The 230686-nt window shown below is 67.0% G+C and carries 200 protein-coding genes and 1 pseudogene (2 of these 201 only partly in view); 96 read left to right on the top strand and 105 right to left on the bottom strand.

Features of this window, described 5'->3' with window-relative positions:
- The 9 genes from P3L18_RS08215 to P3L18_RS08175 form a co-directional block, all read left to right on the top strand.
- Window positions 1-27, top strand: partial view of a hypothetical protein gene (locus P3L18_RS08215; RefSeq protein ID WP_014358223.1) — the 3' portion only. It extends 336 nt beyond the left edge of the window; 27 of the gene's 363 nt are visible here — the last part of the coding sequence; its start codon lies beyond the left edge, outside the window; its stop codon occupies window positions 25-27.
- Window positions 24-929 (top strand): NifU family protein, encoded by a 906-nt coding sequence (locus P3L18_RS08210; protein ID WP_276113833.1) that lies wholly within the window; start codon window positions 24-26, stop codon window positions 927-929. Before P3L18_RS08215 ends, P3L18_RS08210 begins: the two co-directional genes overlap by 4 nt.
- The gene (locus tag P3L18_RS08205; protein ID WP_276113832.1) at window positions 908-2137 is read left to right on the top strand and encodes a hypothetical protein; all 1230 of its coding nucleotides are present in this window, start codon (window positions 908-910) and stop codon (window positions 2135-2137) included. Before P3L18_RS08210 ends, P3L18_RS08205 begins: the two co-directional genes overlap by 22 nt.
- Window positions 2134-4515 carry a carbamoyltransferase HypF gene (hypF, locus tag P3L18_RS08200; RefSeq protein WP_276113831.1) on the top strand — a complete coding sequence of 794 codons (2382 nt, stop codon included), beginning with the start codon at window positions 2134-2136 and terminating at the stop codon, window positions 4513-4515. Before P3L18_RS08205 ends, hypF begins: the two co-directional genes overlap by 4 nt.
- Window positions 4516-4517: 2 nt before the next feature.
- Entirely contained in the window at window positions 4518-4790 is a 273-nt protein-coding gene (locus tag P3L18_RS08195; RefSeq protein ID WP_006368957.1) for a HypC/HybG/HupF family hydrogenase formation chaperone, read from the top strand.
- Window positions 4787-5902 (top strand): hydrogenase formation protein HypD, encoded by a 1116-nt coding sequence (hypD, locus tag P3L18_RS08190; protein ID WP_006368958.1) that lies wholly within the window; start codon window positions 4787-4789, stop codon window positions 5900-5902. Before P3L18_RS08195 ends, hypD begins: the two co-directional genes overlap by 4 nt.
- Window positions 5895-6956: a hydrogenase expression/formation protein HypE gene (gene hypE / locus P3L18_RS08185; RefSeq protein ID WP_276113830.1), complete on the top strand. Its 1062-nt coding sequence runs from the start codon at window positions 5895-5897 to the stop codon at window positions 6954-6956. Before hypD ends, hypE begins: the two co-directional genes overlap by 8 nt.
- Before the next feature lie 65 nt (window positions 6957-7021).
- Entirely contained in the window at window positions 7022-7834 is an 813-nt protein-coding gene (locus P3L18_RS08180) for a TIM barrel protein (protein WP_079928528.1), read from the top strand.
- Between the two features lie 44 nt (window positions 7835-7878).
- Window positions 7879-8772: an NAD(P)-binding domain-containing protein gene (locus tag P3L18_RS08175; RefSeq protein ID WP_079928526.1), complete on the top strand. Its 894-nt coding sequence runs from the start codon at window positions 7879-7881 to the stop codon at window positions 8770-8772.
- A gap of 26 nt (window positions 8773-8798) precedes the next feature.
- Here the strand turns inward: P3L18_RS08175 and P3L18_RS08170 are convergent, their stop codons facing one another.
- On the bottom strand, window positions 8799-9260 hold the full coding sequence (locus P3L18_RS08170) for a DinB family protein (protein ID WP_276113829.1): 462 nt from the start codon (window positions 9258-9260) through the stop codon (window positions 8799-8801).
- 202 nt (window positions 9261-9462) lie between these two features.
- On the opposite strand from P3L18_RS08170, the pseudogene P3L18_RS08165 reads away from it, so the two are divergent.
- Together P3L18_RS08165 and P3L18_RS08160 are read left to right on the top strand one after the other, a co-directional pair.
- A pseudogene (locus P3L18_RS08165) lies at window positions 9463-10349 on the top strand (LLM class flavin-dependent oxidoreductase).
- Window positions 10350-10443: 94 nt separating this feature from the next.
- Entirely contained in the window at window positions 10444-10650 is a 207-nt protein-coding gene (locus tag P3L18_RS08160) for a DUF2945 domain-containing protein (protein ID WP_079928521.1), read from the top strand.
- A gap of 25 nt (window positions 10651-10675) precedes the next feature.
- Here the strand turns inward: P3L18_RS08160 and P3L18_RS08155 are convergent, their stop codons facing one another.
- From P3L18_RS08155 to P3L18_RS08125, 7 genes are all read right to left on the bottom strand, one after another.
- Window positions 10676-11854 carry a Fic family protein gene (locus P3L18_RS08155; protein WP_276113828.1) on the bottom strand — a complete coding sequence of 393 codons (1179 nt, stop codon included), beginning with the start codon at window positions 11852-11854 and terminating at the stop codon, window positions 10676-10678.
- Window positions 11855-11948: 94 nt separating this feature from the next.
- Window positions 11949-13145, bottom strand: coding sequence for a hypothetical protein (locus tag P3L18_RS08150; protein ID WP_276113827.1), 1197 nt, complete (start codon window positions 13143-13145; stop codon window positions 11949-11951).
- 84 nt (window positions 13146-13229) lie between these two features.
- On the bottom strand, window positions 13230-14732 hold the full coding sequence (gene gtfA / locus P3L18_RS08145) for a sucrose phosphorylase (protein ID WP_276113826.1): 1503 nt from the start codon (window positions 14730-14732) through the stop codon (window positions 13230-13232).
- A 66-nt stretch (window positions 14733-14798) separates the two neighbouring features.
- Complete coding sequence (locus tag P3L18_RS08140) at window positions 14799-15896, bottom strand: molecular chaperone (RefSeq protein ID WP_276113825.1); 1098 nt, start codon at window positions 15894-15896, stop codon at window positions 14799-14801.
- Between the two features lie 190 nt (window positions 15897-16086).
- Window positions 16087-17082: a glycine betaine ABC transporter substrate-binding protein gene (locus tag P3L18_RS08135; protein WP_253193846.1), complete on the bottom strand. Its 996-nt coding sequence runs from the start codon at window positions 17080-17082 to the stop codon at window positions 16087-16089.
- Between the two features lie 62 nt (window positions 17083-17144).
- Window positions 17145-18005, bottom strand: a complete 861-nt coding sequence (locus P3L18_RS08130; protein WP_020172845.1) for an ABC transporter permease subunit — start codon at window positions 18003-18005, stop codon at window positions 17145-17147.
- Window positions 18002-19234, bottom strand: coding sequence for a glycine betaine/L-proline ABC transporter ATP-binding protein (locus P3L18_RS08125; protein WP_276113824.1), 1233 nt, complete (start codon window positions 19232-19234; stop codon window positions 18002-18004). The genes P3L18_RS08130 and P3L18_RS08125 overlap by 4 nt, the downstream gene beginning before the upstream one ends.
- Window positions 19235-19528: 294 nt before the next feature.
- On the opposite strand from P3L18_RS08125, the gene P3L18_RS08120 reads away from it, so the two are divergent.
- Window positions 19529-20521, top strand: a complete 993-nt coding sequence (locus P3L18_RS08120) for a hypothetical protein (RefSeq protein ID WP_253193845.1) — start codon at window positions 19529-19531, stop codon at window positions 20519-20521.
- 14 nt (window positions 20522-20535) lie between these two features.
- On the opposite strand, the gene P3L18_RS08115 is transcribed toward P3L18_RS08120, so the two are convergent.
- A complete protein-coding gene (locus tag P3L18_RS08115) occupies window positions 20536-22047 on the bottom strand; it encodes an MFS transporter (protein ID WP_014358242.1) in 1512 nt (503 codons plus the stop codon).
- Window positions 22048-22786: 739 nt separating this feature from the next.
- Window positions 22787-23935, bottom strand: a complete 1149-nt coding sequence (locus P3L18_RS08110) for a hypothetical protein (protein WP_276113823.1) — start codon at window positions 23933-23935, stop codon at window positions 22787-22789.
- A 181-nt stretch (window positions 23936-24116) separates the two neighbouring features.
- Here P3L18_RS08110 and P3L18_RS08105 point away from each other — a divergent pair, with 181 nt between their 5' ends.
- Window positions 24117-24911, top strand: a complete 795-nt coding sequence (locus tag P3L18_RS08105) for an alpha/beta hydrolase (RefSeq protein ID WP_276113822.1) — start codon at window positions 24117-24119, stop codon at window positions 24909-24911.
- Here P3L18_RS08105 and P3L18_RS08100 read toward each other — a convergent pair.
- Genes P3L18_RS08100 through P3L18_RS08090 form a run of 3 tightly spaced genes read right to left on the bottom strand, consistent with a single transcriptional unit; the run spans window position 24892 to window position 28324 of the window.
- Complete coding sequence (locus P3L18_RS08100; protein ID WP_276113821.1) at window positions 24892-26112, bottom strand: MFS transporter; 1221 nt, start codon at window positions 26110-26112, stop codon at window positions 24892-24894. The two genes, P3L18_RS08105 and P3L18_RS08100, sit on opposite strands and share 20 nt — an antisense overlap.
- Window positions 26109-27167, bottom strand: coding sequence for an LLM class flavin-dependent oxidoreductase (locus P3L18_RS08095; RefSeq protein WP_079930910.1), 1059 nt, complete (start codon window positions 27165-27167; stop codon window positions 26109-26111). The genes P3L18_RS08100 and P3L18_RS08095 overlap by 4 nt, the downstream gene beginning before the upstream one ends.
- Window positions 27164-28324: an acyl-CoA dehydrogenase family protein gene (locus P3L18_RS08090; RefSeq protein ID WP_276113820.1), complete on the bottom strand. Its 1161-nt coding sequence runs from the start codon at window positions 28322-28324 to the stop codon at window positions 27164-27166. The genes P3L18_RS08095 and P3L18_RS08090 overlap by 4 nt, the downstream gene beginning before the upstream one ends.
- Window positions 28325-28497: 173 nt before the next feature.
- On the opposite strand from P3L18_RS08090, the gene P3L18_RS08085 reads away from it, so the two are divergent.
- The 12 genes from P3L18_RS08085 to P3L18_RS08030 are packed head-to-tail and all read left to right on the top strand — an operon-like array spanning window position 28498 to window position 43057.
- A complete protein-coding gene (locus P3L18_RS08085; protein WP_079930908.1) occupies window positions 28498-30135 on the top strand; it encodes an ABC transporter substrate-binding protein in 1638 nt (545 codons plus the stop codon).
- 14 nt (window positions 30136-30149) lie between these two features.
- Window positions 30150-31199: an ABC transporter permease gene (locus tag P3L18_RS08080; protein ID WP_079930907.1), complete on the top strand. Its 1050-nt coding sequence runs from the start codon at window positions 30150-30152 to the stop codon at window positions 31197-31199.
- Complete coding sequence (locus P3L18_RS08075) at window positions 31196-32146, top strand: ABC transporter permease (RefSeq protein ID WP_276113818.1); 951 nt, start codon at window positions 31196-31198, stop codon at window positions 32144-32146. The genes P3L18_RS08080 and P3L18_RS08075 overlap by 4 nt, the downstream gene beginning before the upstream one ends.
- A complete protein-coding gene (locus P3L18_RS08070; protein WP_276113817.1) occupies window positions 32143-33804 on the top strand; it encodes an ABC transporter ATP-binding protein in 1662 nt (553 codons plus the stop codon). The genes P3L18_RS08075 and P3L18_RS08070 overlap by 4 nt, the downstream gene beginning before the upstream one ends.
- Window positions 33801-35063, top strand: coding sequence for an acyl-CoA dehydrogenase family protein (locus tag P3L18_RS08065; RefSeq protein WP_276113816.1), 1263 nt, complete (start codon window positions 33801-33803; stop codon window positions 35061-35063). The genes P3L18_RS08070 and P3L18_RS08065 overlap by 4 nt, the downstream gene beginning before the upstream one ends.
- Window positions 35060-36298 carry an LLM class flavin-dependent oxidoreductase gene (locus tag P3L18_RS08060; protein WP_079930902.1) on the top strand — a complete coding sequence of 413 codons (1239 nt, stop codon included), beginning with the start codon at window positions 35060-35062 and terminating at the stop codon, window positions 36296-36298. Before P3L18_RS08065 ends, P3L18_RS08060 begins: the two co-directional genes overlap by 4 nt.
- A 52-nt stretch (window positions 36299-36350) precedes the next feature.
- A complete protein-coding gene (locus P3L18_RS08055; protein ID WP_253194070.1) occupies window positions 36351-37271 on the top strand; it encodes an LLM class flavin-dependent oxidoreductase in 921 nt (306 codons plus the stop codon).
- Window positions 37268-38473 (top strand): acyl-CoA dehydrogenase family protein, encoded by a 1206-nt coding sequence (locus tag P3L18_RS08050; RefSeq protein ID WP_079930901.1) that lies wholly within the window; start codon window positions 37268-37270, stop codon window positions 38471-38473. The genes P3L18_RS08055 and P3L18_RS08050 overlap by 4 nt, the downstream gene beginning before the upstream one ends.
- Before the next feature lie 46 nt (window positions 38474-38519).
- A complete protein-coding gene (locus P3L18_RS08045) occupies window positions 38520-39542 on the top strand; it encodes an aldo/keto reductase (protein ID WP_276113815.1) in 1023 nt (340 codons plus the stop codon).
- 35 nt (window positions 39543-39577) lie between these two features.
- Window positions 39578-40612: an aldo/keto reductase gene (locus P3L18_RS08040; protein ID WP_276113814.1), complete on the top strand. Its 1035-nt coding sequence runs from the start codon at window positions 39578-39580 to the stop codon at window positions 40610-40612.
- Window position 40613: 1 nt separating this feature from the next.
- Window positions 40614-41654, top strand: coding sequence for an LLM class flavin-dependent oxidoreductase (locus P3L18_RS08035; protein ID WP_079930898.1), 1041 nt, complete (start codon window positions 40614-40616; stop codon window positions 41652-41654).
- Window positions 41651-43057 (top strand): NtaA/DmoA family FMN-dependent monooxygenase, encoded by a 1407-nt coding sequence (locus P3L18_RS08030; RefSeq protein WP_276113813.1) that lies wholly within the window; start codon window positions 41651-41653, stop codon window positions 43055-43057. Before P3L18_RS08035 ends, P3L18_RS08030 begins: the two co-directional genes overlap by 4 nt.
- Here P3L18_RS08030 and P3L18_RS08025 read toward each other — a convergent pair.
- From P3L18_RS08025 to P3L18_RS08010, 4 genes are all read right to left on the bottom strand, one after another.
- Window positions 42952-44355 carry a carotenoid oxygenase family protein gene (locus P3L18_RS08025; RefSeq protein ID WP_276113812.1) on the bottom strand — a complete coding sequence of 468 codons (1404 nt, stop codon included), beginning with the start codon at window positions 44353-44355 and terminating at the stop codon, window positions 42952-42954. The genes P3L18_RS08030 and P3L18_RS08025 overlap by 106 nt on opposite strands.
- Window positions 44356-44367: 12 nt before the next feature.
- Complete coding sequence (locus tag P3L18_RS08020; protein WP_094601517.1) at window positions 44368-44976, bottom strand: hypothetical protein; 609 nt, start codon at window positions 44974-44976, stop codon at window positions 44368-44370.
- Between the two features lie 147 nt (window positions 44977-45123).
- A complete protein-coding gene (locus tag P3L18_RS08015) occupies window positions 45124-47883 on the bottom strand; it encodes a LuxR C-terminal-related transcriptional regulator (protein ID WP_276113811.1) in 2760 nt (919 codons plus the stop codon).
- Window positions 47884-47911: 28 nt separating this feature from the next.
- Window positions 47912-49531 carry a long-chain fatty acid--CoA ligase gene (locus tag P3L18_RS08010; protein ID WP_079930894.1) on the bottom strand — a complete coding sequence of 540 codons (1620 nt, stop codon included), beginning with the start codon at window positions 49529-49531 and terminating at the stop codon, window positions 47912-47914.
- Between the two features lie 161 nt (window positions 49532-49692).
- On the opposite strand from P3L18_RS08010, the gene P3L18_RS08005 reads away from it, so the two are divergent.
- The 9 genes from P3L18_RS08005 to P3L18_RS07965 all read left to right on the top strand — a co-directional run bounded on the left by P3L18_RS08005 (window position 49693) and on the right by P3L18_RS07965 (window position 61178).
- Window positions 49693-53064: a DEAD/DEAH box helicase gene (locus P3L18_RS08005; protein WP_276113809.1), complete on the top strand. Its 3372-nt coding sequence runs from the start codon at window positions 49693-49695 to the stop codon at window positions 53062-53064.
- 58 nt (window positions 53065-53122) lie between these two features.
- Window positions 53123-53869 (top strand): FadR/GntR family transcriptional regulator, encoded by a 747-nt coding sequence (locus tag P3L18_RS08000; protein ID WP_253194071.1) that lies wholly within the window; start codon window positions 53123-53125, stop codon window positions 53867-53869.
- 229 nt (window positions 53870-54098) lie between these two features.
- Entirely contained in the window at window positions 54099-55106 is a 1008-nt protein-coding gene (locus tag P3L18_RS07995; RefSeq protein WP_172398899.1) for an ABC transporter substrate-binding protein, read from the top strand.
- A 107-nt stretch (window positions 55107-55213) separates the two neighbouring features.
- The gene (locus tag P3L18_RS07990; protein ID WP_276113808.1) at window positions 55214-55999 is read left to right on the top strand and encodes an ABC transporter permease; all 786 of its coding nucleotides are present in this window, start codon (window positions 55214-55216) and stop codon (window positions 55997-55999) included.
- Window positions 55996-56802: an ABC transporter ATP-binding protein gene (locus tag P3L18_RS07985; RefSeq protein ID WP_079930889.1), complete on the top strand. Its 807-nt coding sequence runs from the start codon at window positions 55996-55998 to the stop codon at window positions 56800-56802. The genes P3L18_RS07990 and P3L18_RS07985 overlap by 4 nt, the downstream gene beginning before the upstream one ends.
- Window positions 56799-58142: an amidase gene (locus tag P3L18_RS07980; RefSeq protein WP_079930888.1), complete on the top strand. Its 1344-nt coding sequence runs from the start codon at window positions 56799-56801 to the stop codon at window positions 58140-58142. The genes P3L18_RS07985 and P3L18_RS07980 overlap by 4 nt, the downstream gene beginning before the upstream one ends.
- Before the next feature lie 113 nt (window positions 58143-58255).
- Window positions 58256-59110 (top strand): polysaccharide deacetylase family protein, encoded by an 855-nt coding sequence (locus P3L18_RS07975; RefSeq protein WP_253194067.1) that lies wholly within the window; start codon window positions 58256-58258, stop codon window positions 59108-59110.
- A gap of 107 nt (window positions 59111-59217) precedes the next feature.
- Window positions 59218-60270: a GAF domain-containing protein gene (locus P3L18_RS07970; RefSeq protein WP_276113807.1), complete on the top strand. Its 1053-nt coding sequence runs from the start codon at window positions 59218-59220 to the stop codon at window positions 60268-60270.
- Window positions 60267-61178 (top strand): polysaccharide deacetylase, encoded by a 912-nt coding sequence (locus tag P3L18_RS07965; protein WP_265077277.1) that lies wholly within the window; start codon window positions 60267-60269, stop codon window positions 61176-61178. Before P3L18_RS07970 ends, P3L18_RS07965 begins: the two co-directional genes overlap by 4 nt.
- 163 nt (window positions 61179-61341) lie before the next feature.
- On the opposite strand, the gene P3L18_RS07960 is transcribed toward P3L18_RS07965, so the two are convergent.
- On the bottom strand, window positions 61342-61926 hold the full coding sequence (locus P3L18_RS07960) for an isochorismatase family cysteine hydrolase (RefSeq protein WP_079930884.1): 585 nt from the start codon (window positions 61924-61926) through the stop codon (window positions 61342-61344).
- Between the two features lie 163 nt (window positions 61927-62089).
- Between P3L18_RS07960 and P3L18_RS07955 the strand changes: the two genes are divergently transcribed.
- Window positions 62090-63394: a lipase family protein gene (locus tag P3L18_RS07955; RefSeq protein ID WP_079930883.1), complete on the top strand. Its 1305-nt coding sequence runs from the start codon at window positions 62090-62092 to the stop codon at window positions 63392-63394.
- A 2-nt stretch (window positions 63395-63396) separates the two neighbouring features.
- Here the strand turns inward: P3L18_RS07955 and P3L18_RS07950 are convergent, their stop codons facing one another.
- The 7 genes from P3L18_RS07950 to P3L18_RS07920 all read right to left on the bottom strand — a co-directional run bounded on the left by P3L18_RS07950 (window position 63397) and on the right by P3L18_RS07920 (window position 68565).
- The gene (locus P3L18_RS07950; RefSeq protein ID WP_276113806.1) at window positions 63397-64173 is read right to left on the bottom strand and encodes a hypothetical protein; all 777 of its coding nucleotides are present in this window, start codon (window positions 64171-64173) and stop codon (window positions 63397-63399) included.
- Window positions 64170-65009, bottom strand: a complete 840-nt coding sequence (locus P3L18_RS07945; RefSeq protein WP_276113805.1) for a hypothetical protein — start codon at window positions 65007-65009, stop codon at window positions 64170-64172. Before P3L18_RS07945 ends, P3L18_RS07950 begins: the two co-directional genes overlap by 4 nt.
- Window positions 65010-65220: 211 nt before the next feature.
- The gene (locus P3L18_RS07940) at window positions 65221-65565 is read right to left on the bottom strand and encodes a hypothetical protein (protein WP_253194064.1); all 345 of its coding nucleotides are present in this window, start codon (window positions 65563-65565) and stop codon (window positions 65221-65223) included.
- Between the two features lie 387 nt (window positions 65566-65952).
- On the bottom strand, window positions 65953-66426 hold the full coding sequence (locus tag P3L18_RS07935) for a hypothetical protein (RefSeq protein WP_276113804.1): 474 nt from the start codon (window positions 66424-66426) through the stop codon (window positions 65953-65955).
- A gap of 82 nt (window positions 66427-66508) precedes the next feature.
- A complete protein-coding gene (locus P3L18_RS07930; RefSeq protein WP_276113803.1) occupies window positions 66509-67591 on the bottom strand; it encodes an HNH endonuclease in 1083 nt (360 codons plus the stop codon).
- Window positions 67592-67664: 73 nt separating this feature from the next.
- The gene (locus P3L18_RS07925; RefSeq protein WP_276113802.1) at window positions 67665-68000 is read right to left on the bottom strand and encodes a PASTA domain-containing protein; all 336 of its coding nucleotides are present in this window, start codon (window positions 67998-68000) and stop codon (window positions 67665-67667) included.
- Between the two features lie 265 nt (window positions 68001-68265).
- Window positions 68266-68565, bottom strand: coding sequence for a hypothetical protein (locus P3L18_RS07920; RefSeq protein WP_276113801.1), 300 nt, complete (start codon window positions 68563-68565; stop codon window positions 68266-68268).
- Between the two features lie 324 nt (window positions 68566-68889).
- Here P3L18_RS07920 and P3L18_RS07915 point away from each other — a divergent pair, with 324 nt between their 5' ends.
- From P3L18_RS07915 to P3L18_RS07885, 7 genes are all read left to right on the top strand, one after another.
- Window positions 68890-70542 carry an NERD domain-containing protein gene (locus P3L18_RS07915; RefSeq protein ID WP_276113800.1) on the top strand — a complete coding sequence of 551 codons (1653 nt, stop codon included), beginning with the start codon at window positions 68890-68892 and terminating at the stop codon, window positions 70540-70542.
- Between the two features lie 148 nt (window positions 70543-70690).
- Entirely contained in the window at window positions 70691-72478 is a 1788-nt protein-coding gene (locus P3L18_RS07910; protein ID WP_276113798.1) for an ABC transporter ATP-binding protein, read from the top strand.
- A complete protein-coding gene (locus tag P3L18_RS07905) occupies window positions 72475-74202 on the top strand; it encodes an ABC transporter ATP-binding protein (RefSeq protein WP_276113797.1) in 1728 nt (575 codons plus the stop codon). The genes P3L18_RS07910 and P3L18_RS07905 overlap by 4 nt, the downstream gene beginning before the upstream one ends.
- Before the next feature lie 68 nt (window positions 74203-74270).
- Window positions 74271-75767, top strand: coding sequence for an ABC transporter substrate-binding protein (locus tag P3L18_RS07900; RefSeq protein WP_276113796.1), 1497 nt, complete (start codon window positions 74271-74273; stop codon window positions 75765-75767).
- Window positions 75764-76735 (top strand): ABC transporter permease, encoded by a 972-nt coding sequence (locus P3L18_RS07895; RefSeq protein WP_346348423.1) that lies wholly within the window; start codon window positions 75764-75766, stop codon window positions 76733-76735. The genes P3L18_RS07900 and P3L18_RS07895 overlap by 4 nt, the downstream gene beginning before the upstream one ends.
- A complete protein-coding gene (locus P3L18_RS07890) occupies window positions 76732-77577 on the top strand; it encodes an ABC transporter permease subunit (RefSeq protein ID WP_276113794.1) in 846 nt (281 codons plus the stop codon). The genes P3L18_RS07895 and P3L18_RS07890 overlap by 4 nt, the downstream gene beginning before the upstream one ends.
- Window positions 77574-79022 carry an ATP-binding cassette domain-containing protein gene (locus P3L18_RS07885; protein WP_276113793.1) on the top strand — a complete coding sequence of 483 codons (1449 nt, stop codon included), beginning with the start codon at window positions 77574-77576 and terminating at the stop codon, window positions 79020-79022. Before P3L18_RS07890 ends, P3L18_RS07885 begins: the two co-directional genes overlap by 4 nt.
- Before the next feature lie 70 nt (window positions 79023-79092).
- Here the strand turns inward: P3L18_RS07885 and P3L18_RS07880 are convergent, their stop codons facing one another.
- The 4 genes from P3L18_RS07880 to P3L18_RS07865 form a co-directional block, all read right to left on the bottom strand.
- Window positions 79093-80082: a hypothetical protein gene (locus P3L18_RS07880; RefSeq protein WP_253194062.1), complete on the bottom strand. Its 990-nt coding sequence runs from the start codon at window positions 80080-80082 to the stop codon at window positions 79093-79095.
- 76 nt (window positions 80083-80158) lie between these two features.
- On the bottom strand, window positions 80159-80647 hold the full coding sequence (locus P3L18_RS07875) for a DUF1942 domain-containing protein (RefSeq protein WP_276113792.1): 489 nt from the start codon (window positions 80645-80647) through the stop codon (window positions 80159-80161).
- Between the two features lie 139 nt (window positions 80648-80786).
- Window positions 80787-80960: a hypothetical protein gene (locus P3L18_RS07870; RefSeq protein ID WP_172398896.1), complete on the bottom strand. Its 174-nt coding sequence runs from the start codon at window positions 80958-80960 to the stop codon at window positions 80787-80789.
- Between the two features lie 32 nt (window positions 80961-80992).
- Window positions 80993-81325, bottom strand: coding sequence for a hypothetical protein (locus P3L18_RS07865; protein WP_139765796.1), 333 nt, complete (start codon window positions 81323-81325; stop codon window positions 80993-80995).
- A 311-nt stretch (window positions 81326-81636) separates the two neighbouring features.
- On the opposite strand from P3L18_RS07865, the gene P3L18_RS07860 reads away from it, so the two are divergent.
- Window positions 81637-82311, top strand: coding sequence for an MmpS family transport accessory protein (locus P3L18_RS07860; protein ID WP_276113791.1), 675 nt, complete (start codon window positions 81637-81639; stop codon window positions 82309-82311).
- A gap of 42 nt (window positions 82312-82353) precedes the next feature.
- Here the strand turns inward: P3L18_RS07860 and P3L18_RS07855 are convergent, their stop codons facing one another.
- The 6 genes from P3L18_RS07855 to P3L18_RS07830 form a co-directional block, all read right to left on the bottom strand.
- Window positions 82354-83199, bottom strand: a complete 846-nt coding sequence (locus P3L18_RS07855; RefSeq protein ID WP_276113790.1) for a DNA-3-methyladenine glycosylase 2 family protein — start codon at window positions 83197-83199, stop codon at window positions 82354-82356.
- A gap of 25 nt (window positions 83200-83224) precedes the next feature.
- Entirely contained in the window at window positions 83225-83686 is a 462-nt protein-coding gene (locus tag P3L18_RS07850) for a polyketide cyclase (protein ID WP_079928384.1), read from the bottom strand.
- Between the two features lie 92 nt (window positions 83687-83778).
- Complete coding sequence (locus P3L18_RS07845; protein ID WP_079928383.1) at window positions 83779-84858, bottom strand: CaiB/BaiF CoA-transferase family protein; 1080 nt, start codon at window positions 84856-84858, stop codon at window positions 83779-83781.
- Window positions 84855-85484: a TetR/AcrR family transcriptional regulator gene (locus P3L18_RS07840; RefSeq protein ID WP_253193830.1), complete on the bottom strand. Its 630-nt coding sequence runs from the start codon at window positions 85482-85484 to the stop codon at window positions 84855-84857. The genes P3L18_RS07845 and P3L18_RS07840 overlap by 4 nt, the downstream gene beginning before the upstream one ends.
- Before the next feature lie 5 nt (window positions 85485-85489).
- Window positions 85490-87091, bottom strand: coding sequence for a class I adenylate-forming enzyme family protein (locus P3L18_RS07835; protein ID WP_079928381.1), 1602 nt, complete (start codon window positions 87089-87091; stop codon window positions 85490-85492).
- Window positions 87088-87726 (bottom strand): nitroreductase family protein, encoded by a 639-nt coding sequence (locus tag P3L18_RS07830; protein ID WP_079928380.1) that lies wholly within the window; start codon window positions 87724-87726, stop codon window positions 87088-87090. The genes P3L18_RS07835 and P3L18_RS07830 overlap by 4 nt, the downstream gene beginning before the upstream one ends.
- A gap of 144 nt (window positions 87727-87870) precedes the next feature.
- Between P3L18_RS07830 and P3L18_RS07825 the strand changes: the two genes are divergently transcribed.
- Window positions 87871-89820 carry an NAD(P)/FAD-dependent oxidoreductase gene (locus P3L18_RS07825; RefSeq protein ID WP_276113789.1) on the top strand — a complete coding sequence of 650 codons (1950 nt, stop codon included), beginning with the start codon at window positions 87871-87873 and terminating at the stop codon, window positions 89818-89820.
- A 149-nt stretch (window positions 89821-89969) separates the two neighbouring features.
- Here the strand turns inward: P3L18_RS07825 and P3L18_RS07820 are convergent, their stop codons facing one another.
- On the bottom strand, window positions 89970-90260 hold the full coding sequence (locus tag P3L18_RS07820) for a type II toxin-antitoxin system RelE/ParE family toxin (RefSeq protein ID WP_079928378.1): 291 nt from the start codon (window positions 90258-90260) through the stop codon (window positions 89970-89972).
- Entirely contained in the window at window positions 90257-90532 is a 276-nt protein-coding gene (locus P3L18_RS07815) for a type II toxin-antitoxin system Phd/YefM family antitoxin (protein WP_079928377.1), read from the bottom strand. Before P3L18_RS07815 ends, P3L18_RS07820 begins: the two co-directional genes overlap by 4 nt.
- A gap of 184 nt (window positions 90533-90716) precedes the next feature.
- Here P3L18_RS07815 and P3L18_RS07810 point away from each other — a divergent pair, with 184 nt between their 5' ends.
- The 5 genes from P3L18_RS07810 to P3L18_RS07790 are packed head-to-tail and all read left to right on the top strand — an operon-like array spanning window position 90717 to window position 98091.
- The gene (locus P3L18_RS07810; protein ID WP_276113788.1) at window positions 90717-92048 is read left to right on the top strand and encodes an SWIM zinc finger family protein; all 1332 of its coding nucleotides are present in this window, start codon (window positions 90717-90719) and stop codon (window positions 92046-92048) included.
- Window positions 92045-93523 carry a DUF5691 domain-containing protein gene (locus P3L18_RS07805; RefSeq protein ID WP_276113787.1) on the top strand — a complete coding sequence of 493 codons (1479 nt, stop codon included), beginning with the start codon at window positions 92045-92047 and terminating at the stop codon, window positions 93521-93523. Before P3L18_RS07810 ends, P3L18_RS07805 begins: the two co-directional genes overlap by 4 nt.
- Entirely contained in the window at window positions 93520-94611 is a 1092-nt protein-coding gene (locus tag P3L18_RS07800) for an AAA family ATPase (protein WP_276113786.1), read from the top strand. The genes P3L18_RS07805 and P3L18_RS07800 overlap by 4 nt, the downstream gene beginning before the upstream one ends.
- 4 nt (window positions 94612-94615) lie before the next feature.
- Window positions 94616-96901 (top strand): DUF5682 family protein, encoded by a 2286-nt coding sequence (locus P3L18_RS07795; protein WP_276113785.1) that lies wholly within the window; start codon window positions 94616-94618, stop codon window positions 96899-96901.
- Window positions 96898-98091, top strand: a complete 1194-nt coding sequence (locus P3L18_RS07790) for a VWA domain-containing protein (protein ID WP_276113784.1) — start codon at window positions 96898-96900, stop codon at window positions 98089-98091. The genes P3L18_RS07795 and P3L18_RS07790 overlap by 4 nt, the downstream gene beginning before the upstream one ends.
- Before the next feature lie 14 nt (window positions 98092-98105).
- Here P3L18_RS07790 and P3L18_RS07785 read toward each other — a convergent pair whose 3' ends face one another.
- Window positions 98106-98981, bottom strand: coding sequence for an alpha/beta hydrolase (locus P3L18_RS07785; protein WP_276113783.1), 876 nt, complete (start codon window positions 98979-98981; stop codon window positions 98106-98108).
- A 125-nt stretch (window positions 98982-99106) separates the two neighbouring features.
- Between P3L18_RS07785 and P3L18_RS07780 the strand changes: the two genes are divergently transcribed.
- Complete coding sequence (locus P3L18_RS07780; protein ID WP_006369004.1) at window positions 99107-99412, top strand: GlsB/YeaQ/YmgE family stress response membrane protein; 306 nt, start codon at window positions 99107-99109, stop codon at window positions 99410-99412.
- A gap of 14 nt (window positions 99413-99426) precedes the next feature.
- Here the strand turns inward: P3L18_RS07780 and P3L18_RS07775 are convergent, their stop codons facing one another.
- Window positions 99427-99867 (bottom strand): DUF5994 family protein, encoded by a 441-nt coding sequence (locus tag P3L18_RS07775; RefSeq protein WP_276113782.1) that lies wholly within the window; start codon window positions 99865-99867, stop codon window positions 99427-99429.
- Between the two features lie 240 nt (window positions 99868-100107).
- On the opposite strand from P3L18_RS07775, the gene P3L18_RS07770 reads away from it, so the two are divergent.
- On the top strand, window positions 100108-100566 hold the full coding sequence (locus tag P3L18_RS07770; protein ID WP_276113781.1) for a hypothetical protein: 459 nt from the start codon (window positions 100108-100110) through the stop codon (window positions 100564-100566).
- 15 nt (window positions 100567-100581) lie between these two features.
- On the opposite strand, the gene P3L18_RS07765 is transcribed toward P3L18_RS07770, so the two are convergent.
- Complete coding sequence (locus P3L18_RS07765; RefSeq protein WP_276113780.1) at window positions 100582-101085, bottom strand: hypothetical protein; 504 nt, start codon at window positions 101083-101085, stop codon at window positions 100582-100584.
- 130 nt (window positions 101086-101215) lie between these two features.
- On the bottom strand, window positions 101216-102946 hold the full coding sequence (locus P3L18_RS07760) for a DUF3556 domain-containing protein (protein ID WP_276113779.1): 1731 nt from the start codon (window positions 102944-102946) through the stop codon (window positions 101216-101218).
- A 286-nt stretch (window positions 102947-103232) separates the two neighbouring features.
- Here P3L18_RS07760 and P3L18_RS07755 point away from each other — a divergent pair, with 286 nt between their 5' ends.
- Together P3L18_RS07755 and P3L18_RS07750 are read left to right on the top strand one after the other, a co-directional pair.
- Window positions 103233-104135, top strand: a complete 903-nt coding sequence (locus P3L18_RS07755) for a type IV toxin-antitoxin system AbiEi family antitoxin domain-containing protein (protein ID WP_276113777.1) — start codon at window positions 103233-103235, stop codon at window positions 104133-104135.
- A 258-nt stretch (window positions 104136-104393) separates the two neighbouring features.
- Entirely contained in the window at window positions 104394-104867 is a 474-nt protein-coding gene (locus tag P3L18_RS07750; RefSeq protein WP_211543037.1) for a hypothetical protein, read from the top strand.
- Here P3L18_RS07750 and P3L18_RS07745 read toward each other — a convergent pair.
- The 6 genes from P3L18_RS07745 to P3L18_RS07720 form a co-directional block, all read right to left on the bottom strand.
- Window positions 104852-105109, bottom strand: coding sequence for a hypothetical protein (locus P3L18_RS07745; protein ID WP_276113776.1), 258 nt, complete (start codon window positions 105107-105109; stop codon window positions 104852-104854). The two genes, P3L18_RS07750 and P3L18_RS07745, sit on opposite strands and share 16 nt — an antisense overlap.
- A gap of 47 nt (window positions 105110-105156) precedes the next feature.
- The gene (locus tag P3L18_RS07740) at window positions 105157-105891 is read right to left on the bottom strand and encodes an SDR family NAD(P)-dependent oxidoreductase (RefSeq protein WP_276113774.1); all 735 of its coding nucleotides are present in this window, start codon (window positions 105889-105891) and stop codon (window positions 105157-105159) included.
- 13 nt (window positions 105892-105904) lie between these two features.
- Complete coding sequence (locus P3L18_RS07735; protein WP_276113773.1) at window positions 105905-106669, bottom strand: SDR family NAD(P)-dependent oxidoreductase; 765 nt, start codon at window positions 106667-106669, stop codon at window positions 105905-105907.
- Window positions 106666-108018 (bottom strand): MFS transporter, encoded by a 1353-nt coding sequence (locus P3L18_RS07730; RefSeq protein WP_014358326.1) that lies wholly within the window; start codon window positions 108016-108018, stop codon window positions 106666-106668. The genes P3L18_RS07735 and P3L18_RS07730 overlap by 4 nt, the downstream gene beginning before the upstream one ends.
- Before the next feature lie 72 nt (window positions 108019-108090).
- On the bottom strand, window positions 108091-108972 hold the full coding sequence (locus tag P3L18_RS07725) for a polysaccharide deacetylase (RefSeq protein WP_276113772.1): 882 nt from the start codon (window positions 108970-108972) through the stop codon (window positions 108091-108093).
- Between the two features lies 1 nt (window position 108973).
- On the bottom strand, window positions 108974-109972 hold the full coding sequence (locus P3L18_RS07720; RefSeq protein WP_276113771.1) for an asparaginase: 999 nt from the start codon (window positions 109970-109972) through the stop codon (window positions 108974-108976).
- Window positions 109973-110155: 183 nt separating this feature from the next.
- On the opposite strand from P3L18_RS07720, the gene P3L18_RS07715 reads away from it, so the two are divergent.
- Window positions 110156-111166 carry a LacI family DNA-binding transcriptional regulator gene (locus P3L18_RS07715; protein ID WP_006369017.1) on the top strand — a complete coding sequence of 337 codons (1011 nt, stop codon included), beginning with the start codon at window positions 110156-110158 and terminating at the stop codon, window positions 111164-111166.
- Window positions 111167-111211: 45 nt separating this feature from the next.
- Here P3L18_RS07715 and P3L18_RS07710 read toward each other — a convergent pair whose 3' ends face one another.
- Window positions 111212-113116, bottom strand: a complete 1905-nt coding sequence (locus P3L18_RS07710; RefSeq protein ID WP_276113770.1) for a TerD family protein — start codon at window positions 113114-113116, stop codon at window positions 111212-111214.
- 102 nt (window positions 113117-113218) lie between these two features.
- Between P3L18_RS07710 and P3L18_RS07705 the strand changes: the two genes are divergently transcribed.
- On the top strand, window positions 113219-113569 hold the full coding sequence (locus tag P3L18_RS07705) for a DUF2200 domain-containing protein (protein WP_006369019.1): 351 nt from the start codon (window positions 113219-113221) through the stop codon (window positions 113567-113569).
- 133 nt (window positions 113570-113702) lie between these two features.
- On the opposite strand, the gene P3L18_RS07700 is transcribed toward P3L18_RS07705, so the two are convergent.
- Entirely contained in the window at window positions 113703-114188 is a 486-nt protein-coding gene (locus tag P3L18_RS07700; RefSeq protein WP_211543031.1) for a flavin reductase family protein, read from the bottom strand.
- A gap of 301 nt (window positions 114189-114489) precedes the next feature.
- On the opposite strand from P3L18_RS07700, the gene P3L18_RS07695 reads away from it, so the two are divergent.
- The gene (locus P3L18_RS07695) at window positions 114490-115758 is read left to right on the top strand and encodes a styrene monooxygenase/indole monooxygenase family protein (RefSeq protein ID WP_276113769.1); all 1269 of its coding nucleotides are present in this window, start codon (window positions 114490-114492) and stop codon (window positions 115756-115758) included.
- The gene (locus tag P3L18_RS07690) at window positions 115758-116060 is read left to right on the top strand and encodes an EthD family reductase (RefSeq protein WP_014358331.1); all 303 of its coding nucleotides are present in this window, start codon (window positions 115758-115760) and stop codon (window positions 116058-116060) included. The genes P3L18_RS07695 and P3L18_RS07690 overlap by 1 nt, the downstream gene beginning before the upstream one ends.
- Window positions 116061-116104: 44 nt before the next feature.
- On the opposite strand, the gene P3L18_RS07685 is transcribed toward P3L18_RS07690, so the two are convergent.
- The 4 genes from P3L18_RS07685 to P3L18_RS07670 all read right to left on the bottom strand — a co-directional run bounded on the left by P3L18_RS07685 (window position 116105) and on the right by P3L18_RS07670 (window position 120006).
- Window positions 116105-117085 (bottom strand): helix-turn-helix domain-containing protein, encoded by a 981-nt coding sequence (locus P3L18_RS07685; protein ID WP_006369024.1) that lies wholly within the window; start codon window positions 117083-117085, stop codon window positions 116105-116107.
- A 103-nt stretch (window positions 117086-117188) separates the two neighbouring features.
- Complete coding sequence (locus tag P3L18_RS07680) at window positions 117189-118454, bottom strand: FAD-dependent oxidoreductase (protein ID WP_276113768.1); 1266 nt, start codon at window positions 118452-118454, stop codon at window positions 117189-117191.
- 2 nt (window positions 118455-118456) lie between these two features.
- Complete coding sequence (locus P3L18_RS07675) at window positions 118457-118774, bottom strand: 2Fe-2S iron-sulfur cluster-binding protein (protein WP_079928360.1); 318 nt, start codon at window positions 118772-118774, stop codon at window positions 118457-118459.
- A 38-nt stretch (window positions 118775-118812) separates the two neighbouring features.
- Window positions 118813-120006 (bottom strand): cytochrome P450, encoded by a 1194-nt coding sequence (locus tag P3L18_RS07670; RefSeq protein WP_276113767.1) that lies wholly within the window; start codon window positions 120004-120006, stop codon window positions 118813-118815.
- Between the two features lie 144 nt (window positions 120007-120150).
- Between P3L18_RS07670 and P3L18_RS07665 the strand changes: the two genes are divergently transcribed.
- On the top strand, window positions 120151-121047 hold the full coding sequence (locus P3L18_RS07665) for a LysR substrate-binding domain-containing protein (RefSeq protein ID WP_276113766.1): 897 nt from the start codon (window positions 120151-120153) through the stop codon (window positions 121045-121047).
- A 16-nt stretch (window positions 121048-121063) separates the two neighbouring features.
- On the opposite strand, the gene P3L18_RS07660 is transcribed toward P3L18_RS07665, so the two are convergent.
- Together P3L18_RS07660 and P3L18_RS07655 are read right to left on the bottom strand one after the other, a co-directional pair.
- Window positions 121064-122050, bottom strand: coding sequence for an ADP-ribosylglycohydrolase family protein (locus P3L18_RS07660; RefSeq protein ID WP_276113765.1), 987 nt, complete (start codon window positions 122048-122050; stop codon window positions 121064-121066).
- Between the two features lie 253 nt (window positions 122051-122303).
- Window positions 122304-123572: a VWA domain-containing protein gene (locus tag P3L18_RS07655; protein ID WP_276113764.1), complete on the bottom strand. Its 1269-nt coding sequence runs from the start codon at window positions 123570-123572 to the stop codon at window positions 122304-122306.
- A gap of 96 nt (window positions 123573-123668) precedes the next feature.
- Here P3L18_RS07655 and P3L18_RS07650 point away from each other — a divergent pair, with 96 nt between their 5' ends.
- On the top strand, window positions 123669-124382 hold the full coding sequence (locus P3L18_RS07650; protein ID WP_265077306.1) for an NUDIX hydrolase: 714 nt from the start codon (window positions 123669-123671) through the stop codon (window positions 124380-124382).
- A gap of 16 nt (window positions 124383-124398) precedes the next feature.
- On the opposite strand, the gene P3L18_RS07645 is transcribed toward P3L18_RS07650, so the two are convergent.
- The 13 genes from P3L18_RS07645 to P3L18_RS07585 form a co-directional block, all read right to left on the bottom strand.
- Entirely contained in the window at window positions 124399-125115 is a 717-nt protein-coding gene (locus P3L18_RS07645) for a PE-PPE domain-containing protein (RefSeq protein WP_006369034.1), read from the bottom strand.
- A gap of 155 nt (window positions 125116-125270) precedes the next feature.
- Window positions 125271-126842, bottom strand: a complete 1572-nt coding sequence (locus P3L18_RS07640; protein WP_006369035.1) for a class I adenylate-forming enzyme family protein — start codon at window positions 126840-126842, stop codon at window positions 125271-125273.
- Window positions 126843-127144: 302 nt separating this feature from the next.
- The gene (locus P3L18_RS07635) at window positions 127145-128554 is read right to left on the bottom strand and encodes a cytochrome P450 (RefSeq protein ID WP_006369036.1); all 1410 of its coding nucleotides are present in this window, start codon (window positions 128552-128554) and stop codon (window positions 127145-127147) included.
- 135 nt (window positions 128555-128689) lie between these two features.
- On the bottom strand, window positions 128690-130204 hold the full coding sequence (locus P3L18_RS07630; protein ID WP_276113763.1) for an NAD(P)/FAD-dependent oxidoreductase: 1515 nt from the start codon (window positions 130202-130204) through the stop codon (window positions 128690-128692).
- A gap of 99 nt (window positions 130205-130303) precedes the next feature.
- On the bottom strand, window positions 130304-130708 hold the full coding sequence (locus tag P3L18_RS07625; RefSeq protein WP_006369038.1) for a hypothetical protein: 405 nt from the start codon (window positions 130706-130708) through the stop codon (window positions 130304-130306).
- A gap of 104 nt (window positions 130709-130812) precedes the next feature.
- On the bottom strand, window positions 130813-131814 hold the full coding sequence (locus P3L18_RS07620) for a LacI family DNA-binding transcriptional regulator (RefSeq protein ID WP_276113848.1): 1002 nt from the start codon (window positions 131812-131814) through the stop codon (window positions 130813-130815).
- 29 nt (window positions 131815-131843) lie between these two features.
- Window positions 131844-133313, bottom strand: a complete 1470-nt coding sequence (locus P3L18_RS07615) for a rhamnulokinase family protein (RefSeq protein WP_276113762.1) — start codon at window positions 133311-133313, stop codon at window positions 131844-131846.
- Window positions 133310-135349 (bottom strand): bifunctional aldolase/short-chain dehydrogenase, encoded by a 2040-nt coding sequence (locus P3L18_RS07610; RefSeq protein WP_276113761.1) that lies wholly within the window; start codon window positions 135347-135349, stop codon window positions 133310-133312. The genes P3L18_RS07615 and P3L18_RS07610 overlap by 4 nt, the downstream gene beginning before the upstream one ends.
- A 69-nt stretch (window positions 135350-135418) precedes the next feature.
- Entirely contained in the window at window positions 135419-136579 is a 1161-nt protein-coding gene (gene rhaI / locus P3L18_RS07605; protein WP_276113760.1) for an L-rhamnose isomerase, read from the bottom strand.
- Window positions 136580-136598: 19 nt separating this feature from the next.
- Window positions 136599-137972 (bottom strand): MFS transporter, encoded by a 1374-nt coding sequence (locus tag P3L18_RS07600; protein WP_276113759.1) that lies wholly within the window; start codon window positions 137970-137972, stop codon window positions 136599-136601.
- A gap of 62 nt (window positions 137973-138034) precedes the next feature.
- Window positions 138035-138382, bottom strand: coding sequence for an L-rhamnose mutarotase (locus P3L18_RS07595; RefSeq protein WP_014358349.1), 348 nt, complete (start codon window positions 138380-138382; stop codon window positions 138035-138037).
- Window positions 138383-138503: 121 nt separating this feature from the next.
- Window positions 138504-138773 (bottom strand): WhiB family transcriptional regulator, encoded by a 270-nt coding sequence (locus P3L18_RS07590; RefSeq protein ID WP_276113758.1) that lies wholly within the window; start codon window positions 138771-138773, stop codon window positions 138504-138506.
- A 30-nt stretch (window positions 138774-138803) separates the two neighbouring features.
- Window positions 138804-139301, bottom strand: coding sequence for an HNH endonuclease (locus P3L18_RS07585; protein ID WP_006369046.1), 498 nt, complete (start codon window positions 139299-139301; stop codon window positions 138804-138806).
- Between the two features lie 391 nt (window positions 139302-139692).
- Here P3L18_RS07585 and P3L18_RS07580 point away from each other — a divergent pair, with 391 nt between their 5' ends.
- Window positions 139693-141270 (top strand): serine/threonine-protein kinase, encoded by a 1578-nt coding sequence (locus P3L18_RS07580; RefSeq protein ID WP_276113757.1) that lies wholly within the window; start codon window positions 139693-139695, stop codon window positions 141268-141270.
- Window positions 141271-141290: 20 nt separating this feature from the next.
- On the opposite strand, the gene P3L18_RS07575 is transcribed toward P3L18_RS07580, so the two are convergent.
- Both P3L18_RS07575 and P3L18_RS07570 read right to left on the bottom strand, forming a co-directional pair.
- Window positions 141291-142058, bottom strand: coding sequence for a M15 family metallopeptidase (locus P3L18_RS07575; RefSeq protein ID WP_276113756.1), 768 nt, complete (start codon window positions 142056-142058; stop codon window positions 141291-141293).
- A gap of 226 nt (window positions 142059-142284) precedes the next feature.
- Complete coding sequence (locus P3L18_RS07570; protein ID WP_276113755.1) at window positions 142285-143505, bottom strand: helix-turn-helix domain-containing protein; 1221 nt, start codon at window positions 143503-143505, stop codon at window positions 142285-142287.
- A 148-nt stretch (window positions 143506-143653) separates the two neighbouring features.
- On the opposite strand from P3L18_RS07570, the gene P3L18_RS07565 reads away from it, so the two are divergent.
- The gene (locus P3L18_RS07565; RefSeq protein WP_276113754.1) at window positions 143654-145168 is read left to right on the top strand and encodes an NAD(P)/FAD-dependent oxidoreductase; all 1515 of its coding nucleotides are present in this window, start codon (window positions 143654-143656) and stop codon (window positions 145166-145168) included.
- A gap of 20 nt (window positions 145169-145188) precedes the next feature.
- Here the strand turns inward: P3L18_RS07565 and P3L18_RS07560 are convergent, their stop codons facing one another.
- Entirely contained in the window at window positions 145189-145935 is a 747-nt protein-coding gene (locus P3L18_RS07560; RefSeq protein WP_006369051.1) for a UTRA domain-containing protein, read from the bottom strand.
- A gap of 82 nt (window positions 145936-146017) precedes the next feature.
- Between P3L18_RS07560 and P3L18_RS07555 the strand changes: the two genes are divergently transcribed.
- The 4 genes from P3L18_RS07555 (at window position 146018) to nagA (ending at window position 150681) form a co-directional block, all read left to right on the top strand.
- Window positions 146018-147448, top strand: coding sequence for a sugar porter family MFS transporter (locus P3L18_RS07555; protein WP_079928343.1), 1431 nt, complete (start codon window positions 146018-146020; stop codon window positions 147446-147448).
- Window positions 147445-148365 carry a BadF/BadG/BcrA/BcrD ATPase family protein gene (locus P3L18_RS07550; RefSeq protein ID WP_276113753.1) on the top strand — a complete coding sequence of 307 codons (921 nt, stop codon included), beginning with the start codon at window positions 147445-147447 and terminating at the stop codon, window positions 148363-148365. Before P3L18_RS07555 ends, P3L18_RS07550 begins: the two co-directional genes overlap by 4 nt.
- A gap of 79 nt (window positions 148366-148444) precedes the next feature.
- Window positions 148445-149467 (top strand): SIS domain-containing protein, encoded by a 1023-nt coding sequence (locus P3L18_RS07545; protein ID WP_276113847.1) that lies wholly within the window; start codon window positions 148445-148447, stop codon window positions 149465-149467.
- Between the two features lie 11 nt (window positions 149468-149478).
- Window positions 149479-150681 (top strand): N-acetylglucosamine-6-phosphate deacetylase, encoded by a 1203-nt coding sequence (gene nagA, locus P3L18_RS07540; RefSeq protein WP_276113752.1) that lies wholly within the window; start codon window positions 149479-149481, stop codon window positions 150679-150681.
- A gap of 301 nt (window positions 150682-150982) precedes the next feature.
- Here the strand turns inward: nagA and P3L18_RS07535 are convergent, their stop codons facing one another.
- Both P3L18_RS07535 and P3L18_RS07530 read right to left on the bottom strand, forming a co-directional pair.
- Complete coding sequence (locus tag P3L18_RS07535) at window positions 150983-152614, bottom strand: DUF6777 domain-containing protein (protein WP_006369056.1); 1632 nt, start codon at window positions 152612-152614, stop codon at window positions 150983-150985.
- Window positions 152615-152833: 219 nt separating this feature from the next.
- Entirely contained in the window at window positions 152834-153388 is a 555-nt protein-coding gene (locus tag P3L18_RS07530; RefSeq protein WP_006369057.1) for a DinB family protein, read from the bottom strand.
- A 128-nt stretch (window positions 153389-153516) separates the two neighbouring features.
- On the opposite strand from P3L18_RS07530, the gene P3L18_RS07525 reads away from it, so the two are divergent.
- Window positions 153517-154167, top strand: a complete 651-nt coding sequence (locus P3L18_RS07525; protein WP_079928338.1) for a pyridoxamine 5'-phosphate oxidase family protein — start codon at window positions 153517-153519, stop codon at window positions 154165-154167.
- Window positions 154168-154188: 21 nt separating this feature from the next.
- Here the strand turns inward: P3L18_RS07525 and P3L18_RS07520 are convergent, their stop codons facing one another.
- On the bottom strand, window positions 154189-155784 hold the full coding sequence (locus P3L18_RS07520; RefSeq protein WP_276113751.1) for an AMP-binding protein: 1596 nt from the start codon (window positions 155782-155784) through the stop codon (window positions 154189-154191).
- Window positions 155785-155902: 118 nt separating this feature from the next.
- Here P3L18_RS07520 and P3L18_RS07515 point away from each other — a divergent pair, with 118 nt between their 5' ends.
- From P3L18_RS07515 to P3L18_RS07505, 3 genes are all read left to right on the top strand, one after another.
- The gene (locus tag P3L18_RS07515) at window positions 155903-156709 is read left to right on the top strand and encodes a LuxR C-terminal-related transcriptional regulator (RefSeq protein WP_079928337.1); all 807 of its coding nucleotides are present in this window, start codon (window positions 155903-155905) and stop codon (window positions 156707-156709) included.
- A gap of 5 nt (window positions 156710-156714) precedes the next feature.
- On the top strand, window positions 156715-157188 hold the full coding sequence (locus P3L18_RS07510; protein WP_079928335.1) for a GNAT family N-acetyltransferase: 474 nt from the start codon (window positions 156715-156717) through the stop codon (window positions 157186-157188).
- Between the two features lie 66 nt (window positions 157189-157254).
- A complete protein-coding gene (locus P3L18_RS07505; RefSeq protein ID WP_276113750.1) occupies window positions 157255-158058 on the top strand; it encodes an IclR family transcriptional regulator in 804 nt (267 codons plus the stop codon).
- Between the two features lie 237 nt (window positions 158059-158295).
- On the opposite strand, the gene P3L18_RS07500 is transcribed toward P3L18_RS07505, so the two are convergent.
- Window positions 158296-159480: a 4-hydroxybenzoate 3-monooxygenase gene (locus P3L18_RS07500; RefSeq protein WP_276113749.1), complete on the bottom strand. Its 1185-nt coding sequence runs from the start codon at window positions 159478-159480 to the stop codon at window positions 158296-158298.
- A 185-nt stretch (window positions 159481-159665) separates the two neighbouring features.
- Between P3L18_RS07500 and P3L18_RS07495 the strand changes: the two genes are divergently transcribed.
- Entirely contained in the window at window positions 159666-161105 is a 1440-nt protein-coding gene (locus P3L18_RS07495; RefSeq protein WP_006369064.1) for an aldehyde dehydrogenase, read from the top strand.
- Window positions 161106-161241: 136 nt separating this feature from the next.
- Here the strand turns inward: P3L18_RS07495 and P3L18_RS07490 are convergent, their stop codons facing one another.
- Complete coding sequence (locus P3L18_RS07490) at window positions 161242-161514, bottom strand: Rho termination factor N-terminal domain-containing protein (RefSeq protein ID WP_006369065.1); 273 nt, start codon at window positions 161512-161514, stop codon at window positions 161242-161244.
- Window positions 161515-161665: 151 nt separating this feature from the next.
- Here P3L18_RS07490 and P3L18_RS07485 point away from each other — a divergent pair, with 151 nt between their 5' ends.
- Window positions 161666-162163: a Rho termination factor N-terminal domain-containing protein gene (locus P3L18_RS07485; protein WP_276113748.1), complete on the top strand. Its 498-nt coding sequence runs from the start codon at window positions 161666-161668 to the stop codon at window positions 162161-162163.
- Window positions 162164-162207: 44 nt separating this feature from the next.
- Here the strand turns inward: P3L18_RS07485 and P3L18_RS07480 are convergent, their stop codons facing one another.
- Window positions 162208-164007, bottom strand: coding sequence for a helix-turn-helix domain-containing protein (locus P3L18_RS07480; RefSeq protein ID WP_276113747.1), 1800 nt, complete (start codon window positions 164005-164007; stop codon window positions 162208-162210).
- A gap of 191 nt (window positions 164008-164198) precedes the next feature.
- On the opposite strand from P3L18_RS07480, the gene P3L18_RS07475 reads away from it, so the two are divergent.
- The 7 genes from P3L18_RS07475 (at window position 164199) to P3L18_RS07445 (ending at window position 172050) form a co-directional block, all read left to right on the top strand.
- Window positions 164199-165800, top strand: coding sequence for an NAD(P)/FAD-dependent oxidoreductase (locus P3L18_RS07475; protein WP_276113746.1), 1602 nt, complete (start codon window positions 164199-164201; stop codon window positions 165798-165800).
- 42 nt (window positions 165801-165842) lie between these two features.
- Window positions 165843-167048 carry a serine hydrolase domain-containing protein gene (locus tag P3L18_RS07470; protein ID WP_014358369.1) on the top strand — a complete coding sequence of 402 codons (1206 nt, stop codon included), beginning with the start codon at window positions 165843-165845 and terminating at the stop codon, window positions 167046-167048.
- A gap of 187 nt (window positions 167049-167235) precedes the next feature.
- Window positions 167236-168300: an NAD(P)-dependent alcohol dehydrogenase gene (locus tag P3L18_RS07465; protein ID WP_276113745.1), complete on the top strand. Its 1065-nt coding sequence runs from the start codon at window positions 167236-167238 to the stop codon at window positions 168298-168300.
- A 73-nt stretch (window positions 168301-168373) separates the two neighbouring features.
- Complete coding sequence (locus tag P3L18_RS07460) at window positions 168374-169621, top strand: LuxR C-terminal-related transcriptional regulator (protein WP_211542987.1); 1248 nt, start codon at window positions 168374-168376, stop codon at window positions 169619-169621.
- Between the two features lie 171 nt (window positions 169622-169792).
- Entirely contained in the window at window positions 169793-170884 is a 1092-nt protein-coding gene (locus tag P3L18_RS07455; protein ID WP_006369072.1) for an S-(hydroxymethyl)mycothiol dehydrogenase, read from the top strand.
- Window positions 170881-171510, top strand: a complete 630-nt coding sequence (locus tag P3L18_RS07450) for an MBL fold metallo-hydrolase (protein WP_085949117.1) — start codon at window positions 170881-170883, stop codon at window positions 171508-171510. The genes P3L18_RS07455 and P3L18_RS07450 overlap by 4 nt, the downstream gene beginning before the upstream one ends.
- 99 nt (window positions 171511-171609) lie before the next feature.
- A complete protein-coding gene (locus P3L18_RS07445; protein WP_079928393.1) occupies window positions 171610-172050 on the top strand; it encodes a DoxX family protein in 441 nt (146 codons plus the stop codon).
- A 379-nt stretch (window positions 172051-172429) separates the two neighbouring features.
- Here the strand turns inward: P3L18_RS07445 and P3L18_RS07440 are convergent, their stop codons facing one another.
- Genes P3L18_RS07440 through P3L18_RS07400 form a run of 9 tightly spaced genes read right to left on the bottom strand, consistent with a single transcriptional unit; the run spans window position 172430 to window position 184139 of the window.
- Complete coding sequence (locus P3L18_RS07440) at window positions 172430-173221, bottom strand: IclR family transcriptional regulator (RefSeq protein WP_079928394.1); 792 nt, start codon at window positions 173219-173221, stop codon at window positions 172430-172432.
- A 59-nt stretch (window positions 173222-173280) separates the two neighbouring features.
- Window positions 173281-175734 (bottom strand): FAD-dependent oxidoreductase, encoded by a 2454-nt coding sequence (locus P3L18_RS07435; RefSeq protein WP_276113744.1) that lies wholly within the window; start codon window positions 175732-175734, stop codon window positions 173281-173283.
- A 23-nt stretch (window positions 175735-175757) separates the two neighbouring features.
- Complete coding sequence (gene purU / locus P3L18_RS07430; RefSeq protein ID WP_079928396.1) at window positions 175758-176606, bottom strand: formyltetrahydrofolate deformylase; 849 nt, start codon at window positions 176604-176606, stop codon at window positions 175758-175760.
- A complete protein-coding gene (locus P3L18_RS07425; protein WP_043456106.1) occupies window positions 176599-177276 on the bottom strand; it encodes a sarcosine oxidase subunit gamma family protein in 678 nt (225 codons plus the stop codon). The genes purU and P3L18_RS07425 overlap by 8 nt, the downstream gene beginning before the upstream one ends.
- The gene (locus P3L18_RS07420; protein ID WP_276113743.1) at window positions 177269-180094 is read right to left on the bottom strand and encodes a 2Fe-2S iron-sulfur cluster-binding protein; all 2826 of its coding nucleotides are present in this window, start codon (window positions 180092-180094) and stop codon (window positions 177269-177271) included. The genes P3L18_RS07425 and P3L18_RS07420 overlap by 8 nt, the downstream gene beginning before the upstream one ends.
- The gene (locus P3L18_RS07415; RefSeq protein WP_094601600.1) at window positions 180091-180381 is read right to left on the bottom strand and encodes a sarcosine oxidase subunit delta; all 291 of its coding nucleotides are present in this window, start codon (window positions 180379-180381) and stop codon (window positions 180091-180093) included. Before P3L18_RS07415 ends, P3L18_RS07420 begins: the two co-directional genes overlap by 4 nt.
- A 53-nt stretch (window positions 180382-180434) precedes the next feature.
- Window positions 180435-181751 (bottom strand): sarcosine oxidase subunit beta family protein, encoded by a 1317-nt coding sequence (locus P3L18_RS07410; protein ID WP_276113742.1) that lies wholly within the window; start codon window positions 181749-181751, stop codon window positions 180435-180437.
- Window positions 181752-181758: 7 nt separating this feature from the next.
- Window positions 181759-182796 (bottom strand): hybrid-cluster NAD(P)-dependent oxidoreductase, encoded by a 1038-nt coding sequence (locus P3L18_RS07405; RefSeq protein WP_020172743.1) that lies wholly within the window; start codon window positions 182794-182796, stop codon window positions 181759-181761.
- Entirely contained in the window at window positions 182796-184139 is a 1344-nt protein-coding gene (locus tag P3L18_RS07400) for an aromatic ring-hydroxylating dioxygenase subunit alpha (protein WP_006369085.1), read from the bottom strand. The genes P3L18_RS07405 and P3L18_RS07400 overlap by 1 nt, the downstream gene beginning before the upstream one ends.
- A 287-nt stretch (window positions 184140-184426) precedes the next feature.
- On the opposite strand from P3L18_RS07400, the gene P3L18_RS07395 reads away from it, so the two are divergent.
- Window positions 184427-186190 (top strand): SulP family inorganic anion transporter, encoded by a 1764-nt coding sequence (locus P3L18_RS07395; protein WP_276113741.1) that lies wholly within the window; start codon window positions 184427-184429, stop codon window positions 186188-186190.
- Window positions 186190-187722 (top strand): ATP-dependent DNA ligase, encoded by a 1533-nt coding sequence (locus P3L18_RS07390; protein ID WP_276113740.1) that lies wholly within the window; start codon window positions 186190-186192, stop codon window positions 187720-187722. Before P3L18_RS07395 ends, P3L18_RS07390 begins: the two co-directional genes overlap by 1 nt.
- Before the next feature lie 560 nt (window positions 187723-188282).
- Here P3L18_RS07390 and P3L18_RS07385 read toward each other — a convergent pair.
- The 12 genes from P3L18_RS07385 to P3L18_RS07330 form a co-directional block, all read right to left on the bottom strand.
- Complete coding sequence (locus P3L18_RS07385) at window positions 188283-189557, bottom strand: HNH endonuclease signature motif containing protein (RefSeq protein ID WP_276113739.1); 1275 nt, start codon at window positions 189555-189557, stop codon at window positions 188283-188285.
- A 421-nt stretch (window positions 189558-189978) separates the two neighbouring features.
- On the bottom strand, window positions 189979-191823 hold the full coding sequence (locus P3L18_RS07380) for a putative nucleotidyltransferase substrate binding domain-containing protein (protein ID WP_276113738.1): 1845 nt from the start codon (window positions 191821-191823) through the stop codon (window positions 189979-189981).
- Window positions 191824-191826: 3 nt separating this feature from the next.
- Window positions 191827-193392 carry a GMC family oxidoreductase N-terminal domain-containing protein gene (locus P3L18_RS07375; RefSeq protein ID WP_276113736.1) on the bottom strand — a complete coding sequence of 522 codons (1566 nt, stop codon included), beginning with the start codon at window positions 193390-193392 and terminating at the stop codon, window positions 191827-191829.
- 64 nt (window positions 193393-193456) lie between these two features.
- Window positions 193457-195025: an amino acid permease gene (locus P3L18_RS07370; RefSeq protein ID WP_276113735.1), complete on the bottom strand. Its 1569-nt coding sequence runs from the start codon at window positions 195023-195025 to the stop codon at window positions 193457-193459.
- Window positions 195022-196530: an aldehyde dehydrogenase family protein gene (locus tag P3L18_RS07365; RefSeq protein ID WP_196813469.1), complete on the bottom strand. Its 1509-nt coding sequence runs from the start codon at window positions 196528-196530 to the stop codon at window positions 195022-195024. Before P3L18_RS07365 ends, P3L18_RS07370 begins: the two co-directional genes overlap by 4 nt.
- A 376-nt stretch (window positions 196531-196906) precedes the next feature.
- A complete protein-coding gene (locus P3L18_RS07360) occupies window positions 196907-197725 on the bottom strand; it encodes an anti-sigma factor (protein WP_014358384.1) in 819 nt (272 codons plus the stop codon).
- Window positions 197718-198305 (bottom strand): ECF RNA polymerase sigma factor SigK, encoded by a 588-nt coding sequence (sigK, locus tag P3L18_RS07355; RefSeq protein ID WP_269210520.1) that lies wholly within the window; start codon window positions 198303-198305, stop codon window positions 197718-197720. Before sigK ends, P3L18_RS07360 begins: the two co-directional genes overlap by 8 nt.
- Window positions 198306-198526: 221 nt before the next feature.
- Window positions 198527-199384: a DUF1295 domain-containing protein gene (locus P3L18_RS07350; protein ID WP_079928409.1), complete on the bottom strand. Its 858-nt coding sequence runs from the start codon at window positions 199382-199384 to the stop codon at window positions 198527-198529.
- Entirely contained in the window at window positions 199381-200712 is a 1332-nt protein-coding gene (locus tag P3L18_RS07345; RefSeq protein WP_276113734.1) for a class I SAM-dependent methyltransferase, read from the bottom strand. Before P3L18_RS07345 ends, P3L18_RS07350 begins: the two co-directional genes overlap by 4 nt.
- Window positions 200709-201500: a DUF1365 domain-containing protein gene (locus P3L18_RS07340; RefSeq protein WP_276113733.1), complete on the bottom strand. Its 792-nt coding sequence runs from the start codon at window positions 201498-201500 to the stop codon at window positions 200709-200711. The genes P3L18_RS07345 and P3L18_RS07340 overlap by 4 nt, the downstream gene beginning before the upstream one ends.
- On the bottom strand, window positions 201497-202867 hold the full coding sequence (locus tag P3L18_RS07335) for an FAD-dependent oxidoreductase (protein WP_172398709.1): 1371 nt from the start codon (window positions 202865-202867) through the stop codon (window positions 201497-201499). Before P3L18_RS07335 ends, P3L18_RS07340 begins: the two co-directional genes overlap by 4 nt.
- Before the next feature lie 35 nt (window positions 202868-202902).
- On the bottom strand, window positions 202903-203325 hold the full coding sequence (locus P3L18_RS07330) for a YccF domain-containing protein (RefSeq protein ID WP_006369109.1): 423 nt from the start codon (window positions 203323-203325) through the stop codon (window positions 202903-202905).
- A 139-nt stretch (window positions 203326-203464) separates the two neighbouring features.
- Here P3L18_RS07330 and P3L18_RS07325 point away from each other — a divergent pair, with 139 nt between their 5' ends.
- Window positions 203465-203719 (top strand): hypothetical protein, encoded by a 255-nt coding sequence (locus tag P3L18_RS07325; RefSeq protein ID WP_079928413.1) that lies wholly within the window; start codon window positions 203465-203467, stop codon window positions 203717-203719.
- Between the two features lie 131 nt (window positions 203720-203850).
- A complete protein-coding gene (locus P3L18_RS07320) occupies window positions 203851-205134 on the top strand; it encodes a GAF domain-containing protein (protein ID WP_014358390.1) in 1284 nt (427 codons plus the stop codon).
- A gap of 159 nt (window positions 205135-205293) precedes the next feature.
- On the opposite strand, the gene P3L18_RS07315 is transcribed toward P3L18_RS07320, so the two are convergent.
- Window positions 205294-205470 (bottom strand): hypothetical protein, encoded by a 177-nt coding sequence (locus P3L18_RS07315; protein WP_006369112.1) that lies wholly within the window; start codon window positions 205468-205470, stop codon window positions 205294-205296.
- Between the two features lie 377 nt (window positions 205471-205847).
- On the opposite strand from P3L18_RS07315, the gene P3L18_RS07310 reads away from it, so the two are divergent.
- The 3 genes from P3L18_RS07310 (at window position 205848) to P3L18_RS07300 (ending at window position 208763) form a co-directional block, all read left to right on the top strand.
- On the top strand, window positions 205848-207371 hold the full coding sequence (locus P3L18_RS07310; RefSeq protein WP_006369113.1) for an aldehyde dehydrogenase family protein: 1524 nt from the start codon (window positions 205848-205850) through the stop codon (window positions 207369-207371).
- A 51-nt stretch (window positions 207372-207422) separates the two neighbouring features.
- Window positions 207423-207848 carry a DUF779 domain-containing protein gene (locus P3L18_RS07305; RefSeq protein ID WP_006369114.1) on the top strand — a complete coding sequence of 142 codons (426 nt, stop codon included), beginning with the start codon at window positions 207423-207425 and terminating at the stop codon, window positions 207846-207848.
- A gap of 78 nt (window positions 207849-207926) precedes the next feature.
- Complete coding sequence (locus P3L18_RS07300; protein WP_014358391.1) at window positions 207927-208763, top strand: hypothetical protein; 837 nt, start codon at window positions 207927-207929, stop codon at window positions 208761-208763.
- A 48-nt stretch (window positions 208764-208811) separates the two neighbouring features.
- Here P3L18_RS07300 and P3L18_RS07295 read toward each other — a convergent pair whose 3' ends face one another.
- On the bottom strand, window positions 208812-209636 hold the full coding sequence (locus P3L18_RS07295) for a PIG-L family deacetylase (RefSeq protein WP_014358392.1): 825 nt from the start codon (window positions 209634-209636) through the stop codon (window positions 208812-208814).
- A gap of 124 nt (window positions 209637-209760) precedes the next feature.
- Here P3L18_RS07295 and P3L18_RS07290 point away from each other — a divergent pair, with 124 nt between their 5' ends.
- Window positions 209761-210249, top strand: a complete 489-nt coding sequence (locus P3L18_RS07290) for an Lrp/AsnC family transcriptional regulator (RefSeq protein WP_276113732.1) — start codon at window positions 209761-209763, stop codon at window positions 210247-210249.
- 183 nt (window positions 210250-210432) lie between these two features.
- A complete protein-coding gene (locus tag P3L18_RS07285; protein WP_276113731.1) occupies window positions 210433-212769 on the top strand; it encodes a pyruvate dehydrogenase in 2337 nt (778 codons plus the stop codon).
- Between the two features lie 7 nt (window positions 212770-212776).
- On the opposite strand, the gene P3L18_RS07280 is transcribed toward P3L18_RS07285, so the two are convergent.
- Window positions 212777-213997, bottom strand: coding sequence for an MFS transporter (locus P3L18_RS07280; protein WP_253193834.1), 1221 nt, complete (start codon window positions 213995-213997; stop codon window positions 212777-212779).
- A gap of 90 nt (window positions 213998-214087) precedes the next feature.
- On the opposite strand from P3L18_RS07280, the gene P3L18_RS07275 reads away from it, so the two are divergent.
- The 3 genes from P3L18_RS07275 to P3L18_RS07265 all read left to right on the top strand — a co-directional run bounded on the left by P3L18_RS07275 (window position 214088) and on the right by P3L18_RS07265 (window position 216325).
- The gene (locus P3L18_RS07275) at window positions 214088-214984 is read left to right on the top strand and encodes a LysR substrate-binding domain-containing protein (RefSeq protein ID WP_276113730.1); all 897 of its coding nucleotides are present in this window, start codon (window positions 214088-214090) and stop codon (window positions 214982-214984) included.
- A gap of 160 nt (window positions 214985-215144) precedes the next feature.
- Window positions 215145-215924, top strand: a complete 780-nt coding sequence (locus tag P3L18_RS07270) for a heavy metal-binding domain-containing protein (RefSeq protein WP_079928418.1) — start codon at window positions 215145-215147, stop codon at window positions 215922-215924.
- Between the two features lie 2 nt (window positions 215925-215926).
- Entirely contained in the window at window positions 215927-216325 is a 399-nt protein-coding gene (locus P3L18_RS07265) for a hypothetical protein (RefSeq protein WP_014358397.1), read from the top strand.
- On the opposite strand, the gene P3L18_RS07260 is transcribed toward P3L18_RS07265, so the two are convergent.
- Window positions 216301-217119: an oxygenase MpaB family protein gene (locus tag P3L18_RS07260; protein WP_006369123.1), complete on the bottom strand. Its 819-nt coding sequence runs from the start codon at window positions 217117-217119 to the stop codon at window positions 216301-216303. The two genes, P3L18_RS07265 and P3L18_RS07260, sit on opposite strands and share 25 nt — an antisense overlap.
- A gap of 178 nt (window positions 217120-217297) precedes the next feature.
- Between P3L18_RS07260 and P3L18_RS07255 the strand changes: the two genes are divergently transcribed.
- The gene (locus tag P3L18_RS07255) at window positions 217298-219520 is read left to right on the top strand and encodes a DUF2254 family protein (RefSeq protein WP_276113729.1); all 2223 of its coding nucleotides are present in this window, start codon (window positions 217298-217300) and stop codon (window positions 219518-219520) included.
- 224 nt (window positions 219521-219744) lie between these two features.
- Here the strand turns inward: P3L18_RS07255 and P3L18_RS07250 are convergent, their stop codons facing one another.
- Complete coding sequence (locus P3L18_RS07250) at window positions 219745-220785, bottom strand: alpha/beta hydrolase (protein WP_276113728.1); 1041 nt, start codon at window positions 220783-220785, stop codon at window positions 219745-219747.
- A 462-nt stretch (window positions 220786-221247) separates the two neighbouring features.
- Here P3L18_RS07250 and gltB point away from each other — a divergent pair, with 462 nt between their 5' ends.
- Together gltB and P3L18_RS07240 are read left to right on the top strand one after the other, a co-directional pair.
- On the top strand, window positions 221248-225849 hold the full coding sequence (gltB, locus tag P3L18_RS07245) for a glutamate synthase large subunit (RefSeq protein WP_276113727.1): 4602 nt from the start codon (window positions 221248-221250) through the stop codon (window positions 225847-225849).
- Window positions 225842-227296 carry a glutamate synthase subunit beta gene (locus P3L18_RS07240; protein ID WP_006369127.1) on the top strand — a complete coding sequence of 485 codons (1455 nt, stop codon included), beginning with the start codon at window positions 225842-225844 and terminating at the stop codon, window positions 227294-227296. The genes gltB and P3L18_RS07240 overlap by 8 nt, the downstream gene beginning before the upstream one ends.
- Window positions 227297-227390: 94 nt before the next feature.
- Here the strand turns inward: P3L18_RS07240 and P3L18_RS07235 are convergent, their stop codons facing one another.
- Window positions 227391-227831: an SRPBCC family protein gene (locus P3L18_RS07235; protein WP_079928421.1), complete on the bottom strand. Its 441-nt coding sequence runs from the start codon at window positions 227829-227831 to the stop codon at window positions 227391-227393.
- A 133-nt stretch (window positions 227832-227964) separates the two neighbouring features.
- Here P3L18_RS07235 and P3L18_RS07230 point away from each other — a divergent pair, with 133 nt between their 5' ends.
- Window positions 227965-228864, top strand: a complete 900-nt coding sequence (locus P3L18_RS07230) for a cutinase family protein (protein ID WP_006369129.1) — start codon at window positions 227965-227967, stop codon at window positions 228862-228864.
- Window positions 228865-229036: 172 nt separating this feature from the next.
- Window positions 229037-229186 (top strand): hypothetical protein, encoded by a 150-nt coding sequence (locus P3L18_RS07225; RefSeq protein ID WP_014358404.1) that lies wholly within the window; start codon window positions 229037-229039, stop codon window positions 229184-229186.
- 54 nt (window positions 229187-229240) lie between these two features.
- Here the strand turns inward: P3L18_RS07225 and P3L18_RS07220 are convergent, their stop codons facing one another.
- Window positions 229241-229453 carry an RNA-binding S4 domain-containing protein gene (locus tag P3L18_RS07220; RefSeq protein ID WP_276113846.1) on the bottom strand — a complete coding sequence of 71 codons (213 nt, stop codon included), beginning with the start codon at window positions 229451-229453 and terminating at the stop codon, window positions 229241-229243.
- Window positions 229454-229517: 64 nt separating this feature from the next.
- On the opposite strand from P3L18_RS07220, the gene lysX reads away from it, so the two are divergent.
- Window positions 229518-230686, top strand: the 5' portion of a protein-coding gene (gene lysX / locus P3L18_RS07215) for a bifunctional lysylphosphatidylglycerol synthetase/lysine--tRNA ligase LysX (protein ID WP_276113726.1). It continues 2233 nt past the right edge of the window; only the first 1169 of its 3402 coding nucleotides appear in the window; the start codon lies at window positions 229518-229520; its stop codon lies off the right edge, out of view.

The following is a 230686-nucleotide window of genomic DNA, read 5'->3' as shown; positions in this document are numbered from 1 at the left end:
CATCGAGCACAGGGGTATGGCGTATGACCACACAGCAGGAGAGGCCGACGCAAGCGCCCGCCGCGTCGCCCACCATGGAGGAGTTGGCCAAGGCCGTCGACGACGCCGCCACGGCGGTCGCGGCGCTACCCGCCGAATCCCGTACCGTCGCCGAGGGATTGCGCGAAGCGCTCGACGCACTGAACAAGGCCGCACTGACGGCCATCGTCCGGCGCCTCCGCGACGACAACTCCACCCGGGAGGCACTGTTCGAACTCGTCGACGACCCGGTGGTGCACCTGGCGATGATGGTGCACGGACTACTGCGGCCCGACCCGCTGACCGCGGCCCGTCAGGCGCTCACCGCTGTCGAGCCGATGATCGCCGCACACGGCGGCTCGGCCGAGGTGGTCCGCGTCGACGACCGCATCGCCTACATCCGGCTCGGCGGCTCCTGCAACGGCTGTTCGATGACCGATCAGACGCTGCGCACCACGGTCAGCGAGGCGATCGTGTCGGCGGTCCCGGCGATCGACGCCGTCGAACTCGACACCGCACCGGCGCCCACATCGTCGGCGGCATTCATCCCCCTGGGGGAGATCTCGGTCCGCACCGCCGAATCCGGCTGGGTCGACGCGGGTGCGGTGGCGGAGATACCGCGGGGTGAACTCGTCGTCCGTTCGCTCACCGACGAGCACGGCGAGTCCGCGGAGGTGATCATCGTCAACATCGGTGGCACCCTGCACAGCTACCTCAATGTGTGCGCGCACCAGGGCCTTCCGCTCGACGAAGCACTGATCGACGAGACCGAGGGCACCTTGACCTGCCCGTGGCACGCCCTGTGTTACGACGCCACCGACGGCGAGTGCATGAGCCTGCCGGGTGCGGCACTCGAGCAGCGGCCGTTGCGGCAGGACGGAAACCGGGTATGGGTACGACCACGCGGGTGACCCGTACGGTGTCGATGCGCACCACCCGCCCGGGTGGTGCGCCTCCCGCTGCCGACATCGCCGACTCGCACGGCTGGCGCGCGGCGCGATGGCTCGGCGCACCCGCCCCGGGCGGCCTGGCGCTGCCGTCGGCGACCCCGGCCGCCGACACCCTCTACGCACCGCGTGGGGTGTGGCTCGACGAGCACCACCTCATCGCCGCCGACACCGGAAACCATCGACTGCTCCTCTGGCACGGCATTCCCGACACCAATCACCAGCCCGCCGATGTGCTGCTGGGACAAAGTGAATGGGCCTCCGACGGCGCCAACGACGACGGCCGCGGCAGCGAGCGCGGCCTGCATCTACCGACCGGGGTGCTCGTGCATGACGGCGCCCTGATCGTGTGCGACGCGTGGAACCATCGCGTGCTGGTGTACTCGGAGGTCCCCACGGCGACGCGTCCCGCGGATCTCGTTCTCGGACAACGCGAGCTCTCGGATGTCGAACCGAACCGTGGGGGCGCACCGAACGGCGCGAGCTTCTACTGGCCGTTCGGTGCGGGGATCGTCGACGGCGGATTCTGGGTCGCCGACACCGGGAACCGGCGGGTACTCGGCTGGCTCGACGGTGTACCCACCTCGCCGGACCGGCCCGCCGACGTCGTCCTCGGGCAGTCCGATCCGCAGGGGCGTGAGGAGAATCGTGGTGGTCCGGCCGACGCCTGCTCGTTCCGGTGGCCCCACGCCATCACCGGCGTCGACGGGTATCTTCTCGTCGCCGACGCCGGCAACCACCGCGTCCTCGGCTGGCGTACCCCGGTCGTCGCCGACCGCCCGGCCGACCTGGTACTAGGGCAATCCGACTTCACCGGTGCCGGCGAATTCCCCTACGCCCCGCAAACCGCTGCGGGACTGCGGTTCCCCTACGGTGTGACCGCGGCCGACGGGCAACTCGCCGTCGCCGACACCGCCAACAATCGCCTCCTGCTCTGGGAGCGTCCCGACTGGCTCGCCCGCGCCCTCGACGGGGTGATCGGCGGCGCCGACGGGGTCCTGGCCCAGCCCACCATGGCCGCCAACGGTGAGAACCGTTGGGACGCGGTGGCTCCCGATACCCTGTGCTGGCCGTACGGACTGCACCGGCACGGCAACACCATCGCCGTCGCCGACTCCGGGAACAACCGGATCATTCTGTGGGACAGGGCATCACCGGAGATGACGTCATGACGGTGCGGCTCGAGGTGGAGGTGCGTGGCGTCGTGCAGGGCGTCGGCTTTCGGCCGGCCGTCGCCCGGATCGCGCTGAGACGCGGGCTGTCCGGCACGGTCAGCAACGAATCCGGTTTGGTGCGCTGCGAATTCGAGGGCAGTGCCGACGCGGTGTCGGGCGCCGTGGACGAGGTCAGTGCCGGTCCCACACCGCTGTCCCGTATCGACTCCGTCCGCACACGGACGTTGCCGTGTCGCCATGACCACGGCTTCCGTATCGCCACCAGCCGCACCGGCGGGACGGGCCGCACACTGGTTCCCGCCGATGTCGCCTGCTGCGCAGCCTGTCTGGCCGAGATGCGCGACCCGGGCAACCGCCGTCATCGGCACCCGTTCATCACGTGCACCGACTGTGGGCCGCGCTACACGGTGATCACCGACCTGCCCTACGATCGCGCGGCGACGACGATGGCGCACTTCGCGATGTGCAAGGCCTGTCGGGCTGAATACGAGAATCCGCTCGACCGCCGATTCCACGCCGAGACCATCGCGTGCCCGGACTGCGGTCCGCAACTCGAGTTCCGTCGTGCCGACGGCGCACGGTTCGTCGGCGCCGCCGTAGCCGACCCGATCGACGCGGCCGCGCAGGCGCTGCACGACGGGCAGATCGTGGCGATCAAGGGGATCGGCGGATTCCACCTGGCCTGTCGCGCCGATCGGCACGAGCCCGTCGCCACGCTGCGCGACCGCAAACACCGTCCCGACAAGCCGCTCGCGATGATGGCCGCCGACCTCGACCACGCGGCAACACTGATCGAGCTGACCGATGCGACACGTTCTGCGCTCGCGTCACCGCAGGCACCGATCGTCGTGGCACCGCGGGTGGGTGCGGTGGGACCGGGCGTTGCGCCCCGACTCGCCGAACTCGGTGTGCTGCTGGCCTATACCCCGGTGCATCACCTGCTGTTCGACGCGATGGGCGCGATCCCGCTGGTGATGACCTCCGCCAACACCAGCGGCTCACCCATCCTGTACCGCGACGACGACATCGACGACCGGCTGGCCGGGATCGCCGCCGCCGTTCTCACCCATGACCGCCCGATCCACGTGCCGTGCGAGGACTCGGTCATCCGGATCGCCTGCGACGGGCAGGTGCCGGTACGTCGGTCCCGCGGGTACGCGCCGATGCCGGTGCCCGCCGCCGACGCCCCGATGCCGATCGTAGCCACCGGCGGCGACCTCAAGACCACCTTCTGTCTGCTCGCCACGCACGACGGTGGCCACATGTCGTCGCATCTCGGGGACTTCGCCGACCCGCGCACCCAGCGTTCGTTCACCGACGCACTCGACCACCTCCAGACCATGACCGGTGTCAGTGCGGGCGCGATCGCCTGCGACATGCATCCGGGATACGCCACCACCTCCTGGGCGAGCCGCCACGCCGCCGGCCGCCCGGTCGTCGAGGTGCAGCACCATCACGCGCATGCGGTGTCGCTGCTGGCCGAGCACGAGCTGCTCGGCACCCCGGCGCTCGTCTGGTGTGGTGACGGAACCGGATACGGGATCGATGGCGTCATCTGGGGTGGCGAACTCCTCGCGCTCGGACATGACGTCAGCACCTTCACCCGGGTGGCGCACCTGGCCGAGTTCGCCCTCCCCGGCGGCGACAATGCGGTCCGCGACCCCTCACGCATCGCCCTGGACCTGCTGTGGCGCAGCGGAATCACCGACATCGACGATCTCGCACCGGCCCGCGCGCTCGGTGATGCGGCCTGTCGCATCCTCGCGCAGCAACGACGTTCGGGCGTCGGCTGCCCGGTCACGACCAGTCTGGGCCGGCTGTTCGACGCGGTGGCCGCACTCTTGGGGATCTGTATCCATCCCACCTATGAGGGCCAGGCGGCCGTCGAGCTCGAAACCTGCGCGCGTACAGGAACTCCCGACTCGTTCGCCCCCGCCTCGTTCGCCCCCGCCAGGTCGGAGGCGGATGACGTGATCATCGACTACCGGCACCTGATCGCCGGGCTGGTCGACGGCCTGCGCACCGGGCGCCCGACCGCCGATCTCGCGGCGTCGTTCCAGCACTGGGTGATCGACGCGCTCGTCACCCGATGCGTACGGTCGGCGCGCGCACTCGACATCGGGATCGTCGGCCTCAGCGGCGGGGTGTTCGTCAACAACGCTCTACGCCAAGGGGTGTCCGACGGAGTCGAGCAGGCCGGCCTGCGTGCGCTCGCCCATCGCGTGGTCCCCGCGGGCGACGGGGGCCTGGCACTGGGGCAGGCGTGTATCGCGGCGGCGACGCTGCGATCCGGGCCGGCGAACGAACGGCCCGTACAGACCGACATCCCGGGCGTCGTCGGCGCATCCGGCACAGCGACGAAAAGAGCGGAGTAGCCATGTGTTTGGGAATTCCCGGCCGGGTGACCCACATCTGGGAGGAGGCGGGCACCCGCATGTCGACCGTCGACTTCTCCGGGACGAGCAAAACCGTCTGCCTGGCGTATCTGCCCGACATGCAGATCGGCGAATACACGATCGTCCACGCCGGTTTCGCCATCACCCGGCTCGATGAGGAGTCCGCCAACGAGACACTGCGGATGTTCGACGAACTCGGCATCCTCGACGAAGAACTCGGGTCCGAGCCCGTCGACGAAGGGACGAGCGCATGAAGTATCTCGACGAGTTCCGTGATCCGGCGGCCGCGCGCGCCCTGGTCCGCCAGATCCGTGACCGCGCCACCACCCGCTGGACGCTCATGGAAGTGTGTGGCGGACAGACCCATTCGATCATCCGCAACGGCATCGACCAACTACTCGACGACGTCGTCGAGTTCATCCACGGTCCCGGCTGCCCGGTGTGTGTCACCCCGTTGGAGATGATCGACCGCGCTCTGCAGATCGCCGGCCGCGAGGAGGTCATCTTCTGTTCGTTCGGCGATATGCTGCGCGTCCCCGGCAGCCACGAGGACCTGTTCTCGGTGCGGGCTCGCGGAGGAGACGTGCGCGTGGTGTATTCACCGCTCGATGCCGTCCGTATCGCTGCCGACAACCCCGACAAGGAGGTGGTGTTCTTCGGAGTCGGCTTCGAGACGACCGCCCCGGCCAACGCGATGTCGGTGCTGCACGCCCAGCGACTCGGGCTGGTGAATTTCTCGATGCTGGTCTCGCACGTCCTGGTGCCCCCGGCGATGACCGCGATCCTGTCGTCGCCGACCAATCGCGTGCAGGCCTTTCTCGCCGCCGGACACGTCTGCACCGTGATGGGCATGAGCGAGTACGGCCCGCTCGTGGAGCGCTACCGGGTGCCGATCGTCGTCACCGGCTTCGAACCCCTTGATCTCCTCGAAGGTGTGCGGCAGGCCGTCGACCTCCTCGAATCCGGCACGCCCGCGTTGCGCAACGCCTACCCGCGTGCGGTCAGTCCGGCCGGCAACGGTGTGGCCCAAGAGATCCTGGCCGACGTGTTCGAGGTGACCGACCGGCAATGGCGTGGCATCGGGATGATCCCGCAGTCCGGTTGGAAGCTGTCGCGTCGGTACGCACAGTTCGACGCCGAGGTGCGCTTCGGTGTCGGCGAGGTGACGGTCGAGGAGTCGGCGGACTGCCACGCCGGAGAAGTGTTGCAGGGGTTGCTCAAACCGAACGAGTGCCCGGCGTTCGGTACGCTGTGCACACCGCGCACACCGCTGGGGGCGACAATGGTGTCCAGCGAGGGAGCCTGCGCCGCCTACTACCATTTCCGGCGGCTGTCCCTCGACACGACGGGTGCGGCGCATGTCTGAGTCGCCGGCGACCATCGACCCCGAATCCTGGTCGTGCCCACTGCCGTTGCGCGACACCGAGCGGATCGTACTCGGCCACGGTGGCGGCGGCATCCTCTCCGAAGAACTCATCGAGAACCTCTTCGTGCCCGCCTTCGGCGGACGTCACGGTCCCGCCCGCGACTCGGCGGTGCTGCCCGTCGATGGCGGCCGGATCGCCTTCACGACGGATTCCTATGTGGTGCAACCACTGTTCTTTCCCGGTGGCTGCATCGGCGACCTCGCGGTCAACGGCACCGTCAACGACCTCGCCTGCAGTGGAGCCATGCCGCTGGCGCTCAGCGCCGGGTTCATCCTCGAGGAAGGACTCGAACTCTCGGTACTCGGGCCGGTGGTGGAGGCGATGGGCGCCGCCGCACGTCTCGCGGGCGTACGCGTCGAGACCGGCGACACCAAGGTCGTCGGCCGCGGATCGGCCGATCAGCTGTTCGTGAACACCGCGGGTGTCGGGGTTGTCCCCGCCGGCGTCGACGTGTCGCCGGAACGCATCCGGCCCGACGATGTGGTCATCGTGTCGGGGCCGATCGGTGAGCACGGTGTCGCGATCCTCAGCGTTCGGGAAGGCATCGACTTCGGGTCACCCGTCGTATCCGACAGTGCCGCCTTGTGTTATCTCGTCCGTGACGCGCTGGCCGCCGGTGACGTGCACGCGCTGCGCGATCCGACCCGCGGCGGGGTGGTCGCCGCGACCACCGAACTCGCCGCAGCCGCCGGCGTCGGCATCGAACTCGACGAATCCCGGATCCCGGTCCCCGAAGCGGTCGCATCGGCGTGCGGTTTCCTCGGACTCGATCCGCTGCAGATCGCCAACGAGGGCAAGATGATCGCCGTGGTCGCCGCCGACGACGCCGACGCGGTGGTGGCTGCCATGCACGCCCGCCCGGAGGGGCAGGGCGCGACCGTGATCGGCCGGGTGGTCGCCGCGCACACGGAAATGGTCGTGGGCCGCACCGCCTTCGGTACGACGCGGGTCATCGAACGTGACCTCGGCGAACAACTGCCGCGCATCTGCTGATCGGCGGCTGTGTCCCGTCCCGCGGTGCCCGTCCACACCCTGGCGCCGGACATGGGGAAGATGGGGTGGTGGACACCTCACGGATCACGCTGAACTGTTCGATCCTGCTCACCGACCTGCCGCTGCCGCACCGGCCGCAGGCCACGCGCGACGCCGGATTCGACGCCGTCGAGTTCTGGTGGCCGTTCGCCACCGCCGTCCCCGCCGACCGTGACGTCGACGCCTTCGTCACCGCGGTCGAGGACGCCGGAGTGCGCCTCACACACCTGAACTTCGCCGCCGGGGATCTGTCGGCAGGCGAGCGTGGACTGCTGTCGCACCCGGCCACCGGCGCCGAGTTCCGTGACAGCGTCGACGTCGCGATCGGCATCGGAGCTCGACTCGGTGTCGTCGGCTTCAATGCGCTGTACGGCAACCGCATCGACGATCTGGCCATAGAGCTCCAGGACGATCTTGCAGCCGAGAACCTCGCGTTCGCCGCCCACGCGGCCGCGACCATCGGTGCCGGCATCCTCCTCGAACCCCTCAGTGCCATACCCACCTATCCGCTGACGCGGGCCGCGCACGCGATCGACGTCTGCGACAGACTCGCCCGCGACCACGGCGTTGACAACGCGGCACTGCTGGCAGACCTCTACCACCTTGCGGTCAACGGAGAGAACCTCGACGTGGTGATCGACACCGTTGCCGACCGGATCGGCCATGTTCAGATCGCCGACGTCCCGGGCCGCGGTGAACCCGGCACCGGCAGCCTGGACCTGTCCCGACCACTGGCCGCGCTCGCCGCCCGCGGCTATCCGGGATGGATCAGCCTGGAGTACACACCCACCCGTTCCGATACCTTCGACTGGGTGCCGGACTTTCCCGCATTTCGGTAACGCAGAGACGGTCTGGTGAGGGAGGAAACGATGGAGGAAACCGCATGGCGACAATAGGATTCATCGGACTCGGGGTGATGGGCAGCCCGATGGCCATCAACCTGGTCCGTGCCGGTCACACCGTCGTCGGCTACAACCGGACCCCGGCCAAAACCGCCGACCTCATCGCAGCCGGCGGTGACGCCGCCGAGTCGATCGCCGCGGCCGTCACCGGCGCCGAGTTCGTCGCGCTCAACGTCCCGGCGTCTGCCGACGTCGAGGAGGTCCTCACCGGACCCGACGGAGTCCTCGCCCACGCCGCGCCGGGCACCGTGATCGTCGACTTCTCCACCATCGATCCCGCGACCGCGATCCGCATGGCCGAAACAGCGGCAGCACAAGGCTGTTCGTTCCTCGACGCCCCGGTGTCGGGCGGGCAGGAAGGCGCGGCCGCCGGCAGCCTGTCGATCATGGTCGGCGGCAACGACGACGCCTACGAGCGCGCACTGCCGGTCCTCGACGCGGTCGGTGACACCATCGCCCACGTCGGGCCGAGTGGCAGCGGTCAGATCGTGAAGGCGGCCAACCAGCTCATCGTCGCCGCGAACATCCAGGCACTCGCCGAGGCGGTGGTCTTCCTCGAGGCCCACGACGTCGACACCTCCGTCGCCGTCGGCGTTCTCGCCGGCGGCCTGGCCGGCTCCACCGTCCTCGACCACAAGGCGCACCGCATGATCGAGCGCGACTTCGCGCCGGGCGGTCGGATCGAGCTGCACCACAAGGACCTCGGAATCGTCACGTCTGCAGCCCGCGATGCCGGTGTGGTCACCCCGGTCGGGTCACTCGTGGCGACGATGATGGCCTCAGCCCGCGCAAACGGCGACGGAGGCCTGGACCACAGTGCGCTGTTGCGAGGGGTCCTGCGTCTGTCCGGGAAGTTGGACGAGGACGCCGAGTAAGGCGAGGAGCCTCAGGGCCGACGGCCTCAGGCCCGCAACACATCCCGCGTGACCTGCATCTGACCGAGATGCTGGGCGAGTTCGTGCACCACGTGCATGATCACCCACTGCGGTGAGACGGTCGCGAGGTCGACGTCGGCTGTCGTGCCTGTCGCATCCCGAGCGGCGATGCCGTCGCGAAGGATCTGCTCGGTCCACGTGATCATGTCGGTGCGCGTGCTTCGGATACGTGCGAGGAGGTCGGGGAGTGAACCGGTCGCGTCGAACTCCGCGGCCCGTTCTCGCGGCAGGGCGAGGCCGCATCCGAAGGTTCCGAGCCACCATCGCGTCATCTCCACGCAGTGGTGGGCCACCGCATACGGCGAGTTCGACCCGTCGACGGGGAGCCGTCGGTGGACCTCGGAGTCGGTGAGTTCCTCGAGCACACCGACCATGCCGGTCCAGCACGTGTCGGCGGTGTCCAGGGCGGCAGCGGTCCACGAATCCATATCGAGGACTGTCGCACATGGCGTCACTTCGGCTGCAACGGACGCCGCCGCACCCCTCGGTCGTTCTCGCCTGTTTTCAGTCATTCTCGAAGTAGAGATTCGGCATAACCCCAGGTCGCGGTCGCTCGCTACCCACGCCAATGACTGAAAACAGGCGAGGAGAGTCGCCGGCCGTGTCACGATCCCTCTCGTGCGCATCGGAATGACGCTGCCCGTGATGGAGCCCGACCTGGACGCCGACGTCTTGCGGTCATGGGCCACGGCCATCGACGACGGACCGTTCTCGTCACTGTGTTGGGGTGAACGAATCGCCTTCGACAACCCGACACCCTGACGCTGCTCGGCGCACTCGCCGCCTGGACGAGCCGCGTACGGCTGGTGACCACGGTCGTCGTCCCGCAACTGCACGACCCGGTCATGCTGGCCAAGGCACTGGCCACCGGCGACATGCTCAGCGGCGGCCGGCTCACCGTGGGCCTGGGTATCGGCGGCCGCCACGAGGACTATCGCGCCGTGGGCGCCGACCTCGCCACCCAACGTATGCGCGTCCTCGGTGAACGTGCCCAGATAATGCGCTTGGTGTGGGCGGGGGAGAACCTCACCGGCGCCACCCGACCGGTCGGGCCGTCGCCCGTCCAGGCCGGCGGTCCCGAATTACATGTCGGGACAACGGGTCCGGCCACCATCCGCAGCGCCGCCGCCTGGGCGTCCGGTGTCGCCGGGGTGACCCTCGACCTCGATCTCACGCGGCAACGCGAACTCTTCGACATCGCACGTACCGCGTGGGCCGACGCGGGGAGGCCGCCGCCGCACCTGGCCACCTCGTTCTGGTTCGCCTTCGGCGACGGCGACGCGCCGCGCGCACAGATCCACCGACACCTGCGTCGCTACATGAACTGGATACCGGCGGAGTTCGTCGACGCGATGGCCCCGACCACCGGCTGGGCCGGGACCGAGGACGAATTGCGGGCGGTGCTGACGGCGTTCGCCGACATCGGAACCGACGAGGTCCAGCTGATTCCCACCAGCGCCGACCCCGACCAACTGCACCGAGCCGCCGAGGTGGCCGAGGACTTCCGCCTGACGTGACCGGCGCGTGACCACATGCTCGCCGGGGTGTCGACTGCGCATCAACCTCAGCCTCTCCGGTGACGGCGCCCGATGAGCGGACCATCCTCGGCTCATGTCCATCACCACCAACGACATCGTCGAATGGAACACCTCGCAGGGCACCACACATGGCACGGCTCGCGAGAAACGCACCTCCCCGTTCACGTTCGAGGGCCAGAAGTTCAACGCGTCCGATGACGAGCCCTACTGGATCGTCGAATCCGACAAGACCGGAGCGAAAGCCGCACACAAGGAGTCGTCGCTGACGAAGAAGAAGTAGCGATCGCCACGACGTACTCGCAGCATTACTGCAGGCGCCGCATCGCCCGCGCCGCGAAGTCATCGAGTGCTGCTGTCACCTCGATGGCTTGCCACATCCGGTTACGCCGGAAGCCGGTGAATTCCACCAGTACACCGGCCTCCACGAGCGGGGCGATGGCCCGGCCGGCATTTGTCGGCGAGATGCCGAGCTCGCCGGCCACCGTCTTGGTGTCCACGACCGGTTGGCGCAGAACAACATCGAGAAGCCGTTGAGCCGATGACCCACCACGAACCCGGACGATATCGCTCCAGTGACTGCGGATTCGCCGAAGCTCCGACACCAGGTCGGTTGCTTGCGCGATCGCAGACATCGCTGCGTTGGCCATCGTCTCGATGATGGGGACGACATCGCCTTCGCGATACGCATCGAGGGTGGCGAAATAGTGTCCGGTGTCGGCGAGTAGTCCTGTCGAGACCGGAATCGTGACGGTGTGGGTCATTCCGTGGTGGCGAAACATGGACTGCACCAGCGCCCGACCGGTGCGTCCGTTCCCGTCCGGAAAGGGGTGGATCGTCTCGAACTGGGCATGTGCGATTGCGGTGGCGAGCAGTGGCGGCAGATCTGTGCGGCGCGCGAAAATCAGCAGATCATCGATGAGTTGGGGCACGTATCGCGCGGCGGGTGCTACGAAGTCGGCGCCGTGTGGACCCACTCCCGAGCCACCGATCCATACCTGATCGGTGCGCCAGGCGCCGGCGATCGCCGGATCGTGGTTCTCGAGCAGTGCGCGATGCATGGCAAGAATGGTGTCGGCGTCCAATCGGTCGGCCAGCGCTATCGCCGCGCTCATCGCAGCGACGTTGCCGACGATGGCGGTCGCGTTGCGCTTCTCGGTGCTCCCGAGCTGTGCGAGGGCTATCTGTTTTGCGCCGGACGAGAGGTTTTCGATCTGGGATGACGAGGCAGACTCGGAGCGGAGCAGGATGGTGGCGAACGACGCTATCTCGCTGCCGAACTCGGCGTCGAAACGGGCGATCATCGCACTTGCCTCGGATACCAGTGTCGCCAGCGGCGCCGGGACAGCCGGAGTCTTGTCGGCGATGAGCGGCACGACGGCGGCGCGGTAGGGTCCGCGATGACGGTCCCGCTGCGCACGCGTGAGCAACTCGGCCGGAATTGTCGGTGTCCAGTCGAGGTACTCATAGTCGATGGCCGGCCACATTCGCGACGTTCACCTATCTGAACGAAATAGCTGAGAACATGCGCCCACCATACTCTCGCTTATCTGCTAAGTGAGAATAAGGAGAGACCTACCCTCACCCAGCCGGACGCATCCGGGGCCGCGGCTCGTCGTCGGGCAGGACCACCACCCGCAGGGCGGCACGGAACTTGTCGGTGGTCACCCGCCAGCCCTGCTCCTCGTGGCGGCACGCCTGCGCCTCCTCCGGATCGTCGGCCTCCTCGGCGGACTGCGCCCACGACAGATACTGCTCCTCACACGTGCGGATCAACTGCAGCATCTCCGAGCGGTCGTACCCGCAGATCTGGGCGATCTCGCGGGGACTGAGCACCGCGTTGTCGGTGTCGAGTTGCAGCACCGCCAGCAGGGTGTCCGGCAACGGATCCGAATCCTCGGCTTCGGCCGGCGAATTCGCTTCCACACCAAAGGTATCGGCGCCTGAACGCACGCGTGCGACGATGCGCGGCACGTCGTCGTCGATGAAGCCGAACCAGTCGGCCAGGCCGGCCCGCAGGTTGTCGCCGGAGAACACGGTGACGTCGATGACGCGGTGCGCGAACACCTGCCGTTGACGCAGCATCACCCGGATACCGTCGCGCGAGGTCGGTTGCGCTGCGATGTAGGGTGCCGCGACGAGGGGATCGGAGACGGAATCGGTGAGCATCGCGAACGCCACCAACCGCGGCAGATCCTCGTACACCCGCAACCACGACGGCGGCTCGGTCGGCAACACGACGTCTCCGTCGTCGTCGACCTCGATGCGTTGGCCGGTGACCTCCTCGAGCATCGAGACGACGAGAGTCCGCAGATGTTCCGGACCGTGCGGGACGACCCCGGCGCGCAGCGTGGGCTCGACGCGGGGCGGCTCGTCGGCGAGAAACGGCGCGCGCAGGAATGTCGGATGCACCGTCTCCCACACCTGACGGAAGGTGTCGGCGATGGCAGCGGCCATCTCGTCGGCGCGGGCATGTCCACCCTCGAGAATGTAGGAACCGTCGGCCAGCCGGCGCCAACCGAGTGCGCGCAGTTGCCCGACCTGGACCCGGTAGCAGTCGACGGAGGTGTGCAAGGTGAACGGGTCTAGGGTCAACCGCACCCGATGCGCCCGCGTGTACCGGATGTCGATCCGCCCGTGCGGGCCCTCCGGGATGCTGGGGTCCTGTTCGATCCAGGTGAGATCGGCGGCGGTCAGCTCACGGAGGAATGCGGCGAGTTCGGTGCGGAACTCCTGCCAGGCGTCGTCGATGGATGCATCGAAATCATTGGTGCGCATCGTTTCTCCCTCCGGTCGCGAAGGGGACGTTCCCTTCACCGATGACGATAGGGCAGGGGTACGACACTTTCGGAACGGCCGGCGTCAGCTCACCTCGGACGACACGCCCCACCTGCTCGCTAGCTCGGCGACGGGCGCTGACCACTCGCGATCGCCGTCGCCCCAGGCCACCTGGGTGACACCGGTCGCGAGATCGATGTCGGCGCGCGCCCATGCCCCCGCCACCGCACGTCCGCGCCGCAGCAACCGCAGATGCCCGTCGGCGAATGTGGTCTCACACGGCCCGTCGAACGCCGGATGGGTGTTGCGGAACCGGCACAACGCCAGCAGCGCCCCGACCACCGGGCGGCGGAGGTCCTCGGCGATCTCGGCATGTGTGTAGTGGTGACGATTGATGTCGCGGCCGACGCCGGTCCGATCGAGCAACTCCATGTCGTTGCCGCCGGCCAGCAGCCCGACGTAGTAGACCTGCGGGATGCCCGGCACGAACAACTGCAGCGCGCGGGCGCTCAGATAGCGCTCGTCGTCACGGCCGAGAGCATCGTAGAACGTCGAATTCGCCTGATAGATATCGACATTCGCAGCCGATGTGCCCGTCGCAAGGCGGCTCGTACCGCCGGTGCGACGGTGGATCTCCTCGACGAGCTCGTGGACCTGCACGGGGGTGAGCAGCCCAGGCCCCTCGACCGGGTCGGGCCCGACGTCGACGACCCCGATGCCGTCATGGGTGTCGAGCACGGTGACGGCGTTGTCGGGACGGATCTGCAGCCACCGCACCAGCGCCTGCGCATCGGCGGTGTAGAGGGTATACAACACCAATGCGGGCAGAGCGAAGTCGTAGACGCGGTCGACCGAGCGCGCGATGGCGATCTGCCGCGCGAAATGCGAGTGCACCTCGACGAGGACCTCGACACCCCGCGTGTGCGCCTTCGCCGCGAACTCGTCGATGAAGGCGATGGTCTCGGGTGTCATGAAACACGAGGTTCCCGGTGTCTTGATCGCATATCCGACGGCGTCGAGACGTAGCGCGCTCACCCCGGCATCGGTGGCCGCGTCGAGGATCGAGTCGAGGTAAGCCCGGCCCGGCGCCGACCGCACGTCGATGTCGATCTGGGCGGCGGTGAAGGTGGTCCACACGTACCGCACGCGCCCGCCGAGCGCGATGGCCGTGAACGGCAACCCGGGCCGCGGCCGGTAGATGGCCGTCAGCTGGTCCTCGGTGGCACCGTTCGGGAACACCGACGACAGGGTGAGAAACATTGGCGCATAGTCCGACTCGTTGCCGTGGGCGACGACGTCACGAAACTGTGCCGAGTCCGCCGACACGTGGTTGATGATCTGATCGGCCATCACCTCGTGCGTGGTCGCGAGGTCGGTGATGTCGGCCCAGCTCCCCAGCCGGGGGCCGACGCGGGTGTGGTCGACGGGGTCGAATCCGGCGTCGGCACCGTCGAACGGGGTGAAGAACGGCAGCACATGCACCCCGCCGAACACACCGTCGAAGGGGCCTCGCAGGAGTGCGGTGAGCCCGGCGAGGCTGCCACCGAACCGATCCGCGTACGCAATCAGATGCACCGTGTTCTGCACGACGCCAACGCTACTGGGTGACGTGCATTTGCGGCGGGAACCGGGCTCAGGCGAGGGTGGTACTCCTCACGCCTGCGTCATCGGGGTCACCACCGTCGAGGTGGCGGCAAGCAGCGCTGCGCCTCGCGCACAGACGAACTCGGCGTCGGCGGGGATGACGACGGGACAGTCGAACCGGGCGGCCACGCTGTCGGCGAGCAGCGGGAACGTCGGGGCGGTGCCGATGAGCACGACGTGGTCGGGACCGGGATCGGTGTCGCCGCAGCGCTGCAGGGCGCGCACGATCTCCGCCGCCTGCGGGCGGGCGAGGCCGTAGAGGTCGTCGAGGGTGAGCGTCACACCGTGCTGCTCGAGTCCGCGGACACCTGGTGTGACGACCTCCATGCGGGTCGACATGGTGCGCAACGTGGTTCGGACTTCCGCGCAGTGCGCTCGCACCTGGGCGAGTAGCGCCGGATGCGGCGGCACCGGGTGCCCGGCCTGCGCCGCCTTCGCCAGGACCCGATGCTCGAGACGGTCGTCGAGGTGGCACACGCCCAACCCGGGAAAGCGGTGCGCGGTGATGGTCGTTAGATGTCCCGAGCGTGGCCGACGCGCATGGGCGACCACGGCGCTGTCGTCGCGCAGGTCGCAGACGGTCACGCTATGCGCCCGGTCGAGACCGTCGCAGTGGTCCACCCATTCGAGCGCGGCGTCGGTGTCGGGAACGAGCAGCAGCGCCCGATGGTCGGCGAGTCCGGCGTCAACGAGACTGCGGTGGAACAGCGATACCTGCGGGACGGTCCAATAGGTCGGGTGCGCGATGAGCAGCCGTGCGACATGTTCGCCGACGGTGGCCTCGAGGTGCGCGACCAGGACGACGAGCAGCCGGGCGGCGAGGTCGTCGGCGAGACGGTCCGGACCGCCGGGTGCGCTCAGCGGACGTGGATCACCCAGATGGTCGACGAAGTGGCGGTAGGTGGCATCGGCGTGACGCCGATCGGGCAGGGCTGCGGCGGTGTGCGCGGGCCAGCGCAGCGCGGCCGGGAAGGTGTACTGCGAGTCGATCCGGACGGAACCGACAGATCGGTCGGCGGTGGCCGTTCGGCCGCCGGAAGACGTGTCGCGAATGACCGCAACGCGCACGTGGTCGGATTGGAGATGAAGCCCGACAACCACACTCATGATCAACCTCCGCAGACGCCGGTGGAACGTCGGTGGGCACGGAAGTGGCTCACCAGAATCCACGATGCGCTTGTGGCCTGGTGAGCCGCTGACGACATCGTGAGGATTGCCTGGCAGACAGGTTGCGGATTGGGCACGAGCGCGCCCCCAACCATCGGCCGGGGGCGCGCTCGTCGATCGGTCAGTGTGCTCAGCCGAGCTGGGCGGCCACGATCTGGCTCTCGAATTGCGGATGCGTGGACAACCATTCGGTCACCGCGCCGTCGGGATTGTTGCCGCCGTACTTCTGGGTCATCAGATTTTCCAGCTCCGACAGGTCGGCGTCGGGGACGACGAGATTCTTGAACAGCTGCGCGGCCTTGGGTGCCTTCTCACCGAAGCCCTTGGTGGCGAAGTTCCACAGGCCTTCCTTGCCGCCGAGCGCGCCCTTCGGGTCCTGCAGGTCACGGATCTTGAACGCGGAGTAAGCCCAATGGGGCTTCCACAGGGTGACCGCGACGTTGGTGTTGTCGGCTTCGGCCTTGCGGATCGAGGCGAGCATCGCCGCGGTGGACGAGGTGGTGAAGGTGAGATCCTGCAGACCGTACGCCGGGATCACCTTGTCCTTGACGATCGCGGTCTCACCGGCGCCGGGCTCGATGCCGACGAGGGTGTTGTTGTACTGCGACGCCATCGATTTCAGGTCGCCGATCGACTGCGCGGGCGACGAATCGTTGACGGCGATGGTCAGTTTCGCGTTGTCGTACCAGCAGCCGAGCGGTTCGAGCTGGTCGCCGTAGCGGTCGATGTAGGTTTTGTGCGTGCTCGGCAACCACACATCGGTGAGCACGTCGACGTCACCCTTGGACGCCGCGGTGAAAGCGGCTGCCGCGTCGAGGGTTTTGACGTCGGCGGTGTAGCCGTTGCGTTGCAGGATGTTCTTCATCAGGTAGGCGGTGGCCGTCGACTCGTCCCATCCGCTGAACGCACCGATGGTGACGTTGGTGTCGTTGCCGGCGCCGAGGCTGCCCGCGGGTGCCTTGCCCTGCGTCAGCGAGCAATTCGCGTACTTCGACGCGAGATCGTTGGTGGCGCTGGTGGTGCCGCCGGAGCCGCTGTCGGAGTTCGAGTTCGACGCACCACAGCCGCTCAGCGCCAGCGCGCCGACCGTCACCACGGCGGCGAGCACCCCGAGCTTTCTCGTCATCTTTCTCATCTCTACCTACCCTCTTTCCCTACTTCACTTCACTACTTCACGGTCTCGGGTGTTCAGAGTTGTGCGACGCGGCCGCGGTTACCGATCGCCGAACTCAGCCGGTCGAGGTAGACGGCGATGATCACCACGGCCAGACCGGCTTCGGAACCGAGTGAGAGGTTGAGCGTCTGCAACGCCTCGTTGACCTGGCCGCCGAGCCCGCCGGCACCGGCGAACCCGGCGATGACGACCATCGACAGTGCCAGCATGATGACCTGATTGATACCTGCCATGATCGTGGGCATGGCCAATGGGATCTGGATCTGGCCGAGGATGCGGGCCGGGCTGGAGCCGAAAGCCTGTCCGGCCTCGACCACTTCGGGATCGACCTGACGGATCGCCAACTCGGTCAAGCGGATACCCGGGGGCATGGCGAAGATCAGTGTCGACACCACACCCGGAGTGGGGCCGATGCCGAACACGATGATCACCGGGACCAGATAGACCAGCCCGGGCAGCGTCTGCATCAGGTCGAGAACGGGGCGCACGATCGACGAGACCACCCGGCTGCGGGCGGCGAGGATACCGATAGGCAACGCGATGATCAGCGCGATGATCACCGAGACCAGCACCAGTGCAATGGTGTTCATCGCGTTGACCCACTGGTCGAAGGCGCGGATGAAGTAGAAGCCGATCACCGCGAAGATCGCGAGCTTCCACCCCTGCCGCCACCCGGCGGCCAGCAACGCCAGCGCCGCGAAGATCACGATCATCACGTAGTACGGCGGACTCGACAACACTGTGTTGAACGCATCGTAGAGACCGGTGATCACCGTCTTGATGGCGTCGAACAGCCAACCGGCATGGTCGGTCAGCCAATTGAAGGCGGACTCGATGGCGTCGCCGACGTGGATGCGCGGGTTGACGAAGCTCATGCGTTGTCCTCCTCACGCGGGGCGAGCGCAGCCAGCAGGCTGGTCCGCGGGATCACCCCGCGCAACCGGCCGTCGTCGTCGGTCACCACCAGCGGGACCACGGATTGTGCTGACGGAGCGAACAATTCCGCGATCGGGGTCGAAGCGTTGACCCGGACCAGCGAGTCGGTGCGCACGAGTGGCCGCAGATCCGGCGGGTCGTCGGGCATGGTGGCGATGTCGTCGTCGGTGAGATAGCCCAACAGTCGGCCGTCGTCGGTGACCAGGGCGCGATCGGTCTGGTGGTGACGCATCGCGATGATCGCCTCCTGCGGTTCGGCGGTGACGGGCAGTGTCACCTGCGCGGGTTGCAGCACCGACGCGGCGGTGAGCACGCGGGTGCGGTCGACCTCGGCGGTGAACTTGGCGACGTAGTCGTTGGCGGGCTCGGTGAGAATCTGTTCGGCCGAACCGATCTGGACGATCCGACCGGATCGCATGACGGCGATCCGGTCGCCGACGTACATCGCCTCGTTGAGATCATGGGTGATGAACACGATCGTCTTGCCCAGGCACGCCTGCAATTCGACGAGTTGATCCTGCATCTCCCGGCGGATCAGCGGGTCGAGTGCTGAAAAGGCCTCGTCCATCAACAGAATCGGGGTCTCGGCGGCCAGCGCACGCGCCAATCCGACGCGCTGTTGCATACCGCCGGACAACTGGCGGGGATAACGGTCGCCCCACCCGTGCAGACCGACCGTCTCGAGCCAGTGGTCGGCGCGCTCGAGCCGCTCGGCCTTGGCAATTCCCTTTTCCCGCAATGCATAGGCGGCGTTATCGCGGACGCTGCGGTGCGGCAGGAGCGCAAAGTGCTGGAACACCATGGAAATCGAGTCGCGGCGGATCTGCCGCAGGTGCTTGTCGTTCACCGCGGCGAGATCGATATCGCCGACGAACACCGAACCGGCCGACGGCTTCCACAGTCCGTTGAGGGTGCGGATCAACGTCGACTTGCCCGATCCGGACAACCCCATCACGACGAAGATCTCGCCGGGCGCGACATCGAAGGTGGCGTCGATGACCGCGGCGGTACCGAGGTCCTTCACGTCGTCGGCGTCGGCGCCCTCGCGGAGGCGCTTGACGGCCTCGTCGGGTCGGCGTCCGAACACCTTGTAGACATGTTCGGCGCGTAGCGCGGGCCCGGCTGCGGACGCGGTGGTCGCGCTGTCGGTCTCGGGCGAGATGGTCACCTCTCCTCCTTCCAGCAGGCACCCAGGCGTTGCGCATCACGCAACAATCTGTGCTCGTGGCAATTGCGGCACCCTTTTGGTCACCCTAAACAGAAGCTGTGTGGCGCATGGGCGGTACTCGGAAATGAACGGCCGGCGACTGCACTGTCGGTTTTGTCGGACATCGGGGAATGCGGCGCCGCGCGCTGTCGTCCGAACATACGAACGCGGCCACGCCCCCGGGATGATCGGCCGGCCGCAGAGGCGGCGCACTGTTGGGCTCCGAGCCTGCGCCGCAGGATCTTTCAAGGAGACATGATGCGACTTGCCCGGGTGATGCTCACTCTTGGTTGTGCGGCACTGCTCACCGCGACGGCGGCGTGCTCGTCGGTGAATGGTTCGGCCTCCGGGGAGCATGGTTCTGGCGCTGACTCGACTGCGTCGTCGAGTGCGGCGCCACTGGTGGTCAACGCGACGCTCGGCAAGGTGTGGAGCCCCTATCAAAAGGGATACGGCGAGGTCCGACCGTCGGAGATCTTCAACGGCGGCGATCCCACGGGCCTGGTGAGCAACGTGGTGTGGTCGTCGTGGGGCGGCCCGCAGGCCACCGGAACCGGCTCGGCCCTGTACGGAGGCTCCGGTGAGATCGTTGCCGAACAACATGCCGAACAAGCCACCGTCGTCGCCTTCAATCTCGGTACCTGCGACGGAGCACAGCGGTATCAGGCCATCGAATGGTTCTTCCCACAGCACGGCGAACACTTCGACCCGAGCCGCTACATCAACATCTGCTCAGGCGACTACGTCGACCCGGGTTCGCCCGACACCGGCTCATCGACAGCCGCCACCAGCACTGCCGCATCGGGTTCCGGTGCCTGGTCCGGGGATCAGCTGACGATCACGCCCACGTCACTGGGGGTGGTCAAGGTTGGCATGTCGGTGCAAGCAGCCGCTGCAGCAACGGGATTGACGTTCCAGGTCAAGGGCGACGGAGCGCGCGGTCCCGCCATGAACAGGCAGAACGAACTCTACGTCGACGGCGATCCCGTCCGGTGCGTGGTGGCCTCCGGTACCAGCGCCACCGGTCCTGCGGTCACCACCGAGAAGGGTGTCGGACTCGGCGACCCGCAAAGCGCTGTGACCGCCGCATACCCTGACGCCCAACCGATTCCGCAGAACGGTCCCTTCGCCCGGCCCGGATACTTCGCCACAGTCCCCGGTGGACAACTCTCGTTCACCATCAGCAACGGCGTCGTCAGCCGGATCGCCGGCGGAGCGGACGTCACCTCGCCGAACTGCTCGGTCTGAGAGCAGCGCCCGGATCAGGCGCTCAGCGCCGCCGCAGATTCGCGGGCCACGGCATAGGTGCGCTCGGCCTCGGCCGGTGTATCCACCTGTGGTGGTGAGCCGTTCAGCGGCTGCCGGGCTGATTCGCGGAGGAACAGGACGGCAACCAGGCCGACGATCCCGCTGCCGATCAGATAGAAGCCGGGCATCAGGTGATTGCCGGTGGCGCTCACCAGCGCCGAGGTGACCAGAGGGGTGGTGCCGCCGAACGCCGAGACCGCGATGTTGAAACCGATCGACAGCGCTCCGTAGCGTACCGAGGTCGGGAACAGGGCGGGCAGTGTCGAGGCCGTCGGTGCGGCGAAGCATGCCAGGATGACGCCGAATACCACGCACGCGACGATCGGCGCCCAGATTGTGTCCATCCCGAACAGGATGAAACACGGTACGGCGACCACGATTTGCAAGACTGCGCCGATCGCGAAGATGGGTCGGCGGCCGATGTGGTCGCTGAGCCGACCGAGGAAGACGATCAGGGCGACCACCACCAGCATCGACAGCAACACCAGGAGGTCGGAGCTGAGCTGGCCGCGACCGATGACGTCGGTGAAATAGGTTGGTAGATAAGCGGTGATCATGTAGTTGGTGACGTTGTAGAGAATGACCAGGCCGATACACACCAGCAGCGGTCGCCAGAAGCGAACGAAGATGGTGCCGATCTCGCGGCCGGCGCTCTCGGTCTGTTTGACCTTGGCGTCGTGTTCGTCGAGCTGCTTCTGGAATGCCGGCGTATCTTCCAACCGCATCCGCAGGTAGAGGCCGATCAGTCCCATCGGACCCGCGATGAAGAACGGAATGCGCCACCCCCACGACGTCATCGTGTCGTCGCCGAGCGCGGCATTGAGTACGGTCACCATCAGGGAGCCGAGCGAGTAGCCGATGAATGTGCCGAAATCGAGCCAGCTGCCCAGGAATCCGCGTCGGCGATCGGGGGAGTACTCCGCGATGAAGGTGGTGGCCCCACCGTATTCACCGCCGGTGGAGAACCCCTGGATCATGCGCGCCACAAGCAAAAGGATCGGCGCCCAGATCCCGATGACGCCGTAGGACGGGATGCAGCCGACCGCGAAGGTGCCGGCGGCCATCATGATCATCGTGACGGCGAGCACCTTCTGCCTGCCGATCCGATCACCGAGCGGGCCGAAGAAGAACCCGCCGAGCGGACGCACGAGGAACGCCGCGGCGAAGGTCGCAAAGGTGGCCAACAGCTGCGCGCTCGACGACGCATCCGGATAGAAGACCTTGCCCAGCGTGGCGGCGAGGTAGCCGTACACACCGAAGTCGAACCACTCCATCATGTTTCCCAGCGCCGCCGCCCCGATCGCTCGCTTGAGCATCGGCTGGTCGACAACAGTGATCGACTCCTGTGTCAGCGGAGGCTTGCGGCGGATGAGCGCGGCCAATGAATGCAGGTGGCGCTCGACGACGTGGGCGTGTGCCCAGTGCAGAGGCGACGGCCTGTGGCCGGCAGGTGCAGGATCAGGCATTTTCTTAGCGTAGGTAATCGTCCCCACTTTCCGCGAATCCGCAAGCGTTATGGGCGAATTGATCGATATGTCCGGCTGCGCTCCGCCGCTGTGGGGATCGATGGCTACAACCCACTCGCCGTCCTCCCCGCCGGTGGTCCCGAGTCGCCTGCTCGTTCTTATGATGGTCCCGACTCGCCTGCTGTCTCCTCATGATGGTCGAGGTGCCGAGGAGCGCAAGCGACGAGCCTCGAGACCCTTTGTGCCGAAGCTGGTTTCGTACCTCGTACATCCCGCCGGCGAGCCTGATTCGGCCAGCCTGTCGTCAAGCGGTGACTTCCTCGTCGGGGAGGGTGTTGCTCGATTGTCGTTGTCCACGCAGCACCGTCGGTGCGTGCTGGTGGATCGTAGGCGGGAACCCCGCCGTAGGTGTAGCCCAGTACGGCACTGTTGTAACCCCCGAGGCCGCGCTGCCGTTGTCGGCGCCGAAGATGTCTGGCAAACAGCGCGAGCAGGGCGGCGGGTAGCGCGAGCGATCCGGCCCCGATGAGTATCCCCAGCCACATCGATTCAGCATAAAGAATCTCTGGTGCGTTATCGATACTTCATGTCCAGTTCAGAGGCGCAGCCACGACCACTCGCCTGTTTTCAGTCATTCGCAAAGTAGCCCAGCCCTCGCGACCTGGGCTTTTGCCGCGGAGCTACTCGCAGAATGACTGAAAACAGGCGAGGCCGGGCTCGGCTGCAGCCGAACTCCCTGCTAACGCACGTCTGCAGGCTCCGGATCGTCGACCAGCCGGCGCAACCCCATCGACTGGAATGCGACGACGTAGATCAGTGTCCACAGCACCAGCCAATCGACGAATCCCAATGCGTTACCGGCCAACCCGGAGGCGACGGCGGGTTCGTGGAGGACGTGACCGGCGGCAAACCGGTAGTAGAGCAGGAAGGTTCCGACGGCCAGGACAAAGGTCAGCACCGCGCGGACCGCGGGTGCGAATCGGTTGCCGAAGCCGTTCGCCCAGAAGATCATCCAGAATGCCCAACACACGCCGATCTGTGCGGGGAACTGATGGATGGTGTTGCCCAACTCGGCCGAGGCCTTGGAACCGACGAGCAGCTTTGCCAGCGGGAGCATCACGAAGTAGATCGCCGTGCCCAGCAGGGCGTTGCCGATCGTCGCGGCAAGCGCCGTCTTTCCGCCGCCGCCGAACAGCTTCCACGGCCAGTTGTCGAGTGTCTGCCCGGTCAGGATCACCGACACCACAATCGAATAGAACCATCCGAGCACGGTGTCGAGCGACATCATCGGATTGGTCACCGACGACGACACCGCGGGCAGTCCGATGACGATGTAGAGCGCCAGCGTGGGGATGGCCACGAATGCGATCTCGCACAGTCCGATCAACGGTTGCTTCATCCCCAGCGCGGTCCATGGCCAGTGCTGCCAGTTGAGCACCACCATCACCCACGTCCCGAACCCGAACAGCACGAACAGGGCGCCCGAGAAGTAGCCCATGCCGCCGGCGCGGGAACCGGCGAAGTCGGGGAACAGCGCACCCAGGCCGCTACCGAGCAGCCAGGTCACGGCGACGGCGAAGACCGCCGTCGAGACCAGGACGGCGATGCCGCGCAGGGGCTGGCCGAGCCGGTCGAATCCCACGAACTCGGAGTTGAAGCCGATGAACACGATGAACAGAATCGCCCAGAACAGTGCGGCGTTGAACGGCAATGGATAGAAGTGCCACGGGCTCGACGTCGGATCGGCCAGCAGATACCAGCTGAGCACCGAGACCACGACGACGACAACGAGGTTCGACACCCCGAGCAGCAGCCATCGTCGGGAGCCGGGCGGTGGCGCCGGATTCTGCTGGTCGGCGGGCGGTTCGACACCGGTGGTCATCGTCATGGCACTGCGCTCCTCGAGGTCTGCGTTGGGCAGTCCGCAACACTATGAGCTGCATCACAAGGTGGTGACAGGGTTGCGGAGCGTTGCACGACCTCCAGATGCGGGCAACCCCCTGCAACGCTTGCCTCGACGCGTAAGCCGACGACAGCGCCACGACAGCCACCTGCGCCACCCTGTCGGTATGACAATGCTGACCGCGATCGCCGACGACGGACACCTCCTGTCCGCGCACGTCCACGGAGTCGGTCCCACGATCCTCGTTGTACCGCCCGGCGGTGGCGACGCGAACTCGTGGAGCACCGTTGCCGAGCACCTCGCCGACGCGCATCGAGTGGTGGTCATGAACCGGCGGATCTACGAGCCAGACGCAGTGATCACGCTGCCGCACACCATGAGCCGAGAGGTGAGCGACATCGCGGCGGTCACGCGGGCCAGTGGTGCACCGGTCGTCGGGGTCGGGCACTCGTCGGGGGCGACGGCATTGCTGTGTGCGGCCGGTGAGTACCCGAACCTGTTCTCCGAGTTGGTGCTCTACGAGCCGCCGGTCCCCACCACGAGTCTGATCGGTGGCGTCGCGAAAGGTGCTGCGCGGGCCGCCTTTGATGCCGGTGACGCCGTGGCGGCGATGCGGATCCATCTGCGCGACATCGTCGGCATGCCCGACCATTTGGTGACGCATCTATTGGGCAACCCCACCACGGCCGAGTACATGACACGCCACGCAGCCGGGCAACTCGCCGACACCGAGGCCATCGACGGCCTCGGCGTCGGCGTCGACCGCTATCGCACGGTCACGCTGCCGGTGACCTTCATCGAGGGCGAGGACAGCCCACGACACCTGCACCGACGACTGGCAGAACTCGGCGATGTGCTACCCGATGTCGTTGCACACCAAATACTCTCGGGACAGGGACATGCTGCGAATGTGACGGGACCGGCGTACCTGGCCGAGGTCGTTACGGCGAGTCTGCACTGACCCGGCCGCCGCGCAGCAGGGGGAGCAGAGCCGCCGACGCCACAAGGGCCGACGCGCCGCAGATCACCAGGAACCGCCAGTCGCCCAGCCATGCGCCCATCAGCGGCGACGCCGCACGGGCCAACGCCATCGGCACGGTGATGGCGGCCAGCACACTGGCGAAGTGGGCGACACCGAAGTTGTCGGCGATGATCGACGGCCGCGCGATCACCCCGACGCCCTGCCCGATGCCGACGGCGGAGACACACAGCAGGGTCACCGGAACCGAGAGACCGGCCAGCGGCAGCAGCATCAAACCCAGGCCCTGGATCGCGAACGCCCCACACGCCACCGGTGTCAGCGCGACGCCGCGCAGCACGGTGACCAACGCCAGTCGCGACAGGATCTGCATCGCACCGATGGACACCGGTATCGAGGTGGCGATCCACATCGAGTGCCCCACCGACAGCAGATAGGAGATCACCAGCAACAGGAACGCGGCCACCGATCCGGCCTGCCCGACGAAGGCGATCAACAACAACCAGAACCGGCGCTGCCGAAACGCTGCACCGACGGGCACCCCCGTTCGGCGCTGTACCCGACTCCGGTGCCGTTCTCGCGACGGGATCACCATCAGATGACCTGGGACCGCGGTCACCAACAAGATCGCACTGAGTACCAGAAGTGTGGTCCGCCAGCCCCATTCGGTATTCATCCACCCGAGCGCCGGATAGACGAGGTAGGTCGACAGTCCGGCGATCATCGTCACCGCCAGGATCGTCCGGTCCCGGTGAGGCGCGTCGGTGGCCACCACGATCACCGCGAACGCCGCCTCGTACGTCGACATCGCGATCGCCAGGCCGACGAAGACGAACGCCGCATACAGCACGGCCAGCGACGTTGCCTGCGACCACATCACCGCGGCACCCACACCGATCAGCGAGCCCGCGGTCATCATCATCCGACCGCCGTGACGATCCATGAGGCGACCGATCGGAAACGCCGCCAACGCACCCATCAACGTGGAGATCGTCGACGCCCCGGCCACCGCGGTGCGGGACACACCGAGATCGTCGGCCATGTTGTCGATGATGACGGGCAGGATCTGGATCAGCACCACATAGGCCACCGTGTTCGACACGGCGAACACGGCGATCAGCAGGCGGCGGTCGAGGGTGGCGGCAGGCGATTCGGCGCTGGGGCAGACGGCTTCTGCCGTCATCCTCTCAGCAGCGGCAGGAGTTGGCTGCCCTGTCGTTCGATCTCGCGCAGATACGGGGTGTCCGACAGCACGAAGTGGGTGATGCCGAGATCCTGGTACTTGCGCAGCGACTTGGCCACGTCCTCGGCCGAGCCCACCAGCCACGTGGTGGCCGCACCGCCACCGCCGAATTTCCCCGGCGTCGTATAAAGGTTGTCGTCGAGAACTTCACCGCGCGAAGCGAGTTCGAACAATCGCTGCTGGCCGACGGCGACCTTGCGGTGCGGGTTCTGGCCGTAGGCGCCGCGGTCGGCGAAACTCCGGACCTTCTCCTGTGCCTCGTCCCACGCCTGCTCGGTGGTGTCACGCACGAAGGTGGTGATCCGTAGACCGAACTCCAACGGCGGATGCTGACGCCCGACCTCCTCGCTCAGGCGCTTGAGGCGCGCGATCCGCTCGGCGACGCCGTCGAGTGGTTCACCCCAGAACAGTTGGACGTCAGCCTGTTCGGCGGCCACCCGTTCGGCGGCCTCCGATGCACCTCCGAAGTAGATACGAGGGTGAGCCCGGCCGGGCCGCGAGGAGATGCGTGGCACCACCGTCGAATTCTCCACCCCGAAATAGTCACCGCGATAGGTGACATTCTCCTCGGTCCACAACCTGCGCACTAGTTCGATGAACTCGCGGGTGCGGGCGTACCGGGCGGCCTGATCGCCGTCGGAGTCCCCGTACGCGGCGAGATCGTCCTTGCCGGAGACGATGTTGATGCGCAGGCGTCCGCCGGTCAGGTGGTCGAGAGTGGCTGCGGCGGTGGCGAAGTTCGCCGGACGCCAGTAACCGGGACGGACCGCGACGAGCGGCTCGAAGGTCGTGGTGCGTGCGGCGAGCGCGGTGGCGACGGTGAAGGTGTCGGGGCGACCCCACCCGGTGCCGATCAGTGCACCCTGCCATCCATTGCGTTCGAGCGCGGTGGCGTGCCGGGTCAGCGTATCGAGAGTGTTGTGATCGGCGACGGTGTCGTCGCCCCGGTGTCCGGGATCGATCTGATTCGGGATGTACCAGAGGAATTCGCTCATGAGTCTTTCGATTTCGTGGGTGCGTCAAGGAGGTTCAGATGGGTCAGCTGGGCTCTGCGAACGTCGGCGTTCTGCCCTTGTACGAGAACGAACAATGCCGAGCGGGCATGTAGTTGCGCGGTGTCGTCGAGCCCGATGCCGTGCCCGGATCGCGCGATGAGCAGAGCGCGGGTCAATGTCGAGAGTGCTTCGCCGCTCGCGGCTTTCACCGCGAGCCGCTCCTGCGTGCGATGCGGCCCGGTGCCGGCCGCGATCGCCTCGTCCGACAGCCCGTAGGCGTCGGCACGGATCTGCGCGATCCGCGGCGCCCATGTTTCGGCGATCTCGCGGGCGATCGGCTCGCGTTCGGCACGGAGCTCATCGATGACCCGAGCGGCGAGCCCGAAATGCTGGGGCCGTGCGTCGCTGACGGTGTCGACGTCCTCACGACGCCACTCGTCGAGCGGCTGCACCGAGATGACGTCGGCGTCGGCGACCGGCGCATCACTCAGGTGAACCCGCTGCGTGCGGCTGCCGCCGAGCGCGCTCAGTCCGAGGGCGCTCGCGGTGACGTGGTGATCGATCGGGATCAGCGACGTGATGACCGAGCGGCTCGAGGGTTCGACCGCCGCGACGAACACCGCGGAGTTCAGACCCCAACCGCTGAACCAGGAGACGGTTCCGTTCAGGCGCCAGCCGTTTCGGACGCGGGTGGCCTCGACGAAGTGGTCGGGAAAGCGCCGGACGTCGCTGATGGCCGCACCCACCAGAAGACGCCCCGACAGCATGTCGCTCGCGCGCTGCGAGACCTCGACCCCGCGGGCGTACTCCTTGGCAAGCCGACCGACGATCGGGGCATGTTGCGCCCAGACCAACCACGTGTTGAGGCAGGCGCCGGAGAGGATCTCGTGTACCCGACGGTCGGCGGCACGTGACAGCGCCGCCCCGCCGAATTCCTTGGGCGCAAGATGATTCAAGAGCTTGACGTCGGCGAACTCGGCAACCCGTTGTGGTGGTACGCCGTCCCGATCGGCCTGCAGACCGTACGGGCGCAGCACAGTGTTGGCATAGTCGGCAACCCTTGCGACGAAGGGGATCTGATCGGCATCGTCGACCTCGTCGGCGGCCACCCGATCTGGCCGGGGGATGCTCGATTGCGCGGCGGTGATTGCAGGCATCGAAGTCCTTTCGCGGAGTCATCACGAAAAGTACTGCGCCCCAGCGCCGATGATCTCGTTGCATTCAGCCTGACCCGAACAGATGACGGTCGCCGCCGCGGGTGGTTGGCTTCTGCACAACCACTTCCCCATCCCCGCATGTCTTCAGTCATGTCTCGAGAGGACAGATTTCCTTGACCACCACAAGTTTTCGCCGTCTGCTGGCGGCGTCGGCAGCAACCCTCGCCGCAGTGACGGTGCTGGCCGCCTGCGGCAGCGGGGCGTCGACGTCCTCGGACGCCTCCGGTCCACCGGTGTCCGGTGGCACGCTCACGTTCTACGACCCGGTGCAGTACACCGCATGGACCTCGACCAACTCCATCTGGTCGAACAGTCAGGTCACCGACAATCTCACCGAACGCCTCGTCTGGCAGGACCCGAAAACCGGTGACTTCAAGCCCTGGCTGGCCAAGTCCTGGCAGATCAGCGACGACCACCTGACCTACACCTTCGCGCTCCGCGACGGCGTCACCTTCAGCGACGGAACACCGTTCGACGCAGCGATCGTCAAAGCCAACTTCGATCAGCACGGCAACGGAGACGAGCGTCTCGGCATCACCAAGGATCCGTTCTGGTCGGACTACGTCGGAACCGATGTGGTCGATCCGCACACCGTCGTCGTCAAGCTGTCCAAACCCAATGCCGGATTCCTACAGATCCTCTCGAACTATCGGACCAGTTCGATTCTCGGAAAGTCCTATCTGGAGCGGGATCTCAACGGGCAGAGCGAAGCCCAGAACATCGTCGGTACCGGCCCGTTCGTCGTCGACTCGGTCAACGGCACCACCGGCATCACCCTCAAACGTCGCGACGACTACAACTGGGCACCCGAGGGATCGGGCCATTCGGGCAAGGCCTACCTGGAGCGCGTCGTGTTCAAGACCGTTCCCGAAGCCGGCACCCGGGTCGGTGCACTTCAGTCCGGCGAAGCGCAGATCTCCCGCAACATCGCGCCGTACGACGAGCAGACCGTCAGCTCCGGCGGTGGCCAACTCATCGCGGTGCCGGTGCAGGGCGAGACCAACGACCTGACCGTCTATCTGGCCGATCCGGCCGCGCCGACCCAGGACAAGAACGTGCGCCTGGCGTTGCAGGCGGCGACCGATCGCAACGAGATCAACAAGACCGCACTCTCGCCGAGCTACCCCATCCCCACCAGCGCGCTGGTGAAGGGCACACCGCTGCGGGCGGACTCCTCGAGGTACCTCACCTATGACCTCGCCAAGGCCAAATCGCTGCTCGACAACGCCGGCTGGAAGCCGGGCGCGGACGGGATCCGCGTCAAGGACGGCAAGCGGCTGAGCTTCCCCATCCGCATCGCACCCTACTACCAGGTATCGCAATCGGTGTTGGAAGTCGTTCAGTCGCAATGGAAGAAGGCCGGTGTCGAGGTCACCCTCACCAGTCCGTCGGTGACGGACTACGAGGCGCAGCTGGCGTCGGGCAAGGACTGGTACTTCAGTCAGGGCCAGACCTCGACGGCCGATCCCGGCGTGTTGCGTACCGCCTATGAGACCGACCGGCAGAACGTGACCGGCAACTACCGGCCCGACACCACGCTCAACCAGTTGCTCGACGCGCAGTCCGCCGATTTCGATCCCGCCAAGCGCAAGGCCGCCATCGCGGCGATCGAGGACCGCATCTTCGGTGAGGGCTACTCCATCCCGCTCTACGACGAGACCCAGGTCTTCGGCCTGGCCTCCAATGTCCATGGATTCGGCACCGAATCCACCGGCCGCTCCTGGCTCTACGACACCTGGCTGAGCCAGTAACCGACGAGGTCATCATGCGTCACTACATCCTGAGGCGGGTGGGCCAGTCCGTTCTGGTCCTGCTGGCCGCCTACACCCTCGCATTCATCCTGCTCAGCGCGCTCCCCGGCGACGCGGTCCACAACAAGATCGCCGACCCGGAGGCGCAGCTGACACCGGAGGCAGCCAAAACCCTTCTCGACTACTACGGCATCGACCGCCCGCTGTGGCAGCAGTACTTGAGTGGGCTCGGCGGGGTTCTGCACGGTGACCTCGGATACTCGCTGACCACCGGGACGCCGGTCAGCCAGATGCTCGCCGCGGCTCTGCCGGCCACACTCCAATTGACGGCGTTGGCACTGGTTTTCGGCTTGCTCATCGCGGCGGTGGTCGCGGTGGCGATCAATTATGCGCCCTGGCCCTGGTTACGCGGTGCACTGCAAGGGCTTCCGCCGTTCTTCGCGTCCGTGCCGACCTTCGTCATCGGCATTCTCGTGTTGCAGGTGTTCTCTTTTCGATTGCACCTGATCCCGGCGTCCGACAACGGGAGCCTGACGGCATTGATCGCACCGGCATTCACGTTGGGCATCCTGGTGGCGGCGCCCTTGTCGCAGGTGTTCGCGTCATCGATCGCGACGACGCGGGGGCAGCCGTTCGTCCACGTGCTGGCCGCGCGCGGAGCAGGAGAGCGCTACATCTTCGGCCGCGGCGTCCTGCGTAATGCGTCGCTGCCGGTGCTCACTCTCCTGGGTCTGGCCTGCGGTGAACTGATCGCGGGATCGGTGGTCACCGAGGCTGTCTACGCCCGTGCGGGTCTCGGTCAACTCGTGATGGTCGCGGTGAACACCCAGGACCTGCCGGTGGTGTCCGGAGTCGTCATCATCGCCGCGGCCATCTACGTGGTGGCCAACCTCCTGGTCGACATCGCCTACCCGTTCCTCGATCCGCGCATCCTCGTGACCACCTCCGCCACGCGCGCACGGCGCACGCGGCCCAGATCGGTCCCGACCACGCGGGTCTCCGCCACGAAAGACGCGCCGTCGGCCAGGCGCCACACCCTGCCCGCGGAGGTGGCAATGCCATGACGCTTCTCGAACCGAATGGACCCGCGACGACACCGTCGACGATCCGCACGACATCATCCCGGCCGGCGAGCCCGCAGGTGCCGAACGGTGCTGCCGCACAATCGGAGTCACGCGGTCGACGCACACTGCGGTGGGTTCGTGGGCACTGGGGCCTGGTCCTGGCGGTCGCCGTGTTCGCCCTCGCGATCGCCTGGGCGATCGTGCCCGGGATCTTCACCTCCTACGACCCGATCGCGATCGACAACACCGCCCGGTTGCAACCCCCGTCCGCCGACCACTGGTTCGGCACCGACCTGCTGGGCCGAGACCTCTACGCGCGCACCGTGTACGGGTCGCGGGCCTCGCTGCTCGGCGCCAGTCTCGCCGTGGCGGTCGCAGTGCTCGTCGGTTCTGTCCTCGGCGCGGTGGCGGGCTGGTTCGGTGGGATCACCGACTCCGCTGCGATGCGCCTGATCGACGTCGTCCTGTCCATCCCCGGATTCCTCCTCGCCATAACCATCGTGGTGGTGTACAGCGCACAAACCGGGCGCACCGGGCTCGTACCCGCCGCTCTCGCAGTGGGTCTCACCTCCGCAGCCACCTTTGCCCGGCTCATCCGCGCGGAGGTCCTCAAGGTGCGCACCAGCAACTACGTGGAGGCTGCGGTCTCCAGCGGTGCCCGCTCGTCGACGATCCTGATCCGCCACGTGCTCCCGAATTCTGTGACCCCCACCATCTCGCTGATCACCGTGCAGTTGGGTATCGCGATCATCTGGATCGCCTCGCTGAGTTTCCTGGGACTCGGTCAGCAGCCACCGGCACCCGAGTGGGGACTGTTGGTCGCCGACGGCCGCAAGTACATCGCCACCCGCGGCTGGCTCACCCTGTACCCCGCGCTCACCATCGTGGCGGTCGTGTTGTCCACCAACCACATCTCCCGTCATCTCGCGAAACGGAGCGCCTCATGACCACCCCGGTCCTGTCGGTGCGCGGACTCTCGATCGGCTACCGCGTCAAACGTGAACTGCACGACGTCGTGCACGACATCGGCTTCGACGTCCAACCCGGTCAGGTGCTCGCCCTCGTCGGCGAGTCGGGTTCGGGCAAGACGACCACCGGCCACGCCATCCTCGGTCTACTCCCCGAGAACGGGGAGATCACCGCCGGATCGATCACCTTTCGCGGCCACGAGCTCACCACCTTCACCGGCAAACAGTGGCGTGACCTTCGCGGCCGTACCGTTTCGCTGATCCCCCAGGACCCCACCGTGTCGCTGGATCCGGTTCGGCGCGTTGGGCATCAGGTAGAGGACGTACTGCGTCTGCACACCGATCTCGATGCCGACGCACGACGCGAACGGGTACACGAGCTGTTCGAACTGGTCGGCTTCACCGAGGTGGAACGTCGCTACGGGCAATACCCGCACGAACTGTCCGGCGGCATGCGTCAGCGCGTACTCATCGCCGCCGCGGTGGCCGGCGACCCGGACCTCATCATCGCCGACGAGCCGACGTCGGGGCTCGATGTGACGGTACAGAAGCAGGTCCTGGATCTGATCGACACGTTGCGGGAACGATCGTCGACGAGCATCGTTCTCATCACCCACGACCTCGGTGTCGCCGCCGACCGGTCCGATGTGATCGGAGTGATGCACCAGGGGCAGATCGTCGAATTCGGTCCGACCGCCGAGGTGATCGCCGACCCCCGCCACAACTACACGCGCCGACTGCTCGCCAGCGTCCCTTCGCGGCTGTCCCTGCGCGCGGATCGCCGTGCCGTCCCGGTCGATGCCGAAACCCTCATCGACGTCGAAGACCTCCGCAAGGAGTTCGGTGACTTCGCGGCCGTCGACGGCATCTCGTTCTCGGTGCGGGCGGGGGAGACGGTGTCGATCGTCGGCGAATCCGGCAGCGGAAAGACCACCACTGCCAGGGTTCTCACCGGACTCACCTCCGCCACCGCGGGCCGGGTGTCGGTGCTGGGGAACGACGTCACCGCACTGGGCCGTCGAGGGTTTCGGCCGTTGCGCCGAGATATCCAGATCGTCTATCAGAACCCGTACTCCTCCTTCGACCCCCGATTCGACGTGTTCGACGTGGTGGCCGAACCCTTGCTCGCCTTCGCCGACGCCGCATGGTGGGCACGGCACAGTAAGCGCGCCCGGCGCCATGTGTTCGGCGAGCGGGTCGCGGCGGCGCTCGAATCCGCGGCGCTCCCTGCCGATTTCATCGATCGTCACCCGCGGGAACTCTCCGGCGGCCAACGACAACGTGTGGCGATCGCCCGTGCGCTGGTCCTCGAGCCCAAGATCCTGGTGCTCGACGAGCCGATCTCGGCGCTCGACGTCTCGGTGGCAGCACAGATCCTCGCGCTGCTCGACCGGCTCCAACGCGAACGTGGATTGACCTATGTGTTCATCTCTCACGATCTCGCCGCCGTCGCCGCACTCTCGGACCGGGTGGTGGTGATGCGTCACGGTGCGATCGTCGAGCAGGGAACCGTCGAGCAGGTGTTCCACAGCCCCACCGATGCCTACACGGTGCGGTTGCTCACCGCCATCGCCGGAAGCGAACTCGACCAGGCTGCACCGCAAGTGACGACCGTCTCGGGAGGACCCCGCTCATGACAGTGCACGACGCCACCACCTCACCCGACACGGCACCGTCGGACATCACGCCCGGCTCGCTGTCGGAGGCACTGGTGCGGATCCGTTCGGTACTGGCCCGACTCGCCGTCGGTGTCGGCGACCGCGACCTGCACCACGAGCACCCGTACGCCCTGATCCGCGAACTCGCCGACGCCGGATTCGGCCGTCTTCGGGTGCCGCGCGAATTCGGCGGCTTCGACATCGACCTGCCGACACTGGCCGCACTTCTCGCCGAGGCGGGCGAGGCCGACTCCAACGTGCCGCAGATCTGGCGGGGGCACTTCACCACCACCGAGATCCTGCGCGCGGAGGCAGATCCCGACATCCGGCGATACTGGCTGACGAAGATCGGGCGAGGTGCGGTGTTCGGCAACGCACAATCCGAACCCTCGGCGCAGGTCGCCGGCCTCGGTGACGGCGAGGGGTGGGGAGTGATCACCACCCGCGTGCGTCGCACCGAGTCCGGCGAGCGAGTGGTCTCGGGTACCAAGTTCTATTCCACCGGAACGCGTTTCGCCGACTACATCCGCACCGCGGCCCTCGGTGACGACGACACGCGCAGCTTCGTGGTGATCGACGCCCGCCATCCCGGGGTCGAGCACGTCGACGACTGGGACGGTATCGGACAGCGGCAAACCGGCAGTGGCACGACCGTTCTCACCGACGTACCGGTCGAGCCGCACGGTGAGATCGGCCGCTACCGGGATTCGCTGCGGGGGCTCGATTCGTTCGTGCAGCTCGTGCACCTGGCCAACCTCACCGGTATCGCCCGCAATCTCGTCGCCGACACCGTCGATGTGGTGCGCGCCCGGACGCGGACCAGCCGCCACGCCCTGACGCAGGATGCGGCGGCCGATCCCGACGTCCTCGCCGTCGTCGGCCGGCTCGAGGTCGCCGCGTTGACCGCGTCGTCGCTCACGCAGACCGCGGCAGCCGCCCTCGAGTCGGCGCACGACGCCGGGTCCGAGGACGCCTTCGCGCGGGCGTACCTGACCACGTCGACAGCTCAGGTCGGGGTGATCGATGCCGTGCTCGAGGCGGCGTCGCGCGCATTCGACGCCGGTGGCTCGTCGACGGTCCGCAACGGCGTTCACCTCGACCGGCATTGGCGTAACGCGCGAACCCTGGCGTCGCACAACCCGGTCATCTACAAGGCGCGCGTGGTCGGCGACTTCCGGGTCAACGGCACCGCCCCGGTATCGGGCTATTACCTCCACCACCTCAAGGACAACTCATGACCCGGCAACTGCATCTCAACGTCAACATCCTCAATGCCGGTGTCTTCGGCGGTTCCTGGCGATTTCCGAACACCGACGGCCTCTCTGCCTACCGCATCGAGCACTACACCTCGATCGCCCACAAGGCCGAACAGGCACGTTTGGACGCCGTCTTCCTGGCCGACGGGCCGCTTCTCGATCCCAGCATCCGCCATCGCACCGGCAACAATTTGGAGCCGACGTCGGTGCTGGCGCGTATCGCCGCGCAGACGGAGAACATCGGACTGATCGGCACGCTGTCGTCGTCGTACAACGACCCAGACGAATTGGCCAGGCGTCTCGGCGATCTCGACTATCTCAGTGGTGGTCGGTTCGGGTGGAACGTGGTCACCACCGCCGGACCGGTCGCGGCCCGCAACTTCGGTCGCGACGCCGAACCGGACCACGCCCTGCGCTACCAACGCGCCGCCGACTTCGTCGACCGGGTGGTCGCCGAATGGGCGGCGCGTACCCGGCTCGTGTCGCCGCAGGGCCGTCCCGTGGTGGTGCAGGCCGGCGGGTCCAGTGACGGCAAACGTCTGGCCGCCCGGGTCGGCGAGGTGATCTTCTCCGCCGATCAGGACATCGACTCGGCGCGGGCCTTCCGTACGGAATTGCGCACCGGTGCAGCATCGTTCGGGCGCGATCCGGATGAGATCGTGGTCTTGCCGGGACTGTCGACGGTGCTGGGCAGCACCGAGGCCGAGGCATTCGAGCGCCGTGAGACCCTCGATGCCCTGCTTCCCGATGCCTATGCCCGCCAACGACTCTCCGGCCAGTTGGGCTTCTCTCTCGAAGGGCTCGACGACGCCGAGCCGATTCCCCGCGAACTGCTCGTCGACGCGGACGAGGCGGGCGGCTCGCAAACCTTCTATCGGGTGGTGCGGGAGATCATCGACCGCGAGAACCCCACTCTCGGGGGGCTTCTCAAGAAGCTCTCCGGCGGCGGAGGTCATCGGATCGTCGTCGGCACACCCGAGCAGATCGCCGACGACATCGAACGCTGGTTCCGCGCCGGTGCCGCCGACGGCTTCAACGTCATGCCCGACGTCCTGCCCTCCGGATTCGACGACTTCGCCGATCACCTCGTTCCGGAACTGCAGCGGCGGGGACTGTTCCGCACCGACTACGAGTCGGACACCCTGCGCGGCCACCTGGGTCTACCGGTGCCGCCGATCCGGCGCGAGGCACCGAAAACCCTTGTCAGTGCCCAATGACATAGGGATCGGTGGGGACGCCGATCCGAGGAGTTCCGATGAGGAGAAGAACGTGAGTGTCATTCTCGAACTCGCAGTGGGCGAGGGCCCGGGCCAGGTCTCGTTGCCCGACGCCGAGCGGTTGGTGGCGGCGGCACAGGCGTCCGGGATCGACGCGATCCGGCTGGTCGATCGTGCAGGCGGTGTGCCGACGCTCGATCCGTCGGTCGTCGGGGCGTACCTGGCGGGGGAGTATCGGCGGATCAGCTATCTGGTCGATGTCGCGACCACCCACAACGCGCCCTACAACCTGGCTCGACGGGTGCTGTCCATCGATCGGGCCACCGGCGGACGCGTGGGCCTGACGCTGCGGACCGGTGTCGGCGACGAGGTCAGCGATCCGGCCGCACCGCGACCGGACAGCGCCGACTCCGACTCGGCGTCGCGCTGGGCGGAATACGCGGAGATCCTCGCCGCGCTGTGGAAGTCGTTTCCCGCGGAAGCACTCCGGGGTGACCAGGCGGCGGGAATCGTCGCCGACGACGCGCTCATCCGGCCCATCGGCCACGACGGCGTCTTCTATCGTGTTGCCGGGCCGCTGGACGGTCCGTCGTCGCCGCAGGGCCGTCCGGTGCTGCTCGCCGACAACGCCGACGCGGTGGGGTGGGACCGCATCGCGGGTGTCGCCGACGCGGTCATCGTCGACCATGCCGGGATCGGCGACGCCGAATCGGCGCTGGCGGATGCGCTCGCGCGCGCCGGACGCCCTCGGCGGGAGGTCGCGATACTGAGCCGCATCGGCATCGACGATCCCGACACCGTGCGGGCAGCTCTGGCATCGAGCACGGTCAGCGGTGTCGTGCTCGCTGCGCACGAAGGTGTCGACGACACGATCAGCACCCTCGAAGACATCGTCCGAAAATCCGACCGGACCACGCCACAGTATCTTCGGGAGACGCTCGGTCTCCCCGCCGCCGAGGAGTACGTTCGATGACGGCACTTGATCTCGGACCGCGAACCACGTTGACACCGAGCGGCATTCGGTCGGCGATCGTACCGATCCTGGCGCGGCTCGCGGCGTCCGCGCGGGCCCGGGAGGACGCTCGGGACTTCGCATTCGACGACGTGCGCGCCCTCGCCGAGGCCGGGGTCGCGCTGACCGGGATCGCGCGAGAAGAGGGCGGGGCCGGCGGATCGGTCCGCGATGTCGTGGAGGTGATCATCGACATCGCCCGCGCCGACTCCAATGTGGCCCAGGCACTTCGCGGCACCTTCTTGCTCGCGAATCAAGTCGCCGGACGCCACGATCTCCCGTTCCGCGAGGTCAGCTTGGCCAGGTTACGCAGTGGTGCGCTGTTCGCCGGAACGGCCAACGAACGCAACGGGGGAGCAGGCGGCAGCGTCGCGACCACCGCGACCCGCACCGACGACGGCTACGTGATCAACGGCCGCAAGTACTACTCCACCGGCGGTCTGTACGCGTCGTACTTCTCCGCGCAGGCCTGCACCGACGACGGCGCCGTGCTGCGCTTCACCGTGCCCACCGACCGACCCGGTGTCGAGCGTCTCGACGACTTCGACGCCATCGGCCAACGGCTCACCCAGAGCGGCACCACGATCCTCGACGGCGTGCACGTGTCCGATGACGAAGTGGTACTTGCCGACAATCCGGGCCCCGACAACCCATGGCAGGGCGCTTTCGCCCAGCTGTATCTCGCTGCGGTACAAGCAGGGATCGCCGCCCGCGCTCTCGACGATGCCACCTGGTTCGTCCGCGAGAAGGCCCGACCCATCAAACACAGCACCGCCGAGAAGAGTGTCGACGATCCGTATGTGCGTGTGACCGTCGGCGAGATCGCCGCCCGCGCCCAGGCTGCGCGCGCCGTCGTGCTGCTCGGAGCCGACGCCGTCGCCGACGTGCAGGGCCGAACGGGAGATGACGCGCGCCGAGCCGGAGCCGCAGCTGCGGTGACGGTCGCACAGGCAGGCGTGGTGGCCATCGAATCATCCTTGCGCGCAGCCGAACTGCTCTTCGACGTCGGAGGTGCCTCCATCACCGACCGCGACCTCGGCCTCGACCGGCACTGGCGCAACGCGCGCACCGCCGCCAATCACAATCCGCGCCAATGGAAAGCGGCCGTCGCCGGCGCCTGGCACCTGACCGGCGAGGAGCCGCCGACCACCGGACTCTTCTGATCACCACCCACCCCACCCGCACCGATCACGCAGTGAAAGGCACCCCATGACCATCGAGGTCACCCGCACCCTGGGCCGTACCGGGGTCCCCATCACCCCGTTCACCCTCGGCACCATGAACTTCGGACGATGGCAGGAGGAAGACGAGAGCATCCGGATCATCCACTCCGCCCTCGACGCCGGGATCACCTCGGTCGACACCGCCGACGTGTACGCGCAGGGCGTGACCGAGGAAGTCGTCGGCAAGGCGATCGCCGGACGCCGTGACGACCTGTTCCTGGCCACCAAGTTCCACGGCACGATCGGGAACAATCCGTTGCAGGCGGGCAACTCCCGACGCTGGATCACCCGCGCCGTGGAGGACAGTCTGCGCCGTCTCGGGACCGACCGGATCGATCTGTACCAGGCCCATCGACCAGACCCTGCGACGTCGCTGTTGGAGACGCTCCAGACACTCAACGACCTCATCCGCCAGGGCAAGATCCTGTACTACGGGACCTCGGTGTTTCCGGCGCATCAGCAGGTGGAGGCGCACTGGCTGGCCGAGCGGTACGGGCTGATCGCACCCCACACCGAGCAACTGCCGTACTCGTTGCTGGTGCGTGGCGTCGAGCGTGAGGTGTTCCCGACCGTCCAGAAGTACGGGGTCGGCGTGCTGTCGTACGGGCCGCTCGCGGCCGGCTGGCTGTCCGGGAAGTACCGGGTGGGTGCCGGGCAACCGGAATCGGCTCGCTCCGAACTCATCCCGGGACGCTTCGACATCGCGGCGTCGGCCAATCAACGCAAGCTCCGTGCGGCCGACGCGCTGGCGAACCTCGCCGAGGAGAACGGTCTGTCGCTGGTGGAACTCGCGATCGCGTTCGCGCTCAACCATCCTGCGGTGAGCAGTGTGATCATCGGCCCACGCACTCAGGAACACCTCGAGGCCTACCTCAAGGCCGTCGACATCCGACTCACCGACGACGTCCTGGACCGCATCGATGAGATCGTCGAGCCCGGAACCCAATTCCACGATCGCGACACCGGCCGCGACACACCCTCCCTGCAACCCGCCGCTCTGCGTCGCTGAACACCGACCCGCACAACCACGAAAGGCATTGACCGATGGCTACCTTCGGACCCACCGAGCTGACCTACACCGCCGAACCCACCCGGTACGACAACATCCCGTACCGCCGGACCGGCCGGTCCGGTCTCGATCTCCCGTCGTTCTCGTTCGGGCTGTGGCAGAAGTTCGGCACCGACTACCCGTTCGAGACCCAACGCGAGATCATTCTGCATGCCTTCGATCTGGGCGTGACCCACTTCGACAACGCCGACCGTTACGGCCCTCCGCACCGTGCGGCGCAGAAGAACTTCGGTCGCGTCCTCGCGAAGGATCTCGCGCCGTACCGCGACGAGATCATCCTGTCGACCAAGGCGGGCAACGCCATCGGGCCCAGTCCCTATCAGAAGGGTGGCTCGCGCAAGTCGCTGCTGTCCTCCCTCGAACACAGTCTGCGTGATCTCGGCACGGACTACGTCGACATCTTCTACCACCACAGCCCCGACGAGTCGACACCGCTCGAGGAGACTGTCGGTGCCCTGGCCTCGGCCGTGACGCAGGGTAAGGCGCTCTACGTCGGGATCTCCAACTACCAGCCCGATCGTGCTCACCAGATCGCGGAGTTGTTGCGGGAGGCCGGTGTTCCCCTGCTGATCCACCAGCCGCGGTATTCGATCTTCGATCGTCGCGTCGAACAGAACGGGCTCCTCGATCTCGCCGAGCAGGAAGGGTTCGGACTCATCGTGTACTCGCCGCTGGCCCAGGGGTTGCTGACCAACAAGTACCTGGAATCGATCCCCGACGGCGCCCGCGCGGTCAACAGCACCTTCCTGAGCCCGGACGTCATCGACGACACCTACCGGCAGCGCGCCAATGAGCTCAACAAGCTGGCCGAGGCGCGCGGACAGTCGTTGGCGCAGTTGGCGTTGCAATGGGTGCTGCGGCAGTCGGCGGTCACCTCGGCGCTGGTGGGCGCAAGCTCCACCTGGCAGCTCGATCACAATCTCAAGGCACTCGACTTCCCGGAGTTCACCGCCGACGAGCTGGCCCTCATCGACGAACACGGTGTGCACGGCACCGGACTGAACCTGTGACATGAGCGAGCGAAAGCGGCCGCTGCGGCTCAACTTCCTCCTGCACCTCGACAACGATCTACCGGTGGCCCAGGCCTACCGCGAGACCATCGACATCTTCGTCGCCGCAGAGGAATTGGGCTTCGACTCGGGCTGGGTGATCCAGCGGCACTTCCGGCAGGGCAAGGAACAGATCTCCGCACCGCTGGTGGCACTCGGAGCAATCGCCCAGCACACCAAGCGGATCGGGCTCGGAACCGGTGTGCTCGTCCTGCCGCTCGAGGACCCGCTGCGGGTCGCCGAGGACGCCGCCACCGTCGATGCCCTCTCGGGTGGACGGCTGCAACTCGGTGTCGGGTCGGGCCCCTTCCCGGGCGCGTGGGAGGCGTTCGGGAAGGACCTGGCCGATCGTCAACGGATCTTCGGGGAGTCGGTGTCGCGCCTGCACGAGGTGTTGGAGGGTGCACCGGTCAATGCGGCGGGCGAATCCCTGTACCCGCCGGGCGACGGTGTGCGCCGCCGACTGTGGCAGGCCACCACCAGCAACCCGGACTATGCGCACGCCTCCGCCGCGGCGGCCGCGCTCGCCGGTGACGGTCTGCAGCTCTCGCGGGCCAACGCGTGGAGCGGCGGGACGGTCGAGGACGCGCAAGCCGCGCAGGCATCGTGGATCTCGTCGTATCGAGCCGCGTGGACCGACACCCGGCACCCGCCACGAATCCAGGTGTCGCGGGCCGTCTATCCACATCCCGACCGCGCCGAAGCGGTCCGGCTCGTGACGCCGGGCGTCCATCGGTGGCGGAGCTGGAGTACCTCGGGTGCCCCCAAACATGCGCAGAGTGTGGAGGAGTACCTGGCCGCCGACCGCGCGCTGCTGGGCCCGGCCTACTCCATCGCCGAGGCGCTGGCCGCCGACCCCGCGGTCGGTGAGGCCACCGATCTGCTCATCAGCTTCGTCCCCGGGGTGCCCGACCTCGACGAACATCTCCGACTGCTGGAGTCCACCGCCCGAGACCTGGCGCCGCTGCTGGGGTGGACACCGTCCGAAAGAAGCCAGGTATGACCGGATTTCACCTCACCATCTCGTTGATGACGCCGGGTCACTTCCGGCAGGCGTGGCGGCTGCCGCACGTCGATCCGCTCGCCTACCTCGACATCGACCACTTCCAGCGGCTCGCGCGGATCGCCGAGGCCGCCACCATCGACGCGGTGTTCCTCGGGGACGGCCCCGCGCTGCGCGGCGAGATCGCCGAAGCTCCTGGTACCGGTCTGGATCCGGCTGTGCTGCTCGGCACTCTGGCCGCGGTCACCGAGAACCTGGGCATCGTGGCCACCGCGTCGACCACCTACAACTCGCCCTACAACCTGGCGCGGCGCTTCCAGGCACTCGATCATGTGACCAAGGGGCGCGCAGCGGTCAACATCGTCACCACCGGAACACCGGCGGCCGCAGCCAACTTCGGCCTGCCCGCCCACCCTGACAAGGAATCCCGGTATCGGCGGGCATCGGAGTTCCTGGAGGTCGCCACACGACTCTGGGACAGCTGGCAACCCGACTGGCTCATCGCCGACAAACAGTCCGGTCGCTATGCCGACACGGCGAAGATCGCGTCGATCGACCATGTGGGGGAGTTCTTTTCGGTGGCCGGGCCGCTGCCTGTCGCGCCCGGCCCGCAGGGGCGCCCGGTGATCGTGCAGGCCGGTGGTTCCGAGGGCGGACTCCGACTTGCCGGTCAGTACGCCGACGTCGTGTTCACCGTCGCCCAAACAAAAGACAAGGCAACAGCATTCCGTGACGAGATCCGACGCCGCGCCACCGCGGACGGACGTCATCCCGACGACGTCAAGGTGTCGCTCGGTGTCGTCGTGCTGGTCGGTGCGACGGCCGACGAGGCGGCGCGACGCGCGGACGAACTCTACGCGACCCTGCCGATCGACCGGCTCACCAACGAGCTGGTCGCGAACCTCGGTCTGCCACCGGGATCGTTCGGCCCCGATGACCCGATCTCGATCCATGATCTGCCCGATGCCATCCCGGGTACCGCGTTCTCGACCGGCTTCAGTGTCTCGACCCGCGCTCTCATCGCGCAGTCACCGCGCACGCCACGGCAATTGGTGCAGTCCGGCGCCGGGGGTTCCGGCCACCGGCTGGTGGTCGGTTCACCCGAGCAGGTCGCCGACGACCTGCAGTCCTGGTTCGAGGCCGGCACCGCCGACGGATTCACGATCATGCCCGCCGACACCTCTGTCGACTTCGAGAACTTCGCGACGCTCGTCGTCCCGATCCTGCAGGAACGCGGTCTGTTTCACCGTACGTATCCCGCACGCACACTCCGCGAGCGCTTCGGGCTGCCGTTCCCTCAGTCCCCGGCCACCCACGCCCCATGCAGCCCCGCCGGCACGCGGATCGGCAGGTCGACCGTTGCGATCGGTCCGTCGGCCGGCCGGTCGGCGTCGAGGAGATAGAACCTCGAGCGCATCGACTCGGTATCGGTGCCGATCGCACCCCAGTAGTCGTGGCCCTCGCCCGGGATGAAGATCGGCTCACCGATGGCAACACCAGGGGTCCAACAGGTTTCGGTGTCGGCGGCCAGGTCGTGGAACCAGAGGCTGTCTCGGACGCCGCTGTCGTGGGGTCCGTGCCCGACGGTGGCGATCCGGCGATGGTTCTCGGTGAGCAGCCTGTCGTCGACGCGCGGGAACTCCATGTTGTGTGCGTGGTCGCTCAGGACGGTCCGGACGATCCCGCGGTTCGGGTCGATCACCGCGCGGGTCAGGGGCGACGACGCCGGGCGCTTCACGTCGGCGAAGCCGCCGGGGTAGGTCCACTCGACGTAGTCGACGGTGACGGTGCCGTCGGCATTGTCGAAGGCGTTCGCGAAGTGCCACACCCAGAACGGATCGGTCTGTACCCACCGGATCGGGCCGCCGTCGCGGGGGATCAGCGCGATCCGGGTGCCGTCGTCGGGACGCCACGACAGCAGCGAGCCACCGGTGAGCATCGCCTCGATGTCGAAGACGAGCGGGCACACGAACAGCACCACATAGCGTTCGGTGAGCGCCATGTCGTGAATCATCACCGGCTCGGTCAGCCCGTCGACGGGAGTGGGTGTGCGGGTGACCGTTCCGTCGGCGGCGATCACCGACCACGTGAGGTACGGCGCGTCGAGGGCGTAGTTGAACAGGACCAGCTCGCCGGTGGCCGGATCGAGCTTAGGGTGGGCGGTACTGCCCACGGTCATCGCGCCCGCGCAGTCGGTCGGGCCGAGCGTCGAGAGGTCTGCCGGGTCGAGCAGAAAGGGGCGGTCGGATTCGGCCATCGCCATCAGACGTCCCGAGTGCGAGACGATGTTGATGTCGGGCAATTGGCGGAAGGTGCCCGCGAGCTCCGGTCCGACTTCGTCGGCGCCCGGCGCGTAGCCGTCGGTGATTCCCGACCAGAGTGCTTGTCCGGCAGCCTCTTCGGCGACAACCATCGGGGTGCGGACAAATCTGTTGGTGTAACGCACCGCGCCGTCGGCGATGCTGATGCGGTGCACCATCGCGTCGCCGTCGAGCGGATAGACGTAGGAGCCGATCGGGTCGAAGCGGGGGTTGGGGCCGTTGCGAAGATAGCTGCCGCGCAGGTTGTTTGGCAGGTCACCGTGGACGGTGAGGTCGGCGACGTCGACCTCCTCGCGTTGCGGGGCGAACACCCCGGTGAGGTGGCTGTGGTGAGCGAGGTCGACCGGGGCCGGCCGGGTGGAGGGCGAGGTGAGACTCATGGCGGGCGCCTTTCAGGCCTGATGCGAGGAGGTGGCGGTGGCGGGGACCTGGGCACCGGCGATGCGCTGGGTCTGCTTGACGGCCAGGACGATCAGCACGATCGGGATCACCCAGTTGAGGATGACGTTGCCCGGAGCGGTGCCGGGTGCGGCGTGGTCGGCGAGAACTCCGGCGACGACGTGGGAGCAGCCCATGAGGAACACCGCGCCCGCCCACACCAGGCTGATCCGACGGTTCTTCTCACGGAAGATCGGTGAATGCCACAGTGCCGGATCGACGCTCTCGCGGGCGTACTGCTCGGTGAAGGGAATGGTGAATGCCGAGATCAGCATGATCGCGGCCAGCACGAATGTCAGTCCGCCGCGCGCGAAGTTGGTGAGTGTGACGTTGAGTTGATCGCCGGCGAAGAGCCCGACCACGGCGAGGATGCCGAAGACGGCGATGGCGGTGACGTCGAGGATCTTCCAGCTGCGGCCGCGGAAGGCGCCCCACGCGGCCATTGCGAAGGCAATCGCGCACGCGACCCCTGCGGCGAGGGCGACGTTGTCGCCGGTGTTCTGGGCGACGAGCGAGAAGACGAACCAGGGGGCGAGCCCCAGGATCATGAGGAGTGCGTTCATGGCGTGTGTCCTTGTCGGAGTGGTCGGCCGGTGGTGTGCCGTTCTGTTGTCCACTCTCGTCCGTGCCGATGACGCAGACATCTGTGTCATCACTGAGATTTCTCTGCAAACCACGGAGATTTCTCTGCCAACGGGACCTGGGTCGGGTCAGTCGCGATGCCGTCCGGCGACGTAAGCGGCCAGCTCGACGCGGGTTTTCAGCCCCAGTTTCGCCAGTGCGTGCGACACATGGGTCTGGACGGTGCGCGGCGAGATGAACAGTTGGTCGGCGACGTCGGCGCCGGAGGCTCCCGTCGCCACCAGGTCGGCGACGGTGCGTTCGGTGGGCGTCAGACTGTCCCAGCCGTGGGTGGGCCGGTCGCGGACCGTGTTCGGGTCCATGCGTACACCCATCGGCCGCAGGCGGGAGACGATCCGGGATGACGCGGTGACCGCGCCCATGCCCTGGGTGAGCATCAGCGCGGTCCGCGCGTACTCCCGAGCGGCTTCGGTGTCACCCAGAGCTGCTGCGGCACAAGCAGTTTCTTCCCAGGCGGAGGCCTCGACCAATTGATCGCCCGCGGCGTGCAGGACCTCCGCCGATTCTTGGCCCACCTCGACCACCGCGCGCAGATCACGGCGCCCGAGCGACGCATCGCAGCGGGCGCCGGCCAACGCCGCGACGGCTCGGAGGTAGGGCAGCTCGGTGGCTCCGGATGCGGCGAGGCCGTCGGCGACCGCCTCGACGAGGCCCAGGTCCTGGGCTCGGGTGCCGATCCGGGCGAAGTCGAGGGAGAACGTCGTGGCGTGGGTGAACAGCCGTCGCTGCATCAGTGAGGCCCAGTTGGCGCTGGCCGCCGCGGCGGCGGGACGCAGTTTGCGCCGGGATTCCAGCAGCAGGGTCTGCACGCGGTCGTGCACCTTGATGCCGAACTGGTCGGGCGCGTCGCCGGATGACCAGTCGTCGAGTCGTGCGGCTGCTGCGGCGAGGTCACCGCGCAGGACGTCGATCATCGCGCGCCCGCCGTCGGCCAGCGACGTCCACCCCATGTCGGCGCCGGCGGCCAGCTCCAGTCCGGCATCCCAGGTGGCGGCCGCATTGTCGAGGTGTCCGAGTCCGAGTTCTATTCCTGCCCGGGTGAATTCGTGATATGCGGTCATCCAGTCGGTGCCCCGGCTGGTCCGTAGTCGGGTCATACCGGTGAGGAGATCGTCGGCCGCGGCCGGGCCGCGTGCGTAGAGTTCGATCAGCGGCGGCCAGATGTCGGCAGAGGTGGGGTGCGGTCCACGGCCGGCCGGGTCGGTGGTCTCGCGGGCCGAGGCCTGCAAGGTCAGCTGCAGCCCGGCGTCGAGATGTCCCAAGAGGAACAGACGCAGCCCCTCGGTGGTCAATCCGGGTGCCGAGCGTCGGCTCAGGTCGGTGGAGACGTCGATGAACGGGGTCGTCGGGACCGGCGAGAGCCCCTCAAGGAGCTCGACGTGTCGTCGGAGATCGCCGAGGCGTTCGGCGACGGCGTCGTCGATGGGCAACGCGAGGGTCTCGTCGACGAGCGCCCGGGCTTGGTGGGTCTCGCCGCGCGCGACGAGCGCGAACAGCTGGACGCCGCGCAGGCCGGCGAATTCCTCGGGGTCGGTGGTGTGCGCGAGCCCCTCGGTGGCGGTGGTGGCCGCGCGAGTGAGCTGACCGGTGCGCGCGAGGGCGACCGAGAGCGGCAGGTGCACGCCCGTTGCGGTGTCGCCCTGCCGGGCGAGGGGATCGAGGAGGTCGACGACCACTGCAGGTGAGTGGGTGAGGTCATCCCGAGCCCGGCGGACCGCGTCGGCGATGGCGTTCGGGTCGGTCCCGGAGGCTAGTCGGTGATGGGTTTCACGCTGGTGATCGCCGCGGGTCTGCGGCAGATCGGCGATGGCGTCGTGCAGGATCGTGCGGAATGCCGGCGCGAGCTGCTGGTAGGTGACATCGGCGTACAGATCGTGGGTGAACGACAGGGTCCCGTCGTCGTCGGTGGTGATGATGCCGGCGTCGGTGGCCGACTGGGCGGCACCGATCAAAGAGGCCGGCGCCGCGTTGTCGATGGCGGCGAGATCGACGAGTGTCGCCGGTCCACCCCACACCGCGAGCTTCTGCGTCAGATCGCGAGCCCGCGAATCCAGCAGGGCCAGATGCTCGGCGACGGCATCGCGATCGCCCGTCGACACACGGGCACTGGCCCCGGCGCCCAGGGTGGCGCGGCCGTCGGTGATGATCAGATCGCCCGACTGATCGAGGGTGCGCAGCAGCGAGATCGCGTGCATCGGATTGCCATGAGCCGCGGCGAGCGCGCCGAGCAGTGCGCGGTCCGGCTCGGCGCCGACGACCTCGCGGCACACTGCGGCGATCTCGTTGCCCGACATCAGCGGTAGTGACCATTCGCGCGCCGTCGGGCGAGCGGCCAAGCGGGTCAACAGTTCTCGCTCGGGCAGCGGTCGGCGTCCGACGATCACCACCAGTGGCAGATCACGCGCCGCCGCCGACAATCGCGTGAGCAGGGTGAGGGACTCCGCATCGGCATGATGCGCGTCGTCGAGGAACAGCGCGAGCGGACCGTCGGCACACATCGCATCAACCCGGTCGTACAGGCTGTCGCCGTAGCCGTCGGGGATCACCGCGGGCAGGTCGGCACCGACGAGTGCGGCGGCCACCGCGAACGGCTGCCGCCACGACAACTCGTGGGCCGAGGTCCACGTCGTCCGCACATCGACCTCGGACCGCAACTGCGCCAGCGTGTGCGACTTACCGGCACCCGGGCCGGCGGTGAGGATCAGCGTCGTCGGCGCCGGGGCCTTCGCGGCACCACGAGAGGTGCCGGTCGGCGCGAGTGCCGTGGACAGGGCCGCGCGAAGATCGTCGATCAGCTCGCGACGGCCCTGCTTGTGCACTCGCGCCATGGGGTTCAGGGTAGACGGACCCCCACCCTCAGAGCTGCGTCACCGACAACCCGCCGTCGTGGTACTGCGAGCGCAGGCGCTTCTTGTCGAACTTGCCGACGCTGGTCTTCGGGACCTCGTTGATGACCGTCCAGTTCTCCGGCAGCTGCCACTTGGCGACCTTGTCGGACAAGAACTCTCGCAGCGAGTCCGGCGTCGCATCCGAGCCCTCGCGCAGCACCACGGCCACCAGCGGCCGCTCGTCCCACTTGGGGTCGGGGACGCCGATGACGGCGGCTTCGATGACGTCGGGATGCCCCATGACGGCGTTCTCCAGATCCACCGACGAGATCCACTCGCCGCCGGACTTGATGATGTCCTTGGTGCGGTCGGTCAGCGTGAGGTAACCGTCGGGGGTGATGGTGCCGACGTCGCCGGTGCGCAGCCAGCCGTCGTCGAACTTCTCCGGGGCGTCGACGCCGTAGTAGGCGCCGGTGATCCACGGTCCGCGGACCTCGAGTTCGCCAACGCTCTCACCATCATTCGGCAACACCTTGCCGTCGTCGACGATGCGCGCCTGCACCGACGCCGGGAACCGGCCCTGCGTGTAGCGGTAGCGCCAGCGCTCCTCACCCTCGGTGCCGGCCGGCGGACGCGCGACCGACCCCAACGGTGAGGTCTCGGTCATGCCCCAGGCGTGCAACACCTGGATGTCGTGCTGCTCGGCGAAGATGTGCATCAGCGACGGCGGCACCGCCGACCCGCCGATGAGGACGTCGTGCATCGAGGAGATGTCCTGCGGATGCTGCTCGAGATACTGGTGCAGGCCCTGCCAGATGGTCGGGACGGCCGCGGCGAACGTTGGCTGCTCGGCGGCGATCAGGGCGGCCAGCGGTTCGGGCTGCAAGAACCTGTCGGGCATGATCAGCGACGCACCGATCATGAACGCCGCGTAGGGAAGTCCCCACGACATGGCGTGGAACTGCGGGACCACAGCCAGCGCACGATCGCCCTGCTTGAGCGCCGGGCCTTCGGTCATGCACACCTGCATCGAATGCAGATAGATCGAACGATGGGAGTAGGCAACACCTTTCGGGTCGCCGGTGGTGCCGGAGGTGTAACACATCGCGGCGGCGTCACGCTCGTCGACCTCGGGCCAGTCGAAGGTGCCCGGCTGATCGGCGATCAGTGCCTCGTACGAGTGGACCGTCATGCCCTCGGGCGCCTCGACGCCGGAGGTGTCCTCGCCGGTGACGATGATGTGCTTGACCGTCGTCAGCTCGGGCAGCTGCGGGTTGAGCAGCGGCAGCAGCGTCGGGTCGACGATGATGACGTGATCCTCGCCGTGGTTGGCGACGAACACCAGCTGTTCGGGGAACAGCCGGATGTTGAGGGTGTGCAGCACTGCGCCCATCGCCGGCACCGCCAGGTAGGCCTCGAGGTGCTCGGCGTTGTTCCACATGAAGGTGCCCACCCGCTGATCGCCGGTGACGCCGAGTCCGCGCAGCGCGTTGGCGAGTGCGGCGCTACGGCGCCCCACCTCGGCGTAGCTGCGGCGGCGCGATTCGGTTCCCATCCACGTGATGACCTCGGCGGTGCCGTGGACGGTGCTGCCGTGGCGCAGGATCTGCGCGATCGACAACGGGACGTCTTGCATGGTGCTGCGCATCAGTTCTCCTGATCGGTGGTGCCTGATTTACGAGGATGACATTGCACCCTGCGACCATGGGCGAGATTACGCCGATCACATCCGTGACCAGCATGCACACCTGCCACAGGCCTCCGCGTCATGCCCCGAGAATGTCGGAGCCCCTCGATACTCTCGGGCGCATGGCACCACTGCAGCCACTGGATATGGACGAGAGCTACCTCCGCGCGGAGTTCGACGGACCGACCGTCTCCCGCGGGATGGCGTATGCCAACGAGGGACGGATCTCTGGTCTCACCTGGACGGCGGACGGTCGGCATCTGGTGGGGCAGTGTGATGGCTCACGCGGCAAGGTCTATCGCGTCGAGGCCAGCTTCTCGAGAGTCGGCGGCGAATACGACCTCACCGACGCGTGGTGCACGTGCCCGGTTGGTGTCGACTGCAAGCACCTCGTCGCGCTGCTGTTGACCGCGAGTGCGGCCGCACAGCCGCGGCGCGCCACCACCTCGATCGCCCCCTGGCGACTGCTCCTCGACGGACTCGTCCGCGACGAGGCGACAACCACTGTCGGGACCGCACCGCTGGGCATTCTGATCGAGATGCCCGGCGGTGGACCGAAGAAGATGACCGGGCCCACCCTGCGTCTGGTAACGCCGGGAAAGAACGGCTCGTGGGTTCGCACCGGGGTGTCGTGGAATTCGATCGAGCCGGAGGTTCGGTCGGTGTGGGGATCGTCCGGACAGGACCGCGCGGTCGAGGATTTCGTGCCCGAGCACCTCCGCCGGGTGCGGGCCATCGGTCGTGCGATGCGGATCGGTGACCGCTACGCCCATGACCAGGTCTTTCGGCTCGAGGACGCACCTGCCGACATCTGGGACCTGCTCGCAGCGGCGGTCGACGCCGGGGTCGCGTTGGTGCCGCACGCCAAGACCACCCGCACCTCCGAGGTGCAACTGGTGAAGGAGTCGTCGGCGCAGCTGGTGGTGACGCGCGATGACGACGGACTCGTCGTCTCGCCGAACCTCGTGATCGACGGCCACATCTGGGACGGATCGCCCGCCGGGCTCCTCGGCGACCCCGAACCACACGGGATCTTCGCCCGCTCCGACAAGACGTTGCTCATGGGTCCGTTCACCCCGCCGGCGTCTATCGAGGCGCTCAAGAACTTGTTCGCGAATCGTTCGGCGCGCATCCCCGCAGCCGACATCGACGAGTTCGCCACCGAGATGCTTCCGCGGCTGGCCGAGTCGATGGCGGTCGAGGTGGTCGAGGATGCGCTGGTCGACGCCGAGGTCAGCGGCCCACAACTGCAGCTCACCGTCCGCTCCGACGACGAGGGCTCCGAGGTGACCTGGGAGGTCGCCTACGAGGTCAACGGACGCCAACGGGTCTTTCCCGTCGACCACCCGTCGCGGCTTCGTGATCTCGACGCGGAGCAGCAGGCGTGGGCGAGCATCAGGCCGCTCCTGATGCACGCGGCGACGCTGTGCGGCGACTGGCGGAGGCAAGCCGTCCGCCACCGCATCGCGTCGTCGAATCACGCGACGGACCTGAACCGCGCGACGGACCTGAACCGACTGCTCGTCACGCCGGCCAAGTCGCTGATCGAGGCCGCCGACATCCCGGCGCTCACCCGGCCGCTGCGATTCGCGCCGCTGGAGGCGGCGATGCTGCACGTCGAGGTGCTGCCACAACTCCGGGAGCTGGGGGTGGAGGTGATCTTCGAGGGTGAGGTGCTCGATTACCGTGAGGCGGACTCCCCACCGCAGATCTCGTTCGGCGGGAAGGACTTCGGCAATTCCGACTGGTTCGGGCTGACCATCACCATCGACATCGGTGGCAACAAGGTCGCCCTCGCCGACATCGTGCGGGAACTGTCCGGCGAGGCCACCCACATGCTGTTACCCAACGGCATCTACTTCGCGTTGGACAACCCGGAACTGAGGCGGCTGGCCGAACTCATCGACGAGGCCCGTGCGCTCGGTGAGCTCGAGAACGGAAAGGTACGCCAGCGCTCCCACAACGCCACCCTGTGGGACGAGCTGATGGCGCTCGGCGTCGTCGACAAGGAACTCGCCGTGTGGGAGAGGCGGATGAAACGCCTCGCCGCAGCGCAGCCGCCCGCACCGTGTGCGCTTCCCGAGGGCTTCACCGCCGAACTGCGCGACTATCAGGCCGAAGGGCTGAATTGGCTGAATTTCCTGTGGGAGAACCGGATTGGCGGCATCCTCGCCGACGACATGGGGTTGGGCAAGACGGTGCAGACCCTCGCGATGATCGCGACGGCACTACAGGAAGAACCCGACGGCCGATTCCTGGTGGTCGCACCCACCAGCGTCATCTCCAACTGGGCCGCCGAGGCGGCACGCTTCACGCCCGACCTCGAGGTCCTCACCGTCACCGCCACCAGCGCCCGCGTCGGGGTCCCGCTCGCCGAGCGGATCGCCGGCCGACAGATCGTCATCACCTCGTATGCGTTGATGCGCATCGGGTTCGAGGAGTTCGACGAGGCCGACTGGACCGGCGTCATCTTCGACGAAGCCCAGTTCGTCAAGAACCACAACTCCAAGGGCCACCAGTGCGCTCGACGCTTGCGGGCCGAGTTCAAACTCGCCATCACCGGCACCCCGATGGAGAACAACCTGATGGAGTTGTGGTCGTTGCTGTCGCTGACCGCGCCCGGGTTGTTCTCGTCACCGAAGACGTTCACCGAGTACTTCCGCAAGCCCATCGAATCCGGGGTGGAGCCCGAGCGGCTGGCGTTGCTGCGCCGCCGGATTCGGCCCGTGATGCTGCGCCGCACCAAGGAGCAGGTCGCCGCGGATCTGCCCGCCAAGCAGGAGCAGGTTCTCTCGATCGATCTGAACACCAAGCACGACAAGATCTATCAGACCCGCCTGACCCGGGAACGGCAGAAGGTGCTCGGGTTGCTCGGCGACTTCGACGAGAACCGCTTCGCGATCTTCCGGTCGCTGACCATGCTGCGGCAGCTGAGTTTGCACGCCGGACTCGTCGAGGATCAGCATGCCGGGATCGCGTCGGCGAAGATCGACTACCTGGCCGAACAACTCCCGGACCTCATCGCAGAAGGCCACTCCGCGTTGGTGTTCAGCCAGTTCACCGGATTCCTGCGGCTCATCGAGGAGCGGCTGGTCGATATGGGTCTCGACGTCAGCTACCTCGACGGGTCGATGTCGGCGACCCAGCGCGCCAAGGAGATCAAGCGCTTCACCAGCGGTAAGACGCAGGTGTTCCTGATCAGTCTCAAGGCCGGTGGCTTCGGGCTGAACCTCACCGAGGCCGACTACTGCTTCGTCTGCGACCCGTGGTGGAACCCGGCAACCGAAGCCCAAGCAGTCGACCGCGCCCACCGCATCGGACAGACCCGCCCGGTCAACGTCTACCGCCTGGTGTCGGCGGGCACGATCGAGGAGAAAGTCGTTGCGCTACAAGATCGCAAGCGCGAACTGTTCACCGCAGTGGTCGACGACGGCGACCTGTTCGGGTCGGCGATCGGCGCCGACGACATCCGGGAGTTGATCGGGGGGAAGTAGCGCGGTGGCCGATCCTGCACCAAGTGGTCGGACCGATTACGCTGTCGACGTGTCGGAGATGATGCCGGAGTCGCCGGGAAGTGGCCGCAAGTACATGCAGGTCGTGAACCAGGTGCTGACGGCCATCAGCGCGGGACGTCTGAGCCCTGGTGACCGCCTCCCCAACGAGCGGGATCTGGCCGTGGAGTGCGGGACGTCGCGACCGACGGTACGAGATGCGCTCCTGGCGCTGGAACTGTTCGGCGTCGTGGAGATCCGGCGTGGCTCCGGGTGCTACGTCACCGCGCAGGGGCATCGGATGCACAATCCCGCCCTGGGGTTGCTCGACGCCTCGCCGAACGAGCTCCTGGAGGCGCGGCTGCACCTCGAGCCAACGATGGCCCGGATGTGCGCGGGTCGTCTCAATCTCGACGAGATCCGCCGGCTCACCGCGCTCATCGACGCCTCGGACACCGCACAGACCCAGCAGGTGCTGCGTAGTGGTTTCGGCAACTACTTCCAGCTCAGTCAAGCGTTCCACTCCGAACTCGCCGGGTACTGCGGCAATTCGGTCATCGCCGGAGTGACCCGCCAGCTCGTGGACGTGGCGTCGCACCCGATGTGGGCGCTGCTGAACGGATCGAGCACGACGACCAACCAGCCCGACGTACAAGCCGACGAACACCGGGCGATTCTCGAGGCCATCGCCCTCGGTGACGCCGACGGCGCTGCCGAGGCGATGGAGCTCCACCTGCGCAGGATCGGTGGCGATCTCTTCGGCGCCGACGACTCGCCAATAGCCCGGGCACCTCGTCGACGCGGGTGAGCCGGGGGAGCCGGGGGCGGTGATAGCGCAGCGGTAGCTCTCTTGCCGACGTATGTCCACAGAATTGGTCCGACCACCTCTGTAATCATCAGTGATCTTTGCGTTACGGTCGGGCAATTGCGCGGCCATACCGTGATGCTTGTCGGTCGATGACCGTACGAATCATCGTCATTGAGATGGAGGAGCGCGTCCCATGCGCCGGAAACAATTCACCAGGACCCTCTCGACCATGACGGCCGCGGTCGCCCTGTCCGCGGCGTTGTTGACCGCCTGCGGTAGCGGCGACAGCGCGGCCTCGGACGAGATCGTCGTCGCATCGCCGCAGTGCGCGCACTGTCTTGCGATGTCGTTGCTTCCCGATCAGATGCCCGGGCAGAAGGTGACCTATCAGAACTTCACCAAGCTGACCGACCTCAGCACAGGTCTGGCGTCGGGCCGAATCAGCGTCGGGCAGATCGACTACACCGCGCTGGTCAGTTTGGCCTCCAAAGGGCTACCGATTGTGGCCATCAGCGGCCAGGTCAACGGCGGCTCGGATTTCGTCACCAGTCCCGCCCTGCACCTCGCTGAGAACGACTGGCCGGCCTTCGTGACCGCGGCCCGCAAGGCCAAGTCCGAGGGGCAGCCGCTCAAGATCGCCTCGCAGTTCGGCACCGTGCAAGATATCGAGCTACGACTCGAGTTGCCCGCCAAGGGAATCGACCCGAACACCGACGTCGAGATGACCAACGTTCCCTACGAGGGAATGGGACAGGCGCTGTCGAACGGGTCCGTCGACGCCGCTATCCCGGCACAGCCCTTCGCCGCTGAGATCATCGACAAGAAATTCGCCCAGCACTTCGCCTACCCCTATGACCAGCCGGCGGGTGACCTCACCAACGTCGTCGTGGTCAGCAAGACCTACCTCACCGAGCACCCCGACAAGGTCAAAGAGATCGCCAAGGGGATGAGCAAGCTCGTGCCGTATCTGAAAACCACTGCCGGACAGCAAGCGTGGGTCGCGGCTATCAAGAAATACACCAACGTACCCGACGCCGCGATCTCTGCGGCGATGCCGCAGCTCAGCCCGGACTACGACATGCCGATGAGTCAGATCGAGGCGATCGCCAACGCGATGTACGCACAGAAGCTGATTCCCGAGTCGCTGACCGCAGCGCAACTGCGCGACCACGTCGACTACACACCGCTGTCGGAAGCGACCGGGAGTTCACCCGCCGAACTCGGAGACAACCAGTGAGTGAGGTATTGGTGGTAAGTGACACACCGTCGGCCACGGGGGTGGTAGATCCGCCGGAGCCGTTGGCGCCCAAGCAACATCGACGAAGAGCCGGTTCGATGAGCGTGGTGCGCAGAGTCCTCGTGGGGACGGTGGTCCCCATCCTGATCCTCCTGGGCTGGGACCTGATCGTGCGGGCGGGAGTATTCCCGACGGCCTTGATCCCCTCGCCGTCGATGGTGCTGGCGACCCTCGGCGATTGGGCGACCGGATCGAAAGGAGGGATGTTCTACAGCGGAAAGTTGTTGACCGACACCGCCGCGACCCTCGAGCGAGTGGGCATCGGCTTCGTCTCGGCCGCCGTCGTCGGAGTTCTCCTCGGCCTCCTCATCGGTGTATCCCGATGGGCAGACGAACTTCTCACGCCCACCATGCGGATCCTCGGGCCTGTTCCGCCGACCACCTGGATTCCGGTGTGCATCGTCGTGTTGGGCATCGGCTCGCTCACCAACTACTTCTTGGTGTTTCTCGGTGCGGTGTTCCCGGTGGCGGCATCGGCAACGGTGGCGGTCTCGGGAGTGTCGCGCGATCTGGTCCGTGCGGCGCGGATGATGGGGCGTCGACGGCTCGGCGTCACCTTCGCCATCGTGTTACCCGCGGCACTCCCTGGAATCGTCGGCGGCCTGCGGATCGGTCTAGGCCTGGCCTGGATGATGGCCGTGACCTCCGAGATGCTGGCTGTCCGTTCGGGTTTGGGATACACGATTTGGAACTGTTACAACTACCTCGACTACCCGGGTGTGTTCGCCGCCATGATCGTTCTCGGGATCTGCGGTCTGGCGACCGACATGATCTTGCGTGCGATCAGTTCGTCGGCCCTACGCTGGCACACCGCGACAGGAGTTCGCGCATGAGTGCCACCCCCGCAGAGGTGCGAGCCGCCACCGCGGCAACCTCGGTCCACCTCGATGACGTGACCAAGCAGTACTGGCAGAAGGGGCGCTGCACCACCGCGCTGAACCGCTGCTCGCTGCACATCGAAGCCGGGGAGTTCTTCTCCCTGCTCGGCCCCAGCGGAACGGGCAAGACCACCCTGCTCAATCTGCTTGCGGGGTTCGAGCGCCCGGACGCGGGAACGGTCCGGATCGGTAGCCGCGACGTCGGCGGCCCCGGCCCCGACCGCGCCGTCGTGTTCCAGTCGCCGACGCTGTACCCGTGGCTCACTGCGGCAGGCAACGTCGCCGAGGGTATGCGCCATCTGAAACTATCGCGCTCGCAACGGAAGAGCCGTGCCATCGAGCAACTCGCGGAGGTGGGCCTCGAACATGCCGCCGGCCGGTATCCGCACCAGATGTCGGGAGGTATGGCGCAGCGCGTCGGTATCGCACGGGCACTGGCCATGCGTCCCGACGTCTTGGTGATGGACGAGCCTTTCGCTGCACTGGACGCCTACGTCCGACGCGAAATGCAGGAGCTGGCCGTGCGTCTGCAGCAGGAACGCAACGTCACCACGTTGTTCGTCACCCACTCGATCGAGGAGGCGCTGGTACTCAGCGATCGGGTGGCCACCATGGCCGATGGCAAGGTGACCGAGATCTTCGAGGTCCGCTCACCCCATCCACGCGACGTGACCGCACCCGACTTCAACGCACTGCGCCGGGCCATCGCCGACCGTATCGAAGCCGGTGTCCGCGCCGAACGTGAGCGGACGCGGTGAGCACACATGACCGGATCACCGACGTCCTGGCGTGCCACGAGGAATACGTCTGGACCAATTGCATGGTCCATTTCGACCCCTATGCGATCCGCGCGGCGGCGGCGTCGGCGCCTCCCGGGCCGCTGCACGGCCTGCAGTTCAGTGTGAAGGATCTGTTCGCGGTGCGCGGAGTGCCCTCGCGCGCAGGCAGTCTCGTTCTGCAGGGTTATCGGCCGACTGTCGAAGCGACGGCCGTCGCCAGGGCACGGCAGGCTGGCGCGGTGTTCGTCGGCAAGTCCAACTGTGCGGAGTTCGGATTCGGTATCGACACCGAGACCCGACTGGGTGGTCGTGTCCTGCACCCGTTTCGGGACGATCTCTCGCCCGGCGGGTCCAGTGGCGGTGATGCCGTGGCCGTCGCAACCGGAATCGCCGACTTCGCCATCGCCGGCGACTACGGCGGATCGGCCCGCTGGCCCGCCCAGGCGCTCGGAATCCACGGATTGCGTACGGGCATCGGCGCAGTGCCCCTCGACGGCCGTATCGGCGGTCTTGGTGCCACACGGCGCGCTCCCACCGGGAGCGGTTCTGCACCGTGGCGACTGAACCACCTGGAGACCGTGAGCGTGATGGCGCGAGATCCGCAGACGCTGCGGCGAGCCACCGACGCCGTGTGTGATTTCCGTATTCCTCGCGCGCGGACGCGACGGCTGTTGCTCTCCTTCGGCACCGAGATCGCCCCGATCTCGCGTGAGGTCCGCGCTGCGGTGGTCGAGGTTGCGGCGCGGGCCACCGAGCGGGGGTACACCGTCGATATGGCCGAGGACGTCTTTGCCGGGGCCATCGACACCTACAACCTGTTGCGCGCCCGGCTCGACGATCAGTCCGATGTGGCCGCTGTGGTCCGGGGCAATGAGGATCTGCTGTGTGATCAGACGCGCGAGGTGTTGGCGGACGCCCCTGGCCACGTCGTGATCGACGACGAGATCCGCGACGCGTGGACCACTGCGCTGCGCCTTCGGGAGCGCCTTCGGGAGGCCATGACCTCCTACGACGCTATTCTGATGCCCTGCGCCGCGGCTGGCGCGTTACCGTTCGGCGCGGGTGTGGAGGTCGACGGCGTCCGAGTGGAAGGCCATGCCCTGATGGCGCACCTGCGCGCCGTATCACTGACCGCCCTACCGGCGATGACGATGCCGGTGGATGGCGAGCGCGCGATCTCGGTGCAGCTCGTGGGTGCGCCCGGTGGCGAGCTCGACCTGTGCGATCTCGCTCAGGCACTGGCTGCGACCACTGGGCAGCGCACGTTGAACCAGAGCGCATCGGAGTCGACTCTGCACAGCGCAGGACGGAGATCATGATTCAGTCGACCGGTGTGGGAGGCGGTCGCGGTGTCGCCGAGTACCCGCGTGATCTGCGAGGGCGGGGCCGGAGCCCTCAGAGGTGGCGATGGCCCGGCGGACGACGCGTCGCGGTGAGCGTGGTGATCAACTGGGAAGAGGGCGCAGAGCGCAACGTGCTGCACGGCGACGCGACCTCCGAGAGCGCCGGATGCGATGTCGCCGACGGCGAGGCGCGTCTGAACGCACGGGATCTGCGCACCGAGTCAATGTACGGGTTCGGTACCCGCGTCGGCGCGTGGCGGCTCCTCGATCTCTTTGACGGGTACGGGATTCCGGCGACGGTCTTCGCCGCGGGTATGGCCGTCGAGCGGTATCCCGAGCTGGCCGTCGAGTTCGCCCACCGCGGCCACGAGATCTGCGGTCACGGCTATCGATGGATCGACTACCACGGCGTTGATGAACACACCGAGCGTGAGCATATCGAGCGCACCGTGGAAGCGATCACGACGGCCACCGGTCGGCGACCCGCAGGGTGGTACACCGGACGAACCAGCCCCAACACGCGACGGCTGATCGCCGAGGAGGGCGGATTCGTCTACGACTCCGATGCCTACGACGATGACGTGCCCTATTGGGACCGAAGCCTGGAATCACCGCATCTGGTGGTGCCCTACGCCTTTGACACCAACGACATGCGGTTCGCGACCTCGCCGGGATTGAGCGGCGCACGGCAGTTCGGCGACGAGCTCATCGACACCCTCGATGAACTCGTTGCCGACAGTGCGGCGGGCCCAAGCATGATGAGCGTCGGCCTGCACCTGCGTCTGGCGGGTCGACCCGCGCGTACTCGCTCAGTTCGGCGGTTTCTCGACCACGCTGTCCAGCGATCCGACGACGTGTGGTTCGCCCGGCGAATCGACATCGCGCGGTGGTGGATCGACAACGCCGGGGTACCGGCCGCACTGAGCGAAGGGGCGGGCAGGTGACCATCATCGGGATGATAGTCCCGTCGTCGAACACCGTGGTGGAGCCGACAACCGCGCGAATGCTCGCGCATCGGCCTGACGTGACAGTGGTGCACACGCGGATCCGCGTGCACACCATCACGATCGAAGGTAGCGGCGCCGCATTCGACGCCGAGTCGATGGTGTCGGCGGCACGACTGTTGGCCGACGCCGGCGTCGATGTGATCGTCTGGAACGGCACCGCCGGATCGTGGCTCGGTGTGCGATACGACAACGACATCTGCGCCGCGATCACCGCGGCCACCGGGGTGCCCGCGACGACCTCGACGCTGGCAATCATTGCGGCCTGCCGTGCATTCGGTGTGACCCGCCTGGCCGTCGCCACCCCGTACACGCCAGATGTGGTGGCCGCCATCGCCGCCGAGTACGCCACGCACGGTATCTGTGTGGTCTCACACGCCGAATGGGGATTGAGCGACAACAGATCCTTCGCCGATCCGCCGCCGGCCCAGGTGGCCGAGTTGCTCGCTGCTGCGGTCGGTGACAGCGCGCCGGAAGCGGTGGCACTGATCTGCACCAACGTCGACGGCGAGGCGGTGGCGGGCCAGATGGAGCACCTACTGGGAATCCCGGTGCTCGACAGCGTTGCTGCCACGTTGTGGTGGGCGCTGGAAGCCTCGGGCGGTGGTGCCGAGATCGTCGGGCACGCAACCCTACTGAGGCAGGCGTCATTTCGGCGCGGAGCCATGGCGATCGTCGACGAACTACGTCGCCAATTGGGCTGTGCCCGCGTCACCCTGCGCGTCGACCATGAGGAACTCGGCCTGCACGTCGACACCAGTGTTGCCGAGGCTCTCGCGCCGGGGGAGCCGTCGATGATGCATGCCGGCCCGGTCGATCAGCGGTCGATGCAGACCGTGCAGTGGCTGTTGCGGCACCGGGAAGTGCTGGTGCAGAATTCTTTTCAGAGTCCGCCCTTTCCGCCCTCGTCGCTTCGGGAGGTGTATGGGATAGCTGCCCAGATGCTCGGTCCGGTGGAGATCGGCGGTGAGGTGACGGCCTGGCTTTCGGCGCACAGCCGAAGCGAACGCCAATGGTCGGCCGCCGATGTCGCAGCGATGGACACAGCCGGAAAGGCTACTGCAGCACTGATAGCCGGACGAGATGGAGAGAAGAGATGACCGCGAAGACGATCCAGGTGTGCGTCGGCATCGACGTCGACTCCTGTGCAGGGTGGCTGGGCTCGTACGGCGGCCAGGATTCACCGAATGACATGCAGCGAGGGGTCTTCGCCGGCGAGGTCGGCGTTCCCAGACTGCTGCGGCTGCTGGCGCGCCGAGGCATGGTGAGTACCTGGTTCTGGCCGGGCCATTCCATCGAGACGTTCCCGCGGCAGGCGCAGATGTGCGTCGATGCAGGGCACGAGATCGGGGCGCACGGCTACAGCCACGAGAATCCGAGGTCGTTGAGTCTCGCGCAGGAGCGCGATGTGATGGAACGCAGTGTCACGCTCATCGAGCAACTCACCGGGGCACGGCCGCGGGGATACGTTGCGCCCTGGTGGGAGATGAGCGAGCACACGACGGCAATTCTGGCCGAATACGGATTCACCTACGACCATTCGCAGAACTACAACGATTTCGTTCCGTTCTACGCGCGGGTCGGTGACACGTGGTCTCCCATCGACACCTCGGCGCCCGCACATACGTGGATGCATCCCCTGGTGCACGGGCATGAGATCGATCTGGTGGAGTTTTGCGGCAACTGGTACGTCGATGACCTGCCACCGATGATGTTCATCAAAGGCCACGCCAACTCACACGGTTTCGTCAACCCCCGCGACATCGAGCAGATGTGGAACGACCAATTCGACTGGGTATATAGGGAGCTCGACTATGCGGTCATCCCGATGACCCTGCACCCCGACGTGTCGGGGCGTCCGCAGGTGCTGCTCATGCTCGAGCGGTTGCTCGATCGATGGGCGTCGTTCGACGGCGTCGAGTTTGTGACGATGGCCGATGCGGCCGCGGAGTTCCGGAGCCGGTTCCCGCTCGAGGGTGCTGCTCGTCCGGAATGTGTGGGGCGGTAGCAGACCGATACCGAATCCAGAGGCGGGAATCGGACAACACTCCACGGTGCGAACAGAGCGACCGGACTTGTGGGTCGAGAGATCACTCGTCGGCACGGTGACCACGTGTGCGTGGCGCCGTCAGGAAGGGGTCGGGACCAAGGCGTATCGACGACCAGATCGGTTACTGACGACTGGTGGAGTCCGCGCGGATGAGCGCGAGAACGTTTGCTGTGGAACCGGTCTCGGCGATCTGCGGAAAGATCGACTCGACGCTGTGCGCGTGACGCTCAGCGCTCGAGTCGGTCATCGCATCCGTCGGCAGTGACACATGGAAGCCCGCTTCGTGGGCGTCGCGGGCGGTCGACTCCACGCCCGCCCCGCTGGCGATGCCGACCACCACGACCTGCGTGACGCCGCGCGCCCGCAGCGTCTCGGCGAGCCCGGTACCGACGAACGCGCTCCGCGAGTGTTTGGTGACGACGATGTCGCCGGGCTCGGGAGCGAGGTCGTCGATGAACTCGGTGGCCTCCAGTGCGATGGTGCGCGCCGGCTGCCCGGCGTTGCGGTCGGTCCGGCCGGGCGGAATGCCCGCGACGTTGACCATCACCACCGGCAGATCGTGGGCGCGGAAGGCGGTGACCAGCTCGCCGATGCGCTCGATGACCTGCGCCGTCGGATGCGGCGCCAGATCGTCACGGAACGCGATCCCGCGTTGCATGTCGATGACGATCAGCGCGGTCATCGGGTCGAGAGTGGTCATGGTCACGATGGTTCTCCTTGCGTGTGCGTCGACTCGTCGAACCTGAAAGTACGCCCTGAACCTGGCAATGCTGGAATGTGTGCGGCCCCCGACCGTTGAACGACGTAGAAGGCACTCGCATCCGTCTGACCTGGTGTGCGGGTGCCGCGACACGGAAAAGAGGTGTGTGATGGTTGCCGACCTGAGCACGGCGAATGCGGCGGCGCACGGCGCGGACGTCGTGGACGAAGTTCCTGCGCCGATCCTGCCCACCGAGGACGATTTCTACGATGCGCCGGAGGGCTTGGAGAGCCTGAAGCCGGGCGAGATCATTCGGACGCGGCAGGTGGAGCTCAAGGACTTCTGGACCTCGCATCACCGCAACATGGGCTGGCAGGTGCTGTACCGCTCCACCGACCTCAACGGTGTGCCCGGGGTGGCCGCGACCACCATCGTCCTGCCGCGACGTCGGGCGACCGGGGCCAAGTTCCAGCTGCTGTCGTTTCAGTGCGCCATTGACGCCGTCACCTCGAGTTGTTTCCCGTCGTACGCGTTGCGCAAGGGGACAGGGGCGCGGCGTGCGGTGGCGCCTTTCGAGTTCCTGGTGGTGCGGCGCGCACTCGCGAAGGGCTGGGCGGTGTCGATTCCCGACCACGAGGGCATGCTTGGTGCATGGGGTGCGCCCCGCGAACCCGGGTATCGCACGCTCGACGGTATCCGTGCGGCTCTCGCGCTCCCGGAACTCGATCTTGCCCCCGACGTGCCGGTCGGCATGTGGGGCTACTCCGGCGGCGGCCTGGCCACCGCGTGGGCTGCCGAAATGGCACCGACGTACGCACCGGAACTGAATCTGATCGGCGCGGTCCTCGGCTCGCCGGTCGGCAACATGGCCTCCGCGTTGCTGCGTCTCAACGGGGGATTCCATGCTGCGCTGCCGATCATGGTGATCGCCGGGCTGCGGCGCGTCTACCCCGCGCTCGACGCCGCCATCAACGAGCACGCCACCGAGGCAGGCCGGCGCAACCTCGACGCGATCGCGCGCACCGGAACACCGGAGGCATTGCGCGAATTCAAGAATCACGACGTCGACGATTACCTCGACATCCCGGTAGCCGACATGCTCGCGCAACCCGAGATCGCCGAGATGATGACCGACATCCAACTCGGCAGTCACACACCGACCATCCCGCTGCTGGTGGTGCAGGCGGTGCGCGACGAGGTGATCGACGTCGACGACATCGACAGCCTGGTCGAGCGCTACCGCGAGAACGGGGCGTCGGTGACGTATGTGCGTGATCAACTCAGTGAGCACTACTCGCTGCTGCCGCTGTCGGGGCCGCTGGCCGTCTCGTGGCTCTCGCACCGACTCGCCGGCCGTCCGGCCCGCGACCGCACGGTGACTTCTGTTGCCGGACAACCGGAACCGCGGATCTCGCGGCAGTGGGTGACGGGCCCGTTCCGTAAGACTGAGGCGGCGTCGACGCCGAAGGCGTGAGATCACTCGATTCCGAAGCGGCGCTCAAGGAGTCGTTCCCGGCTGCGCCGGTCTGCGAGCTCATCCCGTGCTTGCGGATGCTGCCAGTAGTAGTGCAGCAGTGTGTGCAGGGTGAGTGGTCCCACGCATGACAGCGATGCGTCGTAGTCGGTTCGGCCTGCCAGGGAACGCACTTCGACGCGCGTCGTTGCTTTGAACCGCACGGGGTGCAGTTCGAGGAGTGCCTCCCACGGCGTGGTGAATTCCCGCCTGGTGCCCGGTTCGAAGGTCACTTTTGTCGGCGTCAGGATCACTGGGACGCCCGTGTGCGGTCGGAACGCGGCGACGACTCCGCAGAAGCAGAGAGCTGCACCAACCAGCATCATGATCGTCACCAGCGTCTCGTCTCCGGGTTCGGCCATGTTGGTGACCGTCCCGGTGTGTACGCCGTAACCGATTGCCAGACAACCGATGAACGCTGCGAGCGAGCTCGGCAATAGTGCCCATGACCGCGGACGCACGTCGATCACCAGCCCGCCGGCGGTCGATCGCACCGGTGCGCGGGCAAGCGAACGTCTGTCGATGGACAGCAGGACGAACATGTTGAGCCCGAGGATCGTGAACGTGACACCCCAGGACAGCAGATAGATCTCGTGCGCCGGTGTGCGATCCTGCGCTCCGATCGCCGCCACCACCAGGATCCAGACACCGCACGCAGTGACCATCAGACCGAAGAGTGCGGTCAGTTGCTGCGCCCGCTTCCACACCGTGGGCAGCGGAAGTTGTTGTCGTGTTGTCATTTCGGGCACACCAACCGTCCGATCTCGTCGCCTGCTTTGCCGAATACCCAGGTGCCGGCCGCAGCGCCGGCACCGGCACCGAGTACTGCCAGGGGGCCGGCCGGGGCTGACACCCCTGCTGCTGCGGCGCCCATGGCCCATCCGCCCGCGCCGCCCATGACCCCGCTCATCAGTGCACGGCATGCCTCGTAGTTGTTGTCGGCGTTGATGATGTCGGATGCTGCGACCGCGATCGACAGCGCGGGGCCGCCGAACTTCATCCCCGACGCGATGCCGGCGCGGGCGATGGGCCCGGCTTCGAGGTGTCCGTTCTTGGCAGCTACTTCCATCGAGGCCATGCCGGCGCCGAACAGTGTCTCGCTCTGATGGGTGAAGTAGCCGGCGTCGGCCGGCAGGTCTTGGTTGCGGGTGCCGTCGGGATTGAGCGTCCACCCCTTCTTGGCGCCGTCGGCGGCCACCACCTTGTACGCACCGCCCGACGGGGTTTGGATGCGTGTGGCAACGGTTCCCGAACGGTCGCCGCGGGTTTCGTTGATGGCGACGACCAGGTTGCCCTGCGGATCGTACTGAGTTTCGGTGTGCGAGGCGAGAGTGTCGTCCGCGGCGAACCCCGCCTCGACGGCGCCGTCGTTCCCGGCCGCTGACGTCGTGCGGTCGGTGATCACGGTCCGACCGCCGTCCTGCATGAGCACGGTCGTCGTCGAGCCGTTGACGACGGTGTCGGTGTCGACGCGGGCGATAGTGGTCGCGGCGTCGACGTCGCGGATCTGGCCCTGCCGGAGCTGCCCCCGTGAGTTCAGCCGGATTGGGTACCTCGTCCTGCGGAGGAGCCGCACTGGTGTTGATCATCGCCTCCATCATGGTGGGCGCCTGCGGCAGGGTGACGGCATGCGATTGTGCAGCCGCGCGCAGGCTGTTGGCAGTCGAGTCGTCGGCGGTGCCGACGGCGAGGAGTTTGGTATTGGTCGTCGCCTGCGCCGAATCCCGTTGTTTGCGTAGCTCAACCAGCGCCGCCGACGTGTACTCCTTCGGTCGGATCAGGACCACTCAGAGGTCGTTCACCCACAGATCGCCGGTCTCCACGGCGGTCACGTGATCGAGCAGCGACGACCGTGCCCACGCAAGATCGTGTGCCCCGATCGTCAATGCACCTGAGACGGCCTCGGCCGCATCGGCGATCGCATACGCTGCACGCTTGGCCTGATCGAACGACCGTTGGGCCGCGGTTTGCGCCGGGCCCGTCCACCCCTGGTACTCGGGCAGTCCGGCGCATTGCCCCGCCGCGTATTCGGCCGCGGTCTCGATGGCAGACCCCGCGGTCTTTACGGTGTCGGCGGCTTCGGTGAGTTGTTCCGGGTGCCAGCTCTGCAGGCGAGAACGACTGGGCAGCATGCGGTGTCAGGACTTCCACACCGATGAGAGCGGTGGCGACCTCGGTGTCTTGAGCGACGTAGTTGTTGGCTGCCCCGCACGGCCGCACCCATCGCGTCGAGGTGGCGGGCAAAGGTGTCGACGAGATCGACGAATCCCTCGCCGACGAGAGCTGAGGTGTACGCCGTGGTCGAGCCGGGAATGCACCGCCCGGCACCCGTGATCGCATCGGCGAGGTGGGCGTCGGCCACCGCCTGCGACGTCTGCGTCACCTGTGTTCCGAATGCGCGCAACGCATCTGGATCGACGTCCACCACACCCCCGTATGTCCCGTTTGTCCGGTCGGGGATGAACCTAACACGGCCCGCGGGTGGGGCCGTGTTGGTTATCCACAGGACGGTGTGGGGGTCAGTCCTCGAGGTCGGGTACCGCCCACAGATGGCGTTTGGTGGCGGCCTCATACAGTGGCGCGTCGCACGCGAACGGTGTTGCAGTCCTGCAGGCGTCGCGTAGCAACAGGAACGTGGGAAACGGGATCTCCCAGGTCTCGCGCAAGAGCCGGATGCAGTGCACGGCGGTCACACCGTGCTGGTGTCGGGTGATGTCGAGGACGTGTTCACGGCGGCTGGGTAAGTGACGGAAACCGGCGCTGGTCAACGCCGCTTCGCTGTGGCCGTCCTCGCCCAGCGCGTCGTCGGCAATGGTGCAGCGAATGCGTCCGGGTTTGGTGGCGCGGAAGGTGATGAGCTGCAGACGATCTGAGGCACGGAAGCATTCGAGGAAGTCGAATCGTCCGGGGGCGAGGTCGCCGAGTCGGGCGGCGAGATCCTCGGTGAACTCTCGCCAGGTGTCGGTGATGATCTGTTCGGGAGAGGTGGTCATGCGGCTCCATCGTCAGCGGTGAGTGTTCCCCGCAGGTGGCGGGGTGACTCGCACAGTAGACGTGGGTACCGACAGGGTCGGGTCAGAGCTGAGCGTCCGTCCACCGGAAGTCGCCGCGCTGCAGGGGTTCGATGCGTTTGAGGGCATACCACGTCGGCGTGGTGGAGGGTTGCGTCGAGTACAGGCCGTGGGATGCGGACACGACGCGATCGAATTGGCTTGGCCAGTGAATGGTTTCGGCGAGAGAGTCGAGGACGACGCGACCACGATCGAGTGCGCGGGTGACGTGTGCCGGCGCCGGGAGGAGGTCGGACTTGCTGCTGTTGCAGGATTGGCAGGCCAATACGAGGTTCGTCAGTCCGTCGATCCCGACGCGCGACCACGGGAGTACGTGATCGACGTGGCGTCCCGCGCGCAGCCGCGCATTGCAGTAGAAGCAGTCGTTGCCGAAGTGGTCGGCGAGGACTTCGGCCGGTCGGGCGAGGGAGACGCGTTCGGTGCCGAAGAGGTGGGCGGCGATGTCGGGCTCGTCGCCGAGGACCTCTCGGTTCATGCGCCGGACGTCGTCGACCCAGGCGAGCTGGAACGCCGGCTTGACCAGCGGGGCGAGGCGGGCGAGGGTGTGGCAGACACCGGGGAACAGTTCGATCTGGTTGCCGTGGGCGTCGATGACGCGTGTCGAGTCGGTGCCCAACCACGAGTCGTCGTAGAGGAAGCACTCATAAGTGCCGGTGCCGACGCGTTGCAGGAGCTTCAGGGGATAACGCACGAGGTTCTTCTTGATCGCGGACTGCGCTGCCTGGTACTCCTGTGGCACGGCTATTTTGGCGCTCTCGATCGGGATCTGACGCAGTCGTGCCGTCGCGTACGCAGCGCGGACTGCAGTGAGCTGAGTGAAGATGACGCTGCGCCCGCCGTTGGACTGGCGCAAGATCACGTGTCGCTTCTCGTCCAGCGGCCGTAGCTGGGGCCAGTAGAGCGCCATCACCCGCTCGGTGAGATCGTCGAGGTCGATCGACACCGCGGCGCCTGGATCGTCGGGCACCGACTCGACCGCGAGATCCAGCAATGCCACCATCACCGCGAGCTTGTAGGTCGCCTCGCGGCGCCCCTCCTCCAGCACCGCGACCAACTGCTGGCCGAGAGTGAGGGGATCGGTGGGCATGGGTGGAGTGTAGTGCGGGTGGTGGCGCTGCAGGCCGATCTCGCGGGCGAGGCGAAGCTGGGCGGCTCAGTGCTCAGCAGGGATTCGGCTCGCCGATCTTCACCGCTGACAGCACTGCCTGGCCCTCGGTGACCGGGCTACCGGCGAGAGGAGTCTGCGACACGACGATCCAGTTGCTGTCGACGAGCTGGCGTCGGCCCTCGCCGGTCGCATCTTCGCTGCGGGAGAAGAAGACTCCGGCACGCTGGATGGCGTTCTGCGCGGCCTGCAGGTTCATGCAGACGACGTTCGGCATGGTTACGGGTTCGGCCGCTGCGGTCGTGGTTGCCGCCGGCGGAACCGCATTCTGCGTCTTGGCGACCGTGGTCGAAGGCAGGACCTCGGTGGTCGTGGTGACCGTATTCGGCACGACAGCGGGTGTGGTCGTCGAGGTGGCGTCCGAGGACGAGGTGCTGCTACACGCGGACGCGGTTAGTACGACGACGAATATCGCCGATAAGACTGCCACACAACGAGATACCGTCTTCATCGTCACCGATCCTCCTGAAGTTTCCACGCCCACGATGGGGTGCATCGCCAGAACGGTACGCACTCATTACGTCCGAAGAGTCCGATTTTGCGGGAGGTTCCTCCGGGTGGTGGACATGCGGGGAGATGATCGGCGGGTTGGGTTGTCAGTTCTGTGTTCCCATCGTCGAGTCTGGGTGCAGTGCTGAGAGATAGCGCTCCGGATCGGCGTCGTATCGCTTGTTCTCTTCTTCGCAACGCGCCAGCATCGCGGACTTTTCGGCCTCGAGATGTTCACGTCGCGCGGCGTTCCGTTGGACCAACTTGATCACGACGAACACAAGGGCACCGGCTGCGATCAGTCCGACAACGACGTACCAGAAATGGATCACGAACCAGATGACTGCGCCGATCACCAACACTGCGCCGACGAGCAGCGGAGTTGTGTCAGAACTCTTGGAAGACAAGATTTTCCTAGATCTTTGGACCGAGCACAATCGGCGTCGGTGGTGTGAAGGTGGGGTTGTCGGGCAGTGGTTGCTCGCACAGGGAGTCACCGACGTGTGTTTCACCGTTCGTGCGGATGCGAAGGGCGACTCCCCTTGGCGTGCCAACGAATCGTCGTACCAAGCAAACCGCGGGTATCCGTAAGCGCGGTACTCGTCGATGGTCAGGGGAGGGTGATGCGGTGGCTCGTCTGTGAGCGTCTGCCACGCAGTTGAGTTCACGATCTTCACCGTTGCACTCGACTGGATCTGACAGAGTGCAGGGTGAGCCCGAACGGAGGTCGCGTGCCCCAGATGTACCCCGAGTCCCCGCGCTTCGCCACGCCAACGGAAAGATCGGTGTGGTTCGCGCTGCGTGACCAGCTGGCCGACGATGATCTGGTGATCCACGGTCAGCGGGTCACCGATCACGAGAAGGACCACGAGGCCGACTTCGTGGTCGCGATCGCCGGCGCCGGCATCGTGTGTCTTGAGGTCAAGGGTGGTGAGGTCTGGCACGACGGTGACGGCTGGCTGCAGTCGCGGCCGGGGAACCGGCCGAAGCGGATCGACCCCGTTGCCCAAGCACGCGGCGCGTGTTACGCATTGCGGTCCTACGTTGAGACCCACCCGGCGTGGACTCGCGGGCGTTTGCGGTGGGATCACGTTGTGGTGCTACCGCAGTCGCTCATCGACGACGACTTCGCGTTGCCGGACTGCCCGCGGTGGAAGGTCGTCGATCGTAACCAGCTCGATCACCTCGTCCCACTCATCCGTCGGGTCCTCCTCGACAAGGAGCAGAACCTGCCAGCCCTCGACGCCTCGGCGATCGAGCAACTCGTCACCACACTGAGCGGGCGCGGGCTGCCTCAACGCGATGTCGTTGCCCGATCACTCGAGAACGAGGAAGCCGCTGACGCGCTGACCGAGCAACAGTCGGTGCTACTGAACGCCATCTCACTGCTGCACCGTGTGGAGGTGCGCGGCGGGGCCGGCAGTGGCAAGACCTTCCTCGCCGTCGAGCAGGCCCGGCGACTGACCAAAGCCGGCCAACGGGTGCCGCTGCTCTGCTACTCGCACGGTCTCGCCTCGTATCTAACCCGTCTGGTGGCCGGCTGGAAGTACACCGAACGACCCGCATACGTGGGCGAATTCCATCAGCTGGGCATCGAGTGGGGAGCGGCAACGGGTCCCGACGAGTCGGTTGTCAGCGATGCCGCACAGCACTTCTGGGAGCACGAGTTACCGAACGAGATGACTGATCTTGCCGAGGCGCTGGATCCCGGACATCGCTTCGACGCCGTCGTCATCGATGAGGCGCAAGACTTCGCCGACGAATGGTGGCGGCCGATCCTGGCGTGTCTGCGAGACCCCGACGACAGTGGCATTTATGTGTTCAGCGATGAGGCGCAGCGCGTGTTCGATCGGCACGGGGCGCCGCCGGTGTCCCTGGTTCCGCTCCTCCTGGATCAGAACTTGCGGAACACCCGCCAGATCGCGTCGGCCTTCAGTCCGCTTGTCGGACAACGCATGCAGCTGCGGGGAGGAGAAGGGCCCGATGTGCGCTTCGTGGCGTGCACACCGGACGAGGCGCTCGGCTGTGCCGACCATCAAGTCGACCTGCTACTCGACGACGGCTGGCGTTTCCAGGACGTCGCTCTGCTCACAACCGGTAGCCGACACAATGAGCAGATCGCACGGCAACAGCAAGGGCCACAGGCCTATTGGGACACCTTCTGGGACGACGATCAAGTCTTCTACGGCCACGTCCTCGGGTTCAAAGGCTTGGAGCGACGCGTCGTCGTTCTCGCACTGAACGAGTCCGCGCCTCGGGACCGGTCCAAAGAGCGGCTCTACGTAGGGCTCTCGCGGGCTCGTGATCAGCTGGTGGTGTGCGGCGATCCGGACTTCGTGTGCAGCGTCGGTGGAATCGATGTGGCGCGCCGGTTGGGTATCTGACGGTTCTGGCGGCAGTGCCATCGAGAAACTATTCGATCACCGCGTCGACCCGCCACACGGCGTCCCCCGCCCTCGCCGAACTGTGACCTGACCTACTCGACCCGCCCCGCTATGTACACGAGACGGGCATATCTGTAACTTAACGACAATGACTGCAAGTAGTACGCGTACGCCCAAGGGTGGCGAGCGCGTTGAGAGTCCCTCGTTGACGGTCTTGCGGCCGGTCCGGGGCGAACTCCTTGCTGCCCTGACCTGCGTGATCGTGTCCACCGCGTCGTCGCTGGTGCCGTTGATCGGGGTTGTCGAGATCGCACGCCTGGTGATCGCCGATGGCCCGCTCGACAGCAGACGCGTGTGGTGGGTCGTGGCCGCCATCGGTGGTGGTCTCGTCGTGCGAGTGACCTTCATGATGGCCGGCGGATGGCTCTCCCATCACGCCGACATCCGTCTCGCGAGCGCGCTCAAGCGCCAACTCGTCACCAAACTCGGGCGACTTCCCCTCGGATACTTCACCCGCGCGAGCAGCGGGGCGGTCAAGAAGGCCGTCAACGACGATGTCCAGACACTGCACCACCTCGTCGCCCACGCCGTGCTGGAGGTGACCGGCGCGATCACGGTGCCGGTTGTTATTCTCGCCTACCTGGTCGTCGTCGACTGGGTGATGGCGCTGATCACGGTGGTGCCACTGGTGCTCGGGGCGGTCGGCTACGCACTCGCGATGCGCGGGAGTGAGCAGATGTTCATGCGTTACGACGCCGCGACCCGAGAGCTCGGGGCGTCGACGGTCGAGTTCGTCAACGGCATCAGCGTCGTCAAGGCATTCGGCCGTGTCGGTGTGGCGCACCGCCAATTCAATTCGGCAGCAGACGAGTTCAGCACCTTCTACTCCACCTGGATGCGAATGTCGCAACGCGGCATGCTGATCATGGAGCTGGCCACCAGCCCGGTCACCACGCTGGTCACGGTAGGTGTGGCCGGACTCGCCCTGACCCAGGCCGGACAGCTCACGCTGCCCGATCTCGTCGCCTTTCTCGTTCTCGGACTGGGGATCACCGCACCCATCACGGTGCTCGGATACAGCGCGCAGGCCCTGCGAGAAGCGTCGCAGGCGGCCCGGCGCGTCCTCGACTTCGTCGATGAGCCCGAATTACCCCTTGCCCATGAAGCGCCAGCACTCGTCGGCGAGCAGCCCACGGTGACCCTCGACAACGTCGGATTCCGTTATCAATCAACAGCTCCGCGTGCGCTCGCCGAGGTGAACCTGACTCTGCGTTCAGGCACGGCGACCGCGATCGTGGGGCCGTCCGGGTCGGGCAAGTCAACACTGGCCGCGCTGCTCGCGCGGTTCGGCGATCCCGAGACCGGCGCTGTCCGCATCGACGGCATCGACGTGCGTGAGCTGCCGGAATCGGTGCTCTACCAGAAAGTCTCGCTGGTCTTTCAGGACCCGCTTTTGCAGCGAACAACCGTGCGCGACAACATCCGACTCGCGCGCCCCGACGCCGACGATGCCGAGGTCCGCGCTGCCGCCGACACCGCTCAACTGGGCACACGGATCGCCGAGATGCCGGCGGGCCTCGACACCGTCGTCGGCACCGACGTGCGGCTCTCCGGCGGTGAGGCGCAGCGTGTCGCCATCGCCCGCGCCGTCATGGCCGACACCCCGATCCTCGTGCTCGACGAGGCGACGGCGTCGGCAGACCCGGAGTCCGAAGCGCAGATCCAGCAAGCCTTGACGGGGTTGTTGCGGGGCAAGACCGTCGTGGTCATTGCGCACCGGCTCAGCACCATTCGCCACGCCGACCAGATCGTCGTCCTCGACCACGGACGCATCGCCGAGATCGGCACCCACGACGAACTCGTCGACACGGGCGGTGCCTACGCCGCGCTTTGGGAGGACGAGCAGCGCCAGGAACGACAGGGGAACCGCGGATGATCACCTTGCTGTCGAAGCTCCTCGACGCCCCGGATGTGCGGCGTCTCCGAGGGCTGGTTGTACTCCTCGCTATATTGGCGGTCTTCCAAGGTGTGATCTACGTGCTGCTGGTGCCGCTCCTGCGGTCGGTCTTCGACGCCCGGTGGGGATCGGCGTGGGCGGCGGCGGGCGCGATCGCCGCACTCGGCCTCGCCTACCTGCTACTCATGGCACGCTCGGTGGCCGTCGGCAACGACCTGTCGTGCCGAACCCTCACCACCCTGTTGCGGCGCCTGGGATCTCAGGTCGCCACCTTGCCGCTGGGCTGGTTCGACGCCGAACGCACCGGCGAGCTCACCCGCCTGGCCGGAACCGGATCGGTCCAGATCGCGTCGGCACCGGCAAACCTGCTGCGCCCGATCATCGTGGCGGCCGGCGTTCCGGCGACCATTGTGGTGGCGCTGAGCGTGATCCAGTGGCAACTCGCGGTCGCGCTCGTCGTCGGCGGTGCCGCGGTCGTCGCCGGCACCCGACTGTTCACCGGGATCGTCAAACGGTACGAGGTCGATTACGAAGCAGGCCTGGCTGATTCGTCGGCGAGGATCGTCGAGTACGCGGTTACACAACCGGCGTTGCGGATCTTCGGGCGTGCCGGCAGTGGTCGTCGGCTCGTCGACGGCGCGCTCGATCGCTTCGAGCGGGCCGGCCGACAACTGACCCTCGTGGCCGGGTTCGTCGGAATGTCGTTCTCGGCATTGATCATCCAGGTTGTGCTGACCGCAGTCATCGCACTGAGCACCTATCTATACGTGGGTGGCACCGTCGACGCCGGGATGCTGATCGCGCTGCTGGTGCTCAGCGTCCGCTTCGTCGAGCCGCTGCTGCAACTCGGCGAGCTGACCGGCAATCTGCGCGTCGGACGTAGTCACCTCGAGCGCGCCATGACCATTCTCGATGCGCCCGTCCTCCCCGAACCCGCCACGCCCGCGCCGGTCACCGGGCTCGACATCGAACTACGTGACGTCGACTTTGGATACGACGGCGACCAGGTACTCACCGGTGTGTCATTCACTGCGCCGGCGCAATCGTTGACCGCGCTCGTCGGCCCATCCGGCTCGGGCAAGAGCACCATTCTGCGGTTGATCGCCCGTTTCTACGACGTCGACGACGGCGCGGTTCTTCTCGGTGGCAACGATGTCCGCGACATCGGTACCGCCGGGCTCCTCGACCACATCAGCATTGTGTTCCAGGACGTATATCTGTTCGACGGCACCATCGCCGACAACATCCGGCAGGCCAAACCCGATGCCACCCCCGCGCAACTCGCGCAGGTCGCCGCGGCCGCGCGGGTCGACGAGATCATCGCGCGGCTCCCCGACGGATGGGACACCCGAGTCGGTGAAGGCGGAACGGCACTGTCGGGTGGCGAGAAACAACGCGTCTCGATCGCACGGGCACTGCTCAAGGACGCTCCCGTCGTCCTGCTCGACGAGGTCACCTCCGCGATGGACCCCCACAACGAGCGGGCGCTGCAGGATGCGATCGCCGAACTCGCCCGCGCACGTACCGTTCTCATGATCGCCCACCGGCTGCCCACCGTCCGCGACGCCGACGCGATCGTCGTCCTCGACGACGGTGCCGTGGTGCAAACCGGCACCCACGAGCAGCTGATCGGCGTGGACGGGGTGTACCGCGACTTCTTCGAGCAACGGCGCCGCGCCCAAGGCTGGGCCATCACCCCCTGACCGGTCCTCGTCGACCGCTCGTCAACACCCAACGCCCCACCGTGGGCCCAATCCGGAGGTATCGTGTCGTGGACAGACGCCAATTTCTGCGTGGATCACTGATTTTGGGCGCCGCAAGCGCCGTTGTGGGGGTTGGTGCGGCGTGCGGGTCGTCGTCGACTCCCACCACCGACCGGCTCCGCATCGCCGCGCTCGGTAGTCCCACCGACACGCTGGACATGGGAACGGCGAACAGCGTGATGACCTATATCGCCGGATACAACATCTGGGACAGCCTCGCACTGATCGTCGGCGACAAGGTGACAATGCAACTGGCCGAATCGATCACACCGAACGCCGATGCGTCCGTGTGGACGGTTCGACTCAAGGACGGACTGCGCTTCTCCGACGGCTCAGCCGTGACCGCCGACGATGTGCTGGCAAGCCTGCGTTCGCTTGCGGCTTCTCCGAATATCGCCCAGTTCTACAGCGACCTAGACTTTTCCGCGTCCCGCGCCACCGACCCGCGGACCGCAACGCTGGCGCTGAAGCGTCCACGTGCCGATTTCGTCGAAGCGACGCTGGCGATGATGAGCATCGTGATGCGCTCCGGTAAACCAGACCCCGCCATCGGCTCCGGCGCCTACACGCTGTCCTCGGGCAACGCCACCGACGGGTATGTGCTGCGGCCGTCGCCGCATTACCGCGGCACGACGCCGTCGCTGACCCAGGTGGAGATCCGGGGGATCACCGACTCCACCGCTCGCCAGAACGCGCTCACCAGTGGGGAAGTCGACATGGCCCTCGAGTTGAGTGCGACCGGCGCCCAGACGTTGTCGTCGAATCCGTCGTTCACGGTGACCCGGCTCGGCGGTGCCGGCTCCCGCGCCATGTCGTTGGTGCTCAACACGCGAATGGCGCCCTTCGACGATCCGAAGGTCCGCGAGGCCATGATGATCGCCGTCGACCGCAACCAACTCGTCGACGTGGTGATGCGCGGTCAAGGGCAGGTCGGCAACGATCTCGTCGGTAAAGGGCTACCCGGCTACGACGCATCGATTCCCCAGCGCACCCGCGACGTCGCCCGGGCGCGCAGTGTGCTCGCGGCCAAGGGAGTGCGGACGTTGACACTGGTCAGTTCGGAGATCGCCCCGGGCACCAACGCCGCATCAGAACTGGTCAAGCAACAGCTCGCCGACGTGGGCGTCGAGGTGACCGTGCAGACCAAGGATCCGTCCAGCTTCTTCTCCAACATTCCCTCGCTGCTCTCGACACCGTTTCTCACCATGTACTACGTGAACCGCCCGGTCGCAGCCTCGTTGCCGTTCATGACCGGACCGACCTCGCCGTACAACTTCTCCGGATACTCCTCGCCGGCCTTGGAGAAGGCGCTCGACGCCGCCACGACCACCGTCGATCCGGCCAAGCGGGCTGCCGAATACAATGCGGCTCAACGCGATCTCCATGATCATGGCGCAGAGATTATCTGGGGCTATCAGGACACGATCAACGGCAGCGCTCGCGGTGTGCAGGTCGCCGAGTACAGCCAGGGCATCCCGCTGTTGGCCACCGCCCGATTCACGTGAGTGACCGGCTTCGGCGGGCGGTGGGATCTGCTGCCGTACGGCGATGCGGATACGCGCTTCTGGTGGTGCTCGGCGTGAACATCGTCGTATTCTTTGGCGTCGCAGCACTTCCCGGCGACGCAGCCACTCAGGCCGCAGGCTCTGCGTCCTACACACGAGTCGACGACCTGCGCATCGAGTTCGGTCTCGACAAGCCGGTGTGGGAAAGGTACCTGCAGTGGTGGCGTGGTGTCTTCGACGGCACGTTGGGTACCTCGCTGCCCGGTCAGCAGCCGGTCGCCCAACTCATCGGGGAACCGTTGGTGCGCAGTCTGATTCTCGCCGGTATCGCCGCTCTCATCGCCGTCGTCGTGGGGCTCGGTGCGGGAATCTCAGCCGGATTCAGACCGGGTTCGGTGACCGATCGGATCATCAGCGGAGCCGCACTGGTGCTCATCAGCAGCCCAGAATTCGTGGTGGCGACCGTGGCGATCCTGGTGTTCGCCTATCAACTCGACTGGTTGCCCGCGGTGTCGTTGGTGCCGGTCGGCGGCAACGTCCTGAGCGCCCCACAGATCCTTGTGCTGCCCGCCCTGTGCCTCGGCCTGTATGCGGCCGGGAGCATGGCGCGTCTGGTGCGCGCGGCGGTGCGCGTGGCCGCCGACTCGCCGCACGTCGACGCCGCCGTCCTCGCCGGCCTCCCGACGGCCGCCGTGCTCGGCAGACATGTGTTGCCGTCGGCATGGGGTCCGATCGCGCAGGTGGGGGCGCAAGTGGTGCCCTACCTCATCGGGGGAGCGGTGGTCATCGAGCGGGTCTTCGGGTACCCGGGGATCGGGTCGTTGCTCGTCGACCGGATCGCCGCGCGTGACGAGGCGACGGTCCTGACGGTGGTGACTCTCCTCGCCGCGGTCTCCGTGACCGCGTATGTCGCCGCTGACGCCGTTGTCGCACATTATGATCGGCGCTCGGTGGGGGTCGTCAGTTGACCGTACGAGACCGTGGGATGACGGCCGGACTCGGGAAATCCCGAGCGTTGCGGCGGCTCCTCATCGCCGTCTGCGCGGCCGTTCTGGGTGCCGGACTGCTGGTTGCTCTCGGTGGGCCGTTCATCGCCGATCGGGTGCACGGCGGGCCGGACCGCACGCTCGGTGCGTCGTATCTGCCGTCGTCGGCGCACGATCCGTTGGGAACCGACTATCTCGGACGTGACGTCGCTGCGCGCGTACTCGCCGGTGGCGCGACCATCGTGGTCATCCCGCTGATCGCGGTGATCCTCGCCGAGGCCGTCGGCGTGCTGGCCGGCATCTGGTTCGCGCAGACCCGACGGTCCGAACGTCTGACGCGGTACCTGCTCGACGTGGTGCTCGTGGTGCCGCCCGCGGTGAGCCTGCTGGTGGTGCTCACCGCCTCCGGCACGAATCCGCTCGGCCTGATCCTACTGGTACTGATGATCAGCCTGCCGTTCGTCAGCCGATACGCGCAGGCGTTGGCCACACCGCTGGTGTCGTCGGGATTCGTTGCGGCAGCGCAGGCGCGGGGCGACTCGACCGCGCGGGTGATGGTGTGTGAGATCCTGCCGAACCTGATCGTCCCGGTGGCCGCAGACCTCGGGACGCGGTTTGTCGGCGCCGTCTATCTGGTGGCGACCGCGAGCTTCCTCGGCGCCGCGACGCTCGACGGCACAGCCAACTGGGCGAGCATGGTGCAGCAGAACGCCGCGGGCCTCGCGCTCAATCCGTGGTCGGTGGCCGCACCCGCCGCGATGATCGCCGTCATCACCATCCCGGCAAACATCCTCGCCGACATATACCTGGAGCGACGGAGATGACCCCGACTTCGGCACAACAGGATTCGGTGCGCTCGGATACGGTGCACATGGAGGACCTGTGGGTCCACGACAGGACCGGTACCGCCGTCCTGGCCGGAATGAACCTCCGCATCGGCGACGGCAGCGCGCACGCCGTGGTCGGCGAATCGGGATCGGGGAAGACCACGGCCGCATTGGCGCTCCTCGGATATGTGCCCCGCGGGCTTCGGCACTCGCGCGGTGACCTGACTGTTTTCGGTACTCGGCCACTGGCGTTGGCGGGCAGCACGTTACGCAGTTTCCGGCGCAGCGTCGGATACTTGCACCAAGATCCGGGTAGCACGCTCACGCCGACCCAGACCGTCGGGTCGGCGATCGCCGAGCTCGCGATACCCACCGTCGAGCCCACCGAGATCCTGCTGTCGGTCGGGCTGCCCGCCGACGACGAATTCGTCGCGCGGTATCCCCATCAGCTCTCCGGCGGGCAACGACGCCGCGTGGCGTTGGCGCGGGCACTCGCCGGCGCACCCCGCATGCTCATCGTCGACGAACCCACCGCCGGACTCGACGCCACCGCGGTCACGCAGGTCATCGACGAACTCCACGACGCGCGCCGCCGACACGGCTTCACTCTCGTGGTGATCACTCACGATCTCGACGTGGCCCGCGAACTGGCGACATCGGTCACCGTCGTCGACTCCGGTCGTGCAGTCGAAAGTGGCTCCATCGCAGACGTTCTCGACAGTCCCGCGTCTGCGGCCTTGCGTGAGATCGTGCGCGCGCACGACGCAATCCGCTCGGGTGTACCCGCCGACGGCGACGCCGACAGCGGTGTGCAGCTGCGTCTGGATCAGGTGACCGTCGGCGCCGGACGATCGACGACGCCGCTGTTCGCGCCGGTCGATCTCACGGTCTCCGGCGGCCAGTCCGTCGGTCTGATCGGCCCGTCCGGTGTGGGGAAATCAACGCTGGTACGTGCGATGGTGGGGCTCGCCCCGACGCTGTCGGGGTCGATCACCATCGACACCGTGCCACGCAGCGGCCGCCGATGGCAGCCGAGGCCGGTGGCGCTGATACCCCAAGACCCCGACACCGCACTCAATCCGGCTCTGCGCGTGCGAACTTCGATCACCCGAGCGCTACCAGGCCGCCACGATACCGGCGGGCAGGTTGACGCGCTGCTCCGCGATGTCGGCCTCGATTCGGAGCTGGCCGACCGGTTGCCGACCGACCTGTCGGGCGGGCAGCGTCAACGCGTGGCGATCGCCCGAGCGTTGGCCACGAATCCGTCGATTCTGCTGTGCGATGAGGTGACCAGCGCCGTTGACACCGTCACCGAGGAGCGAATCCTCGCTCTGCTCGATGGAATCCGAGTGCAACGCCGGCTCGCCCTGGTGATCATCACCCACAGCCCCGCTGTGGTGTCACGCATGTGCCAGAGCATCGTCGAACTGAGGGGGAAGTGAGACCGGGCTGATGTCCCGAGTGTGGGGCACTCGCCACTTGGGTGAGGTTCACCCGAACGGGTGAGTGACGTCAATCGCGTTGCGGCGCATCGGTGGTGGTCAGTGTGGCTGTCAGAGGTGTCAAGGTATCGAGGTACACCGACGCCAGCAGCTCCGACTCGTTGGCCGCTCCCCGTATGTCATCGCCGTGGTGGCGGTCGAGCTCCGATTCCACCGCGTGATCGAAATCGTCGATGGCGTCGACACGTGCCATCCATTCTTGCTTGTCGTGGCGCTCCTGAATGCGTGCGACCACCGTGCGGTACTCGGCAAGTGCGCGCAAACGGTCCATGAGTCCGTCGACGCGGGTATCGAGGGTGCGTGCCTTCGCGATGTACGTGCTGACGATCAGATCATCTGCGCGAAGAGCGCCGAAAGGAGCAGGCCCGAGGATTTCTCGTTGTGCACGAAGCCGTTTGGCTGCTGTGGTGACTTCCGTGACTTCTGCGGTGAGATCGACTCGGACGCCATTCTCGTCGAAAAAGGGAAGACGCCATGCGGGGTATCGGTGGATGCGAGCCGCGATCTGGCCGATGGCCAACGCGATCTGGCCGGCGTCGTCCTCGTCGATGAGCTCGAGGGTCTCTTTCTCTTCGCCGTTGAGGCGGTAGGCACGGTCGAGCCGCGCGGTAGCGGCGGCGGCGGTCTCATGATGCTCGGGGACGTCGACAAAGGGGAGCCAGCCCATGCCGACCGCGCGATTGCGGAGCGTGAAATCCGCCCCACGCCACACGTCGTGCACCAGCACGACGTGGCCTGCGAAGTGGCCACCCTCAGTGGCGTCACCCTGGTGCGTCGCAGCATCGGTGACGCGGCGGATTCGCTGGCATTCGCTGCGACGGTCTCGGCGTTGGTCACGCTGCTCGGCGGTGAATACGTCGAGTGGGTGTGTCCGTCGTGGTGATCGACGCCCGGTGCCGCGCTTGCGCGCCGCCCGAGGCCGTCGATCCCGTCGATCCTCGATGCTGACGGCGATCACCGCAACGACGATCACTGCGAGCAGGCAGAGAGTGGCAACCATGGGTGGAGTAGATCACGAGGTTCGGACAATTCGGGCTCGGTTCGTCCAGTACCTGCACCGACCCGCGCGTCGTTGACTACGACGACGATCCGAACGGCGGCGCCGGTGCCGGCTTGGGCTTGACCTTGCGCCACGTGATCGACCACTTCGCGAGGGTCTCGCCGAGCGGGGCCTCATAGATCAGTGCGCTCGGGTCGGGGCCGTCGACCTCAAGGGCAACAGTGCCTTTCACCTGTTCGCCCGCGGAGAGATAGCCCGCACGCAGCGTGGTGGCATCGTCGCCGTACTCGACGTCGTCGTAGGTGGTTCCATCGTCGGCCTTGGCCACGAAATACAGGGGATTGACGGGGATCTCGCCCTTGGTCGCCTGGATCAGAACGGTGAAGGTGGCGGTACTGCTCGACAGGTAGGCCTTCTGGAGCGTGACGTAGCCGGCCCAATCGCTGTGGGAGATGAATCGTGCGTTGGACGGGGTGTCTGCGTGGGCCGTGCCGGCCGAGAAGAAGACCGAGACCGGTGCCAGGAATGCGATCAGAGCGAGGATCGCCAGAAAAGTACGTTTCACGGAGCGAAGCCTAGCCGCAGGACGATTGGCGCATTTCGCGTCCTTTGGGTGGACTACTTCGGTTGGGGGACAGGGGATACCTGCTTCGTATCGCGAGAGAAGCTCTGCAGGCGTGGCGATTATCGCCGGGCCGTGTCAGTCACCGATCCGATTCCAGAACGAGCCCTCGATGCCGTTGTCGGTGAGGAACTGCTCGAGGGCGTGGTTGCTGTCGAAGCGCGCCGAGATCGTGGCCCTCGATCTTGAGTTGACCGTCCTCGGTGAGCGTCACCGTCCGCAGCATCATGCCGTCGGCGTCCTGCCTGCTGGTCATGACTATGCGATTACGTTTTCGTTGATTGCTATTCATGCCTTGAGTTTCGCAGGGGGTACCGACAAATTACGGCGGCGAAAATACAGTGCAAGCAGGCCGCGAACGACGACGTCGTACAGGAATGTGGTGAAACCGGCGGCGAATCCGATGCCGAACCACGCGAGGCCGGCGATCATCACGGCCCACGACGTGGCGACGAGCGTTACCCACGCCGCCTCGATCGACAGCCAGGGCGTGAGCCACGGAATCACGAGAGCCGCGACCAGCAGTGTGGGAAACGGCACCAACACGAGGGGATAGCCGAGCCCGTCGGAGGCGCAAACCGCCGTGACGATCAGCGCGACGACGAGGACAACCAACCACATCGACCAGAACCTCAGGAGCACCTTCGGTCTCGGCTGAGGCCAGGAGACTCCGCGACGCGGGGTCGGCGACCGTCGATCGGCCGACCCGGTGTTCGACATGGAACGCATGGTAGGGCGGCGAGTCCGTGCTACGGATGGCGAACCACTCGGTGGTCGATCGGCTGAAGCACCTAAACCACCGACTCGACGGCCCGCTGGTCTACTCTCTCTACAGATATGCCGAGCCCGCGCGCTTCAGGTGGTGAACTCGGTGTGGCGACTGCCGTCTCGATCGGCGGCGTCGCTGCTCATCGAAGGCGAAGGGGAACGTCATGTCCGGCCCGCAGAATCCGTGGAACGACCCGAATCAGGGCCCGTCACAGTTCGACCAGCCGACGCAGCTGGGTCAGCCGGTGCAGCAACCCGGGTACTCCCAGCAGCCTGGATATTCGCAGCCGCCGGGCTATCAGCAGCCCGGATACCCCGAGCAGGGATATCCGCAGCAGGGTTATCCGCAACAGGGATATCCCGGATACGCGCAACCCGGTTACCAGCAGCCCGGGTATCCGCAACCCGGCCAGGGCGGTCCGGGCTTTCCGCCGCCGAAGAAGCGGCCGGTGTGGCCGTGGATTCTCGGTGGCGGAGTCATCCTCCTCATCATCGTTGTGGTGGTGGCGGTCGTCGCGCTGGTCGGCTTCGGCAAGGACGTCGAGAACAAGGTCAACGGGCCGGTGACGGTGACCTACCAGGTGACCGGCGATGGGTCGAGTGCCTTCATCGCGTACATGACATCGGGTGGCACGGTCTCCGAGGCGCAGAGTGAGTCGGTTCCGTGGACGATGGACGTCTCGTTCGCCGGCTCGCTCAAACCCGTGAGCCTGGCCGCCAGCAACGGCGTCGACGACTCGGGAAGCATCACCTGCACCATCAAAGAAGGCAGCAAAGTGATTGCCACCGACACGAAGTCGGGTGAGGGTGCCGTCGCCGCGTGTGGCGGCACCACCTAAACCGCATCAGGGTGATGTTGTGCCCGCGTTCCGGGCACAACATCACCCGGAACGATCGCCTTCGGACCGCGCGCGCAGATACACCGACGCCCACGTCCGAAAAGGCTTCCACGCGTTCGCAATCTCGGTGAGGTCGGCGTCGGGACCGTACAACTGCGCCACCTCGGCGGTGAGGCGGCGTTCGTTGGCGGGCGCGCAGTCGGGGGCGTTGGCACCGCGCAGCACGATCAGTTCGGCGGCGAACGGCCCGATGCCCTTGATGTGTTGCACCGCGGTGATCGCGTCCTGCGGGTCCATCGCCCGCAGCGCGGCGGTGTCGAGTGCGCCCTGCTCGGCGGCGTCGGCGACGGCATGGAGGTACTCGAGTTTGCGGCCGGGGAGTTCGATGTCGAGGTCGGCGAGTCGAGCCGGCGCAGGAAAGGCTCCGTCGTCACCGAAGCGGTCGGTGATGGCGGCACGGGTCGCCGCGGCTTGGACGATGCGCACCCGTTGCGAGAGCACCGACCAGGCGGCGGCCTCGTAGGCGGAGTGAAAACCGCAGGGCCGCAACCCCGGAAGCGCTCGCTGTGCGCGTCCGATCACCGGGTCGCGCTCGCCGACGGCGGGCCACTGGCGGGCGTCGACGTCGAGGGCGAGGAAGCGTGCGGTCTGCTCGGCGGCCGCGTCGAGATCGCCGTCGCCGCTCACCTCGATCTCCGCGGTCTGCTCGCGCTGAGTCACGGTGACTCGTGCGGCCGACCAGTCGGCGTCGACGCGGAACACCGTCGACAACCGTCCCGGCTCCTGCGTGCCGCGCAACGCGGAGGGGGTGAATCCCTCCCAGAACTCGCGGCTGGTGTCCAGCGACCATGGGCCAAGGATCTCGCGGGTGATCGTCAGCGTGCTCATGGCGCCTCCCTTGTCCGCGAATTGTTCAGTGCGACTCCACTGTTCGCGCGAGAATCCCCAACGTGGCGCGCAGACCGGCCTCGGGGATGATCGGGAACCGGCCCTTGATGTCCTCGTTGGTCACGCGACTCCAGTCGTAATACGTGGTCACCCGCGTGCCGTCGTCGGTGGCCTCCAGGCGATAGCCGTAACGGTGATCCAGCGGCGGGCGGACGGTGCCGGCGATCGTCCACTCGATCCACCGGTCCTGCTCGAAGCCGGTGATGATCACCCGCACGTCGTACTTGCCCATCGGTAGATCGTTGAGCGACTCGCGATCCATGTGCACGACGAACTCGTCGTCCACCGCCGACACCGGCGAGCCCTCGGCGCTCTGCAGCATCCCCGAACTGTCGATGGTGACGTGCCCGTCGGGCGAGGTGAGGACGGAAAAGATGGCTGCCGGATCGGCCTGGATCACGCGGCTGATCTCGAACTGCTCGGACATGTGGTGCACTCCCTGCGATCGACGACGTGGTAGGCCCAGGCTATGCCCATCGCGGGCCGGTATGGGTCAGCCTGACCGCATCTGAGCGCCGATCAGTCCCACTCCTCGAGCACCGAGTCGATGCTCGAGGCACTCGCCTCCACCGGAGCTCGCGGTACCGATCGGGAGAATCGTGGTGCCGGAGCCGGCTGTACCCGTCCGCCGACCTCGACATAGCTGCCGCGCTCTCGAGCATAGGGGTGCCGCGCGGCCTCATCGAAATCGAGAACTGCTGTGACACAAGCATCGACGCCGTCGAAGGCAGATGTCCAGGCGGCACGGGTTGCGCCCGCAAACCGCGCGGCGAGCGCATCGCGCAGGACGGGCCAGTTCGCCCGGTCCCACCGGTCGGGGAGGTCGCGGAGCTCGAGTACCTCGATCAGGTTGCGCCAGAATGGTTCTTCGAGGGCTCCGACGGCAACGTAGCCGTCGGCGCACGCGTAGGTGCAGTAGAAGGGTGTCGAACCGTCGAGCAGATTACCTGTCTCGCGCGGCGTCCATCGCCCCGCCGACTTCCACGACCACTGCAGCTGGGCGAGCACTGCGGCCCCGTCGGTCATCGCGGCGTCGATCACCTGGCCGCCGGACCGTTCCCGTTCGAACAAGGCCGCCAGCACGCCGACCACGAGGAACATCGAACCGCCGCCGAAATCGGCGACCAGCGACAACGGTGGTATGGGCGGTGCGCCTGCGGGCCCCATGGCGTCCAGGATGCCGCTCATCGCAAGGTAATTGATGTCGTGGCCGGCGACGTGTTGATACGAGCCGCCCTGACCCCAGCCGGTCATGCGAGCGTAGATCAGGTGCGGGGCGAACTCGAGAACCTCGTCAGGACCGAGGCCCAGCCGTTCCATCACACCAGGGCGAAATCCCTCGACGAGGATGTCGGCGTGTGAGAGAAGCTGTCGCAGTGCGTCGATGGTGTCGGGGTCCTTGAGGTCGGCGTCGATGACGCGTCGTCCGCGCCACAGACCGGCATCGGCATCGGCGATGCCGTCTGGTCCCACGGTGCCGCCGGGCCTGCGGACCTGGACGACGTCGGCACCGAGATCGGCGAGCACCATGCACGCATGCGGGGTCGGGCCGAGTCCGGCCATCTCGAGCACCCGAATGCCCTCCAGCGGTCCGCTCACGGGTCGTCCTGGGGCGCATGGAGAATCCCCCGAATGGTGAAATCGGTGTAGTCGGCGACGAGATGATCGACGTCGTGATTGTCGCGCAGCCACCAGCTGATGCCGTTCATCACATCGAGCACGGCGATCGCCGCCTGTGCGGCGTCGCGGACCTCGAACTGCCCGGCCCGCGCGCCGGCCGCGATGACGTCCCGCACGCGCCGCTGGTAGTACTTTCGATAATCGGTGACGATGGCGCGATGCTCGGGCAACAGAGCCGACAACTCCCGCAGCGACACAAGGTGTTCCACGCGGTGCGCGGCGAGGTGCCGGATGTGGATCTCGACGAGCGCGGTCAGCCGCTGCACCGGTGTGCCCTCTCCGTCGAGGACCTGCAAATGCACCTGCGGATCACGGGTCATCTGGAGCGCGATCTCGTAGAGGATCTCCTCCTTGGAATGAAAGTGGTTGTACAGGCTCGCACCTTTGATACCGACGGCCTCGGCGATGTCACGCATCCCGGCATTGCTGTAACCGTGATCGGCAAAGTAGGCGGCGGCGGTGGCGACGATCTCGTCGCGTCGCAGCCGAGGACGAGCGGGGGTCTCGCCCGGACGGCCGGGGTCGAGCGGGGTGACGTCGCCCACGTCGCTCAGCTCTTTCCGTACCGACGTCGGAGTTCACGCTTGAGGAGTTTTCCCTGCGGATCAGTCGGCAGGTCGGTCACGAGGTGAATCACCTTGGGTACCTTGAACCCTGCGAGGTCCGCGCGGCAGTGCTCACGCAGTTCCTCGGCGGTCACGCCGGCGTCGTCCTGGAGAACGACGAACGCGGTGACCGCCTCAGACCAGTAGTCGTCCGGCAGTCCCACGACAGCTGCGCGTTGTACCCCGGGATGCTGTTGCAACACCCGCTCGACCTCCTGCGACGACACGTTGAACCCGCCGGTCTTGATCATGTCCTTGCGGCGATCCCGGAAGAACAGGTTACCGTCGTCGTCGATGCGCACGATGTCGCCGGTGTGTACCCAGCCGTCCTCGAACACCGCGGCGGTGCGTTCGGGGTCCTTGAAATATCCGAGCATCACCGACGGTGTGCGGCAGAGGAGTTCACCCTCCTCGGCGTCGTCTCCGTTACCGTCGACCACCCTGATCTCCAGATGTCCGACGGGCTTGCCGATCCAAGTCGGATCGTGATCGGGGACGTCACGCAGTTCTTTGAACCAGCCCACCGACCCCAGTTGGGTCAGCTCGGACTGCCCCCAGTAGGTGCCCCACACCGACTCCGGGGACGCCTGCGCCCACGCGTCGACGGCGAACGGCGAGACCTGGCCGCCGTAGGTGAGGCAACGCCGCACCGTGCCGACGGTGTCGGCACCGAAGTCGGCGTGATTGGCCAGGGCGATGTAGAAGGTCGGGGTCTGCGCGATCACCGAGATCTGTTCGTCCCGAATGATTCTCAACGACTCGCCGGGGTCCACCGACGGTGGGAGCACCAGGGTGGCGCCCAGCAGGGTGAGTGACGTCAGTGAGCCGATACCGGCGATGGTGTGGAAGGGCATGACGTAGAGCCACACGTCGTCGGGCAGGCACCGAAGTCCCCAGGTGTAGGCGGGTGCGGTGGAGATCAGGTAGTTGCGGTGGGGGATAACCACGCCCTTGGGTGCCGACTCGGTGCCGCTGGTATAGACGATCATCGCGATGTCGTGCTCGTCGACATCGGCGTCGGGGTCGGCGTCGGATGCCGCGGCGAGCGCTGCGTCGAAGGACGTCCACGCAGGGTTCGGCGGATCACCGATGACGATGACCGCGGCGCCGCACTTCTCGGCGATCGGCGCCGCGAGCTCGGCGTTCTCGGCGGCGACCACCAGTACCGCCGGCTCGAGATGTTCGATCTGCTGGGCGATTTCGCGCGCCCCGAACAGCGGGCTGAGCCCCGAATAGTAGGCGCCGATCTTGAGCGCGCCGTAGTAGGCGATGATGTTCTCGACCCGGTTGCGGCCCATCACCGCGATCCCATCGCCCCTGCCGACACCGGCGGTGCGCAGCGCGTGCGCGAAGCGGTTGGCCGACGCGTTGAGATCGCGGTAGGTGGTGGCGGTGCGTGTGCCGTCAGCGGCGTAGGAGATGACCGCCGCCTTGTTCGGCTGTGAACGGGCGAGTCGTCGGAGATGATCACCGATCGTCGCCCGTCCGAGCGGGGACCGTTGGGTCGCGGTCAATCCGCGGGTGAGGTCCTCGGTGCCGGCGGTCACGTGAACATCGGGGCGTCGAAGCGGTCGAGGAACGCGATCTCCTCGACCGGAGTGCGAGTGAGTTTGCGCGGGAATCCGTCTCGTGGATAACCGACGGCGACATGCGCCGCGGTGAGGAACCCGTCGGGGATGTGCAGCAGCTCTTTGACCGCGGGCTCTTCGGCGCAGAGCAGGGTGGTGAGGGCGCTGGCAATGCCCTGCTCCCGCAGGGCAAGCGTCAGATTCTGCACCGTCGGGTAGATCGACGCGCCGCCAACGACACTGAGACGATCGAGTTCGTTGTCGGTCGGGTGGAGCCCTTCGACCTCTGCGCACACGACGACCAGGACGGGCACCTCACCGAGATGGTGGGCGAAGTAGTTGGCGCTCTCGACGGTGGCGGGCACCGCACCGACTGCTTTGCTGCCTTCGATGACCGCCGCGTAGTAGGCCTCCCAGTACGGCAGGTACAGCTCGGCGAGACGCTGCTTGACGGCATCGTCGCGGACGATGACCCAGCGCACCGGCTGACGGTTACCGCCCTGCGGGCCGAACCGGGCGTGGTCGAGCGCCTGGTACAGCACGTCGTCTTCGACGTACTTGTCGCTGAAGTAGCGGCAGGTTCCTGTTGAGCGCATCGCTTCGCTGAGTTCCATCGTGACTCCTGTTCAGGTGCTCCGCTAACCGCAGTTAGCATGATGTGGATCACAGTTACATGAGCAGGAGAGCCTGTCAAGAGTGGTTTACTCGACTTGTCCAGGTATTGACCGATTGAGACTAACGATGGTTAGTTGATAGTCATGACGGCAAGCATCACACCCGGCCTGGACCCCGCAGGCCTCGACGCCGACCGTCTGCGCTCGGCAGTCCGCGCGGGCAACATACCGACGTTGATCGCGATCCTGTTGGAGATGACCGGCGACAACCGCTGGCTCTCCGAGCGATACCGGCCGACACGGTCACGTGGAATGGACGACAACAGCAGCGGGGGACTCGATGCCGATGTGCAGCGGGAGATCTGCGACGCGGTGACCGACGCCGTACTCGCCTGGAATGCGGCCGGCCGGCCCGAGCGGGTGCCGCCGAGCGCCGACCTCGTCGCCGCAGTTCTCGACTTCACCGCCGGTGAGCCGGTGCCCTATGAGTTCAGCCCGATGATGGCCGAGATCGTCGGCGGGCACACGACCGTCGACACCCCGTCCGCGCCCGACACCACCACGGCGGGTCTGTCGGCGGTGGTCATCGGGGCCGGCGTCGCGGGGATGCTCATGTCGGTGCAGCTGAGCGCCGTCGGGATCCGACACGTCATCCTGGAGAAGAACGACGAGGTCGGCGGATCATGGTGGGAGAACCGGTATCCCGGGGCCGGTGTGGATACTCCGAGCTATCTGTACTGCATCTCCGGATTCGATCATGACTGGTCGACACATTTCGGGAAGCGGGACGAGGTGCAGCAGTACCTGGCCGCGTACGCAGATCGTCATTCGATCCGCGACCGGGTCCGCTTCGGCGTGGAGGTTGAGTCCGCGATCTATGACGCGGACGCCCAGCAGTGGACGGTGACGGCCCGACAGGGCGACGGCGGCACCGAGGTGTTGCAGGCGAACCTGGTGATCAGTGCAGTGGGACTGCTCAATCGGCCCAAGACGCCGGACCTTCCCGGAATGGACACCTTCGGTGGCGAGATCTTCCACTCCGCGCACTGGCCGGCACATCTCGACGAACCGGGCGCGTTGCGCGGCAAACGAGTGGCCATCGTCGGCTCCGGCGCGAGCGCGATGCAGATCGGCCCGGCGATCGTCGACGAGGTGGCCTCACTGGCGGTTTTCCAACGGTCGCCGCAATGGATCGCCCCCAATGACGACTACTTCTCACCTGTGGGCGACGACGTGCACTGGCTGATGAATCACGTACCGGGTTACCGGGAATGGTATCGAGCCAGATTGTCGTGGATCTTCAACGACAAGGTGCATTCGACCCTGCAACGCGATCCCGACTGGGAGGAACCGACCGCCTCGATCAACGGTGCCAACCACGGCCACCGCCGGTTCTATGAGCGCTACCTGCGTGAGCAACTCGGCGATCGAGACGATCTGATCGCGCTGTCGACACCGGATTACCCGCCGTTCGGCAAACGCATGCTGCTCGACAATGGCTGGTATGCGATGCTGCGCCGACCCCACGTGTCTTTGGTGCCGCACGCCGTCACCGAGATCACGCCGACCGGCCTCGTCGACGCGGCGGGCGTCGAGCACGACGCCGACATCATCGTTTTCGCAACGGGTTTCCACAGTGACCGCTTCCTGTACCCGATGGAGGTTCGCGGCCGCAGCGGTCGGTCGACGGTACAGGTGTGGGGTGAGAACGACGCCCACGCTTACCTCGGGATCACCGCCCCCGACTTCCCCAACCTGTTCATCCTCACCGGACCCAACACCGCGCTCGGCCACGGCGGGAGCTTCATCAGCATCCTGGAGTGTCAGGTCCGGTATGTGCGCTCGGCGATCGATCTGATGCTGCGCAACAAGATCGGTGCCCTGGAGGTGAGATCCGATGTCACCGACGAGTACAACCGGGCCGTCGACGCCGCGCATGCCCAGATGGTGTGGACGCACCCGGCGATGACCAACTGGTACCGAAACTCCGACGGTCGAGTGGTGGCGGTACTGCCGTGGCGGATCATCGACTACTGGAAAATGACCCGAGCGATCGACGAAGACGACTTCTGTGCCGAGCCGAGGAACTGCTGAGCATGAGTGGCCTGCGTGCGCGAATATCTGTGCCCGACGAGGTGGAGATGGTACGAACACCTACGCTCACAACGGTATTGGAGCAGCGAGGTTCGGCACCGCGATGATCCGCATCGGCGAGTGCCTGGATACGCAGTGTCGCAGTCGAGTCAGGCGCGGTAGGCGTGAGCGCGGTGGTCGATTCTGACGATGATGATCGTGTGGCCGGATTCGTCGATGCGGAGCAGGACGCGGTAGTCGCCTCGGCGGGCACTGCGGAGGCCGTCGAGTTCGTCGCGCAGCGGTTTGCTGAGCCGGTGGGGGTTTTCGGCAAGGGGGCCGGAGATGAACTCGATGACGGCGTGGACGATCCGGGAGGGGAGTCGTTGGAGGTCGCGACGGGCCGGGAATGCGACCTCGACCCGGTACGGGTCGGGCGAGCCGACGGCGTCCTCGCTCATTCGGGCGGCATGCCGTATTCGGTGCGCAAATCCTCGAGAGAGGTCGTGTGGCCGGCCGCGTACTCGGCGTCGGCAGTCGCCACGTCGTCGCGGATCCCGGATCTCGAGAGCCAGTAAATCGTCTCGTGCAGCGATTCGAGATCGTCGGCCGACATGAGCACCGCAGCCGGTTTGCCGTGTTTGGTGATCGTGATGATGTCGTGCGTGGTCGCGGCGCTGTCGATGAGCGCCGAGAGCTTGTCCTTGGCTTCACCGAGTGGCACTGTCGTCATGAATCGATTCTAGCCGCAGAAATAGCGTTCCACTAGCCATACATCTAGCCGCAACCGGTACTGGTTCCCGCCGACCAACGTCAATCACCGAGCGGATAGCTGTCGAGTGACGACGGTCGCCCACCCGGATGACACTGACCACCACCCATGGTGCACGTCAGTGAACTGTGGTTGATTGTCTGCCATGGGTGGGCGATGGTCGGCGGATCAGGTGTTGGCGCTCGCACCCGACGCGTCGTCGGTCAAGGCCGGCCAGAAACTCGCCACCCCCACCCCGTGGACGGGCACCGGCGCCACCGACACCCTCGTCTGGGGCCTGTGCAAGGGAAGCGGAAAGACGCCGTACCAAACGATCGTCGACATCGGCGCGCCCGCCTACAAATGCTCCTGTCCGTCACGCAAATTCCCGTGTAAACACGCACTCGGACTGCTGTTGCTGTGGTCGCAGGACGAGGTCCCCGACGCCGCCGAACCCGCCGACTACGCCGCGGCATGGCAGGCCGGACGTGCCGATCGCGCGACCAAGAAATCCGCCGAACCGTCCGCGCCGAAAGATCCGGACCGCGCCGCCAAGACCGCCGCGCAGCGCGTCGAACGGGTCCGGTCCGGTATCGATGAGTTGCAACTGTGGCTGACCGATCAGGTCGGCAACGGCCTCGCCGGCGCAGAGGTCGACGCCTACCGACGATTCGACGCCGTCGCGGCACGGCTCGTCGACGCCCAGGCACCCGGACTGGCAACCCGCGTCCGACGCCTGCCCGCGCTGTTCTCCGGCGTTGATTCCGCCGCGGTCGACTGGCCCGCCCGCCTCCTCGAAGAGCTGGGCCGCCTGTGGTCGTTGAGCGTCGCCCACCAACGCCTCGACGAACTCCCCGACGACCTCGCGGCCACCGTCCGCCGACACGTGGGCTATCCGACAGCCAAAGCCGACGTGCTCGCCACGGACGGGATCGCCGACACCTGGCTGTGCGTCGGCCGCCGCGACACCGACGAGGACGGCCTGCTGAGCCGACGCACCTGGCTGTGGGGTGCCACCGCGCGCCGCTACGGGATGGTGCTCGACTACGCGCCCACCGGCGCGACCCTGCCACTGCGACCGGTCACCGGCGAGGCGATCGCCACCACCATGCACTTCTACCCGGGCACACCACGCCTTCGGTGCGTGTACGACGACACCACACCACCATCGGATGCACCCGCCGCCGACCCCGTCGGCACACTGGAACCGATGACCCTCACCGCCGCCCGACACGTCCGCGCCCGCGCGATCGCCGACGACCCGTGGGCACAGACCTGGCCGGTCCTCGTCTCCGGACGGCTCGGCCGCGCCGACGACGCGATGCCCGCGCTCGTCGATGCCGACGCCACCGCGGTCCCGCTCAGCGGCCTCGCCGATCGGTGGCCACTGATGCTCGCGCTCACCGGCGGCGCGCACGTCGCCGTGTTCGGTGACCTCGGCCCGCAGGGACTCGACGTGGCGTCGGTGCTGGTGGATGGCACGGTGATCGGACTGTGAGCACCTGGGACGACGTGGTGTCGGCGGCGCTGGTGGGCGTACGCACCCGACCGATCGGCGTCGACGGCGCGGACCCGCTCATCGGTGCACACCTCACCACCGAGATCGCCGACCCGGCGGTGTTCAGCCTGCAGATGGCCGCATTGGCCGCCGCAGCGCACACCGCGACCGGATGCGAAACCACCAGCGCCACAGCCATTCCCGAGGCATCCGACGATCCGCGACCTCCGATGTCACCACTGGCCGCCGCGTACGCCGAGCGTGCGCTCACCCTGTCGTCAGGGATGGCGCAGTGGTGCCTGCACCGGCTCGCGGCGTCGGGTCTGCGCCCACCGCCGTCGATGCTGCCCGACCTGCTGCGACGCACCGCACGATCCGCTGACGGCCGCCCGGCGATCACCGTGATCGTCGGCCCCCGCGGCCGGTGGCTCGCCCGTCACGCGCCCGAGCTGAAAGCGGTTCTCGACGACGCCGCAACCCCCACCGTCACAGACGATCTCGACGACTCGGACTGGACCCACGGCGAACTCGCCGACCGTGCGGCTTATCTCACCGCATTGCGCGAGCGTGACCCCGACGCCGCCCGAGAACTCCTGGCGGCCGGCTGGGCGACGGAGAACGGACCGGACCGGGAACTGTTGCTGCCCATCCTCTCTCGCCGGTTGTCGGCCGCCGACGAGGACTTCCTCGAACGCGCTCTTGACGATCGTCGTGCCAAGGTGCGTGCGAGCGCCGCGGAGATCCTCGACCATCTCGACGGGTCGGCGCACCGACGACGGCTCATCGCCGCGGCGAGCGGCCTCCTCGAACTCGGCACGCAACGTCGAGGCCTCGTTCGTCATCGCAGCATGCGCGTCACCCTGCCCACCGCACCCGATCCCGCGCTGGCCCGCGACGGGATCTCCTTGACCGCGCCCCGCGGTATCGGAGTCGGCAGACATGTGCTGACGCAACTGGTCTCCAGAATCCCGCCGCGATCGTGGGAGGAGTACTTCGAGTTGTCACCCGACGAGATCGTCGCCGCGATCGACGCCGACGAGATCGCGCTGATCCGCGGACTGTGCACGGCAGCCATCGCATTCTCTGACTCCCATTGGGCCACCGCGCTTCTCGCGCAACGCGAAGCTTTGTCGATGGTGGTGTCGATCGCCGATCGGCAGGTCGTTATCGACACGTTCACGACGCTGACGGCGGAGCGGCAACTCGTCGCACTCGGTGCTCTGCCCACGCCGTGGCCGGAAGCGCTGGCGCGCAGCGCATTCACCGCTGTCCTGAAGATGGTGGTGAGCCAGAAGTTCATTCCGCGCGGCACCGCCACCTGGTTCGACATGATGGCAACCGGACTACCCGCCACCGATACCTGGCGGGCGACGGTCGACGCCGCGCGGGACACGTATCCGGTCGTCACCACCCAACTTGCCACGCTCGCCGAGGCGTTACGCATCCGATCCGTCCTAGACAGGGAGCTTGAGTGACCACCGACAACGAACTCCTCCGCCCCCACGCCGAGCAGCTCTACGCCGCGGAGCTGGAAGCGTTGGCCCGCACCGATACCGCCGCCCGACCGGCCAGCTGGCTGCTGTCGCCGTCGGCGGTCGTCACCTACCTGCTCGGCGGCACCCTCGACGACGGCACCGTCATCACCCCGAAGTACATCGGCCCACGCCGCATCATGGAGGTGGCGGTGGCAACCCTGGCCACTGACCGCGCCCTGCTGCTCCTCGGTGTGCCGGGCACCGCCAAAACCTGGGTGTCCGAACATCTCTCCGCGGCCATCAGTGGGACCTCCACGCTGCTTGTGCAAGGCACCGCAGGCACTCCGGAGGAAGCAATCCGCTACGGCTGGAACTACGCCCGGCTCATCGCCGAAGGACCGTCGACCGAGGCGCTGGTGCCCTCACCGATCATGATCGCCATGCAGCAGGGCAAGATCGCGCGCCTCGAGGAACTCACCCGCATCCCCTCTGACGTGCAGGACGCACTCATCACCATCTTGTCGGAGAAGACGCTCCCGATCCCCGAACTCGGCGTGGAAGTGCAAGCCACCAAGGGATTCAGCGTCATCGCCACCGCCAACGACCGCGACCGCGGCGTCAACGACCTCTCTTCGGCGCTACGCCGCCGCTTCAACACGGTCGTGCTGCCGCTGCCCGCCAGCGCCGACGAAGAAGTCTCGATCGTCACCCAACGCGTTGCCGCACTGGGTAAAACACTGGAACTGCCCGATCTGCCCACCGCCGCCGACGAGATCCGCCGCGTGGTGACCGTCTTCCGCGAGCTGCGGTCCGGGGTCACCGAGGACGGCCGCGCCAAGGTCAAAACACCCAGCGGCACCCTCTCGACCGCGGAGGCCATCTCGGTGATCACCCACGGCATCGCCATGTCGGCGCACTTCGGCGACGGTGTGCTGCGCCCCGCCGACGTCGCTGCCGGAATCCAGGGCGCGGTCATCAAGGACCCGTCCGCCGACGCCGTCGTCTGGACCGAATACCTGGAAAGCGTTGTGCGCGAACGCGACGACTGGGCCGACTTCTACCGTGCCGCCCGATCGGCACTGAGCTGAGCACATGCCACCCACCACCATCGAGGACGTCAGCGCGCCCGTCGCGGCGCCGGGTACCTACGTGCTCGGCGTCCGCCATCACGGACCCGGCTCGTCGCGAGCGGTTCTCGGTGAACTCGACCGCATCCGGCCCGACGCGGTGCTCATCGAGGGCCCGGCCGACGCGTCGGATCTGATCGCCGCGATTGTCGACCCCGGAATGACGCCGCCGGTCGCGCTCCTCGGCTACGCCGCCGACGATCCGTCCCGCGCCGCGTTCTGGCCATTCGCCGAGTTCTCCCCGGAATGGCAGGCGATGCGGTGGGCCACCCGGGCGGGCGTGCCCGTCGAGTTCTGTGATCTGCCGACTTCCCTCGTACTGGCCCATCACGCGGGACCGGTTGATCGGGACCAGGAGTTCGACCCCACTCGCGCCGACCCGATCGGCCGGCTCGCCGCTGATCCGATTGGGCGGCTCGCCGCCGTGGCCGGCTACAGCGATCCCGAACGCTGGTGGGACGACGTCGTCGAAACCCGCGGCGAAACCGGCGGATTCGAGGCGATCGCCGACGCCATGACCGCGCTGCGGGATGACGAGACACCCGTCGAGCCCGACGAGCCGAATCCCGAACGCCTGCATGAGGCACGCCGCGAGGCCCACATGCGGCAGGTGCTCCGGAAGACACTCAAGGCGCCCGGCACGGAGCGCGTGGTGATCGTGTGTGGGGCATGGCATGTCCCGGCGGTCTCCGGGAAACTCCCACCCGCCGTCGCCGACACCCGGCTACTCAAGGGCATGCCCAAGGTCCGCAGTCGAGTGGCGTGGGTGCCGTGGACCCATTCCCGCCTCGCCAGCGCGTCCGGCTACGCCGCCGGCGTCATCTCACCGGGCTGGTACCACCATCTGTTCGCCACCACCGACGACGTCGTGGTGCGCTGGCTCATCCATCAAGCCAACCTGCTGCGGAACAAGGACATCGACGTGTCGTCGGCGCACATCATCGAGACCGCACGCCTCGCCGACGCACTCGCACTGATGCGCCACCGCCCGCTACCCGGACTCGCCGAGATCAACGAGGCCACGCTATCGGTGATGTGCCAGGGTGATTCGGGCCTCGCCGACCTCATGTACCGCGAAGCGGTGATCGGGGAGCGACTCGGCGGCGTCCCCGACGACGCGCCCGTCGTACCCCTGCAGGCCGACGTGACCGCCGCCGCGAAATCGGCTCGGCTGAAAATGGATCCGGTCGCCCGGGAACTCGTCGTCGATCTTCGCAAACCCGCCGACAAGGCGAAATCACTGCTGCTGCATCGCCTCGCGATCCTCGGCGTCACGTGGGGAACACCCGCAGAGGTGCGCGGGACCGGCACGTTCAAAGAGGGATGGACCCTGGCGTGGCGACCCGAGTTCGTCGTCGACGTGGTGATGGCATCGGTCTGGGGAACCACGGTGCGCGCCGCGGCCACCGCAAAGATCGTCGACCGCGCCACCCGCGGCGAGTCCCTGGGTGATGTCACCGCTGCCCTCGAGGCGGCGTTGCCCGCCGAGCTCGTCGACGCTGTGCCCGCGGTGCTCTCCGCACTGGCCGACCGGGTCGCCGTCGACCACGATGTGGCACAACTGATGTCCGCATTGCCGGCGTTGGGACGGGCCCGGCGCTACGGCGACGTCCGCGGCACCGACACCGGTGCACTCGGCGACGTCGCGTCGTCGTTGCTGCTGCGTATCTGCATCGGCATCCCCGGCGCCGTCTCCAACCTCAGCGACGACGCCGCACGCTCCCTCAAGGAGCACGTCGACGCCGTCCACGAGACCGTCGCGCTGCTCTCCGACGAGGACCGCACCAGATGGACCGCCGCGGTGCGGATCATCGCAGACCGCACCGACGTCAACGGGCTCCTCGTGGGCCGGGCGACTCGGCTACTGCTCGACGGCGACCACATCGACACCGCCGACGCCGCGGCCCGGGTACGGTTCGCCCTCTCAAGCGGCGCCACGCCGACCGCGAAAGCCCAATGGATCGAAGGCTTCCTGGGTGACGGTGGACTGTTGCTGGTACACGACCGGGAATTGCTCGCCGTCCTCGACGGCTGGCTCACCGGGCTGACCGAACAAGACTTCACCGACGTTCTCCCGTTGCTGCGCAGAACCTTCGGCCTGTTCGACCGATCGGTGCGACGCAACATCGGCAACCGTGTCGCCTCGCTCGATCAGGGCAGTTCCAGCCAGAATGCCGACGCCACCATCTTCGACCCCGAACTCGCCGCGCCCGCGGTGGCCACGATCGCCGCACTCCTGGGGTTGCCATGACCGAACAACCCACCGCCCCTGCAGAAGACGGCGCGAATCAGCGTGACCGGCGATGGCGACTCGTCCTCGGTGACCCCGCCGCGGAACAGTTCGCCGGACTCGGCGGCGCCGACCTCGAGATGGACGGCGCACTCGCCGCACTCTATGACGCGGACACCACCAACAGACGCGGCGGACTCGGGGCATCAGCGCCGTCGGTCGCGCGGTGGCTCGGGGACATTCGAAAGTACTTTCCGTCCACCGTCGTTCAGGTGATGCAACACGATGCCGTGACCCGGCTGAACCTGCATGCGTTACTCACCGAACCGGAACTGATCGACAGCGTCGAACCCGACATCGACATGGTCACCACCCTCATCGGTCTCGGCCGCGCGATCCCCGAGAGCTCCAAGGCCTCCGCGCGGGCGCTGGTTCGCAAGGTCGTCGACGAGGTCGAGAAGCGGATCGCCGAACGCACACGCAGCGCCGTCGGTGCCGCGGTGGACCGTGCCAGCCGCGTGCACCGACCGAAACTTCGTGACATCGACTGGAATGCCACGATTGCGCGCAACCTGCACAACTACCTGCCCGAGCAGAAGACCATCGTTCCCGAACGCCTCGTCGGGCACGGGCGGCGCGCCCAGGTGGTGAGCAAGGACATCATCCTCGCGATCGACCAGTCCGGTTCGATGGCGAGATCGGTTGTGTACGCGTCGATCTTCGGTGCGGTGATCGCGACCATGCGGTCGGTGCGGACCTCACTGGTGGTCTTCGACACCGAGGTCGTCGACCTCACCGACCACCTGGACGACCCGGTGGACGTGCTGTTCGGGACCGCACTCGGCGGTGGCACCGACATCAACCGTGCCATCGCCTACTGCCAGGACCTGATCACCCGGCCCAACGACAGCATCTTCGTGCTCATCTCCGACCTGTACGAGGGCGGGGTGCGCGACGAGATGCTCAAGCGGGTCGCCCACATGCAGGCCGCGGGCGTGCAGGTGGTGGTGCTGCTCGCGTTGTCCGACGAGGGCGCACCGGCTTTCGACCGCGAGATCGCCGGAGCGCTCGCGGCCATGGGCATCCCGGCCTTCGCCTGCACCCCCGATGCCTTCCCCGACCTGCTCGCCGTCGCCATCAATCGCGGCGACATCGTCGGATGGGCCGACGCCAACGAACTGTCACGTCGGGGAATGAGTGACGAGGAGTAGCGTGGCCGGGAGGCTCAATCGAGTTGTCGGCGAATGATTTGCGCCAACTCGGCCGGCGCGTCGCTCTGTACCGAGTGGCCCGCATCGGCGACGGTGATCACCTGGGCGGACGGCTGGACCCGACGGAGGCGGGCGATGTCGTCGTCGGTGGTGAACGGTGAGCGACCGCCCTCGACGAGGGTCAGCGGCGCCTGCACCGCGGCGAGGTCGTCCCACATCGGCGCCGGGTCGGGTGCCTCGCGAATCCGGTCGTAACGCCACACCCACGCACCGTCGTCGCGTTGGCGTGTGTTGTGGATGACGCCCCGACGGACCGATGCGCGGGAACGATTCGGGGATGCGGCGGCGGTGAGGTCGACGATCTCCTCGAGTGTCGAAAACTCCTGCGGCCCTTCGATCAACGCGACCGTGCCGCGCGCCGCGGCAGTGAGATCGGCAGCGCGACGCGGTGATTCGGGGGTGACGTCGACGAGGACGGCCCGCGGTACCGAGTCGGGAGCAATCGCGGCGATCCGCAGCGTCGTCAAACCGCCGAGCGACATCCCGACGACGAGGTCGGCATCGGGGGCGAGTTTACGCAGGACCGGGAGGAGGGTGTCGGCACTGACGTGCGGGCGGTAGTCGTGGTCGTCGCGCCACGACGAATGCCCGTGGCCGGGCAGGTCGACGGCGAGCGCGGGCACGTCGAGATGCAGCATCATCGTGTCCCAGGTGTGGGCGTTCTGCCCGCCGCCGTGCAGCAACACCACCCGTGGTGACGCGGGCGTCCACGCGAGCGCGCTGATCCGCTGCCCGGCGACGTCGGCGTCGACGCGGGTGACCTGCGGCAGCGGCTCGGTGCGGCCGACCTCGTCGGCGATCTCGGCAAGCAGGGCGAACTCGGAGGTCATCGCCCGAGGTTACGACGATGACGGTCGGGTGCCGAGCTTTGGGCCCACGGCGATCGGCCACGACGACGCCCCGTGTGGACTACCGTCGCCCTCAGGGGCAACGGAGCCAACCAGAGGAGTTCACGATGACCACACTCGCGGCAACCGAGATTCTCGCCCGATCGTCGACCACCACAAGCGTCGGCTGGATCGGCTACATCATCATCGGCGCCCTCGCCGGCTGGATCGCCGGGAAGATCATGAAGGGCGGCGGCTCGGGCCTGCTGCTCAACATCGTGATCGGCATCGTCGGCGCGCTGATCGGCGGCTTCCTGTTGAGCTTCTTCGTCGACACCGCGTCAGGTGGCTGGTGGTTCACGCTGTTCACCGCGATCCTCGGATCGGTGATCCTGCTGTGGATTCTCGGGCTGGTGCAGCGGTCCCGGACCTGAAGTGCGGCTGCGGGTCAGGCGGTCGTGAGATACTGCCCGGCCCGCGCCAGGATCTGCTGAGCGCGACGGGCATCCAGTGAATGGATGCGACCGTCGGTGCTCTCGGTCTGACCGGCCAGACGCAGGAGCAGCGCGGCCAGCGCCGACCCGGTGCGCGACGGGATCACCAGTAGCGACGCCGTCGTCGTGGGTGTCGTCAGCGTCATCAGCGGCGGGACCGCAGGCGCATCCGCGGAATCGAGGCCGGGATACCGGCGGAAGCTCTGCCAATTGACCTCGATCGCCGTGATCTCACCGAGGATCGGCGCCACCGCCGTCGACAACCGGCTCAACTCGTCGGCGATCTGGACGGTGTAGGGATACCAGGCCCCGGCCACCGCGGCTTTCGGGTCGCTGCACAAGCGGACTCGCGTGGGGCCGAGGGTCACCGAGGGTCGGCCGGGGGTTGCATTCACTGCGCACATTCCTGACTTGCGGTCTTCCCGCATTGGATGACCCAACACACGACCACGCGTCCACGTTGGGTATGAGTGCGAATCAGCTACCTGGGACTATACGCCACCAGGTGTGGGTTGCCGGGACCGCAGCGGTGTGCGGGAGAGGTCCCACGGGCAGAATGTTCGCAGTGGTAACGATCAGGGTGGCTGCAACGACATCCCCCACACAGGCACTAGTCGGGGAGAAGGACGGCTTCCATGACATCGACTCCATCACCGACCTCGTGGGGCAGCGTGGCGCGCTGGGCCGCGATCGCCGCGACCGCGGCCGTTGCCACGACACTCGGAACCGGTGTTGCCGCAGCCGACGACGGCAACACCAGCACCACCCTGTACACACTGGCGAGCACCGGAACGTGCGCGGGAACCCTCACCGCAGGCGTCAGCCACTACCCGAACGAAGCCGACCTCGTCGCCAACGGCACCCTCTATGGCGTCGGGTCCTGTTCTCTCGACGTCGATTTCGTCTTCACCAGCCGCGCCGACGGGCACACCGCAACCTTCACCCGCCACTTCTCGGGGCCGGGCTTCATCGGTTTGCCCGGCGCCGACATCGTCTCACCGTGCGCGCCAGGTGTGTACGACGTGACCGTCAGCCCACGTGCCCCTCATCTCGGCGGGCACCGGCTGACGATCGACACCGTGTATCGGGGCTGAGGTCGGGGCCACTTGTCATCCGCAGGTCGAGAGATCCTCACCCTTGCGGCAGAACACGACCGAATCCTGTTGGGGATACACCGCGAGCAACAGTGCGTTGTGTTCGCCGCGTTGTCCGACGATCGCCTGATACTGCTTGCCTGCGGCGAGCACGCCCTTACTGCCCACGCCGGTCTTGCTGACCGGGCGGTCGATCGTGGTCAGGATTCCGCACTTCTGGAAGATTTCGGCACGCTGGGGATTCCAGGTCAGAGTCCATGTCTCGGTGTTGGCGGTGTTGTCGCCGAACGTGATCTTGCCGCTGCCGTTGTTGTCGAGGACGATCTCTTTGGCCCCGTAGCCGACCCAGTCGCCCACGAACGGCGCGCGATCCGAGCAACCGGCGCTCGGTGCGGACGTGGCCGGCGGATGGCTGTACTGCGGGTCCTTGGTGCCACCGGCATGTGCGGTGGCGGGCAGGGTCACCGCGAGTGCGGCCGTGCAGAGTGCCGCGGCGCCAAGGGTTCTCAATCGATTCACGAAGACTCCCGAAATGGGTCGAAGGGACAGCGGGTCGGTCCCGGACATTACGCAGGGATCGGGACGATCGTTGTCGGCCATTCGGGTGAAAGCAGGTGTAACCGTCCATTCGGACTACGTGCCGGGTGGGTTACGCGTCGTCGGCCCGCCAGGTCGTCGTGACCGGCACATCGTCGTCCCACGGTTGGCGGGTCACGAGGTCGGCGACGTTGACGAAGCCACGTTCGAATTCGCCCGTGGCGGCGTCGACGAGTCGGTACCGCTGGGTCTGATGCTGGATGGGTTGGGCGTCGAGGAGGACGATGCGGACCTCGCCGGGCTCGAAATGGCAACGGCGTTGCAGGGATTCGATGAGCTGCTCGTTGGACAGGTGACCATCGCCGAAGTTCCAGCCCATCGCGGTGCTGCAGATCCGTTCACCGTCGGTGAGAACGTAACCGGTCTCGTCATGTGGGGCCATGGCCCGGTGGGCGAGGGTGAACAGCGCTCTGCCGTGACTGTTGAACGCGCGGAACGCATATCCCATGTACAGCGGGATCTGTGCGGCCTCCGGGCTGCCGTAGAACCGTTCGAGTTGTGCGGCGGGCATGGATGCGATGGCGACGATGCCGCTCTCGATCTTCGCCGACGCCGACGGCTTGACGCACCACAGCGAGGTGTCCCAGTTGCCCGCGTAGTAGCGCATCCCGGGTAGGAACGACACCTTGCGCGGGAACAGGTTTCCCAGGATCACCGTTCCCGCCGACACGGCGAACAGCACGATCGGCCACGGGGAGTGAAGGTCGGCGAGGCCGATGCCGGGGTGCCCGACGAAGACGGCGACGATCCCGAACATCATGAAGACGTTCCACTCCAGCGGTACGCCCATCGGGATCGACGACAGGATGCCGAAGTGGAAGATCAGCATGACCGCGGCGGCGACCGCGGTGAGCCATCCGCCGCCGGAGAAGAACAGCACCAGTGGCACCAGGCCTTCGACGGCGGTGGAGACGTGCGCGATCGCGCGGGAGCGTCGTCCGGGACGAAGGTCGTCCGGAAAGTGTTCGAAGAACGTGCGTTTGATGGCCGGCGACCGCCAGATCGGGTTGTTCGACATCATCGTGGCGATCACGAACGGGAAGTGCTTGTTGAGTTTGCTCGTTGCCGCGCCGACCCAGATGACGAGGAAGACGAGTTTGGCGCCGAGGATCATGTCGGTGCCGACGAACAGGAACGTCACGCAGAACGCGCCGTACACCTCGCCGCGGGCGGCGAGGAAGACCGTCTTGTCGCGCAGGCCCAGGACTGCGAGCAGTGCGATGATCGTCGCGATCTGCCAGATCGGCAGAACCCCGGCATCGGAGTGCAGGTCGCCGGTCGAGCGTGATCCCGAGCTCGCGAGTGCCACCACGATCATCACCAGGAGTGCCGCGTAGAGGGTGACGTCCAAGGGGCCGCGGGTGTCGCCGGCGGTGAGTGGGAGCTGGGGCCAGGGTGGCTGGCGAATGGTCTTGAGGCGCAACCAGTAGAGGATCGACCCCATCGGCGGGAAGAATCGGTTGTTGAGAGGGCCGAAGCCGCAACCGAATCCGACGACCTCGAACAACATCGTGTAGAGCACGACCTTCTGGAAGACGATCGGCTCGTTGTACCAGGAGGTGACATCGAGGATGCCGTGGATACCGGGCGTGGCCACCACGATCGCCCAGCCGATGACGATGTAGGCGAGGATCTTGCCGACATAGAACAGGTGCAATGCCACCGGCGTACCGAAACCGACCTCGGCCCAGTGCCGCGCCATCGGCTTGATCTTCTCGGCGCGGCTGCCCTGGCTCCAGGTGGGAAAGTCGATGTCGGGGGTGTTCTGCTGGAGAAATCCCATACGTGTTCGCGCTCCTCGATCACTGTGCCGTGACCGAACCTAACAAACCAAGCGAGCGCTTGGTGGGTGAACGGGGTGTCCGGGGCTGGGGCCCGGGCACGCGCGGGTGTACGAATACAACTTCCACCGAATCGCGCGAAAACGGCCGAAAATCGGGGTCGGTGGTCCGCTCAGGTGGAAGCTGTATTCACACCCGGGCTGTCGGGTACCGCGGTTGTCCACAGATTCGCCGCGGAGCGCGATCGAGGCCCGGAATCCGGGCAATCACACGGCACACTCTCGGGTCATGACTCCCGCCGATCTCACCTCAGCCGCCGATGACCGCTGGTTCGGTGTCTTCTCGTTCGCTGAACTCACCCGACGCGGAATGGGCCAATCGCAGGTGACGCGAATGGCCAGGAGCGGAGATCTACGTCCTCTTCGCCGCGGGTGGTACGCGACCCCGTACGCCGATAGCCGCGTGGCGGGGGCTGTTGCCGCCAACGGGGTGTGCAGTTGTGTGACCGCGCTCGACCTGCACGACGTGTGGGTACCGCCGCACGGGAATCGGGTTCACGTGCGGTCGCGGGAGTCCGGGCATCGCAGTGGTCGGGCGAACCGCTTCTGTCGCCGCTACGGCCGTCCGCTGCCGGAGATCTACCCTGTCGACGACGTCCTCACCGCTCTCGCCCATGCCATCAAGTGTCTGGACGCCGAAGGGATCATCGCGGTGTGCGACTCGATCCTTCACCGAGGTCTCGCAGAGATGTGCGATCTGCGGGAGGTGTTCGCCGCCGCTCCCGAACGAGTTCGGAAGCTGCTGGAGCGCTGCGACCATCGAGCCGAGTCGGGGACCGAATCCATCATGCGACTGAGGCTTCTGGCGATGGGGTTGTCGGTGGCGGTGCAGGTGACCATTCAGGGAATCGGACGGGTCGATCTCGTCGTCGGCAGGCGACTGATCATCGAACTCGACAGCATCGAATTCCATGACCTCTCACCGGAACAGCGTGAAGCAGACCGCATCCGCGACGAGATGGCGCACCGGCTGGGTTACCTGCCGCTGCGGTTCTCCTACAAGCGCGTGATGTTCGCGTGGGACGAAGTCGCCGAAACCCTCACGGCGATCCTCAGACGCGGTGACCATCTGCGCGCTCCCGCGGCGGCCGCCGACTACGACCGGTCGCTTGTCGAGGACTGGTCGGCCTGACACATGCCGCGATACGAATACAGATTCCACGTGAGCGCGCCACCGACCCCGAAAATCGGGTGTTTCGGGCCACATCGGTGGAAGTTGTATTCGTAGCTGTGCCTCCCCCGATCGGGGGAGGCATGAATCCACCGGTGGATCCGCCGGTCGGCGGGGTTCGGAACGGGTGCTCGGCGGGCAAAGTCAGTGATGTCAGAACGAACGACTTCGCCAGCCCCGACCACTCCCGGCCAGGACCCGCGGAACAGGAGGAACATCATGAACATCTCGAAGAGCATGAAGAACCGCGCACTCGCCGGAATCGCCGGCATCGGCATTGCCGCCGGTCTCGCACTGGGCGGTGCCGGACTGGCCAGCGCGGGCACCGTCCCGGTCACCCATCCCGGTGAGCCCACGATCGCGATGACGATCACCAACCACACCGACAAGACCGAATGGTTGGACGGCGCCACCGCCGGCACCGGCCAGTGGGTGCAGGCCCCGCGGCAGACACTGGCCCCCGGAGCCTCGGAGATCGTGGTCTCCAACGCCCCGAACAGCCCGGAGGAGACGAACTTCGTCAACTACCGGATCGGCGCCTTCGGGCCGCGCGCCACCTACGAGATCGAGAACATGGCGGGCAACGTGAACACCGCGATGACCGGAACCTCCGGCGGCGGCCACTACTTCATCAACGCCCCGCACATCGAGACCGGATACCCGAACGTGAACGTCTCCTACGACCTCTGGTGAGGTGGATCGGCCCTTCTCGCCTCGTCCCAGTCCGGGCCCAACCCGACCTGGGCGAGGTGAGCAACGGGATGGGCGCTGTGCAGTGCGACGGTGGCGACGAGGTCGTCGTAGGTCCGGCACACGTGGGTGGCTCCCGTTGCGGTGCCGACCGTCCACCCCTGAGTGATCACCCTGATGGACAGCCGGGGAGCCAGTGGCGCGAGCCGACGGGCAACCGCCGCCCGCCGACGCGGCCCGCTCACCCAGCGAGCGGCCCAGTCCACCGGCGCCCCGGCACATCCACCGCACATCAGGGCATCACGTCTCCGGAGTTGGGACCCAGGACCTGCCCGACGTAGAGATTCCCGCCGGGATTCGACGCGAGCAGAACCGCGGTGGGTGCCACCTCCTCGGGTGTGCCGAAGCGGCCCAACGGCAATTCGGCACGCTTGGCTCGTTTCCAGTCGTCGTCGATACCGTCGACCAGGGGTGTCTCGATGGGTCCGGGCGCGATCGCATTGACCAACACGCCGTCGCCGGCGACCTCCTGCGCGATGGACTTGGTCATCGCGATGACGCCCGCTTTGGCGGCGGCGTAGTGCGCCAGTGACACTCCACCTTTGATCGCCAATTGCGATGCGACATTGATGATGCGGCCGTCCTTCTGCGACATCATCGTCGGCAACACCGCCCGGTTGAGCATGAACACACTGGTCAGATCGATGTCGATCGTCTCGCGCCACTGGGCGCTCGTCATCTCGGATGCCGGCGCCTGGGTGAGAATCCCATGGGAACACACCAGGATGTCGATCCCACCGAGTTGGGCCACCATGTCGGACACGACGCCAACGATCGCCGACTCAGCCGTCGCATCGAGAACGACTCCCTCGGAACCGATTTCGGATGCAACGGTCGCGACCACCGGGTTGCGGTCGGCCAGCACGACGGTGGCGCCGGCGTCGACGAATGCCGATCCGATCGCCAGGCCGATACCCGACGCGCCGCCGGTCACCAAGGCGCGCTTGCCTTTCAGAAGTTCAGACATCTGCGTGATCCTCTCAGTCGCGCATCGCGGTGGTCAGCGCGCCGTCGACGACGATCGCCTGACCGCTCACGTACGACGCCGCCGGACTCGACAGGAAGCCGATGACCTCGGCCACCTCACGCGGATCCCCGACTCGGCCCCAGGGGATGTAATCACCCGCTCGATCCAGTCCTTCCGGACCGAGCGAATTGACCGCGTCGGAGGACTGTGGCGTGCGGATCAGACCCGGGATGACAGCGTTGGCCCGAATCTGTCGGGGCCCGAATTCGACGGCGATGCTGCGGATCAACCCGAGGACACCGGCCTTGGCGGTGGCGTAGTGGGCGTGATCCTGCCACCCGTATACACCGCCGGCGATCGACGACACCGCGGTCACCGAACCGCCGGCACCCATGTGACGCAAACCTGCTCGTGCCGTGCGCATCACACCGTGCAGGTCGACGTCGAGGAGGTCGTGCCACTGCTCGTCACGCAGGTCCGTGAACGAGGCCTGCCGCAGGATCCCGGCGTTGGCCACCACGATGTCGAGCCGACCCCAGGCGGCGACGAGGCTTTCGGCGAACGCATTCACCGAGTCCGTCGATCGAACGTCGACCTCGACGATCTGTCCCTCACCGCCGGCGTCGTGTACTGCACGCAGAGTGTGTTCGGGGTCGTGCGGATCGCCGCTGAAGGTGCCGATACCCACGCGCACCCCCCGTTCGGCGAGGCAGACCGATGTCGCTGCCCCGATGCCGGACGCCGCGCCGGTGATCATCGCGACGGGATTCTCACTCATGACGTGACCTCGGCGTTCTCGACCGCCGGAGTCGGCGACGACACCTTGCGTGCACCGAGAACGACCACTCCGGAGGCCACCGCGCCGAGCGCGCCCACCCAGAGCGCCGCGGTCGAGTAGCCGATGGATGCCGCGGTCAGAGCGGTGAGGATGAAGCCCGAGATGATCGCCCCGGGCTGGGACATCGCACCGATGAACGCCGAACCTGTTGCCCGGCAATCGGTGTCGAAGCACTCGGCCTGGAAGAACATGATGGCCGCGTACGGTCCCAGGAGGAAGAACAGGCCCATCATGTAGGTCACCATGACGTAGAGCTGGCCGGACGGACCGAGCAGCATGGCCGCGAAGAACACTCCGGCGAGCAGCCAGCCGACCGCGATGGTGTTGCGGCGCCCGAATCGGTCACCCGCCCACCCGTGGGCCAGATATCCGGCAACGGCAACGAGATTGGAGACGACGACGAGGAGCAGGGTGCTCGAGGCATCGATGTCCTTGCCCTTCTCCAGCACGGTGGTGCCGAGGACCGAGAACGTCTGGATGCCAAACCAATTGAGCAACCACGCCGCCGAGAGTACGAGGGTGTTGCGCAGGTGCTTACCCTGGAAGATCCGTTTGAACGGCGCGGCGGTCTGCTCGACGGTGGCGGTGGCCGTGGCCAGCGCTGCGGCTTCCTCGTCGCGGCCGTCCGCCCGCAGCTTCTTGATGGCCTGATGAGCCTCGAACTGCGGACTCTCCTTGAGCGAGCGGCAGATCAGGGCAACGATCACCGCGGGAACGGTGGCCAGGAGGAACGCGATGCGCCATGAGTCGGCACCGAAGATCGAGGTCACGATGGCGACGAAGCCGGCTGCGATGAGCGCACCCGCGGGCCATCCGGTTTGCACCATCGAGTAGACGAAGCCCTTGCGGCGCTTGATCTTCTCGTCCTCGGTCAGCTCATAGAGTTCGTTGAGGTAGGTGGCGTTGACCGACTGCTCCGCCAGACCGAGGCCGCTGATCGAGCGCACACCGATCAGTGATCCGGCGCCGAAGGTGGCAGCGGTGGCGGCCGACGACGCGGCGGTCCCGGCGACGGAGATGATCATCCCCTTGCGTCGTCCCAGCTTGTCGACCATCGGCCCGACGAGCAGCACGACGATCGCGGTCCCGACGCTGACGAGGGTGGAAACGAGCAGGGCGTGGCTGGTGGTCCAGCCGAACGACTCCTCGATTCGCGGGAGCAATGTCCCGAACAGGATGAAGTCGTAGACGGCGATTGTCCAGGCGAAGAAGGCGATTCCGGAGGCGCGGCGGGTTTCTCGGCCGGTCACCCGGCGCAGTCCGAGCTGCGTGGAGGATTGGGTGGGCATGTGAGGGTCTTTCTCGTCAAAGGGTGTGACAGCGGTGGGGAAGGGGCGACACGTCGTCGGGTCTTTTGCCGGTCAGCTCTGGCGCGGCCGGCGGGACTTGAAGTCGGAGGCGATGGCGTCGAAGGTCGTCCAGGTGACCCCGTCGTGGCCATTGATGTGCTCGATCAGTCGTTCGAGCATCAACAGCACCTGCGGTCGGCCGGACACATCGGGATGAATGGTGAAAGTGAAGACCGCATAATCCATCTCGCGATACACCCAGTCGAACTGATCGCGCCACATCTCCTCGATGTGCCGTGGATTGACGAATCCGTGGCTGTTGGGGCTGCCCTTGATGAACATCATCGGAGGCAGGTCGTCGAGGTACCAGCTGGCCGGGATCTCGACGAGGTCGGTCTCCTGACCGCGCTGCAGTGGTTTCATCCAGGTGGCGGCGGGCTGGTCGTAGTCGATGGGTGTCCACGAGTCCCCCACGCGCACGTAGTAGGGCTCGAAATCGCGGTGCATGAGGGAGTGGTCGTAGGCGATGCCACGCTCGATCAGCAGTTCGTTGGTCACCTTGCTGAACTCCCACCACGGTGCGACATATCCGGTGGGGCGCTTGCCGGTTCGGGTGCCGATGAGGTCGATGCAGTGGTCGAGGATCTCCGATTCCTGCTCGCGTGACATCGCGATCGGATTCTCGTGGCTGTAACCGTGGAGTCCGATCTCGTGTCCGGCGGCGACCACGGCGTCGAACTGTTCGGGGAACGTCTCGATGGAGTGGCCGGGCCAGAACCAGGTCGCCGGAAGCTGATGGCGTTCGAGCAGCTGGTTGAGCCGCGGGACCCCGACCTCGCCGGCGAAGATACCGCGGGAGATGTCACCCGGGGAGTTCTCACCGCCGTACGAGCCGAGCCAGCCGCCGACGGCGTCGACGTCGATCCCGAATGCGACAAAGATGTCCTTGGCCATGTCAATCCTCCTGAGTGGGTGTGTAGGTATCGATGATGTGGGTGAGAGTGGTTGTGATGTCCGATGATTGGGACAGCAGCAGGGAGAGCAGGATGCGTGCCTGGGTGGCCGGCAGTGAGCCGGACAGGATCGCGCCGGCAGCCACCATGTCGGTGCCGCCGCCGTGCCCGTAGACGGCGGCGACCTCGCCGAACGGGACCCGGCTGGCCAGAATCGTCGGGATGCCGTCACCGGCGAGTTGGCGGCAGGTGTCGACGATCGTCGGGTTGGCGTTGCCGATTCCGGTGCCGGCCAGCACAATTCCGCGTGCACCGGCGACCACCGCCGCGTTGATCAGGGTTGCATCGGCGCCGGGGTACACCTCGATGATGTCGACGCGGGTGGAGTCGAAGGCGTCGGTGGGACGGGGGAGCGCAGCGGGTCGCGCGGGCGTTTCTCGGATGACGACCTTGCCGTCGGCGACCTCGCCCAGCGGCTCACGCGTGGTGGAGCCGAACGCGTCGAGGGCGCGGGTGCGGAGCTTGCGGGTCCCGGCTGCGGGAAGGATCTGTCCGGCGAAGACGACCAATGTGCCGAGCTTACGGGCATGCGGGTCGGCCGCCACCGCGACCGCGTCGGCCAGATTCCGGGGACCGTCGCCGTGCGGCGCATCACTGGCGCGTTGCGCGCCGGTGAGGACGACCGGTCGCGCGTCGGCGTGGACCAGGTCGAGGAGGAAGGCTGTCTCCTCCATGGTGTCGGTGCCGTGGGTGATGACGATGCCGTCGACGGGATTCTCGGTGCGCTCGAAGAGCTGGGCAACGGTGTCGCTGATCCGGCGTTGGTGCGCAGGCGTCATTCGGTAGGAGCCCACCGTCATGAGATCGATCGACTCGACCTCCACGTCGGCGAGTCCGGTGGTCCCTAGAAGGTCGGTGACGGTTCGGGTGGCGACGACTCCGGTTGAGGTCGAAGTGGAGGCGATCGTCCCACCGGTTCCGATGAGGGCAATCCGGTGCATCAGGGCCACCTCATCGCCGTATCGGCGCACGTCGGAGACGGTGGCGCGCTGGGTGTGAACTGGGTCATGTCGATCAGCAAACCACAACACAAACGTTTGTGGCAATCGTTTGTGTAAATTGCGCCAAACGTTTGTGTAACGGCTCTTGTAACGTGGGGCACCGACGTCGAGGGAGGAGGCACCATGGGGCGGGTGCGTGGACCCCTGACTTTGCGGATGATCGCCACTGAGCTCGGCGTCAGCCCATCGACGGTTTCGCGAGTGCTGAACACCCCGGGTGAAGATGCGTTGCGCTGGGCCTCGGCGGACACGGTAGGACGGATTCGCACCTTCGCCACGGAGAACGGCTACTCACCCAATCCGCAGGCGTCGAGCCTGCGTACGCGGCGCTCGGGGCTCATCGGGGTGTTGGTGCCGCGTCTGCAGGACTACGTCCTGGCAACCATCTATGAGGGGATCGAGGAGGCCGCAGGCGAAGCGGGTCTGTCGACGTTCGTGACCAACTCGCTGGACCGACTCGAGGCGCAGCGCGCACGTACCAAGGCGATGATCGACCGTCGGGTCGACGGACTGATCTACGGTGATGCCCACCTCGATCACGAGTTCCTCGATGAGGTTGACGCACAAGGCATCAAGTTCACTCTCGTATCGAGGAGCGCGGGTTCCTATCCGTCGGCGACGGTCGACGACGTACTCGGCGGCCGGCTGGTGGGACAACACCTCGCCGACACCGGCCGCAAGAAGGTCTGCGTCGTGGCGGGCCTGGAGTTCACCTCGACGGCCAGAGACCGCACGCGTGGTGCGGTGGAAGCGCTGTCCGACAACGGCATTGAGGTTCCCGAGTCGGCCGTCATCTTCTCGGGATTCGACCCCGCCGGTGGCCGGCGAGCGGTCGAACAGATCCTCGAGCGAGGCGAGGTGCCGGACGCGCTGTTCGCCACCAACGACTTTGCCGCACTGGGGGCGCTCGGCGCGCTGCGTGACGCGGGGTTACGCGTCCCCGACGACGTCGCGCTCGTGGGCTACAACGACACCCCACTGGCCGCGGCCGGGGCATTGCCGCTGACGACGATCCGCTCCCCGATGCACGAGATGGGCAGGCGCGCCGTGGGTTTGCTGATGCAGGTGCTTGCCGGTGAGGAGCCGGAGTCGGTGCTGCTGGAACCGGAGCTGATCGTGCGGAGCAGTACGTGAGCCATGGATCGGTTCGATCGTCGTGAGGTCGTCATGGCGGCGTGCCTACTCGTCAACGCTGACACCATAGGCACGAACCAGCGCGCCAAGCCCTTCGCGCCACCCCTGGCCGAGCGCTCGCAGCTTCCACTCGGTTCCGGCGGGCCGGCCGCGTAAGTAGATCTCGCCCAGGACAAGTGCACGGATACCGGGTTCCGGCCGAGGCGTGAATACCCAGTGGTTCTCGTTCGCGGCAACGGACAGAGTTGTGGGGGCGATGCTGTCGAAGGTCTGATCGGTGTCGACGTCCGCGGTGGCGCAGATCAGAACCTTGACGATCCGGGGATTCAGGGCACCTGGGTACACCACAGCGCCTTCCCGAGAACCGGAACCGTTGTGGCTCTTGCCCGTCAGCCGTACGCTGCCGTCAGCGCTGCAGGGCTGGTTGTAGAAGATGAACGCGTGGTCATCGACCACGCGCTCGTGGGCGTCGAGCAACAACAATCCGAGGTCGGCCGCGCCGCCTGCGGTGGTGAACTCCACCCGGACCTCCGCGTGCGCGGCATCGGGTAGGACGATGGACTCGCCGGCACTCATGGTGTACGCGTGGGGTTCTGGTCGGCCACCGGCCGGCGAGGGCCCTGTCGGCGGCAGGGGATCGGCGGCCGGCGAGGCGTTGGTGCGATCCGGTTGCGGGCGGGCAAGTTGCTCCTGCAACCATTCTCCGAAAGGCGCGAGGGTGTACGGGGTGGAGTCGGCCGGGCCGGCCGGCGATTGCTCACCCTGGAGATCGGCATCCAGGTCGCCGAGAACCGAGTCGTCGTCGTCCACCTCGCAGTTGTCGAGAAGCGTTGCGACACCGGGAAGTCCGTCCAGCGGCAACGAGGTGACCGAGGAGGAAATGTTGCCGGACGCGGTCGCCTTGATGCCACAGCGCACCTCGGTGCCGATGTCGAGAAGCCGCCAGGCGTCGTCGGCGGTCCGCCACGACACCCGCTCGACCTCGTCCCGCGTCCACGACCCGTAGGCGATCAGACCGAGACGCGCGGTGTCGGGCATCCGGGTGATCACCGCGGCGTTGACCGTGGTGATCGACGGGGCCGTGGCCAATGCCTCGGACACCGTCGCCGCCAGATTGGACACGAGAATGTGCATCCACCAACGCATCCGGTCGCGCTTGGCCATGGTCTTGAGAGTGGGACGTCCGGCCGGCGTGAGGGCCGGCATCTGCGTCGGCAGTGTGTCGAGATCCTGCAGACGCATGATGACCGACAGCGCAGACCCATCGACGCCGACCGCACATCCCGCCGCAGGATTGTCCGCGAAGGCCGCGTTGACCGCCTCGCACACGGTGGTTTCCTCGTTGGCGCACAACGCTTGCCACCACCGGTCGGCCTCGGCGGACAGTTGTGCGTGAAGCTGATTGAGGCGTTGTGATTCACTGTCGCGGTACATGCGTGCGGCGAGCTCGGCGTCGGCGCGTGCCCGTTCCCGGGCACTGCGCGCGAATCGTCCGATCCCGTTGAGGTAGAGCGTCATTGCCTGTGCGCGCACCACGTCGGTGGAGATCGCCGGCGGCGGTGGCAACATCGGACGAGACGCTGTCGGAAACTGCTGAAGGTGCGCGGTGGTCGTGTCGTGGTGCAGTTGGCGGAGACGCTCGATCGCCGCATCACGCTCGGCCTGCTGCTGGGCCCGTTCGGCGGCCCGCTGTGCACGGGCGAGTTGTGCCGGCGAGGGGCCGGTGTAACGAGTGCCGCCGCGTCGAGTCGTGGTGGTGCGACGGCGCGATCCGCTGCGCCCGGATGACAACGCCGTCGAGGCGAAAAACGGTCCCATCCCCGTCGACACCCGAGTACGCCCGCTGCCCACATGAACTCGTGCGATGCGGGGACCCACCGACGCACGGACGCCCCGGGTCGACACCCGCACGCGCATCCCCGGTACACCAACCCGAAAGCCCAGACTCATCGCGATCGATCGTAGTTCCCTCATCCGTGCGGGGCTGTCCTCCCACCGGGTGACGCGCTAGGTTCGGATCAGACAAACCGCCCACCCGCGAAGGACCACAGCATGCCTGCCGACAGACTCCTCCGGATGCCGTTCGCCAGCATCTATCCGCTCTACGTGCAGAAGGTCGAGCGGAAAGGGCACACGCAGGCCGAGGTCGATCAGGTCATCTGCTGGCTCACGGGTTACGACGCCGACGGGCTGCAGAAAGCCGTTGACGCCGAGGTGGATCTGGAGGCCTTCTTCGCCGAGGCGCCGCAGATGAATCCGAATACGTCGTTGATCACCGGCAAGATCTGCGGGTACCGGGTCGAGGAGATCGAGGACCCGCTGATGCAGAAGATCCGGTACATGGACAAGCTCGTCGACGAGGTGGCGCGCGGGAAGAAGATGACGTCGATCCTGCGGGAGTGAAGTGCGTTGTCGTCGTGCGGGGTCTCGAGGCTCGGCGCCTGGGGCGCCTCGCACCTCGACCATCGGGGGGAGGGGAGGAGGAGCGGGGTGCCGGAGGACGTCCGGAGGGGAGAACCTCGGCCGCCCAAGGGCATCACGGCCGGACGGTGACGAACCCGCCGTCGAGGAAGCCCAGGCAGTCGCCGGTGCGGTAGCCGAAGTCCTCGACGCGGCCGACGAACAGGGTGTGGTCGCCGCCGTCGTATTCGGCCCACGGGGTGCAGGTGAACCAGGAGGCGGTGTCGGCCAGGCGGGGCGCGTGACTGCCCTCGATCCAGCGGGGTTCCTGGTTGGGCCGGCCGGCGAAGTGCATGGCGAGGTCGCGTTGTTCGGCGCCGAGGACGTTGACAGTGAACGGGTTTCCGGTCAACAGGGCGTGTGCGCGTACGTTGCGCTGGATGGAGATCAACACCAACGGCGGATCCATGGACACCGAGGTGAACGAATTGACGGTCAGCCCATGGCGTTTGGTGGTTCCGTCGGCGTCGGTGCCGTCAAAGGTCACCACGGCGACGCCGGTGGCGAAGCGGCCGAATCCGCCGCGCAGATGAGGGGTGGGCGGTGCGTCGGTGAGGGTCATCGCGAGTCTCCTACAAGGTCCGGTGGGCGATGACCGCAGACGTTAGGGCCGCCTCGGACACCGCGGCAATGGGCGAACGTGCTGTTGAGCGCGTCGCGCGCGGAATGCACAGTCTCGTGCACCCCGGGTCCAGAGCGCTGGGGGCATCGCCGAAGCCGACTTGACGATGCGCGCGGGAGTTGTGTGTCACAGAGCGAGACGCCCTGAGGTGGGTGTCACAGCGCCCGCCGGCGGCGCACCATGGCTCCACCGACATCGTCGTCGAGCGCCCCACGGCGCACGCGTCACCAAGGAGAGTCACATGCCAGACACGCCCGACATCGGAATCATCGGCGCAGGTACCGCCGGATTACACCTCGCCCTGCTCCTACAACAGGCCGGGGTGACCACGCGTATCTACACCAACCAGACCGCCGACCAGGTGGCTGCGGGCCGACCGCAGAACAGCGTTTCGCACCACGCGCCGACCATCGCCCGCGAGGCGGCGATGGGCGTCAACTTCTGGCCCGCCGAGGAGTACGGCTACCAGGTCCACTACCACCACCTCAACGTGCCCGACGGCCCGCCGGTCTTCCGCGGCGACTTCCTGCGTCCCTCCCGAGTCCTCGACTACCGCATCTATCTGCCCAGATTGATGGCCGAATACGAGAATCGCGGCGGCACCATCGAGATCCGCAACATCGAGCCGTCGGACTTCGCGGCGCTGGGCCGGGAGCATGATCTGGTCGTGGTGGCCGCCGGCAAGCGGTCGTTCGGCGAGTACTTCGGCGAACGACCCGACGTCTCGCCGTACGCGAAGCCGCAGCGTCACCTCGCGGTCGGATTCTGGGACGGCGTCGAGCAGACCGACCCGCGCGCGGTGACCATGAGCATCTCGCCCGGCCACGGCGAACTCCTCGACCTGCCGATCACCACCTTCGACGGCTGGGCCAGCGCGCTGCTCTGCGAGAACGTGCCCGGCGGAGACCTCGAGATCCTGATGACGCAGAAGGAATCCGACGATCCCGACGCCTACCGGCAACTGCTGCTCGACAAGCTCAAGGTGCATCACCCGACGGTCTACGAGCGCATCGATCAGTCCCGCTTCAGGCTCATGCGGCCCGGCGACATCCTGCAGGGCGCGGTGCGGCCGGTGATCCGCGACGACTACCGGCTCCTCGACGACGGCACGGTCGTTCTCGCGCTCGGCGACGCGCACTCGACCGTCGACCCGGTCACCGGCCAGGGCGCGAACTCGGCATCCTTCGAAGCGCAGGTCGTCGCCGACGCGATCATCGAGGACGAGATCGTCGACGAACGGTTCGCCAAGAAGGTTGCCCTGCGCCGACGCGAACGCGTCGACGGACTCAGCGCCTGGGTCAACACCATGATCGCCACCCCGACGCCACCGCATCTGCAGAAGCTATTGGGCGCGATGTCCCAGATGCGCACGCTCTGTGACGAATTCACCGAGAACTTCAGCCACCCCCACCGCAACGGCGACATGGTGGCGACCCCCGAGCGCGTCGACGCTGCGATCGCCCGGCACGCCTCACTGGGGGCGGCAACGGCGAGCGGGAAGGTCGCCTGATGCACAAACTCGTTGTGCTGTACCCGACTCCGGACGATCCCGACCACTTCCGCGAGTACTACGAGAACACCCATCTCCCGCTCGCCGCGACGCTGCCGGGGCTGCTCGACTGGCGGCACAGCCTCTCGATCAACGCCGATCCGCAAAGCCCGTACTTCGCGGTGTTCGAAGGCGATTTCGCCGATGCCGCGGCGCTCGGAGCGGCGATGTCGTCACCGGAAGGTCAAGCGGTACAAGCCGATGTGCCGAACTATGCCAGTGGCGGTGCGGTGGTGATCGACTACCCGATTGTCCCGCACTGATCGCGCCGCACGGACCGATCGCCACGCCTGTCGCCGGGTCGCGCTCACTGCGCGGCCCGGCGAAATGCGCTGGGCGACATGCCGACCTGCTTGCGGAAAGTGCGTGAGAAGTGGGAGGCGTCGGGGTAGCCCCATGAAGCGGCGACGTCGGCGATCGCGCGATGGGCATGCATCGGATCGGCCAGGTCGCGGCGAATGGCCTCGATACGCTGCTCACGAATCCACGCCGAGACCGTCGTGCCCTGCTCGTGGAACACCTCGTGCAGATGGCGGGTCGAGATGTACACCGCCCGCGCGATCGCGTCTGGATTGAGGTCACTGTTGCGCAGGTTCTCGCCGATGTACTCGCGAATCCGCAGCATCAGGGGCAGGTGCCCGGGCGAGCCGCTCTCGACGGCCCGTGCGAGTGCCGCGGTGCTCAGCAACGCCGAGATCAGGTCGATCGTCGTGCGCACCACCCGCGCCGCGGCCGGACCCTCGACCGAGGCGAAATCCGTCGAGATCTCGGTCAGTAGCGGCGCCACCAGTCGCGTCAGTGACTCCTCCCGGCCCAACGAGATCGCGGTGATCGCGCGGACGTGATCGGGGCTCGGGTCGATCAGATCCCTGGGGAACATGATGACCACGGCGTCGATGTCACCGGCAAACCGCAGGTCATAGGGGCGCGCGGTGTCGTAGACGCTGATGCTGCCCGGCGACATCAACGCCGTGCGCCCGTCCTGCACCAGCTCGCCGGCACCGTCGATCATCAGCGTGATCTTGTAGAACAACCGTTCCGACGCCTCGATGAGGGCCGGCGTGCGATGGACCTCGTGCGGGGTGACGGCGAGCCGCGAGAAGAAGACGTCGTCGATGACGCGGCCCCGAATGGTGCCCGCGAAATGACCGTCGGAGAGGTCGTCGACCATCAACGGCACGAACGACCGCGACACCACCCGCTGCCACGCCAGCGCCGACTCGGTGGCGAATGCAACCGGCGGCTGGGCGGTGCCTGCGGTGCGGCCGGCGGGTGGTGCGCTCGTCACTGAGACTCCTTCGATCAACTCCTCCAGCGTAGTCGGCGAAGTGCTTTCCCAACAGCATTATCGGACAACTCGTTGGGTGTAAGTGGTGCGGAGAACTGTTCTGTCACAACGTAACCAATGACTCCGATACGTCGAGCTGAGCGCGCACGGCCTTGGCGTGAGCCTTGAGGGAGAAGCCTGGTTCGCGGGCCCGATCCGGCGTGAGCGGGGCCGGTCGGTGGGCGAGTAGCGTGCGGGCGGCGAGGTGATCGGCCGGTGCGCCGACGCTCTCGACCCACGCCAGGGAGTTGTCGACGAAGCCGAGGATGCTGCCCTTGTCCGCGACCGGGTCGCCGAGTCGCACCATCTCCTCGGCGGTCGCGGGCAGGCCGGCGATCTGCAACTTTCGTCCGCATTGCACCGTCCAGAACCATGGCACCGCGGAATAGGGCAGTGGCGCACCGCAGATCGACGCGGCGACGCAGCGCGCCTGATCGGTGGCGTTCTGGACGGCTTCGAGCCGCACCCGTCCGGCGGTGTGGTGACCGGGGAACGACGCCGCATCGCCGACGGCGAAGATGTGTGGGTCATCGGTGCGCAGGTACTCGTCGACGACGACGCCGTTGTCGACGGTGAGCCCGGCATCGCGGGCGAGACGGGTGTCGGGGACGGCGCCGATGCCGACGACCACGAGGTCGGCGGGAAGGCGGGTGCCCGAGTCGTCCACGACCGCTGTCACATGGCCGTCGGAACCGTCGATGCGCTGCACTCCAGTACCGAAACACAATTGCACACCGCGGCTTTCGTGCAGGTCGGCGAACAGCTGTGAGCTCGATGCGCTGAGTACGCGGGCCATGGGGCGGTCGGCGACGTCGAGGACGGTCACCGGAACCCCGCGATCGACGGCCGCCGAGGCGAACTCCAGGCCGATGAAGCCGGCGCCGACGACGACCACCCTGCTCGCCTCGGTGAGGGCGGCGTGGAGGCGGGCGGCGTCGTCGACGGTGTGTAGATGGTGAACGCCGTCGAGATCGGCTCCGGGGCAGCTCAATCGGCGTGGCTGGGCGCCGGTGGCGAGGACGAGATGGTCGAAGGGGAGTGCGGCGCCGTCGGCGAGCCTCACCGTGTGCCGACCACGATCGATCCCGTCGACGCCGACACCGAGGCGTAGGTCGATACCGTTGTCGTCGTAGAACGTCGAGGGTCGCAACGGCAGTGGTGACGGGCTTGCGGCCGAGGTGACGTAATCCTTGGACAGTGGTGGACGCTGATAGGGGAGATGGCCGGAACGGTCCACCAGCGTCACCTCGCCGTCGTAACCATTGCGGCGCAACGCGTCCGCGGCCTCGACGCCGGCATGCCCGGCGCCGACGATCACCACCGAATCCATCGTCACACCTGCGCTTCGGGGACGCGGACGGCCAGAGCGGAGAAGTGCTCACCGCTGCGGAGTTGGCAGCCGAGCCGCGAGGCGTCGGTGCGGTCGGCGGCGGTGCAGTCGAGCATCTCCTCCTCATCGTCGCCGATCGGCGGCAACGCCGCGGCGTCGTCGACGTAGACGTGGCAGGTCGCACACATCGCCTGGCCGCCGCATTCGCCGACGATGCCGGCGACACCGTTCTCCAGGGCCGCGCGCATCACGGAGATGCCGGTGTCGGCCTCCACGTGGTCGACGGTGCCGTCGGGGTGCTGATACGTGATCTGTGGCATGGTGATCCTCTTCTCTGCTGTACCGGAATGGTTTTCGTCTACCAGCGCACGGGTAGGGCGGTCATGCCGCGGAACACCCAGCCCTCGATGCGGGCGGGGCGCTCGGGGTCGAGGTGCAGTCCCGGCAGGCGATCGAAGAGGGCGGGGAGGGCGATATCGGCGATCTGGGAACGGGCCACCCATGCGCCCGCACAGAAGTGCGCACCGCCCCCGAAGCCGAGGTGTGGCACCTTGGGGCGGAACACGTCGTACTCATCGGCGCGCTCGAAGACTTCCTCGTCACGGTTGGCGCTCAACGCCACCACACCGAGCTTCGCGCCCGCCGGCAACAGCATGCCGCCGAGTTCGACTGCACGCGTGGTCTGCCGGGGATACATCCCGATCGGCGCCACCCACCGGACACTTTCCTCGAAAGCATCTTTCCAACAGCCTTTTCCGCGTACGGAGGTGAGCTGATCCGGCCGTTCGAGCAGCGCCCACACCGTGGTGGCCAACGCATCACGGGGTTCGTTGATACCGCCGCCGATCGACATCTTGAGATTGGCACGCGTATCGGCGAGGGTGACCTCGTCGTCCCCGAAGGCCGCGATGTGGGCGATCAGCGAGTCATCGGGGGTGGTGCGCACCCGGGTGAGCATCTCGTCGAGCGCCTGATCGACCTCGTCATAAGAGCGGCGCGCGGCCTCCCACACCTGCGGGTCGTCGGCGTAGTTGCCGGTGCCGTTGATCATGGTCTGACTCCACCGCAGCATGTCCTCGTGGGTGGCGTTCTCGAAACCCAGGACAACGCGCAGGTTTTCCGCGGCGTAGGGGGCGGCGAAATCGGTGACGAGGTCGGCGCCCGGGCCCTTGGCGGTGAACTCGGCGAAGAAACGCTCGAAGTTCTCGGCGAAGCGAGCACTCCACACCTGTGTGATCGCACGGGGTTTGAGTACTCCGCCGTAGGAGGCGCGCTGGATGGCATGCGCGGGATCGTCCTTGCGCAGCATCGAATGCCCCATCGCCCGCTTCATCAGTGAGTTCGTCTCGTCGGCGGTGAAGGTGTCGGGATCGTGGTCGACGGTGTGCACGTCGTGATAGCGGGTCACGAAGAACCGGCCGGCCGCGGGCACGTAGGCAACCGGGGTCTCGCGGCGCAGTCGTGCATAAATCGGGAAAGGGTCGCGGTGCAGATCGTCGAGGGTGACCCAGTCGGCGGTGACCGCCGGGTGTGCGGGTGAGGTGGTGGTCATCGAGGACTCCTCGGTGAGATGGGGAGGGGGTGACTTGGGCTGGATGCGGTCGGAGCTGTGTTCGCGGTCACCTCTGAGTGCACCAGGCAATCAAACACGCGTAAAGCGGTGAATTTCGTGCTAAAAACACGAGAGGATCGATGAATGCCGGACTTCACCCTGCGTCAACTGGAGTGTTTCGTCGCTGTCGCCGACCACGCCACCATCGCGCACGCCGCGGGTGCGTTGCATTCGTCGCCGTCAGCGGTGAACACCGCGGTCACCGAGCTGGAGAAACACCTCGGTGAGGCGTTGCTGATACGACGGCGCGCACACGGGGTCACCTTGACCACCGCGGGCCGGGCCCTTCTGCCGCAGGCCCGGTCGCTGCTGGCGGCCGCCCGTGATCTCGCGCCGGTCTCCGACGGTCAGGTCCGCGGGCACTTCATGCTCGGCATCTACTCGACGTTGTCGGCGTCGTTGCTGCCGGCGGTCCTCGACGGCTTCGGGCGGGCGCACCCGCGGGTCGAGGTGGACTTCACCGAGGGGTCGGGCGACGAGTTGCTCGCCGCCCTCGATGACGGCCGGGTCGACGCAGCGATTCTCTACGACCGGGACATCACCGGGCTACCGCACACCCGTGCGCTCTATCAGGTTCGCGCCCACGTCCTGCTGCCGGCAGATCACCGCCTCGCCGACGCCGAGCGGGTGTCGTTGCGCGAGTTGGCCGACGACCCGTTCATCCAGTTCGACGTGGCGCCCGCCTGGCAGAACACCTCGGCGCTGATGGCCGCCGCCGGGGTGAGCCCGCGCGTCGAATACGTCACCGGCAACTACGAGCTCGCTCGATCCCTCGTCGGCCGAGGGCTCGGCTACAGCGTGCTGGTGAACCGGCCCGCCTCCGACACCAGCCACGAAGGGCGCAAGCTCATCGTCCGAGAACTGGACCCCACACCTGATCCGGTCGCCGTCGTGATCGCGTGGCCCCGTGGTCGCGCGGCCTCACGACCCCTGCAGGCTTTCCTGGACTGGGCACCCGGACGGGTGTCGGGACCGGGATAGGCTGCGCGGCTGAGGTTTACCTCGTGACGGGTTCGGTCGACAGACGTTGCAGGTCGTCGGCGTCGGTGGGACGGGAGTCGACGAACGGCCATCCGTGCACCGCACGTCGGTAGTGCTCGGGAATGGCGCTCGCACCCCACCGGGCGCCGAGGAGTCCGCCGGCGATGGCGGCGACGGTATCGGTGTCGTCGCCGATCCGGATCGCCGTGTACAACGCCTCGGTGAGGTGGGTCGTCGGATCGTCGGTGGTGGTCTGCACGACCGCAGCGGTGGCCGCCTGGAACGCAGTCACAGTGAAACCGTTGGGCGAGAATCTATCCGGTGTCCCGGTGGTGGCCTGATCGATCCACGACGACCACTGGTCGCGACGTGTCGCAGGGATGAGGTCGAGGCCGGCGCCGACGTCGATGCGCTCCTCGGTGATGGCGACGCGGATCGCCTCGCACCACAGGACGCACGAGTCCCCGGCGAGGGCGTCGGAGTGGGTGAGACCCGCGACCGCGCGGGCGGCCCGGGCGAGGGTGTCACGGTCGTCGGGGTGCGCGAGAACCACCGGTGCGGTGCGCATCAACGCGCCGTTGCCCGCCGAGCGGGGGTGGTCGGCGGCGAAGACCAGCGATTCCTCTCGCATGATCGCGCCGACGTGCGCGTCGGGGTCGGTGCGGAGTCGGCGGTCGGTGGCAGCGAGCACCGCTCGGGTCTGATTGCCGATATCCGGCGGGCTGCCGTTGAAATCCCGGTACCAGCGAAGGAAACCGCGTGCCACGGCGTCGAGCCCGGTCTCGGAGGTGAGGTCGTGGCCATCGGCGACGGCCAGCGCGATCGCGACGGCCATGGTGGTGTCGTCGCTCCACTCGCCGGGTTCGTATCCGCCCAGACCGCCGCCGGTCATCTCCGGTGTCTCGTCGGCGGTGAGGCGTCGGGAGAACTCGTAGGGAACGCCGAGGGCGTCGCCGACGGCGGTCCCGAGCAGGGCGCCGTAAGCGCGGTCGGGGTGGGGCATGGGTGGCTCCTCCGGTTCGGGGTGAGTGGGGTGGTAGGGGGTGGTTGGGGCGGGAAACAGCAGCGGCGCAAGGGGTCTCGAGGCTCAGGCGCTAGCGCGCCTTCGCACCTCGACCACCGGAAAGAAGGTTCCGGCGCTAGCGCGACTTCGCACCTCGACCACCGGAAAGAAGGTTCCGGCGCTAGCGCGACTTCGCGCCTCGACCACCGAATGAAGGTGTCGCGGCTATCGGGAGGAGGGTGACGTCGGCGGTTTACCGCCCGCGCTTGCGGTTGCCCTCGTGGAAGGAGTCGCGGGAGCGTTTGGAGGCGTAGCCGGCACCGAGAACCGTTGCGTCGTTCTCCAACTGATCGACGAAGTCGATCTCTGCGGCCATGGCGGCGGCCGCGGCCGGTGGGGCGGCCATCATCGCGCTCTCGTAACTCGAGCGCGAGCGCGCGAGGTGGGCCGAGCCGGCGGCGAGATCGCCCGCCTCGTAGGCGCGAGAGGCCTTGAGCTTGGCCTGCTGGCCCTCCTGGTACAGCTTCTCCGACTGGACGACGGGGTCGGGAACACGGTCCCCGAGTTCGTCGCCGGGCACCACGTTCACCGAGATCGGTAGTGCCACCGTGTGTTCGGTCAGGGTGGCGGTCTCCACATAGCGCAGCTCCAAGGTCGCGAGCTGGGTGAGGCCAAGCGCGGCGAGACCGTCGACCTTCATGCGTAGCAACAGCTTCCGCTGTTCGTCGGCGTAGAGGTCGCCGAGTTCGATCATCACCTCGCCGTTGCCGATCTGATGGGCCGGAAGATCGTTGTACAGCGCGAGCTCGCCGACCTGCTCGACGTAGCGCACCGTCAGTGTGACCGCCTGCGCGGACTTCGCGAGCAGTCCGTCGACTTCGGCGCCGATCGCCGCACCGGCGGCATCCGGGTTGTCGGCGAAACCGTGGTTGCCGTTGCCTGCTCGGGTGATCACCTCCAGCAGTGACTCGTCGTAGCCGCGGCCGTAACCGAGGGTGGAGGTGGTGATGCCGTCGGCCGCGGCCTTGGCGGCGATGCCGGTGAATTCGTCGTGGTCGCGGATGCCGGTGTTGATGTGGCCGTCACTGATCACCAGCACCGTGCCGCCGCGGACGCCTGCACTCGCGGTGGCGCGGCGCAACTCCTGCAGACCCCGCAGATACCCCGACGACAGGTCGGTGCATCCGCCCGGGGTCACCGCACCGATGGCATCGATCGCGCGCAGCTTGTCGGTCAGCGGTGCTGCCGGGACCACCACCATCGCGGCGTCGTCGAACGCGACGAGGCCGAAGACATCCTTCGGATCGAGTTGGGCGACAACGCCGGCCAGTGCCTGCTGGGTGCCGGCCAACGGCGGGCCGCTCATCGAGCCGCTGCGATCGAGGACGATCTGCAACGCGGTCGGTGGCCGCGCGGAGTCTGCCGGAGCAGCGGCGGGGGCCTGAAGATCGAGCATGACGGTCACCTCGTCGGCGGCCTCGAGGGCCACGACGTCGACGTCGAGGGCGGCGGAGAACTGCATGGTGTCTTCCTCTCTCCGCCCCGGCATCGGACCGAGGCGACTTTGCGCGATTATGAGATTACTACTTTGCGCAGACATTCGCATAGTCTGTCGTTCGTGGCCGCCGGGAAAAGCAGTCGTCTGACCGACTATCCGCGACCCAGCGTCGCCGTCGACATCGCCGTACTCAGCGTCGTCGACGCGCATCTGTGCGTGGTGATCCAGCGCGATGACGCCGGTACCGCGATGCTGCCCGGACGATTCATCCGCGAGCGGCGCAGCGTCGCCGACACCGTGCGCGAGGTGCTCGAACTCAAGTTGGGGCTCTCGCCCGACCGCGTCCACCCGCATCTGCTGCGGGTGTTCGACGATCCTGATCGCGATCCCCGCGGGTGGACGATCTCGATCGCACATGCCGTCGCGCTGCCTGCCGCGCAGCTGACGAGCGTGGTCGGTGAGTTGGTTCCGGTCTCTCCCACCGGTGCGTTGGAGTCAGACGAGCCACTGCTCTACGACCATGACCAGATCATCGCAGCCGCCACCGACAGTCTTCGTGAACGCTATGAGGATCGCCCCGACCCCGACAACCTGCTGCCGACGCCCTACACCCTCACCGAACTGCGGGAACTGCACGAGGCGATCCTCGGTCGACGGCTGATGCGGGACTCGTTCAACCGGCGGGTGCAGCCGCTACTCGCGCCGCAGGTCGACGGTGCGGGCGAGCCGGTGACGAGGGTGGCCGGGGGTCGGCCGGCCCGCCTGTACGCGCGAAACGCCCCGCCGACGGCGACATTCGGATGGAAGCTCCCGAGCAAGGACGCGGACTCGTGAGTCCGTCACCGCGCCGTCAGGGCGTCACCACATAGGTGGTGTGGCCGACGACGGCGCGGGTCATGTTGGCGGGATCGGTGACGGACTGTTGGGTGTAGTTGGAGTGGACGATCCACCGGCCGATGGTGTTCAGGTAATTCGAGGCGCTGAAGCTGGCGCCGTCGGGCCAGTTGTCGGTGTTGGCCCAGCCGTCCCAGCGGCGGCTGAGGTCGGTGACGGAGTACTGGGTGGTGTCCGGTGTGGGCAGCAGCTGAACGCCGTCGAGCGTTTTCCCGGGCGCTCCACCGAGACGTCGTTGCGGATTCCCGATCAGCACGAAGGAAAGCTCATCGGCGGCGGGGGCGCCCGGTTTGTTCGCGTAGTACCGGAGCCATTCCGAGGCGATCTGTGCACCGCGCGAGTAGCCGAAAACGATCTTCTTGCCGGGAGTATTCATGATTGCGGTGTTCAATGCGTCGCGCCCGGCATTCAATCCGGCCATCGTCAAATCGGCATTCGAGGGCACGGTCACCGGCGTGCCGTGCGACGGCGCGAACCCGCTCAACGTGGTGTTCATCAGGTCGAACAGGTTGCCGAGATTGAGATCCAATGGCTGACAGGTCAATACGGTCGTGGCCTGGGCGTCGGCCGGGGACTTGGCAGGGGCCGCATGAGCGGGAGCCGTGGTGATCAGTCCGGCGAGGACGGCGACGGTGGAGGCGAACAGGACAATTCGGGCACGCAGATGTTGCACTGAAGATCCATTCGTAACCCCCGTGTAATTGTGGACCCACAGGACACTACGCGGTGAAAGGCATTCCTGTCACCGCAGGAAATGTCGCGATCTGGTGTCAAGAAATGCGCAAAAGATTACATCGTCCCGACATTGTTGACGACGAGCGGTGAATGTCACCCGGCTGACGACAAATGACTCTTCTTGATGTCGGCTTTCTTGATCTTGCCCGACGGCGTGAGCGGCAGGGAATCGACGACGACGATCTCCCCGGGCTGCTTGTAGCGCGCGAGTTGCTCGGCGCACAGTGCCCGCAGTTCGGTCACGTCGACGGCGTCGTCGAGCACCACGAACGCCACGCCCACCTCGCCGTAGGTCTCGTCGGGCACCCCGATGACCGCGGCCAGCACCACATGCGGATGCGACGTCAGCACGTTCTCGACCTCCGCGGGATACACGTTGTAGCCGCCGCGCACATACATCTCCTTGCGGCGCCCCCGCAGCACGATGTGCCCGTCGGGGCGCGCGGTCGCCATGTCGCCGGTGCGCAGCCAGCCGTCGGTCCCGAAGGCGTCGGTCGTGGCATCCGGACGCTGCCAGTACCCTGCCGCCACACAATCACCGGCGATCTGGAGTTCCCCGTCGACCCCGGCGTCGACCTCGTTGTCGTCGGCGTCGACGACACGCGCCCGGAAGTCGCCGATGGGAACGCCGAGGGTCTCGACGAGTGTGTCGAGATCGTCGCCCTCGGCGGAGATGATGCAGCCACCCGAGGTTTCCGACAGTCCGTACAGATTGGCCAGGCGCGCGCCGGGAAAGGCGTCGATGACGCGTCGCCCCAAGGCGGGATCGACATTCGACCCGCCGATCACACAGGTCCGGACCCGCGAGAGGTCGGCGTCGGCGAACGTCGGCTCGGCCATCATCAACGCGAACATCGTCGGCACACCCACACACATCGTGGCTCCATGCGCGACGATCGCGGCCAGCGACTGCTGCGGATGGAAGCCGGGCACCAGGATGAGTCGTGCGCCGACCGTCATTGCCGCGAGGACGGTGCACGTCAGGCCGCCGACGTGATTGAACGGCATGTGCGCGATCACCGCGTCGTCGGGACGTTGTCCGAGGTGAGCGGCCTGCGCACGCGCCGATGCGAGCAGGCTCGCGTGGGTGAGCATGGCGCCCTTGGGTGCTCCGGTGGTACCCGAGGTGTAGAGCAGCACCGCGGGCGTGAGGATTCCGACCGGCTCCCATTCGGTGTCGACGTCGGGTGCGGAATCGATGAGGTGCTGCCAGGTGCGGCTGGTAGAGAACCCGGCACCGTGCAGGAAGACGTAGTGATTCACCCCGGGCAGGCGTTTGCGGAAATCGTCGAGAAAGGAGACGAAATCGAAGCCGTGGTGTTCGGCCGCGCAGATGAGCACCGTCGCCCCGGACTCGTTGAGCATGTAGTCGAGTTCGGCCTCGCGGTAGAGGACGTTGAGCGCCACCACGGTCGCGCCGACCCGGGTGGCGCCGATCAGCGTGATGATCCACTCCGCGCAATTCGGTGCCGCGAGCGCCACCCGATCGCCCGGGCCGACGCCGATGGTGTGCAGTGCGCGGGCCAACTGGTCGGCGGTGTCGCGGACCTGCGCGTATGACCACGTGCCCTCGGGCGTGACGAGGAACGGGGCGTCGGGCGTGCGGGCGACGGCGTCGTCCATGAGCGTCGGGATCGTCGGTGCGGTACTGATCGGGTCGGTCATGGAGACTCCGTGGTCGGCGACGGCGCGTCGGTGAACGCGCCTACGCCGATGATGCCGGACGTCGGGGGCGGAGTCGTCGGGTTCGGGTTATCGCCTGGTCTCTAGACCGAGTCGTGCCGGTGGGCGTTCGGTGCGTTGTGGTCTGAAACCAGCACCGTGGCAGGCGGTCTCGAGGCTCGCCGCACGCGGCTCGCACCTCGACCAGCGGGGGGCGGCGCGCGGCTCGCGGTGGGAACGGTATGCGGCTCGCACCTCGACCAGCGGTGGGATCGGGTCGAGGTGCGGATCGGCGCGCGGCGGGGCTACCGCCTGCGGATGTCGATGGGCAGGCCGTCGGCGGGGGTGGGGCCGGTGCCATATTCGAGATCGAGGCGGTAGTCGGCGGGAACGGTCCACTCGAAGCGCAGCAGCATCTGGTGCAGGATCGACTTCACTTCCATCCCACCGAAATACAGGCCGATGCACTTGTGTGCGCCGCCGCCGAAGGGGGCCCAGGCGAAGCGGTGCACCTTGTCCTCGCGGCGCTCCGGGGAGAAGCGCCCGGGGTCCCACTTGGTCGGCTCGGGCCACCATTCCTCGCGCAGCATCGTCGCCCACGGGTGGATCGCGATGATGGTGCCCTCCGGCACGTAGTGGCCGAGGATGTCGGTGTCGGCGATGGCTTTTCGGAACAACATGCCGACCGGGGCGTTGATGCGCAGGGTCTCCTTGAACGCGAGGTCCATGCTGGGCAGGGCGTCCTGGTCGTCGTAGTCGAGGGTGTCCTTGCCCAGGGCCAGCGATTCGTCCCGAAGGCGTTGCTGCCATTCCGGATTGCGGCCCAGGTAGTGCGTCATCATCGACAGGGCGATGGTCGAGGTGTCGTGGGCGGCCATCATCACGAAGATCATGTGGTTCACGACGTCCTCGTCGGAGAACGTGTTGCCCTCGTCGTCCTCGCTGTGGCACAGCACCGAGAACAGGTCGTCGCCGTTTCCTGCGCGGCGGGCCGGGATCTCGGAGCGGAAATACTCCTGCAGCAACTCGCGCCCGCGCAGACCGCGCGCCCAGGTGAAGTTACCGACGTCGGCCCGGATGATCGCCTGCCCGCCGCGGACCGCGGCCTCGAAGGCCTGCTCGAGGCGGTGATTCTCCTCGGCGGCCAGTGTTGAGCCGACGAACACCTCCGACGCCAGCGACAGCAACAGTTCCTTGGTCTGGGTGTACATCGGGAACCCGCGTCCCACATCCCAATTCGCGAGGGTCTTCTCGATGTGGGGGGTCATGAGATCGAGGTAGCGGGTCAGTCGTGGTTTGGCGAACGCCTGCTGCATGATCCGGCGGTGGTGCATGTGCTCGCCGAAGTCCAGCAGCATGACCCCGCGCCGGAAGAACGGCCCGATGAGCGGCTCCCAGCCCTGCTCGCTGGAGAACGCCTTCTCGCGGTTCATCCACGCGCACTCGATCGCCTCGGGGCCGACGAGGGTGACCATGTCCATGTTGAGCGACCCCGACCACGACACCGGTCCGTACTTCTCGAACCGCTCCATCGCGCTGCCGAGGGGATCGGCGAGTGCCTCGAAGGTGTTGCCGAAGAACGGCAGACCCGCGTCGCCCAACACCGGCTTCAGGCCGGAGCCGGCCGGCGGCTCGGCCAGCACCTTGGTGGGTCGTGGGTACACGGACGTGGCCGTTGCCAGCGCCTTCTGGAATCGCTTCGCCACCGTTGGCATCGTCTGACCTCCCACGTCGTCGGCGCGAGTACGCCGGGTCTACTAGACACAAATCGTAGCCTTTGTGTCAATGAGGTTCAGTGTACAAGTCGGATGTGGCCCTCGTCACCCCCATCGGGAATGGGTGCCGTGACGTCACCCGTGGTCGGCGGCCACCGGCGCGCGACCGAACACCAGCCCGTCGTCGACCTTGTCGAGCCGGTGATCGAGCAGGTCACGGTAATAGTTGTGCCGAACCTCCCACGCTCCACGCGTCCCCGACTTGGGGTAGGCCTCCGGCGAGCGCAGCACGTAACCGGCCTGTAGATCCCAGATCGACTTCGACGGCATCGACCGCTCGCCCAGATGCGGATAGGCGTGGGTGCAGCCGTGCTCGCGCATGTAGGCGACGAGCTCGGCGATCGACTGGGCGGTCATGTCGGCGCGCAGCGTCCACGACGCATTCGTATAACCCAGCGACCACGCGAGATTCGGCACGTCTTCGAGGAAGCGACTCTTGAACAGGAACCGGTCGTGCGGTTTCACCTCGGCGCCGTCGATGCGCAGGGTGATCCCGCCGAAGGCCTGCAATTGCAGGCCGGTGGCGGTGACGACGATGTCGGCGTCGAGATGACGCCCGGAGGTCAGGGTGACACCGGTGGCGTCGAGGCGCTCGATGTGGTCGGTGACCATCTCCACCGACCCCGACGCGATCGCCTGGAACAGGTCGGCGTCGGGAACCATGCACATCCGCTGATCCCACGGATCGTAGGTGGGGTTGAAGTGGACGTCGACGGGATAGTCCGCGGGCAGGTTCTTGACGACGCCGGAGCGGATGAGTTTGCGCCCCAGCGTGGGAAAGCGATGGGTGGCGTGCACCAGCGCGGCGGTCTGCAGCGCGTATCGGGACCGGATGACACGATGGGCCGCGTTGCGCGGCAATACTTTCCGCACCAGCGGCGCGAAGATCTGTTTCTGCGGCGAGGAGTAGATGTAGGACGGCGAGCGTTGCAGCATCGTCACGTGTGCGGCGGTACGGGCCAGCGCCGGGATGAGGCTGACCGCGGTCGCCCCGCTGCCGATGACGACGATGCGCTTGCCGGCGTAGTCGAGATCCTCCGGCCAGAGCTGCGGGTGGACGACCGGTCCGGTGAAGTCGTCGAGGCCGGGAAACGGCGGTGTGTAGGGGTGGTCGTAGTCGTAGTACCCGGTGGCCAGCGCGACGAAGCGACAGCGGTAGCGCTCGGCCGGGTGGGACTCGCCCTGCTCGACGGAGACCGTCCAGGTGTCGGTGCTCGAATCCCAGTCGGCGCCCTCGACCCGGCGATCGAACCGCATGTGGGTATCGATGCCGTGAGCGTGCGCGGTGTGGACCAGGTACTCGCGGATGTGCTCGCCGTCGGCGAGTGCTTCCGGTCGCCGCCACGGCTCGAACGGATAGCTCAGCGAGAAGATGTCGCTGTCGGAGCGCACACCCGGATACCGGAACAGATCCCAGGTGCCGCCGATCCGTGGGCGGCGCTCCAGGATGACGTAGCGCACGTCGGGATTGCGTTCGCGTAGGCGATAGGCGATGTCGATCCCCGACAATCCCGCTCCGATGATGACGACGTCGGTGTCGACGGTGATCGGCTCGTCGCCGCTGGTGGTGGGCTCGTCGGTAGTTGTCACCGGTGACCTCCTCGTGATGCTCGTGCTCCCATCGTGTGACGAGCACGGGCGCGAGCGCAGCGAATCGGCCGAAGTCGGCGAGAAGTCGGGCCCGCGGGTTCAGCCGCGTGAGAGGTGGAAGGTCAGCAGGGTGGTGCGGCCGTTGATCGAGCGGCCCCAGTATCCGCCGCGGCCGTCGGGGGTCAGCTCGTCGCGGACGAATCCGACCGGCGTGCCGCTGTAGTCGATGACGACGACCTCGGCGTTGTCGAGCACCGAGCGCCCCGGATACACCCGGCCGGGGAACGCCCAGCCGATCGCGGTGTTGTTGATGACCGACGATCCGGTGAAGGACTTGCCGTACCAGACGGTGTTGCCCGGCGGGAAGCTGGTCACCGTCCCCGCGTAGTAGCCGCCGGGCATGGCGGGTGCGGCGTGCGCGGCGCCCGCTCCGATCAGGCCGGACACAGCTGCGGCGGTGACTGCGGCGATGGTGGCCGCGGTGCGAATTCGTGTGCGGGACATGAGAACTCCTCACCCGGGGGTGGGGCCCGGTCGTGGATTGCCCGACCTGTCTCCATGATCCCACGTCGGTGCCGGCGCGGAACCGATCGTGTCGGGGTCGAGTCCTATTCGTTGCCGACGGTGCTCGCGCGGGTGACGAGTTCCGGCTGGAACACGGTCTGTGTGGCCCGGTGATCCCGCGATGTCTCGGCGGCTCTCACCAACAGTTCGATGGCGGTCGCACCGATCCGTGCGGTCGGCTGCCGTACCGAGGACAACGGCACCACCGCCGACGCCGCGAAGTCGATGTCGTCGTAACCGATCAGGGCGATGTCGTCGGGGATGCGAACATCGGCCAGCATGGTCAGAGCCTGTAGGACACCGATCGCGAGGAGGTCGTTGGCGCAAAAGATGGCGTCGGGCCTCTCGTGACGAGGCCTGCGGTGCAGCGCTTCTCCCGCGGCACGACCGGCCAGGACGCTGAGCGTCGGCGTGTCGATCACTTCCAGCTCTGCCGAATCGATCTGGGCCACCGCCATTTCCGCACCGCGGCGGCGGTCGGCGACCTGACGCAGGCCGGCCGGTCCGCCGATGAACGCGATCCGACTGCGCCCGAGCGTGAGAAGGTGTTCCACCGCGAGGCGGCCACCGGCGACGTCATCGACGGCGACCGAATCGAACGGGGTGCCGGTGCCGTCCCGGTCGACGAGCACCACCGGCACGCCGCGCCGGTGCAGCGCGGTCAGTCGCGCGAGGTCGTCGCCGATCGGCGAGACGAGTACCCCGAACACGCGCTGCTCGTCGAAGGCATCGATGTAGGCGCGTTCGCGGGCGGGGTCGTCGTCGGAGGTGCCCAACAAGACGGTGAGGCCGTGCTCGCCCGCCGCTCGTTCGGCCGAGCGGGCGACGTCGGTGAAGAACGGGTTGCCGACGTCGAGGACGACCAGACCGACGCTGCGCGAGCGGCCGGCACGAAGCTGGCGGGCGGCGTCGTTACGGACGAATCCGAGGTCGTCGATGGCTCGGCGGACCCGCTCCACCGTCGCGGGAGCCACCTTTTCCGGTGCGTTGAGCACGTTCGACACGGTGCCGACCGACACGCCCGCCGACGCCGCCACCTCCCGCATGCTCACGCTCACCCATCCATCTCACCAGATCACGCCCCGGCCAGATCGAAGGACGGTGCTGTGCCCACCCGCGGCAGGAACCGTTGGACGGAGACGTTGCGGGCGACGAACTCGCGCAGGGCGTGTGGCTCGCCGTCGAGGAGACCATGGGCGCGTGCGGTCAGCAGCACGTTGCCGAGTGCGGTGGCCTCCACCGGACCGGCGAGGACGGGCAGACCACTGCGGTCGGCGGTCAGCTGGCACAACAACCGGTTCTGGGCACCACCGCCGACGAGGTGGATGCGGTCCACACCGGTGCCCGACAACTCGGCGGCCACGCGGACGGTCTCGGCGAATGCGGCGGCGAGACTGTCGACGATGGCGCGCACCAGCTCCGCCGGTCCGCGCGGCGCACGCAGTCCGCGGTCGCGGTACCACCGGCCGATGCGTTCGGGCATGTTCCCGGGCGCGAGGAACATCGGGTCGTCGGTGTCGAAGACCTCGACCGGCTCCGACACCGACGCCGCCCCGGCGAGCAACTCGTCGAGATCGGCGCGCATGCCGTCGCGTCGAAACCGGCGCACCGTCTCGCTGAGCAGCCACAGACCCATCACATTGCGCAGGAACCGCGTGGTGTTCTCGACGCCGACCTCGTTGGTGAAGTTGGCCTCGCGCGCCGCCTCGGAGAGCACCGGCGCGGTGGTCTCCACACCCACCAAACCCCAGGTGCCACAAGAGATGTATGCCGAGGAATCTGGGTCCATCGGGATGGCCGCGATCGCCGAGGCGGTGTCGTGGGAGGCAACGGTGGTCACCGACACCGATGACGGGAGGCCCAACGGTGTGGCGATCTCCGGCAGCACTCCGCCCAGAGATCTACCGGGCTCGGTCAGATCGGGAAAGAGGTTGTCCGGCAGCGAGAGTTGCCGGGTCAACGAGCGATCCCAGGAGCCGTCGACACCGAGTAGTCCGGTGGTCGAGGCGTTGGTGCGTTCGGTGGCCCGCTCGCCGGTGAGCCAGTATCCGATGAGGTCGGGGATCAGCAACGCCGAATCGGCGATGTCGAGCAGTCCGGCCGCGTGATCGGCGGCGAGCTGATAGACGGTGGTGAACGGCAGGAACTGTAAGCCGTTACGCCGGTACAACTCTGCGGGCTCGATGATCTCGTGGACCGCCTCGACACCGCTCGCGCTGCGTGGGTCGCGATAGTGGTGGGGCACACCGAGCAGACGACCGTTGCGCATGAGGCCGTAGTCGACGGCCCAGGAGTCGACACCGATCCCGACGAGCCGGTCGCTGTGCCTGCCCGCCTCTGCCAGTCCGGCGCAGGCGGCGCCGAACAGTCCGGGAAGATCCCAGTGCAGTGCCGTGCGGGAGCCGTCGAACAGGTGGACCGGGGTGTTGGCGAACCGTGCCGCCTGCTCGAGTTCGATTCGGCCGGGCGCGATGTCGGCGACCATGACGCGACCACTGGTGGCGCCGAGGTCGATGGCCGCGACCTGGCCGGAGGCGGCTCTCATCGCAGGAATGCCGCGGCCACACCGGCATCGACGGGGACGTGCAGGCCGGTGGTGTGACTGAAATCGGAGGTGCACAGCGCGAATGCGGCGTTGGCGATGTTCTCCGGCAACACCTCTCGCTTGAGCAGGGTGCGCTGGGCGTAGAACGCGCCGAGATCCTTCTCCTCGACACCGTAGACCGCAGCACGTTGCGCACCCCAGCCACCGGCGAAGATCCCCGATCCGCGGACCACACCGTCGGGGTTGATGCCGTTGACCTTGACGCCGTGCTCACCGAGCTCGGCGGCCAGCAACCGCACCTGATGCGCCTGATCGGCTTTCGTCGCCGAGTAGGCGATGTTGTTGGGTCCGGCGAACACCGAGTTCTTCGACGAGATGTAGAGGATGTCGCCGCCGAGTTTCTGCTCGATCAGCGCCCGCGCCGCTGCCTTGGACACCAGGAACGATCCGCGTGCCATCACGTTGTGCTGCAGATCCCAGTCGGCGGCGGTGGTCTCGAGCAACGATTTCGACAGCGACAGCCCGGCATTGTTGACGACGAGGTCGATGCCCCCGAACGCCAGGACGGTGGCATCGACGGCCGCCTGCACGGCGGCCTCGTCGGTGACGTCGGCGGCGATGCCGATGGCGACATCGGAGGTGCCGATCTCCGCGGCCGCGGCCTGGGCCTTGTCGGCGTCGAGGTCGGCGATCACCACGCACGCGCCCTCGGCGGCGAGCCGGGTGGCGATGGCCTTGCCGATTCCCGAGGCCGCCCCGGTGACCAGTGCGATCCGGGTGGCCAACGGTTTGGGTGCGGGCATGCGGGCCAGCTTGGCCTCTTCCAGAGCCCAGTATTCGATCCGGAATTTCTCGGCCTCGTTGATCGGGGAGTAGCTCGAGACGGCCTCGGCGCCGCGCATGACGTTGATGGCGTTGAGGTAGAACTCGCCGGCGACGCGTGCGGTCTGCTTGTCCTTGCCGTAGCTGAACATTCCGACGCCGGGTACGAGAACGATGGCCGGGTCGGCGCCGCGCATCGCCGGGGACTCGGCGGTCGCGTGCCGCTCGTAGTAGGCGGCGTAGTCGGCGCGGTAGGCGTGGTGCAGTTCGGCGAGACGCTCCTTGCAGTCCTCGATCGAGGCGTCGGCCGGCAGGTCGAGCACCATCGGCTTGACCTTGGTGCGCAGGAAGTGGTCCGGGCAGCTGGTACCCAGACCGGCGAGGCGGGAAAGTTCACTGCCGGTGAGGAATTCGAGGACCGGTGCGGTGTCGGTGAAGTGGCCGACCTGCGGGCGATCGGTGGAGGCCAGGCCCCGGATGAACGGTGCCAGTGCGGCCGCTTTCGCGCGACGCTGCTCCTCGGGCAGTGCGCCGAAGCCGTCCACCGGCGCGCCGAACGGTTGATCCTTGCCGTTGCTGTCGATGAATTCCTCGGCGGCCGCGATGATCTCGAGGGAGCGCGCTTGGGTTTCCTCGGAGGTGTCACCCCAGGCGGTGATGCCGTGACCGCCGAGGATGCAGCCGATGGCCTGGGGATTGGCGGCCTTGATGGCCGAAATGTCGAGTCCGAGCTGGAACCCCGGACGCTGCCACGGCACCCACACCACCCGGTCACCGAAGATCTTCTGGGTCACCGCCTCCCCGTCGGCGGCGGTGGCGATCGCGATCCCGGAATCGGGGTGCAGGTGATCGACGTGGGCGGCGTCGACGAGTCCGTGCATCGCGGTGTCGATGGACGGCGCGGCCCCACCCTTGCCGTGCAGGCAGTAGTCGAACGCGGCGACCATCTCGTCCTCGCGCTCGACGCCCGGATAGACATCGACCAGTGCCCGCACGCGATCGAGCCGCAACACGGCCAGCCCGCTTTCGGTCAGGGTGCCGAGATCGCCGCCGGAACCCTTGACCCACAACAGATCGACGTCCTCCCCGGTGACGGGGTCGACGTCTGTGCCCTTGGCCGAGGTGTTGCCGCCGGCGTAGTTGGTGTTCTTCGGGTCGGCGCCGAGGCGATGGGAACGAGCGATCAGCGCGGCGACGGTCGGGTTGGTGGTCACGAAAAGACTCCTTGGCGAGATGTTCTGGGAGAAAGGGGTTCAGGGGCGACGGCGCTGGCGGATCCGTGCTCACGCGCCCCACGACGACGGGGTGCCGCCGACGCGATCGGCCGCGATCTGCTCGGCGTATCCGGACTGCGCGAATGCGCGCATCGGGTCGGCCGGCAGGCCCCTTTCGGTGCGGCGTTGCGCGAGCATCGGGCGTACGTCGGTGTAGAACGCATCCATGAAGACGGCGTTGGCGCCCAACACATCACCCGCGTCCTGTGCAGCCGTCAACGCCTCGGTGTCGATGGACAGGGCACGCGCGGTCATCTCCTCGACGTTGATGACCGAGCGGATCTGGCCGGGGATCTTCTCCTCGACGTTGTGGCACTGATCGAGCATGAGCGCGACGGTGGAGTCGGCGTCGAGGCCGCCGCCCCGGATCACCTCGACCATGATGCGGAACAACTGGAAGGGGTCGGCGGCGCCGACGATGAGGTCGTCGTCGGCGTAGAAGCGTGAGTTGAAGTCGAACGAACCGAGACGTCCGAGTCGCAGCAGTTGCGCGACGATGAACTCGATGTTGGTGCCGGGGGCGTGATGTCCGGTGTCGAGGCAGACGGCGGCACGCTCGCCGAGCGCGGTCACCTGCGCATACGAGGTACCCCAGTCGGGGACGTCGGTCATGTACATCGCGGGCTCGAAGAACTTGTACTCCAACACAAGTCGCTGACCCTCACCGATGTGTTGATAGATCGCGGCCAGGGACTCGGCGAGCCGGTCCTGGCGTCCGCGGATGTCACCCTGGCCCGGGTAGTTGGTGCCGTCGGCGAGCCAGATCTTGAGATCGGACGAGCCGGTCTCACCCATGATCTCGATGCAGGCCAGGTGGTGGTCGATCGCCTTCTGGCGCACCGTCTTGTCGACGTGGGTCAGCGAACCGAACTTGTAGTCGTCGTCCTGGAAGGTGTTGGAGTTGACGGTGCCCAGGGTGACGCCGAGATCAGTGGCGTAGCTGCGCAGGGCTGCGTAGTCGTCGACGGTGTCCCACGGGATGTGCAGGGCCACAGAGGGAGCCAGGCCGGTCAGCCGATGGACGGTGGCGGCGTCGGCGATCTTCTCCTCGATGGTGCGAGGGGTGCCCGGCGTGCTGAACACCTTGAAGCGGGTGCCGGAGTTGCCGAATGCCCACGAGGGCAGTTCGATGGCGAGATTGTCGAGGAGGGTCAGGTCGGGGGAGGTCATCACGCGGTCCTTCGAGAGCTCAGGCGACGGTGCGCGACTCGGCGGCCGCCGGCAGCCCGGTGGCGGTGGCGGCGGAATCGGTGGTGGTCAGGGGAGCGGCGTCGGCGCGCTCGACCGGTGCGCCGTAACGTTCGACCTCGATCTGCTGCAACGTCTTACCCCGTGTGTGCGGCGCGAACACCGCGCCGATGATCAGAGCGACGGTCAGCAGACCCACCAGCAGGCTGCCGACGACGGGGAGTCCGGTGGCGGCGAGCAGGGTCGGGAAGAAGTAGCTCAGCAGGCCGGTGAAGGTGCGGACGACGAAGAACATGATGCCCTGCGCGCTGGCGCGATATGGGGTGGCGAACAGTTCGCTGGCCCAGAGGCTGTAGAACGCCTGGGCGCCGATGCCGCTGGAGATTCCCCACAGGATCGCGAACGTCAACATGGTGGGGATGCCGCTGGAGGTGAAGGCCACCAGCACGATCCAGGCGATGATGCCCAGGACGGCACCGATGATGTACAGCAACCGTTGCGACATCTTGTCGGCGAAGCGCATGAACCCGAAGTACGTCGCCGCGACGGTGCAGCCCCACACGAGGACCTGCAGCAGATTCTGTTGGACGGCGCTGTGCAGTCCGGCGGTGTCGTACACCCGCGGCATGAAGATGCCCGCCTGGCCTGCGACGGTGTTCCAGAACAGATAGATGCCGCCGAGGAACAGCAGGGCGGTGATGTTGACCTTGCGGGAGAACAGGCCGCGTAGTCCGCGCGCGCCGACGCTCGAGGCGAGTTGCCGGGTTTCGCCCCGGCCCTCTTCCTTCCAGATGGTCGACTCGTGCAGGCCCTGCCGGATCCACCAGACCACGGCGGCGACGACGAACAGATGCAGGAAGATCAGCCGGGACCCGAGCAGACCCAATGGTGCGAGGGCGGCGGCCAGTGCGAAGCCGATCAGCGGGCCGATCGACCAGGCCAACTGCGCGGTTCCCACGTGCTTGGCGCGTTCGGTCGTCGGCGCCTGCTCGGCGATGTAGGTCCAGGAGGCGGGGACGCCTGCGCCGACGGCGATGCCGGTGATGATGAATGCGGCCAAGAGCATCCCGAAGTTCACCGCGCATGCAGCGATCAGCACGCCGACCATGTAGACCAGCAGATCGTAGGTGTAGATGGCCTTGCGGCCGAAGCGATCACACAGCGGACCACCCAGAGCGGCGCCGATCGCCGCGCCGAAGGCGTTGGCGCTCAACGCGGCCAGCAGACCGACGGCGAAGTTGCTGATGCCGAAGGCGTCCTGCCAGAAGGTGAGGCTGGTTGCGATCGCGATGATCGATCCGGCCTCGATGTAGTTGGACATGGCCACCGAGATGGTGGCACGCCAGCCGGTCGTGGAGCGGGCTCCTACTTTCATGATGATCCTCGGGGTGTCGGTGTTCAGTAGAGAACGGCGGGTGAGTGGGGGTCAAGGGGTGATCAGTCGAGGTGGAAGTACTCGTCGAGCCGGAGCGCGGTGGTCGGTGCGGCGTCGGGAGTCGGGGTATCGGTGTCGGGCGGCAGGAAGAACTCCGACATGTGGGCCTGCCAGCGGGTGTTGACGTCGGTGGCGGCGAGGTCGGTCACGGCGCGGGCGTAGTCGTCGGTCTCCAGGTATCCGACGACGACGTGCTCGGCGGGGTGCAGGAACAGCGAGTAGTTGCGCCATCCGGTGCGCTCGAGCGCGTCGAGCATCTCCGGCCAGACGTGCTCGTGGGCGGCGAGGTAATCATCAATGCGGTCGGGCCGCAGGCGCATGACCAGGCACACTCGTTCGGTCGTGGGCATTGGACCTCCGTTTCCGCGCGAATGAAACGTTTCAATTCGTGATGGGAGGCACAGTAGCGCGTGTTTTGTGATCCGGTCAAGAGCCCGGGTGCGCCTCACTGGGTGAGACGGACCCGGGCTCTCACGGCCGCGGCCGGCCGTTCTCCAACCGGACGCCACCCCAGACGCCGCTCATCCGGTTGCGTCGGCCCCACTGTCCGCAGCCGGCCCGGATCGGGCAGGCCGCGCACACCGACGCGGCATGGGAGTAGTCGTCGGTGGGAAAGGGGAACCAGTCCTCGGGATTCTCGTCGACGGCCGCACAGGCGGCTGCCGCCCAGTCGACGTCGAGGGTGGGCCGTAACAGCATCGACAGTGGCAGGGAGAGGGGACGCAACTCCGGGGCGGTCATCGGCGGTCTCCTCTCCCCGCCTACCGGCGGTTACTCGAGTTGTCGTCCGAGAGTGAACAACTCCCAGACTTCCTTCTGGTCCTGTGCCCACGGGTCATAGACGAACGGTGCATGGCGCAGGGCGATTCCGGCTTCTCGCGGTGTGCGATCGGCCTTGAAGCCGTTGCACGACTTGCATGCCGCGACCTGATTACCGAACGTCGATGCGCCACCGCGTGATTGGGGCATGATGTGGTCGACGGTGTCGGCCGGGCCCTCGCAGTACGCGCAGATCCACTGATCGCGACGCAGGATCGAGGCGCCAGAGGCGTAGGAGTCCATCGTCTTTCCGGCGTACGGACGGTAGGCATCACGCTTGATCGCGACCACCTGATGAATGGGCAGGCTGATGCTCGGCGAATGCACGGTGCGCACCAGGGGGGTGCCCTCGACGTTGCGCGCGACGCCGGTGGTCAACAGAACCGCGGCCCGGCGCCAGGTGACGCGCGCGAGTATCTGCAAACCGGCGTTGGTGACGAAAATGGTCATGGCTACTCCTGAAAGACGATGACGAACTCTGCTGGGAGCGTCACCGTTTCCGGATCAGCCGCAGAGGTTTCCGGGGCCGGTGGCGCAGGGATGGAATCGATACATCGGGGCCGTCGTGCGACCGTCGTCCGACAGTCCACGCCGACAACCGAATTCGTTGTCGTCTCGCCATGCGATCTGCGAGATCATCTGCGCCACCTCCCTTCGTCGTCTCGTGTGTGACAGCGCGCCCAGGGTACCGCCGCTTCGCGGAGGCGTCCAGGATTTAACGGGGGTTGCGAGATGAACATCTGACTGCCTCGGGTGTCCGTCACGCGGCCGAATTGTCCGGAGTCTGCTGGAATGGGCCGGGTGTGGTTGTCATGGTGAACGGGCACCCAGCAATGAGGAGATGGTCGTGGACGATGCCGGCGCGCCACTGCGTGAGAACGATGTGGTCGGCGGGTACACGATCATCGGCCACCTGGGCTCCGGCGGGATGGGCACCGTCTATCTCGTCGCGCATCCGCGACTGCCCCGCCGGCAAGCCCTCAAGGTGTTGTCGTCGAGCCTGGGAGCCAATCCGGAATTCCGCGAACGCTTTCGCCGTGAGGTCGATCTTGCGGCCCGCCTCGATCACCCGAACATCGTTGCCGTGCAGGACGCCGGTATCGACGGCGACACCATGTGGATGGCGATGCAGTACGTCGAGGGCACCGATGCGGCAGCGATCCTGCGCGAGGCGACCGAACCGCTGCCCGCCGCCCCGATCGTCGACCTCATCACCCAGGTGGCCGCAGGTCTCGACCACGCCCACGCGCAGGGCACGCTGCATCGCGACGTCAAACCGGCCAACATCCTCGTCACCCCGGCCTGGGACCGGCCCGCCTCGGCGCGCCGCGCACTGATCGCCGACTTCGGGATCGCCCGGTTGATGTCGGAATCCACCGGGCTCACCGCAACCGGCAATGTGATCGCCACGCTCGCCTATGCCGCTCCGGAGATGTTCACCGACACCGCGCTCACCCCGGCCGTCGACGAGTACGCCCTGGGCTGCACACTCTACGAACTGCTCACCGGCCGGGCGGTGTTCGACCGGACCGACGCGGCCGGATTGATCAGCGCACACACCCACGCGCCCGTGCCGCGATGCACGGCGCTGCGCCCCGACCTTCCCGAGGCGATCGACGACGTCATCGCGCAAGCGCTGGCCAAGCGCCCTGACGAGCGTCACGGCTCCGCAGGCGCCTTCGCGGCGGCAGCGGCACGCGCGGTGGCCACCAACCCGCGCCCGACGACGATCGTCGGTGTTCAGCAGCCGGCCCCGGCCACGATCCTCGGTCCGCACCAGACACCCGGACGCGGTGACGGTCTTCGTCCACCACCGCCGCCGCGCGGACCGCGACCGATGGGCGTGCCGACTGCGCCGCCGCCGATGGGTGTGCCGTCTGCGGCGATGCCGACCCAGCCTGTTCCGGCACCGCCCGCGCGCAAACGTCATGGCGTGCTGCCGTGGCTCCTCGCCGGACTCGCACTGATGCTCGTGGGCGCCATCGTCGCGGTCGTGCTGGTCGCGACGCGGGGCACCGATACCTCGACAGGGTCGTCACCGGCCGCGGCGTCGGCGCCCACCGTTGCACCGACCACCGGACAAACGACCCTGCCCGTGGCAGCCTCGCTCGCCGGGAACTGGCGTGGCAGTGTGACCGGGGATCAGACCGGATTCGACGTCGTCGCACAGATATCCGATACCGCACCGCTCACCGCGATCGTCCACTACCCGCAACTCGGGTGCGCGGGTACGTGGGCGGAGAACTCGCGGCGGGGATCGACGGTCACCCTGACCGAGCAGATCACCCAAGGCACCTGCGTCACCTCGCAGATCGAGGTGACGCCGTCCGCCGATGGCACGGTGGCCTACCGGTCGAGCTACTACTCCCAATCCCAGGGGCGAACCCTGGTCATCACCTCGGTGTTGCGCCGGAGCTGAATGGTGTTCTGGTCAGTGCTTCACGTGACCGGGACATCGATGATCGGCCGCGCGACGTCGGCGCCGGCACCGTCGAAGTGCCACCACTCACCGGAGTAGACCGACAGCCCGCCCGCCGACATGGCCGCGCGCAGACGCGCGCGGTTGCGTTGCGCGGCAACCGGAACCCCTTCCGTCGCGAAGGCCGTGGCCTGCGGGGTGAACGAGTCGAAGTCGGTACCCATGTCGACCAGACACTGGTTGGTGATACGTCGATCGACCGGACACCCGGGCTGGTGCGTCGCCAGTGTGACATCCACCGACCGCCCCGACTCGTGGCTGCGTGAGTACGGCCCGGGTGCGGCGACCCACGCCGGGTCGGGCACCTTCTCGAACATGGTCTGCTGCACCGAGTGCGGCCGGTAGCAGTCCCAGAACACCAGGGTGTCACCGGATGTGCGCAGCGCCGCCGCCGCGGTGCGCAGTCCGTCGGCCAGGGACTCGTGGACGAGACACCGTGCGCCCGTCGGGTAGAGCTGTATTCCGACGAAGTTGTGCGGCGTCGCGTAACGCAGATCGACGATCGCCGACGGCACCACCGATCGCACATCGACGAATCCCACCTGTCGAGCAGCTGCCGACACCGGCGGAATCGGCGCTGACGAGGACACCGGGCGGATTGCCGTTGATGACGTGGCGGAGGTCGACGACGGTGAAGTCGGCTGCGGGGTGGAGGGTCCGGTGCATGCGGTGAGCAGGGTGACGCTCACCGCGAGCGCGGCGGTGGACGCCCACCGGAGACGGGTCATGGGTCTGTTTGTAGCACGGGTGCGGTTCGGGCTGGGTAGTTTGTGATGGTTGTGGTTCGGAGTGGTGAGCCGGAACCAGCTGTGGGGCAATGGGTCTCGAGGCTCGCCGCACGCGGCTCGCACCTCGACCATCTTCTTCCGCTGGTCGAGGAGCGCCGAGCGAGCGCAGCGAGCACGTCGCGTCTCGAGACCGCCGCACGCCGACGCCGAAACGCATCCGACGCCTTCACTCCCGCCAGCGCAGGACCTCGAGGGCCGCGGCCACGTCGACGACGGTGTCGGCGAGCGGGCGGGGCAGCAGGGCGTCGGCGCGGTCGAGACGGCGGATCACGGTGTTGCGGTGGGTGTAAAGCACTTCGGCGGTGCGAGAGGTGTTGCACTGCAGCCTGATCCAGGTGCGCAGCGTCTCGATGAGATCGGGGTCGGCATCGGCGAGATCGCCGAGGGTGTCGGTGACGAAGTCGTCGCCCGCCGCGGTGTCGGAGGTCAAGAGCGACACCAAACGGATGTCGTCATAGTGGACGATCTGGCGCGTCGCACCCAGCCGGGCATGGCGCCGTTGGGTGGTCATCGCCTGGAAGTGGCTGGATCGGAATCCGTCGACGTCGGTGCCGGGTCGGCCGGCGGAGACGCGGACGTCGGGCAGGGACGACAGGTCGGGTGCGCCGAGCCCGTCGACCGGGAGCCACAGCCACCAGGAGGTGGCGCTGGCGGTGACCGTCAGTCGCGTGGTCGCCTCCGCGGAGCGGGCGAGGATGTCGGCTGCAGCCTCGAGATCCGGTGCGGCGTCGGGCGTCGCGCTCCACAGCACGACCGAGATGTGTGGGCCGGCGAGGCGATAGCCGAGTTGCGCCTCGGCGCGCGCCGACGGGATCGGCGCGCCTTCGAGAACGAGGGTGACGGCCTCGCGCCGACGGGCATGTGTGCCGCGCGCGAGTTCTTCGCGTTCGGCGCGCATCTGCTCGCTCATCGCGGTGACCGTGTCGTCGATGAACGTCGAGATCGACAGCGAGGTCACGTCGAGGAGTTCACGGAGTTCGGCGGGGTCGGTGGTGAGACCGAAGCAGATGTCCATCCACAGGCGCCACGCGACGCTCTGTGCGGTGCGGAACGCGTCGAGCGAGGCTTCGTCGAGCCCGCGTCGCACCAGGTCGTGGGTGGCGAGCATGATCTCGGGAGTCAGTTGCGCGGGTACCCGCTCGCCGGGCGATTCGATGTTGTGTAGTGCCCAGCGTGAGGTGTTGGCCCAGTTCGTGCGGCGCGTGCCCGCCGCCAGCACCGGGTCCTCGGCGACCGCACGCATCCGGGCCCCGGACAGCGACGCCTCGTGGAGTTGTTCGACCCACGGCTCCGGCGGATCGAGGATCAGTTGCGCGCCGGCGCGGATCAGCTCCTTCGTATGTGCCGACACCTGCGGCCACTCAATGTCCATGTGCACATTGTGCACCGTGGCCTGAGCTCATCATGGGCATAATGTCGCTGGCGTGATCGGCCGGACGAAGGCATCCTGGATCGTGACAATGCTGAGTGTCATATTGGAGTGAGCGTCACAGCCACGCCCCGACACCGGCGAGGCCCAGCCCCGAGGAGAGATCGTGCCCCAGACCACCACCCCCGTCGAGACCGTCGACGTGCTCATCGTCGGTGCCGGGATCTCCGGCATCGGTGCCGCCCACTATCTGACGACGATGGTGCCGCAGAAGTCCTTCGTGATCCTCGAGGGCCGCGACGTGGCAGGCGGCACGTGGAATCTGTTCAAGTACCCGGGCATTCGCTCGGACTCGGATCTGCACACCTTCGGGTTCGAGTTCAAGCCGTGGACCGACAAGCAGTCCATCGCCGACGCCCCGCGCATCCTCGACTACCTCTACGAGGCGATCGACGAGGACAACATCGGCGACAAGATCCGCTACCAGCACAAGGTGCACGCGGCGCAGTGGTCGTCGCAGGAATGCCTGTGGACGGTCGACATCGAGCGCACCGACACCGGCGAGCGGTTCCAGATGAAGGCCAACTGGCTGTTCTCCGGCGCCGGCTACTACAACTACGACGAGGGCTTCACCCCGCAGTTCGAGGGGCGCGAGCGCTTCCGCGGGCAGATCATCCATCCGCAGCACTGGCCCGCCGACCTCGACTACTCGGGCAAGAAGGTGGTGGTGATCGGCTCCGGCGCCACGGCGGTGACACTGCTGCCCGCGATGGCCAAGACCGCAGGCCACATCACCATGCTGCAGCGCACCCCGACCTACATCGTCCCGCTGCCCAAGCACGATCCGGTCGCCAACATCGGCCGCGCCATCCTCGGAGACAAGCGCGGCTACGCGCTCGCACGCGCGAAGAACATTGCGCAGCAACGTGTTCTCTACGAAGCCTGCCAGCGTTTCCCGAAGGCGTCGCGCAAGGTGATCCGTGCGATCAACAAGAAGCTGCTGCCCGAGGGCTTTGACGTCGACAAGCACTTCAACCCGCCCTACAACCCGTGGGATCAGCGGTTGTGCGCGGTGCCCGACGGCGACCTGTTCCGCACCATTCGGCAGGGCAAGGCATCGGTGGTCACCGACCGCATCGCAACCTTCACCGAGAACGGGATCCTGCTCGAAAGCGGTGAGGAACTCGAGGCCGACGTCATCGTCACCGCCACCGGATTGAATCTGCAGCTGTTCGGCGGCGTCGCGCTGAGCATCGACGGTGAGCCCGTCTCGATGCCCGACACCGTCGCCTACCGCGGCTTCATGCTCAGTGGCGTACCGAATTTCGCGCTCGCCATTGGCTACACCAACTCGTCGTGGACCCTCAAGGTGGGCCTGCTGTGCGAGCACTTCTGCCGACTGCTCGCATACATGGATGCCCGCGGGTATCCGGCGGTGCGCCCGATCGCCGACCCCGGCATGCCGACCCGCCCGTTGCTCGATTTCGGGGCCGGCTACGTGCAGCGGTCGCTCGAGAATCTGCCGAAACAGGGTGTGGCAGAACCGTGGACGATGTCGATGAGCTACTACCGGGACCGTAAGTCCTTCGACTCCGATGTCGCCGACCCGAACCTGGAATTCACGCGGACACTGCCGGCGCAGTCCGGCGCCGATGCGCAATTGGAGTCGGCGAGCGCCTGATCGGCGTTCATCACCCCCCATCACCCTCCGAGGCGACCGCGTGCGACGAACCGCACGCGGTCGCCTCGGTAGTAGGAGCGGGTCCACTCGACGCAGGTCCCGTCCGCGTCGCGTGAAGTGCGCTCGATCTGGAGCAGCGGGGTCCCGGTGGCGACCCGCAGGTACGCCGCCTGATCGGGGACGGCGAGTGCGGTCTGCACGCTGTCCTCGACGTCGCAGATGACGATCCCGCGGGCCCGTAGCGTCGCATACAGCGAGCCGCTCGCGGCGACGGCGTCCGCGAAATCGTCGAATTCGCCTGGGATGTGCGCGGTTTCGAGCGCCAGTGGCTCGTCGTTGACGATGCGCAGACGGGTGAGCCGATGGACGGGGGTGCCCGTCGGGACCTCCAGACGCACGGCGAGGTCGGTGTCGGCCGGCGCGTGGCCGGCGTCGAGGATCTCCGAATCCACGGTGCGGCCCTGCGCGCCGAGGTCGTCGCTGAATGACGTCAGCTGCCGCACGTGCACCAACTTCGGTGGCGTGACGAAGTTTCCGCTGCCCTGAGTACTGCTGAGCACGCCCTCGGCGGTGAGTTCGGCCAACGCCCGGCGCAGGGTTGTACGCGAGGTACCGAGTTCGGTGGCGAGCTTGCGCTCGGGAGGTAACGACATTCCCGGTTCCAGGTCGCCGATGCGCTGTTGGAGCGCAACCTTGACCTGGAAGTACCGCGGTCCGCGGTTGCGTGTTGTCGCAGGAGGCGTCGGCATGAATGCGAGCGTACCCATTGACGAACCAGATTGGTATATGCCAATCTGAGACCGCCAACACATTGGTATACACCAATCCAGACCTCGCGGAGGTACCCCGATGACGACCTACCCGGCAACCCGACCACCGGTCGGGACAAGACGCACGTCCGGACTGATGGTGGGTATCGCCGCCGCCAGCATCGGCGTGATCTACGGCTACGACAGCAGCAACATCGGCGCGGCCCTGAAGTTCATCGGCGCCGACTTCGGCCTCGGCGATGCCGGCAAGCAGGCACTCGCGACTGCGGTCGTGATCGGCGAGATCGTGGGCGCCATCGGGGCCGGCTGGCTGGCCAACCGCCTCGGCCGTAAGCGTTCGATGCTCCTTGTCGCGGCCACCTACTGCCTGTTCGCGCTGTTCAGCGCGCTGTCGCCGACCCACGACGTCCTTCTCGTGGCGCGGCTGCTCCTCGGCGTGACCGTCGGTGTGTCGATCGTGGTGGTACCGGTCTTCGTCGCCGAATCCGCCCCACCACGCTCGCGCGGAGCGATGCTGGTGGCCTATCAGGTCGCGACCATCGTCGGCATCATCGGCGGCTACGTGGTCGGGTACTTCCTCGCCGGCCACGGCGCCTGGCGCTGGATGCTCGGCATCGCCGCGATCCCGGCGCTCGCGGTGACCGCCCTGGTCGCCGTCATGCCCGACACGCCGCGCTGGTACGTCTCCAAGGGACGGTTCGACGAGGCCCGGGCGACGTTGCGCAACATCGAACCCGACGCCGACATCGACGCCGAGATCGCCGAGATGCGGCAGGCGCTCACCGAGGAATCCGGCGGCTCGCTCGGCGAGATGTTCCGCCGACCCTGGATTCGCGCGACCGTCTTCGTCGTCGGACTGGGCTTCCTCATCCAGATCACCGGCATCAACGCCGTCGTCTACTACAGCCCGAAGCTGTTCGAGGACATGGGCTTCACCGGTGACTTCGGCACCTTGATGCTGCCGGCCTTCGTGCAGATCGCCGGTCTGGCCGCGGTGCTGATCTCGCTGTTCACCGTCGACCGGTTGGGCCGACGCCCGATCCTGCTGGGCGGGATCGGCGCCATGGTGATCGCGACGGTCGTGCTGATCATCACCTACGGTCCACTGCACGGCGCCGGTACCACCGCGCACGTGCTGGGATTCGCGGGCCTGGTCCTGTTCACCATGGGATTCTCCTTCGGCTTCGGCGCGCTGGTCTGGGTGTACGCCGGCGAGGCGTTCCCGGCGCGGCTGCGCGCCAACGGATCGTCGCTCATGCTGACCTCGGATCTGGTGGCCAATGCGATCGTCGCCGCGTTCACGCTCTCGCTCATCAACGTCATCGGCGGCGCGGGCACCTTCGCGGTCTTCGGCGGATTCGCGCTGGTCGGACTGGTGTTCGTCTTCTTCCTGGCGCCCGAGACCAAGGGCCGTAAGCTCGAAGACATCCAACACTATTGGCGCAGCGGTGGCCGGTGGCCCGAAGCGATCGCCGACGCGTCGCCCCGACAGACCAAGGTTGTCCGATGAGTATCGTCACCGACCCATCAGGCGCGAACCCCAGCGCCACCCTCGCCTTCGACATCGGCGGATCGAAGACCCACGCGGTACGCGCCGAGAACGGCACCGTCGTCGCCGAGACCATCGTCGGCAGCGCCAATGTCTCCTCCATGGGGGTGGAGGAGGCCGGACGTCAACTCGACGCCGCGATCGAGAAGCTCGGTGGTCCCGACGGTGTGCACACGGTGCTGGCCGGATCGGCCGGTGTCGACACCCCGGCGAGTGTCGAACGTCTGGAAAACCTTCTGGCCCAGCGTGTTCCGGGAGCACGGGTCGGGGTCGTCCATGACACCCACCTGATCCTCGCCGCCGCGGGCCTCGATGAGGGCATCGCGGTGATCTCCGGCACCGGTGCGGTCGCCTGGGGCCGGCGTGACGGGTGTTCACGTCGGGCCGGCGGGTGGGGACACCTGCTCGGCGACGAGGGCAGCGGCTATTGGGTTGCGCGCGAGGTGGTTCGGCGTGCCTTGCACGACAACGATCAGGGGCTGGCCCCGGCACCGCTGTCGCTGCGCCTGGCGGAGGAGTGCGGGGTCGGCGAGGTACTCGACCTGCATGACCTGTTCTACACACGTGCCGATCGCCAATATTGGGCGCGCCGTTCCCATGTCGTGTTCGAGCGCGCCGCGGTCGCCGACGAGCGTGCCCTGGAGATCGTGGAGGCCGCGGCCTACGCACTGGCCGAACTCGTCGGCACGGTCGCCCAGATGCTCGGATCGACCGGACCGGTGGTCCTCGCCGGCGGTCAGGTGGTCCATCAGCCCTTGTTACAGAACCGGATTCGCGAACTCGTCGCACCGATGGGCATCACCGACATCCGCGTCCTCGAGGTCGATCCGGTCCACGGTGCGGTGCGCCTGGCCGCATCCCTCGTCGACGCCCACTGACCCACTGACCGGCCCACCGGCCGAGACTTCTCGAAGGAGACCCATGAACACCGTCCTCACCGACCGACCCGGACACCTGATGGCCGCCGAGATCGCCGAACAACCCGACGTCTGGCGAAATCTGTTGCGCGACGGGCATGCCGAGATTCGAGATGTTGCTGCTCGGATCGCCGCGCGTCGACCACGATTCGTGCAGTTCGTTGCACGCGGCACCAGCGACCATGCCGCGCTCTACGGCAAGTATCTGATCGAGATCCGCCACGGACTGCCCGCCGGACTGGTCTCACCGTCGACGATGACGGTGTACGGCGCCCGCCCGGACCTGCGCGACGTGCTCTACATCGCGGTCAGCCAGTCCGGCGGGTCGCCCGATCTGGTGCAGTCGGTGCAGGTGGCCCGGGAGCGGGGAGCGCTCACGGTGGCGATCACCAACGCCGCGGCGTCACCGCTGGCCGACGCCGCGGAGTTCGACCTGCAGGTCCATGCCGGAGCCGAACGGTCGGTGGCCGCCACCAAGTCCTACACTGCGGAACTGCTTGCGCTGTATCTGCTCTCGGAGTCGATCCTCGGCCGTGACGGTGCTGCTGCTGCGTCGGCGCTACCCGATCTGGGGGACCGGGTCCTCGACGGGGAGGATCGGGTGCGCGAGGTGGCGCAGCGGTATCGGTTTGCGCAGCGGCTCGTGACGACCGGCCGCGGTTACTCGTATCCGACGGCTCGCGAAGCGGCGTTGAAATTGATGGAGACTTCCTACTTGTCGGCGCAGGCGTTCTCCGGCGCCGACCTGTTGCACGGGCCGTTGGCCACCGTCGACCCGCAGGTGCCGGTGCTCGCGGTGGTTCCCGAGGGTGCCGGCGGCGCGGCAATGCAGCCGGTGCTGGAGCGGCTCGCCGAACGCGACGCCGACGTGTTCGGGGTCGGGGCCGCCGAGTATGTGTCCGGGCTGACCGGTGGCTTCGTGTTGCCGACGGGAGCGCCGGATGCGTTGTCGCCGTTGCTCGAGATCATCCCCTTCCAGCAGCTCGCCCTGCACCTCGCGGTCGCCCGCGGCGGCGATCCGGACACCCCTCGCGGTCTGCGCAAGGTCACCGAGACGCTGTAGGGAGACCGCCGATGACTGTCATCACTGTCGCCGCCGGTCGCATCATCAGCGGCGGGCGCGCGCTGGAGCCCGGCTGGTTCACCATGTATGACGGCCGGATCGTCGCCGTCGGGGAGGGGGCGCCGCCGACCCTGCCCGACCGCGAATTCCCGGACGCCACCATCGTTCCCGGCTTCATCGACATGCACGTGCACGGCGGTGGTGGCACCGGCTACACCGACGGTGTCGCCGAGGAGATCGTTGCGGCGGCGGCTTTTCACCGAACACACGGCACCACAACCACTCTCGCCAGTCTGGTGAGCGCGTCGCCGTCGGCGCTGCTCGATCAGGTCGCCGCGCTGCGCGAGCAGGTCGAGGCGGGAGTGATCGCCGGCATCCACCTGGAAGGGCCGTGGCTCTCGCACGCACGGTGCGGTGCGCACGATCCCACCACGCTGCGCGATCCGGACCCGGAGGAGATCTCCGCGCTGTTACGCGCCGGGGGCGGCGCCGTCCGCATGGTCACCATCGCCCCCGAACTCGTCGGCGGTCTCGATGCCATTCGCCGTATTGCCGACGCGGGAGTCGTTGCTGCGGTGGGACATACCGAGGCGACCTACGAGCAGACCCGCGCCGCAGTCGGCGCCGGCGCACGGGTGGGCACCCACCTGTTCAATGCCATGCGGCCGCTGCGTCACCGCGAACCCGGCCCGGTACTCGCGCTCCTGGGCGACGACCGCGTCACCGTCGAGCTCGTCGGTGACGGAGTGCATGTGCACCGCGACCTCGCGTCCTACGTCGAACGGGTCGCCGGTCCGCGGCGGATCGCGCTGGTCACCGACGCCATGTCGGCGGCGGGAATGTCGGACGGCTCGTATCGTCTCGGGGTGCTCGACGTCGACGTCACCGACGGTGTCGCCCGGGTCCGGGAGACCGGGGCGATCGCCGGCAGCACCGCCACCATGGACCTGCTGTTCCGCCGCGCCGCGCAAGGCCTGTCCGACGGCGGCCCCATCACCCGCGAGGCGTTGATCGCCGCCGTCGAGATGTGTTCGCGCACAACGGCCCGCGCGATCGGCCTCGACGGCGTCGGGGATCTACTTCCCGGATACGTCGCCGATCACCTCGTGATCGACGCCGATGCCCAGCTGGTGGAGGTCGTCGTCGGAGGGCGCCCCGGGTCGACGGTACAGACCGGTGATGGAGCCCCCGGATCGGTGGTCGAGTGCCGCTGAGCGGTAGGGTTCCCCAGATCGGTGGTCGAGGTGTGAGGAGCGTTAGCGACGAGCCTCGAGACCGGCTGCGGCGGTGCTGGTTTCGGTCCCCGGTGGCTCGGTGATGATGGTTGGTGCGAGTGGTCTCGAGGCCCGGCGCCTTGGGCGCCGTGCACCTCGACCATCGGGGGATGGTCGCCGTCGGTCGGAGGGTTTCCCAGATCGGTGGTCGAGGTGTGAGGAGCGTTAGCGACGAGCCTCGAGACCGGCTGCGGTGGTGCTGGTTTCGGTGCGAGTGGTCTCGAGGCCCGGCGCACGGGGGTCAGCCCGCCGGGGTTGTCGTCGGTGTCTCGGTGGTTTCTTCTGTTGTCTCCGTGGTGGTTTCCTCGGTCGTCGTCGGAACCTCCGTGGTCTCCGTCGCCGTCGGGGTTTCCACCGTCGTGGTTTCGGTGGTGGTCGCGATCAGGGTCTGCCACGTGGCCGAGGTGATCGGCACCGAAGTACTACCCAAGGACAATCGCCAGATTCCGGTCGAGTCGGTGGCCGAGGTGACCGACGACTGCGACAGCGAACTCTGATAGACCGACCGCGACAGCCCGTCATTACAGGTGAGCGACACCGAGCCGGTGGTCTCCTGCGACGGCGCCTGGCACGTCACCGATTGATTGTTCTCGGTGAAGCTGAAGCTGCCGATGGAATCACCGCTACCGCTGAAAACGGTGGGCGACGGTGCCGCCGACGACGAGCTGCTCGCGCTCGAACTGGTGTCGGATGAGGTCGTGGTGCTGCTCGCCGCCGAGGTCTCCTCGCTCGAGGTCGGGCCCGCGGCCGAGGTGTCGGTTCCCGATTCGGTGCCCGACGCGGCTTCGGTGGTCTGGCCCTCGGTCGGCGGGGTGTTGCCGTTGGATTCGGCCATCTGCGTGACCTCCGGCGCGGCGGCCGTCTCGCCTGCCCGGGCGAGCCCGTTCTGTGCCGCGGCCTCGTCGCTGCGCGCGGCCAACGGCACGTTGAGTGATGCCGGCGTCGGCAGCGCCTCGGTCAGCGGCGGCTGACCCGACAGATCCAGCAAGCCGCCGACCGTGCGATCGAAGAGCTGACGGGTATCGGGATTGAGTAGCGTCAGCAGCGCGGCAGCACCGGCGGCCGGCGTGTTCGCCTGGGCCGGAGCCTGATTGATCACGGTCGTGGTGTTGTTGACGACGGTGACGTTCTGGGTGTTGTAGGCAACGCGGGTGATGTAGTTGACCTGATAACCCTGCCAATGGGTTCCGCGGATTCGGTATCCGCCGATGGGGGCCGAGGCGGCCGGCCCGAGCGGATTACCGCACTGGCAGCGGACCCGGGGAACGCCGGCGCTGTCGACGAGAACCGAGGTGCCGGCCTGCAGCACATCCTGGAACGGCACCGCCGAACCGCCGGTGTAGCTGTAGTTGGTCACCCAGGTGTCGGCCGAGAGGATCACCGGCGTCAGGGTGTCGAGGTAGTAGGGGATGGCCTGCGTGCTGATCCCGTAGACACTCGCCCACGCCGCCGCCTGGGAGGGGTGTTGCGCGAGGAAATTACCCAGACCGGCCGGGTCGCAGGTGGTAGACCCACCGACGTACAGGCCCGGCGTGGTGCCGCTGACCAGTCGCGTGCCCTGATCCGGCGCGCCGGTCTGCGCGCTCAGGCGCAGACCGTTGTCGAGTGGCTTGTTGGTCAGATTCGGCTGCGCCATGAACGGCGCATCACCCGGTGCGTCCGCGGACGTCAGCGACAGGAAGGGGATGTGGAACTCGCCCTTCTTGTTCTTGAGCACGATCACCACGACCGAGGCGAACACGAGCGCGAGCACCGCAACGATCGCTGCGAGGATCAAGGTGAGATTGCGGCGATTACGCGGTTGCGGTTCGGGCGGCACGGCGCCGAACGGCATCGACGGATACGTGGGTGGCCCCGGTGGGTAGTACGACATCTGCTCGGTCTCCTACGAACGCCCGTGCCCGGCGCGATCGCCGCACGGATCGGTGGTGGTGTGTTCCCCGAGCCACAAGTATTGTGAGCGGCTCTGAGCAGGGGCAACCGCGTTCGGGCGGATTCGGTCGGCTGATCGGGAAATCCACCCGAACGGACTACACCGACGTAACAGGCGTCCGATTCGTCGCGATGAACACCGACCGATGCCGCGCCGACCTCAGGCCGGATCGCCGAAATCGAAGAGCGCGGCCATCGTCGTCCGGCCGTCGAGCGCCTCGCGGATGATGTCGGCGTGGCCACTGTGATGGGCGGTCTCGCGCAACATGTGCAGGGCCATCTTGCGTACCGTCCACCACTCTCGCTCGGGCTGCCATGGTGCGGTCGCCTGCGGGATCAGTTCGTCGAGTGAACCGACCTCGGCGATCACCGCGTCGTAGGCGAGCGCGGCATCCCGGTAGGCGGCGAGCCACTCCTCGAACGTCTCGCCGTCGGTGAGCTCGTATCCGTGCTCGAGATTGTCCATGTGGATCTCGGCGTTCGGGTCGCGGTCGAGGATGGTCTGCGTGTGCTCGCGCTGCACCATCGTCAGGTGCTTGAGGAGACCGCCGAGGGTCAGTTCGCTCACGGTGCTGCGGCGGCGGGCCTGCTCGTCGTCGAGATCGCGCAAGGTCACCAGGAACATCGCGCGCTGATCCTCCAACAGGGTCAAGACGTCGGCCTTCTCGCCGGTGACATCGACGGAGAGGGTGACGGAGGTGTAGGTGCCGGCCATGATGGTGCCTTTCGGAGTGGTTCGCGGTCACCACCGAAGCTACGAACCAATGCGGACAGATCCGGTCCGCATTTTCTCGGGAAGGGAAATCTGTTGCCGGGAGGCCGCGCGACGCGCACCATGCCCTCATGCCCGAGTCCTCCTCGTACTCCGATGAACCCGCCGAACTGTCTGCTCTGCGCCGCAAGCCGACTCGCGGTGGCGACCGCGCGTTGCTCGACGACGTCCTCGATTCGGTCCTCGTCGGAACCCTCTCGACCGTCGTCGACGGGTGGCCGTGGTCGGTGCCGTTGCTCTTCTCCCGCGACGGTGACGGCATCCTCATGCACGGATCGATCGCGGCAGGCGCACTGCGTCATGTGGCCGAGGGTGCGCCGTCGACGTTCACTGTGTTCGTCCTCGACGCAATCGTGGTGGCCGACAGTCTCTTCGACCATTCCGCGAACTATCGGTCCGCGGTGGTGCGAGGTATCCCCGAACGCGCCGACGACGACCAGGCCGCACTGGAAGCCTTGTCGGACAAGCTGATCCCGGGCCGCGTCGCCGAGACGCCGTCGATCACCGGCAAGGAGCGTGCCGCGACGGTCGCCCTGCGGATGCCGATCGTCGACGGTCAGTGGATCGCCAAGGCCCGCAGTGGAGGTCCCGGTGTCGACACCGACAACTGGACCGGCGTCGTGCCCGTCCGCACCGTCTACGACGACCCGATTCCCGCAACGGGCACCGAGATCCCCGAGTCGGTGCGGCGCCTGGCGAGCGGAGGCCGACGACGACGGTGACCTGTGATGACGGGGCCGGTACTACCTCTGCCGCAGGACGAATCGCTGGATCTTGCCGCTCGGTGTCTTGGGCAGCGCGTCGACGAAATGCACGCTGCGCGGATAGGCATGCGCGGCGAAACCCGTCTTGACCAGCTGCTGCAGCTCGGACTCCAGGGCGTCGTCGCCGACCACACCGTCGGCGAGCACGACGAAGGCCTCGAGGACCTCACCGCGCAACTCGTCCGGCCGGCCGACGACGGCGACGTCGATCACCAACGGATGCGTGATCAGCACGCTCTCGACGTCGAATGGTCCGATCCGGTAGCCGGCCATGATGATCACATCGTCGTCCCGAGCGCTGAAGAAGTAGTTGCCGTTCTCGTCGACCCGGCCCGTGTCGCCGGTCAGATACCAACGCCGGTCCTCGGTGAACCGGGCCGCGGTCTTCTCCGGGTCGTCGAGGTATCCAGTGAACCACAGTGCCGGACTGGCCGATACATCGATCGCGATCTGTCCGTCGACGATGCCGGTGGCGAAACCGGGCATCGGTTGGCCCATCGATCCGGGGAACAGCGGTCGCCGCACTTCCGGGGCCCAGTGGTTGTTGATGAACATGCCGTGTTCGGTCTGGCCGTAGTGGTCGCGCACCTCGGTTCCCAATGCGCCTGTTGCCCAATCGATCACATCCGGCGTCAGCGGCTCGCCCGCCGACGACGCATGCCGTAGCGAAAAGCCCTCGATCGCGCCGCTTTTGCTCAGCGCGCGATACACCGTCGGGGCAGCGGCGAAGTTGGTGACGCCCAGCTCGCCGAGAATGCGAGCGGTCAGCTCCGGCGTGAAACCGGCCTGCAGCAAGATGTTCGGGCGTCCGGTGGCCAGCGGACCGAGGATGCCGTAATACAGGCCGTAGGCCCAGCCAGGGTCGGCGGCATTCCAGAACACGTCGTCGTCGGTCACGTCGAGACCGAAACGCATGTACGTGACAAACGCCGCCAGTGCGCGCACCGGAACCGGAACCCCCTTGGGCGCGCCCGTGGTTCCGCTGGTGAACAGCAGGATCAGGTGCCCGTCGCCGCCGACGGCCACCGAATCTTCCCAGGGCTCACTCGCGGCGAGCAGGGTGTCGAAATCGTGGGTGCCAGACGCGCTCTCGGCCGGACTCCCGGCACCGGCGACCACCGTGGTCAGGCCCTCGATTCCGTCGAGTTTGTCGACCTGACTCGCCTCGGTCACCACGATGTCGGCGTCGCCTCCACGTAGCCGCATCTCGATCGCCGGTGTCGCGAACGCCGTGAACAGCGGGATGTAGACGGCGCCGAGGCGGGCGAGTGCCAGCAACGTGACCACCAGCTCGACGCGCTTGCCCATCAACACGCCGACCCGCGAACCGCGCTCGACGCCGAGCCCGGCCAGGGCGGTCGCGAACTTCCGTGACTGAGCGGCCAGGTCGCCGTAGGTGATGCGGGTGGTGACGAGGTCGTCGCCGCTGGTGCCGACCGTCATGAAGGCGACGGCATCCGGGTCGTGCCGGTCGACGAGCAGGGTCGCGGCATTCGCGTCGTTCGCGCCGAACTCGGCCAGCAACGCGGCCACCTCGGCCTCGGCGGAGGGATGCGCGGGAGCGGTCTGGGTCATGGTCTCACCTGGGCCTCATGAGTAAGCTGAATCACAGTCGCACGCATTGTCTGCCGCGACCAACGATGTGTGCCACCCCCCGAAGAGGGGGCGCACACGACCGGAGGAGGTGACCGAGATGCCCGAATCTCTCGCGGCGCCGGTGACCGACGCGCTGCGCCGATTGCGCCGGGCCAGCGGCGTCTCTCTCGCCTTCGGTGGTGTCGTGCAGAGCGGGCACGGACTGCGTCTGAGCCACTTCGTCGGCCACACGGTCGGTGCGCTCAACGGCGTTGCCGTCGACATCGGGCACGGACTCGGCGGCAAGGTGGTGGCCACCAACCGGCCGATGGTCGTCGACGACTACCTGAAGACGCCGCGGATCACTCACCGCTACAACGCGGTCATCGCGACGGAGGGTCTGCGGGCGATGGCCGCGGCGCCGGTGATCGTCGACCGGACACCGGTGGCGGTGATCTACGGCGCGTTGCGCACCGACGATCCGCTCGGCGACCGGGCACTCGACGCCCTCGCCGTGGAGGCTCGCACGCTCGAACAGCAGATCGTCGCCGCCCGGACGTCGGTGGAAACCGTGACCGGGCGGCCCGAGGCCGACGCGCTGCGCGTTCGGCTGACCGAGGCGTATGCACAACTGCGTGACCTCGCACGCTCGGTCGACGACGCCGAGGTCGCCGCCGCGATCGGTCGCATCACCGACGGGCTCCTCGACGCCGCGCCCGATCACGAGTCGGTGGCGTTGACCCGCCGCGAGCAGGACGTACTGGCGCTGGCCGCGCTCGGCTATCCCAACGCACGAATCGCCGACTCACTGGGCATCGGCGTCCAGACCGCCAAGGGCTATGTGAAGGACGCGATGCGAAAGCTCGGTGCCACAAGCCGATTGGAGGCAGTGGTGATCGCGCGGCGCTCCGGTCTGCTGCCGTGAGTGTCATGAGCGTCCCAGGCCGCCTCGTCCGCCTGGCCGGCCCGGGCGATGCGGCGGTCGTCGGTCGGCTGCTGTTCGACTTCAACACCGAGTTCGAGAGTCCGACCCCGAGTGCCGACGAGTTCGCCGGCCGCTTCGCCCGTCTGCTCGCCCGTCACGACGTGCTCGTCGTGCTGGCCGAGTCCGACGGGGAGCCCACCGGATTCGCCTACCTGACGCTCCGCCCGACCCCGTACGGCGACGGGCCGCTCGCGCAGTTGGAGGAGTTGTACGTCGTGCCCGCGCTCCGGGACGGGGGCATCGGCACCGCCCTGCTCACCCGGGCTGTCGACGAGGTGCTGGACCGCGACGCGATCGAGATGCACATCAACGTCGACGAGATCGACACCGACACCCGACGCTTCTACGAGCGGCACGGGTTCACCAACATCGAGCCCGGTGAGGACTACCGGATGCTCTGTTACCTGCGGGAGCTCTGATGGTCTGGCTGCGGCCGGCGGTCACCGGCGAAACGGCGGCGTTCCGGTCTGCTGCCGTGAGTGTCGATGGCCGGTAACACCTCGACGCCGGGCGCGTCGGTGGCGGCGCGCACGCTCGCGTTGCTGGGTACGTTCGATTCCACTCATCGGGTGCTCTCGTTGTCCGAAATGGCCGCTCGTGCAAGCCTTCCGTTGCCGACGGCGCATCGTCTCGCCGGTGAGCTCGAGCGGTGGGGTGCGCTGGTGCGCCGGCCCGACGGCCGGTACGTGATCGGCAGACGCCTGTGGGATCTCGGGCTTCTCGCGCCGATCCAGTCGGGGATTCGGGAGGTCGCCGAGCCATTTCTCCACGACCTCTACGCCGCGACCACGGCAACGGTCCACCTGGCCATTCGGGAGGGTACCGCGGCCCTGTATCTCGACCGCATCTCCGGAAAGGAATCGGTGCCGGTCGTCAGCCGGGTCGGCGGGCGGCTCCCGTTGGCCGCCACCGGCGTCGGGAAGGTGTTACTCGCATACGCCCCCAACGACATTCGCGAGGAGGTGATGGCCTCGCTCACGCGGATCACCCCGCACACCATCGTGAACCCGAAGCTCCTCGACGACCAGCTGCGCCGCGTCCACGACGAGGGCTACGCGACAACCGTCGAGGAGATGACGCTCGGCGCCTGCTCGGTGGCTGTCCCCGTGCGCGGTCCCGACGGCGTGGTCGCCGCCCTCGGCATGGTGGTGCCGTCGATCAGCGGCCGGCTAACGCGGATCGTCGCCGCGTTACAGGTTGCCGCACAAGGGATCGGGCGCTCGCTCGGGGCGCCAACCCTCATTGGCGGTGTCCCATCGCCTGGTGGTCGAGGTGCGGAGGAGCGTTAGCGACGGAGCCTCGAGACCTGGTGTGTTGCTGCTGGTTCCGGAGTTGCGGAGTTTCAGCGTCGGCTTGCGGTGGTCTCGAGACGCTCCGGCTCGCTGCGCTCGCGCGGGGCTCCTCGACCATCGGAAAGGGGCGGGGCTCCTCGACCATCGAAAAGAAAGGGCTGCTCGATCATCGGGGGGAAGGGCCATCGGGGAGGGATGGCTTCTCGACCATCGCGGGGCCGGCCGCCCGGCAGATCAGACCGAGGGCCAGCCCGTGTATCCCTCGGCGAGATAGGCCGATCCGGCCTCGGAGGCCGTCAGGGTTTCGAGTTCGCCGAGCTGGCGGCGCTCGTCGAAGTCCGATGCGTCGGAAGCCTTGTGCAGCATCGTCGTCATCCAGTACGAGAAGTGCTGAGCCTTCCAGACGCGGGCGAGTGCACGGTCGGTGTAGGAGTCCAGTGCCGTCTCGTCGTCCGCGAGCAGGGTTCGCTCGATGGTCTCGGCCAACACCCGGACGTCGGCGAGGGCGAGGTTGAGCCCCTTGGCGCCCGTCGGGGGAACCGTATGTGCCGCATCGCCGGCGAGGAGCAACTTTCCGTCGCGCATCGGGGTTTGCACGAAGCTGCGGAACGGCAGCACGCTCTTGTCGATGATCGGACCTTCCTGCAACGCGAAACCGTCCTGTCCGGCCAGCCGGCGCTGCAGTTCGGCCCAGATCCGGTCGTCGGACCAGTCGTCGGGATTCTCGGCCGGGTCGCACTGGAAGTACATGCGCTGCACCGACTCCGTGCGCTGACTGATCAGCGCGAAGCCGAACGGGGAACGGGTGTAGATCAATTCGGGTGCGCTCCGCGGAGCCTCGGCGAGGATGCCGAACCAGGCGAACGGATACTCGCGGAACAGTCGCTGCGGGTTGGCGACGAGGTCGCGGCAGATGCTGCGCGAGCCATCGGCGCCGACGACGAGGTCGGCCCGGATCTCGTGGCGCCCATCGGCATCGGTGTAGGCCACACGAGGGGCGTCGCGGTGGTCGGTGACCGCGGTGTCGGCGATGCCGTAGCGGAGGTCGCCGCCGTCACGAACCCGTGCGGCGTGTAGATCGATGAACACGTCGGTCTGCGGGTAGAGCCAGCATGAGGCGCCGACGAGTTTCTGGAAGTCGATGCGATGGCTGACGCCGTCGAAGCGCAGGTCGATGCCCTGGTGTTCGTGGCCGTCGGTGAGGACGCGGTCGCTGACCCCGGATTCGACGAGCAACCGGACGCTGTCTCGCTCCAGGATTCCGGCGCGGTGGGTGGTCTCGATCTGCTCGTAGGTGCGGGTGTCGAGGACGATGCTCTCGATTTCGGCCCGATGCAGCAGGTGCGAGAGCATCAGGCCGGCTGGACCGCCGCCGACGATCGCGACCTGCGTGCGGGTGGTGCTGGTGAAGGTGGACATGTGACTCCTCTGGTTGAGCACACGGTAGAGAGAGCGTTGTCACAACCACCAGACCGCACTTCCACTCAGTGAAAGCACATGCCGATGTGCTGCAGAAGCGGGTGTCCCGATCGGACAGCTGCGGCACACTGGCTTGTGACCCGCGGCACACAGCAGTGAATGCGTGGACATCTCAGGAGGCGTGAATGATCACCTACGACAAACTCTTCATCGGCGGACAGTGGGTAGCCCCGGCATCGGGTGAACAGATCGAGGTCGTGTCGTCGAGCACCGAGGAACAGATCGGTGTGGTGCCGGCTGCGGTCGAGGCCGATGTGGACGCCGCGGTCGCCGCAGCGCGGGCGGCGTTCGACGATCCGCAAGGTTGGGCGCGCTGGGAACCGTCGCGCCGTGCCGATGCGATGGAACAACTCGCCGACATCCTCGAGACCAAAGGCGAGGAGATGGCTCGCCGGGTGTCGGCGCAGAACGGCATGCCGATCGCCATCTCGAGTCAGCTCGAAACCGGCGTCCCGCTGACCCTGCTGCGGTACTACGCGGGGCTGGCACGTGGGTTCTCCTTCGAGGTCGAGCAGGACCACCTGTTCGGCGGGACGACGCTGGTGCGCCGGGAACCGGTCGGTGTGGTCGGGGCGATCGTCCCGTGGAACTATCCGCAGGCACTCGCGGCGTTCAAATACGGTCCGGCGCTGGCCGCCGGCTGCGCGATCGTGCTCAAGCCGTCACCGGAAACGGTGCTCGACGCCTTCTTGTTCGCCGAGGCCGTCGCCGAGAGCGACATCCCCGACGGCGTCGTCAACGTGGTGCCCGGCGGCCGGGAGACCGGCGCCTACCTGGTCTCGCACCGCGACGTCGACAAGGTGGCGTTCACCGGGTCGACCGCGGCCGGCCGACAGATCGCGGCCACCTGCGGGCAGCTGCTGCGTCCGGTGACCCTGGAACTCGGCGGCAAGTCCGCCGCGATCGTCCTTGACGATGCCAATCTCGACCTGTCGGTGATGGGGGAGCGACTCTTCGAGAGCCTGCTGGTCAACAACGGCCAGACCTGCTACCTCGGAACCCGAATCCTGGCCCCCGACAACAGGTATGACGAGGTCGTCGACACCTTGGCGGCATTCATGAGCAGTCTGCCGGTCGGCGATGCGCTCGACGAGTCGACGATGATCGGCCCGATGGCCAGTCGCACTCATCGCGATCGGGTGGAGGGCTACATCGAGAAGGGCAAGGGTGACGGAGCGCGCGTCGTGGTCGGCGGTGGTCGCAGCGAACGTGACCGAGGCTGGTTCGTGCAACCGACCCTGTTCGCCGACGTCGACAACCACTCGACCATCGCGCAGGAGGAGATCTTCGGTCCGGTCCTCTCGGTGATCCGCTACTCCGACACCGACGACGCGATCCGGCTGGCCAACGACTCCGACTACGGTCTCGGTGGTTCGGTGTGGACCTCCGATCCCGACCGCGGCAAGGATGTGGCGCGGCGGGTGCGCACCGGAACCATCGGCATCAACCGGTACATGCCCGATCCGGGCGCGCCATTCGGTGGCGTCAAGGACAGCGGTATCGGACGAGAACTCGGGCCGCAATCGATGGAGGCCTACCTGGTGTACAAGTCGATCTACGCCTGAGACCGGCACGTCCGGCCCGAGTACGAATACAGATTCCACAAAGTTGGCCCAAAAACCCCGATTTTCGGGGTCCGATGCCCGCTCACGTGGAATCTGTATTCGTATGGCGCGCATTGCGTCGCCCCAATGGCTGTTCTCAGTGGTCGCGCAGCGTCTCGATCAGTTCGTCTTTCTTCATCGACGAGTATCCGGAGATGTCGAGTTCCTTGGCCCGCGATCGGAGTTCATCGACGGTCCAGTCCTCGTACGAGCCGGAGCGACCGCCCTTGGAGCCCACCGATGAGCGGCCCTCGTTGGCGGCGGCATTGGCGATCCGCGCGGACTTCTCCTTGGAGTTGCCCTCATCGCGGAGCTTCTCGTAGAGCTCGTCGTCCTTCACCGACGGGCCGGGATCCTCTTGCTGCGGCATGGTTTTCTCCTTTCGTGCAATCCACGGTACTGACGGAGTGGGTCGCAATGCCCGGAAAGTTCGGCTTTGGGCGTGTTGAGTCCACTCCCTGACGGTCTTTCCCACTTACCCTGGTCCCCAAACAGCGGGTTGACGAGGGAGGACAGCGGGCGTGGGCAAGAAAGACGGGGCGGGCAAGAAGGATCGGGCGATCAAGCGACTCGAGGCGGAGATCGGCCGCCTGACCAAGGAGCTCGCCAAGGTCGAGAAGGCCGCGCGCAAGCGCATCAGTCGCGCCGAAGGTGATGTGGCGGCGTTGCGCGCCGAGGTGTTGAAGGTCGTCGGCCTGGGTGGCGACAAGCAGGAACCGGTAGCTCCCGCCAAGACGCCGACAGCGCCCGCCACGGCCGCGACGGCGCCCGCCACGACCGCGACGGCGCCTGCGAAGTCCGCGACGGCGCCCGCCGCGACGGCGCCTGCCAAGTCCCCGACGGCGCCCGCCAAGAAGTCTGCACCAGCCAAGAAGCCGGCAGCGCCGACCAAGGCGCCCTCACCCAAGTCGTCCGGTCGCGGCCCGACGGTCGCCGAACTTCGAGCGCAGGCGAAAGCCAAGGGCATCAAAGGCTATTCGTCGATGACTAAGGCCCAACTCCTCGAAGCCCTGAAGTAATACCAGGCGCTGTGTCGTTCAGGGCACTGGAGTAGTGCCCCGCCTTACACCCCGGAGATGCCGTACGCGTGGATCTTTCGGTACAGCGAGCTGCGCGAGAGTCCCAATGACGCGGCTGCGCGTACCCGGTTGCCGTCGCATTCGGTGAGTGCGGCGATGATCGCGTCGCGTTCGTTGGCCTCGAGCGTCGTCAGCGCGCGAGTGGTGTTCGCCCGGCAGTACCCGGGCAGGTCGTCGGGCTGGATCTCGCCGATGGGCCGCCTGCGCAGCGCCTCGGCGAGGGCCTCACGGAGTTGCGGGATGTTGCCGGGCCACGAGTAGGCGGCGAGGATGCGCATGGCCTTCGGACTGATCCGGCTGTTACGTTGGGGCGCCAGGGCTTTGACGACGCGCACCACGATCGTGTGGAGGTCGATACCCCGCAGCCGCAGCGGCGGGATGGTGACGGACTGACCGATGCCTGGAAGTGAGACCGCCGACGGATGGTCGTCGGTGGGCGGCTCGATGGTGACCGCGAGAAGGTACCCCGCATCGGTGGCGGTAGCCACCAGATCGGTCAACGTGTCCACGGTGATGGCGGAGACCTTGTCGAGATGGCGGATCACCAGCAGTGAGCAGTCGTCCACGGTCTTCTCGGGTCCGGCGACCTGTTCGCCACGTTCGACGCGTTGTGCGTCGATGACGACCACCGGTGCGTCGCCGTAGACCTCGTGGAAGGTCTCGGCGATCAGGCTCAGTCGTCCCGAGCCCGGCTCGCCGATGACCAGCACCCCGGTTCCCGATTCGAGGGCGGCGAGTGCCTCGGCGCGGGCGGCCTGCCATGCGGGACTGCTTGCCGGTTCGCTCCGCGCGATCGGCGTCGACAGCGACCGAAGTGGTTGCAGCCGAACCGAACCCGACGGCACCCCGGCATCCTCGTCGAGCAGCAGCACCATACCCACGGTGTCGCCGTTGTAGGTGATGGCGGTCGATCGCAACCGAATGCTTCGTCCGTCCTCGAGGGTGACCCGACGAGCGCCCGGATCGTGGCGAGACATCAGGAAACGAGTGAACTCCACCACGCGTTCCTGATCGGCCGGCGAAAGCATTTCTCGTGCACGCTCGTTGGCCATCACGGTATCGGCGCCGGTGAGCTGGGGCGTCGCGCTGCCGACGGCCATCACCGCTTGGCGCGGACGGGAGTCGGCGCGCAGATAGGTCTCGAAGAGTGCGCGCTTGGCCTGGCTGCGGTCGAGCAGCAGATTGCGGCCGATGTCGGCGGCGGCCGAGCGAATCAGCGCGTCCACCAAGGGATTCCAGGTGTCGGCGAGCATGCTGGCGTCGAGGACTCCGGCGACGCGGCCGGTCAGCGGGTCGAAGACCGGGGCACCGGCACAGGCGAACTGCACGAGCGACTGATTGAAGTGTTCGTTGCCCACCACGGTGACGGGTGCTCCGACCTCGAAAACCGTTCCGACGCCGTTTGTTCCGACGTCGCTTTCGTCGAAGCAGAATCCGCGCTGGAAGTCGACGCGGTCGAGGACGCGCCCGACGGCCGTGGAACAGTCGCGGCGGTCGACGATGCGTGCTTTGGCGTCGGTCAGGGCGATGGTAACCGGCACGTCGGACATGTCCCGGGCGAGGCGCTCGATCACCGGTTGCGCGCAGCGAGCCAACCGGGAGTCGAAGTCGATGTCCTCGAAGTAGGCCACGGTGTAGTGATCGGCATCGACGCCGGCATCGTGGCTGCGCTCCCAGGATGCCGCGACCACGTCGTCGACACCCGCGGCACCCGCCGGCCCGTACTCGAGAAAATCGGCCCGGGCGGCGGCGATGCGGAGCTGTCGCTCACGGATATCGGTCATCGTCGTGCGTCCTCCTCCCGTCGGCCCCCTATTGTGACCTGCCCCACAACGGTCGATTATGCAACGCCCTCAACTGCGACGACACCGTTCAACGGGTCAGGAATGGTGTCCCAATTTGGGACACCCGAGACTGCCCGGACACTCTCGACACTGGCTGGCGAACGTGAGGACCGTCACAACCAGGAGGAATGATGGCAACAACCACACTCGACGCAGCCGTGATCGGCACGGGAGTCGCCGGCCTGTACGAGCTGCACATGCTGCGCGAGCAGGGGCTCGAGGTGCGGGCCTACGACAAGGCGTCCGGCGTCGGCGGCACCTGGTATTGGAACCGCTATCCGGGCGCGCGCTTCGATTCGGAGGCCTACATCTACCAGTATCTGTTCGACGAGGACCTCTACAACGGGTGGAGCTGGAGCCAGCGCTTCCCCGGGCAGGAGGAGATCGAACGGTGGCTCAACTACGTCGCCGACTCGCTCGACCTGCGCCGTGACATCTCGCTGGACACCGAGATCACCAGTGCGGTCTTCGACGAGGACCGCAACCGGTGGACACTGACCACCGCCGACGGCGACACCATCGACACGCAGTTCCTCATCACCTGCTGCGGGATGCTCTCGGCGCCGATGAAGGATCTGTTCCCCGGCCAGTCCGACTTCGGCGGTCAGCTCGTGCACACAGCGCGTTGGCCCAAGGAGGGCATCGACTTCGCGGGCAAGCGCGTCGGCGTGATCGGCAACGGCGCGACCGGAATCCAGGTCATCCAGTCGATTGCCGCCGACGTCGACGAGCTGAAGGTGTTCATCCGCACCCCGCAGTACGCGCTGCCGATGAAGAATCCGTCCTACGGCCCCGACGAGGTCGCCTGGTACAAGTCGCGATTCGGTGAACTGAAGGACACCCTGCCGCACACGTTCACCGGATTCGAGTACGACTTCACCGACGCCTGGGAGGATCTCACCCCCGAGCAGCGTCGGGCGCGGCTCGAGGACGACTACGAGAACGGTTCGCTGAAACTCTGGCTCGCCTCGTTCGCCGAGATCTTCTCCGACGAACAGGTCAGCGAGGAGGTTTCGGAGTTCGTCCGGGAGAAGATGCGCGCCCGCCTCGTCGACCCGGAACTGTGCGACCTGCTGATCCCGACTGACTACGGCTTCGGCACGCATCGTGTGCCGCTGGAGACCAACTATCTCGAGGTCTACCACCGCGACAACGTGACCGCGGTCCCGGTGCGCGACAACCCCATCACCCGCATCCGGGAGAACGGCATCGAGCTCGCCGACGGCACCGTGCACGAGCTCGACGTCATCATCATGGCGACCGGATTCGACGCCGGCACCGGTGCGCTCACCCGCATCGACATCCGTGGCCGCGACGGCCGCAGCCTCGCCGACGACTGGAGTCGTGACATCCGCACGACGATGGGCCTGATGGTGCACGGCTACCCGAACATGCTGACCACCGCGGTGCCGTTGGCGCCGTCGGCGGCGCTGTGCAACATGACGACCTGCCTGCAGCAGCAGACCGAGTGGATCAGCGAGACCATCCGGCACATGCGCGCCACCGGCAAAACGGTCATCGAACCGACTGCCGAGGGTGAGGAAGCCTGGGTCGCCCACCACGACGAACTCGCCGACGCGAACCTCATCTCCAAGACCAACTCCTGGTACGTCGGGTCGAACGTGCCCGGCAAGCCGCGTCGGGTCCTGTCCTACGTCGGCGGCGTCGGCGCCTACCGGGATGCCACGCTCGAGGCCGCCGCGGCCGGCTACAAGGGTTTCGCACTGTCCTGACGGACAGTGTGATTCAGATCATATCCGTGGAAGGATAAAGCTATGACCAGCACATTCTCTTCACTCGATGTCTCCGCGTTCACCAGTGCCGCCGATCGGATTCTCGCCGAAGCCGTCACCGGGGACGCCCGCGTGCCCGGCGTGGTGGCGATGGTGACCGACCGTGACCGCACCGTGTACTCCGGAGCTGCGGGCCAACGCAGCCTGGGCGGGTCGGCTCCGATGACCACCGACGACGTGTTCGCGATCTTCTCCACCACCAAGGCGATCACCGCGACCGCGGCGCTGCAGCTGGTGGAGGAAGGTCTCCTCGACCTCGACGCGCCGGCGAGCACCTATGCGCCGGCCATCGGCACCCTGCAGGTGATCGAGGGCTTCGACGACGCCGGCGAACCGATCCTGCGGGCACCGAAGTCGGTGCCGACCACCCGCCAATTGCTCACGCACACCGGCGGATTCGGCTACGACTTCTTCGACGAGATCTACAACCGGCTCGCCGAGGAGAAGGGGCAGCCCAGCGTCACCACAGCCAGCCGGGCGGCGCTGATGACGCCACTGCTCTTCGATCCGGGCGAACGGTGGCAGTACGGAACCAACATCGACTGGGTCGGTCAGGTGGTCGAGGGGTTGCGCGGGAAGCGGCTCGGTGAGGTGTTCGCCGAACGCATCTTCGCCCCGCTCGGCATCGAGAACATGAGTTTCATTCTGCGCGAGGACTTCCGGTCGCATCTGACCGAGATCCACGCGCGTAATGCCGACGGTTCGCTGACCCCGATGGGTCTCGAACTACCGTCGCCGCCGGAGGTGGACTTCGGTGGACACGGCCTGTACGGGACCGTCGGTGACTACATGAAATTCATCCGGATGTGGCTCAACGACGGTGTGGGAGAAGGTGGTCGGGTTCTCAAGGCCGAGACCGTGGAGATGGCGCTGCGCAATCATCTCGGTGATCTGCCGGTCACCATGCTGCCGGGCGTCATCCCGTCGCTGTCCAACGACGCGGAATTCTTCCCGGGACAGTCGAAGTCGTGGTCGTTGCCGTTCATGATCAACAACGAGACGGCGCCGACGGGCCGCCCGGCAGGCGCCCAGGGATGGGCGGGGCTGGCCAATCTCTTCTACTGGATCGACCGGCAGAACGGATACGGCGGATACTGGGCCACCCAGATCCTGCCGTTCGGCGACCCGACCTCGTTCACCAAGTACATGGAGTTCGAGACGGCCTTCTACGACGCCCTGAAGAGCTAACCCCTGCACGGGCCGGCCCCGGGGGCCGGACGTCCGAGGAGTATCGGTGCGGGATGATCCGCACCTCGGCCCGCCATGCCGCCCCCCGGCGTGGCGGGCTGATCACTCTTGCCCGCATCCGGGCACTGCCACACCTTCTTCGCTTTCCGAAACCACTCTCTTTTCCCGAAACCAAAGGATGAGCCACATGTCCGCCTTGATGAAGACCTTCACGATGCTCGAGATCGGCAAGACCGCGATCGTCGAGAAGCCCATACCCACACCGGGCCCCAACGAAGCCCTGGTGAAGACCACCGCCGCACTGATCTGCACCTCGGATGTGCACACCGTCAAGGGTGCGCTGCCCGTCGAGAACGGGCGCACCCTCGGACACGAGTCGGTCGGTGTGATCGCCGCACTCGGCTCCGCGGTCACCGGTTTCACCGAGGGCCAGCGCGTCGCGGTGAATGCGGTGACGCCGTGCTTTGAATGTTCGTACTGTCAGCGGGGTTTCACCAGCCAATGCGGTGGGCTCCTCGGCGGCTACAAGTACACCGCGCAGGTCGACGGCAACATGGCCGAGTACTTCCTGGTGCCGGCGGCGCAAGGAAATCTCGCCCCGATCCCGGACGAGTTGAGCGATGACGCCGCGGTGTACGCCTGCGACATGCTCAGCACCGGACTGATGGGGGCCGAGCACGCGCAGATCGAGATCGGGGACACCGTGGCGATCTTCGCGCAGGGTGCGGTCGGATTGTGCGCCACCATCGGGGCAAAACTGCGGGGTGCGGGGCGGATCATCGCCGTCGAGTCGCGCCCCGAACGCATCGCTCTGGCACAGCGTTTCGGCGCCGACGACATCGTCGACTTCACCGCCGGTGATCCCGTCGCGCAGATCATGGACCTCACCGGCGGCGTCGGGGTGGACGCCTCGATCGAGGCGCTTGGCTTCCCGCAGACCTTCGAGGCCGCGTTGGCCTGCCTCAAGGCCGGTGGCACGTTGTCGAACATCGGCTATCACGGCGAGAACCCGGCGCCGCTGCCACTGGATCTGACGGCGTGGGGACTGGGCATGGGAGACAAGACCATTCGGACCGGATTGTGTACCGGTGGTAGTGACCGGATGTCGCGGCTGTTCACCCTGATGACGACCGGCAAGGTCGACCCGACGGTGATGACGACCCATCGCTTCGGCTTCGACGACGTCGAGGAGGCATTCGTCATGATGGCCGAGAAGCGCGACAACATCGTCAAACCGCTGATCACCTTCTGACCGGGGCATCCGGGTACGGGAGAAGCCGGGGCGCGGTCGTTGTCACCCCACCGCGGTCAGCCAGAATGGGAACGTGACGAGCGACCCCGACGGCTGGCAACGACTGCGCACCGTCATCGACGGACCGCTGCCGGAGATCGCGATCCGGTTCTCCCGGTTCCTGACGTCGCAGTGTCCGCACGATGCTCTGGTCATCTTCACCCGCGAGTGCACCGGACGGCCCCGCAAGGTCGCCGGCGACCCGGCGATCGTCGACCGGGTCACCATCGCCGAACTCGATGCGATCAAGGACGAGACGGTCGTCGGTGAGGTGATCGAGCGTGACGCGGTGGTCGGGGGCGCGTCACGTCGGGTGCGGGTGGTGCGCGACGAGACCGACACGCTGCTTGTCCTGGTGCCCAAGCGGGCGTTGTCGGGGTCGCCGAAGTTGTTGCGCGCCTGGTTTGCGATCGTCGCGGTCTCGATCCGCCAGCAGGTCGCCCAGGCCAGCCCGGATTATCTCGCCGAGTCGCGGGCGGCGTCGAGTGAGCGGGCGCGCACCATCACCCAGCTGACCGAGACCCACGAGGACACCCTCGCGGCGATCCTGACGACGCTGCGTGCCCGCGACCTCGACGATCGGACAGCCCGCACCCGGGCCGCCGACACCGCGTCGTCGGCGCTGATCGCATTGCGCACGGTCGGCGACGCCGACCACAAGCTGGCGACCGAGGCGCTGGGCACCGCATTCTCCCGGTTGCGGGCCGAACTCGAACCGGTGCTGAGGCACGTCGACGCCGAGGTGGACTTCGGTGGACCGACCGCCGACGGCCGGTCGCTGCCCGGGGAGATCGCGCATGCCGCGCGGGCGATCGTTCGCGCCGTTGCGGTGGCGGTCGTCGCCCAGGCGCACCTCGTGCGGGTGCGGATCTCCTGGGATGCGCAGGGCGACGATCTCGTCGTCGACGTCCGTGACCAGGGCAGCGGCGAGCTCGACGGCGACGCGTTGCGGCGCCAGCTGGCCGGCCGGCTGCAGGCGCTCGACGGGCGCCTCGAGGTCGAGACGATCCCCGGGTGGGGCAGTCGGGTGTCGGCGCACATCCCGCTGCAGACTCCCGACGCGCGACCCGGGGAGGATTTGCTGTCGTCGCTCAATCCGCGGGAGGTCGAGGTGCTGGGTCACCTGGCCCTCGGCCGGCGCAACAAGTCGATCGCCACCGATCTCGGTGTCAGCGAGTCCACGATCAAATTCCACGTCACCTCGATCCTGCAGAAACTGCAGGTCTCCAACCGCGGGGAAGCCGGTCTGCTCGCGGCTCGGGCGGGCATCACGGCCGACTGATCGTCCTTGGCGGTCGAGTGCGGCTGTACTTTCGTCTAGGTAGAACCATCCATTCGGGCGGATGCATGTGTTCGTCGACGCCACAAGACTGGGACGGGACTACTACGACTGCATGGCGCAGTCCAGCGTTGTCCCCAACCAGAGTCGTATCGAGAGGATCGAGAAGCGGATATGTCGGAGCAGACGGTCAAGGGAGTCATCTCGCGGAGCAAGGGTGCTCCGACGGAGCTCGTCGATGTGGTGGTCCCCGACCCCGGGCCCCGCGATGTGATCGTGAAGATCCAGGCATGCGGTGTCTGTCACACCGACCTCGCCTACAAGCAGGGCGGGATCAACGACGAGTACCCATTCCTGCTCGGGCACGAGGCGGCGGGCATCGTCGAGACCGTCGGGTCCGACGTCAGTCACGTCGAGGTCGGCGACTTCGTCGTCCTCAACTGGCGTGCGGTGTGCGGTGAGTGCCGCGCCTGCAAGCGGGGCCGTCCGTGGTATTGCTTCAACACCTTCAACGCGTCGAAGTCGATGACGCTGACCGACGGCACCGAGCTCACCCCTGCCCTGGGCATCGGCGCGTTCATCGAGAAGACCCTCATCCACGAATTGCAGTGCACCAAGGTCAATCCCGAGACCGACCCGGCAGTGGCCGGACTACTCGGCTGCGGTGTGATGGCCGGTCTGGGTGCGGCCATGAACACCGGCAACGTGGGTCGCGGGGATTCGGTGGCCGTCATCGGCTGCGGTGGTGTCGGTGACGCCGCCATCGCCGGCGCGCGGCTGGCCGGTGCCACGACCATCATCGCGATCGACCGCGACCCGGCAAAGCTGGAGTGGGCCACCGATCTCGGTGCCACCCACACCATCAACGGTGCCGAGGTCGACGACGTGATCACCGCCGTGCAGGATCTCACCGATGGCAACGGGGTGGACGTCATCGTCGACGCCGTCGGCCGACCCGAAACCTACAAGCAGGCCTTCTACGCCCGTGACCTCGCCGGCACCGTGGTGCTCGTCGGCGTGCCGACCCCGGAGATGACCCTCGAGCTCCCGCTGGTCGACTTCTTCTCTCGCGGTGGCGCATTGAAGTCCTCCTGGTACGGCGATTGCCTACCCGAGCGGGACTTCCCGATGCTCATCGACCTCTACGAACAGGGGCGTCTCCCGCTGGAGAAGTTCGTCACCGAACGTGTCGGCCTCGGCGACGTCGAGGACGCGTTCTCGGCGATGGAGGCCGGCAAGGTGCTGCGTTCGGTGGTGGAACTCTGATGCCCCTGCAGATCGAGAACGTGGTCACCTCAGGCACTTTCAGCCTCGACGGGGGTACCTGGGACGTCGACAACAACATCTGGATCGTGGGTGACGACAGTGAGGTCGTCATCATCGACGCGGCGCACAAGGCTGCGCCGATCCTCGACGCGGTCGGCGGACGCACCGTCAAGGCGATCCTGTTGACCCACGGGCACAACGACCACATCACCGTCGCACCGGAGTTGTCGAAGGAGACGGGTGCACCGATCCTGCTGCATCCCGGCGACGACATGCTGTGGAACGACACCCATCCCGACGTCGGCCACGGCGATCTCGCCGACGGGCAGGAGATCGAGGTCGCGGGCACCGCGCTGACGATCATCAACACCCCGGGGCATTCGCCGGGCTCATCGGTGATCTACGCGCCCGAGGCCGGCGTGCTGTTCAGCGGTGACACCCTGTTCCAGGGCGGGCCCGGCGCGACCGGGCGCTCGTTCTCGAGCTTCCCGACGATCATCGAGTCCATCAGGACCAAGATCTTCACCCTCGACCCGGAGACCAAGGTCTACACAGGTCACGGCGACGGCACCACCGTTGCCGCCGAGGCGCCGCATCTGGAGGAATGGATCAAGCGCGGCAGCTGAGGTCGGGGCCTGCGGGCCGGATGATCACGATCTATGGAGTGGCTCACAGTTGCTTGCCAGACTATTGGTTGCATGCGCAAACACTGTCACTATTAGGCAATGCTAACCTCACTTGAGAGACTCTCCCCGTGGGCGATCGGGGTCTTCCGAATCGTCGTCGGCTTCCTGTTCTTCTGCCACGGCACGTCCACGCTGTTCGCGTGGCCGGTGCCGCCGTACAGCGGTCAGACCGCGGACTTCGGTGCCTGGCCCTCGTGGTGGGCTGCGGCCATCCAGTTCGTCGGCGGGCTGCTGATCATGCTCGGCGTGGGTACCCGCGTCGCGGCGCTCATCGGATCGGGATCGATGGCCGTCGCCTACTTCTGGAAGCATCAGGGCGACGGTCTGCTGCCCATCCAGAACGAGGGCGACTCGGCAGCGCTGTTCTGCTGGGCATTGCTGCTGCTCGTCTTCGTCGGCGCCGGCCAGCTCGCACTGGGATCGGTGTTGTCGCGCAAGGGTTCTGCGTCGGGCGAGGCAGGAGTGGCCGAGCCGGCCTGAGGCAGTTGCCCGGCGACCGGAATCAGCTGCGGCGCAGGGGGTCTCGAGGATCGCCGCACGCGGCTCACACCTCGACCGGCGAATGGGGTGTTGCTCGCGTGTGGGTGAGGCCATCCCCGGGTGGCCGAGCCGGCGTTTTGTCGGGCGATCGGAACCAGCTGCGGCGCAGGTGGTCTCGAGGCTCGCCGCACGCGGCTCGCACCTCGACCAGCGATCAAAGTCGCAGTCGGTAGGTCGGATGCGTTCGGGGAAGTCGCCGTAGATCGGTTGGGGTTGGCGAACCCGATTTCCCCCCGATGGTCGAGGTGCTCGGCGCCCCAGGCGCCGAGCCTCGAGACCCGCCGCACCGATGGGAATCCGGTCCCACCGACCACCGGCGTCAGCCGCGGAAACCGAAGCGTGAGTTGAGTTCTGCGGCTGCACGCTGCACGGTGGCAGCGAGGGCGGGGGCGTCGTCGGGATCGAGGCGGTATCTCGGTCCCGACACGCTCAACGCGCCGATCACGGCGCCGCTGTGATCCCGAATGGGTGCCGCGACCGCCACGAGCCCGAGTTCCAGTTCTTCCTCGGCGATCGCCCACCCGCGGTCGCGGATACGGGCGAGATCGGCAAGCAGGGCATCGATCTCGGTGATGGTGTGGTCGGTGTAGCCGGGCAGTCCGGCGACGAAGGTGGCGCGCACCTCGTCGTCGGATAGCGCGGCGAGCAGGGCCTTGCCCGACGATGTGGCATGCGCCGGGGAGGTCTGACCGATCCAGGTGTGCAGAGCGACGCTCGAGGTACCTTGTGCCTCAACGATGTTGACCGCCTGGGTACCGCCGAGTACGGCGATGTTGGCGGTCTCACCGAGTTCTGCGGCAAGCATCTCGCAGATCTCCTGCCCCTGTTTGGACAGGTCGAGTGTGGCGCTGGTCGAACTGGCCAGACGCACCACCGTGAAACCGATTCGGTACTTGCGTCCGCCGGGCTCCTGCTCGACGAAGCCGCGTGCCTCCAGCGATCCGATGACACGCGAGACCGTCGACTTGTGCACGCCGAGTTCGGCGGCGAGCTCGGTGACGCCGGCCGCGCCGTGTTGCCCGATGAGCTCGAGGATTTGCAGGGCCCGGTCGACCGACTGGACGGCGCCGGAGCCGGGGTTCTCGGACGGGTTGCTCTCCTTAGTGGGCATGACCCGACCAACTCTAGCCGACCACCCCAGCGGGGGATCGAACACCGAGGTCACAGGGTTTACTTCCGGATGCGCGACATCGCGGGATCGACGGAGACGTCGGGGCCGAGTACCGCTCGATAGGTGGTGCGTTGATACGCGACGGACACCTCGACGCCATCCTCGAGGTCGGCGGGCAGCCACGCGTATGCCAGGCAGGTCCGCTGGGTCGGCGACCAGCCCGCGCTGGTGATGTAGCCGACGACCGCACCGCCCACCGACACCGGCTCCTTGCCGAGGACGACGGCCGCGGGATCGGTGAATCGCAGGGTCCGCAGGCGAGTCGTCGAGACGCGTTCGGCCAGTGCGCTCTTGCCCACGAAGTCGTCCTTGCTCATGCGCACCGCGAAGCCCAGGCCGGCGGCATCGGGTGTGTGCTCGGTGGTCATGTCGGTGCCGGCCGACCGGTAACCCTTCTCGATCCGCAACGCGTTGAACGCTATTCGGCCCGCGGAGATGATCTTGTGCTCGTGCCCGGCGGTCATCAACAGATCCCACAGGCCACGCCCGTACTCGGCGCCGGTGTAGATCTCCCAACCGAGTTCGCCGACGTAGGACACCCGCATCAGCGTGACCGGAATCGGCCCGATCGTCGTCTGCACGCACCGGAAGTACTTGAGCCCCTCGTTGGTGAGGTCGGTGGGTGTCAGTGGCGCCAGCACCTCCCGCGCCGATGGCCCCCAGAGACCCAGACAGCAGGTGGCGCCGGTGATGTCACGCAGCGTCACGCCGTCGGTGGGCAGGTGTCGGGCGATCCAGTCGAAGTCGACGGGACCGTTGGCGCCGACCTGGAAGACGTCGTCGGAGAGCCGGGCGACCGTCAGATCCGAACGCACACCGCCCTTCTCGTCGAGCATGAGGGTGTAGGTCACCGATCCTACCGACTTGTCGAGATTGTTGGTGGCCAGCTGTTGCAACAGATCGAGGGCCCTCGGCCCGGACAGTTCGTAGCGGGTGAGCGGGGTCATGTCGTACAGGGCGACGTGGCTGCGGGTGTGGGTGGCTTCGGCGACGGAGATCGGCGACCAGTGCCGCGCCGACCACGAATCCCGTTCCGGTATAACGAATCCGCCGGCGACGAGGTCGTCGAGCAGGCCCTGGTTGGCCTCGAACCATGCGGGCCGCTCCCAGAAACCGGCCTCCCAGAACTCTGCGCCGAGCGCGACCTGACGGTCGTAGAACGGGCTGGTCCGCACCTGCCGCGGCGCCGTGCGCTGATCGTGCGGGTGGATGACGTCGTAGACCTCGACGAAAGACTGTGAGCTCGTGGCGAGGATCGCGTCGTCGGTCAGCCCGGCCTCCTCGAACCGGTACAGATCGAACTCATGGGTGTCGACGGAGGCGGCACCGTCGATCATCGACTCGGCGACCGTGCGTGCGATGCCCGCGGAGTGGGTCACCCACACGGCCTCGGCCACCCAGAAGCCGTGCAGTTCACGGTGTTCGCCGACCACCGAATGGCCGTCGGGGGTGAACGAGAAGATCCCGTTGAAGCCCTCCTCCACCTTGCCGCCGGCCAGCTCGGGGAGTAATCGCGTGCTCTGCTCCCACGCCTGCGCGAAATCGTCGGGGGTGAACATCACCTTCGACGGCATCTCCTCGAGGGAGATCGCCGACTCGTGGTCGAGGGCGGAGACATCGGTCGGCATCGGCCGGTGACCGTAGTAGCCGATACCCAGCCGGTCACCGTGCTCGCGGTAGTAGAGATCCTGATCCTGGTGACGCAGGATCGGCAGCGACGCCTCGGCGACAGCCGAATTGACGCCCTTCCGCGAAGCCAGCGGAGTGGTGTAGGCGTACTGGTGGGCCATCGGCACCAACGGGATCGTCAGGCCTACCCGCCGGCCGAACTCCCGGCCCCAGAATCCGGTGCAGCACACGACGACGTCGGCGTCGAAGGTTCCGGTGGTGGTGCGCACGCCCCGAACAGAACCATTGGACTCGATGACATCGACGACCTCCTGATGGCCCACGAACCGTGCGCCCCGCTCGGTGGCGCGAGCGGCCTGAGCCTCCACCGCGCGCAACGCCTTGGCGAGTCCGTCGCGCGGCGTGTACAGCCCACCGAGGATCAGGTCGGGGTCCAGTAGCGGATACTTCGCGACACATTCTGCGGGGGTGAGCAACTCGTGGGCGACGCCACGGGATGCGGCCCACCCGGCCTTGCGGTGCAGATCACCCCACCGCACGTCGGTGGTCGCCACCTCGAGTCCGCCGACGTGATTGAAGCACCATCCGTCGGGATGGGTCAGCGCGGAGAACTTCTCACACGTGTAGGACGCCAACTCGGTCATCGTCTTCGACGGGTTGGTCGCGAAGACCAGTCCCGGTGCGTGCGATGTCGATCCGCCGGTGGCGAACAGGGGACCGCGGTCGACGACGGTGACGTCGGTCCAGCCGCGCCCGGTCAATTCGTCGGCCAGCGAGGTGCCGACGATCCCGGCGCCGACGATCACGACTTTCGGTGTGCTCATGGGAGGGTTCTTTCGGGTCGGGGTCAGCTGAAGACGACGGTGCTGGTGCCGTTCATCAGAACGCGATTCTCGCTGTGCCAGCGCACCGCTCGCGAGAGGGCGAGTGCCTCGGCATCGCTGCCGACGGTCGCCAGACGGCGCGGGTCGTGGGTGTGGTCGATGCGGATCACCTCCTGCTCGATGATCGGTCCCTCGTCGAGGTCGGGGGTCACGTAGTGCGCGGTGGCGCCGACGTACTTGACGCCCCGCTGGTGGGCTTGGTGATAGGGCTTGGCGCCCTTGAAGCCGGGCAAGAACGAGTGGTGGATGTTGATCGCCCTGCCACGCAACGCAGTACACGTCTCGTCGGAAAGGATCTGCATGTACCGGGCCAGTACCACGAGATCGGCGTCGTACTCGTCGACGAGTCCGAGCAGTCGGGATTCGGCCTGCGCCTTGGTATCCGGGGTGACCGGCACGTGATGGAACGGCAACCCGGCCGATACCGCCATCGGCTCGAGAGCCGTATGGTTGGACACCACCGCGACCAGGTCGCCGCCGAGAGTGCCCGAGCGCCAACGGAACACGAGATCGTTGAGACAATGACCGAGCGTCGAGACCATCACCAGAATGCGTTGCGGCGCTTGATCGGTGATCGTGAACTCGGCGTCGATACCGGCCGCGAGATACTCGAAGGCGCGGGTCATCTCCTCGGCGCCGGCCTCGCGCGCGCACACGAACTCCGTGCGCACGAACAACGTGTGGGTGAGCGGGTCGTCGAACTGCCGGTGATCGGCCACCTCGCATCCGTGGCTGTAGAGAAATGACGAGACGGCATGCATGATGCCGCTGCGCGACGGACAACGCAGGGTGAGGATGAACGTGTCAGACATGGCCGGGTCCTTCTGTGCTGGTGCAATACTCCGCTGCCGCGTCGGTGTGGCAATACTCCGCTGCCGCGTCGGTGTGGCAATACTCCGCTGCCGCGTCGAGCAGCCAGTGGGCGAGGTAGTCGGCGAAGGAGGAACGCACCAGCAGAGCGAATCCCGACGCCGGGTCGTCGCCGGAGCGATGCAGGATGACCCCGGTCTGCGCGAGCAGGGTCTGCGCGGCTTCGTCCGGGCCGAACGATTCCGGTGCGAGGTCGATCGCGCAGCCGTGTGCGAGGACGGTGCGCGCGTGCTCACCCGCCAGGAGCAGGCGGGTGCGCTGCCCGCTGGCATCCATCAGAAAGGTGCCGGGTTGGGCGTCGCCGAGTCGCCCGGTGACCTCGGCGAGGTACTCGTGGCCGGGGATCCCGGGCCGGTACAGCAGCCATTCGTCGGGGCCCAGCCAGATCGCCACCTCGCCCCGGTCACCGTCATCACCGTCGCCATCCGCACCGCCGCGACGGACGTGGCAGGCCGCCGGCAGATCCAGACGCGCGATCGCGTTCGCGTCGGTGGTCCGGACCACCACCTGCGCGACAGGTGACTCGCACACCTGCACCGCAGGGGCCAGGGCGGCGAAGGCGCTCGCCCAGCCGTGCAGGGGCGACCGAGAGGTACAGGTGTGCTCAACCATCACGACGAGCTCCTTCCAGATCGACGAAAACCGTTGTGGTGACCTCGACTTCGACCAATCGATCACCGATTGGCACATCGAGGAGGGCGCCGATCCGCTCGCGTCCACCCTTGACCAGGGCGAGGGCGAACGGCCGACCGAGTTCGGCACTGCGGTAACTCGAGGTGACATGCCCGAGCATCGCGACCGGCGGTGCCGGCAGCGTGCGGTCGGCGCGGTGGGCGATGATCTGCGAACCCTCCGGGAGCTTCGTGGCACTGTCGGTGGGCAGCAATCCCACCAGGTGCTTGCGGTTCGGGTCCTGATTCGACGGCCGGTCGAAGGAGCGTTTGCCGAGGAAGTCGACCTTCTTCTTCGACACCACCCAGCTCATCCCGAGATCATGCGGGGTGACGGTGCCGTCGGTGTCCTGCCCGATGATCGGGTACCCCTTCTCGGCGCGCAGCACGTGCATCGTCTCCGTGCCGTACGGGGTGATGCCATACGGTGAGCCCGCGTCGATCAGTGCACGCCACAGGGTTTCGGCGTACTCGGCGGCCACATTGACCTCGTAGGCGAGCTCACCGGAGAAACTCACCCGGCCCAGCCGCACCGGGACCCCGCCGAAAGTGGTGTCGCGCCAGTCCATGAAGCCGAACGCCTCATTGGTGACGTCGAGGTCGGGGAACACCGCGCCGACGACCTCACGCGAGTGCGGCCCGACCACCGGGAACGTGGCGACATGGTCGGTCAGCGACGTCGTGAACACCTGCAGATGCGGCCACTCGGTCTGATGCCACTCCTCCATCCAGTCCAGGATCGTCGCGGCGTTGCCGGTGGTGGTGTAGACGGTGTAGCGGTCCTCGGCGATCCGCATCACCGTGCCGTCGTCGAGGACCATCCCGTCGGGCCCGCACATGACGCCATAGCGCACCTTGCCGACCTTCAGGGTGCTCATCAGGTTGGTGTAGAGCAGATCGAGGAAGACCGGTGCGTCCGGGCCGGCCACATCGATGACCCCGAGCGTGGATCCGTCGAGGATGCCGACTCCCGAACGGACGGCACCACATTCGCGCAGCACCGCCGATTCCATGTCCTCGCCGCCGCGCGGGTAGAACCGCGGACGCTTCCACTGCCCGACGTCCTCGAAGATCGCACCGCGCTCGATGTGCCACTCGTGTAACGGGGTCCGGCGGATCGGATCGTAGAGGTCGCCGCGGTTGCGTCCGGCCAGCGCGGCGAACGAGACCGGCGTGTAGGGCGGACGGAAGGTGGTGGTGCCGGCGTCGGAGACGTCGACCCCGAGGAGTTCGGCGACGATGCCGGAGGCGACGATCCCCGACGTCTTGCCCTGATCGTGGCCGGTGCCGATGGTGGTGTAGCGCTTGACATGCTCCACCGACCGCATACCCGCGCCGACCGCTCGCTCGACGTCGGCGACGGTCGCGTCGCGCTGCAGGTCCACGAAGGACGACTCCGGCTCCGACTGCGGCACATGCCAGTACACGGCCGTCGCGGCCGGGGTGCGGTCGGCGGTGCGCGGTACACCGCGGTACTCGGGCAGCACCGCACCGAGGGCACGCAGCGCGGTGAGACCGGCCCGCCTGCCGTCGGTCAAACAGGAGCCGGTGGTCAACAGTCCGGCTGCGGCACCGGCAATATCGGTATTCGGGAGGGTGCCGGTGGGCAGGAAGGCGGCGGCGTCGGCGTCGAAGGCGATGGCACCCCGCAGCTGACTCCACAGGTGCGCCGTCGGATTCCAACCACCCGACACCAGTACGGTGTCGCAGCCAATGATGGTGCCGTCGAGCAACTCCACGGCCTCGACGGACTCGTCGCCGATGGCGCGCACCACCGCATCGGAGGTGCGGACGTCAATACCGAGATGTGTGGCGCGCTCGAGCAGATCCGACGAGACGTGCGGCCGCACGTCGACAAGGGCCGCGATGTGCACACCCGACTCGGCAAGGTCGAAGGCGTCGGCGTACGCGGAGTCGCAGGCGGTGAACACCATGGCTTCTCGGCCGACGAGTACCCCGTACCGGTGCAGGTAGTCGGCGGCGGCTCCGGCGAGCATCACGCCGGGAATATCGTTGGTGCCGAACACGATCGGGCGCTCGTGCGCACCGGCCGCGATGACGATCCGTTTCGCTCGGATGCGGTGCACGCGTTGCCTCGAGATCCGGGTCGCTGCCCCGAGAAGAGAGGACTCGCCGAGATGATCCGTGCGGCGTTCCACCGCCAGCACGAAGCCATCGTCGTAGCCACCGAATGCGGTGGTGCGGACGAGTCGGGTGGTGTGCGGGTGTGCGTCGAATTCGGCGACCGCGTCGGCGACCCAGGGGGCGCCGGGGGTGGCGCCCCCGGGTTCGGGGCGTTCGTCGACGAGCATGACCCGCGCGCCGGCGCGGGCGGCCATCACCGCCGCCATCAGACCGGCGGCACCGGCGCCGACGACGAGCACCTCGGGATGGTGATGCAGTGAATCGTAACGGGCGGTGTCGATGTCGGCGGACAGCTTGCCCCATCCGGGGACGCCGTGCGCGACGAGCCCGGGACAGAGTTCGATCATGGTGGCCGGCACCATCGGTTCGCTGTAGGGGGCGTCGATCCCGACCTGGGCGGTGGCATCCTCCGACCACGAGCCGGTGATCCCGCGGACGCGACCGAGATTGACGCTGCTGGTGATGGTGCGGACGCCGTTGGCCAGCAGTGCCGAGGCGAGCGTATCGCCGGCGTAGCCGGTGTAGGTGACGCCGTCGAAGACGAAGTCGATGGGTCGGGTGCGGTCGAGGCGACCGCCGGTGGGGGTGCGGAGATCGGTGAGTGAGTGGGTCATCGGCGTGGCCCGGGAGCTGAGGTCGACACCGGGGCGGCGACCGGCGTTCCGGTGAACCGGTAGGTCACGGTGTCTCGGGTGATGGTGAACCACCGTCGGCAACCGGCGCTGTGGCACCAGCGTTCGGCGAGAACACCTTTCGGGTTCGGACGGAAGAACAGATAGTCGGCCCACTCGTCGTTGTCGAGGGTCTGCGGCTGCGCGGGATACTCGACGCCCGCGGCGGCGCCGTAATGGAACTCGGTCTCCTCGCGCGGCCCGCAGTGCGGGCAGGGAATCAGTTGCATGGGCTTCTCCGGGCTTGTGTGGAGTCGATGGTCTGCGCTGGTGCGCCGGCGGACTAGTGCGCCACGGCGGCCGCGCCGTGCTCGTCGATGAGTCGACCGGTGGTGAACCGGTCGATGGTGAACGGGGCGTTGATCGGGTGGGGTGCGCCGGTCGCGATGGTGTGGGCCAGGCACCAGCCGACAGCAGGGGTGGCCTTGAATCCTCCGGTGCCCCAACCACAATTGACGAAGAGGTTGTCGTAAGGGGTGGCGCCGAGGATGGGGGAGGCGTCGGGGGTGACGTCGACGATGCCGCCCCAGGTCCGGAGCAGCCGGGCGCGGGCGAAGATCGGGAACAGCTCGACGGCGGCGGCCATCTGTCGTTCGATGATGTGGAACGCGCCGCGTTGGCCGTAGCCGTTGTAGGAGTCGACGCCCGCACCCATCACGAGTTCTCCCTTGTGAGCCTGGGAGACGTAGACGTGCACCGCATTCGACATGACGACGGTCGGATGGACGGGTTCGAGGAGCTCGGAGACGAGGGCCTGCAGCGGATGGGATTGCAGCGGCAAGCCGAAGCCCAGTTGATCGGTGAGAGTGGACGTGTGCCCGGCGGCGCACAGGGCGACGGTGCCCGCCCCGATGCGCCCGCGTGAGGTGTTGACCGCGGTCACCTTGCCGTCGGTGGTCTCGAACCCGGTGACCTCGCAGTTCTGGATGATGTCGATGCCTGCGGTACTGGCGCTCCGCGCGAATCCCCAAGCGACCCAGTCATGTTTGGCGATCCCACCGCGCGGCTGGAAGGTCGCCCCCATGACCGGGTAACGAATGTCGGCGGAGGTGTTGACGATCGGGCAGATTTCGGCGACCTGCTTGGGGTCGAGCCATTCGGCGTCGATTCCGTTGAGCCGGTTGGCCTCGACCCGGCGAACGGAGTCGCGGACGTCCTGCTCGGTGTGTGCGAGATTGAGAACGCCCCGCTGACTGAACAGGATCGGATATCCGAGCTCCTCTTCGAGACCCTCCCAGAGTTTCAGTGCGTGTTCGTAGATGCCTGCGCTCTCATCCCACAGGTAGTTGGACCGGATGAGCGTGGTGTTGCGGGCCATGTTGCCACCGGCGAGCCAACCACGTTCGAGGACGACCACATTGGTGATGCCGTGATTGCGCGCGAGATAGTGGGCGGTGGCGAGCCCGTGCCCGCCGCCGCCGACGATGACGACGTCGTAGGTGGGTTGGGGCTCGGGGTTGTGCCAGAGGAAGTCGGGGTGCTCGGGTAATCCGGCGCCGGGAGCGGAGCGAGCGGGCCGAGTGGAGCCGGCGCCGGGAGCGGAGCGAGCGGGCCGTGTCGGTTGGGCGCCGGGAGCGGAGCGAGCGGGGTCGGGGGTCATGGTGTCCTCAGAAATCGATGACGACGGGGGAGATGGGTTCGGAGCAGCAGAGCAGGATCTTGCCCTGCTCGATCTCGCGGTTGCGGATGCCGCCCTGATGGTTCATGACGACGTCGCCGGAGACCTTGGTGACCTTGCAGGAGCCGCACAGGCCGACGCCGCAGGTCGAGGGGAGGGTGACGCCGGCGGCCGCGGCGGCGGCGAGGATGCTGCTGCCCGCGGTGACGTTGACGCGGCGGGCGCGGCGGGTGAAGTCGACGGTGATGCCGGGGCCGTCGTCGTCGGTGGGCGTGGGCAGGACGAAACCGAAGCTCTCCTCGTGGATGTGGGCGAGACTGGCGCCGGATGCGATCAGCGCGGACCGGACGCCGCTGCGGAATTGTCCGGGGCCGCAGAGGAAGACCTCGCGGTCGGCGAGGTCGGGGCACATGCGTAGGAGGGTGGCGGCGTCGAGGCGCCGGGGAGCGGTTGCCGACGGGTCGTCGAGGTGTGCACGGGTGAGGGCGAAGGCCACGTCGAGTCCGGGGTGGGCGACGGAGAGTTGTTCGAGTTCGGCCCGGAATGGGATGTCCTCGAGGGTGCGGGCGCTGTGGATGAATACGATGTCGGTGTGCTCGCCGGAGCGGTACGGCCCGGACGTGGTGCCGTCGGTGGCGGCGCGGATCATCGACATGATGGGGGTGATCCCGCTACCCGCGGAGATGAACAGGTAGCGTTCGGCGCCTTTGCCCATGTAGCTGAATCGGCCGAGGGGACCGCTGGCGGTCATCGTCATGCCTGGTGTCATGTTGTCGTGCAACCAGTTCGACACGTGGCCGCCGGTCTTGCGTTTGACCGAGATGGACAGGGTGTCGGGGCGGGTCGGCGGTGAGGAGATGCTGTAGCAGCGTTGCACGGTGCGGCCGTCGATGGTGACCCCGATGGTGAGGAACTGTCCGGGGTTGAACACGAAGGTGTGGGGTTCGACGGCGCGAAAGGTGAACGTCGTCATGTCGTGGGTCGCCGGGGTGCGTTCGACACAGACCAGAAGGTGTTCGTCGCTCATCAGGCGCTCTCCGGAATCTGTGACACCGGTTGCGCCACTTGATGTGTGACGCCCAGTGTGGTGCGCAACGCGGTGATGTACCAGTTGATGAAGGCCTCGACCTGGACCTCGGACGGGCCGTACGGGCCGGGAAGGTAGGCGGGGTCGGCGATGCCCTGGTGGGCGAGGGCGACGAGGTCGGCGTCCTGCTGGTTGGTGATCTCCCAGACGCCGGTCAGCCGGTCGAGGTCGTAGTCGACGCCTTCGACGGCGTCGGCGTGGACCAGCCAGGTGGTGCGGACCAGGGTTTGGTCGGGGGCGAGCGGGATGGCCGAGAAGAGCACGGCGTGGTCGCCGGTGATGTGCAGCCACATGTTGGGTTGCAGGTGCATCGAGAGGCGACCGAGTCGGCGATCGGGAAGGGCGTCGGCGAGCGGGCGGGTGCAGGCGACGGTGCCGTCGAGGGTGAACGATTCGCCGGCAAGATCCATCGGCTCACGCTCGATGTGGAAACCGGTTGTGCGCGTGTCGAGTTGAACGATCCGATCATAGGGCAGTCCGCGTCGTCGCCACAGGTCGGTCATCTCGTCGGTGGCCTGACGATATCGGGCGGTGGCGGGACGGAGCCGTTCGGGGATGGCGTCGGAGTCGGCGAAGCCCCAGATCGGGAAGAACACGTTGAGCAGTTCCGGATGCCCACCGCAGTGATAGCACTCGCGGTTGTTCTCCATCGTGAGTTTCCAGTTGCCGTTCTCGATGAGATCGGTCTGTTTGGCGACCTTGGCGTTCCCGAGACCGTGGGGTTCGAGGTAGGGCGTGACGATCGCGGCGACCTCGTCGATGTCGGCGGGCGGCTCGTCGGCGAGGCAGATGAAGATCAGCCCGGCGATCGTGCGGAGCGCGACCGGCCGGAGTGAGAAGCACTTCTTGTCGAAGCCGGGCGCCTGCGCGTCGGCGAACATCAGCCGGCCGTCCATACCGTAGGTCCAGGAATGGTAGGCGCAGACGATGGTGCCGGTGCTGCCGTGGTCGTCGGTGAGCAGCCGGGCGCCGCGGTGCCGACAGACGTTGTGGTGGGCACGGACGACCTGCTCGTCATCGCGGGCGATGATGACCGAACTGCGGCCGAGATTCACCGTGAGGTAGTCACCGGGCTCGGCGATCTCGGCTTCGGTGGCGACGAAGATCCACCGCTTGGCGAAGATCTCGTCGAGGTCGCGGTCGAACCACTCCCGGTCGACGTAGAACGGGGCGGGCAGGCTCTCGCCGACGACGCGCTCGTCGAGGAGCGCTCTGGCGGCCGGGTCGAGTCGGTCGGATTCGGCTCCCGCCTCGGCGGCGCCCGCGACCATGTTTGCGGTCATGGGAGATGAATGCCTCTCTTGGCCAGTGATTTTCACGTGGGAATCGATATGTGGATATGCGCGCCGGGTGGGCGGGCTCCGCGAACCACCCCAGCTACCGCATCAACGTCTGTAGTTGCACTATGCGCAACACCGCGCACGTGATGCAACAAGTGTGCGGTCTATGGCAGACGATGTCAACCGCATCGGAGACGGCCTTTTCCGAGGCCGTCCGACTTGTCGGTTCGAGCAATGTTGTGCCGGGCGCATGCCACCGATTTCGGTGCGCAAACCACTAGCCTGGCGGGATGAAGCGGGGAGCGCTGACGCGGCTGATACCGCCGGCATTGGCGGGCTATCAGCGCTCGTGGCTGCGGGCCGACCTGGTCGCGGGATGCACCCTCGCGGCCGTGGCGATCCCCGAATCGATGGGCTACAGCGCCATCGCGCATGTGCCGGTGGTTGCCGGTCTGTACACGATCATCCTGCCGACGATCGTGTTCGCGCTGATCGGCTCGTCCCGGCTGATGGTCGTCGGCGCGGACTCGGCGACCGCGGCGCTGCTGGCATCGGGTATCGCCGGGCTCGGTGTGGCAGGGCTGGTGCCGGACTCGCAGGCGTGGCTGCAGTGGGCGTGCCTGATCGCGATCGTCACCGGTGGACTGCTCGCGGTGGCCCGGTTGCTGCGCCTGGGATTCCTCGGCGACTTCTTGTCCACCTCGGTGCTCATCGGATTCCTCGCGGGCACGGGTGTCACCGTCATGACCGGCCAGGTCCCCGCAATGCTGGGACTGTCGAGCACCGACGGCTCGATCTGGTCGCGGTGGTGGGCGATCCTCACCCATCTTGGCGACATCAATTGGGGAGCGGTCGGATTTGCCGCGGTCACCTTGGTCGCGCTGCTGGCGGGCGGGCGCCTGATGCCCCGTTTCCCGGCCGCCGTCGTGGTGGTCATCGGGTCGATCGTCGCCGTCGCGGCCTTCGGATGGTCCGCGCACGTTCCGGTGGTCGGGTCGGTCCACGGTGGCCTCCCGTCCTTCGGATGGCCGGGCGGAATGGGCTCGGGAGGAATGGGATTGGGGGAGATCGCGAAGGCCACCACTGTCGCATTCGGCTGTGCGCTGGTGATTCTCGCCCAGAGCGCTGCGACCGCACGCAGCTTCGCGCAGCGGCACGGGCAGAACGCCGACATCAACCGTGACGTCCTGGGGCTGTCGGGGGCCAATCTGGTGGCGGGCTTCTCCGGCACCTTCGTCGTCAACGGCAGTCCCACCAAGACGCAACTCCTCGACGACCAACGCGGCCGCACCCAGGTCGCGAATCTGACGATGGCGGTGATCGCGTTGCTGGTGGTATTCGCCACCGGTGTGCTGGCCCGTCTGCCGCATGCGGTGCTGGCGGCGATCGTGTTCCTGATCGCGCTGCGTCTCATCGACGTCCACGGGTTCGTGCGGATCTGGCGGGTTCGGCGGGTCGAGTTCGGTATCGCGGTACTCACCGCGGTCATCGTCGTCGTGTTCGGTGTGCAGGTCGGTATCGTCGCGTCCATGGTGGTCTCGCTGCTCGAACTGGTTCGACGCCAATACCGGCCCGAACGTTTCGTGCTGGGCGTCAGCGGTGGCGGCCGGCCGCGGTACGAGTCGGCGACGCCGGGCAGTCAGTCGCTGCCGGGCCTGATCGTGTTCCGGTACGACGCGGAGCTGTTCTACGCCAACGCCGGTCGTTTCTCCGACGACGTCATGCATCTGGTCAAGCAGGCGCCGGACCCGGTGCGGTGGCTGGTGCTCGACGCGTCGGCGATGACCGACGTCGACTACTCGGCGTCAACGGTACTCACCGATCTGATCGGCTATATCCATTCCCGCGGTGCGCATTTCGCGCTCGCCGGTGTCGATCCCGAGTTGCAGCAGACACTGCGCACCGATGGGATACTCGCCGAGTTGAATCCCGACCACATCTTCGCCTCACTCGAGGATGCGCTGCGCGCCTACCTGCAGGCGCATCCGGAGTCCGCGCCGCCCGGTTACGATCCGTCCGCGCTCGACCTCCCACCGGAAACCCGGGGACAATGATGCGTTTCTCGTCGGTGGTGCAGGCGTCGGCCGCGGTTGCGGCGACCCGCTCACGCACCGCGAAAACCGCTGTGCTCCGCGAACTCCTCGCCACCGCCGCCGACGAGGTGGGTCTTGTGGTGGCGTGGTTGTCGGGTGAGATTCCGCAGGGCCGCCTCGGAATCGGCTGGCGCACCGTGCGAGGAATCGATGTGGCGCCCATCCCCGACGAGGAGTCGCTGCTGACGGTGTCAGAGGTCGACGACACCTTCACCCGGTTGGCAACGACGTCGGGAGCCGGGGCGGTGGCTGCCCGAGTGGAGTTGCTGGGCAACCTCTTCGGCCGCGCCACCGCCGACGAACAGAACTTCTTGCTCCGGTTGCTCACCGGCGAACTGCGGCAGGGCGCGCTCGCCGGTGTGATGGTGGAGGCGATCATCGCCGTGTCCGAGCAACCTGCGCCCCTGGTCCGTCGAGCGCACATGCTCACCGGATCACTGTCGGAGACCGCGACATCGGCGATCGACGGTGGCCGTGCCGTCTTGGAGGGCATCGGTCTGCAGGTGGGGCGGGCGGTGTCGCCGATGCTGGCGACACCCGCGGAGGATCTCGACTCGGCGTTGGCCAGCCTCGGAGCGGATCTCGTCGTCGACCACAAACTCGACGGAGCCCGCATCCAGGTGCATCGCGACGGTGATGAGGTGGCCGTGTTCACCCGCACCCTCAACGACGTGACGGCACGGGTACCGGATCTCGTCGCCGCAGTGCGGGAGCTGCCGCTGCGATCGGTGATCCTCGACGGCGAGACCCTGACCCTGTTCGACGACGGCCGGCCCCGTCCGTTCCAGGAGACGATGAGTCGGTTCGGGTCGATGGTGGAGGAAGACCCGGGGGTCGACAGCGGTCCGCGGTTGTTGCGGCCCTTCTTCTTCGATTGTCTCCATCTCGACGGCGAGGATCTGATCGACCGTCCGCTCGTCGAGCGGCTCGACGCGCTGGATTCGTTTGCGCCGCATCTGCGCATCACATCGGTACGCAATCCGACGCCCGAGCAGGCCCGGCATACCCTCGAGGCGGCTTTGGTCGCCGGTCACGAGGGGGTCATGGTGAAGTCGTTGTCGGGTCCGTACGCGGCCGGTCGACGAGGTAAGGCCTGGCAGAAGGTGAAGCCGGTGCACACCCTCGACCTCGTCGTCCTCGGCGCCGAGTGGGGGTCGGGGCGCAGGACCGGATACCTCTCGAACATCCATCTGGGAGCGCGTGATCCCGATGGGGGTCCGCCGGTGATGGTCGGCAAGACCTTCAAGGGACTCACCGACAAACTGCTCCAGTGGCAGACCGAGGAGTTCCCGAAACACGAAGACCACCGCGATTCGTGGACGGTCTACCTGCGCCCCGAGATCGTCGTCGAGATCGAACTCGATGGTGTACAACGCAGTTCGCGGTACCCGGGTGGAGTGGCTCTCCGATTCGCCCGCGTGCTGCGGTACCGTCCCGACAAGACCGCCGACCTCGCCGACACCATCGATGCGGTGCGCGGGCTTTTGCGGTGAGGCGTGGGCCGAATCCGGTTCTGGTGCAATGGGTCTCGAGGCTCGCCGCACGCGGCTCGCACCTCGACCATCGGGAGGGGAGGCGACTCGTCGTCGACGGATGCTCGCGCCCTTCCCGCCTGACGATCGGATGCTGACGCCCTCCCCGCCTGATGGCTTTCCCTCCCGCTGGTCGAGGTGCCGAGGAGCGATAGCGACGAGCCTCGAGACCCCTTGTGCCAAAGTAATTCCGGGCCACGGTGGTTCGTTTCCAGCTCTGCCGCAGCTGGTCTCGAGGCTTGCCGCACGCGGCTCGCACCTCGACCATCGGGAGGGGAGCCGTCCATCCGGTGATCGAAGCCTCCCCGTGCGGGAATGCCCAGCCCTTCCCATCCCGGTGGTCGAGGTGCCGAGGAGCGCCAGCGACGAGCCTCGAGGCCTGTTGTGCCGACAGGTTTCCGGGCCACGGTGGCACGCGCACCTCGGCCATTGGGTGGGAACAATCTCTATGGAGTTCTCAAACAACAGATGCGGTCCCGGCGATGCCGGGTGCAAGGAATCAGGTAGTGGGGCAGGGTAGGTCAGGCTGCGGCGTCGTCGAGTCGCATGGTCCGTCGGTGATACGACGGCACCGGCCGGCGTTGCGGATCGATGCTGGCGGGTGGGATCAGCCAGGGGTGTCGGTCGAAGCCCATGATGATGTCCCAGCCGTGGTGGTGCACATCATCATGACAACTGGTGCAGAGGAGGCAGCCGTTGTCGAGGTCTGTGGGACCACCCTTACTCCAGTGGACGAGGTGGTGTCCTTGGCAGCGTCCGGCGTGTGCACCGCATTTGATGCATCCGCGATCACGCACGAGTAGGGCTTTGCGTTGCCCGGGGGTGAAGAAGCGTTTCGCCTCGCCAACACTGAGCGGTACACCGTTGGGATCGAGCATGATCTTGGTGATCGTGGTATCACACGACAACAGTTTCGCGGTGGCTTCGGTGATGGCACCCATGTTCTGCAAATCGCCGCCGAGCGCCGGGTTGTCCGCCGACCAGGTCCACAACAGTCCGTTGGTCGGTTTCGCCGAGAACGTGGTGTCGGCCAATCCTTGTGCCGCCAACTCCACAATCGTTTCGAACGCGGCCGCGCAGATCTGTTCGGGTGTCCGGGGATCGGGGGAACCGTCGGGTTGAGGCTTGGGCGCCGACAAGGTTTCCATCAAAGTACGTGTTTTCTCCCCGGCGACGATGTCGAGGTTCGCCGAGATTTCCAACCGTCCGTCGTCGGTGATGCGGTCGGTGTAGGAGTTGATCGTCTTGTCCTCCGCGGCCGGTAACCCGCCCGGTGTCTCGGCCGCCAACTCGTTCCCCAGCTGCCGCGCGTAGGTGGTGATCTCGGCGGGGGTGAATCCGGCGAAATAGTGCGACAAGAGTTTCCGCAAGAGCTCACACCGTTGGACGGTGTCGAGGGGTTCGGGGCATCGGGTGTCGATGTGCGCCAACCCGCGGACGATGGCGTCGGTGTGTTCGGACGAGATGGACCCGTCCGCTGCATGCGCCAACAACAGGTCGACATCGGTGGTGGCGGCGACCCGCACATACCGACTTGCGACGGCGGGTGCGCAACCCATGCTGATCAACAACTCCCGCAGCCGGGTGGTCTTGTGGTCGGCCACGCCCAGCCGGTCCAGTTCGCCGGTGAGGGTGGTGGCGTGGTGATCAACCAGGTTCCGCAGCAACAGGACTTGCTTCATCGCACCGAAAGCTTGTGGCCCGGTCATCTCCGGATCCCATTGCAGGTCGCTGAGTTGGGTGACGATGTCGGCAAAGAGTGCTTCGGCGTCAAGAGCTTCGGTGGTGTCGATCATTGGCCCCTCCCCAGTGGCTGATCGGTGTGATGGCTCCATCGTACTCGAACATTTGAATTAAGGCAAGGGTGTTCGATGAGTGTGTGGAGAGAAAGGTGCTTGTGGACAACGGGTTTCGGGGGTGGGCTGGCGGCAGTTTTCTGTCGGTGGGGTGTGGTAGGGGGTGCGGCTTTTCGTTTGTCTTGCTCTCGATGTGGTTGGGAAGCTTGTTGTCTCACCGTCTCGAGGCTCGCCGCACGCGGCTCGCACCTCGACCATCGGGGGAAGACTATCGAGCACAGGGGTCTCGACCATCGGGGGGAAAGGCTCTCGAGCGGGGGGAAAGGCTACCGAGCATCGGGAGAGGGGTTGTCGAGCATCGGGGAACGGCTCTCGCGGATTGGGGGGGAGAGTGCTCGACAGTTGGAGCGGGAGCCGCAAGTCAGTTGAGGGGAACCGTGATTCGGGTGCGAACTCGACGTTGGATGTCGCTGATCTCGCGAACGCCTTCGCTGAGCATGCTGCGTTCCAAGGGGCTGAGATCGCTGAGGACGATGACGTCGCCGGGGGTGTGGCCGGCGCGGAGCTGGGTGATCTGGTGACGAAGCCGCAGGCGTTGGGTCATGGCGAAAACCTCATGCAGCAGTGAGGCTTCGGCGGAGGTGAGGGTGCCGACGTCGACGGCGCTGTGCAGGCGCGCAGGGGTGGGAGCCGAGGTGATCCCCGCAGTCAGGCCGGCCCAGCGTGCGAGGTTCACGATGGGTGCGATGACGTGCGCCTTCAGGTCAACGGTCCCGCCGCGACGGGACAGGACGTCGCGCAGGCTCCGTACGCGCGGCCGCAGCGACAGCGCGTTGAGCAGTTGCAGGCGTAGGGCTTCGGGATGGTCGGCCGGCATCGACGAGAACGCCAAGGGTGCGGTGTGCAGGCTTTCGGGACCGAGGATGACGCGGCCGTCGATGAGCAGCGACGACATGATGAGCCCGTGATCGGCGAGTGGTGCTGACAACCATCGTCGTGCTGCGAGCAACCAATCGTCGCAGGAGCGGGAGAAACTCGGCGAGAAGGCCACGGCACCATTGGTGTCGGCGGGCAGACCGCAATCGTCGAGGATCGTGTGTGTGCGGCGGGCCAGCGCACGGAACTCGTCCGCCGAACGGTCGCCGTCGTCGATCCAGCTGAGGGCCGAGTCGACGTCGGAGGACGGCATCGCCTCCCGCCGCGCCACGCTACCCAGGGTGATCCAGGCGAAGCCCGACAAGTCGGGGTGATCCTCTAGCGCGAGTTCGACGGCACGGCGGGCAGTGGTGTCGATGATCAACGACAGCACACCGCACGTGGATTCCGCATCGAGGCCCGCGCTCACGAGGTCATCGGCCAAACGTGGCATGGCCTGGGTTGCCGATGCGAGTGCGGCGGCGTCGGTGGCATGAGCGATCCGTCGCTGCAGTGAGCCGCCACGGCTCGCGGCGACCAGCAGATCGGTCTCCTCCAATACCCCGATGGCGCGGCCCCGCGGAGAACACACCGGCATGTGACGAACGCCGGCCTCCAACATCTCCAGCCAGGTGGTGATCGCGTAGCGTCCGGCGTCGACGGAGCGGGCCGGTGCGGTCATCACCTCGGCGACCGGCACATCCGGTGACCGTCCGGCACCGACGACACGGTGGGTGACGTCGCTTTCGGTGACGATTCCCAGTGTGCCGTCGGGCAACTCGATGAGCGCACACGATTGGCCGGCTGTACCCATCGCGCGCACCGCCTCGACGACGGGGGTGTGCGGAGCGACGAACACCGGAGCGTCGCGGATCAACGACGACACCCGCGTCGTCGACGACCAGCCTGCGGTGGGTGCGGGCCGGGCGGAGATCGACTGCCAGGCCGACTCGGCGAGGAAGGTCAGTCCCGACCGTCTGCCGAGCACGGCCCGCACCTCGTCGGCGGGCAATGCGATCGCCGACGCCGGCTCGGCAGCACGCGCGACGAACCGTGCCTCACCGCCGATGATGAGTGGTATGTAGCCGAACAATGCTCCTGGGCCCAGGGTTTCGAACACCTCTGGGCGATCGAGTTCTGCCCCAGGAGCCGTCAGCTCGACCCGTCCGGCGCGCACCATGAACACCGCATCCGCGGAGCCGTGACCGTATTCGGCGATGACCTCCCCGGCGCGAAATCGACGGACGCTCGCGCCCGCGGCGATCCGGGCCAGCTCATCGTCGGCCAGTTCCTGGAAAGGTGAATGGGCTCCCAGGAATTCGACGGTGTCGGAGTCCTCGGCCCCGGCCATCACTCAGGTACCGGACCGGATCAGGTCGGCGCACTTCTCGGCCATCGTCATCACCGTGATGTTGGGGTTGACGATCGGCAGGTTGGGCATCGCCGAGGCGTCCACGACCCGTAAACCGGTGACACCCTTGACCTTCAGGGTCGGATCGAGCACCGCCATCGGGTCGTCGGCGGCACCCATTCGCGCAGTGGCGGCCGGGTGGTAGACGGTGTTGTGGGTCTTGTGGAAGTAATCGATGATCTCGTCGTCGGAGGTGACGTCGGGGCCCGGGGCGAGTTCGCGGGCCACCCATTCCCGAAGCGGTGACTGCTCGGCGATGCGGCGGGCGAGCTTGACACCGGCGAGCATGACGCGTTCGTCGTGGCCGTCGGGATCGGTGAAGTAGCGCGGGTCGACCTTGGGCCGGTCCCGGAAATCCTGTGACCGCAGACGTACGGTTCCGCGTGATCGTCCCTGGGTGACGTTGGGGGTCAGGCAGAATCCGTTCTCGGTGGTCGGATAGCCCCAGCGCAGGGTGTTCATGTCGAAGGGCACACTGCCGTAGTGCATCATCAGATCCGAATGGTCCAGCCCCTCCTGGGTGGTGGTGAACAATCCGATCTCCCACCACTGGGTGGAGTCGGTGACCATCGGGCGGGCGGCCTCCCAGAAAACGAGGCCCTCGACGTGGTCGTCGAGGTTCTCGCCGACTCCGGGGGAGTCGACGCGCACGGTCACGCCCATCTCGCGCAGATGCTCGGCCGGTCCGATCCCGCTGAGCATCAAGAGTTTCGGCGTATCGATGGCACCGGCGGTGACGATCACCTCGCGGTTGGCGGTCACCTCGTCATAGCCGGTGAGGTCGGGGCGTTGGAATCGAACTCCGGTGGCGCGCAACGAATCGTCGATCAGGATCTCGCTGATCCAGCTGTCGGTGAGCACGGTGAGGTTGGGGCGGGTGCCGAGAATGGGATGCAGGTACGCGTGCGAGGTCGACATGCGCTCGCCGGCCTCGTTGGCGTTGATCTGAAACCATCCGGCACCGTTGAGATGCCACTGGTCGCGATTGAATTGCACGGTGGGCAAGCCGACCTTCGCGGCGGCGTCGAGGACGGCCTGGCCGCACGGGTCCACCGGCGGAACGTCACGCAACCGGACCGGTCCGTCGTGGCCGTGCGGATAGCCCTGGTAGTCGCCGTCGGCGACGTTGTTCTCGACGCGGGAGACGTAGGGCAGCACGTCGTCCGGTCCCCAGCCGGTCGCGCCGGCCGCCTCCCAGTCACGCAACCCCTGGGCCAACGGCCAGAACGCGATACACGAGTTGTGCGAGGAACACCCGCCGAGCACCTTGGCGCGGGCGTGCCGCATGAAGCTGTTCCCGCGTTCCTGTGGTTCGACCGGATAATCCCAGTCGTACCCGGAGTCGAGCAGGTGCATCCACTCCTTGAGTACCAGGATGTTGGGATCGTCGACGTCGCTGGGCCCGGCCTCGATCAGGCAGACCGTGACGGCCGGATCCTCGGAAAGGCGTGCGGCGAGCACACATCCGGCGGTCCCGCCACCGGCGATGACGTAGTCATAAGAGGTCATGAGCGTGCTCAGATCCTTTCGGGGGTGATATGACGAGGCGGGATACGACCGGCAGAACAGTCGCTCACAGTCCGCCGCCGATCTCGTCGGCGGTGGGCAGCCTCGTTGCGGTGGAATGGGATTCGAGTACACCGATGTGGCGACGGCCGACGGTGAGGTACCAGACGAAACCGACGCCGAAGATGATGCCGATGTAGACGAAGGCGCCCCAGGTGTTGTACCAGGGTTCGCCATAGATCTCCGAGCGTGGCCACGCCAGGTTGAGTGCCATGCCCACACCCCAGACCACGGCGACGATGTTCACCAGCAGGCCCCACCGGCCCATGGTGAAGTATCCGCCCTCGGCGAGGTCCTTCGGCGGCCATTCCCCGCGGACTCGTTTGAGCAGCAGCGGTGCGGTCACCAGGAGGTATGCCAGGTAGATCATGATGATCGCGATGGAGGTGAGCACGGTGAATATCTGCGCCTGATCGATGTTGATCACGAGGATCAGCACCGCGACGAGACCGATGACGATGGCCGGGATCACCGGTGTCTGGCGGGTGGGATGTACGGTGGCCAGTTTCTCACCGAAGGGCAAGGCGTTGTCGCGGGCCATCGCGAACATCAGTCGGATGGCGGCGGTGTGCACGGCCAGCGAACAAACGGTGACCGCCACGACGATCGCGACGAGGAAGACCTTGCCCGCCGGCCCCCACATCACCTGCTCGACGATGTATTGCAGGCCGCCGCCGAGGGTTCCGAGTTCGGGGTCGTCGAGGTTGGGCGCGCTCATGATGGCGAAGACCAGGATGGCGCCGCCGATGACGAACGAGGCGAGAATGGCTCGGAGGATCGCCTTGGGTGCGGTGCGGCGAGGTTCGACGGTCTCCTCGCCGAGTGAGCTGGCAGTGTCGAAGCCGTACATCACATATCCCGAGGCGAGCGATGCGACCAGGAACGCACCGAGATAGCCGCCGCTCTCACCGGCGCCGTAGCCGTTGGTGGAGAAGAAGACCTGCGGACCGCGAGTGATGTTGCAGGCCAGGATGATCGCGATCAGTACCGCGGCGATGAGCTCGACGAACACGCCGACCGAGTTGATCAGCGCCATGAGTTTCACACTCCAGGCGTTGATGGCCGTGGTAAAGGCGATGAGGATCGCGCCGAGGATGACGGCGTTGACGGCCGCGTCGGTGGCATCGGAGGCGTCGCCGTAGATCTGGAAGCCGCTCCACAGCCGCGGCAGGTTGAGTTGCAGGGCGAGGACGACCGCCGAGAGGGTGACCACCGATGCGGTGAACATCAGCCAGCCCGAACTCCAGCCGACGACCTGGCTGCCGAGCCGCTTGGCCCAGTTGTAGACCGACCCGGCGACCGGGTACTTGGCGGCGAGCTCCATGAAGCACAGTGCGACGCAGAGCTGTCCGACGAAGACGATCGGCCATGACCAGAGATAGGCCGGGCCCGCGGTGCCGAATCCGAAATAGAACAGCTGGAAGGTGCCGGTGAGGATCGAGATGTAACTGACGCCCGCGGCGAAGCTGGCGAACTTGCCGATGGAGCGGTCGAGGGACTCCTTGTAGCCGAAGTCGGACAGGCCGTACGATTCGTCCGCCGAATCCTTCGGCGCACCAGTGGGAGCTGTACTCATTGATCGTCCTTCTGTTGATCATCCTCGTGCGGAGTGAACCACTGCGACGCCGACGGCGCGGTGTTGTGCCAGATATGTTTGGTCTCTTGGTATTCCGCGAGACCGGTGGGGCCGAGTTCACGTCCGTTGCCGGACTTCCCGAATCCGCCCCATTCGGCTGCCGGGGTGTAGTAGCCGAAGTCGTTGAGCCACACCGTCCCATGGCGCAGCGCGCGCACCATGCGTTCGCCCAGCGCGGCGTCGGAGGTGCGCACCCCGGCCGCCAGCCCGTAATCGGTGTCGTTGCCGAGGGTGAGTGCCTGCTCCTCGGTGGTGAATCGCTCGACGGTCAGGATCGGCCCGAAGGTCTCGTCGCGGACCACCGACATCGTGCGATCGCAGTGGTCGAAGATGGTGGGCGCGAACCAGTATCCGCCGGGTGCGAGTCCCTCACGCTCGGGATGTCCACCGCCGCAGCGCAACTGTGCGCCCTCGGCGATGGCCGACGCGACGTGGGCGTTCATCTTGTCCAGCTGGGTCTGTGACACCAGGGGACCGGTCTTGGCGGCCGGGTCGAGCCCGTTGCCCATGACGATCTGGTCGGCCCGGGCGACGAGGGCGTCGACGAAGTCGTCGGCGATCGATTCGTGGACGATGAGCCGCGTTCCGGATGAGCAGACCTGGCCCGAGTGCAGGAACACCCCGGCGAGTACCTGTTCGACCGACGAGTCCCAGTCGGCGTCGGCGAAGACGATGTGCGGGTTCTTTCCGCCGAGTTCGACGGCGACCTTGGTGACGTGACGCGCGGCGGTCTCGGAGATGATCCGCCCGGTGGCGAGCCCGCCGGTGAACGAGATGAAATCGACCTCGTCGGTGTCGGTGAGTGCGGCACCCAGCGACGAACCGGCTCCCTGAACGAGATTCAGCACACCTGCAGGCACACCGGCCTCCTCGCACAACCGGACGAACGCGATGGTGCTCAGCGGGGTGACCTCGCTGGGCTTGGCGACCATTGTGCAACCGGCGGCCAACGCAGGGGCGATCTTCCACGAGATCTGCAGAAGTGGATAGTTCCACGGTGCGATCAGCACACAGACCCCGATCGGTTCGCGCACCACCCGACTGATCACCCCGGGCACCCCGGTGTCGACGGCCCGATCGGCCTCGGTCTCCACCAGACTTGCGTAATAGCGGAAAACCGACTCGACGTCGTCGATGTCGATCTCGCTCTCGGCCAGTGTTTTTCCGGTGTCGAGGGTCTCGATGCGGGCGAGTTCGGCCTTGTCCCGGACGAGGAGATCGGCGATGCGGCGTAGCAGTGCGGCGCGTTCGGCGACCGGGGTGGCCGGCCACCGGCCGTCGTCGAAGGTGGTGCGGGCGGCCGCGATCGCCGCAGTCACGTCCTCGGGGGTGGCCTCGTCGACCCGGATGAAGCTCTCACCGAGCGCGGGGTCGATGATCTCGCGGGTACCGCCGTCGGCGGCGTGATGCCACCGCCCGGCGGTGAACAGTTGGGCCTCGCCCAGAAGCGGTGATGAAAAGGTGTCCGACGAGACGGATTGATCGGTGGTGCTCACGTGAAGTGGCCTCTCCGCGTTGGTGGATGGTGTTCTCACGACTGATGACGAAGACGGGGGTGACGAAAGACGGGATGAACATGACGAGACTGCGAACACGAACGAGTGCGTGGGACGCGCCCACGGTGGCGGTCAGGGCTCGCACGGGCGCGTGGACGTGCGCGAGCCCCTGCGGACGGCGGGTCACAGTGTTGCTCTGTGCGCAACTCTGCGCACCTGTTGCAACAAGTGTTGTGCCAGCCCGGTGTTCTGTCAATAGGTGAGGAACCCATGGCTGCGCCGGCTCCCGTCACCGAGAGGACGTGAGCCGGTCTGGGCGTCATGATCAGCGCAGCGGGAGCTCGGCGACGATCGAACCGGGAGACGTTGCGCCGGCGGCGGGTTCGACACTGAAGCCCAGCGCCGTCGCGTCGCCGATATGGGGGATGACCGCAGTCGTCGATGGTGCGACGTCCTTGTCGGTCATCGTGCCGGCCAGGGTGGCGCCCTGCGGGCCGAGTAGCCACATTTGATAGACGGTGCCGGGCTGAGGTGGTGGCACGTCGTTCATCACGAGGACCGCCGCGTCGGCGCGCTCGGAGTAGGTCACCGACGCCCGACCGGTGGCCACCGACCCGGAGCTCGTCCGAACGTCCTTGGCGCTGAACACCTTGGCGGCGGTGGGCTGTTCGGTGGTGGTCTTGCTCGACAGTCCACTGCCGATCGCCCACCCGATGGCCCCGACCGCGACGGCGACCACCGCGGCAGCGGCGAGATAGGCAATCCGACGTCCGGTCCGGGTGACGTCGGGAGCGGCCGCGGCACCGCCCGACGCGACGGACTCCGGGGCATCCGAGCGTGCGGGGTCGTCGGTCGATCGCGGGCGGATCTCGCGGACACCGGCGGTGGTCGGGTGGGCGGCCTCGCGGGCCTCGGCCGTGGCCGCAGCCAACAGTCGGTCACGCAGCTCGGCGGGCGGGGTCATGGCGGTCGACGCGCTGACCGCGGCCATCGTCTCCCGGGTCGCGGCCACGAGCGCGTCGAACTCCGCGCGCACCGCGTCGTCGGCCTGCGCACGCCGGCGTCGGACCGAGTCCAGTTCTGCCGGCGACAGGGCATCGAGTCCCATCAGCGGCGCCATCGCGAGCAACTCGTCGTCAGACATCCCGATCCCCCAGGCATTCCCGCAGACGCGCCAAACCGTCCCGGATGCGCGACTTGATCGTCGGCAGTGCGACCGAGAGCTGCTCGGCGACCTCCCGGTACGTCAGCCCGCGGTAATAGGCCAGCGACACCGACTCGCGTTGGATGTCGGTGAGACTGCCCAGGCAGTTGATGACGCGTTCACGTGCCTCGCGGACCTCGACGGCGTCGGCGACCTGATCGAAGCTGATCGTCGCCGTGGCCTGGCTGTAGGTGGTCTCCCGCCGATCGCCGGCGACCTCGGAGCGCACCCGGTCGACCGCGCGTCGGTGCGCCAGGGTGATCAACCAGCTCAGCGCCGACCCGGCCGCCGGATCGAACTTGTCGGCCGACCGCCACACCTGCAGGAACACCTCCTGCGTGGTCTCCTCGCTGTATCCCGGATCGCGCAGAACGCGAAGGACCATGCCGTACACGCGATCCCCGGTCCGGTCATAGAACTCGGCGAAGGCCGCCGAGTCGCCGTCGGCGATCCGCGCCAGCAGATCCGGCAGTGCCGCGTCCTCGCGGCCGTCGGTTGCCGTCACCTCGACGCCTCTGATCTCATCGCCGATCACCCTAACCCGCGGCAGGGGGCCACTCAACGATTCGGGTGTCCGGCTCGCCCGGAGATCTCCCGGTGCGGTCGCCGACGGGCCGAGCAACGGTGACACCGGGCGGCCGTCCGGCTGTGTCATCGGGAGGCCTGCCGGCCGGGTCATCGGGAGGCCTGCCGGCTGTGTCATCGTGCGGCCTGACGGCCGGGCCACCGCCAACCCGGCGGTCATGGCGTGGCGCGGGAGTCGGCCGTTGGCGTCGACGAGGGCGGCAGCGGGAAGAAGTACGAGGTGCGTTGCTGGTACTCGGGATAGCCGGGTCGCGTGCTCATCGACTTCTCCAGCAACCGGGCGCCGGTGGCGAATACGAGGAAGTAGGTCATCACCACCGGTGACAGGACGGTGAGCACGCCGGGACACGGGACGAGCGTGGGACCGGTGGTCATCGCCCCCGATGTCGCCGCGAGCAGCCAGATGCCCCACCACACCGACGCGTCGCCGAAGTAGTTGGGGTGACGCGTCCACGCCCAGAGTCCGCGATCCATGATCGCGCCCTTGTTGGCGGGGTCGGCCTTGAAGGCGCGCAGTTGCGCATCGCCGATCGCCTCGAAGCACAGCCCGAGCGTGAACAGCGCGATGCCGAGGCCGCCGACGATCCATGCGAGTGCGGGGGTGGGGCCGGCGACCGCCGACACCTGGATCGGCAGCGACACGAACCACTGCGCGGCCCCCTGCGTCGCGAAGATCTTGCGCGCGACGACCGCGAAACCGTTGCCACCCGAGCGTTCCAGCATCTCGGTGTAGCGCGGGTCCTCGCCCTTGCCCTTCGATTTGCCGACCATGTGCCAGGCCAGTCTCAGCCCCCACACGCTCACGCCGAGCGCCAGCAGCCAGCGGCGCGTGGGGTCACCGCCGCCGAGGATCAGCGACAACCAGGCGACGCCGACGAATCCGAGGCCCCACGTGACGTCGACGACGTTGAAACGCCCGATCCGATAGCCGATCGCGAAGGTGACCGCCTGCATCACCGCGAGCAGGACCAGCGACGACAGCGTCAGGACGAGAAATCCCGACCAACCGGTCATGACCGCTTCCGGGGAGCCGTGCCGGCCGAGCTGCGGGTGAACAACAACTGGTGGACGTCGAGGTACCCCGCCCGGAATCCGGCCTCGGAGTAGGCGAGATAGAACTGCCACATCCGCATGAAGGTGGCGTCGAAGCCGAGGTCGGCGATCCGGCGCCGACGGGAATCGAAGCGTTCGCGCCAGAGCCGCAGCGTTTCGGCGTAGTGCGCGCCCATCGACAGCGAGTCGGTCAGCCGCAGCGTCGTGTGCTTGTCGGTGACGGCGCGCAGCGCGGGCAGCGAGGTGAGCTGACCGCCGGGGAAGATGTACTTGTGCACCCAGGTGTAGGTGTGGCGGGAGGCGCGCATGCGATCGTGCGGCATGGTGATGGCCTGGATCGCGACCTTCCCGCCGGGCGCGAGGACGCGGTCGATGGTGGAGAAGTATGTCGGCCAATACTTTTCACCGACGGCCTCGATCATCTCGACCGACACGACGGCGTCGTAGGTGCCGTCGACCTCGCGGTAGTCGAGGAGATCGATCTGCACCTTGTCGGCGAAGCCGGCGTCGGCGACGCGACGCAACGCCAGCTCGCGCTGCTCGGAGGACAGGGTGACCGAACGGACCGTGGCCCCCCGGGCCGCGGCGCGCAGGCACAGTTCGCCCCAGCCCGTTCCGATCTCGAGTAGGCGCGTGCCCTCCCCGACACCGGCGAGATCGAGCAGCCGGTCCACCTTGCGGCGCTGGGCATCGGCGAGATCATCCCAAAGTGGATGCAGCACGGCATGTTCGGCCGAGACCCCGGGGTCGGCGAACAGTGCGCTCGAATACGTCATCGTCTCGTCGAGGAAGGTGGAGAACAACTCGTTGGACAGGTCGTAGTGGCGCGAGATGTTGGAGCGGGTGTTGGCCGTCGTGTTCTCTTCGTCCTCGGGATGTTTCGGCAGCACCACCCGGCGCAGCGCCTGTAGGGGTCGGGGGACCAGCCGCGCGACCCGAGAGGCGAACGGGGTGAGGACGCCGACGAGGTCATCGGTGCTCCAGTCGCCGGCCATGAAGGACTCGCCGAATCCGATCAACCCGTGAGACCCGACCCGGCGCGCGAAGTCGGTGGGGCGCCGAATGATCATGCGCGGCTGCACATCGTCGGTGCGACGGCCGCCGCGGGTGCCGTCCGGATACTCGATGCGCACGTCGAGCCCGGCGGTGGCGTGCCGGAACAGCCAGGACGCCGCGGCGCCGCGGACCCGCGCGGATCGGCCGGTGGGGATCGCGGCGGCGTCGGGCCAGCGTCCGGCGTCGGGTGGGGTGACCTCGGAGTCGTCGGGCCGATGGATGTGGGTGCTCATCGGTGTCCTTTCGTCGCGGTGGAGGCGAGAGTGGAATGAACGGGATGATCGGGGCGCGGTTGGACGGGAAGACGGCGAGTCCATAATCCAATGCCCTGTAGCCGGATTCGGGCGGAGACGACGAGCGGGGCGAGCGGCGTGCGCAGTTGGGCTCCGACGATCGCGCGGGTGGTCGCCGGGCGGGCATGTCCGGTCAGGGCGGCGACGAAGGGTTCGGCTCCCGGACGGTCGAGGATGATCGAGACCGCTACGCGGCCTTGGCCATCCGGCTCGGGGACGCGTAGCCGATAGCGACCGGAGACGTCGTGGAACGGTGAGACGTAGAACTCCTTGTCCACCTCCGCACGGCCGTCGGCGTCGGGCGTCACGATGTAGCAGTGGCGCTCGCCATAGGTGTTGTGCACCTCGGCCACCACATGCGCGAGGGTGCCGTCGGCGTGGTGGCACCAGAAAACACTGAGCGGATTGAACGTGTATCCGGCGACGCGCGGTGAGAGCAGGGCGCACACCGGGCCGTCGGCGGGTGTGACGCCCGCGCCGCGCAGATGGTTGTCGAGTCGCAGCCGCAGCGACTGCCCGGGCCGCATCGGCTCCGGGAAATGGTCGGCGGGACGGACGTCGGCGGCCAGGCGCAGCAGACCACGGAACCGGGGTGGTTCGTCGACGTCGATGAGCCACGAACTGCTGCGGTAGGTGAACGTATGGCGCAGCGGTGAGCGCCGGGTGTGGGTGATGCGCGTGGCGACGACGGCCGGCAACGGGGTCGCGGTGGATGCCGGGCGGGTCATGTCGGATCATCCTGGAGAGCAACGGATTGCGCGGCCATTCGGTGTAGGGAGCCGGCCGTCCGGCGGGCGGCGCGCTCGCCGGACGCCGCGCCGTCCTCGTGGAATCCCCACCCGTGGTAGGCGCCGGCGAACACGATGCGGTCACTCTCGATGTCCGGGAGGAGTGCTTGTGCAGCAACCGATTCGGTGGTGTAGATCGGGTGCTCGTAGGTCATCTCGGCGAGAATCGTCGAGTCGTCGACGAGATCGGTGCGGCCGAGGGTGACGAGCATGCGGGGGTCGGCGGTGGGTAGCCGCATCAGACGGGTCATGTCATAGGTGACGGCGACGCCGGAACCATCGAGCGCGTCGGTCGGTGCGTGGTCGGCGCGGATCTGGTAATTCCACGACGCCCAGGCCCGGCGGGCGCGCGGCAGCAACGAGATATCGGTGTGTAGGACAGCGGGTTTCGCGCAGTAGGAGATGGCGCCGAGGACCCGTCGCTGTGCGGCGGTCGGGTGGTCGAGAGCGGTGAGGGCCTGGTGCGGATGGGTCGCGAGGACGACGGCGTCGAACCGCTCGGTGGGATGACCGTCGGCGGTGACCGCGACCGCGGTACCGAGATCCTCGACGGAGCGCACCGGCGCGCCGAGGCGGATGCGACCGCGATGGGCACGCAGGTGGTCGGCGACGGCGTCGACGTAGGTGATCGAACCGCCGACGACGGTCCGCCACGTGGGTGACCCGAACACCGACAGCATCCCGTGGTGGGACAGGAAGGTGAACAAGTAGCGCGCCGGATAAGCCTGCGCGGTGCGCGCATCACACGACCACACCGCGGCGATCAGCGGGAGCAGGAAGTTGTCGACGAAGTAGTCCGACAGCTTCTCGCGGGCGACGAACTCGGTGATCGGCTCGTCGGAGTCAGGGGTGTCGAGGACCTTGCGTGCCGCGCGATGGAAACGCACGACCTCGCCGAGCATCCACAGATAGCGGCCCCGGGTGAGGGTGCGCGCGGTCGGGATGAGCCCCGAGAGACCCAGGGCTCCCGCGTATTCCAGACCGGTGCGTTCGGAGTGCACCGACATCGACATGTCGGTCTCCTGGGTCGGCACCGCGAGCTCGTCGAAGAGCCGCAGCAGAGTGGGATAGGTGCGGTCGTTGTGGACGATGAACCCGGAGTCGACGGCCATGGTGCCGCCGACCCCGGGCGGCGTGATCGAGTGCGTGTGGGCGTGACCACCCAGACGGTGATCGGCCTCGTACAGGGTGACGTCGGCGTCGGCGGAGAGTCGGTAGGCGGCAACCAGACCCGCGACGCCACTGCCCACCACCGCGACTCGGTGGGGACGGCCGGTGTGGGGTACCGGTGGACCCGAGGTTGTCATGCCCGAAGTTCGGACTCGACGGCCGTTCGGATGGGTCAGTACCGCTGCGGTGGGGGCGGGGCGGCGATGTAGCCGGCCTGCCGTTGGTCGGCGTCGACGATCTCGGCGCCGAGTGGCAACAGTGACAGCGGCACCATCTTGAAACTGGCGATGCCCAGCGGGATGCCGATGATGGTCAGGCACATCGCGATGCCGGAGGTGATGTGCCCGATGGCCAGCCAGATCCCGGCGAAGATCAGCCAGATGATGTTGCCGATGGTCGACGCCGCACCGGCCTGTGGTTTGCGCACGACGGTCCTCCCGAACGGCCACAGGGCGTAGTTGGCGATGCGGAAGGATGCGATGCCGAACGGGATCGTGATGATCAGGATGCAGCAGATGATTCCGGCGACGACGTATCCGATCGCCATCCAGAACCCGCAGAGCACCAACCAGATGATGTTGAGGAGTGTGCGCATACGCCCATTGTCCGCTGTCGTGGATGATCGTGGTGCAACGTCGGGCAACCGTCGGCCGCCATCTCGACGAACAGGTCCGAGCCTGCGGGGTCTGCCCGATGTCATGCGTGGTGTCGTCGGCCCTGGCTAACCTGTGCCCATGGCCCCCGACGCCGAGCGTGCACGTGTCACCGTGTGGTGGGTCATCACCACCGTCGTCCTGGTGATCCGTCTGCTCGCGACGATCGCGGTGATCCTGCTCGCCATCGGCTGGGCGGTCGCGGCGATCCGGGATTCGATGAACAACATTTTCTTGTGGCCGGCTGTCGGGAGTGCGGGCGCGCTGCTGATCAGCACATATCTCTACAGTTACCTGCGGGCGAGGTACCCGCGCCGCAACGCCTGGCTTCCGTGACCCCCCAGGTCGCGGTGACCCCCATCGCGGGTGCCTTCGATGTTGTTCGGGCTGATGACAAGGCCGCCTGTAGCCCGCGTCACACCAGAGTTGGCATAATCGACAGCACAGAGGCAATCGAGAGAAGACCTATGACCGAACTCGGCTCGTCGCGCATCCGGCGTGCCTATGAGGATTTCCTCTCCGGCATCACACCGCCCTCCGACGCGGTGCGTTCCGTGGTGCGTGATTCGTGGTCGAGGTCGTTGTCGCGCGGGGTCGATCCGATCGAGGCGCTCCCCGAGGACGACACCAGCGCGAGCATGACGATGGCCGAGTTCACGCGATACCGCGAGGCCCATCCGATCACGTCGGTGCGCCCGCTCGTGCAGTCGTTGATGCTCGACGACATCGCCGACTCCGGCGTCGTTGTCGCACTCACCGATCAGGTCGGACGACTGCTGTGGGTCGAGGGCAGCACCGACGCCGTCGACCGTGCGAGCCGCATCAACTTCGTCGAGGGCTCGGTGTGGAGCGAGGACGTCGTCGGCACCAACGCACCGGGCCTGGCACTCGCGGTCGGCAAGGGTGTGCAGGTGATCGGACCGGAACACTTCGCGGGCTCGGTGCAGGACTTCAGCTGTGCCGCCGCGCCCGTCCACGACCCGGTGACCGGACATGTCATCGGCGTCATCGATGTGACCGGTGGCCGCGAGGTGGCCGCACCGTTCGCCCTGGCCGCCGTCCGTTCGGTGGTGGCCGCAGTCGAACGCGAACTGCAGTCCCAGGCGGTCAACCTGGCCGACCCGGCGACCTTCGCGTCGTCGCAGGACAAGGGTGATGCGCGGCTGACGGTATTGGGCGACAACAATTATCGATGGCATCGGGAGGGTGATCCGGCCGGAGAGCGGACGCTGTCGCGCCGGCACGCCGAGATCCTGTTGCTGCTGCAGGAGTATCCCGAGGGGCTCAACACCGAACAACTCGCCATGCACCTGGCCGGCGACGGCATCGACCCGGTCACCGTGCGCGCCGAGATCTCGAGGCTGCGCCGTGATCTCGGCAACGACGTGGTCACGTCGCGGCCCTACCGCCTGACCGTCGACATGACCTCCGACGTCGCCGACCTGCGCCGGCGTATCGCCGAGCGCGGCGAACTGTCGTCGGTGATCGACGAACTCGGCCGCGGTGGACTGCTGGTGGAGTCGACGGCGCCGGGCATCACCGAGATCTTCGAAGTGGTCCGTGAGGATGTGCGGTCGCGGGTGATCGCCGAGGGAGATGTCGGGGCCCTGCGGACCTGGACGTCATCGATCCACGGTCGCGATGATCTCGTCGCGTGGCGTCGACTCGAGCACCGTCTCCCCGTGGGACATCCCGACCGCGCCGTGGTCGGCGGGCGAATCAGGTTGCTGGACAAGCGGTACGGGGTCTGACCCGGCCTGTGGCGCGAGGCGTCCGAGGATGTGGCCACTCCGCGTCATGGAGCCTGGTACGAATACAGACTCCACATGAGCGGGCCACCGACCCGAAAATCACGGCGTGTCGCGCCGGATCCGTGGAAGTTATATTTCGCATCGGCGTGACCGCGGCCCTCAGGGCTGCGCGTCGGGCATCGAACCGATGAGCAGCAGCGCTGCCGCGATGGTGGTCACGATGCACAGCACAACGAGTAGCAGCCCGACGCCCAATGTGACGAGCGGGTGCGGTTCGGACTCGTCGCGAGTACCGGCCGTGCCGCGTTGTGCGGGATCGTTCTGAGCGAGAACCATCGTGGCACCACCCTCCTGGCAGCTCGATCTGACTTATTGCAGATACTGAATCAGATTACGAAAACTGGATCTTAGTGGTTGTGGGCACCTTCCACGACTTGAGTACCGCGAATCGCCCCTTGCACACCAGACAATCGGTGCGAATTCCTCTTTTCGGCGGACCCAACGTCGGGCCAACGGTGAGTGGATCAGGCTTGGCGCTCACGGCACCTGACCTGCCGTTTCGTGGCGATGCAACGTTGCGAACGCGTCTGCAACGTGGCTGCAACCACAGCCCTCCTATTCTGTGGAACAGATCACACTGACTGCCGTCGCGGCTCGGTGTGACATCCCGCAACTGGCCGACGCCTGTTACTGCACTGAGGAGCTGGACACACATGACTGTTTACGCGAAGCCGGGTACCGAGGGTTCGGTGATGAGCTTTGAGTCGCGTTACGACAACTGGATCGGTGGTCAGTGGACCCCGCCGGTGAAGGGTCAGTACTTCGAGAATCCGTCGCCGGTCGACGGCAAGACCTTCTGTGAGGTCGCCCGGTCGACCGCCGAGGACATTGATCTCGCACTCGATGCCGCGCACAAGGCCGCACCGCAGTGGGGCAAGACCTCGGTCGCCGAACGTTCGCTGGTGCTGCTGCGCATCGCCGATCGTCTCGAGGAAAACCTCGAGAAGATCGCCGTTGCCGAGACCTGGGACAACGGCAAGGCGGTCCGCGAGACCCTCGCCGCCGACATCCCGCTCGCCGTCGATCACTTCCGCTACTTCGCCGGCGCCCTGCGCGCCCAGGAGGGATCGATCTCGGAGGTCGACGAGGACACCGTCGCCTACCACTTCCACGAGCCGCTCGGTGTGGTCGGCCAGATCATCCCGTGGAACTTCCCGATCCTCATGGCCGTGTGGAAGCTCGCGCCCGCGCTCGCCGCAGGCAACGCCGTCGTCCTCAAGCCGGCCGAGCAGACCCCCGCGTCGATCCTCTACGTCATGAGCCTGATCGCCGACCTGCTGCCCGCGGGCGTGATCAACATCGTCAACGGCTTCGGTGTGGAGGCGGGCAAGCCGCTCGCATCGAGCAACCGCATCCGCAAGATCGCCTTCACCGGTGAGACCACCACCGGCCGGCTGATCATGCAGTATGCGTCGGAGAACCTGATCCCGGTCACCCTCGAGCTCGGCGGCAAGAGCCCCAACATCTTCTTCAACGATGTGATGAGCGCCGACGACGGCTTCCTCGATCGTGCGCTCGAGGGCTTCTCGATGTTCGCGCTCAACCAGGGTGAGGTCTGCACCTGCCCGAGCCGCGCGCTCATCCAGGAGGACATCTACGACGACTTCATCGGCAAGGCCGTTGATCGTGTCTCGAAGATCAAGCAGGGCAACCCGCTCGACACCGACACCATGATGGGCGCCCAGGCCTCCAACGATCAGTTCGAGAAGATCAGCTCCTACCTGGCCATCGGCAAGGAAGAGGGCGCGAAGGTCCTCATCGGTGGCGAGCCGGCCGACCTCGGCGGCGACCTCTCGGGCGGCTACTACATCAAGCCGACTGTGTTCGACGGCCACAACAAGATGCGCATCTTCCAGGAGGAGATCTTCGGCCCGGTGCTGGCCGTGACCACCTTCAAGGACTACGCCGACGCCATCCACATCGCCAACGACACCCTCTACGGACTCGGTGCCGGTGTGTGGAGCCGTGACGGTGCCACCGCCTACCGTGCGGGCCGCGAGATCCAGGCCGGCCGTGTGTGGACCAACACCTACCACGACTACCCGGCCCACGCCGCGTTCGGTGGCTACAAGCAGTCCGGCATCGGACGCGAGACCCACCTGATGATGCTCGAGCACTACCAGCAGACCAAGAACCTCCTGGTCGGATACGCTCAGAGTGCGAAGGGATTCTTCTGATCCGGGACTTCGTCCGAATCGGGGATTCTTCTAAACCGAAGAGGTGCAACGATGACCACCGAACAGAACGTTCCTGATCGGGTGGTCGCCACAGACGCCGCCGTGCAGCTCCTGACCAAGTTGTCGGAGCTGCACGGCGGACTCATGATCCACCAGTCCGGTGGATGCTGTGACGGTTCCGCCCCCATGTGCTACCCCGTCGGGGAGTACCGAGTGGGCCAGCGCGACGTGCTGGTCGGCGAGATCGATCTGCCCGAACCCATTCCGGCAGTACGGGTCTGGATCAACGGCGATCAGTTCGAACTGTGGAAACACACGCAGTTGATCCTCGACGTGGTGCCCGGACGGGGCGCCGGATTCAGCCTGGAATCCCCCGAAGGAGTGCGATTCCTCTCGCGGGCAAGGGCTTTCAGTGAGGACGAGAATGCCGTGCTGTCGGCGAACCCGCCGTTGACCGGTGCGGCGGTCGGCGTCTGATCGTTTCCGCGACGTACCAATCGGCATGTGCCCGTTGGCTCGCTCGGCGAGCCGGCGGGCATTCGTCGTGTCGAGAGGATGTCTGTCGTCTCATCGGGGGAAATGTCCGAAACCGGCAATGGTCGATATTTGCCGCTGTTACCGTCGAGGCTGTTGCGTAGTGCAACCAAGTCCACCAATGGCGATGTGACGGAGGCGAATTACCCGATGAAACGTGTGATGACCAGTGCCCTTGCGGTCGGAGCGGTCGTGGGTGCCGCATCCCTGATGGTCCCGGCAACGGCGTCGGCGGCGCCGGTGTCGTCGGCGAACTGCGCGAGGATCGCGACACCGACGGCGCCGAACGGATGGGGGAACAGCTTCGGTGACGAACAGGGTCAGGCAGGCAAGATCACGGCAACCAACGTGAGCGACGACGACGGATCACTGGAGTTCGCGACGAGTCCGCAGGTACCGCGTCAGGCGTCGTACCACTCGGCGGGGAAGCTGCCGTTGACCCAGCTGGCCGGAAAGCCGTTGACCTTCCAGAAGTCCACGGGCAATGCGAACTGGCAGATCCGGGTGACCGGCGCGAACACCGGTGAAGGGAATGGCTTCGCGACGCTGGTCTGGTCGGCTTCCGACGCAGCGGGTGCGCCTGACGCCGCATCGTCCGATCAATGGTGGGCAACCCGCTCCCTGGGCACGATCCCGCGGGGCCAGACCGGCACTCTTGCCGAGCTGACCACCGCCGCCAACTCCGGCGGAAAGGCCACGGTCGTCGAGGATTACGGCATCTCCAGCCAGCCCAACGGCGGCACCGGCACCGTGCACGTCGACAACGTGACCTTCAACGGCTGCACGACCAACTTCGCGGTCCGGAGCAGCAACGGCTCGCTGGGCGGCATTCAACTCCCGAGCTTCGGATCGTCGTAACCCGGATCGTCGTAATCCGGCGTCGTAATCCGTTGTGACGCTGGGGTGTCAGTCAGCATCGAGCCACCAGCCCCGCACCATGCCGGGTGGCCGGCCGGGTTCGATGTAGTGCTCGGTGCCGAAGGCGAACGGGAACGCCTCGACCGGGAGTGCCAGTAGCTGACGGACGTCGCTCTGGCTGGCGTGGCAGGCCAACGCTTCGCGTTTGGCCGTCACATCGTCGCCGAGGTCGACGGCCCAATGCAATTCGGCTTCCGGTGTGCCGATCGGATTGCCGTCGTCGCCCGGGGCATCCGGGTCGAATCCGTCGGTGTTGTTCTCGCCGGTGAGGCCCATCTCGGCGGCCAGGACGAACAGCTGGCGCATGAGGTCACGATTCATCGTGACCTCCAGGTAGCGCGGTCGCTTGACGGCGAGTTCTGCTGCGGCGCGGGTGGTGTGGTGCAGCATCACGTGATCGGGATGACCGTAGCCGCCGTGCCAGTCGTAGCCGACGACGACGTCGGCGCCCTCCTCGTCGAGGATGCCGGCAAGTCGGCGAGCCGCTTGCTCGACGGGCGCGCGGGAGAAGACGCCGTCGGTGCCGTTCTGGGTCCACCCGGTCATCCCCGAATCGGCGTATCCGAGCCACGCCACGCGCGCGGTGCCGGTGATCGCCGCCGACGCCTCGGCTTCACCGCGACGTCTCATGGCCACCGTTTCTCCGGGAGCGAGATCATCGGGCACGTCGCCGTCGCCGTGCTCTCCCGGGTCGCCGTCGGTGCAGTAGACGACGACCACCCGGTGCCCCTCACGTGCGGCGCGGATCATGCTGCCCGCGGTGGCCGTGGCCTCGTCGTCGGGATGGGCGTGGACGAAGACGATGGTGCTCATGCGCTACAGCATCTCAGGTCGGGGCCCGCGGGGTGCTCGTCGCAGTACGCTGCTTGCAGCACTGCCATGAACTCACACCCGAAGCGCGTGCTGGTATGCGCAGAAGATTCGGAAAGTTGTCACCATGCCCAACTCCCAGCCGCCTGCAACGGTGGATGCCATCGACGGGAGCATCCTGGCCGCGCTCGCCGATGATCCACGAGCCACCGTCCTGGCGATTGCGGATCGGACACAACTCTCGCGGAACACCGTGCAGGCCCGGCTGTCGAAGCTCGAGCAACGGGGAGTGCTGCGCTCCTTCGAGCGCAGTATCGATCCGGCGGCGCTCGGTTACCCGCTCACCGCATTCATCCTGACGAATGTCACCCAGAGCCAATTGACGCCGATCACGTCGGCACTCGGTGACGTTCCCGAGGTGGTCGAGGTCCACGGGCTCAGCGGGATCAGCGACCTGCTCGTGCATGTCGTCGCTCGCGATGCGGACGATCTGTATCGAATCGCCGGCCAGATTCTCGACATCCCCGGGGTCACGCGGACGACCACCGCGCTCGTGATGCGAAAACTGGTCGACTATCGGTTAACCGGGCTCTTGGAGCGGTTGACCGCGGACTGACCCCAACCGGCAAGCAAGCAACCGGTTTCGGCGCTGTTGCGCAAACTGCTCACCGATGATCCGGCCTTCCGAGGGATGGTGTGCACAATGCTGAGATCGCACGGCGCCGCTTGATTGATGTGCGCGCCGGTGGTCGACTGGGGGACGAGTTCTGCACCCAGAGCCGGGTAAGGATGCCACCCCATGAAGTCAGCTCAGATCGTCGATCCGACCGAGCGTGCCGCCGACACCGTCACGCCGGACGCCCTCCGCAGCATCGAGGAGCGCGTGCTGTGGTTGTCCACGGCCATCATTCATCACGCGAATCGCGTACGCCCCAACCCGTCCGGGCTGAAGGTCGGAGGTCACCAGGCCTCGTGTGCATCGATCACGTCGATCATGACCGCGCTGTGGTTCGAGCAGCTCACCGACGCCGACCGCGTGTCGGTGAAACCGCACGCATCGCCTGTGCTGCACGCGATCAACTACCTCTTGGGCAACCTCGACGAGCGCTACCTGACGACATTGCGTGAATTCGGTGGGCTCCAATCGTATCCGAGCCGCACCAAGGATCCCGATCCCGCCGACTACTCCACGGGATCCGTCGGCATCGGCGCCACGGCACCGATCTGGGGTGCCATCGCCCGTCGCTACGTCGACGCCAAGATCGGCCCGGCGGGCAAGGGACGCCAGTACTCCTTGGTCGGCGACGCCGAGCTCGACGAGGGCGCGGTGTGGGAAGCCATTCTCGACCCGTCGGTCCGTGACCTCGGTGAGATCGTGTGGATCGTCGACCTCAATCGGCAGTCGCTGGACCGGGTGGTTCCCAACATCGCGGCCGGGCGGCTGGCGAGCATGTTCGAGGCCGCCGGCTGGCAGGTGATCACCGTCAAATTCGGCCACCTCCTCGAGACTTTGTTCGCCCGTCCGGGTGGAGACGCGTTGCGCGAGCGCATCCTGAGCATGCCCAACGCGGAGTACCAGAGGCTGTTGCGTTGTACCGCGCAAGAATTGCGGGCGAGGATGCCCGGTGACGGCGAGCGGGCGCCGGAGATCGCCACTCTCGTCGCGGAACTCGATGATGCGACCCTGACGGCCGCGATCCGCAACCTGGGCGGCCACGACCTCGACGCGTTGCGTCAGGCCTTCGCCGACATCGACGACACCAGGCCGACGGTCATCATCGCGTACACGATCAAGGGTCATGCGCTGCCCACCGAAGGACACCCGCAGAATCACTCGTCGCTGTTGACGGTGGAGCAATTCGACGAGTTGGCAACGACGATGGGGATGGATCCCGGACATCCGTGGGCTCGATTCGACCCCGAGACCGACGCGGGACGGATGTGTGTGGAGACCGCACGTCGACTGACTCGCGCACCGATTCAGACTCGTACTCCGCCAACGGTTCCCGACGACCTCGGACGGACACCGGGCGGAACGTCGACCACGCAGGCGGCCCTGGGTAGGGCCCTGCTCGCCCTGACCCGCGACGCACCGGAGGCGGCCCAACGCATCGTCACCGTGAGCCCGGACGTCAGCTCGACGACGAACCTCGCCGGATGGCTGAACAAGGTGGAGATCTGGTCACCGGCCGAACGACGAAACTGGTTCGACGACGACGCCGAGACGATCATGCACTGGCGGGAGAAGCCGACCGGTCAGCACATGGAACTGGGGATCGCGGAAACGAACCTCGTCGGGCTGATGGGTGAGCTGGGGGCCACATGGAGCCGGTGGGGCCAGCCGCTGTTTCCCATCGGGGTGATGTATGACCCGTTTGTGGAGCGGGCTCTGGAACCGTGGTCCTACGGTATCTACGCCGGCGGCCAATCGATCCTGGTCGGTACCCCGTCGGGTGTCACGCTCGCCGCGGAAGGCGGTGCCCACCAGTCGATCACGACTCCCTCGATCGGCCTGGAACAACCCGGCTGCGTCAGCTGGGAACCCGCATTCGTGATCGACACCGAATGGACGCTGCTCGCGGCGATGCGTCTGCTGGGGCGCCCCGATGGGAGTTCGGCGTACCTGCGCCTGTCGACCCGACCGGTCGATCAGACACTGGCGGCGGTGCCCACCGATCCCGCGGCCCGGGAGCGTCGGCGCCGTCAGGTCATCGCCGGTGCCTATCCGCTGCGCCGGGTCGCCGATCCGGTGGTCACCCTGGTCGGCATGGGCGCGTTGATGACCGAAACCCTGGCAGCTGCAGAACGTTTGGCTGCTCAGGACATCGCCGCCGACGTCGTGTGTGTCACCAGCCCGGGCCTTCTCTTCGAGGCACTTCAGGCACGGCGTGGCCTCGCCGAGGCACCCACCTGGATTCTCGACCAGGCGTTCCCGGCCGATCGGGCCACCCCGATGGTCACCGTCCTCGACGGTCATCCGCACACCCTGGCATTCCTCGCCGGTATCCGCGGAGTCACCGGTGCCGCGCTCGGCGTCAGCCGCTTCGGCCAGGTCGGTTCTCTCGATGACGTCTACCGCCACCACGGCATCGACACCGACAGCATCGTGCGGGCCGCACTCGACCTCCTCGGCTGAACCGAGATCAGATCGTCTCGGACCGCGCCATCGCCAGTCCCAGGCCGACGGCGCCCAGCACACCGACGAAGACGGCGACACCGCTCCAGCCGAAAGACGAGAACACCAGGCCGCCAACGGCTCCCACCACCGAGCTGCCGAGGTAGTAGTGGAACAGGTACAGCGACGACGCCTCGGCGCGATGTTCGGTGGCCCGCGCCGACACCCATCCGCTCGCCACCGAGTGCGCTCCGAAGAAGCCCGCGGTGAACAGGAACATGCCCACCAGCACCGACCAGAGATGTTCGGGGACAGTGGCTCCCAGGCCGGCGAGCATCACCATGATCGATGAGGCGAGCACCGGACGGCGGCCGATGCGGTCGGCGAGCCGGCCGGCCAGGGCGGAGGAGGCGGTGCCGGCGAGGTACATGAAGAAGATCGACGCGATCACCGCCTCGCCGAGGTCGAATGGGCTCTGCAGCAACCGATAGGTGAGGTAGTTGTAGACCGTTACGAAGCCACCCATCAACACGAAACCGATGACGAACAGCGGTAGCAGTCGGCGATCGGCGAGATGCGACAAGAGGTTTCGCATGGTAATCGACGGGGACACCCGACGCGGGGTGAAGAACCGGGAGGCCGGGATCGTCCGCCAGAAGAGCAGCGCGAAACCGAGTGAGGCCAGACACGCGATCTCCAGTGCCCACTGCCACGACATCACATCGACGGCGAACCCGGGGATGAGCCGGCCGACGAGACCGCCGATGGTGGTGCCCGCCACGTAGCGACCCATCGCGGTGCCCAACGAGCGACCCTCCACCTCCTCGGCGAGGTAGGCCATCGCGACCGCAGGCACCCCCGCGCACAGAACGCCCTGGAGGGCGCGCCCGGCGAGCAGGACGTCGATCGACGGCGACCACGGCAACACGACGCCGATCGCCGACGCGGCGACCGCGGAGATCACCATGACCCGTACGCGCCCGAAACGCTCCGACGCGACACTCGCCGGGATGATCGCGATCGCGAGGAAACCGGTGGTCAGAGAGACCGCGAGCGCCGACGTCGTCGGCGATGTCCCGAAGTGCTCCGACAGATGCGGTAGCAGGGCCTGCACGTAATACAGGGCCATGAACGTCGTCATACCGGCCGCGAACAGGGCGACGGTGGCGCGCCGATAGCCCGGTGAGCCCAGGGCGTGACGGGTCTGGGGAAGCGCGGGTGCGGCGATGCCGTCTGTTGTGGTGCTCACTGTTCCAGCGTGAGCCCGACTCTCCACATGCTCAAAATGAATCTTTGTAGACTTGTTTATTCACTAATGAATAAGCGCAGCTAGCATGGCATGGTGCATGACAAGATCGAGTGGTTCATCACCATTGCCGAGGCCGAGAACCTGACGGCGGCCGGTGAGCGGCTCGCCGTCTCGCAGCCGACCCTGTCGCGATTCGTGGGCAGGCTCGAGCGAGAGGTCGGCGTTGCGCTGTTCGACCGGCATGGCCGACGTCTGGCGCTGAACGCCTACGGCCGTGTCTACCTCGAACGGGCGCGTCGCGCGCACGCACAACTCGACGCCGCACGCCGGGAGATCGACGACATGCGTCGACCGACGCGAGGTGTGGTCCGGCTGGCTTTCCTGCATTCGTTCGGCATCAGCCTGGTGCCGCAACTCATCCGGGCATTCCGCGAGCGCAATCCGGGTGCGGGATTCACCCTCGCGCAGGACTCCGTGGCCACCGTCGTCGAGCACATCGAGACCGGCGACGCCGATCTGGCCATCGTCGCGCCGCGGCCGATGCGGACCGACATGGCGTGGCAGCCGATCGCGCAACAGAATCTGGCGCTCGTCGTGCCGCGTGGTCACCGCTTTGCCGGCCGGACGAGTATCGGTCTGGCAGAGGCCGCCGACGAGGAGTTCATCGTCATGCAACACGGATTCGGCATGCGCCGGATCTTCGACGAGCTGTGTGCGTCCGCCGACATCACCCCGACCATCACGTTCGAGTCGGCCGAGCTCGCGACGATCGCCGGGCTGGTCGGGGCGGGCCTGGGAGTGGGTGTGGTCCCCGTCGACGATGCGAACCGGGTCGCCGACGTCGTGTTCGTCCCGCTGGCTGGTGAGACACGTGAGATCGGGTTGACGTGGTTTCGGCCGCGACCACTTCCGGTGGCGGCTGAGCGGTTTAGGGTGTTTGTCGGAGAGTTTGCCGCCGGTGGAGCGGAATCGGCAGCGGGGCAGTAGGTCTCGAGGCCGGTGCATTCGGGCGGTTTGTCCGATAGTTCGGATTGACTGGTGGGCAAGGTAATTCGGTCAACCGAGGTCCATCGGCCGAGCGGCGCAATGGTGTCATACTCGCGTGGTGGGGTGAGTTCCCCGCGAGGTGATCAGGGAGGTAAGGCCAGTGAACGCTCCGTTGGACCCCGTTGCGAGTGCGCGGCTCGCCGAGAGTGGTCGGCTCTTCACCTCGGATTTGTCGATCGACGAATTCGTCCTGCTCGAGTCGGCGGGATTCGAGCCGCTGGGTCTGGTGATGGGGACGTCGGTGTATCACGTCGGCATCCAGACCGCGTCGATCCGGCAGAGCACGGAGATGCAGGTGCTCACCTCTGCGATGTACAACGTCCGCGAGAACGCCATGGCGCGGATGCAGGCCGAGGCTGACGCGCTGCACGCTGATGGGATCGTCGGTGTGCGACTGGAATGGCGGCCGCACGGCGCCTCGCCGGAGCACATCGAATACCTGGCGATCGGCACCGCGGTGCGGTTCACCGCGAAGCCCGGCGCCTATCGTCGTCCCGACGGGCGGGCGTTCAGCTCGCATCTGTCGGGTCAGGACCTGTTCAAACTCTCGCAGGCCGGGTACGCGCCGGTCGCGTTCACCTTGGGTAACTGCGTGTATCACGTTGCGGTGCAGGGATTCATGCAGACGCTCAAGCAGATGGGCCGCAACGTGGAGATGCCGCAGTGGACGCAGGCCTACTACGAGGCGCGAGAACTCGCGATGACGCGCATGCAGTCCGAGGCCGAGCGTGACGGGGGTACGGGCATCGTCGGGGTGCAATTCTCGGTGTCCGAATGGGTGTGGGGGCCACACACATTGGAGTTCTTCGTGATCGGTACCGCAGTACGGCGAACCGGAGAGCCCACCCCGGTGCGTCCCTCGCCCGTCCTGTCCTTCTGATCATGACCATCCCTGACTCCGAGAGGTTCGACGTTGATTCCGCGACAAGGGTTCTCGCGGCGGTGCTGACATCGCCGGCGGGCGCGCGTACGGCCATCGGAGCGTTCGCCGATGTGCCCGGACTCGTCTATCGGGCCGAGCAACCCGCCAGGCTGCTCCGTGCCGCCAAGCCGCCGGTGCTACGTGCGGGGGAGTGGGAGTTCGTGGCGACGGGGCCGGGCGCGGCACCGATGGAACTGCGCCACACCGTACGCGGCATCACATTGCAGACCGAGCGACCCGCGCCGTCGGACGCGGCACGTCGACTCGCCGTCGAAGTGCTCTCCGCCGCACAGCAACTCGGCTCGGAGACCGACATCGCCGTGCACTCGGCGCTCTACGGTCTCGCCGCGATCGTCTGAACGCTCCGGCGGGCGGCGAGGACCTTGTCGGCCAGGTCGTCGGGATGGATGTTGCGTCGTGGGCGTACGGCGTCCATCGTCCGCAGGCGTCCGGCGAAGCGAGACAGTGCCCGGCGGTCGGCCGCCGAGACCGTGATCCCCAACATCTGCGCGGCCACCGGATGCTGGATCGCGCGCACCGCCCGGGTCGGAAGCTGCTGGAACAGCCAATAATCCGGGCGCAGCAACTGATCCCGATACCAGTCGAGGCCCGGTACCGGATCGAGTTCGGTGGCCAGCGCATGCGTGAAGTAGTCGCCGAAGTCGTCGAGCGAGGCGGGCATCTCCCGTGCCGAGATCCCGTACCGCCGATACCACTCGCAGGTCTCGTCGTAGAGCCGACGCTTGTCGTCGGCGTCGAGACCACCGAAGAACACCTCGACACAGGTGAACAGGGCATCCACGTAGGTGGCGTGCTCGAAGAAGAACACCGACGGATTCAGTGCGTGATACGCACGTCCGTCCGGTCGGCGTCCGCGAAACGAGTCGTGGCTGTAGCGGATGAGGCGCACCTCGTCGAAGCCGGCGTCGTATCCCGACCGGATGATGCACGGCACGGTGCGCTGTTTGTGCACGAACACCCGTCGCGGAACGATGGAGAACTCGTGCGTCGCCGCGGCGATCGACGGGTGCAACATCTGCAACGACACCGCTCGGCAGATCGACATCACGAAACGTCGATCGGCGAGAAAACGCCACAGCAGCGATGTCTCGTCGAGTCGAATGCGTGCGGCACCGGAACGTGCTGACGTCATCGTGGCCCCCCGACCTCGTGTGAGTGTGTCCACGATAGCGCGAGACCGGGCCGAGATGGCGCGAGCCGGGGCCGCGATCGACGATGTGCGGCAATCGGGACACCGCGCGGCGGTAAGCTCACCGGCATCGACCCGGGTGCACCCGAGACCGACACGGCAACCGAGACAGGGCACGACGATGACCCACTGGTTCGACCACGCCATCGTGGCCACCGGTCGTCTGCCGCTGTTCCTGTTCCTCCTCGCGTTCATCGCGACATTCCTGTTCATCCGGATCAGCGTGCGGCTCATCCGCGCGCAGGTGCGCTGGTGGCCGGGCAACGTCACGCCCGGCGGGATGCACCTGCACCACGAGTTCTTCGGAGTCATCGCGATGCTGTTGTCGGGGTTCGGTCTCGTGGCGCTCTCGCGCTTCGACACCCCGATCGCCGACTGCGTGCTCGCGGCGATCTTCGGAATCGGTTGCGCGTTGGTGCTCGACGAGTTCGCACTGATCCTGCATCTGCGAGATGTGTACTGGGAGAAAGAAGGCCGTTCGTCGGTCGATGCGGTCTTCGTCGCGATCGCGATCGGGGTGCTGTTTCTCCTCGGATTACGGCCATTGGGCTTCTCCGACGCGGCCACCGAGATCGCCGCAGGCCCCGACCCGGGTACCCGGATCGCCGCCGCGGTGATCGTGACCGCCAATGTGGTGCTGGCGGTGATCACCCTGATGAAGGGCAAGCTGTGGACCGGGCTGATCGGGATGTTCATCCCGTTCCTGTTGTTGTTCGGGACCTTTCGCGTGGCCCGTCCCCGGTCACCGTGGGCGCGCTGGTTCTACGCGGGCAAGGAGGGCAAGCTCGACAAGGCGATCCGCCGTGAGATCCGCTACCGGGAGCCGCTGATCCGCTGGAAGATCGTGGTCCAGGAGGCGCTCGCCGGTCGCTTCGGCGTCCCCGACCTCCCGCCCGTGCTCCCGGTGACCCCGGCTCCCGTCCCGCCGAGGGTCGCCGCTCCCAACGCGGTGGCGACGGCCATCCGATGGCGACGGACCCGTCGCGAACTGCGTGTGGTGCCGACCTGGCGTCTGCCGGTGATCTTGGTGGTGCTCGCGGTGATTGCCGCGATCTTGTGCATCACCCTCGACGAATCGCTGGGGCTGCAGGTGGATTCGGGGACCTTGGCCACGGTGTTGGGGGTCATCGCGGGAGCAATGGCCACGCTGACCGGTCTGGTGTTCACCGCGGTCACCCTGGCGATGCAGTTCGGGGCGTCGCAGATCTCGGTGCGTGTCATCCCTCGGCTGCAACGCGAGCCCGTGATGCGCTGGTCGATCGGGTTCTTCCTGGCCACATTCGTGTTCAGTGTGATGGTGGCGATGGACCTGGCGCTGGCCGAACCCGACGACACCACGCCCGGGGTGTCGACGGCGATCGCGGCGTTGCTGACCGTCGTCTCGGCCTTCCTGTTCATCGCGCTGGTGGCCAAGGTAGGCACCGTGCTCAACTCTGCTCAACTCATGCGCTGGATCGCCGCCGACGGCCGCTCGGCGATCCGCCGCCAGTTTCCCGACGAGGTTGCCGCAGAGGAGGTTGCCGCAGAGGAGGTTGCCGCAGAGGAGGTTGCCGCAGAGGAGGTTGCCCCGGGGCCGGTTCCGGAACACGGTACGCACGACGCAGTGGTGCCCGTCGGCCCGCCCGCGGTGGACTCCGGGCATCCCGACGATGCGCGCCGGATCATTCACCTCAAGGAGACCGCGACCCGCGGCCGGGTGCTGCTGGCGGTCAACGTCGCGAAACTACAGCGATACGCCGTCTCCGGGAACGTGCGATTCGACCTGCTGGTCGCCGTGGGCGATCACGTCCCGCACGACGTCGGGGTGATCGCCGTCAGCGGTGAGCACCGCGACTCGATTGCCGCCCACAAGGTGTTGCGCTGCTTACTCTTCGGGGATATCCACCAACCGTCAGTGAGCCCCGCGGCTGCGCTGCAATCGATCTCCGACATCGCCCTCAAGGCGATCTCCAGTGCGGGCAACGACCCGAGCACCGTCGTCCTCGCGCTCGACCACACCGAGGATCTGCTGCTGATGCTGGCCCCCCGCGTGCGTGCGGACCTGCTCTCCACACGAGCCACCCTGGTCGGTGGCTACCGGCGCAGCTGGGCCGACTACGTCGCCATCGGCACCGACGAGATCCGTCGACACAGTCACGGGCAGGCACAGGTCCACCGACGTCTGCGCGCACTGTACGAGACGCTCGCGCGCCGCTGCCCGGCCGATCAGCTGCCACCGATCACCGGACGTCTTGCGGCGCTGGACCAACAGATCGACCTCGAGTGGCAGGTCCCGCTCGACCGCAGGCTCGCCCGCGCCCCTGATCGACAAGGCTCCGGGTCGGAGCGGGGGTCGGTGGGCTGAGTGGCCGCGTTCTCCGACATCGACGGCTGCGGCGGGGAGCTCGTGCATTCACGGCCGACGCGACGTTCTCGGTGTCCGCGGTAGCTCGAATGCAGTGCCGCCTCAAGCGGTCTCGAGGCTGCCGCACGCGGCTCGCACCTCGACCATCGATGCACGAAACCGGGCGCGGGTCACATCCACGCACGGTGATCGGCCGCTTCAAGGGGTCTCCAGGGAGGTGAAATTCAGTGCGCGGTCACCGATTCGGTCAGGAATGCGGTGGCGCGCCGGACGGCCGGGCGGGCGTCGGGTGTGAGTCGGCCGAACATCTGGAAGACGTGGCCCTGACCACGCCAGGCCTCGATCTGCGCGTCTCCGCCGGCGCGCACCAGTGCCTGGTGGTAGTCGCGCGCGTCCTGGCCCATCACCTCGAGGCCGCCGTATTGGATCAGCGTGCGCGGCAACGTGATCCCGTCGTCGAGTGGGATGTGCATCCGCGGGTGGTCGGGATCGGCGTCACCGGTGTAGAGGCGCAGGATCTTCTGCGCCGCAACGGCATCGATGATCGGATCGCGCGCCCCTGCGCGTTCGTGAGCGACGGCGGTGGCGAAGCTGGGGTCGTAGAGCGGGGAGAACAACACCATGGCGCTGGGTTGTGGGGTGCCGGTTCGGTGATTGTCGGCGAGCAGATCCAGCGCGAGATGACCGCCCGCCGAATCCCCTGCCACGACGATGCGGTCGGCGTCGATGCCCTGGTCGAGCAGCCAGTGATAGCCGCGGATGGTGTCGTCTCCGGCGGTCGGCCACCGGTATTCGGGACCGAGGCGATAGTCGAGGCTGAACGCGAGGAAACCGGTCTGCCTGCTCAACCGCGCGACCAGACCGCGATGTGTGCGCGGCGAACAGACCACGTATCCCGACCCGTGCAGGTAGTAGATGATCGGCCGATCACGCCCGCGGGTCAGGCCGGGACCGTGGGTGTCGACCGTGCCCACCCACTCGCCGCGCACCTGGCCGTCACCGTGACGGGTGGCGATCGGGAGCACCGCGGTGCCCGCGGGGACCGGGCACATCGCGGCCAGCGAGCGGTTCACGCCCGGCCGCGTGGCCCGCAGCATCCGGACCGCCACCGGAGAGGGGCCGTAGCGGGTGGCCGCCATCAGCGGTCGGCTGACCCGGCTCAGATAGCTGTTGAGGGCGTGCGACCGGCGCGAACCCGGACCGACGTGGGTGTCGGGGTGCGGTGGTGCCGCAGGATCGGACAGGTCAGGGGCGACGGTGTTCACGAAATCGACAGTAGGACGACGGACGGCCCGGCATGAGCGGATTGGGCGCTGTCGGCGGCTGGGAGGGCGCTGTCGGCGAGGAGATGGGCGCTGTCGGCGCTTGGGAGGGCGCTGTCGGCGAGGAGAAGGGCGCTGTCGGGGACGACGTACGGCAACACTCGTTGTGCGCCATACGCTGCGACGTCGGCGTCGATGTGGTAGCCGGATTTCGATACTGGGCACCGCGCGTGAGAAAATACCTGACAATGCTTAGCGAGCAGGGTGGTTCCTGCCTGGCAACGACTGCCGGGTCCAGGTGTCAGCAACGGCGCTGACCTCAGGGGACGCCACCGTCCGATCGTCGGAAGAGCCAGGTCAGCCCATGGTTTCGGCACTTCCGGGGGCACAGTCGACGGTGCCGCGTCCGCACAGACGTATACGGGTCAATCGGTGCGCAACGTCGCGCGCGAAGTGAGGCAGATTATGAAGCATGCTCCTGGTCCCACAGGGCTGTACGACCCCATCCACGAGCACGACGCCTGCGGTGTCGCCTTCGTCGTCGACATGCACGGCCGACGCAGCCGGGACATCGTGGACAAGGCCATCACCGCGCTGATCAACCTCGAGCACCGCGGAGCCGCGGGTGCCGAACCGAACACCGGTGACGGCGCCGGCATCATGATCCAGGTACCCGACCGCTTCCTGCGCGAGGTCGTCGACTTCGAGCTGCCCGCCGAGGGCGGCTACGCCACCGGTATCGCCTTCTTGCCGCAGGGCTCCAAGGACGCCGCCGAGGCGTGCGAATCGGTCGAGAAGATCGTCGAGGCCGAGGGGCTGCGGATGCTCGGCTGGCGCGAGGTGCCGGTCAACGAGAACGGTCTCGGCGCACTCGCCCGCGACGCGATGCCGACCTTCCGCCAGGTGTTCATCGCGCTGCCCGAGGGCGCGCCCGATCCCGACGGCATGGTGATCGAACGCCGGGCCTTTGTGGTGCGCAAGCGCGTCCAGAACGAGCTCGGCACCAAGGGTGCAGGCGCCGACGGCCCGGGCCGCGAGACCGTGTACTTCCCGAGCCTGTCCGGCAAGACCTTCGTCTACAAGGGCATGCTGACCACCCCGCAGCTGCGCGAGTTCTATCTGGACCTGCAGGACTCGCGGGTCGAGAGCGCGCTGGGCCTGGTGCACTCGCGCTTCTCCACCAACACCTTCCCGTCGTGGCCGCTGGCGCATCCGTTCCGGCGCGTCGCCCACAACGGCGAGATCAACACCGTCACCGGTAACGAGAACTGGATGCGGGCGCGCGAGGCGCTCATCGACACCGAGTTGTTCGGTGACGACGTCTCGCAGAAGATCTTCCCGGTGTGCACGCCCGGTGCCTCCGACACCGCGCGCTTCGACGAGGTCCTCGAGATGCTGCACCTCGGTGGTCGCAGCCTGCCGCACGCGGTGCTGATGATGATCCCGGAGGCCTGGGAGCGTCACGAGTCGATGAAGCCCGAGCACAAAGCGTTCTACGAGTATCACGCCACGTTGATGGAGCCATGGGACGGACCGGCCTCGGTCTGCTTCACCGACGGTACCGTCGTCGGCGCCGTCCTCGACCGGAACGGCTTGCGCCCCAGCCGGATCTGGGTCACCAAGGACGGACTGGTCGTGATGGCCTCGGAGGTCGGCGTCCTCGACATCGACCACGCCGACGTCGTGCAGAAGATGCGGCTGCAGCCCGGCCGGATGTTCCTGGTGGACACCGCCGCCGGCCGCATCGTCGACGACGAGGAGATCAAGGATCAGCTCGCCGCCGAGCACCCGTACCAGGAGTGGCTCGATAACGGCCTGGTGCACATCGACAACGTCAAGGCGTTGCCGCACCAGCACATGTCGCATCACCGGGTCACCCTGCGGCAGTTGACCTTCGGCTACACCACCGAGGAGCTCGACCTGCTGGTGGCGCCGATGGCCCGCACCGGTGCCGAGGCGATCGGCTCGATGGGCACCGACACCCCGATCGCGGTGCTCTCGGCCCGGCCGCGGATGCTGTTCGACTACTTCCAGCAGATGTTCGCCCAGGTCACCAACCCGCCGCTGGACGCGATCCGCGAGGAGATCGTCACCGCGATCGGCGGGACCATCGGCTCCGAGGCCGATCTGCTGCACCCGAGCCCGCAGTCGTGTCGGCAGATCGTGCTGCCGACACCGGTTCTCGACAACGACCACCTCGCCAAGCTCGTCCGGATCAACGACGACCCGAACCTCCCGGACTTCCGCAGCGCCCACATCCACGGCCTGTACCCGGTCGCCGAGGGCGGCGCCGGTCTGCGTGCGGCCCTCGACGAGGTCCGCACCAAGGTCAGCGCGGCGATCGCCGACGGGGTGAACCTGATCATCCTGAGTGACCGCGAATCCGACGAGACGCTGGCCCCGATCCCGTCGCTGCTGCTGACCGCGGCCGTGCACCACCACCTGGTGCGCGAGCGCAAGCGCACCCGCGTCGGACTGATCATCGAGTCCGGTGACTGCCGTGAGGTCCACCACGTCGCCACCCTCGTGGGATTCGGTGCGGCGGCGGTCAATCCGTACATGGCCTTCGAATCGATCGAGGACATGGTGGAGCGGGGCGCGTTGGGCGACATCGACTTCGAGACCGCCCGCGCCAACTACATCAAGGCCGCGAGCAAGGGCGTGCTCAAGGTGATGAGCAAGATGGGCATCTCCACCCTCGCCTCCTACACCGGCGCGCAGCTGTTCCAGGTCATCGGCATCAACCAGGACACCGTCGACGAGTTCTTCACCGGGCTGCGCAGCCAGCTCGGCGGAATCGGTCTCGACGAGATCGCCGCCGACGTCGCCGCCCGACATGCGTTGGCGTTCAACGACCGTCCCAGCGAGCGGGCCCACCGCGAACTGCCGGTCGGCGGCGAATACCAGTGGCGCCGTGAGGGCGAGTACCACCTGTTCAACCCCGACACGGTGTTCAAGCTCCAGCATTCGACGCGCACCGGTCAGTACAAGGTGTTCAAGGAATACACCAAGCTCGTCGACGACCAGTCGCGCAAGCTCGCGACGCTGCGCGGTCTGTTCGACTTCAACTTCGGTGACCGCGACCCGATCCCGATCGACAAGGTCGAATCGGCGCGCGAGATCGTCAAACGCTTCTCCACGGGTGCGATGAGCTTCGGCTCGATCTCGGCCGAGGCGCACGAGACCCTCGCGATCGCGATGAACCGGCTCGGTGGACGCTCGAATTCCGGTGAGGGCGGCGAGGATCCGCGTCGGTTCCACCATGACGAGAACGGTGACTGGCGCCGCAGCGCGATCAAGCAGGTCGCGTCGGGCCGTTTCGGTGTGCACTCGCACTACCTGAGCAACTGCACCGACATCCAGATCAAGATGGCACAGGGCGCCAAGCCCGGCGAGGGCGGCCAGCTGCCGCCGCACAAGGTGTACCCGTGGGTCGCCGAGGTGCGAGGCTCCACCCCCGGTGTCGGGCTGATCTCGCCGCCGCCGCACCACGACATCTACTCGATCGAGGATCTCGCCCAGCTGATCCACGACCTGAAGAATGCGAACCCGCAGGCGCGCATCCACGTCAAGCTCGTCAGCGAGATCGGCGTGGGCACCGTCGCCGCGGGTGTGTCCAAGGCACACGCCGACGTCGTGCTCATCTCCGGGCACGACGGTGGCACCGGCGCCTCGCCGCTCACCTCGCTCAAGCACGCGGGTGCGCCGTGGGAGATCGGTCTGGCCGAGACCCAGCAGACGTTGCTGCTCAACGGTCTTCGCGATCGCATCTCGGTACAGGTCGACGGTCAGCTCAAGACCGGACGCGACGTGGTGGTCGCCGCGCTGCTCGGCGCCGAGGAATTCGGGTTCGCCACCGCCCCACTGGTGGTGTCGGGTTGCATCATGATGCGCGTGTGCCACCTCGACACCTGCCCGGTGGGCGTGGCCACCCAGAATCCGTTGCTGCGTGAGCGTTTCACCGGCAAGCCGGAGTTCGTGGAGAACTTCTTCCTCTTCATCGCCGAGGAGGTCCGCGAGTTGCTGGCCCGTCTGGGCTTCCGCACCCTGCAGGAGGCGGTCGGCCACGTCGAGGCCCTCGACACCGGAAAGGCGCTGTCGCACTGGGGTTCGGCGAAGGCCGGCAAGCTCGACCTGTCCTCGGTGCTCGCCGAGACGGAATCGCCGTTCATGAACCAGGACCTGTACTGCTCCGGCGTGCAGGATCACGGTCTCGACAAGGCTCTCGATCAGCAGTTGATCGCGCAGAGCCGGGAGGCGATCGACCACGGTACCCGGGTGAGCTTCTCGTCGAAGATCACCAACGTGAACCGCACCGTCGGCACGATGCTCGGCCACGAGGTCACCAAGGCCTATGGCGCGCAGGGTCTCCCGGACGGGACGATCATGATCGACTTCACCGGCTCGGCGGGCAACAGCTTCGGTGCGTTCGTGCCCAAGGGCATCACGCTGCGCCTCGAGGGCGATGCCAACGACTTCGTCGGCAAGGGACTCTCGGGCGGCCGCATCGTGGTGCGTCCGGCGCGCAACGCCCCGGACGGGTTCGTCGCCGAGGAGAACATCATCGCCGGCAATGTCATCGGGTTCGGTGCGACGGCGGGCAAGATCTTCTTGCGCGGTGTGGTCGGCGAGCGGTTCTGTGTGCGCAACTCGGGTGTCACCGCGGTCGTCGAAGGCGTCGGCGACCACGGCTGCGAGTACATGACGGGCGGTCGTGTGGTGGTCCTCGGCGGCACGGGGCGCAACTTCGCCGCGGGTATGTCCGGCGGCATCGCCTACGTGTACGACCCGCAACAGAACTTCGCCGACAACCTCAATCCCGAACTCGTCGAACTCGAACCGCTCGACGACGACGATCTCGAGTTCCTCGCGGGCATCATCACCGAGCACCGCGACGAAACCGAATCACCGGTCGCCGCAGCACTGCTCGAGCAGTGGGAGACCACGCAGACGCAGTTCGCCAAGGTGATGCCGCGCGACTTCAAGCGTGTGCTGGCAGCCGCCGCGGACGCCGAGCGAGATGGACGAGACGTGAACGAAGCGATCATGGAGGCCGCACGTGGCTGACCCCAGAGGATTCCTCAAGCACACCGAGCGGGAGTTGCCCGACCGTCGTCCGGTCGACCTGCGCCTGCTCGACTGGAAAGAGGTCTACACCGACTTCGACAAGGACCACCTGCAGACACAGGCCAGCCGGTGCATGGACTGCGGTATCCCCTTCTGCCACAACGGCTGTCCGCTGGGCAACCTCATTCCCGAGTGGAACGACCTGGTGTACAAGGATCGGTGGGACGACGGGATCGAACGTCTGCACGCCACCAACAACTTCCCGGAGTTCACCGGGCGGTTGTGCCCGGCGCCGTGCGAGGCGTCGTGCGTGCTCGGCATCAATCAGCCGCCGGTCACCATCAAGCAGGTGGAGGTCGAGCTGATCGACAACGCCTGGGACAGTGGACTGGTCACCCCGGTGCTGCCGACCGAGCACACCGGCAAGAACATCGCCGTCGTCGGGTCCGGGCCCGCGGGACTGGCCGCCGCACAGCAGCTCACCCGCGCCGGTCACACCGTCTACGTCTACGAGCGGGCCGACCGCATCGGCGGCCTGCTGCGCTACGGCATCCCCGAGTTCAAGATGGAGAAGCGCCACATCGACCGTCGTCTCGAGCAGATGAAGGCCGAGGGAACGGTGTTCCGCACCGGTGTCAACGTCGGGGTCGACATCACCGTCGCGCAGCTGCGTGAGGACTTCGACGCCGTCATCCTTGCGATGGGCTCGACCATCGGTCGCGATCTGCCGATCGAGGGCCGCGAACTCGACGGCATCCACCAGGCGATGGAGTTCCTGCCGCAGGCCAACCGCGTACAGCTCGGCGACACCGTCGACGGCCAGATCACCGCGAAGGGCAAGAAGGTCGTCATCATCGGCGGCGGCGACACCGGCGCCGACTGCCTCGGTACCTCGCTGCGTCAAGGCGCCGAGATCGTGCACCAGTTCGAGATCATGCCGCGTCCGCCGCAGGAGCGCGCCGAGTCCACCCCGTGGCCGACCTACCCGTTGATGTACCGCGTCTCCTCGGCCCACGAAGAGGGCGGCGAGCGGGTGTTCTCGGTCAACACCGAGATGTTCGTCGGCGAGAACGGCAAGGTCACCGGCCTCAAGGCACACGAGGTGGTCATGCGTGACGGCCGCTTCGAGAAGGTCGAGGGCAGCGACTTCGAACTCGAGTGCGACCTGGTGCTGCTCGCGATGGGCTTCGTCGGACCCGAACGCACCGACCTGCTCGACAAGCTCGGCGTCGAATACGACCAGCGCGGAAACATCAAGCGGGATGACGAGTTCCGGGCGGTCGGCCAGGAGAACGTCTTCGTCGCCGGCGACGCCGGCCGCGGTCAGTCACTGATCGTGTGGGCCATCGCCGAGGGGCGTTCGGCCGCGGCGGCCGCCGATCAGTACCTGGCCGGTCGCACCGATCTGCCCGCTCCGATCTACCCCACGCAGGTCGCCCAGCGCTGAGGCACACGATCACGACGACCGGTGGTCGGCGGTCCCGCACGGGGCGCCGGTCACCGGTCGAGTCGTCTGCGGAGGCAGGCTCACCAGGCGGAGATCAGTTCGACCGGCCTTCGAGGGCCTTGGTCATCTCCTTGGGCACCGAGTCGGCGAGGCGGTTGAAGATGACCCCGAAGATCGGTTCGGCGATGGCGCCGAATCGCTGGAAATCGACGGTGGCCGCATAGGTGATCGAGGTACGTCCGTTGCCGGCGTCGGTGAACGAGAGGTCGTCGGTCGTCGTGGCGGTCTTGTTGGAACCGGTGAACACGACGTGGTCGGGGTCGTCGCGGGTGAGTTCGTAGGTGAGCTCGGTGGAGATGCCGTACAGCTTGGTCTTGTTGTGCCAGGTGGTGCCGAGACCGATTGGGCCCCGGGTGTTTTGCGTGCATTCGACGGTTCCCGGATCCCATTCCGCGGCATTGGCGAAGTCGCGGAGATAGGTGACGACCTGGTCGCGGGGACGGTCGACGGTGAAGGTGCGCGAGACGTTGACCACAGCATGGCTCCTTTGTCCGATAAGCGGTGTCGTTCACCGGTATTTCGTCGCCGAAGGGTTTGCGGACCGTCTCCCCGGTCCTAAACTCGTTCGGGTATTGGTCGGTGGTCGCGGGTCTGCGGGGACCCGGCCGATGGCCACGATTGAAGGGGAGGCGCTCGTGCGCAAGCTGTTTGTGATGGTCCTGACCCTGCTCATCGCGGCGATCGGCGCGGTCGCGGCGGGCGGCACGGCGCACGCCGCCGACTGTCCGCGGCTCTATGTCATCGCGGTACCGGGCACATGGGCCGACGGACCCGGACTGCTCGGCGACGTGACCTCCGGCCTCGGCGCCGACACCCAGGTCGCCTACGTCCGCTACGACGCGACCGCATTCCCCTGGGAGAAGGCGATCTACGGCAAGTCCAAGGCGCAGGCGGTCTCGAACGTGACCGGCCTCGCGGTCACCATGTTGCGACGCTGCCCGGCCACCAAGATCGCGCTGACCGGCTACAGCCAGGGTGCCGACGCCGCCGGCGACTTCGCCTCCGAGGTCGGCGCGGGCACCGAGCGGGTGCGTCCACAGCAGGTCGCCGGGGTGGTGCTCCTCGCCGATCCGCGTCGTTCGTCGAAGGATCCGCTGGTGGGACCCCCGCTCACCGGCCAGGGCAGTGGCGGACCCCGCATCGGCGGCATGGGATGGCTGACGCCGGTCACCCGGCAGATCTGCGTGCCGAGCGACCTCTACTGCAACACCCCGCGCGACTACTACGTCACGCGCGTCGTCGGCTACCTCGCCGAGACGAGTGATCCGACGCCCAGCCAGTACGGCCAGTACCAGCTCGAGGCGGCGGCGATCGTCAACGAGATGCTCACCCAGGGTGGCCCCGGCCGGATCGTGCAGGAGTTGAGCAACGCGCGGGCGCGTGAGCAGATCATCGAGTTCAACAAGTTCATCCAGTCGGGATCGCACGGTGACTACGCGACGTTCCAGGTCAAGCCGGGAGTGACGGCGGTGCAGTGGGCGCACGACTACCTCGCCGGACTGGCGTGATCTTCGCCACGTCGTGATCTTCCGCAGGTCACCGGGTCGCGCGTCGCTACCAGGACGGTAACGATTTCCGTGTCATCATCGACGTACACGGGTGTGGTTGCGAGTTGGAAAACCGCCGCTACAGTAAGACGAAGTCAGTATCCGTTGTATTGATTCAGGGAAGCGTTGAGTCATGAAGTTGGCTGAGACACTCCACGGACCCCGTCGACCCGCCCGGCTCGGGGCGCTGTCCATCCGACGCACCCGCCGTCAGGCACGAATGTTCCCGGCCGAAGCCGAACGACTGATCACCGCTGCTGAACTCCGTCGGCTCCACGGCTGAATCGACTCCACGGCTGAGCCGGGGCCGACCGCCGTTGCGCCCGGCCGGTGGGACTCACCCCGCCGAGACACGCGCGGACTGCCCGCCCAATTCGACGACGTCGCCGACGACGAGCTGACGACCGCGTCGGGTCTCCACGTCACCGTTGACACAGACCAATCCTTCGGCGATGACCTCCTTGGCCTCCGCACCGGAGTCGATGAGGTTGGCCAGCTTCAGGAACTGGCCGAGCCGGATGACCTGATCACTGATCGCGACGTCGAACACACCGCCATCCTGGCAGACGGCAAGCGTTCCCGGCGAGCCGAACCGCGCACTAAGGTTGTCTGTCATGGCGGTCGAGACCGGAGTGCAGCAGGCCCCCGACGACGAGAAGCAGCACGGATCGGTGCCGCCGGATCGGACAGCGGCCGAACGCCGTTCGGCTGATCTGCTCGACCAGATCCGGCATCCACGGGGTTTCGGGCACAACGCGCCGCGGATCGCCGGCACCGTGGTGGGCGTCATGGCGGCAATTGCGTTGGCGTCGAGCGTTTTTCCGTTCTTCCGGCATTGGATTCACGTTCCTCGTGACTACGTCGACAACTACATCGTCGCGATGCCGGAGACGAGCTTCGCTTGGGCTTATGTGCTGGCATTGGTGGCGATCGCACTCGCCGCCCGCAAGCGCATCGCCTGGTGGATCTGCGTCATCCTGCTGGTGCTGTTCATGCTCACCAACGCACTGCTCCTGATCCCGGCGATCGGCTCCGATCTGGACATGACCCGCACCGAGCGGATCAACACCGGGATCGGGCTGGCGATACAGGTGGCCATCCTCTTCTTCCTGGTTCTCACGTTCCGGCAGTTCTACACCCGGGTCCGCCGCGCCGCGTTGCTGCGTGCGCTCGGTGTGCTGATCACCGGGCTGGTTGTTGCCACCATGCTGGGCTGGGGTCTGGTGGTGCTGGTACCCGGCAGCCTGGAGTCGGGGGAGCGTCTGCCGTATGCGTTCAACCGCGTCGTCGCCTTCGCGACCATCGATCAGCGCACCTTCGACGGCCACCACACCCATCCGTGGATCAACGGGCTACTGGGACTGTTCGGGGCTCTGGCCCTGATCGCCGCCGCGATCGTGCTGTTCCGGTCTCAGCGGCTCAAGTCGCTGATCACCGCGGAGGACGAACGACTGATCCGCGCGCTCATCGACCGGTTCGGCGACGACGACTCGCTGGCCTACTTCTCCACCCGCCGCGACAAGGCCGTGGTGTTCTCGCTCGACGGTCGGGCGGCGATCACCTATCGCGTCGAACTCGGCGTCGGACTGGCCGGCGGTGATCCGATCGGCGACCCGGACTCGTGGTCGGGGGCGATCGCGGAGTTCCTGACGCTGTGCGAGCGGTACGGCTGGCATCCGGCGGCGATGGGCGCCAGCGAGCGCGGCGCCGAGGCATACGACGCGGCGGGTTTCGGCACGCTCAACATCGGTGACGAGGCGATCATCCACACCCGCGACTTCAC

The sequence above is a fragment of the Gordonia sp. N1V genome (genome assembly GCF_029269935.1).
GTDB lineage: Bacteria > Actinomycetota > Actinomycetes > Mycobacteriales > Mycobacteriaceae > Gordonia > Gordonia polyisoprenivorans.
Note: the sequence above shows the minus strand (reverse complement) of the source record. Positions and strands in the feature narration are given on the sequence as shown.

Excerpts from the sequence above, each read along its gene's own strand:
- P3L18_RS08210 (WP_276113833.1), top strand. The coding sequence starts at position 24 with ATGACCACACAGCAGGAGAGGCCGACGCAAGCGCCCGCCGCGTCGCCC.
- P3L18_RS08205 (WP_276113832.1), top strand. The coding sequence starts at position 908 with ATGGGTACGACCACGCGGGTGACCCGTACGGTGTCGATGCGCACCACC.
- hypF (WP_276113831.1), top strand. The coding sequence starts at position 2,134 with ATGACGGTGCGGCTCGAGGTGGAGGTGCGTGGCGTCGTGCAGGGCGTC.
- P3L18_RS08195 (WP_006368957.1), top strand. The coding sequence starts at position 4,518 with ATGTGTTTGGGAATTCCCGGCCGGGTGACCCACATCTGGGAGGAGGCG.
- hypD (WP_006368958.1), top strand. The coding sequence starts at position 4,787 with ATGAAGTATCTCGACGAGTTCCGTGATCCGGCGGCCGCGCGCGCCCTG.
- hypE (WP_276113830.1), top strand. The coding sequence starts at position 5,895 with ATGTCTGAGTCGCCGGCGACCATCGACCCCGAATCCTGGTCGTGCCCA.
- P3L18_RS08175 (WP_079928526.1), top strand. The coding sequence starts at position 7,879 with ATGGCGACAATAGGATTCATCGGACTCGGGGTGATGGGCAGCCCGATG.
- P3L18_RS08170 (WP_276113829.1), bottom strand. The coding sequence starts at position 9,260 with ATGGATTCGTGGACCGCTGCCGCCCTGGACACCGCCGACACGTGCTGG.
- P3L18_RS08160 (WP_079928521.1), top strand. The coding sequence starts at position 10,444 with ATGTCCATCACCACCAACGACATCGTCGAATGGAACACCTCGCAGGGC.
- P3L18_RS08155 (WP_276113828.1), bottom strand. The coding sequence starts at position 11,854 with ATGTGGCCGGCCATCGACTATGAGTACCTCGACTGGACACCGACAATT.
- P3L18_RS08150 (WP_276113827.1), bottom strand. The coding sequence starts at position 13,145 with ATGCGCACCAATGATTTCGATGCATCCATCGACGACGCCTGGCAGGAG.
- P3L18_RS08140 (WP_276113825.1), bottom strand. The coding sequence starts at position 15,896 with ATGAGTGTGGTTGTCGGGCTTCATCTCCAATCCGACCACGTGCGCGTT.
- P3L18_RS08135 (WP_253193846.1), bottom strand. The coding sequence starts at position 17,082 with ATGACGAGAAAGCTCGGGGTGCTCGCCGCCGTGGTGACGGTCGGCGCG.
- P3L18_RS08130 (WP_020172845.1), bottom strand. The coding sequence starts at position 18,005 with ATGAGCTTCGTCAACCCGCGCATCCACGTCGGCGACGCCATCGAGTCC.
- P3L18_RS08120 (WP_253193845.1), top strand. The coding sequence starts at position 19,529 with ATGATGCGACTTGCCCGGGTGATGCTCACTCTTGGTTGTGCGGCACTG.
- P3L18_RS08115 (WP_014358242.1), bottom strand. The coding sequence starts at position 22,047 with ATGCCTGATCCTGCACCTGCCGGCCACAGGCCGTCGCCTCTGCACTGG.
- P3L18_RS08110 (WP_276113823.1), bottom strand. The coding sequence starts at position 23,935 with ATGACGATGACCACCGGTGTCGAACCGCCCGCCGACCAGCAGAATCCG.
- P3L18_RS08105 (WP_276113822.1), top strand. The coding sequence starts at position 24,117 with ATGACAATGCTGACCGCGATCGCCGACGACGGACACCTCCTGTCCGCG.
- P3L18_RS08100 (WP_276113821.1), bottom strand. The coding sequence starts at position 26,112 with ATGACGGCAGAAGCCGTCTGCCCCAGCGCCGAATCGCCTGCCGCCACC.
- P3L18_RS08095 (WP_079930910.1), bottom strand. The coding sequence starts at position 27,167 with ATGAGCGAATTCCTCTGGTACATCCCGAATCAGATCGATCCCGGACAC.
- P3L18_RS08090 (WP_276113820.1), bottom strand. The coding sequence starts at position 28,324 with ATGCCTGCAATCACCGCCGCGCAATCGAGCATCCCCCGGCCAGATCGG.
- P3L18_RS08080 (WP_079930907.1), top strand. The coding sequence starts at position 30,150 with ATGCGTCACTACATCCTGAGGCGGGTGGGCCAGTCCGTTCTGGTCCTG.
- P3L18_RS08075 (WP_276113818.1), top strand. The coding sequence starts at position 31,196 with ATGACGCTTCTCGAACCGAATGGACCCGCGACGACACCGTCGACGATC.
- P3L18_RS08070 (WP_276113817.1), top strand. The coding sequence starts at position 32,143 with ATGACCACCCCGGTCCTGTCGGTGCGCGGACTCTCGATCGGCTACCGC.
- P3L18_RS08065 (WP_276113816.1), top strand. The coding sequence starts at position 33,801 with ATGACAGTGCACGACGCCACCACCTCACCCGACACGGCACCGTCGGAC.
- P3L18_RS08060 (WP_079930902.1), top strand. The coding sequence starts at position 35,060 with ATGACCCGGCAACTGCATCTCAACGTCAACATCCTCAATGCCGGTGTC.
- P3L18_RS08050 (WP_079930901.1), top strand. The coding sequence starts at position 37,268 with ATGACGGCACTTGATCTCGGACCGCGAACCACGTTGACACCGAGCGGC.
- P3L18_RS08045 (WP_276113815.1), top strand. The coding sequence starts at position 38,520 with ATGACCATCGAGGTCACCCGCACCCTGGGCCGTACCGGGGTCCCCATC.
- P3L18_RS08040 (WP_276113814.1), top strand. The coding sequence starts at position 39,578 with ATGGCTACCTTCGGACCCACCGAGCTGACCTACACCGCCGAACCCACC.
- P3L18_RS08035 (WP_079930898.1), top strand. The coding sequence starts at position 40,614 with ATGAGCGAGCGAAAGCGGCCGCTGCGGCTCAACTTCCTCCTGCACCTC.
- P3L18_RS08030 (WP_276113813.1), top strand. The coding sequence starts at position 41,651 with ATGACCGGATTTCACCTCACCATCTCGTTGATGACGCCGGGTCACTTC.
- P3L18_RS08025 (WP_276113812.1), bottom strand. The coding sequence starts at position 44,355 with ATGAGTCTCACCTCGCCCTCCACCCGGCCGGCCCCGGTCGACCTCGCT.
- P3L18_RS08020 (WP_094601517.1), bottom strand. The coding sequence starts at position 44,976 with ATGAACGCACTCCTCATGATCCTGGGGCTCGCCCCCTGGTTCGTCTTC.
- P3L18_RS08015 (WP_276113811.1), bottom strand. The coding sequence starts at position 47,883 with ATGGCGCGAGTGCACAAGCAGGGCCGTCGCGAGCTGATCGACGATCTT.
- P3L18_RS08010 (WP_079930894.1), bottom strand. The coding sequence starts at position 49,531 with ATGCGCAGCACCATGCAAGACGTCCCGTTGTCGATCGCGCAGATCCTG.
- P3L18_RS08005 (WP_276113809.1), top strand. The coding sequence starts at position 49,693 with ATGGCACCACTGCAGCCACTGGATATGGACGAGAGCTACCTCCGCGCG.
- P3L18_RS08000 (WP_253194071.1), top strand. The coding sequence starts at position 53,123 with ATGATGCCGGAGTCGCCGGGAAGTGGCCGCAAGTACATGCAGGTCGTG.
- P3L18_RS07995 (WP_172398899.1), top strand. The coding sequence starts at position 54,099 with ATGACGGCCGCGGTCGCCCTGTCCGCGGCGTTGTTGACCGCCTGCGGT.
- P3L18_RS07985 (WP_079930889.1), top strand. The coding sequence starts at position 55,996 with ATGAGTGCCACCCCCGCAGAGGTGCGAGCCGCCACCGCGGCAACCTCG.
- P3L18_RS07965 (WP_265077277.1), top strand. The coding sequence starts at position 60,267 with ATGACCGCGAAGACGATCCAGGTGTGCGTCGGCATCGACGTCGACTCC.
- P3L18_RS07955 (WP_079930883.1), top strand. The coding sequence starts at position 62,090 with ATGGTTGCCGACCTGAGCACGGCGAATGCGGCGGCGCACGGCGCGGAC.
- P3L18_RS07950 (WP_276113806.1), bottom strand. The coding sequence starts at position 64,173 with ATGACAACACGACAACAACTTCCGCTGCCCACGGTGTGGAAGCGGGCG.
- P3L18_RS07940 (WP_253194064.1), bottom strand. The coding sequence starts at position 65,565 with ATGCTGCCCAGTCGTTCTCGCCTGCAGAGCTGGCACCCGGAACAACTC.
- P3L18_RS07935 (WP_276113804.1), bottom strand. The coding sequence starts at position 66,426 with ATGACCACCTCTCCCGAACAGATCATCACCGACACCTGGCGAGAGTTC.
- P3L18_RS07930 (WP_276113803.1), bottom strand. The coding sequence starts at position 67,591 with ATGCCCACCGATCCCCTCACTCTCGGCCAGCAGTTGGTCGCGGTGCTG.
- P3L18_RS07910 (WP_276113798.1), top strand. The coding sequence starts at position 70,691 with ATGACTGCAAGTAGTACGCGTACGCCCAAGGGTGGCGAGCGCGTTGAG.
- P3L18_RS07905 (WP_276113797.1), top strand. The coding sequence starts at position 72,475 with ATGATCACCTTGCTGTCGAAGCTCCTCGACGCCCCGGATGTGCGGCGT.
- P3L18_RS07885 (WP_276113793.1), top strand. The coding sequence starts at position 77,574 with ATGACCCCGACTTCGGCACAACAGGATTCGGTGCGCTCGGATACGGTG.
- P3L18_RS07880 (WP_253194062.1), bottom strand. The coding sequence starts at position 80,082 with ATGGTTGCCACTCTCTGCCTGCTCGCAGTGATCGTCGTTGCGGTGATC.
- P3L18_RS07870 (WP_172398896.1), bottom strand. The coding sequence starts at position 80,960 with ATGACCAGCAGGCAGGACGCCGACGGCATGATGCTGCGGACGGTGACG.
- P3L18_RS07865 (WP_139765796.1), bottom strand. The coding sequence starts at position 81,325 with ATGTGGTTGGTTGTCCTCGTCGTCGCGCTGATCGTCACGGCGGTTTGC.
- P3L18_RS07860 (WP_276113791.1), top strand. The coding sequence starts at position 81,637 with ATGTCCGGCCCGCAGAATCCGTGGAACGACCCGAATCAGGGCCCGTCA.
- P3L18_RS07855 (WP_276113790.1), bottom strand. The coding sequence starts at position 83,199 with ATGAGCACGCTGACGATCACCCGCGAGATCCTTGGCCCATGGTCGCTG.
- P3L18_RS07850 (WP_079928384.1), bottom strand. The coding sequence starts at position 83,686 with ATGTCCGAGCAGTTCGAGATCAGCCGCGTGATCCAGGCCGATCCGGCA.
- P3L18_RS07830 (WP_079928380.1), bottom strand. The coding sequence starts at position 87,726 with ATGGAACTCAGCGAAGCGATGCGCTCAACAGGAACCTGCCGCTACTTC.
- P3L18_RS07825 (WP_276113789.1), top strand. The coding sequence starts at position 87,871 with ATGACGGCAAGCATCACACCCGGCCTGGACCCCGCAGGCCTCGACGCC.
- P3L18_RS07820 (WP_079928378.1), bottom strand. The coding sequence starts at position 90,260 with ATGAGCGAGGACGCCGTCGGCTCGCCCGACCCGTACCGGGTCGAGGTC.
- P3L18_RS07815 (WP_079928377.1), bottom strand. The coding sequence starts at position 90,532 with ATGACGACAGTGCCACTCGGTGAAGCCAAGGACAAGCTCTCGGCGCTC.
- P3L18_RS07810 (WP_276113788.1), top strand. The coding sequence starts at position 90,717 with ATGGGTGGGCGATGGTCGGCGGATCAGGTGTTGGCGCTCGCACCCGAC.
- P3L18_RS07795 (WP_276113785.1), top strand. The coding sequence starts at position 94,616 with ATGCCACCCACCACCATCGAGGACGTCAGCGCGCCCGTCGCGGCGCCG.
- P3L18_RS07790 (WP_276113784.1), top strand. The coding sequence starts at position 96,898 with ATGACCGAACAACCCACCGCCCCTGCAGAAGACGGCGCGAATCAGCGT.
- P3L18_RS07785 (WP_276113783.1), bottom strand. The coding sequence starts at position 98,981 with ATGACCTCCGAGTTCGCCCTGCTTGCCGAGATCGCCGACGAGGTCGGC.
- P3L18_RS07780 (WP_006369004.1), top strand. The coding sequence starts at position 99,107 with ATGACCACACTCGCGGCAACCGAGATTCTCGCCCGATCGTCGACCACC.
- P3L18_RS07770 (WP_276113781.1), top strand. The coding sequence starts at position 100,108 with ATGACATCGACTCCATCACCGACCTCGTGGGGCAGCGTGGCGCGCTGG.
- P3L18_RS07760 (WP_276113779.1), bottom strand. The coding sequence starts at position 102,946 with ATGGGATTTCTCCAGCAGAACACCCCCGACATCGACTTTCCCACCTGG.
- P3L18_RS07755 (WP_276113777.1), top strand. The coding sequence starts at position 103,233 with ATGACTCCCGCCGATCTCACCTCAGCCGCCGATGACCGCTGGTTCGGT.
- P3L18_RS07750 (WP_211543037.1), top strand. The coding sequence starts at position 104,394 with ATGAACATCTCGAAGAGCATGAAGAACCGCGCACTCGCCGGAATCGCC.
- P3L18_RS07740 (WP_276113774.1), bottom strand. The coding sequence starts at position 105,891 with ATGTCTGAACTTCTGAAAGGCAAGCGCGCCTTGGTGACCGGCGGCGCG.
- P3L18_RS07735 (WP_276113773.1), bottom strand. The coding sequence starts at position 106,669 with ATGAGTGAGAATCCCGTCGCGATGATCACCGGCGCGGCGTCCGGCATC.
- P3L18_RS07730 (WP_014358326.1), bottom strand. The coding sequence starts at position 108,018 with ATGCCCACCCAATCCTCCACGCAGCTCGGACTGCGCCGGGTGACCGGC.
- P3L18_RS07725 (WP_276113772.1), bottom strand. The coding sequence starts at position 108,972 with ATGGCCAAGGACATCTTTGTCGCATTCGGGATCGACGTCGACGCCGTC.
- P3L18_RS07720 (WP_276113771.1), bottom strand. The coding sequence starts at position 109,972 with ATGCACCGGATTGCCCTCATCGGAACCGGTGGGACGATCGCCTCCACT.
- P3L18_RS07715 (WP_006369017.1), top strand. The coding sequence starts at position 110,156 with ATGGGGCGGGTGCGTGGACCCCTGACTTTGCGGATGATCGCCACTGAG.
- P3L18_RS07710 (WP_276113770.1), bottom strand. The coding sequence starts at position 113,116 with ATGAGTCTGGGCTTTCGGGTTGGTGTACCGGGGATGCGCGTGCGGGTG.
- P3L18_RS07705 (WP_006369019.1), top strand. The coding sequence starts at position 113,219 with ATGCCTGCCGACAGACTCCTCCGGATGCCGTTCGCCAGCATCTATCCG.
- P3L18_RS07700 (WP_211543031.1), bottom strand. The coding sequence starts at position 114,188 with ATGACCCTCACCGACGCACCGCCCACCCCTCATCTGCGCGGCGGATTC.
- P3L18_RS07695 (WP_276113769.1), top strand. The coding sequence starts at position 114,490 with ATGCCAGACACGCCCGACATCGGAATCATCGGCGCAGGTACCGCCGGA.
- P3L18_RS07690 (WP_014358331.1), top strand. The coding sequence starts at position 115,758 with ATGCACAAACTCGTTGTGCTGTACCCGACTCCGGACGATCCCGACCAC.
- P3L18_RS07680 (WP_276113768.1), bottom strand. The coding sequence starts at position 118,454 with ATGGATTCGGTGGTGATCGTCGGCGCCGGGCATGCCGGCGTCGAGGCC.
- P3L18_RS07675 (WP_079928360.1), bottom strand. The coding sequence starts at position 118,774 with ATGCCACAGATCACGTATCAGCACCCCGACGGCACCGTCGACCACGTG.
- P3L18_RS07670 (WP_276113767.1), bottom strand. The coding sequence starts at position 120,006 with ATGACCACCACCTCACCCGCACACCCGGCGGTCACCGCCGACTGGGTC.
- P3L18_RS07665 (WP_276113766.1), top strand. The coding sequence starts at position 120,151 with ATGCCGGACTTCACCCTGCGTCAACTGGAGTGTTTCGTCGCTGTCGCC.
- P3L18_RS07660 (WP_276113765.1), bottom strand. The coding sequence starts at position 122,050 with ATGCCCCACCCCGACCGCGCTTACGGCGCCCTGCTCGGGACCGCCGTC.
- P3L18_RS07655 (WP_276113764.1), bottom strand. The coding sequence starts at position 123,572 with ATGCAGTTCTCCGCCGCCCTCGACGTCGACGTCGTGGCCCTCGAGGCC.
- P3L18_RS07640 (WP_006369035.1), bottom strand. The coding sequence starts at position 126,842 with ATGACCGACCCGATCAGTACCGCACCGACGATCCCGACGCTCATGGAC.
- P3L18_RS07635 (WP_006369036.1), bottom strand. The coding sequence starts at position 128,554 with ATGCCAACGGTGGCGAAGCGATTCCAGAAGGCGCTGGCAACGGCCACG.
- P3L18_RS07625 (WP_006369038.1), bottom strand. The coding sequence starts at position 130,708 with ATGTCCCGCACACGAATTCGCACCGCGGCCACCATCGCCGCAGTCACC.
- P3L18_RS07620 (WP_276113848.1), bottom strand. The coding sequence starts at position 131,814 with ATGCGGGAGGTGGCGGCGTCGGCGGGCGTGTCGGTCGGCACCGTGTCG.
- P3L18_RS07615 (WP_276113762.1), bottom strand. The coding sequence starts at position 133,313 with ATGAGAGCCGCCTCCGGCCAGGTCGCGGCCATCGACCTCGGCGCCACC.
- rhaI (WP_276113760.1), bottom strand. The coding sequence starts at position 136,579 with ATGACCTCCCCCGACCTGACCCTCCTCGACAATCTCGCCATCGAACTG.
- P3L18_RS07600 (WP_276113759.1), bottom strand. The coding sequence starts at position 137,972 with ATGAAAGTAGGAGCCCGCTCCACGACCGGCTGGCGTGCCACCATCTCG.
- P3L18_RS07595 (WP_014358349.1), bottom strand. The coding sequence starts at position 138,382 with ATGCCCACGACCGAACGAGTGTGCCTGGTCATGCGCCTGCGGCCCGAC.
- P3L18_RS07590 (WP_276113758.1), bottom strand. The coding sequence starts at position 138,773 with ATGACCGCCCCGGAGTTGCGTCCCCTCTCCCTGCCACTGTCGATGCTG.
- P3L18_RS07585 (WP_006369046.1), bottom strand. The coding sequence starts at position 139,301 with ATGACCATTTTCGTCACCAACGCCGGTTTGCAGATACTCGCGCGCGTC.
- P3L18_RS07580 (WP_276113757.1), top strand. The coding sequence starts at position 139,693 with ATGGTCGTGGACGATGCCGGCGCGCCACTGCGTGAGAACGATGTGGTC.
- P3L18_RS07575 (WP_276113756.1), bottom strand. The coding sequence starts at position 142,058 with ATGACCCGTCTCCGGTGGGCGTCCACCGCCGCGCTCGCGGTGAGCGTC.
- P3L18_RS07560 (WP_006369051.1), bottom strand. The coding sequence starts at position 145,935 with ATGGGTACGCTCGCATTCATGCCGACGCCTCCTGCGACAACACGCAAC.
- P3L18_RS07555 (WP_079928343.1), top strand. The coding sequence starts at position 146,018 with ATGACGACCTACCCGGCAACCCGACCACCGGTCGGGACAAGACGCACG.
- P3L18_RS07550 (WP_276113753.1), top strand. The coding sequence starts at position 147,445 with ATGAGTATCGTCACCGACCCATCAGGCGCGAACCCCAGCGCCACCCTC.
- P3L18_RS07545 (WP_276113847.1), top strand. The coding sequence starts at position 148,445 with ATGGCCGCCGAGATCGCCGAACAACCCGACGTCTGGCGAAATCTGTTG.
- nagA (WP_276113752.1), top strand. The coding sequence starts at position 149,479 with ATGACTGTCATCACTGTCGCCGCCGGTCGCATCATCAGCGGCGGGCGC.
- P3L18_RS07535 (WP_006369056.1), bottom strand. The coding sequence starts at position 152,614 with ATGTCGTACTACCCACCGGGGCCACCCACGTATCCGTCGATGCCGTTC.
- P3L18_RS07530 (WP_006369057.1), bottom strand. The coding sequence starts at position 153,388 with ATGGCCGGCACCTACACCTCCGTCACCCTCTCCGTCGATGTCACCGGC.
- P3L18_RS07525 (WP_079928338.1), top strand. The coding sequence starts at position 153,517 with ATGCCCGAGTCCTCCTCGTACTCCGATGAACCCGCCGAACTGTCTGCT.
- P3L18_RS07520 (WP_276113751.1), bottom strand. The coding sequence starts at position 155,784 with ATGACCCAGACCGCTCCCGCGCATCCCTCCGCCGAGGCCGAGGTGGCC.
- P3L18_RS07515 (WP_079928337.1), top strand. The coding sequence starts at position 155,903 with ATGCCCGAATCTCTCGCGGCGCCGGTGACCGACGCGCTGCGCCGATTG.
- P3L18_RS07510 (WP_079928335.1), top strand. The coding sequence starts at position 156,715 with ATGAGCGTCCCAGGCCGCCTCGTCCGCCTGGCCGGCCCGGGCGATGCG.
- P3L18_RS07505 (WP_276113750.1), top strand. The coding sequence starts at position 157,255 with ATGGCCGGTAACACCTCGACGCCGGGCGCGTCGGTGGCGGCGCGCACG.
- P3L18_RS07500 (WP_276113749.1), bottom strand. The coding sequence starts at position 159,480 with ATGTCCACCTTCACCAGCACCACCCGCACGCAGGTCGCGATCGTCGGC.
- P3L18_RS07495 (WP_006369064.1), top strand. The coding sequence starts at position 159,666 with ATGATCACCTACGACAAACTCTTCATCGGCGGACAGTGGGTAGCCCCG.
- P3L18_RS07490 (WP_006369065.1), bottom strand. The coding sequence starts at position 161,514 with ATGCCGCAGCAAGAGGATCCCGGCCCGTCGGTGAAGGACGACGAGCTC.
- P3L18_RS07480 (WP_276113747.1), bottom strand. The coding sequence starts at position 164,007 with ATGACCGATATCCGTGAGCGACAGCTCCGCATCGCCGCCGCCCGGGCC.
- P3L18_RS07475 (WP_276113746.1), top strand. The coding sequence starts at position 164,199 with ATGGCAACAACCACACTCGACGCAGCCGTGATCGGCACGGGAGTCGCC.
- P3L18_RS07470 (WP_014358369.1), top strand. The coding sequence starts at position 165,843 with ATGACCAGCACATTCTCTTCACTCGATGTCTCCGCGTTCACCAGTGCC.
- P3L18_RS07465 (WP_276113745.1), top strand. The coding sequence starts at position 167,236 with ATGTCCGCCTTGATGAAGACCTTCACGATGCTCGAGATCGGCAAGACC.
- P3L18_RS07455 (WP_006369072.1), top strand. The coding sequence starts at position 169,793 with ATGTCGGAGCAGACGGTCAAGGGAGTCATCTCGCGGAGCAAGGGTGCT.
- P3L18_RS07445 (WP_079928393.1), top strand. The coding sequence starts at position 171,610 with ATGCTAACCTCACTTGAGAGACTCTCCCCGTGGGCGATCGGGGTCTTC.
- P3L18_RS07440 (WP_079928394.1), bottom strand. The coding sequence starts at position 173,221 with ATGCCCACTAAGGAGAGCAACCCGTCCGAGAACCCCGGCTCCGGCGCC.
- P3L18_RS07435 (WP_276113744.1), bottom strand. The coding sequence starts at position 175,734 with ATGAGCACACCGAAAGTCGTGATCGTCGGCGCCGGGATCGTCGGCACC.
- purU (WP_079928396.1), bottom strand. The coding sequence starts at position 176,606 with ATGTCTGACACGTTCATCCTCACCCTGCGTTGTCCGTCGCGCAGCGGC.
- P3L18_RS07425 (WP_043456106.1), bottom strand. The coding sequence starts at position 177,276 with ATGGTTGAGCACACCTGTACCTCTCGGTCGCCCCTGCACGGCTGGGCG.
- P3L18_RS07420 (WP_276113743.1), bottom strand. The coding sequence starts at position 180,094 with ATGACCCACTCACTCACCGATCTCCGCACCCCCACCGGCGGTCGCCTC.
- P3L18_RS07415 (WP_094601600.1), bottom strand. The coding sequence starts at position 180,381 with ATGCAACTGATTCCCTGCCCGCACTGCGGGCCGCGCGAGGAGACCGAG.
- P3L18_RS07410 (WP_276113742.1), bottom strand. The coding sequence starts at position 181,751 with ATGACCCCCGACCCCGCTCGCTCCGCTCCCGGCGCCCAACCGACACGG.
- P3L18_RS07405 (WP_020172743.1), bottom strand. The coding sequence starts at position 182,796 with ATGAGCGACGAACACCTTCTGGTCTGTGTCGAACGCACCCCGGCGACC.
- P3L18_RS07400 (WP_006369085.1), bottom strand. The coding sequence starts at position 184,139 with ATGACCGCAAACATGGTCGCGGGCGCCGCCGAGGCGGGAGCCGAATCC.
- P3L18_RS07395 (WP_276113741.1), top strand. The coding sequence starts at position 184,427 with ATGAAGCGGGGAGCGCTGACGCGGCTGATACCGCCGGCATTGGCGGGC.
- P3L18_RS07390 (WP_276113740.1), top strand. The coding sequence starts at position 186,190 with ATGCGTTTCTCGTCGGTGGTGCAGGCGTCGGCCGCGGTTGCGGCGACC.
- P3L18_RS07385 (WP_276113739.1), bottom strand. The coding sequence starts at position 189,557 with ATGATCGACACCACCGAAGCTCTTGACGCCGAAGCACTCTTTGCCGAC.
- P3L18_RS07380 (WP_276113738.1), bottom strand. The coding sequence starts at position 191,823 with ATGGCCGGGGCCGAGGACTCCGACACCGTCGAATTCCTGGGAGCCCAT.
- P3L18_RS07375 (WP_276113736.1), bottom strand. The coding sequence starts at position 193,392 with ATGACCTCTTATGACTACGTCATCGCCGGTGGCGGGACCGCCGGATGT.
- P3L18_RS07370 (WP_276113735.1), bottom strand. The coding sequence starts at position 195,025 with ATGAGTACAGCTCCCACTGGTGCGCCGAAGGATTCGGCGGACGAATCG.
- P3L18_RS07360 (WP_014358384.1), bottom strand. The coding sequence starts at position 197,725 with ATGTCTGACGACGAGTTGCTCGCGATGGCGCCGCTGATGGGACTCGAT.
- P3L18_RS07350 (WP_079928409.1), bottom strand. The coding sequence starts at position 199,384 with ATGACCGGTTGGTCGGGATTTCTCGTCCTGACGCTGTCGTCGCTGGTC.
- P3L18_RS07345 (WP_276113734.1), bottom strand. The coding sequence starts at position 200,712 with ATGAGCACCCACATCCATCGGCCCGACGACTCCGAGGTCACCCCACCC.
- P3L18_RS07340 (WP_276113733.1), bottom strand. The coding sequence starts at position 201,500 with ATGACCCGCCCGGCATCCACCGCGACCCCGTTGCCGGCCGTCGTCGCC.
- P3L18_RS07335 (WP_172398709.1), bottom strand. The coding sequence starts at position 202,867 with ATGACAACCTCGGGTCCACCGGTACCCCACACCGGCCGTCCCCACCGA.
- P3L18_RS07330 (WP_006369109.1), bottom strand. The coding sequence starts at position 203,325 with ATGCGCACACTCCTCAACATCATCTGGTTGGTGCTCTGCGGGTTCTGG.
- P3L18_RS07325 (WP_079928413.1), top strand. The coding sequence starts at position 203,465 with ATGGCCCCCGACGCCGAGCGTGCACGTGTCACCGTGTGGTGGGTCATC.
- P3L18_RS07320 (WP_014358390.1), top strand. The coding sequence starts at position 203,851 with ATGACCGAACTCGGCTCGTCGCGCATCCGGCGTGCCTATGAGGATTTC.
- P3L18_RS07315 (WP_006369112.1), bottom strand. The coding sequence starts at position 205,470 with ATGGTTCTCGCTCAGAACGATCCCGCACAACGCGGCACGGCCGGTACT.
- P3L18_RS07310 (WP_006369113.1), top strand. The coding sequence starts at position 205,848 with ATGACTGTTTACGCGAAGCCGGGTACCGAGGGTTCGGTGATGAGCTTT.
- P3L18_RS07305 (WP_006369114.1), top strand. The coding sequence starts at position 207,423 with ATGACCACCGAACAGAACGTTCCTGATCGGGTGGTCGCCACAGACGCC.
- P3L18_RS07300 (WP_014358391.1), top strand. The coding sequence starts at position 207,927 with ATGTCTGTCGTCTCATCGGGGGAAATGTCCGAAACCGGCAATGGTCGA.
- P3L18_RS07295 (WP_014358392.1), bottom strand. The coding sequence starts at position 209,636 with ATGAGCACCATCGTCTTCGTCCACGCCCATCCCGACGACGAGGCCACG.
- P3L18_RS07290 (WP_276113732.1), top strand. The coding sequence starts at position 209,761 with ATGCCCAACTCCCAGCCGCCTGCAACGGTGGATGCCATCGACGGGAGC.
- P3L18_RS07285 (WP_276113731.1), top strand. The coding sequence starts at position 210,433 with ATGAAGTCAGCTCAGATCGTCGATCCGACCGAGCGTGCCGCCGACACC.
- P3L18_RS07275 (WP_276113730.1), top strand. The coding sequence starts at position 214,088 with ATGGTGCATGACAAGATCGAGTGGTTCATCACCATTGCCGAGGCCGAG.
- P3L18_RS07265 (WP_014358397.1), top strand. The coding sequence starts at position 215,927 with ATGACCATCCCTGACTCCGAGAGGTTCGACGTTGATTCCGCGACAAGG.
- P3L18_RS07260 (WP_006369123.1), bottom strand. The coding sequence starts at position 217,119 with ATGACGTCAGCACGTTCCGGTGCCGCACGCATTCGACTCGACGAGACA.
- P3L18_RS07255 (WP_276113729.1), top strand. The coding sequence starts at position 217,298 with ATGACCCACTGGTTCGACCACGCCATCGTGGCCACCGGTCGTCTGCCG.
- gltB (WP_276113727.1), top strand. The coding sequence starts at position 221,248 with ATGAAGCATGCTCCTGGTCCCACAGGGCTGTACGACCCCATCCACGAG.
- P3L18_RS07230 (WP_006369129.1), top strand. The coding sequence starts at position 227,965 with ATGGCCACGATTGAAGGGGAGGCGCTCGTGCGCAAGCTGTTTGTGATG.
- P3L18_RS07225 (WP_014358404.1), top strand. The coding sequence starts at position 229,037 with ATGAAGTTGGCTGAGACACTCCACGGACCCCGTCGACCCGCCCGGCTC.